This is a genomic window from Streptomyces sp. NPDC058001, from assembly GCF_042886315.1.
In the GTDB taxonomy this organism is placed as follows: Bacteria; Actinomycetota; Actinomycetes; order Streptomycetales; family Streptomycetaceae; genus Streptomyces.
The window spans coordinates 284,247-514,932 of record NZ_JBHVQT010000002.1 but is presented as its reverse complement, the minus strand read 5'-3'; the positions used below and the strand labels follow the sequence as shown (position 1 = coordinate 514,932).

At 70.8% G+C, this 230,686-nt stretch carries 175 protein-coding genes, 5 tRNA genes and 3 CRISPR repeat arrays (2 of these 183 only partly in view); of the genes, 68 read left to right on the top strand and 112 right to left on the bottom strand.

Annotated elements, in window-relative coordinates; all coding sequences use genetic code 11:
- From ACFVT5_RS05695 to hrcA, 6 genes are all read right to left on the bottom strand, one after another.
- Positions 1 to 3,057, bottom strand: partial view of a S41 family peptidase gene (locus ACFVT5_RS05695; RefSeq protein WP_389881744.1) — the 5' portion only. The gene continues 213 nt to the left of window position 1, outside the view; only the first 3,057 of its 3,270 coding nucleotides appear in the window; its start codon is at positions 3,055 to 3,057; its stop codon lies off the left edge, out of view.
- Between the two features lie 131 nt (positions 3,058 to 3,188).
- Entirely contained in the window at positions 3,189 to 3,581 is a 393-nt protein-coding gene (locus ACFVT5_RS05690) for a VOC family protein (protein ID WP_389881743.1), read from the bottom strand.
- A 77-nt stretch (positions 3,582 to 3,658) separates the two neighbouring features.
- Complete coding sequence (locus ACFVT5_RS05685; protein WP_389881741.1) at positions 3,659 to 4,408, bottom strand: 16S rRNA (uracil(1498)-N(3))-methyltransferase; 750 nt, start codon at positions 4,406 to 4,408, stop codon at positions 3,659 to 3,661.
- Positions 4,405 to 5,478 carry a nitronate monooxygenase gene (locus ACFVT5_RS05680; protein WP_389881739.1) on the bottom strand — a complete coding sequence of 358 codons (1,074 nt, stop codon included), beginning with the start codon at positions 5,476 to 5,478 and terminating at the stop codon, positions 4,405 to 4,407. The genes ACFVT5_RS05685 and ACFVT5_RS05680 overlap by 4 nt, the downstream gene beginning before the upstream one ends.
- Positions 5,479 to 5,602: 124 nt before the next feature.
- Positions 5,603 to 6,736 (bottom strand): molecular chaperone DnaJ, encoded by a 1,134-nt coding sequence (dnaJ, locus tag ACFVT5_RS05675; RefSeq protein WP_389881737.1) that lies wholly within the window; start codon positions 6,734 to 6,736, stop codon positions 5,603 to 5,605.
- Entirely contained in the window at positions 6,737 to 7,753 is a 1,017-nt protein-coding gene (gene hrcA / locus ACFVT5_RS05670) for a heat-inducible transcriptional repressor HrcA (RefSeq protein ID WP_389882093.1), read from the bottom strand. It lies immediately after the preceding gene.
- A gap of 183 nt (positions 7,754 to 7,936) precedes the next feature.
- Between hrcA and ACFVT5_RS05665 the strand changes: the two genes are divergently transcribed.
- Together ACFVT5_RS05665 and ACFVT5_RS05660 are read left to right on the top strand one after the other, a co-directional pair.
- The gene (locus tag ACFVT5_RS05665) at positions 7,937 to 8,677 is read left to right on the top strand and encodes an MBL fold metallo-hydrolase (protein ID WP_389881735.1); all 741 of its coding nucleotides are present in this window, start codon (positions 7,937 to 7,939) and stop codon (positions 8,675 to 8,677) included.
- 35 nt (positions 8,678 to 8,712) lie between these two features.
- On the top strand, positions 8,713 to 9,516 hold the full coding sequence (locus ACFVT5_RS05660; protein WP_389881733.1) for a DUF3097 domain-containing protein: 804 nt from the start codon (positions 8,713 to 8,715) through the stop codon (positions 9,514 to 9,516).
- Positions 9,517 to 9,905: 389 nt separating this feature from the next.
- On the opposite strand, the gene hemW is transcribed toward ACFVT5_RS05660, so the two are convergent.
- Positions 9,906 to 11,138: a radical SAM family heme chaperone HemW gene (gene hemW, locus ACFVT5_RS05655; RefSeq protein ID WP_389881731.1), complete on the bottom strand. Its 1,233-nt coding sequence runs from the start codon at positions 11,136 to 11,138 to the stop codon at positions 9,906 to 9,908.
- Between the two features lie 41 nt (positions 11,139 to 11,179).
- Between hemW and ACFVT5_RS05650 the strand changes: the two genes are divergently transcribed.
- Positions 11,180 to 11,437 carry a hypothetical protein gene (locus ACFVT5_RS05650; RefSeq protein WP_389881729.1) on the top strand — a complete coding sequence of 86 codons (258 nt, stop codon included), beginning with the start codon at positions 11,180 to 11,182 and terminating at the stop codon, positions 11,435 to 11,437.
- A gap of 501 nt (positions 11,438 to 11,938) precedes the next feature.
- Entirely contained in the window at positions 11,939 to 13,807 is a 1,869-nt protein-coding gene (locus ACFVT5_RS05645) for a SpoIIE family protein phosphatase (RefSeq protein ID WP_389881728.1), read from the top strand.
- Positions 13,808 to 13,842: 35 nt separating this feature from the next.
- On the opposite strand, the gene ACFVT5_RS05640 is transcribed toward ACFVT5_RS05645, so the two are convergent.
- Positions 13,843 to 15,732 (bottom strand): AMP-dependent synthetase/ligase, encoded by a 1,890-nt coding sequence (locus ACFVT5_RS05640; RefSeq protein WP_389881726.1) that lies wholly within the window; start codon positions 15,730 to 15,732, stop codon positions 13,843 to 13,845.
- 261 nt (positions 15,733 to 15,993) lie between these two features.
- Complete coding sequence (lepA, locus tag ACFVT5_RS05635) at positions 15,994 to 17,865, bottom strand: translation elongation factor 4 (protein ID WP_389881724.1); 1,872 nt, start codon at positions 17,863 to 17,865, stop codon at positions 15,994 to 15,996.
- A 337-nt stretch (positions 17,866 to 18,202) separates the two neighbouring features.
- Here lepA and rpsT point away from each other — a divergent pair, with 337 nt between their 5' ends.
- The gene (rpsT, locus tag ACFVT5_RS05630; RefSeq protein ID WP_389881722.1) at positions 18,203 to 18,469 is read left to right on the top strand and encodes a 30S ribosomal protein S20; all 267 of its coding nucleotides are present in this window, start codon (positions 18,203 to 18,205) and stop codon (positions 18,467 to 18,469) included.
- A gap of 223 nt (positions 18,470 to 18,692) precedes the next feature.
- On the opposite strand, the gene holA is transcribed toward rpsT, so the two are convergent.
- From holA to leuS, 7 genes are all read right to left on the bottom strand, one after another.
- Positions 18,693 to 19,679 (bottom strand): DNA polymerase III subunit delta, encoded by a 987-nt coding sequence (gene holA, locus ACFVT5_RS05625; RefSeq protein ID WP_389881720.1) that lies wholly within the window; start codon positions 19,677 to 19,679, stop codon positions 18,693 to 18,695.
- Positions 19,680 to 19,724: 45 nt separating this feature from the next.
- Positions 19,725 to 19,970, bottom strand: coding sequence for a hypothetical protein (locus tag ACFVT5_RS05620; RefSeq protein ID WP_389881718.1), 246 nt, complete (start codon positions 19,968 to 19,970; stop codon positions 19,725 to 19,727).
- A 126-nt stretch (positions 19,971 to 20,096) separates the two neighbouring features.
- Positions 20,097 to 22,748 carry a ComEC/Rec2 family competence protein gene (locus ACFVT5_RS05615; RefSeq protein ID WP_389881716.1) on the bottom strand — a complete coding sequence of 884 codons (2,652 nt, stop codon included), beginning with the start codon at positions 22,746 to 22,748 and terminating at the stop codon, positions 20,097 to 20,099.
- Entirely contained in the window at positions 22,745 to 23,515 is a 771-nt protein-coding gene (locus tag ACFVT5_RS05610; protein WP_389881714.1) for a helix-hairpin-helix domain-containing protein, read from the bottom strand. The genes ACFVT5_RS05615 and ACFVT5_RS05610 overlap by 4 nt, the downstream gene beginning before the upstream one ends.
- 598 nt (positions 23,516 to 24,113) lie before the next feature.
- A complete protein-coding gene (locus ACFVT5_RS05605) occupies positions 24,114 to 24,959 on the bottom strand; it encodes a DegV family protein (protein WP_389881712.1) in 846 nt (281 codons plus the stop codon).
- 123 nt (positions 24,960 to 25,082) lie between these two features.
- A complete protein-coding gene (locus tag ACFVT5_RS05600) occupies positions 25,083 to 25,907 on the bottom strand; it encodes a hypothetical protein (protein WP_389881710.1) in 825 nt (274 codons plus the stop codon).
- 159 nt (positions 25,908 to 26,066) lie between these two features.
- The gene (gene leuS / locus ACFVT5_RS05595; protein ID WP_389881708.1) at positions 26,067 to 28,943 is read right to left on the bottom strand and encodes a leucine--tRNA ligase; all 2,877 of its coding nucleotides are present in this window, start codon (positions 28,941 to 28,943) and stop codon (positions 26,067 to 26,069) included.
- A gap of 623 nt (positions 28,944 to 29,566) precedes the next feature.
- Between leuS and ACFVT5_RS05590 the strand changes: the two genes are divergently transcribed.
- Entirely contained in the window at positions 29,567 to 30,937 is a 1,371-nt protein-coding gene (locus ACFVT5_RS05590; protein ID WP_389881706.1) for a cytochrome b/b6 domain-containing protein, read from the top strand.
- Complete coding sequence (locus ACFVT5_RS05585) at positions 30,934 to 32,541, top strand: NADH-ubiquinone oxidoreductase-F iron-sulfur binding region domain-containing protein (RefSeq protein WP_389881704.1); 1,608 nt, start codon at positions 30,934 to 30,936, stop codon at positions 32,539 to 32,541. The genes ACFVT5_RS05590 and ACFVT5_RS05585 overlap by 4 nt, the downstream gene beginning before the upstream one ends.
- A gap of 81 nt (positions 32,542 to 32,622) precedes the next feature.
- Here ACFVT5_RS05585 and ACFVT5_RS05580 read toward each other — a convergent pair.
- A tRNA-Ala gene (locus ACFVT5_RS05580) sits at positions 32,623 to 32,695 on the bottom strand.
- 116 nt (positions 32,696 to 32,811) lie between these two features.
- Here ACFVT5_RS05580 and ACFVT5_RS05575 point away from each other — a divergent pair.
- Complete coding sequence (locus tag ACFVT5_RS05575; RefSeq protein WP_389881702.1) at positions 32,812 to 34,092, top strand: glycosyltransferase 87 family protein; 1,281 nt, start codon at positions 32,812 to 32,814, stop codon at positions 34,090 to 34,092.
- Here ACFVT5_RS05575 and ACFVT5_RS05570 read toward each other — a convergent pair.
- The 3 genes from ACFVT5_RS05570 to ACFVT5_RS05560 form a co-directional block, all read right to left on the bottom strand.
- Entirely contained in the window at positions 34,071 to 34,304 is a 234-nt protein-coding gene (locus ACFVT5_RS05570; RefSeq protein ID WP_255951692.1) for a hypothetical protein, read from the bottom strand. The two genes, ACFVT5_RS05575 and ACFVT5_RS05570, sit on opposite strands and share 22 nt — an antisense overlap.
- 3 nt (positions 34,305 to 34,307) lie before the next feature.
- A complete protein-coding gene (locus ACFVT5_RS05565; protein WP_389881700.1) occupies positions 34,308 to 34,505 on the bottom strand; it encodes a hypothetical protein in 198 nt (65 codons plus the stop codon).
- Between the two features lie 69 nt (positions 34,506 to 34,574).
- Positions 34,575 to 36,050: an MFS transporter gene (locus ACFVT5_RS05560; RefSeq protein WP_389881698.1), complete on the bottom strand. Its 1,476-nt coding sequence runs from the start codon at positions 36,048 to 36,050 to the stop codon at positions 34,575 to 34,577.
- Between the two features lie 105 nt (positions 36,051 to 36,155).
- On the opposite strand from ACFVT5_RS05560, the gene ACFVT5_RS05555 reads away from it, so the two are divergent.
- Positions 36,156 to 37,022, top strand: coding sequence for a helix-turn-helix transcriptional regulator (locus ACFVT5_RS05555; protein WP_389881696.1), 867 nt, complete (start codon positions 36,156 to 36,158; stop codon positions 37,020 to 37,022).
- 96 nt (positions 37,023 to 37,118) lie between these two features.
- Here the strand turns inward: ACFVT5_RS05555 and ACFVT5_RS05550 are convergent.
- From ACFVT5_RS05550 to ACFVT5_RS05520, 7 genes are all read right to left on the bottom strand, one after another.
- Positions 37,119 to 37,191, bottom strand: a tRNA-Ala gene (locus ACFVT5_RS05550).
- A gap of 124 nt (positions 37,192 to 37,315) precedes the next feature.
- Positions 37,316 to 37,984 (bottom strand): histidine phosphatase family protein, encoded by a 669-nt coding sequence (locus tag ACFVT5_RS05545; RefSeq protein ID WP_389882091.1) that lies wholly within the window; start codon positions 37,982 to 37,984, stop codon positions 37,316 to 37,318.
- A 41-nt stretch (positions 37,985 to 38,025) separates the two neighbouring features.
- A complete protein-coding gene (gene rsfS / locus ACFVT5_RS05540; RefSeq protein ID WP_389881694.1) occupies positions 38,026 to 38,484 on the bottom strand; it encodes a ribosome silencing factor in 459 nt (152 codons plus the stop codon).
- A gap of 154 nt (positions 38,485 to 38,638) precedes the next feature.
- Positions 38,639 to 40,390 (bottom strand): LCP family protein, encoded by a 1,752-nt coding sequence (locus ACFVT5_RS05535; protein WP_389881692.1) that lies wholly within the window; start codon positions 40,388 to 40,390, stop codon positions 38,639 to 38,641.
- Between the two features lie 16 nt (positions 40,391 to 40,406).
- On the bottom strand, positions 40,407 to 41,045 hold the full coding sequence (gene nadD / locus ACFVT5_RS05530; protein ID WP_389881690.1) for a nicotinate-nucleotide adenylyltransferase: 639 nt from the start codon (positions 41,043 to 41,045) through the stop codon (positions 40,407 to 40,409).
- A 34-nt stretch (positions 41,046 to 41,079) separates the two neighbouring features.
- Positions 41,080 to 41,241, bottom strand: coding sequence for a hypothetical protein (locus tag ACFVT5_RS05525; RefSeq protein ID WP_389881688.1), 162 nt, complete (start codon positions 41,239 to 41,241; stop codon positions 41,080 to 41,082).
- Positions 41,242 to 41,348: 107 nt separating this feature from the next.
- A complete protein-coding gene (locus ACFVT5_RS05520) occupies positions 41,349 to 41,501 on the bottom strand; it encodes a hypothetical protein (RefSeq protein ID WP_389881686.1) in 153 nt (50 codons plus the stop codon).
- A gap of 110 nt (positions 41,502 to 41,611) precedes the next feature.
- Between ACFVT5_RS05520 and ACFVT5_RS05515 the strand changes: the two genes are divergently transcribed.
- Positions 41,612 to 42,805, top strand: a complete 1,194-nt coding sequence (locus ACFVT5_RS05515; protein WP_389881684.1) for a M48 family metallopeptidase — start codon at positions 41,612 to 41,614, stop codon at positions 42,803 to 42,805.
- Here ACFVT5_RS05515 and ACFVT5_RS05510 read toward each other — a convergent pair.
- The 5 genes from ACFVT5_RS05510 to proB form a co-directional block, all read right to left on the bottom strand.
- On the bottom strand, positions 42,771 to 43,847 hold the full coding sequence (locus ACFVT5_RS05510) for a hypothetical protein (protein WP_389881682.1): 1,077 nt from the start codon (positions 43,845 to 43,847) through the stop codon (positions 42,771 to 42,773). The two genes, ACFVT5_RS05515 and ACFVT5_RS05510, sit on opposite strands and share 35 nt — an antisense overlap.
- Before the next feature lie 107 nt (positions 43,848 to 43,954).
- The gene (locus tag ACFVT5_RS05505) at positions 43,955 to 44,560 is read right to left on the bottom strand and encodes a hypothetical protein (protein WP_389881680.1); all 606 of its coding nucleotides are present in this window, start codon (positions 44,558 to 44,560) and stop codon (positions 43,955 to 43,957) included.
- A 109-nt stretch (positions 44,561 to 44,669) separates the two neighbouring features.
- Complete coding sequence (locus ACFVT5_RS05500; RefSeq protein ID WP_389882089.1) at positions 44,670 to 45,956, bottom strand: glutamate-5-semialdehyde dehydrogenase; 1,287 nt, start codon at positions 45,954 to 45,956, stop codon at positions 44,670 to 44,672.
- Positions 45,957 to 46,076: 120 nt separating this feature from the next.
- Complete coding sequence (locus ACFVT5_RS05495; protein ID WP_389881678.1) at positions 46,077 to 46,550, bottom strand: hypothetical protein; 474 nt, start codon at positions 46,548 to 46,550, stop codon at positions 46,077 to 46,079.
- Positions 46,551 to 46,690: 140 nt separating this feature from the next.
- On the bottom strand, positions 46,691 to 47,797 hold the full coding sequence (proB, locus tag ACFVT5_RS05490; RefSeq protein WP_389882088.1) for a glutamate 5-kinase: 1,107 nt from the start codon (positions 47,795 to 47,797) through the stop codon (positions 46,691 to 46,693).
- 434 nt (positions 47,798 to 48,231) lie between these two features.
- Between proB and ACFVT5_RS05485 the strand changes: the two genes are divergently transcribed.
- A complete protein-coding gene (locus tag ACFVT5_RS05485; protein ID WP_389881676.1) occupies positions 48,232 to 50,313 on the top strand; it encodes a hypothetical protein in 2,082 nt (693 codons plus the stop codon).
- A 243-nt stretch (positions 50,314 to 50,556) separates the two neighbouring features.
- Here the strand turns inward: ACFVT5_RS05485 and obgE are convergent, their stop codons facing one another.
- From obgE to ACFVT5_RS05400, 17 genes are all read right to left on the bottom strand, one after another.
- Positions 50,557 to 51,993, bottom strand: coding sequence for a GTPase ObgE (obgE, locus tag ACFVT5_RS05480; RefSeq protein WP_389881674.1), 1,437 nt, complete (start codon positions 51,991 to 51,993; stop codon positions 50,557 to 50,559).
- A gap of 137 nt (positions 51,994 to 52,130) precedes the next feature.
- The gene (gene rpmA / locus ACFVT5_RS05475; RefSeq protein ID WP_389881672.1) at positions 52,131 to 52,388 is read right to left on the bottom strand and encodes a 50S ribosomal protein L27; all 258 of its coding nucleotides are present in this window, start codon (positions 52,386 to 52,388) and stop codon (positions 52,131 to 52,133) included.
- A 14-nt stretch (positions 52,389 to 52,402) separates the two neighbouring features.
- On the bottom strand, positions 52,403 to 52,723 hold the full coding sequence (gene rplU, locus ACFVT5_RS05470) for a 50S ribosomal protein L21 (protein ID WP_103551359.1): 321 nt from the start codon (positions 52,721 to 52,723) through the stop codon (positions 52,403 to 52,405).
- 235 nt (positions 52,724 to 52,958) lie between these two features.
- Positions 52,959 to 57,125, bottom strand: coding sequence for an Rne/Rng family ribonuclease (locus ACFVT5_RS05465; RefSeq protein ID WP_389881670.1), 4,167 nt, complete (start codon positions 57,123 to 57,125; stop codon positions 52,959 to 52,961).
- A gap of 238 nt (positions 57,126 to 57,363) precedes the next feature.
- Positions 57,364 to 58,176: a TIGR03936 family radical SAM-associated protein gene (locus ACFVT5_RS05460; RefSeq protein WP_389881668.1), complete on the bottom strand. Its 813-nt coding sequence runs from the start codon at positions 58,174 to 58,176 to the stop codon at positions 57,364 to 57,366.
- Positions 58,177 to 58,223: 47 nt separating this feature from the next.
- Positions 58,224 to 59,363 (bottom strand): hypothetical protein, encoded by a 1,140-nt coding sequence (locus tag ACFVT5_RS05455; protein WP_389881666.1) that lies wholly within the window; start codon positions 59,361 to 59,363, stop codon positions 58,224 to 58,226.
- A 78-nt stretch (positions 59,364 to 59,441) separates the two neighbouring features.
- Complete coding sequence (locus ACFVT5_RS05450) at positions 59,442 to 61,370, bottom strand: TIGR03960 family B12-binding radical SAM protein (RefSeq protein ID WP_389881664.1); 1,929 nt, start codon at positions 61,368 to 61,370, stop codon at positions 59,442 to 59,444.
- Positions 61,371 to 61,409: 39 nt separating this feature from the next.
- Positions 61,410 to 62,960 (bottom strand): CHAD domain-containing protein, encoded by a 1,551-nt coding sequence (locus ACFVT5_RS05445; protein WP_389881662.1) that lies wholly within the window; start codon positions 62,958 to 62,960, stop codon positions 61,410 to 61,412.
- 92 nt (positions 62,961 to 63,052) lie between these two features.
- A complete protein-coding gene (gene rodA / locus ACFVT5_RS05440; protein WP_389881660.1) occupies positions 63,053 to 64,252 on the bottom strand; it encodes a rod shape-determining protein RodA in 1,200 nt (399 codons plus the stop codon).
- Positions 64,252 to 66,432 (bottom strand): penicillin-binding protein 2, encoded by a 2,181-nt coding sequence (mrdA, locus tag ACFVT5_RS05435; RefSeq protein WP_389881658.1) that lies wholly within the window; start codon positions 66,430 to 66,432, stop codon positions 64,252 to 64,254. The genes rodA and mrdA overlap by 1 nt, the downstream gene beginning before the upstream one ends.
- Before the next feature lie 112 nt (positions 66,433 to 66,544).
- On the bottom strand, positions 66,545 to 67,246 hold the full coding sequence (gene mreD / locus ACFVT5_RS05430; RefSeq protein ID WP_389881656.1) for a rod shape-determining protein MreD: 702 nt from the start codon (positions 67,244 to 67,246) through the stop codon (positions 66,545 to 66,547).
- 11 nt (positions 67,247 to 67,257) lie between these two features.
- A complete protein-coding gene (gene mreC, locus ACFVT5_RS05425) occupies positions 67,258 to 68,205 on the bottom strand; it encodes a rod shape-determining protein MreC (protein ID WP_389881654.1) in 948 nt (315 codons plus the stop codon).
- A 187-nt stretch (positions 68,206 to 68,392) separates the two neighbouring features.
- Positions 68,393 to 69,412, bottom strand: coding sequence for a rod shape-determining protein (locus ACFVT5_RS05420; protein ID WP_389882086.1), 1,020 nt, complete (start codon positions 69,410 to 69,412; stop codon positions 68,393 to 68,395).
- Between the two features lie 271 nt (positions 69,413 to 69,683).
- Positions 69,684 to 70,097 (bottom strand): nucleoside-diphosphate kinase, encoded by a 414-nt coding sequence (gene ndk, locus ACFVT5_RS05415; RefSeq protein ID WP_389881652.1) that lies wholly within the window; start codon positions 70,095 to 70,097, stop codon positions 69,684 to 69,686.
- Positions 70,098 to 70,230: 133 nt separating this feature from the next.
- Complete coding sequence (locus tag ACFVT5_RS05410; RefSeq protein ID WP_389881650.1) at positions 70,231 to 70,617, bottom strand: DUF4233 domain-containing protein; 387 nt, start codon at positions 70,615 to 70,617, stop codon at positions 70,231 to 70,233.
- A 3-nt stretch (positions 70,618 to 70,620) separates the two neighbouring features.
- Positions 70,621 to 72,135, bottom strand: coding sequence for a bifunctional folylpolyglutamate synthase/dihydrofolate synthase (locus tag ACFVT5_RS05405; RefSeq protein WP_389881648.1), 1,515 nt, complete (start codon positions 72,133 to 72,135; stop codon positions 70,621 to 70,623).
- A gap of 174 nt (positions 72,136 to 72,309) precedes the next feature.
- Positions 72,310 to 74,934, bottom strand: coding sequence for a valine--tRNA ligase (locus tag ACFVT5_RS05400; protein ID WP_389881646.1), 2,625 nt, complete (start codon positions 74,932 to 74,934; stop codon positions 72,310 to 72,312).
- A gap of 137 nt (positions 74,935 to 75,071) precedes the next feature.
- Here ACFVT5_RS05400 and ACFVT5_RS05395 point away from each other — a divergent pair, with 137 nt between their 5' ends.
- Positions 75,072 to 76,019, top strand: coding sequence for a hypothetical protein (locus ACFVT5_RS05395; protein WP_389881644.1), 948 nt, complete (start codon positions 75,072 to 75,074; stop codon positions 76,017 to 76,019).
- 79 nt (positions 76,020 to 76,098) lie between these two features.
- On the opposite strand, the gene clpX is transcribed toward ACFVT5_RS05395, so the two are convergent.
- The 5 genes from clpX to ACFVT5_RS05370 form a co-directional block, all read right to left on the bottom strand.
- Entirely contained in the window at positions 76,099 to 77,385 is a 1,287-nt protein-coding gene (gene clpX / locus ACFVT5_RS05390) for an ATP-dependent Clp protease ATP-binding subunit ClpX (protein WP_389881642.1), read from the bottom strand.
- 156 nt (positions 77,386 to 77,541) lie between these two features.
- A complete protein-coding gene (locus ACFVT5_RS05385) occupies positions 77,542 to 78,222 on the bottom strand; it encodes an ATP-dependent Clp protease proteolytic subunit (RefSeq protein ID WP_389881640.1) in 681 nt (226 codons plus the stop codon).
- A gap of 70 nt (positions 78,223 to 78,292) precedes the next feature.
- Positions 78,293 to 78,901 carry an ATP-dependent Clp protease proteolytic subunit gene (locus tag ACFVT5_RS05380; protein WP_389882084.1) on the bottom strand — a complete coding sequence of 203 codons (609 nt, stop codon included), beginning with the start codon at positions 78,899 to 78,901 and terminating at the stop codon, positions 78,293 to 78,295.
- A gap of 416 nt (positions 78,902 to 79,317) precedes the next feature.
- Positions 79,318 to 80,715: a trigger factor gene (gene tig / locus ACFVT5_RS05375; protein ID WP_389881638.1), complete on the bottom strand. Its 1,398-nt coding sequence runs from the start codon at positions 80,713 to 80,715 to the stop codon at positions 79,318 to 79,320.
- Between the two features lie 170 nt (positions 80,716 to 80,885).
- Positions 80,886 to 80,962: transfer RNA gene (locus tag ACFVT5_RS05370), tRNA-Pro, on the bottom strand.
- 151 nt (positions 80,963 to 81,113) lie between these two features.
- On the opposite strand from ACFVT5_RS05370, the gene ACFVT5_RS05365 reads away from it, so the two are divergent.
- A tRNA-Gly gene (locus ACFVT5_RS05365) sits at positions 81,114 to 81,187 on the top strand.
- Between the two features lie 261 nt (positions 81,188 to 81,448).
- On the opposite strand, the gene ACFVT5_RS05360 is transcribed toward ACFVT5_RS05365, so the two are convergent.
- Complete coding sequence (locus ACFVT5_RS05360) at positions 81,449 to 81,643, bottom strand: hypothetical protein (protein WP_389881636.1); 195 nt, start codon at positions 81,641 to 81,643, stop codon at positions 81,449 to 81,451.
- A 645-nt stretch (positions 81,644 to 82,288) separates the two neighbouring features.
- On the opposite strand from ACFVT5_RS05360, the gene ACFVT5_RS05355 reads away from it, so the two are divergent.
- Positions 82,289 to 83,548 (top strand): acyltransferase family protein, encoded by a 1,260-nt coding sequence (locus ACFVT5_RS05355; RefSeq protein WP_389881634.1) that lies wholly within the window; start codon positions 82,289 to 82,291, stop codon positions 83,546 to 83,548.
- A gap of 1 nt (position 83,549) precedes the next feature.
- Here ACFVT5_RS05355 and ACFVT5_RS05350 read toward each other — a convergent pair whose 3' ends face one another.
- The 3 genes from ACFVT5_RS05350 to ACFVT5_RS05340 form a co-directional block, all read right to left on the bottom strand.
- Positions 83,550 to 84,005: an HD domain-containing protein gene (locus tag ACFVT5_RS05350; RefSeq protein WP_389881632.1), complete on the bottom strand. Its 456-nt coding sequence runs from the start codon at positions 84,003 to 84,005 to the stop codon at positions 83,550 to 83,552.
- Between the two features lie 137 nt (positions 84,006 to 84,142).
- Positions 84,143 to 86,653, bottom strand: coding sequence for an FtsX-like permease family protein (locus tag ACFVT5_RS05345; protein WP_389881630.1), 2,511 nt, complete (start codon positions 86,651 to 86,653; stop codon positions 84,143 to 84,145).
- The gene (locus ACFVT5_RS05340) at positions 86,653 to 87,513 is read right to left on the bottom strand and encodes an ABC transporter ATP-binding protein (RefSeq protein WP_389881628.1); all 861 of its coding nucleotides are present in this window, start codon (positions 87,511 to 87,513) and stop codon (positions 86,653 to 86,655) included. Before ACFVT5_RS05340 ends, ACFVT5_RS05345 begins: the two co-directional genes overlap by 1 nt.
- Before the next feature lie 329 nt (positions 87,514 to 87,842).
- Between ACFVT5_RS05340 and ACFVT5_RS05335 the strand changes: the two genes are divergently transcribed.
- On the top strand, positions 87,843 to 89,039 hold the full coding sequence (locus tag ACFVT5_RS05335; protein WP_389881626.1) for a cation:proton antiporter: 1,197 nt from the start codon (positions 87,843 to 87,845) through the stop codon (positions 89,037 to 89,039).
- 135 nt (positions 89,040 to 89,174) lie between these two features.
- On the opposite strand, the gene ACFVT5_RS05330 is transcribed toward ACFVT5_RS05335, so the two are convergent.
- The gene (locus ACFVT5_RS05330) at positions 89,175 to 90,323 is read right to left on the bottom strand and encodes a PP2C family protein-serine/threonine phosphatase (RefSeq protein ID WP_389881624.1); all 1,149 of its coding nucleotides are present in this window, start codon (positions 90,321 to 90,323) and stop codon (positions 89,175 to 89,177) included.
- A 130-nt stretch (positions 90,324 to 90,453) separates the two neighbouring features.
- Here ACFVT5_RS05330 and ACFVT5_RS05325 point away from each other — a divergent pair, with 130 nt between their 5' ends.
- Positions 90,454 to 91,683 (top strand): GNAT family N-acetyltransferase, encoded by a 1,230-nt coding sequence (locus ACFVT5_RS05325; RefSeq protein WP_389881622.1) that lies wholly within the window; start codon positions 90,454 to 90,456, stop codon positions 91,681 to 91,683.
- Positions 91,684 to 91,703: 20 nt separating this feature from the next.
- On the opposite strand, the gene ACFVT5_RS05320 is transcribed toward ACFVT5_RS05325, so the two are convergent.
- Positions 91,704 to 92,513 (bottom strand): Fpg/Nei family DNA glycosylase, encoded by an 810-nt coding sequence (locus ACFVT5_RS05320; RefSeq protein ID WP_389881620.1) that lies wholly within the window; start codon positions 92,511 to 92,513, stop codon positions 91,704 to 91,706.
- Between the two features lie 173 nt (positions 92,514 to 92,686).
- Positions 92,687 to 93,172, bottom strand: a complete 486-nt coding sequence (locus ACFVT5_RS05315) for a ribose-5-phosphate isomerase (RefSeq protein WP_389881618.1) — start codon at positions 93,170 to 93,172, stop codon at positions 92,687 to 92,689.
- 73 nt (positions 93,173 to 93,245) lie between these two features.
- On the opposite strand from ACFVT5_RS05315, the gene ACFVT5_RS05310 reads away from it, so the two are divergent.
- Positions 93,246 to 94,715, top strand: a complete 1,470-nt coding sequence (locus ACFVT5_RS05310; RefSeq protein WP_389881616.1) for an amino acid permease — start codon at positions 93,246 to 93,248, stop codon at positions 94,713 to 94,715.
- 111 nt (positions 94,716 to 94,826) lie between these two features.
- Entirely contained in the window at positions 94,827 to 96,149 is a 1,323-nt protein-coding gene (locus ACFVT5_RS05305) for an FAD-binding oxidoreductase (protein ID WP_389882082.1), read from the top strand.
- Positions 96,150 to 96,181: 32 nt separating this feature from the next.
- On the opposite strand, the gene ACFVT5_RS05300 is transcribed toward ACFVT5_RS05305, so the two are convergent.
- Positions 96,182 to 96,775, bottom strand: coding sequence for a biotin transporter BioY (locus ACFVT5_RS05300; RefSeq protein ID WP_389881614.1), 594 nt, complete (start codon positions 96,773 to 96,775; stop codon positions 96,182 to 96,184).
- 364 nt (positions 96,776 to 97,139) lie between these two features.
- On the opposite strand from ACFVT5_RS05300, the gene ACFVT5_RS05295 reads away from it, so the two are divergent.
- Together ACFVT5_RS05295 and ACFVT5_RS05290 are read left to right on the top strand one after the other, a co-directional pair.
- On the top strand, positions 97,140 to 97,781 hold the full coding sequence (locus ACFVT5_RS05295) for a superoxide dismutase (protein WP_389881612.1): 642 nt from the start codon (positions 97,140 to 97,142) through the stop codon (positions 97,779 to 97,781).
- A gap of 208 nt (positions 97,782 to 97,989) precedes the next feature.
- Positions 97,990 to 98,553: a DUF4240 domain-containing protein gene (locus ACFVT5_RS05290; protein ID WP_389881610.1), complete on the top strand. Its 564-nt coding sequence runs from the start codon at positions 97,990 to 97,992 to the stop codon at positions 98,551 to 98,553.
- 9 nt (positions 98,554 to 98,562) lie between these two features.
- On the opposite strand, the gene ACFVT5_RS05285 is transcribed toward ACFVT5_RS05290, so the two are convergent.
- Positions 98,563 to 99,192 (bottom strand): DsbA family protein, encoded by a 630-nt coding sequence (locus ACFVT5_RS05285; RefSeq protein ID WP_389881608.1) that lies wholly within the window; start codon positions 99,190 to 99,192, stop codon positions 98,563 to 98,565.
- A 213-nt stretch (positions 99,193 to 99,405) separates the two neighbouring features.
- Between ACFVT5_RS05285 and pepN (ACFVT5_RS05280) the strand changes: the two genes are divergently transcribed.
- Positions 99,406 to 102,036, top strand: a complete 2,631-nt coding sequence (pepN, locus tag ACFVT5_RS05280; RefSeq protein WP_389881606.1) for an aminopeptidase N — start codon at positions 99,406 to 99,408, stop codon at positions 102,034 to 102,036.
- 149 nt (positions 102,037 to 102,185) lie between these two features.
- Complete coding sequence (locus ACFVT5_RS05275) at positions 102,186 to 103,325, top strand: hypothetical protein (RefSeq protein WP_389881604.1); 1,140 nt, start codon at positions 102,186 to 102,188, stop codon at positions 103,323 to 103,325.
- 124 nt (positions 103,326 to 103,449) lie between these two features.
- On the opposite strand, the gene ACFVT5_RS05270 is transcribed toward ACFVT5_RS05275, so the two are convergent.
- Complete coding sequence (locus ACFVT5_RS05270; protein WP_389882080.1) at positions 103,450 to 104,580, bottom strand: serine hydrolase domain-containing protein; 1,131 nt, start codon at positions 104,578 to 104,580, stop codon at positions 103,450 to 103,452.
- A gap of 164 nt (positions 104,581 to 104,744) precedes the next feature.
- Positions 104,745 to 106,493 carry a TIGR03767 family metallophosphoesterase gene (locus ACFVT5_RS05265; protein ID WP_389881602.1) on the bottom strand — a complete coding sequence of 583 codons (1,749 nt, stop codon included), beginning with the start codon at positions 106,491 to 106,493 and terminating at the stop codon, positions 104,745 to 104,747.
- A gap of 543 nt (positions 106,494 to 107,036) precedes the next feature.
- On the opposite strand from ACFVT5_RS05265, the gene ACFVT5_RS05260 reads away from it, so the two are divergent.
- Complete coding sequence (locus ACFVT5_RS05260; RefSeq protein WP_389881600.1) at positions 107,037 to 110,357, top strand: S8 family serine peptidase; 3,321 nt, start codon at positions 107,037 to 107,039, stop codon at positions 110,355 to 110,357.
- 145 nt (positions 110,358 to 110,502) lie between these two features.
- Here the strand turns inward: ACFVT5_RS05260 and ACFVT5_RS05255 are convergent, their stop codons facing one another.
- Both ACFVT5_RS05255 and ACFVT5_RS05250 read right to left on the bottom strand, forming a co-directional pair.
- Positions 110,503 to 111,264 (bottom strand): hypothetical protein, encoded by a 762-nt coding sequence (locus ACFVT5_RS05255; RefSeq protein ID WP_389881599.1) that lies wholly within the window; start codon positions 111,262 to 111,264, stop codon positions 110,503 to 110,505.
- Position 111,265: 1 nt separating this feature from the next.
- Positions 111,266 to 111,778: an RNA polymerase sigma factor gene (locus tag ACFVT5_RS05250; protein ID WP_389881597.1), complete on the bottom strand. Its 513-nt coding sequence runs from the start codon at positions 111,776 to 111,778 to the stop codon at positions 111,266 to 111,268.
- A 128-nt stretch (positions 111,779 to 111,906) separates the two neighbouring features.
- Between ACFVT5_RS05250 and ACFVT5_RS05245 the strand changes: the two genes are divergently transcribed.
- The 3 genes from ACFVT5_RS05245 to pepN (ACFVT5_RS05235) all read left to right on the top strand — a co-directional run bounded on the left by ACFVT5_RS05245 (position 111,907) and on the right by pepN (ACFVT5_RS05235) (position 117,831).
- Entirely contained in the window at positions 111,907 to 113,925 is a 2,019-nt protein-coding gene (locus tag ACFVT5_RS05245; RefSeq protein WP_389881595.1) for a TerD family protein, read from the top strand.
- Positions 113,926 to 114,055: 130 nt separating this feature from the next.
- Positions 114,056 to 115,084, top strand: a complete 1,029-nt coding sequence (locus ACFVT5_RS05240; RefSeq protein WP_389881593.1) for an aspartate-semialdehyde dehydrogenase — start codon at positions 114,056 to 114,058, stop codon at positions 115,082 to 115,084.
- Positions 115,085 to 115,227: 143 nt separating this feature from the next.
- The gene (gene pepN, locus ACFVT5_RS05235) at positions 115,228 to 117,831 is read left to right on the top strand and encodes an aminopeptidase N (protein WP_389881591.1); all 2,604 of its coding nucleotides are present in this window, start codon (positions 115,228 to 115,230) and stop codon (positions 117,829 to 117,831) included.
- Positions 117,832 to 117,916: 85 nt separating this feature from the next.
- Here the strand turns inward: pepN (ACFVT5_RS05235) and ACFVT5_RS05230 are convergent, their stop codons facing one another.
- From ACFVT5_RS05230 to ACFVT5_RS05215, 4 genes are all read right to left on the bottom strand, one after another.
- Positions 117,917 to 118,156 (bottom strand): hypothetical protein, encoded by a 240-nt coding sequence (locus ACFVT5_RS05230; protein WP_389881589.1) that lies wholly within the window; start codon positions 118,154 to 118,156, stop codon positions 117,917 to 117,919.
- A 109-nt stretch (positions 118,157 to 118,265) separates the two neighbouring features.
- Positions 118,266 to 120,338 carry a 4-alpha-glucanotransferase gene (gene malQ / locus ACFVT5_RS05225; protein ID WP_389881587.1) on the bottom strand — a complete coding sequence of 691 codons (2,073 nt, stop codon included), beginning with the start codon at positions 120,336 to 120,338 and terminating at the stop codon, positions 118,266 to 118,268.
- On the bottom strand, positions 120,339 to 120,668 hold the full coding sequence (locus tag ACFVT5_RS05220) for a hypothetical protein (protein WP_389881585.1): 330 nt from the start codon (positions 120,666 to 120,668) through the stop codon (positions 120,339 to 120,341).
- A 284-nt stretch (positions 120,669 to 120,952) separates the two neighbouring features.
- Positions 120,953 to 121,489, bottom strand: coding sequence for an HNH endonuclease (locus ACFVT5_RS05215; protein ID WP_389881583.1), 537 nt, complete (start codon positions 121,487 to 121,489; stop codon positions 120,953 to 120,955).
- A gap of 407 nt (positions 121,490 to 121,896) precedes the next feature.
- Here ACFVT5_RS05215 and ACFVT5_RS05210 point away from each other — a divergent pair, with 407 nt between their 5' ends.
- The 14 genes from ACFVT5_RS05210 to ACFVT5_RS05145 all read left to right on the top strand — a co-directional run bounded on the left by ACFVT5_RS05210 (position 121,897) and on the right by ACFVT5_RS05145 (position 140,779).
- Positions 121,897 to 122,958 (top strand): mechanosensitive ion channel family protein, encoded by a 1,062-nt coding sequence (locus ACFVT5_RS05210; RefSeq protein WP_389881581.1) that lies wholly within the window; start codon positions 121,897 to 121,899, stop codon positions 122,956 to 122,958.
- A 181-nt stretch (positions 122,959 to 123,139) separates the two neighbouring features.
- A complete protein-coding gene (locus tag ACFVT5_RS05205; protein WP_389881579.1) occupies positions 123,140 to 124,351 on the top strand; it encodes an ROK family transcriptional regulator in 1,212 nt (403 codons plus the stop codon).
- An 81-nt stretch (positions 124,352 to 124,432) separates the two neighbouring features.
- Positions 124,433 to 125,770 (top strand): ABC transporter substrate-binding protein, encoded by a 1,338-nt coding sequence (locus ACFVT5_RS05200; protein ID WP_389881577.1) that lies wholly within the window; start codon positions 124,433 to 124,435, stop codon positions 125,768 to 125,770.
- 12 nt (positions 125,771 to 125,782) lie between these two features.
- Positions 125,783 to 126,724: a carbohydrate ABC transporter permease gene (locus tag ACFVT5_RS05195; protein WP_389881575.1), complete on the top strand. Its 942-nt coding sequence runs from the start codon at positions 125,783 to 125,785 to the stop codon at positions 126,722 to 126,724.
- A 4-nt stretch (positions 126,725 to 126,728) separates the two neighbouring features.
- Complete coding sequence (locus ACFVT5_RS05190) at positions 126,729 to 127,622, top strand: carbohydrate ABC transporter permease (protein ID WP_389881573.1); 894 nt, start codon at positions 126,729 to 126,731, stop codon at positions 127,620 to 127,622.
- A gap of 5 nt (positions 127,623 to 127,627) precedes the next feature.
- Positions 127,628 to 128,893, top strand: a complete 1,266-nt coding sequence (locus ACFVT5_RS05185) for a 6-phospho-beta-glucosidase (protein WP_389881571.1) — start codon at positions 127,628 to 127,630, stop codon at positions 128,891 to 128,893.
- Between the two features lie 71 nt (positions 128,894 to 128,964).
- Complete coding sequence (locus ACFVT5_RS05180) at positions 128,965 to 129,924, top strand: N-acetylglucosamine kinase (protein ID WP_389882078.1); 960 nt, start codon at positions 128,965 to 128,967, stop codon at positions 129,922 to 129,924.
- Positions 129,925 to 130,137: 213 nt separating this feature from the next.
- Positions 130,138 to 131,616 (top strand): hypothetical protein, encoded by a 1,479-nt coding sequence (locus ACFVT5_RS05175; RefSeq protein ID WP_389881569.1) that lies wholly within the window; start codon positions 130,138 to 130,140, stop codon positions 131,614 to 131,616.
- A 14-nt stretch (positions 131,617 to 131,630) separates the two neighbouring features.
- Complete coding sequence (locus ACFVT5_RS05170) at positions 131,631 to 132,617, top strand: glutamate ABC transporter substrate-binding protein (RefSeq protein ID WP_389881567.1); 987 nt, start codon at positions 131,631 to 131,633, stop codon at positions 132,615 to 132,617.
- Positions 132,618 to 132,715: 98 nt separating this feature from the next.
- The gene (locus ACFVT5_RS05165) at positions 132,716 to 134,044 is read left to right on the top strand and encodes a hypothetical protein (protein ID WP_389881565.1); all 1,329 of its coding nucleotides are present in this window, start codon (positions 132,716 to 132,718) and stop codon (positions 134,042 to 134,044) included.
- Positions 134,041 to 136,734: a tetratricopeptide repeat protein gene (locus ACFVT5_RS05160; RefSeq protein WP_389881563.1), complete on the top strand. Its 2,694-nt coding sequence runs from the start codon at positions 134,041 to 134,043 to the stop codon at positions 136,732 to 136,734. The genes ACFVT5_RS05165 and ACFVT5_RS05160 overlap by 4 nt, the downstream gene beginning before the upstream one ends.
- Before the next feature lie 3 nt (positions 136,735 to 136,737).
- Positions 136,738 to 138,165, top strand: coding sequence for a PP2C family serine/threonine-protein phosphatase (locus ACFVT5_RS05155; RefSeq protein ID WP_389881561.1), 1,428 nt, complete (start codon positions 136,738 to 136,740; stop codon positions 138,163 to 138,165).
- 91 nt (positions 138,166 to 138,256) lie between these two features.
- Positions 138,257 to 139,600 carry a VWA domain-containing protein gene (locus ACFVT5_RS05150; protein WP_389881559.1) on the top strand — a complete coding sequence of 448 codons (1,344 nt, stop codon included), beginning with the start codon at positions 138,257 to 138,259 and terminating at the stop codon, positions 139,598 to 139,600.
- Positions 139,601 to 139,696: 96 nt separating this feature from the next.
- On the top strand, positions 139,697 to 140,779 hold the full coding sequence (locus ACFVT5_RS05145) for an FHA domain-containing protein (protein WP_389881557.1): 1,083 nt from the start codon (positions 139,697 to 139,699) through the stop codon (positions 140,777 to 140,779).
- A gap of 3 nt (positions 140,780 to 140,782) precedes the next feature.
- Here the strand turns inward: ACFVT5_RS05145 and ACFVT5_RS05140 are convergent, their stop codons facing one another.
- Positions 140,783 to 141,748 (bottom strand): methyltransferase domain-containing protein, encoded by a 966-nt coding sequence (locus tag ACFVT5_RS05140; RefSeq protein ID WP_389881555.1) that lies wholly within the window; start codon positions 141,746 to 141,748, stop codon positions 140,783 to 140,785.
- 86 nt (positions 141,749 to 141,834) lie between these two features.
- Here ACFVT5_RS05140 and ACFVT5_RS05135 point away from each other — a divergent pair, with 86 nt between their 5' ends.
- From ACFVT5_RS05135 to ACFVT5_RS05120, 4 genes are all read left to right on the top strand, one after another.
- On the top strand, positions 141,835 to 142,248 hold the full coding sequence (locus ACFVT5_RS05135; RefSeq protein WP_389881553.1) for a globin: 414 nt from the start codon (positions 141,835 to 141,837) through the stop codon (positions 142,246 to 142,248).
- 174 nt (positions 142,249 to 142,422) lie between these two features.
- Positions 142,423 to 145,803: an FtsX-like permease family protein gene (locus ACFVT5_RS05130; protein WP_389881552.1), complete on the top strand. Its 3,381-nt coding sequence runs from the start codon at positions 142,423 to 142,425 to the stop codon at positions 145,801 to 145,803.
- Positions 145,803 to 148,604: an FtsX-like permease family protein gene (locus ACFVT5_RS05125; RefSeq protein WP_389881550.1), complete on the top strand. Its 2,802-nt coding sequence runs from the start codon at positions 145,803 to 145,805 to the stop codon at positions 148,602 to 148,604. The genes ACFVT5_RS05130 and ACFVT5_RS05125 overlap by 1 nt, the downstream gene beginning before the upstream one ends.
- Positions 148,605 to 148,687: 83 nt before the next feature.
- Positions 148,688 to 149,650: an ABC transporter ATP-binding protein gene (locus ACFVT5_RS05120; RefSeq protein ID WP_389881548.1), complete on the top strand. Its 963-nt coding sequence runs from the start codon at positions 148,688 to 148,690 to the stop codon at positions 149,648 to 149,650.
- Positions 149,651 to 149,666: 16 nt separating this feature from the next.
- Here ACFVT5_RS05120 and ACFVT5_RS05115 read toward each other — a convergent pair whose 3' ends face one another.
- The 7 genes from ACFVT5_RS05115 to ACFVT5_RS05085 all read right to left on the bottom strand — a co-directional run bounded on the left by ACFVT5_RS05115 (position 149,667) and on the right by ACFVT5_RS05085 (position 158,989).
- Positions 149,667 to 150,443 carry a hypothetical protein gene (locus ACFVT5_RS05115; RefSeq protein ID WP_389881546.1) on the bottom strand — a complete coding sequence of 259 codons (777 nt, stop codon included), beginning with the start codon at positions 150,441 to 150,443 and terminating at the stop codon, positions 149,667 to 149,669.
- Positions 150,440 to 150,898: an acyl-CoA thioesterase gene (locus ACFVT5_RS05110; protein ID WP_389881544.1), complete on the bottom strand. Its 459-nt coding sequence runs from the start codon at positions 150,896 to 150,898 to the stop codon at positions 150,440 to 150,442. Before ACFVT5_RS05110 ends, ACFVT5_RS05115 begins: the two co-directional genes overlap by 4 nt.
- A gap of 12 nt (positions 150,899 to 150,910) precedes the next feature.
- Positions 150,911 to 152,575, bottom strand: coding sequence for an energy-dependent translational throttle protein EttA (ettA, locus tag ACFVT5_RS05105; protein WP_389881542.1), 1,665 nt, complete (start codon positions 152,573 to 152,575; stop codon positions 150,911 to 150,913).
- A 236-nt stretch (positions 152,576 to 152,811) separates the two neighbouring features.
- Positions 152,812 to 154,218 (bottom strand): Cys-Gln thioester bond-forming surface protein, encoded by a 1,407-nt coding sequence (locus ACFVT5_RS05100; RefSeq protein WP_389881540.1) that lies wholly within the window; start codon positions 154,216 to 154,218, stop codon positions 152,812 to 152,814.
- 289 nt (positions 154,219 to 154,507) lie between these two features.
- Positions 154,508 to 154,987, bottom strand: a complete 480-nt coding sequence (locus ACFVT5_RS05095; RefSeq protein ID WP_389881538.1) for a single-stranded DNA-binding protein — start codon at positions 154,985 to 154,987, stop codon at positions 154,508 to 154,510.
- Positions 154,988 to 155,129: 142 nt separating this feature from the next.
- Positions 155,130 to 157,277: a YfjP family GTPase gene (locus tag ACFVT5_RS05090; RefSeq protein WP_389881536.1), complete on the bottom strand. Its 2,148-nt coding sequence runs from the start codon at positions 157,275 to 157,277 to the stop codon at positions 155,130 to 155,132.
- A gap of 5 nt (positions 157,278 to 157,282) precedes the next feature.
- Complete coding sequence (locus tag ACFVT5_RS05085) at positions 157,283 to 158,989, bottom strand: dynamin family protein (protein ID WP_389881534.1); 1,707 nt, start codon at positions 158,987 to 158,989, stop codon at positions 157,283 to 157,285.
- 308 nt (positions 158,990 to 159,297) lie between these two features.
- Here ACFVT5_RS05085 and ACFVT5_RS05080 point away from each other — a divergent pair.
- A tRNA-Arg gene (locus ACFVT5_RS05080) sits at positions 159,298 to 159,370 on the top strand.
- Positions 159,371 to 159,586: 216 nt separating this feature from the next.
- Here ACFVT5_RS05080 and ACFVT5_RS05075 read toward each other — a convergent pair.
- The 4 genes from ACFVT5_RS05075 to ACFVT5_RS05060 form a co-directional block, all read right to left on the bottom strand.
- Positions 159,587 to 161,008 carry a WD40 repeat domain-containing protein gene (locus ACFVT5_RS05075; RefSeq protein WP_389881532.1) on the bottom strand — a complete coding sequence of 474 codons (1,422 nt, stop codon included), beginning with the start codon at positions 161,006 to 161,008 and terminating at the stop codon, positions 159,587 to 159,589.
- Positions 161,009 to 161,216: 208 nt separating this feature from the next.
- On the bottom strand, positions 161,217 to 162,938 hold the full coding sequence (locus ACFVT5_RS05070; protein WP_389881530.1) for a dihydroxyacetone kinase subunit DhaK: 1,722 nt from the start codon (positions 162,936 to 162,938) through the stop codon (positions 161,217 to 161,219).
- A 76-nt stretch (positions 162,939 to 163,014) separates the two neighbouring features.
- Positions 163,015 to 164,730 carry a dihydroxyacetone kinase subunit DhaK gene (locus ACFVT5_RS05065; protein WP_389881528.1) on the bottom strand — a complete coding sequence of 572 codons (1,716 nt, stop codon included), beginning with the start codon at positions 164,728 to 164,730 and terminating at the stop codon, positions 163,015 to 163,017.
- A gap of 76 nt (positions 164,731 to 164,806) precedes the next feature.
- Positions 164,807 to 165,211 carry an ATP-binding protein gene (locus ACFVT5_RS05060; RefSeq protein ID WP_389881526.1) on the bottom strand — a complete coding sequence of 135 codons (405 nt, stop codon included), beginning with the start codon at positions 165,209 to 165,211 and terminating at the stop codon, positions 164,807 to 164,809.
- A 240-nt stretch (positions 165,212 to 165,451) separates the two neighbouring features.
- Here ACFVT5_RS05060 and ACFVT5_RS05055 point away from each other — a divergent pair, with 240 nt between their 5' ends.
- A complete protein-coding gene (locus ACFVT5_RS05055; protein WP_389881524.1) occupies positions 165,452 to 166,285 on the top strand; it encodes a helix-turn-helix domain-containing protein in 834 nt (277 codons plus the stop codon).
- 35 nt (positions 166,286 to 166,320) lie between these two features.
- On the opposite strand, the gene ACFVT5_RS05050 is transcribed toward ACFVT5_RS05055, so the two are convergent.
- Complete coding sequence (locus ACFVT5_RS05050) at positions 166,321 to 168,246, bottom strand: AMP-dependent synthetase/ligase (protein WP_389881522.1); 1,926 nt, start codon at positions 168,244 to 168,246, stop codon at positions 166,321 to 166,323.
- A gap of 134 nt (positions 168,247 to 168,380) precedes the next feature.
- Positions 168,381 to 169,034, bottom strand: a complete 654-nt coding sequence (locus ACFVT5_RS05045; protein ID WP_389881520.1) for a TetR/AcrR family transcriptional regulator — start codon at positions 169,032 to 169,034, stop codon at positions 168,381 to 168,383.
- Positions 169,035 to 169,064: 30 nt separating this feature from the next.
- Between ACFVT5_RS05045 and ACFVT5_RS05040 the strand changes: the two genes are divergently transcribed.
- Positions 169,065 to 169,688 (top strand): chorismate mutase, encoded by a 624-nt coding sequence (locus ACFVT5_RS05040; RefSeq protein WP_389881519.1) that lies wholly within the window; start codon positions 169,065 to 169,067, stop codon positions 169,686 to 169,688.
- On the opposite strand, the gene ACFVT5_RS05035 is transcribed toward ACFVT5_RS05040, so the two are convergent.
- The 7 genes from ACFVT5_RS05035 to iolC form a co-directional block, all read right to left on the bottom strand.
- Positions 169,685 to 170,554 carry an ABC transporter permease gene (locus ACFVT5_RS05035; RefSeq protein ID WP_389881517.1) on the bottom strand — a complete coding sequence of 290 codons (870 nt, stop codon included), beginning with the start codon at positions 170,552 to 170,554 and terminating at the stop codon, positions 169,685 to 169,687. The two genes, ACFVT5_RS05040 and ACFVT5_RS05035, sit on opposite strands and share 4 nt — an antisense overlap.
- A 76-nt stretch (positions 170,555 to 170,630) precedes the next feature.
- Positions 170,631 to 173,336, bottom strand: coding sequence for an alpha/beta fold hydrolase (locus ACFVT5_RS05030; RefSeq protein ID WP_389881515.1), 2,706 nt, complete (start codon positions 173,334 to 173,336; stop codon positions 170,631 to 170,633).
- A gap of 212 nt (positions 173,337 to 173,548) precedes the next feature.
- Positions 173,549 to 174,988 carry an APC family permease gene (locus ACFVT5_RS05025; protein ID WP_389881513.1) on the bottom strand — a complete coding sequence of 480 codons (1,440 nt, stop codon included), beginning with the start codon at positions 174,986 to 174,988 and terminating at the stop codon, positions 173,549 to 173,551.
- Positions 174,989 to 175,299: 311 nt separating this feature from the next.
- The gene (mmsA, locus tag ACFVT5_RS05020) at positions 175,300 to 176,802 is read right to left on the bottom strand and encodes a CoA-acylating methylmalonate-semialdehyde dehydrogenase (RefSeq protein ID WP_389881511.1); all 1,503 of its coding nucleotides are present in this window, start codon (positions 176,800 to 176,802) and stop codon (positions 175,300 to 175,302) included.
- Between the two features lie 16 nt (positions 176,803 to 176,818).
- Positions 176,819 to 178,762 (bottom strand): 3D-(3,5/4)-trihydroxycyclohexane-1,2-dione acylhydrolase (decyclizing), encoded by a 1,944-nt coding sequence (locus ACFVT5_RS05015; RefSeq protein ID WP_389881509.1) that lies wholly within the window; start codon positions 178,760 to 178,762, stop codon positions 176,819 to 176,821.
- 60 nt (positions 178,763 to 178,822) lie between these two features.
- Positions 178,823 to 179,692: a 5-deoxy-glucuronate isomerase gene (iolB, locus tag ACFVT5_RS05010; RefSeq protein ID WP_389881507.1), complete on the bottom strand. Its 870-nt coding sequence runs from the start codon at positions 179,690 to 179,692 to the stop codon at positions 178,823 to 178,825.
- Between the two features lie 46 nt (positions 179,693 to 179,738).
- Entirely contained in the window at positions 179,739 to 180,695 is a 957-nt protein-coding gene (gene iolC, locus ACFVT5_RS05005) for a 5-dehydro-2-deoxygluconokinase (protein ID WP_389881505.1), read from the bottom strand.
- Between the two features lie 379 nt (positions 180,696 to 181,074).
- Here iolC and ACFVT5_RS05000 point away from each other — a divergent pair, with 379 nt between their 5' ends.
- From ACFVT5_RS05000 to ACFVT5_RS04975, 6 genes are all read left to right on the top strand, one after another.
- Positions 181,075 to 181,272 carry a helix-turn-helix transcriptional regulator gene (locus ACFVT5_RS05000; RefSeq protein WP_389881504.1) on the top strand — a complete coding sequence of 66 codons (198 nt, stop codon included), beginning with the start codon at positions 181,075 to 181,077 and terminating at the stop codon, positions 181,270 to 181,272.
- Positions 181,273 to 181,480: 208 nt separating this feature from the next.
- Positions 181,481 to 181,786: a hypothetical protein gene (locus ACFVT5_RS04995; protein WP_389881502.1), complete on the top strand. Its 306-nt coding sequence runs from the start codon at positions 181,481 to 181,483 to the stop codon at positions 181,784 to 181,786.
- Positions 181,783 to 182,979 carry a putative T7SS-secreted protein gene (locus tag ACFVT5_RS04990; RefSeq protein WP_389881500.1) on the top strand — a complete coding sequence of 399 codons (1,197 nt, stop codon included), beginning with the start codon at positions 181,783 to 181,785 and terminating at the stop codon, positions 182,977 to 182,979. The genes ACFVT5_RS04995 and ACFVT5_RS04990 overlap by 4 nt, the downstream gene beginning before the upstream one ends.
- A gap of 30 nt (positions 182,980 to 183,009) precedes the next feature.
- Entirely contained in the window at positions 183,010 to 183,591 is a 582-nt protein-coding gene (locus ACFVT5_RS04985) for a hypothetical protein (protein ID WP_389881498.1), read from the top strand.
- On the top strand, positions 183,588 to 184,253 hold the full coding sequence (locus tag ACFVT5_RS04980; RefSeq protein WP_389881496.1) for a hypothetical protein: 666 nt from the start codon (positions 183,588 to 183,590) through the stop codon (positions 184,251 to 184,253). Before ACFVT5_RS04985 ends, ACFVT5_RS04980 begins: the two co-directional genes overlap by 4 nt.
- Positions 184,250 to 184,885, top strand: a complete 636-nt coding sequence (locus ACFVT5_RS04975) for a hypothetical protein (protein WP_389881495.1) — start codon at positions 184,250 to 184,252, stop codon at positions 184,883 to 184,885. Before ACFVT5_RS04980 ends, ACFVT5_RS04975 begins: the two co-directional genes overlap by 4 nt.
- Before the next feature lie 43 nt (positions 184,886 to 184,928).
- On the opposite strand, the gene ACFVT5_RS04970 is transcribed toward ACFVT5_RS04975, so the two are convergent.
- Together ACFVT5_RS04970 and ACFVT5_RS04965 are read right to left on the bottom strand one after the other, a co-directional pair.
- A complete protein-coding gene (locus ACFVT5_RS04970; RefSeq protein WP_389881493.1) occupies positions 184,929 to 185,981 on the bottom strand; it encodes a zinc-dependent alcohol dehydrogenase family protein in 1,053 nt (350 codons plus the stop codon).
- Between the two features lie 46 nt (positions 185,982 to 186,027).
- Complete coding sequence (locus ACFVT5_RS04965; RefSeq protein ID WP_389881491.1) at positions 186,028 to 188,298, bottom strand: MMPL family transporter; 2,271 nt, start codon at positions 188,296 to 188,298, stop codon at positions 186,028 to 186,030.
- A 191-nt stretch (positions 188,299 to 188,489) separates the two neighbouring features.
- On the opposite strand from ACFVT5_RS04965, the gene ACFVT5_RS04960 reads away from it, so the two are divergent.
- Positions 188,490 to 189,323, top strand: coding sequence for a TetR/AcrR family transcriptional regulator (locus ACFVT5_RS04960; protein ID WP_389881490.1), 834 nt, complete (start codon positions 188,490 to 188,492; stop codon positions 189,321 to 189,323).
- 129 nt (positions 189,324 to 189,452) lie between these two features.
- Entirely contained in the window at positions 189,453 to 189,731 is a 279-nt protein-coding gene (locus ACFVT5_RS04955; protein WP_389881488.1) for a heavy-metal-associated domain-containing protein, read from the top strand.
- A 783-nt stretch (positions 189,732 to 190,514) separates the two neighbouring features.
- On the opposite strand, the gene ACFVT5_RS04950 is transcribed toward ACFVT5_RS04955, so the two are convergent.
- Entirely contained in the window at positions 190,515 to 191,813 is a 1,299-nt protein-coding gene (locus tag ACFVT5_RS04950; RefSeq protein ID WP_389881486.1) for a citrate synthase, read from the bottom strand.
- A gap of 265 nt (positions 191,814 to 192,078) precedes the next feature.
- Positions 192,079 to 194,307 (bottom strand): ATP-dependent RecD-like DNA helicase, encoded by a 2,229-nt coding sequence (locus tag ACFVT5_RS04945; protein ID WP_389881484.1) that lies wholly within the window; start codon positions 194,305 to 194,307, stop codon positions 192,079 to 192,081.
- Positions 194,308 to 194,448: 141 nt separating this feature from the next.
- Between ACFVT5_RS04945 and ACFVT5_RS04940 the strand changes: the two genes are divergently transcribed.
- Entirely contained in the window at positions 194,449 to 195,504 is a 1,056-nt protein-coding gene (locus tag ACFVT5_RS04940) for a LacI family DNA-binding transcriptional regulator (RefSeq protein WP_389881482.1), read from the top strand.
- 190 nt (positions 195,505 to 195,694) lie between these two features.
- A complete protein-coding gene (locus ACFVT5_RS04935; RefSeq protein ID WP_389881480.1) occupies positions 195,695 to 196,615 on the top strand; it encodes a ribokinase in 921 nt (306 codons plus the stop codon).
- 338 nt (positions 196,616 to 196,953) lie between these two features.
- Here the strand turns inward: ACFVT5_RS04935 and ACFVT5_RS04930 are convergent, their stop codons facing one another.
- From ACFVT5_RS04930 to ACFVT5_RS04920, 3 genes are read right to left on the bottom strand one after another with little or no spacing between them, the layout of a single operon-like run.
- Entirely contained in the window at positions 196,954 to 197,751 is a 798-nt protein-coding gene (locus ACFVT5_RS04930) for a sugar phosphate isomerase/epimerase family protein (RefSeq protein ID WP_389882076.1), read from the bottom strand.
- A 41-nt stretch (positions 197,752 to 197,792) separates the two neighbouring features.
- On the bottom strand, positions 197,793 to 198,953 hold the full coding sequence (locus ACFVT5_RS04925; protein ID WP_389881478.1) for a dihydrodipicolinate synthase family protein: 1,161 nt from the start codon (positions 198,951 to 198,953) through the stop codon (positions 197,793 to 197,795).
- Positions 198,950 to 200,116, bottom strand: coding sequence for a Gfo/Idh/MocA family protein (locus tag ACFVT5_RS04920; RefSeq protein WP_389881476.1), 1,167 nt, complete (start codon positions 200,114 to 200,116; stop codon positions 198,950 to 198,952). The genes ACFVT5_RS04925 and ACFVT5_RS04920 overlap by 4 nt, the downstream gene beginning before the upstream one ends.
- A 565-nt stretch (positions 200,117 to 200,681) precedes the next feature.
- Between ACFVT5_RS04920 and ACFVT5_RS04915 the strand changes: the two genes are divergently transcribed.
- The 3 genes from ACFVT5_RS04915 to ACFVT5_RS04905 all read left to right on the top strand — a co-directional run bounded on the left by ACFVT5_RS04915 (position 200,682) and on the right by ACFVT5_RS04905 (position 203,936).
- Entirely contained in the window at positions 200,682 to 201,812 is a 1,131-nt protein-coding gene (locus tag ACFVT5_RS04915; protein WP_389881474.1) for a LacI family DNA-binding transcriptional regulator, read from the top strand.
- Between the two features lie 277 nt (positions 201,813 to 202,089).
- Positions 202,090 to 203,052 carry a GNAT family N-acetyltransferase gene (locus tag ACFVT5_RS04910; protein WP_389881472.1) on the top strand — a complete coding sequence of 321 codons (963 nt, stop codon included), beginning with the start codon at positions 202,090 to 202,092 and terminating at the stop codon, positions 203,050 to 203,052.
- Between the two features lie 83 nt (positions 203,053 to 203,135).
- The gene (locus ACFVT5_RS04905) at positions 203,136 to 203,936 is read left to right on the top strand and encodes a sugar phosphate isomerase/epimerase family protein (RefSeq protein ID WP_389881470.1); all 801 of its coding nucleotides are present in this window, start codon (positions 203,136 to 203,138) and stop codon (positions 203,934 to 203,936) included.
- Here ACFVT5_RS04905 and ACFVT5_RS04900 read toward each other — a convergent pair.
- Entirely contained in the window at positions 203,920 to 204,945 is a 1,026-nt protein-coding gene (locus tag ACFVT5_RS04900; RefSeq protein ID WP_389881468.1) for an EamA family transporter, read from the bottom strand. The two genes, ACFVT5_RS04905 and ACFVT5_RS04900, sit on opposite strands and share 17 nt — an antisense overlap.
- 163 nt (positions 204,946 to 205,108) lie before the next feature.
- On the opposite strand from ACFVT5_RS04900, the gene ACFVT5_RS04895 reads away from it, so the two are divergent.
- Complete coding sequence (locus ACFVT5_RS04895; protein WP_389881467.1) at positions 205,109 to 206,071, top strand: LysR family transcriptional regulator; 963 nt, start codon at positions 205,109 to 205,111, stop codon at positions 206,069 to 206,071.
- 169 nt (positions 206,072 to 206,240) lie between these two features.
- Positions 206,241 to 208,094, top strand: coding sequence for a glycoside hydrolase family 3 protein (locus tag ACFVT5_RS04890; protein WP_389881465.1), 1,854 nt, complete (start codon positions 206,241 to 206,243; stop codon positions 208,092 to 208,094).
- A 91-nt stretch (positions 208,095 to 208,185) separates the two neighbouring features.
- Here ACFVT5_RS04890 and ACFVT5_RS04885 read toward each other — a convergent pair whose 3' ends face one another.
- A complete protein-coding gene (locus ACFVT5_RS04885) occupies positions 208,186 to 209,595 on the bottom strand; it encodes a S28 family serine protease (protein WP_389881463.1) in 1,410 nt (469 codons plus the stop codon).
- A 122-nt stretch (positions 209,596 to 209,717) separates the two neighbouring features.
- A complete protein-coding gene (locus ACFVT5_RS04880; protein ID WP_389881461.1) occupies positions 209,718 to 210,089 on the bottom strand; it encodes a hypothetical protein in 372 nt (123 codons plus the stop codon).
- A 314-nt stretch (positions 210,090 to 210,403) separates the two neighbouring features.
- On the opposite strand from ACFVT5_RS04880, the gene ACFVT5_RS04875 reads away from it, so the two are divergent.
- The gene (locus tag ACFVT5_RS04875) at positions 210,404 to 210,952 is read left to right on the top strand and encodes a hypothetical protein (protein WP_389881459.1); all 549 of its coding nucleotides are present in this window, start codon (positions 210,404 to 210,406) and stop codon (positions 210,950 to 210,952) included.
- Between the two features lie 37 nt (positions 210,953 to 210,989).
- On the opposite strand, the gene ACFVT5_RS04870 is transcribed toward ACFVT5_RS04875, so the two are convergent.
- From ACFVT5_RS04870 to ACFVT5_RS04855, 4 genes are all read right to left on the bottom strand, one after another.
- Positions 210,990 to 214,877 (bottom strand): ABC transporter ATP-binding protein, encoded by a 3,888-nt coding sequence (locus tag ACFVT5_RS04870; protein ID WP_389881457.1) that lies wholly within the window; start codon positions 214,875 to 214,877, stop codon positions 210,990 to 210,992.
- A 68-nt stretch (positions 214,878 to 214,945) separates the two neighbouring features.
- Complete coding sequence (locus ACFVT5_RS04865) at positions 214,946 to 215,923, bottom strand: serine hydrolase (protein ID WP_389881455.1); 978 nt, start codon at positions 215,921 to 215,923, stop codon at positions 214,946 to 214,948.
- Positions 215,924 to 216,208: 285 nt separating this feature from the next.
- A CRISPR array of direct repeats spans positions 216,209 to 216,664; the repeat unit is 28 nt; unit sequence TGGTCCCCGCACACGCGGGGGTGATCCC.
- A gap of 194 nt (positions 216,665 to 216,858) precedes the next feature.
- Positions 216,859 to 217,206, bottom strand: a complete 348-nt coding sequence (locus ACFVT5_RS04860; RefSeq protein ID WP_389881453.1) for a hypothetical protein — start codon at positions 217,204 to 217,206, stop codon at positions 216,859 to 216,861.
- Entirely contained in the window at positions 217,203 to 217,730 is a 528-nt protein-coding gene (locus ACFVT5_RS04855; RefSeq protein WP_389881451.1) for a DUF6232 family protein, read from the bottom strand. Before ACFVT5_RS04855 ends, ACFVT5_RS04860 begins: the two co-directional genes overlap by 4 nt.
- Positions 217,731 to 218,429: 699 nt before the next feature.
- Positions 218,430 to 219,505: direct repeats of the CRISPR family, unit length 29 nt; unit sequence GTGGTCCCCGCACGCGCGGGGGTGGTCCC.
- Positions 219,506 to 219,737: 232 nt separating this feature from the next.
- On the opposite strand from ACFVT5_RS04855, the gene ACFVT5_RS04850 reads away from it, so the two are divergent.
- Complete coding sequence (locus tag ACFVT5_RS04850) at positions 219,738 to 222,023, top strand: ATP-binding protein (RefSeq protein ID WP_389881449.1); 2,286 nt, start codon at positions 219,738 to 219,740, stop codon at positions 222,021 to 222,023.
- Positions 222,024 to 222,026: 3 nt separating this feature from the next.
- Here the strand turns inward: ACFVT5_RS04850 and ACFVT5_RS04845 are convergent, their stop codons facing one another.
- On the bottom strand, positions 222,027 to 222,242 hold the full coding sequence (locus tag ACFVT5_RS04845; protein WP_389881448.1) for a DUF397 domain-containing protein: 216 nt from the start codon (positions 222,240 to 222,242) through the stop codon (positions 222,027 to 222,029).
- Complete coding sequence (locus ACFVT5_RS04840) at positions 222,239 to 223,078, bottom strand: Scr1 family TA system antitoxin-like transcriptional regulator (RefSeq protein WP_389881446.1); 840 nt, start codon at positions 223,076 to 223,078, stop codon at positions 222,239 to 222,241. The genes ACFVT5_RS04845 and ACFVT5_RS04840 overlap by 4 nt, the downstream gene beginning before the upstream one ends.
- Before the next feature lie 314 nt (positions 223,079 to 223,392).
- Here ACFVT5_RS04840 and ACFVT5_RS04835 point away from each other — a divergent pair, with 314 nt between their 5' ends.
- Positions 223,393 to 223,650: a hypothetical protein gene (locus ACFVT5_RS04835; RefSeq protein WP_389881444.1), complete on the top strand. Its 258-nt coding sequence runs from the start codon at positions 223,393 to 223,395 to the stop codon at positions 223,648 to 223,650.
- Positions 223,647 to 224,456 (top strand): hypothetical protein, encoded by an 810-nt coding sequence (locus tag ACFVT5_RS04830; RefSeq protein WP_389881442.1) that lies wholly within the window; start codon positions 223,647 to 223,649, stop codon positions 224,454 to 224,456. Before ACFVT5_RS04835 ends, ACFVT5_RS04830 begins: the two co-directional genes overlap by 4 nt.
- Before the next feature lie 186 nt (positions 224,457 to 224,642).
- Positions 224,643 to 224,854: a CRISPR direct-repeat array (repeat unit 29 nt; unit sequence GTGGTCCCCGCACACGCGGGGGTGGTCCC).
- 31 nt (positions 224,855 to 224,885) lie between these two features.
- On the opposite strand, the gene ACFVT5_RS04825 is transcribed toward ACFVT5_RS04830, so the two are convergent.
- Entirely contained in the window at positions 224,886 to 225,716 is an 831-nt protein-coding gene (locus ACFVT5_RS04825; RefSeq protein ID WP_389881440.1) for an ABC transporter permease, read from the bottom strand.
- The gene (locus ACFVT5_RS04820) at positions 225,713 to 226,633 is read right to left on the bottom strand and encodes an ABC transporter ATP-binding protein (protein WP_389881438.1); all 921 of its coding nucleotides are present in this window, start codon (positions 226,631 to 226,633) and stop codon (positions 225,713 to 225,715) included. The genes ACFVT5_RS04825 and ACFVT5_RS04820 overlap by 4 nt, the downstream gene beginning before the upstream one ends.
- 132 nt (positions 226,634 to 226,765) lie before the next feature.
- On the opposite strand from ACFVT5_RS04820, the gene ACFVT5_RS04815 reads away from it, so the two are divergent.
- Positions 226,766 to 227,983 carry a sensor histidine kinase gene (locus ACFVT5_RS04815; protein ID WP_389881436.1) on the top strand — a complete coding sequence of 406 codons (1,218 nt, stop codon included), beginning with the start codon at positions 226,766 to 226,768 and terminating at the stop codon, positions 227,981 to 227,983.
- Positions 227,980 to 228,660 carry a response regulator gene (locus ACFVT5_RS04810; RefSeq protein ID WP_389881434.1) on the top strand — a complete coding sequence of 227 codons (681 nt, stop codon included), beginning with the start codon at positions 227,980 to 227,982 and terminating at the stop codon, positions 228,658 to 228,660. The genes ACFVT5_RS04815 and ACFVT5_RS04810 overlap by 4 nt, the downstream gene beginning before the upstream one ends.
- A gap of 79 nt (positions 228,661 to 228,739) precedes the next feature.
- Here the strand turns inward: ACFVT5_RS04810 and ACFVT5_RS04805 are convergent, their stop codons facing one another.
- Both ACFVT5_RS04805 and speB read right to left on the bottom strand, forming a co-directional pair.
- A complete protein-coding gene (locus ACFVT5_RS04805; protein ID WP_389881432.1) occupies positions 228,740 to 230,425 on the bottom strand; it encodes a thiamine pyrophosphate-binding protein in 1,686 nt (561 codons plus the stop codon).
- Positions 230,422 to 230,686, bottom strand: the 3' end of a protein-coding gene (gene speB, locus ACFVT5_RS04800) for an agmatinase (RefSeq protein ID WP_389881430.1). It continues 731 nt past the right edge of the window; 265 of the gene's 996 nt are visible here — the last part of the coding sequence; its start codon lies beyond the right edge, outside the window; its stop codon occupies positions 230,422 to 230,424. The genes ACFVT5_RS04805 and speB overlap by 4 nt, the downstream gene beginning before the upstream one ends.

Genomic DNA, 230,686 nt, shown 5'->3' with positions numbered 1-230,686 from the left:
GGTGCCGTCGACCAGCCGGTAGCGGCTGTCGATGCCGATGACGCCGCCCCAGGTGCGGGTGCCGACGACCGGCCCGATACCGAGGGCCTTGATCGCCGCGTTGACGATGTCGCCGTCCGAGCCGGAGAACTCGTTGGCGACGGCGACCACGGGCCCGCGCGGTGCGTCCTGCGGATAGCTGAACGGCTGGAGTCCGCGCGGCAGGTCCCAGCCGACGATCCGGCGCGCGAGTTTCTCGATGACCAGCTGCGAGGTGTGACCGCCGCGGTTCTCGCGTACGTCCACGACCAGGCCCTCGCGGGCCACCTCGACCCGCAGGTCCCGGTGGATCTGGGCCCAGCCGGGCGCCTGCATGTCGGGGACATGGAGATAACCCAGGCGGCCCCCGGACTTCTCGTGGACATAGGCGCGCCGGTCGGCGACCCAGGCGTGGTAGCGCAGCGGTTCCTCGTCGTCGAGCGGGACGACCACGACATGCCGGGGGTCGCCGCCGCCGGCGGGCGAGACGGTGAGTTCGACGGGCTTGCCCGCGGTGCCGACGAGGAGTGGTCCCGGGCCGGTCACCGGGTCCACGGGCCGTCCCGCGACGGCGACGACGGCGTCCCCAGGGCGCACGGCGACGCCGGGTGCGGCGAGCGGTGAGTAGGCGTGCGGGTCGGAGGTCTCGGACGGCAGGATCCGGTCGATCCGCCAGACGCCGGGCCGCTGAGCACCGTCAGCACCCTCGTCACCGCTCTCGTCGGTGCGTGAGATGTCCGCGCCGAGCAGCCCGAGCCGGGTGTCGGAGTGGCCCCATCCGCCGGTCGGCCTGATGTACGCGTGCGAGGTGCCGAGTTCGCCCTGCACCTCCCAGAGCAGGTCCACCAGGTCGTCGTGGGTGGCGACGCGGTCCAGGACGGGCCGGTACCGGTCGAGTACGCCGTCCCAGTCGACGCCGCCGAGGTCGGGCCGCCAGAAGTTGTCCCGCATCAGGCGGCCGGTCTCGGCGTACATCTGGCGCCACTCGGCGGCCGGGTCGACGCTCTGCCGGACCCGGCCGAGGTCGACGGTGATGTTGGTGTCGCTGTCGTCGTCGGTCGAGGCGCGCCGGTCGCTCGGGACGACCTTGAGCTTGCTGTCGGTCCACAGCAGGACCCGCTTGCCGTCACCGCTGACGGCGAAGTGGTCGGCGTCGGACGCCAGATGCTCGACCCGCTGCTGGACGAGGTCGTACCGCTCCAGGTCGGTCTTGGGGTCCGGGTCGTCGGGGGTCGCGCGGGATGCGCCGAGTACCCCGCGCAGCGGGTGGCGCAGCCACAGGATGCCGTCCTTGGCGGCGCGCAGGGTGGTGTAGCGGGCGGCCTCGACGGGGAACGGCACGATCCGGTCGGCGAGCCCTTCGAGGTCGATACGGGTGACGGGGGCGCCCTCGCTGTCAGGGGTCTCGTCCTTGTCGGGGGTCTCGAAGGGGCGGCCGTGGCGCTGCGGTCCGAACGGCGAAGGCGTCACCGCGGCGAGCGTGATCAGATGCGGCCGGGAGCCGCCGACGAAGGCGAGGTCGAAGACGTGCTCGTCGTAGACGGGGTCGAAGGCGCGCGCGGACAGGAACGCGAGGTGCTTGCCGTCCGTGGTGAACGCGGGCGCGTAGTCGCGGAACCGCAGCGGGGTCGCCTCGGTGACGGACAGGTCGGCGGTGTTGGCGAGCTTGAGCTGCCGCAGCGGGCTGGGTCCGGCGTGCGACCAGGCGAGCCAGGCCGAGTCGGGCGAGAAGACCAGGCCGGTGGCGTCGCCGTGTTCGCCGCGGTCGATCTCGCGGACCTCGCCGGTGGCGCGCTCCACGAACAGGACCCGGCCGTCGTGCGAGGCGACGGCGGCGCGGCTGCCGTCCGGTGCCATCGCGAGGGCCAGGACCCGGCCGAGCTGTCCGGCCGCGAGACGGCGCGGGGTTGCGCCGGGGGCGATGCCGGTGGCGGGGGCGAATTCGAGGGCGTCGTCACCCTCGGCGTCGGTGACCCAGACGACGTGTTCCTCGCCGTCGGCGCGGAAGGTGCGGGGCAGCCGGGCGCGGACACCGGGTTCGGCGGCCAGGGCGCGGGCGGGGCCTTCGCGGTGGGTGATCCAGTGGACGGCGCCGCGTACGGCGAGGGCGCTGCCGCGGCCGGTGTGGTCGGGCGCCGCGGCGCCGAACCAGCGGGCGGCGTTGACGGGGTGCGGCTGGAGGTCGGTGCGCTGTCCGCCGAGCCGGATGTCGAGGCGCCGGGCGCCGGTCCCGGGGGTGCCGTCGAGCGTTTCGGGGCCGTCGAGGGTGTCGACGATCCAGAGTTCACCGGCGGACGCGTACACGACGCGGGTGCCGTCGGTGGCGGCGTGGCGCGCGTAGAAGCCGTCGGTGGCGGTGTGCCGGCGCAGGTCGGAGCCGTCGGCGAGTGACGAGTACAGGGCGCCGACGCCTTCGTGGTCGGAGAGGAACGCGACGCGCTCGCCGACCCACATCGGGTACTCGATGTTCCCGTCGAGCCCTTCGTGCAGCCGGACGAACTCGCCTGAGCCTTCCCGGTCGATCCAGAGCTTGCCCGCGGTGCCGCCCCGGTACCGCTTCCACCAGGCGGCCTCGCGTCCCATCGGCGCGGAGAGCAGCACGACCTGACCGCCGGGGCCGTACGCGACGTCACCGACCGGTCCGTACGGGAGGGTGTCGGCGGGGCCGCCGTCGAGGGGGACGGCGCGGGCCCAGGAGCGGCGCAGCGACGCCTGGCCCACGGTGCTGATGGCGAGGGCGCGGCCTTCGGGGGTCCAGCCGCGCACGGAGGTGCGGTCGCTGCCCCAGTGGGTGAGCCGCCGGGACGGGCCGCCGTCGACGGGCGCGATGTGCACCTCGGGGACGCCGTCGCGGGTGGACGACCAGGCGACGGTGGTGCCGTCCGGGGAGATCCGGGGGTGGTTCACGGGCATGTTGTCGGCGCTGACCCGCCATGCGCGTGAGCCGTCGAGGGGCGCGATCCACACGTCGTCCTCGGCCGTGAAGGCGACCAACTCACCGTGAACATGGGGAAACCGGAAGTACGCAGACTGAGTCACCTGATCACCCTAGGCAGCGACACCGCCTGTGAACAGTGGTTCCGGTGAGTTGCCGGGTCACGCGCGCGGGGGTCGTATACGGGACCCGGGTACGGGATCCGGTACGGGTTCCGTACGGGATCCGGGTGCGGTCAGCCGCGCAGCAGCAGCCACTCCTGCAACTCGACGAGATTGCCCTCGGGGTCCTTGAGATGGGCGACGCGCATCCGGTCGGTCATGGCGGAAGGGCCCTGGAGCAGGGTGGCGCCGCGTTCCGTGACGCGCTCGCAGTAGGCGTCCAGGTCCTCCACGCGCAGGACGACGAGGGAGCGGTGTCCGACGGCGGTCCCGGCGAGTTCGCCGAGCAACTCGGCCATCATCGCCCGGTCCTGGAGCGCGATCCCCGCCGAGCCGGTGTGCGGGCTGAACTTCTCGTACGGTCCGTCGACCGCGCCCGACTGCGGCTTGAGGCCGAGCACGTCGGCGTAGAAGCGGTAGCAGGCGGCGAAGTCGGAGACGAGCAGCCTCACCTGGGCGAGTTCCAACGGGGCCTCCTCGGAAGGCAGTTCAGGACCGGCCGTTCAGAACCGGCTTTCAGCAGCGATGGTTCACGACCGGTGGTTCAGGACCAGCGGCCGGTGCGGCCGAGCAGCAGGGCACCGGCGGCGGTCCCGGCGGTCGACGTACGCAGCACGCTACGCCCCAGTCGGTACGCTTTTGCCCCGGCGCCGGTGAACTGGTCCAGTTCCTCGGGCGCGATGCCGCCCTCGGGGCCGACGACGAGCACGATCTCGCCGCTCGTGGGGAGTTCGGCGGTGGCCAGGGGCTCGCTCGGGTAGTCCCGGTCCTCGTGCAGGACGGCCGCGAGATCGGCGCGGGCGAGCAGGGCGGTGACCTGTTTGGTGGTCATCGGCTCCGCGATGTCCGGGAACCGGACGCGGCGGGCCTGTTTTCCGGACTCGCGTGCCGTGGCGCGCCACTTACCGAGCGCCTTGACGCCCCTCTCGCCCCGCCACTGGGTGACACAGCGGGCGGCGGACCACGGCACGATCGCGTCGACGCCGGTCTCGGTCATGGTCTCGACGGCGAGTTCCCCGCGGTCGCCCTTGGGCAGCGCCTGGACGACGGTGATCCGGGGGGTCTCCTCGGGTTCCTCGGCGATCGAGTCCATGTGGACGACAAGCCGGTCCTTGCCCTCGGCGGCGACCACGACACACTCCGCCCAGCGCCCGTGCCCGTCGGTCAGGACGACGTCCTCGCCGGGCCGCAGCCGCTTCACGGACACGGCGTGCCGCCCTTCGGCGCCATCCAGGACATAGCGCCCGGCGGGACCCGCGTCGAAGTGTCCGACGACGAAGACGGGAGCGGTCACGAAGCCCTCCGCAGCACCAACGCGTCGCCCGCGGCCTCCAGTTCGGCGGTGAGCACCTCGACGAGTTCCCCGGCGGGCAGTTCACGGGCGAGGCGGTGGCCCTGCCCGGCCCAGAGCGCCATGCCCTGCGGATCCCCGGCCTTCGCGGCGGCCTTCCGCAGTCCGGCGGTGAGGTGGTGGATCTGCGGGTAGGCAGCGGGCGCGTACGGGCCGTGCTCGCGCAGGAAGCGGTTGACGAGGGCGCGCGCGGGGCGGCCCGAGAAGGCGCGGGTGAGCCGGGTGCGGTTGAACAGCGGGTCCGTGAGGGCCTGCTTGTGCAGGACGTGGGCGCCCGACTCGGGGGTGATCAGGAAGGCGGTGCCGAGCTGGGCGGCGTCGGCGCCCGCCGCGAGGACGGAGGCGATCTGGGAGCCGCGCATCAGCCCGCCGGCCGCGATGATCGGAAGCTGCGCGGTCTCGCGGATCTGTGACACGAGGGTCAGCAGTCCGAGCCCGGCGCCGTCGTTCTCGACGTTGTCGCGGTGGGTGCCCTGGTGGCCGCCCGCCTCGATGCCCTGCGCGATCACACCGTCCGCGCCGACCCACTGCACGGTCTGCGCCTCCTCGGGCGTGGTGGCCGTGACGAGAGTGAGGGTGCCGACCCGCTTGAGGGATTCCACCACCTCGCGGGTGGGGCAGCCGAAGTGGAAGGAGACGACCGGGACCGGATCGTCCACCAGGATCGCCAGCTTGGCCACATAGCCGTCGTCGAGTCCGACGTCCGGGTCGCCGAGCCGGGTCTCGTACCAGGCGGCCTCGCCGGCGAGCTGGTGACGGTAGACGACGATGGCCGCCGGGTCGGCGTGGTCGGGCTGGGGCAGGAACAGATTGACACCGAAGGGGCGCCCGGTGAGGCCGCGCACCTGCTTGATCTCCTCGTACATCCCGTCGGCGGTCTTGTAACCGGCGGCGAGAAATCCGAGCCCGCCCGCGTCGGAGACGGCCGCCGCGAGCTGGGGCCGGGAAACGCCGCCCGCCATGGGCGCCTGCACGATCGGGCGTGGGAAGAGATCGGTCAGTGCGGAGGACATGACGGCATGTTGTCACGTCCCCCGCACAAGTCCGAATCCAGCCGTCCGGCTGGCATATTCCGCTGGCGGTATGGCTTTACCGGCGGTAAGCCGACACCCATTTCGACCGAAAGTCAGCCGTACGTCAGCGGCCGTTGAACGCGTCCTTCAGGCGGGAGAAGAGCCCCTGCTGTCCTGGCTGAAACTGACCGATCGGGCGCTCCTCACCGCGCAGCACGGCCAGCTCCCGAAGGACCCGCTCCTGTTCCGGATCGAGCTTCGACGGGGTCTGCACCTCGACATGCACGATGAGGTCACCGCGCCCGCCGCCCCGCAGATGGGTCACCCCGCGCCCGTGCTTGGGGATGGACTGCCCGGACTGGGTGCCCGGTCTGATGTCGACCTCTTCGAGGCCGTCCAGGGTCTCCAGGGGCACCTTGGTGCCCAGCGCGGCGGCCGTCATCGGGAGGGTCACCGTGCAGTGCAGATCGTCGCCGCGCCGCTGGAACACGGAGTGCGGCAGCTCGTGGATCTCGACATAGAGATCACCGGCGGGGCCGCCGCCGGGGCCGACCTCGCCCTCGCCCGCGAGCTGGATCCGGGTGCCGTTGTCGACGCCCGCCGGGATCTTCACCGTCAGCGTGCGGCGCGAGCGGACCCGGCCGTCACCGGCGCACTCCGGGCACGGGGTGGGCACCACGGTGCCGAAGCCCTGGCACTGGGGGCACGGCCGCGATGTCATGACCTGGCCGAGGAACGACCGGGTCACCTGGGAGACCTCGCCACGCCCGCGGCACATGTCGCAGGTCTGCGCGCTGGTGCCGGGGGCCGCGCCCTCGCCGCTGCACGTGGTGCAGACGATGGCCGTGTCGACCTGGATGTCCTTGGTGGTCCCGAAGGCCGCCTCGTCCAGCTCGACCTCCAGCCGGATCATCGCGTCCTGGCCGCGCCGGGTGCGCGAGCGGGGGCCGCGCTGGGACGCCGTACCGAAGAAGGCGTCCATGATGTCCGAGAAGTTGCCGAAGCCACCGGCCCCGAAACCGCCCGCGCCGCCGCCCGCCTGCGAGAGCGGGTCACCGCCGAGGTCGTAGACCTGCTTCTTCTGCGGGTCCGACAACACCTCATAGGCGGCGTTGATCTCCTTGAACCGCTCCTGGGTCTTCGGATCGGGGTTCACGTCCGGATGCAGCTCGCGCGCGAGCCTCCGGAACGCCTTCTTGATCTCGTCCTGGGAAGCGTCGCGGCGCACGCCGAGTACGGCGTAATAGTCCGTGGCCACTTACGACTCCGCCAGGATCTGTCCGACGTAACGTGCCACTGCGCGTACTGCTCCCATCGTTCCCGGGTAGTCCATGCGGGTCGGGCCGACCACGCCGAGCTTGGCCACTGCCTCGCCGCCCGAACCGTAGCCCACCGACACGACGGACGTGGAGTTGAGTCCCTCATGCGCGTTCTCATGACCGATCCGTACGGTCATGCCCGAATCCTCGGCACCGCCCAGGAGCTTGAGAAGCACGACCTGCTCCTCAAGGGCCTCCAGAACGGGCCGGATCACCAGAGGGAAGTCGTGCCCGAAGCGGGTCAGATTGGCGGTGCCGCCGATCATCAGCCGCTCCTCGGTCTCCTCGACCAGCGTCTCCAGCAGAGTGGAGAGCACGGTCGAGACGATGCCGCGGTCCTCCGCCTCGAAGGCGTCGGGCAGATCCTGCACCAACTGCGGCACATCTGTGAAACGGCGGCCCGCGACCCTGCTGTTCAGCCGGGCCCGCAGATCGGCGAGCGACGCCTCACCGAAGGGCGCCGGACAGTCCACCATCCGCTGCTCGACCCGGCCGGTGTCGGTGATCAGTACGAGCATCACCCGGGCCGGGGCCAGCGAGAGCAGCTCGACATGGCGCACCGTCGAGCGGGTCAGCGAGGGGTACTGCACGACGGCGACCTGCCGGGTGAGCTGCGCGAGCAGCCGCACGGTCCGGCCCACCACGTCGTCCAGGTCGACGGCGCCGTCGAGGAAGTTCTGGATGGCGCGGCGCTCGGGCGCCGTCATCGGCTTCACGCCGGCGAGCTTGTCGACGAACAGGCGATACCCCTTGTCCGTGGGGATCCGCCCGGCGCTGGTGTGCGGCTGGGCGATGTACCCCTCGTCCTCCAAGGCCGCCATGTCGTTGCGCACGGTCGCCGGTGAGACGCCGAGGCTGTGCCGTTCGGTCAGCGCCTTGGAACCCACGGGCTCCTCGGTGCCGACATAGTCCTGGACGATGGCGCGCAGCACTTCGAGCCTGCGTTCACTGAGCATCGCGCGCACCTCCAGCTTCATGTGTTCCCTGCCCCGGTCCGGCACATGCCCGGCCCCTCTGGCACTCAGGGCAGCCGAGTGCCAACATTCCCTGAGCCAGTGTACGGCCGGTGGGTACGCCGGTAGCAAGGCCGGGCCCTGCCTATGTCGTACGGGGACGGCCGGTGGGCTTAGCGTCGAGCTATGGGTATCGCTGCGGGTATCGCTTGGGAAGAGCCGGGGTGGGAGCGGGTGGCCCCCGGTGTCGGCCGACGGCGGCTTCCGGCCTGGGACTGCACGGCGGGGCTGGTCGCCGGGGACGAGGGCGCGCTGCTGATCGACACCGGCGCGACGGTACGCGAGGGGGCGGGGCTGCGCCGGGACACCGGAGTACTCCTGGGCACGGACCGCCGGGTCACCCACGTGGCACTGACCCATCCCCACTTCGACCATGTCCTGGGCACATCGGCGTTCGCGGGTGTGGAGGTGTACGGGGCGCTGGGCATGGGCGAACTCTTCACACGCGGCGCCGACGAGCTGCGTACGGACGCGGTACGGCACGGGGTCGAGCCCCGGGCCGCGGCGGAGGCCGTCGACCTGCTCGTCCGCCCCCGGCACGAGGTCCCCGACGAGTGGGGGGTCGATCTGGGCGGCGGGGTGCGGGCGCTCCTGGTGAATCTGGGCGCCGCGCACTCGGGCCACGATCTGGCGGTCGTGGTCCCCGGTTCTCCCCCGGTCGTGTTCTGCGGCGACCTGGTCGAGGAGTCCGGGTGGCCGCAGACGGGCCGGGACTCGGTCCCGGCCCGCTGGCCCGCCGCCCTGGACCGTCTCCTGGAGCTGGGCGGCGAGGACGCGCGGTACGTCCCCGGGCATGGTTCTGTCGTGAATGCGGAGTTCGTCAGGGCCCAACGCGAGCGGCTGGCCAGGAGATTCGGCGTGTCGTGAGCCACGCCCGGCCCCTTCTTCCTATCGTCGGGCGAATGCGCCCGTACTCGGCGGACCTGACTCCGCCCTGGAAGAAGAAGCAGCCCGTACCCGAGGTACCGGCCGAGCCGGGGCTCGTGGTCGAGGAGCCGGAGACCGGGTTCTGCGGTGCGGTGATCCGGTGCGAGGCGGGGACGGTCACGCTGGAGGACCGGTTCGGCAAGCACCGGGTCTTTCCGCTGGAGCCGCGCGGGTTCCTTCTGGAGGGCCGGGTGGTGACCCTGGTCCGGACGGCCACGGGTGCGCCGGTGCGGCCGACCCGTACCGCGTCCGGTTCGGTGGCGGTGCCCGGGGCGCGGGCGCGGGTGGCCCGTGCCGGGCGGATCTACGTCGAAGGCCGGCACGACGCGGAACTCGTCGAGAAGGTGTGGGGCGACGACCTCCGGATCGAGGGCGTGGTGGTCGAGTACCTGGAGGGCGTGGACGACCTCCCGGCGATCGTCGCGGAATTCGCGCCAGGCCCGGACGCCCGCCTCGGCGTCCTGGTCGACCACCTCGTGCCCGGCAGCAAGGAGTCCCGTATCGCCGCGGAGGTCGCCGACGAGTTCGCCCTGGTGGTGGGCCACCCGTACATCGACATCTGGCAGGCCGTGAAGCCGGCGGCCCTCGGCATTTCGGAGTGGCCCCGGGTTCCCCGGGGCCAGGACTGGAAAACGGGGGTGTGCCGGGCGCTGCGCTGGCCTGACAACACGGGGGCGGCGTGGCAGCGGATTCTGGGGTCGGTACGGAGTTACCGGGACCTGGAGCCGGAACTTTTGGGGTCGGTGGAACGGCTTATTGACCATGTGACGGTGCCGTAATCATTTGACCCGTGTTTGCGCAGTTCCCCGCGCCCCTGATCTGGGGTGGCCGGCGCCGGGCCTCGACTGCGCGTTGTACGTGGCCGGTCGCGCAGTTCCCCGCGCCCCTTACGGGGGTGAGTGGCCGGCGACGGATTTCGACTGCGGGTCGAGCGTGGCTGGGTGCGCAGTTCCCCGCGCCCCTGAGGGTGCGGGGCTGGCGGGAACTCACGACCGGCACTCGAAGACCGGCGCCGGCCAATCAGCCCCGATAGGGGCGCGGGGAACTGCGCAACGAGCCGCGCAGGGCCCGCAGCCGACAACCGGCCTCAAGCACCCCGCAGGGGGGCGCGGGGAACTGCGCGACGAGCGACGCACGACCCGCACCCGACAACCCGCCCGGCCGGGGGCTAGTCGACCAGGTTTCTTACCACCGCGTCTGCCAGGAGCCGGCCCCGTAGCGTCAGGGTGGCTCTGCCCTGTTCGTACGGTTCAGGTTGTAGGAGGCCGTCTTTGAGGGCCTGGTGGGAGGCCGTGAGGCCCTTTGGTTTGAGGAGGGAGAGCGGGCAGCCGTCTTGGAGGCGGAGTTCGAGCAGGATGCGCTCCACCCGCCGGTCCTCCTCCGACAGGATCTCGCGGCCGGCGCCGGGTGAGCGGCCCGCCGCCAGGGCGCCCGCGTACGCGCCGGGGTGCTTGACGTTCCACCAGCGGACGCCGCCGACATGGCTGTGCGCGCCGGGGCCCGCGCCCCACCAGTCGGCGCCGCGCCAGTACAACTCGTTGTGCAGACAGCGGCCCGCGTCGGTCGTGGCCCAGTTCGACACCTCGTACCACTCGAAACCGGCCGTCTTGAGCGTCTCGTCCGCGATGAGGTACCGGTCGGCGTGGACGTCGTCGTCGGTCATCGGGACCTCACCGCGCCGGATACGCCGGGCGAGCTGGGTGCCTTCCTCGACGATGAGCGCGTACGCGGAGACGTGGTCGGGTCCCGCTCCGATCGCGGCGTCGAGCGAGGCCCGCCAGTCGTCGTCGGACTCGCCGGGGGTGCCGTAGATGAGGTCGAGATTGACGTGCTCGAACCCGGCGGCACGGGCCTCGGCGACACAGGCTTCGGGGCGGCCGGGGGTGTGGGTGCGGTCGAGAACCTTGAGCACGTGCTGCCGGGCGCTCTGCATGCCGAACGAGATCCGGTTGAACCCGCCCGCCCGAAGCGCGGCAAGGTAGGCCGGGTCGACGGATTCCGGGTTCGCCTCGGTGGTGACCTCGGCGTCGTCGGCGAGACCGAACTCGTCGCGGACGGCGGCGAGCATCCGGACCAGGTCGTCGGCGGCGAGCAGGGTCGGGGTACCGCCGCCCACGAACACGGTCCGGACGGGGCGGGGGTCGTCGCCCAGGACCTTGCGGGCGAGGCGGATCTCGTCCACGAGGGTGTCGGCGTAGTTGTCGCGCGACGCGAGGACACCGCCGGTGGAGCGGAGTTCGGTGGCGGTGTAGGTGTTGAAGTCGCAGTAACCGCAACGGGTGGCGCAGTACGGCACGTGGACATAGAAACCGAGGGGGCGAGCGGGAGCACCGAGCAGAGCGGAGGACGGAAGACCGCCATCCTCAGGCACAGCCTCCCCCTCAGGAAGCACAGAGGGCATACCCCCATTGTCCCCCGCCCCAACGACCACACCCCACCCCTGTGAGCGATCGCACCACCGAGGTCAGCGCCGCTGAGGCGAACGCGGCCGAACACCACCCGGCCACCGTCACCGCAGACGAACCCCGCCCCGCCACTGCGGACGACCGCGCCACCGGGCTGACGCATCCGGACACCACACCGCCACCGCCGCTGTCGCGGAAGATCCCGCCACCGGCCGCCGCAGGCAGTCACATCGCTGTGGCGAACGCAGCCGGACACTACGTGCCACCGCGCAGGCGAACCCCGCACCGCCGCTGACGCGGACAATTCCGCCGCCAGCCGCCGCAGGCACGCTAGGCGAACGCGGCGGGCACCGCACGGAGCCGCCTGTCGCCGCAAGCGGCTCCGCACTGCCACGGCACGGGCAGTCGCGCCACCCGCTGGCGCAGCGGGACACCCACCGCCACCGGCCGCCGCAGGCAATCACGCCGCTAGGCGAACGCCCCGCGCACCGCACCGCCGCCCGCCGCCGCAGGCGGCTCCGCGCCGCCACCGCGCGGGCAAGCGCGCTACTCGCCGCCGTCGCTGTGGGCAATCGTGCCGCAGGGCGATGGGGGTCCCCCCTGGACGGAGCTTGTCGGAGTCCTTGGGGGAGGGTGGGCACAGCGGCGGCACCCAAGTACTGGTCACTCCTCAGGTACCCGGAACCCAGGAATTCGGGTCAGCCCGCCGCAAGGCGTATAGCACTGTTGCCCCCCACCCCGCCCCACTTCCCTCACTCCGTGCGCACGCTCGCGCCCGGTCTGTCACTCTGTTGCGATGCGACGCGAGAGCGCGGTCCGGGCGGTGATTCCGCCGAGCCGTCGGCGGCGGTCGACGCCGCGCGTGGCCCGGACCTATCTGCCCGGAAACCCCCAGTCCCCGGGGGCCGCCCGCCGGTTCGTCCGTACGGCGCTGACCAACTGGACGGAACCGGTCGTCCTGGACCGACTGGTGGACGACGCGGTGCTGCTCGTCAGCGAGCTGGTCACCAACGCGGTCGTGCACGCCGGTACGGACGTCGGGCTGCTGTGCCGTCTGGAGGAGACGCCGGACGACGGAACGGCCCTGGTCGTCGAGATCTCCGACCACCATCCCGCGCGGCCGATACGCGGTGGCCTGGCGCCCGGCGGCCAGGAGACCCCCGAGTTCGGGCACGGGCTCCAGCTCGTCTCCGGTCTCGCCGCCGCCTGGGGCATCACGTACCGCCCGGGTACGAAGACGGTGTGGGCGCGACTGCCGGTGGACGCCCGGGAGAGGGCTCTTCCCGTGGTCACGGGACCCACGATCGGCGACTACGGCGAGGTCCTCGGGCCCCTGGCGGACCCCGAGGACCAGGACTGGGTCAACCGGGGCGCCCTCACCTTCCTCGCCGAGGCGTCCGATCTGCTCGCCGGGCAGCTGGACGAGGATCATGTCGCCGCGCTCGCCGGGCAGCTCCTGGTACCCCGGCTCGCCGACTGGTGCGCGGTCTGGCTCACCGACGAGGCCGACCGCCTCGGATCAGGCGGCACCGACGGTACGTCCACCGGGCCCCGCCCGGCCCGGGTGTGGCACGGCAGCGAGAACCGGATCGAGGAACTCCGCCAGGCCCTGGAGCAGGCCCCTCCGGTGCTGCCCAGCGATCCGGACCGGTCGGGTCCGGTGCCCGTGCCCTGGCCGGAGGCGGCCCTGGGCAGCGGTGATCCGGCGGGGGCCGCGCTGGCGTTCCGGCTGACCGCCGGGGGCCGGCCGCTCGGCACGCTGATGATCGGGCGGGCCGGGCTGCTCCGGTTCCCAGACGAGGTCACCGGCCTGGTCGAGGACTTCGGCCGCCGGGTCGCGCTCGCCATCGGGGCGGCCCGCCAGTACACGCGCCAGGCCACCATCAGCCGCGTGCTGCAACGGGGGCTGCTGCCCAGCGCCGTCGCTGAGATCCCCGGGATGCGCAGCGCCCTCGTCTACGAGCCACGGGAGGCGGGCGGACCCGGGGGCGACTTCTACGACGTGTTCCCGGCCGGGGACGGGCGCTGGTGCTTCGCACTCGGCGACGTCCAGGGCAAGGGGCCCGAGGCGGCCGTCGTGATCGGCCTCGCCCGGCCCTGGCTGCGGTTGCTCGCCCGCGAGGGGTACCAGGTCGGCGAGGTGCTCGACCGGTTGAACCAGTTACTGCTCGATGACGCGACCGAGGCTGCCGACGCGGCGGCACGGGCGCTGGCCGCGGCGGGCGGGCCCTCGGTGCCGCCCGAGGGGACGATGCCCCGGTTCCTGTCGGTGCTCTACGGGGAGCTGGTGCCGGTCGAGGGCGGGGTGCGGTGCACCCTCGCCTCCGCCGGGCATCCGTTACCGCTGGTACTCGGGACCGACGGGGTGGTGCGGGCGGCGGCGAAACCGCAGGTGCTGTTGGGCGTCGTGGAGGAAGCCGCGTACCGGACGGAAACGTTCGAGCTGCGGTCGGGCGAAACGTTGCTCTGTGTCACGGACGGCGTGACGGAACGGCGGGCCGGGCAGCGGCAGTTCGACGACGGCGACGGGCTCGCCGTCGCCCTCGCCGGGTGCGCGGGCCTCACCGCTCCGCTCGTAGCGGAACGTATCCGCACCCTGGTCCACGCCTTCGCCCCCGACCCGCCGGAGGACGACCTCGCCCTGCTGGTCCTCCAGACCGTCTGACCGGTCGCCCTCCGCCAAGTCCCCGTACGGCGGGATCAGACCTCGCGAGTCCCCGCGTACATCTCATCGATCAGATGCTGGTACTCCCGCTCCACGAACGGGCGCTTCAGCTTGAGGCTCGGGGTGAGTTCGCCGTGCTCGACATCGAGGTCACGCGGCAGGAGCTGGAACTTCTTGATGGTCTGCCAGCGCTGGAGCCCCGCGTTCAGCTCCTGCACATAGCCGTCCACGAGGGCGACCGTCTCGGGCGCCGCGACGACCTCCGCGTACGACTTGCCGCCGAGGCCGTTCTCCTTGGCCCAGCCGAGGATCGACGGCTCGTCCAGGGCGATGAGCGCGGTGCAGAAGTTCCGGTCGGCGCCGTGCACCAGGATGTTCGACACGTACGGGCACACGGCCTTGAACTGCCCCTCGACCTCGGCCGGCGCCACGTACTTGCCGCCCGACGTCTTGATCAGGTCCTTCTTGCGGTCCGTGATCCGCAGATAGCCGTCCGGGGACAGCTCGCCGATGTCGCCCGTGTGCAGCCAGCCGTCGGACTCCAGGACCTCGGCGGTCTTCTCGGGCAGCCCGTGGTAGCCCTCCATGATGCCGGGGCCGCGCAGCAGCACCTCGCCGTCCTCCGCGATCCTGACCTCGGTACCGGGCAGCGGCTTGCCGACGGTGCCCGTGCGGTACGCCTCGCCCGGGTTCACGAACGACGCCGCCGACGACTCCGTGAGGCCGTATCCCTCCAGGATGTGCACCCCGGCACCGGCGAAGAAGTAGCCGATGTCGGGTGCGAGCGCGGCCGAGCCGGAGACACAGGCCCGCAGCCGGCCGCCGAACGCCTCGCGCAGCTTGGAGTAGACGAGCGCGTCGGCGACCTTGTGCTTGGCGGAGAGCCCGAACGGCGCGTTGGCCTGGCCCGTGCGGCGGAAGTTGTCCTGGGTGGTCCTCGCGTACTCGCGGGCGACCCCGGCGGCCCACAGGAAGATCTTGTACTTGGCGCCGCCCCCGGCCCGCGCCTTGGCGGCGACGCCGTTGTAGACCTTCTCGAAGATGCGGGGCACGGCCGCCATGTAGGTGGGCTGCACGACCGGCAGATTCTCGATGATCTTGTCGATACGGCCGTCCACGGCGGTGACATGGCCGACCTCGATCTGGCCCGACGTCAGCACCTTGCCGAACACATGGGCGAGCGGCAGCCAGAGGTACTGCACATCGTCGGGGCCGACCAGACCGGTCGCCGCGATGGCCTTGGCCATGTACGACCAGTTGTCGTGCGGCAGCCGGACGCCCTTGGGACGGCCCGTGGTGCCGGAGGTGTAGATCAGGGTGGCGAGCTGATCGGAGGTGATCGCGGAGACCCGCGCCTTGATCACGTCCGGGTTCTTCTCCAGATGGGCGGCGCCCCGCTTCTCCAGCTCGGCGAGCGTGAGCACCCACCCCTCGGGGTCGGCCGCCTCGGGCTCGTACCCCGCCGGATCGATGATCACCACATGGGCGAGATCAGGCAGGTCGGCGCGGCGCTCACGGGCCTTGGCGAGCTGCGCCGCGTCCTCGGCGATCAGCACCTTGCTGTCCGAGTCGGCGACGATGAACGCGGACTCCTCGGCGTTCGTCTGCGGATACACGGTGGTCGTCGCGGCGCCCGCGCACAGGATTCCGAGGTCGACGAGGATCCACTCGACCCGCGTCGAGGAGGACAGCGCGACCCGTTCCTCGGGCCGTACGCCCAGCTCGATCAGCCCGGCCGCGATCGCGAAGACCCGCTCGGCGGCCTGTCCCCAGCTCAGCGACTTCCACTCGTCGGGGCCCGCGCCGGGGGCCGCGGGCACGGGATACCGGTACGCCTCGGCGTCCGGTGTGGCGGAAACCCGCTCCAGGAAGAGGTTCGCCACCGACGGCGGCCGGTTCTCGATCAGGGTCTGTGTGTCGCTCACGACATCCTCCGGGCCCCGACAGCGCGTGCTGCTCGCGGCTGGCTCCGACTGCTGGCGGCTGGCTGGTTGCGGCTGTTGTTTAACTCACGAGTAACCATGGAGCAGAGATCAGAGTAAAGGCCAGTCGCCCGGCACGTAAGGGGCAGCGGACTGTCACTTTCCTCCAGCGCGCAGTGACGGGATGAACGAGGCGGGGCGGGCCCGCGGCGCTCCCTGGCACCGCGATCCCGCCCCGCTCCGACCGGCCGTGTGGGACCGGGACTACTTCTTGCCCTTGGCGCCGCCGCTGTCGTCACTCGACAGGACGGCGATGAACGCCTCCTGGGGAACCTCCACGGAACCCACCATCTTCATCCGCTTCTTGCCCTCCTTCTGCTTCTCCAGGAGCTTCCGCTTACGGGAGATGTCACCGCCGTAGCACTTGGCGAGGACGTCCTTGCGGATGGCGCGGATGGTCTCGCGCGCGATGACCCGGGAGCCGATCGCGGCCTGGACGGGCACCTCGAAGCTCTGCCGGGGGATGAGTTCCCGCAGCTTCGCGACGAGCCGGACCCCGTAGGCGTACGCCTGGTCCCGGTGGGTGATCGCCGAAAACGCGTCGACCTTGTCACCGTGCAGCAGGATGTCGACCTTGACGAGCTGCGAGGTCTGCTCACCCGTGGGCTCGTAGTCCAGTGAGGCATAGCCGCGGGTCTTGGACTTCAGCTGGTCGAAGAAGTCGAAGACGATCTCCGCGAGCGGCAGCGTGTAACGGATCTCGACACGGTCCTCGGAGAGGTAGTCCATACCGAGCATCACGCCGCGCCGGGTCTGGCACAGCTCCATGATCGCGCCGATGAACTCGGACGGGGCGAGGACGGTGGCCCGGACGACCGGCTCGTACACCTCCGCGATCTTCCCCTCCGGGAACTCGCTCGGGTTGGTCACCGTGAACTCGCTGGCGTCCTCCATGATCACGCGGTACACCACGTTCGGCGCGGTCGCGATCAGGTCGAGCCCGAACTCGCGCTCAAGGCGCTCCCGGATCACATCCAGGTGCAGCAGACCGAGGAAGCCGACGCGGAAGCCGAAGCCGAGCGCGGCCGATGTCTCCGGCTCGTACACCAGCGCGGCGTCGTTGAGCTGGAGCTTGTCCAGCGCCTCACGCAGATCCGGGTAGTCCGAGCCGTCCAGCGGATACAGGCCCGAGAACACCATGGGCTTCGGTTCCTTGTACCCGCCCAGGGCCTCGGTGGCGCCCTTGTGCAGGCTGGTGATCGTGTCACCGACCTTGGACTGCCGGACGTCCTTCACACCGGTGATCAGATAGCCGACCTCGCCGACGCCGAGGCCGTCGGCCGGCAGCATCTCGGGCGAGGTGACGCCGATCTCCAGGAGTTCGTGCGTGGCCCCCGTCGACATCATCCGGATCCGCTCACGCCGGTTGAGCTGCCCGTCGATCACCCTGACGTACGTGACCACGCCCCGGTACGAGTCATAGACCGAGTCGAAGATCATCGCGCGCGCCGGGGCGTCCGCGACGCCCACCGGCGCGGGGATCTCCGCGACGGCCTTGTCGAGCAGCGCGTCGACACCCAGTCCGGTCTTGGCGGACACCCGCAGCACGTCGTCGGGCTCGCACCCGACGAGATTCGCCAGCTCCTCGGCGAACTTCTCGGGCTGCGCGGCCGGCAGATCGATCTTGTTGAGTACGGGGATGATCGTGAGGTCGTTCTCCATCGCCAGGTAGAGATTGGCGAGGGTCTGGGCCTCGATGCCCTGGGCGGCGTCCACCAGGAGGACGGTCCCCTCGCAGGCGGCGAGCGACCGCGAGACCTCATACGTGAAGTCCACGTGTCCCGGGGTGTCGATCATGTTGAGGATGTGCGTACTTCCCTGGTCGGGGCCCGTGGTGGGGGCCCAGGGCAGCCGCACCGCCTGGGACTTGATCGTGATGCCGCGCTCGCGCTCGATGTCCATGCGGTCGAGGTACTGAGCACGCATCTGCCGCTGATCGACCACGCCGGTCAGCTGGAGCATCCGGTCGGCGAGCGTGGACTTGCCGTGGTCGATGTGCGCGATGATGCAGAAATTGCGGATCAGCGCCGAGTCGGTACGGCTCGGCTCGGGCACATGCTTAGGGGTCGCGGGCACGCAAGGTCCTGTCTCTTGAGGCTTCTCACGCCTCGGCTCGGATCGATACGTAGTCTCCATGGTCCCATGGGCGCGGCACTGCGACCGGTGGCGGGCGTCCCGGGAGCGTGGGGTCGGGTGGCCGAGGAGTCTGGTTCGGGTGGTCGGTGGCCTTGGTTTGAGGGGGCCGGGCCCTTGGTTTGGGCGGCTCGGAGGGTGGCTGGTAGCCTGAACAGCTGTGTCTCATGCCCTCTCAGCGCGAGGCACGGACGCCACCGGGTCACCGGTGGGTCACCCAGAAGATCAATCATCGGTACGGCACATGCTGTGCGGTACCAGAACCTGAAAAGGCTCATTCGTGGCGAACATCAAGTCCCAGATCAAGCGGATCAAGACCAACGAGAAGGCTCGGCTGCGCAACAAGACGATCAAGTCTTCTCTGAAGACCGCGATCCGCCGCACCCGCGAGGCTGTTGCCGCGGGTGACGTCGAGAAGGCCAACGCCGCCGCGCGCGAGGCTTCGCGCAAGCTGGACAAGGCCGTCTCGAAGGGCGTCATCCACAAGAACAACGCCGCCAACAAGAAGTCGGCCCTGGCTTCCCAGGTGGCGTCGCTCAAGGGCTGAGCCTCCGGCTCCCCTCCCTTGACGCGGTCTGCGACACGCTCCGCGTGCGCGGGCCCCGGCAAGGTTCGACCACCGTGGGAATTCCGGGCCCTCTACCCCGGATCACGGACAGACTTCGTGGTCGCCACGCCACGTGAATGCCCCCGGACCCACTCCGGGGGCATTGCTGTGTGCGGGGGCATTGCTGTGTGCGGGGGTGGCGTGATGTGCCCTTGTCTCCCGGTCACGTCCGGCGCGAACGGGCCGCTCTAGCGATGGTCACCACTGCCTTCTCCAGCGCGTACTCCGGGTCGTCGCCGCCGCCCTTGACGCCGGCGTCGGCCTCCGCCACGGCGCGGAGCGCCACCGATACCCCGTCCGGTGTCCATCCCCGCATCTGCTGCCGCACCCGGTCGATCTTCCACGGCGGCATCCCCAGCTCCCGCGCCAGATCGGCCGGTCGGCCACCCCGCGCGGACGACAACTTCCCGATGGCCCGCACCCCTTGCGCCAGCGCACTGGTGATCAACACCGGCGCCACCCCCGTCGACAGCGACCAGCGCAACGCCTCCAGTGCCTCCGCCGCCCGCCCCTCCACAGCCCGGTCGGCGACCGTGAAGCTCGACGCCTCGGCGCGGCCCGTGTAGTACCGGCCCACCACCGCCTCGTCGATCGTGCCCTCCACGTCCGCCACCAGCTGCGACACCGCCGACGCCAGCTCCCGCAGATCACTGCCGATCGCGTCCACCAGCGCCTGGCACGCCTCGGGCGTCGCGGACCTGCCGACCGTACGGAACTCGCTCCGCACGAACGCCAGCCGGTCCGCCGGCTTCGTCATCTTCGGACACGCGACCTCCCGCGCCCCGGCCTTGCGCGCCGCGTCCAGGAGCGCCTTGCCCTTGGCGCCGCCCGCGTGCAGCAGCACCAGCGTGATCTCCTCGGCGGGCGCCCCCAGATACCCCTTCACGTCCTTGACCGTGTCGGCCGACAGATCCTGCGCATTGCGCAGGACCACGACCTTCCGCTCGGCGAACAGCGACGGGCTGGTCAACTCCGCGAGCGTCCCGGGCTGCACCTGGTCCGGGGTGAGGTCCCGCACATCGGTGTCGGCGTCGGCGGCCCGCGCCGCCGCCACCACCTGTTGCACGGCGCGGTCGAGCAGCAGGTCCTCCTGGCCCACGGCGAGGGTGAGGGGGGCGAGCGGATCGTCTTGTGCGGTCTTCTTGGCCATCGCGCTCAAGCATCGCACGCACCACCGACAACGCCGCCCGGCTGTTTACGGCGCTTCCCGCCAGCCGTCCCACTCCGCCGCGAACCCGTCGAGCCGGTCGGCGTCGAGCCGGGCCTCCGCGTCCTCGACGACCACGAGCCACTGGGCGTCCTCGGCATCGTCCTCACCGGCCAACGCGTCCCGTACGAGCTGCGGTTCCTCCGTCACCCCGAAACGGTCCCGGAGCTGTTCCGCCGCCTCCTCCGCCGCCTCACGATCGGGCAGCACCAGCACATGTCTCACATCACTCACCCGGACATTCTCCGGTACTCCCGCGACTGCCGGGGCCCAGGTCCCCCAGGTACTCCGGCTCGCTCACCGGGTCCAGCACCCGGCAGGTGAGCACCCCGGCACCCCGGCACCGTCACCCCGGCGCGCTCACCACGGCTCCAGGACCACCCCCGGTCCGTCCGACCCGCCGACCACCGCCACCGGTCCGTCCCGGTCCGTGCGCAGCACCCTCGCCCCGGCCGCCCGCAGGGCCCCGACCGTCCGGGGCGACGGATGCCCGTACGAGTTGTCCGCGCCGCAGGAGATCAACGCCAGCCTCGGCGCCACCCGGCGCAACAGTGCCGGATCCTGATACGCCGACCCGTGATGCGCGACCTTCACGACATCGACCGTCGGCAGCCCCACCCCGAACGGGCTCATCAACAACCCCCGCTGCGCCGGAGGTTCCAGATCCCCGAGCAGCAACAGACGCAGCCCCGCGGTGCGCACCAGGAGGGTGACACTCGCGTCGTTCGGCCCCTCCGCAGCGCTCGGCCCCGGTATCCCCGGCGGAGGTGCGCGCGGCGGCCACAGGACCCGCCAGTCGAGCGCTCCGGTACGCCGTCTCTCGCCCGCCGTCGCGCGCCGCACCGGAATGTTCCGCCCGGCCGCCGTCCGGTGCACGAACTCGGCCTGGTCCGCCGGTTCCTGAAGCGCCGTCGTCTCGATCGCCCCCACCGATCTCCCCCGCAGCACCCCGGGCAGCCCCGCCACATGATCGGCGTGGAAGTGTGTCAGGAGCACCAACGGAACCCGGGTGACGCCGAGTCCGCGCAGGCACCGGTCCACGAGCACCGGGTCGGGTCCGGCGTCCACGACCACTCCCGCACCGTCACCCGCCGCGAGCACCGTCGCATCGCCCTGCCCCACGTCGCACATGACGAACCGCCAGCCCGGCGGCGGCCATCCCGCGATCACCCGGGTGAGCGGCGGCGGCTGGACGACCACGAGCAACAGCACCGCCGCACCCGCCGCCGCCACCCACGGATGCCTCAGCAGCCGTCTGCCTACCAGCACGGCCACTCCCGTGACCCCCGCGAGCAGCAGACCGCCTCGCCAGCCGCCCGGCCAGTCCACGCCGTTGCCCGGCAACGCCGCCCCCGCCCGCGCGATGTCCGCGATCCATCCCGTCGGCCAACTCGCGCACCAGGCAAGCCCCTTGGCCACCGGCAACGCCACCGGAGCCGCCGCCAGCGCCGCGAACCCCAACACCGTGGCCGGTGCCACCGCGAACTCCGCGAGCAGATTGCACGGCACCGCCACCAGGCTGACCCGCGCCGCCATCATCGCGACCACCGGCGCGCACACCGCCTGCGCCGCCGCCGCGGCGGCCAACGCCTCCGCCACCCGCGTGGGCACCCCACGCCGCCGCAGTGCGCCGCTCCACCTCGGGGCGACCGTCAGCAGCGCCCCGGTGGCCAGCACCGACAGCACGAAGCCGTAACTCCGCGACAGCCACGGGTCGTACAGCACCAGCAGCAACACTGCCGCGGCCAGCGCCGGAATCAGCGATCTGCGCCGTCCCGTCACGATCGCGAGCAACGCGATCGCCCCGCACGCCGCCGCCCGCACCACGCTCGGCTCCGGCCGGCACACCACCACGAAACCCAGCGTCAGCGCCCCGCCCAGCACCGCCGTCGCCCGCAACGGCAACCCGAGCCTCGGCGCGAGCCCCCGCCGCTCCACCAACTGCGCCGTCCCCGCAGGCCCGACGAGCAGCGCCAGCAGAATCGTGAAGTTGCCTCCGCTGACCGCCAGCAGATGCGTGAGATCCGTGGCCACGAACGCGTCGCGCAGTTCCGGCGTCACCCTCGATGTGTCACCGACGACCAGCCCCGGCAGCAACGCCCGCGCGTCCGCCGGCAGATCCTCCGTCGCCGCCCGCAGCCCAGCGCGCAACTCCCCCGCGAACCGCTGTGTCCCCGACGGCCCCGCCACGATCTCCGGCCCGTCCCGTCCGTCCACCCGCAGCACCGCCGCGATGTCGTCGCCGTCCTCGAACGGAGGCGCCGCCCGCGCCGCCACCCACAGCCGGGTCGACGGCAACAGCGCGAGCCACGGACCATCACGAGCCTGCCCAAGCTGTCCGTCCCCCTTCCCCGCGTCCGTGTCCGTGTCCGTGTCCGTGTCGACAATCACCAGCACCGGAGTCCGAGTCGCCGTCACCGTCCCGTCCGCCGTCCTCACCCGGCGCACCTCGGCGTCGACCAGCACAGCCGCCGGACTCGCCCGCTCCCCCGTGACCCGGGGCCGCGTACGCCGGGGATCCCCTGTCACCTCCAACTCCGCCGTCACCTGGGCGTACTGGCGTGCCGCCCCCGGTACCGGTCCACGGCGCAGGTCCGCCGTGTGCAGGGCCGCCGAGGTGGCGGCAGCGGCGACGCAGAGCAGCACCGTGGCGCCGGTGACGCGTCCCCATAGCGGTGTCCGACACCTCCGGCCCGCGTCCCCGGTGCCCGCGCCCCGGAACCGGCCCCGGAATCGTGACCTGGCTCCCCTGAGCACCCCGGGCGCGAGGAGCGCCTGTGCCCCCGTCACGCTCACCGCCACCACGATCACCGACCACTCGGGTGAGGCCCCGACGACCAGCGCTGCCGTGGCCCAGGCCGCCAGCGCGGGTCCCACGAGGCGCAGGTCGGCCGGACCCTCGCGCCGGAGCCGCGATGCCCCGGGCCGATTCCCCAGGCCGTCGCGCACAGTTGGCCGACGCGATTCCCCGGGCGGGTCGGCCCTCGCCCGCACCCCTTCCGGCGCACTCATGGCCTGACCAGATTCCGCAGGTCGGCGAAGCGACGGTCGCCGATGCCGTTGACCTCGCGCAACTCGTCCACCGAACGGAAACCCCCGTGCTCCATGCGGTAGTCGATGATGTGCTGTGCCAGGACGGGACCCACTCCGGGCAGGGTGTCGAGCTGCTGAGCGGTCGCCGAGTTGAGTGACACCGGTCCGGTGACGGCGCCCCCGACGCCCCCGCCCGCCATACCCGTCACACTCCCCGCACCCGCACCTGACGCGCCGGGCGGAGCGCCGACGACCACCTGCTCGCCGTCCACCAGGAGCCGCGCCTGGTTCACGCCGACCAGGTCCGTGCCCGGTCGTACCCCGCCCGCCGCTTCCAGGGCGTCGGCCACCCGTGACCCCGCGGGCAACCGCAGGAGCCCCGGCTCCCGCACCTTCCCGCCGACGTCCACCACGATCTGCGCCCCGGCACCGCCACCCGCGCCACCGCCCGCCGTCACACCGGGCACGGCACCCGCCTCGGCACCGGACCCCCCACCGGGCTCCGCACCCCCACCCTCACCGGTCACCCCACCCACGGAACCGGCCCCCGCGCCCGACTCCTCCTCCGAAGGCGCCGCCCGCACGATGTCCGGCGCGCGCACCGGCTGCGTACGCCCCGTCCAGAAGTGCTGCATGGCGAAGACGGTCGCGACGACCAGGATCACCCCGAGCGCCACCAGCCCGCGCCGCTCAAGACCGCACCGCGGCTGAAGCCACAGCGGCAGCCGGTCCCTGACGGCGAGCATCGCCCGCACCCGCCACGGGGGTTCGACCGGCCGCGACCGAGCCTCCGGAACGGGCTCGTCCCCGACCTCGCCTTGTGCAGCCCCATCCTGCGCGGCCCCACCCTGCGCGGCCCTGTCCCGCGCGGCCCCGTCGAGCAACGGCGGCGGATCCCCACCCACCGGCGCCCTCGGCGGATCAAGTCCCACCTCACCGCGCCCACGCGCCCACCCCCGCCCGGGTTCGGAGCCGGGTCCGCGTCCGGGTTCGGCGAAGAGCGCCTCGGCCCGCCGCCGCAGCGCGTCCCCCGCCACGGGCCGCCCCCTGCCGTACCCAAGGCCCCGGGCCCGGCGCCGGCGCCCGCGGACCCGGCTGTCCGAGCCAGGGTCCCGCCCCGGACCACTCGCCGCCCCGGCCCGCCGTGTCCCCTGCTGAGAAGAAGATCGAAGAGTCATGTCCTCGAAGGTAGGCACCATCCGCCCACCGCGATGATCTTGCTCAATTCCCGGGGATTACTCACCAGTTGTGGAAAACTCCGTCACCCGAACCGGTGACCACACCCCGCTACAGAGGTGCCCGCACCCCTACTGCTCCACCGTCACCAGGGCGAGTGCCCCACCCTCACCAGGGCGAGACAACCGCCCCCAGCAACCCGGGCCCGGTATGCGCCCCGATCACCGCCCCCACCTCGCTGACATGCAGTTCCGCCAGTCCGGGCACCCGCTCGCGGAGGCGGTCCGCGAGGGCCGACGCCCGTTCCGGCGCGGCGAGATGGTGCACGGCGATGTCGACGCGGCTCGTGCCGGCCCGTTCCGTGACGATCTCTTCGAGCCGGGCGATGGCCTTCGACGCCGTACGGACCTTCTCCAGGAATTCGATCCGGCCGCCGTCGAGCTGGAGCAGGGGTTTCACGGCGAGCGCGGAGCCGAGCAGCGCCTGCGCCGCGCCGATACGGCCTCCACGGCGCAGATAGTCGAGGGTGTCGACGTAGAAGTAGGCGGAGGTGCCCGCGGCGCGTTTCTCGGCGGCGGTGACGGCCTCGTCGACGGTGCCGCCCGCGTCCGCCGTCTCGGCGGCGGCCAGCGCGCAGAAGCCGAGGGCCATAACGACCATGCCGGTGTCCACGACGCGTACCGGCACGGATGCCTCCCGGGCGGCGAGCACGGCCGCGTCGTACGTACCGGAGAGCTCCGAGGAGAGGTGCAGCGAGACGATGCCCGTGGCGCCCTCGGCGGCGACCCGGCGATAGGTCTCGGCGAAGACCTCGGGGCTGGGTCGCGATGTGGTCACCGGGCGGCGCTTCTGGAGGGCCTGGGCGAGGGAGCGGGCCGAGATCTCGGTGCCCTCTTCCAGGGCCTGGTCGCCAAGGACCACGGTGAGGGGCACGGCGGTGATGCCATGGTGCTCCATCGTCCGCTGCGGCAAGTAGGCCGTGGAATCCGTGACGATAGCGACATGGCGGGACATGAGCTGGAGATTACCCGCAGCAACCCATGCGCGGCAGCCCGGCCCCTGGAGGCGGTCCGGACATCACCTTACGGGCAGACGAGCACGGCCCGCAGCCCACTCGGCGCTGTGCCCGCGCACCGGTCAAGTCGTGCTCTCGGGACGGGTCTTCTTCTGCCACGGGTAGGTGGGCTGCCGTACCGGAGGGGTGATCGCCGGGCGGGACGGCTGCTGGGCGTCGGGTGCCGGTGCGGACGCGCGCGGGTCCGGTGCCCGCCCGTCCGACGCGTGCGGGTCCGGCCAGGTCTGATGGGGCGTCGTGGCGTCGGCCGCCGGGGCGTCGGGCCACGCGCGCGCGGGTGTCGGCGGGGTTTGAGAGGGCGTCGCTCCTGGTGTCGCCCCGGGGTCCGCTCCGGGCGCCGGCTCCGTCGTCCAGTGCCGCAGTGCGCCCGCCTCCATGTCGATCTGGGCGCTCAGGGACTCCAGGTCGTCATCGGCGAACCGGCGGGCCCGGTCGCGCGCGGCCCAGCGCAGGGAGTCCGCGGCCTTCGTGATCTGCTCGGTGCGCTCACGCAGACCGGAGAGGCGCTGGGCGAGGCGGGTCCGGTCCGGTTCGGTCTCCAGGCGCTTCAGCTCGTGGTCCAGCTCATGGCCGTGGGAGCTGAGCCGGGCGAAGAGCGCGAGCGACTCCTTCAGGGACTCGTCGTCGGCCACGCCCGCGTGCAGCGCGTCCTGGGTGGCCCGCATCGAGGTGCGCAGCCGCAGTCTGAGCTGGGCCAGCTCACCGGTGGGGCCGGGCTGGGCGAAGGTCTTGGCCCGCAGGGTGGTGTCCTCGACCGTCCGCCGGGCCTGGCTGATGGTGCGGTCCACGCCCCGCTTGGCGGCGCCGACGACCTTGACCGTCGCATAGACGCCGAGCGCGACGAACAGAACGAAGAGCAGCGCCACGACGGCGATCACGGCTTGCATGACGCTCCTCCCAGGGTGTGCGACGACTCTTCCACCGTAAACGGAAAAGGCAGGCCGAGGGTTCCAACCGAACCCCCAACCTGCCCGTAGGGGACTACCCCGAATCCCGGATCCCCGTCATCCTTGCGCGGGCGCGATTCCTTACTCGGACGCGATTCCTTACGCGGGCACGATGTTCACCAGCTTCGGTGCCCGCACCACGACCTTGCGGATCCCGGCGCCGTCCAGCGCGGCCCGTACCTTCTCGTCGCCCAGCGCGATCTTCTCCAGCTCCTCGTCGGAGATCGACGGGGAGACCTCCAGGCGTGCCTTGACCTTGCCCTTGATCTGGACGACGCAGGTCACGGTCTCGTCGACGACATACGCGGGGTCGGCGACGGGGAAGTCCTGGTGGACGACGGAGTCGGTGTGGCCCAGCTTGCGCCACAGTTCCTCGGCGATGTGCGGGGCCAGCGGGGCGATCAGCAGGACCAGGGGTTCGGCGATCGCGCGCGGGACGGCGACGCCCGCCTTCGTCAGGTGGTTGTTCAGCTCGGTGACCTTGGCGATGGCGGTGTTGAAGCGCAGGCCCTCCAGGTCCTGGCGGACGCCGTCGACGGCCTTGTGCAGCGCGCGCAGCGTGGCCTCGGCGGGTTCGCCGTCGACCACGGTGACCTCGCCGGTCTCCTCGTCCACGACATTGCGCCACAGCCGCTGCAGCAGCCGGTACTGACCCACCACCGCGCGTGTGTCCCACGGCCGCGAGACGTCCAGGGGACCCATCGCCATCTCGTACAGACGCAGGGTGTCCGCTCCGTACTCGGCGCAGATCTCGTCCGGCGTGACGGCGTTCTTCAGGGACTTGCCCATCTTGCCCAGCAGCCGGGAGACCTGCTCGCCCGCGTAGTAGTAGGCGCCGTCGCGCTCCTCGACCTCGGCGGCCGGTACGGCGATGCCACGGCTGTCGCGGTAGACGTACGCCTGGATCATGCCCTGGTTGAACAGCTTGTGGAACGGCTCGGCCGAGGAGACGTGCCCCAGGTCGAACAGGACCTTCGACCAGAAGCGCGCGTACAGCAGGTGCAGCACGGCGTGCTCGGCGCCGCCGACGTACAGGTCGACGCCGCCGGTCGGCATCCCCGCGCGCGGGCCCATCCAGTACCGCTCGATGTCGGGGTCGACCAGCTTCTCGCTGTTGTGCGGGTCCAGGTAGCGCAGCTCGTACCAGCAGGAACCCGCCCAGTTGGGCATGGTGTTGGTCTCGCGCCGGTACGCGCGCGGGCCGCGTCCGTCCCCCAGGTCCAGGGTGACGTTCACCCACTCCTCGTTCCGGGACAGCGGGGTCTCCGGCTGGGTGTCGGCGTCGTCCGGGTCGAAGGTGCGCGGCGAGTAGTCGTCCACCTCCGGCAGTTCCAGGGGCAGCATCGCGTCGGGCAGCGCGTGGGCGGTGCCGTCCTCGTCGTAGACGATCGGGAAGGGCTCGCCCCAGTAGCGCTGGCGGCTGAACAGCCAGTCGCGCAGGCGGAAGTTGACGGTGCCCCGGCCGATGCCCTTGCGCTCCAGCCACTCCGTGATGCGGGCCTTGGCGTCGACCACGCCCAGGCCGTCCAGGGTGATGTCGTCGCTCGCGGAGTTGACGATGTTCGCGTCGTAGGAGGAGAACGCGTCGTCCCAGGTGGACGGGTCGGTGCCACGGTCGTCGCTTGGCTCGACGACACAGCGCATCGGCAGTTCGAAGGCGCGCGCGAAAGCGAAGTCGCGGGTGTCGTGCGCGGGGACGGCCATGATGGCGCCGGTGCCGTAGCCCATCAGGACGTAGTCGGCGATGAAGACGGGGACCGGGTCGCCGCTGACGGGGTTGGTCGCGTACGCGCCGGTGAAGACGCCGGTCTTGTCCTTGGCCTCGGCCTGGCGCTCGACGTCGGACTTGGCGGCGGCCTGCTTGCGGTAGGCGGCGACGGCGTCGATGGGGGTGGCGTGACCGCCCGTCCACACGTCGTGGGTGCCCTCGGGCCAGGCGGCCGGCACGATCCGGTCGACCAGGTCGTGTTCGGGCGCCAGCACCATGTAGGTGGCGCCGAACAGGGTGTCCTGGCGGGTCGTGAAGACGGTGACGGCCTCGGAGCCGCTGACGGGAAAATCGACCCGCGCGCCCTCGGATCGGCCGATCCAGTTGCGCTGCTGCATCTTGATGGCCTCGGGCCAGTCCAGCGCGTCCAGGTCGGTCAGCAGCCGGTCGGCATAGGCGGTGATGCGCATGTTCCACTGGCGCAGCTTGGCCTTGAAGACGGGGAAGTTGCCGCGCTCGGAGCGGCCGTCGGCGGTGACCTCCTCGTTGGCCAGGACGGTGCCCAGTCCTGGGCACCAGTTGACGGGTGCGTCGGAGGCGTAGGCCAGCCGGAACTCGCTCAGTACGTCGGCGCGTTCGGTGGCGGACAGTGCGTGCCACGCGCGCGAGGAGCCTGGTACGGCGCGTTCGCCGCTCTCGAACTGGGCGATCAACTGGTCGATGGGGCGGGCCTTGTCGGCCTCCTCGTCGTACCAGGAGTTGAAGATGCGCAGGAAGATCCACTGGGTCCAGCGGTAGTACTCCGGGTCGATCGTCGCGATCGAGCGGCGCTGGTCGTGTCCCAGGCCCAGTCGGCGCAGTTGCCGCTTCATGTTGTCCATGGCGGCCTCGGTGGACAGGCGCGGGTGCGTGCCGGTGGCGACGGCGTGCTGTTCCGCGGGCAGGCCGAACGCGTCGAAGCCCAGCGTGTGCAGGACGTTGTGGCCGGTCATGCGCTGATGACGGGCGAAGACGTCGGTGGCGATGTAGCCCAGCGGGTGGCCGACGTGCAGTCCCGCACCGGACGGGTACGGGAACATGTCCATGATGAACTTCTTGGGGCGGGCCACGACGGCCGGGTCACCGGCCAGGTCACCGGTCGGGTTGGGCGCCTCATAGGTGCCGTCGGCGTCCCAGAAGTCCTGCCAGCGTGCCTCGATGTCGGCCGCCATGGCGGCCGTGTAGCGGTGCGGCGCTGCCGCCTCGGCAGCGGAATTCGTCTCGCTCATGATCCCTAAAGCTCCATCGATCGTCATCTGCCGGCGGTCCGGGTCCTGGGGGGAGCCCGTTCGGAAATGAAAAAACCCCTCGCACAGGAGGGGGCGCCGCGCCGATTCCGACCGGATCTCTCATCCGTCGGGACTGATCAGCGCGGCCCGCTAAGCAGAAGGCGTACGGCACGCATGGCGTCAGGGTACCGCAGGGCCCGTACGGGTCGCGACGCAGTTGGGGACGACCCTGTACGGCCCGTAACGGTCGCGAACGCGCGCGAACGCGCGCGGGGGCGACGGCGGAGACAAAGGCGGGGACGACGGGCGAGGACGCGCTTCGAACGGCCTCGACCCATTTGTGAACGATTGGTGGCGACAGTGTGAGCAGTCACACACAACAAGCGTTGGCCAATGATTACCCCCGCGTACCCACCCCTATCGGGGCAACGCCAAGATCATGTCGCCCTTTGATAACAACGCAATAACTGAAAGCCCGTACCCCTCAGTATGGAGCGACCTAGAGTGCCGCCGCGGGACCACTTTGCCGCGTCACTCGGAGTCGCCCCATGAACCCTCGTCGCACAGACCGTCCGTACAGCGCCCCGAGCCCCTGGGCCCGGGGAGGTATGGCGGCCGGCGTCATGTTGCTCATACCCGTGATCGTCCTCATCGGAGGTGATGGTTTCCGCGACTTCCTGAACTTCGGCGCGGGAGTCCTGTCACTGGTCTCGCTCACCTGCTCGGTGATCTGGGGTCTCGTCGCCTCGGACCGGCTGTTCCTGAGTACCCGGCAGCGTCTGATCGGGCAGGCCATCCACCGCTCGACCGCGGTCGCCTCGATCGCCTTCCTCTTTCTGCACATCACCGTCAAGATCGCCCTCGACCACACCACGGTGCTGGCCGCCCTGATCCCCTTCAGCCTCGGTGTGAGCGGCACGGCGGGCCTGATCGGCTTCGGGTCCCTGGCCGCGCTACTCATGGTGACGACCGGGCTGACGGGCGCCCTGCGCAGCGCGTTCGCCTCGCCCGCGCCGGTCGCGGCCCGCTGGCGTGCGGTGCACACGCTGGCGTACCCCGCGTGGTGCTCGGCCCTGGTGCACGGGCTGTTCGCCGGGCGCCCCGCCAACGGGTGGGTCGTGACGATGTACTCCCTGTGCCTGCTGGCCGTCATCGGTGCCATCGCCCTGCGCGCGGCCCCCCTCCCGGTGAAGCGGAAGGTCGCCGCCCGCATCCTGGCGGTGCTCCAGCCCGGCGGACGCCCCGGCGACCGTGACCGCCCGCCGCGCCGGGACACCGCCGAGATGCCCCTGCCGGGCGTGGGTGTCCCCGCGCGCGGGGACACCGCGTCGATGCCGTCCATGCCCGCCCGGCCGCCGCGCGACGAGCGCGGCGGGCGTGAGCAGCCGGTGCCGCGGATGCCCGCGCCGAGCCCGCCCCTGTACGAGGCGCCGCGCCGGCCCTCCGCCCCGTCCGGCCAGACCGGCGCGAGCCTCGGCATGGCGGCGGCCTACCGCGCGGTGTCGATGCCCCCGCCCCCTTACCCCGAGGAGTTGCCGGGGACCTTCCCCGACGACTTCCGCGCCGCACAGAGCTCGTACGCGCCCGCACAGCCGCCCCCGGACGTCCAGCCCACCGAAGTCCTCCCGCGCGCCGACGAGGGCCTCACAGGGCGCTGGCCGGCCCCTTCTCCGCCGCCCCCGGCCGAGGCTCCCCCGTCGTCGTACGACCCGGCCGACGAGACCCCCTACGCGGGCACCCAGGGCTACGGCACCCAGGCCCCCGGCACGCAGAACTACGGCGCCCAGACCTACGGCACGCAGGCGTACGGCACCCCGGCGTACGGCGCTGGCGACTACGGCACGCCCGGCTACGACCCGTCCGCGTATCCGGCCCCCGACTTTCCCGCACGACCCGACCGCCCCGACGATCCCGCCACCGAGCCGCTGCCGGGCCCTTTCCAGGCACCCAGCTCCGGTGAGCCCTGGAACGCTCCCACCGGAGGATTCAAGTGAACGGCGCACTGCCCGACGTCCCCGAGGTCCGTGTGGTCGGCCTCCCTCAGTTGACGTCGGGTTTCGATCTCGTGGAGCGGCTCGACCTGGGCATGCATCTCAAGGTCCACGGACCGCTCGAACCCATCGGCGGTGAGCAGTTGGCGGCGCTCGCCGAGCGGATATCCCTGAAGGGGCGCGGCGGCGCGGGTTTCCCGTTCGCCAAGAAGCTGCGGTCGGTGGCCGACTCGGCGATCCGCAGGGGCGTGCGCCCGGTGGTCGTCGTCAACGGCAGCGAGGACGAGCCGGCCTGCCGCAAGGACACCGTCCTGATCAACCGCGCGCCCCATCTCATCCTGGACGGCGCCCTGCTGGCCGCCGAGGCGCTGGGCGCGCGCACCCTCGTGATCGGTGTGACGCGTGACTCGACGGAGCGCTCGATGCAGCAGGCGCTCACCGAGCGCGGGCTGTCCAACCGGCGCGGATCGGCCCTCCGCGCGCGCGTGCAGCGCAATCCGGTGCGCATGGTCACCGGCGAGTCGTCGGCGCTGATCCGCTCCGCCGACGGCGGTCCCCCACTGCCGCCCGGCCGCAAGGTGCGGGCGTCGGACTCGGGCGTGGGCGGTGCGCCGACCCTGCTCTCCAACGCGGAGACCTTCGCCCAACTGGCCATCGCCGCCCGCATCGGCGCCGACCGCTACCGCAACACCGGGCTCCAGGACGAGCCGGGCACCGTCATGCTCACCGTCTCCGGTGCCGTCGCGCGGCCCATGGTCCTGGAGGTCCCCTCGGGCGTTCCGCTGCGATACGTACTCCAGCTCGCCGGCGCGCCGCCGCTGCCGCAGGGGGTACTGACGGGTGGCTACCACGGCAAGTGGATGGACGCGACGGCCGCGCACGACGCCGTCGTCTCGCGCGCGTCGTTGGACGCGGCGGGCGGGGCGCTCGGCGCGGGCGCGATCCTGCCCATCGGGCAGGACACCTGCCCCCTCGGTGAGGCGCTGCTCGTGGCGCAGTGGCTGGCCGCCGAGAGCGCCGGACAGTGCGGCCCCTGCTATCTCGGACTGCCCGCCGCCGCGCGCGGCCTGGAGGACATCCTGAACGGCGGTGGACCGGCCGCCCTGGAGGCGCTGCGGCAGATCACGCAGTCGGTGAAGCGGCGCGGCGCGTGCAAGCACCCGGACGGTTCGGCGGCCTTCATCGAATCGACCGTGTCGGCGTTCACGGACGACCTCGCCGCGCACGTCCTGGGCAACGGCTGCGGCCGTCCCGTACAGGGAGTGCTGCCGCTCCAGGACGAGGCGGCGCCGACGGCCGCCGCAGGGGGCGGGGACGCCGGGCCGAGCGGTCAGCGGCTCGCGGTCGACTGGACGCTGTGCCAGGGGCACGGGCTGTGCGCGGACATCGTCCCGGAGCTGATCCAGCTCGGTCCGGACGGGTACCCGTCCGTCGCGGAGACGTCGGTACCCAGGTACTCGCAGGCACGCGCCGTGCGCGCGGTACGGCGGTGTCCCGCTCTCGCGCTGCGCCTGGAGGAGGACCCCTCGAAGCCCGCCGCGCGGACGTCGCTGCCCGTGTTGCCGCCCGGCCGTGGCCGCAGGGCGCTCGGCAGCGGACGGGACTGAGCGGCGGCACAGGTACCCGACAGGGCACAAAGGCGCGCACGAAAAGAGGGCCACCCGGACGGGTGGCCCTCTCAACCGCTGTGGAGCTAAGGAGAATTGAACTCCTGACCTCCTGCATGCCATGCAGGCGCTCTACCAACTGAGCTATAGCCCCTTGTGTTGCGATTCCGCCCGGTTGCCGCGGCGGCGACGCCAACAGTACACGGTTGGCCGGGGGCGCCGCCAAATCGTTTCCGGTCTGTGGCGATTCGGGCGGTACTGTCAGCGTTCGTGACTCTGTTCGCCCTCCCCCGTGTCCGCCCGCGCGTGGCCCTCGCCGTGGTCGCCTGTCTGCTCTCCTTCACGGCCTTCTGGTACGCCCAGCGCGCGGCGGACGTATCGATGATCGACGTGATGGTCTACCGCGCGGAGGGTGCGACCGTCCGGGCGGGCGGCGATCTGTACGCGCTGCGGGCCACGCCGGTCGGGCTGCCCGCGACCTATCCGCCGTTCGCCGCGCTGTTGTTCACGCCCTTGACGCTGGTGAGCACGTCGACCATGCGGACGCTCGCGACCGTGGGAAACCTCGTCCTCGTCGTCGTCCTGGCGCGCTACTCGCTGCTGCTCGTCGGCCACGCGCGCGTGGCGACCGTGTGGTGGGTCGCGGCGGTGGCCGTCTGGAGCGAGCCGGTGTGGGGGACGCTGCGCTACGGGCAGGTCAACCTGCTGCTCGCGGTCCTGGTGCTGTGGGACCTGACCCGCCGCTGGAGGCACCCTCTCGCGGGCGTGGGCATCGGCATCGCGGCGGCGATCAAGCTGACCCCGGGCCTGTTCATCGCGTTCCTGCTGCTCACCGGTGTCGCAGCGGCCGTACGGCAGGGCGGGGGCGTACGGGCGGCGCTCCGCGGCGCCGCCGGGGTCTGGCTGCGCCCCGCGTGCGTGGCCGTCGCCACCTTCGCCGGCGCGAGCCTGCTGACGGCCGCTGTCCTGCCGTACGACTCACGGCGTTTCTGGACCGAGGTGATCTTCGATACGAGCCGGGCCGGGCACGCCGAGGAGACCGCGAACCAGTCGCTGCGCGGGGTCCTCGCCCGGCTGCTGCACAGCGGGAACCCGGGTACCGGGTGGTTGCTCGTGGCGGCCGTGGTCGGGGCGGCGGGGCTGGCGGTGGCGGTGGCGTCCGCGCTGCGCGGGGAGCGCGCCTGGGCGGCCGTCGCCTGCGGTACGACGGCCCTGCTGGTCAGCCCGGTGTCGTGGTCGCACCACTGGGTGTGGTGCGTGCCGATGGTGGTGCTGCTCGCGCGTGAGGCACGCCGGAGGGGCGGAGCGGCCCACTGGGCGGCCGTGTGGGTCTCGGCCGCGGTCTTCTACTCGTTCGCCCTGTGGTGGGTGCCGCACGGCCCCCTCCGCCCGGAACTGCACCAAAGCGCACCCCAGTTCACACTGTCGGCGCTGTACGCGCTGACCGGGTGCGCCTTTCTGGTGGTCGCCGGGTTCCGCGTCCTCAGGGGTACGCCACGGCTCGGCGACGCACCGCCTTCGCGGCTCCCTCAGGCGGTGGCGAACGAGTAGAAACGCTTCAGCGTGCAGTGCTCGTCGAGCAGCCGCCCGTAGATCGGCTCGCCCTCCAGCTCGCGGTACGTCTCGATGGGGTCGCCTTTTATGATCAGCGCTCGCGCGCACTCCTCGCACCAGTACTGGTAGTCCGGATTCACCGGTTCCATGTCGCGGACGATCGGCGTACCGCCGCCGCACCAGTCGCACTTTCGCCTGTGTGCACCCATCGATCAGCTCCAGCTGTGGCCGCAGGCCGTGCACACGTAGGAGATCCCACCGTTGTCGCCGAGCACTTGGGCGACATGGGCGGAACCGCAGGACGGGCAGGTGATGAGGGTCCGGGACGGGGATCCTGGAGGAGCGGCTTCCGTGCGTGGCTCCGCCACGCCGAGGGGGTGGTCGTGCCCCTCGTGGATGCTCGCAGGCATCACTGCTCCCTCCCGTCGGGCCGCGCCCCCTTCCGGCCGTCCGATTCTGCCACGGTCGGACCACCACGGTCAGCGACGCATGCGTACCAGTCCGGACACGGCACCCAGCACACCCGCCGCGGCCAGCGCGTAGGCGCACACCAGGAGCGCGTCTCCTGATGTATACGCCCCCGGAGCCCCAACTTCCTCAAGCCGGTTCAGAAAAAGTGTTCCGAAGACCGCGACACCGCTCACCTGACCGAGCTGGGTGACCGTTGTCAACAGTCCGCCCGCGTCCGCCGCGTCCTCGGGACGTACCGTCGCCAATGCCCGCGTCAAGGTGGGGCTGAAACCCAGAGCGAGCCCCACACCCACGCCGGCGTACGCCACGAACACCCACACACCGCCGTTGCCGTCGTCCCGCAACAGCAGCCCGACGGCGAGGGAGGCGACGGCCGCGAGCGCGAACCCGGCGGGGACCAGGGCCGGTTGCCACCGTGCGGGCCAGCGGCGCCAGGTCAGTCCCACGGCCCCGAACACGAGCGCCGTCGGCACGAACGTGAGCCCCGCGCGCAGGGCGCTGTATCCGAGGGCGCCCTGGAAGTGCAGGGTGAGCGCGAACAGGAAGCCGCTGTTGATCGCCATCACGGTCAGGATCCGGAACACCGCGAGGCCCATCCCGGGGTGCCGCAGGACGCGCGGGGCGATGAGCGGGGTCCCGCCGCGCCGGGCGAGCCGGGACTCGTAACCGCGGAACAGCGCCAGGAGCACCGCCGACCCGGCCAGTGACAGCCAGGACCACAGGGGCCAGTCGTACTCCTGGCCGAGTACCAGCGGGACCGTGAAGAGCGAGACGGCGCCACCGAGGAGGATCAGACCGGGCAGGTCGAGGCCGCGCGTGCGCCCGCGCGCGTGGCTGTCGTCGCGGGGCAGGACTTTCCGCCCGACGGCGAGCAGGACCAGGCCCACGGGCACGTTCACCAGGAACACCGGCCGCCAGCCGGTGCCGAACAGATCGGCGCTGACCAGGAGACCGCCGAGCACCTGCCCCGCGGCGGCGCCGGTGGACAGCACCGCCGCGTACACGCCCAGCGCGCGGGCCCGGGACTCGCCGGTGAAGGTCCGCTGGATGAGGCCGAGCACCTGCGGGATCATCAGGGCCGAGCCGGCGCCCTGGACGAGCCGGAAGGCGATCAACTCGCCGGTGCCACCGGCGAGTCCGCACGCCAGCGACGCGAGCGTGAACACCGCGAGCCCCACGAGGTACAGCCGCCGGTGTCCGTACCGGTCGCCGAGGCGCGCCCCGGTGATCAGCAGCACGGCGTACGTGATGGTGTAGCCCGCGATGACGAGCTGCAACGCGGCGCCCGACGCGTGGAGTTCGGCCCGCAGGGTGGGCGCCGCGACATTCACGATGAACACGTCGAGCAGCGCCATGAACTGGGCGGCGAGCACGACCGCGAGCAGCCGTCCGGGCCGGATGCCGGGCCGACTGTCCGGCCGATTGTCAGTGCCAGGGGTTCTACTGGATGCGGGAGGTGATCCCGCCGGGGTGGCTGTCGTCATGGCACCGAGCGTGGGGGCGTTCGGGTACGGGTAACGAGAGCCGGTCGATGCTGGTACCGACAGCACCCGTCAAGGAACGGGACACGGGACGGAAGAGAACCGAGCATGGGGGATGTGACGACTTTGGCCACGACACAGTGCCGCAGGCCGGAGCTGGCCGCCTTCCTGCGCGGGCGCAGGGCACGGGTGACACCCGAGGACGTGGGCATGCCGCCGGGCCCGCGCCGCCGCACTCCCGGGCTGCGCCGCGAGGAGGTCGCGCAGCTCTCGGGCGTCGGCGTGACCTGGTACACCTGGTTGGAACAGGGCCGCCCGATCAACGCGTCGCCGCAGGTCCTGGACGCCGTGGCGCGCACCCTGCGGCTGGATCCGCCGGAGCGTGAGCATCTCTGCCACCTGGCGAAGGTGCCGTTCGAGCCGGACCGCGAGGTGGGCGCGCGGACGGCCGGGCCGGAGATCCAGGGCATCATCGACGCGCTGGACCCGCATCCGGCGGTCGTGTACAGCGCGCGGTACGACATCCTCGCCACCAACGCCGCCTATCGCGACCTGTTCTTCGTGCCGCGGACCCTGGAAATCGGGATACCCAACGCGCTGTGGATGCTGTTCCTGGTGCCCGAGGCGGACTGCCCGCTGGTGTTCCGTGACGCGGAGCTGCCGGTGATGGTGGCGACGCTGCGGTCGGCGTACGGGCGGCATGTGGGCGAGCCCGAGTGGGAGACGTTCGTGCGGAAGCTGTCGGCGGCCAGTCCGTTCTTCGCACGGCTGTGGGAGAGCGGTGCCGTGGTGCCGCCCGGCCCGCGTGTGAAGACGTTCCGGCACGCGACGGTGGGCGAGCTGCGGATGACCTCGGTGTCCCTGTCGATCAACGGCATGCCGGAGTGCCGGATCGTGGCGTACACCCCGGACGACGAGGAGAGCGGGCAGCGGGCGGCGGTCCTGCGGGAAGCACGAAATCCCGCCGCCTCGTGAAGCACGAAATCCCGCGGCCCTGTGACGCACGAAATCCCGCCCCTGAGAGGGACGGGATCGGTGACCAGAATCTGGATCTGGTGGGTGGTACTTGAGTGGAGCTAAGGAGAATTGAACTCCTGACCTCCTGCATGCCATGCAGGCGCTCTACCAACTGAGCTATAGCCCCGTGTGTTCCTTCTGTTCCTCCCGCTGGGCGGGCGAACAAGAAGAACTTTAGCCTGCGTGGCGCCGGAAAGTGAAATCCGTCCGGGGCGGACTCAAGCGCCGTTCAAGCATCCCTGGACGGCGGCTCAGTCGTCGTCGCCGAGCACCGGCTCCGGCAGCGTGCCGGCGTTGTGCTCCAGGAGCCGCCAGCCCCGCGCGCCCCGCCCGAGCACCGACCAGCAGCAGTTGGAGAGGCCGCCGAGGCTCTCCCAGTGCTGGGCTTCGAGGCCGAGGAGCCGTCCGATGGTGGTGCGGATGGCGCCGCCGTGGCTGACGACGACGAGGGTGCCGTCCTCGGGCAGCTTGTCGGCATGGTTGAGGACCACGGGCGCGGCCCGGTCGGCGACCTCGGTCTCCAGTTCGCCGCCACCGCGCCGCACGGCTTCGCCGCGCTTCCACGCGGCGTACTGCTCGCCGTACCGCTCGATGATCTCCTCGTGCGTGAGGCCCTGCCAGACACCGGCGTAGGTCTCGCGCAGGCCCTGGTCGTGCGTCACGTCGAGGCCGGTGATCGCGGAGAGTTCGGCGGCTGTCGACGCGGCCCGTTCGAGGTCGGAGGCGATGATCGCGTCGGGCCGCAGCGAGGCGAGCAGCCGGGCGGCGCGGCGGGCCTGGCCGAGGCCGGTCTCGGTCAGCGGGATGTCCGTGGAGCCCTGGAAGCGGCGCTCCACGTTCCACGCGGTCTGGCCGTGCCGCCACAGGATGACGCGGCGGCCCTTGCCGGACCGCTGCGCGGGCGTGGAAGCCGCCTGCACAGCGGTACCGGCGCCGGCCTGAGGCCGGTCAGGGGCGCTGCTCAACGCAGCTCACCACCCAGTTCCCGCATCTCCAGGGCCTCGTCGGCGGCCTGTTCGCGCCGGACGTGCTCCGCGCCCTTGCCGCGGGTCGCCTTCGCGTCGGCGGGCAGGTCCAGCTCGGGGCAGTCCTTCCAGAGGCGCTCCAGCGCGTAGAAGACCCGCTCCTCGGTGTGCTGGACGTGGACCACGATGTCGACGTAGTCCAGGAGCACCCAGCGGGCCTCGCGGTCGCCCTCGCGGCGGACGGGCTTGACCCCCAGCTCCTTGTTCAGCCGCTCCTCGATCTCGTCGACGATGGACTTGACCTGACGGTCGTTGGGCGCGGAGGCCAGCAGGAAGGCGTCCGTGATCGACAGGACGTCGCTGACGTCGTAGGCGATGATGTCGTGCGCGAGCTTGTCGGCCGCCGCCTGGGCGGCGGTGCTGATCAGCTCAAGAGAGCGGTCCGTGGCGGTCACTACGCGGCTTTCGTTCGGCGGGCAGTACGCCCCAAGGGTCTCACGGACCGCTGACGTCAACCGAACGATTACACCCCGCCACGGATCCGCTGCCGCTCGACTGCTCCGACCCGCTCCAGCCCGGCCCGGTCGGCTCCGACCCGTCCCGCCCCGGCTACTCTGGCTTGAAGTCCTGGCCGAGTACCACCGAGACGTCGGCGTTGGCCGCCGGCTCGCCCTTCTTGACCGCCGATGTCGGCAGACCGAGCGTCTTGGCGACCTCGACGGCGTCCTGCTTGCGCGCCGTGTCCCCGTACGTGACCTGGGTCGCCGTCTGCGCGGACGTCCCGGTACCCGCGTCGACGAATGTGTAGCCGCCGTTGACCAGGATGATCCGCGCGGACTCGGTGGCGCTCTTGCCGCCGGTGGCATTGCGGATGCCGACACGTACGGCCGCGCCCTTCTCGGGACTTTTAACGGTACCGCCGAGCACGTCCTTGACGACACTGGCGGTGGCCTGCGCGGTCAGGATGCCGTCCGCCTGTACCGGCAGGAGTGCGGTCTTGTAGTCGCCGCCCTTGGCTCGGTCGGCGAGCTTGGCCAGGAAGGCGCCGAGGTCCTTCTCCTTGAGCGACGGGTCGAGGATCTGCGCCAGCGACTGGACCGTGGTGGTCGCGGCGCCCGCGTCGGACGACAGCTTGCGCAGAACGCCCTGCATGACCTGTCCGAAGCGGGTGAGCTGGGCGTTCTCCGACTCGTCGGGCGCGCGGTAGGTGGCGTACGCGACGGCCATCGGGCCGCTGAGGGTCTGCTGCTCGCCCTTCTTCACCAGCGGCGCTTCGCCCTTCTTGGCCTTGTCGGCGGGCACGTCGGTGTCGGTGTCGATGTCGATGTTGCCGACGAGTTCGACGAGGTTGTTCAGATACGGGGTGTCGAGCCGCCAGGTGCCCTCGATGTCGGTGCCGAGGAGGGTGTCGATCGAGTCCCGGGTGCCGGTCGAGCCGTCGTCGTCCACGGACTTGCCGAGCGTCGTCGCGGTGCCGTTGTCGTCGGTGACGGCGAGCGCGTTGGGCAACAGGACCGTACTGCCCTGTTTGGTGGTCGTGTTGTTGACCAGGAGGGCCGTGGAGGTGCCCTTCTTCTTGGTGTTGTGCAGATGGACGACGATCACGTCACGGTTCTGCGGGCCGGTGGCGTCGGTGGTGCCGGCCTTGTTGTCCGAGGAGACACCGGGCAGCTTGTCCGCGTACCAGAGGTAGCCGACACCGCCGACTGCGACCAGCGCAAGGACCACGACCAGGGCGACTATCCGGCTGCGGGCGCGGCGCTTGGCCTCCTCGCGGCGCTCGGTCCGGTTCTCGGTGAACTGGAGCCAGTCGATGACGTCTTCGGAGTCGCCGTCGGGCTCCTCGACGAAGGCGAACTGTTCGGTGCGGTAGTCGCGGGGCTCCCCGGGACCGGCGTCGGGCTCGGGCCCGAGGTCGGGCCCGCGCCCGGGATCCGTCCGGTACTCGGACTCGTGCGGAGCGTTCTGCTGCGGGATGTACGCGGTCTGCTCGGCGACCCGCGGCTGCTGCCCGGTCCCGGCGGCCTGACCGTAGGGGTCGTACGCGGGCATGGTCCCGGTGCCGGGCCCCTCCTGACCGCCCTGCCCCTGACCGTGCCCCTGTCCCTGCCCCTGCCCCTGCCCCTGCCCGTACGGGTCGTACGTCCCGTAGCCGTCGTACGGAGGCACCACGGGCTGCTGTCCCGTGCCGTACGGGTCGTATCCGTAGCCCTGCTGGTTCCCGTACCCCCCGTACTCCGGCTGTTGGGGTGGCTGTTGGGCCTGGGGCGGTGGCACCTGGCGGTACACGGGCTGTCCGAACTCGTCGTAGCCGACAAGCTCGTACTGGTCGCCCGTATATCCGTCGTATCGATCGTTCACAGGTGCCCCTCTCGGCTCACTCGCCGCGGTACAGCTCGCGCTTGTCGATGTAGCGGACCACGCCGTCCGGCACCAGATACCAGACCGGTGCGCCGGCCGCGACCCTCGCACGGCAATCTGTGGAGGAGATGGCCAGCGCGGGAACCTCGACGAAGGAGACACCCCCCGCGGGCAGTCCCGGGTCGGTCAGGGTGTGTCCGGGTCGGGTGACCCCGATGAAGTGCGCAAGGGAGAACAGCTCTTCGGTGTAACGCCAGGTCAGGATCTGGCCGAGGGCGTCGGCGCCCGTGATGAAGAAGAGGTCCGTGTCCGGGTTCATCGCGCGTAGCTCGCGCAGCGTGTCCGTCGTGTACGTCGGTCCGCCGCGGTCGAGGTCGATACGGCTGACCGAGAACTGCGGGTTCTCGGCGGTCGCGATGACCGTCATCAGATAGCGGTCCTCGGCCGGGGAGACCTGGACCTCGCTCTTCTGCCAGGGCTGCCCGGTCGGGACGAAGACGACCTGGTCCAGGTGGAACTGCGCGGCGACCTCACTGGCCGCCACGAGGTGCCCGTGGTGGATCGGGTCGAACGTTCCGCCCATGACGCCGAGGCGGCGTTTGCCCGTGCTCGCGGGACCTATGGCCGGGCCGGTAGGCATGTCCTGCTCTCCCATGCGTGCAGACCCTACCGGCCCGTTCGGCGGGGTTTCAGCGGTCCCGGTTGAAGCGGGTGGTCACCCACAGGAGCAACAGCAGCGCCACGAGGGCGCCGCCGCCGGTGAGGTACGGGCTGAGGCTGTCGTGGTTGCCGCCCTTCTCGCCCTCGGCGGCGAGGCTGACCAGCTGGGCTGCGGTGCTGTGGAGGCTCATCTTCGGCAGGACCTATCCGGAGGTGGGATGGGGCAACTACGGGCAACTACGGGTCATCGTATGCGGGGCCCTGGCGGGCGGCTCGGTACGGGGGTGCCCGAGGACGATTACTTGTTGCCGTAACCCCTCAGCAGGAACCACGCCACCAGTCCGATACCCACCACCGAGACCAGCAGGACCACCCGGAGCAGGTTGCCCGGCCCCTGGTCCGCCGCCTTCGCCGATTCCGTGATCCACGCGGACGCGGTGAACTGCTCCATCACCCTCGACTCCTTCCGTGTGCTGCCCTGTCACGGTATCTCCGCCTAGTCTGGACTCGACTTCGGGGGCGGCCGGCCCGGCCGGACGACAACGCAGACATGGGGGCGTCATGACCGACGACAGCAACGGCAACGGCACCGAACAGCCCGAGCCGCAGGACAACGGGCCGCAGGACACCGAGTCGCGGGACTCCGCGCCGAGCAGGCAGCGCCGGCGCTTCCCGGGGATCTCGTCCCGGACCTACGAACACCCGGCCGACCGTTCGGCGCTCGTGGCGCTGCGCAAGCTCACCGGCTTCGACACCGTCTTCAAGGCGCTCAGCGCGCTACTGCCGGAGCGGAGTCTGCGGCTGCTGTTCCTGTCGGACTCGGTACGGGTCTCGGACGCGCAGTTCACGCATCTCAACGACATGTTGAAGGACGCGTGTCAGATCCTGGACCTGGAGAAGGTCCCGCCGATGTACGTCAACCAGGACCCGCACCCGAACGCGATGTGCATCGGTCTGGACGAGCCGATCATCGTGGTGACGACGGGTCTGGTGGAGCTGCTCGACGAGGAGGAGATGCGGGCGGTCGTCGGGCACGAGGTGGGGCACGCCCTGTCCGGGCACGCGGTGTACCGGACGATACTGCTGTTCCTCACCAACCTGGCGCTGCGGGTGGCGTGGATCCCGCTCGGCAATGTCGCGATCATGGCGATCGTGACGGCGCTGCGCGAGTGGTTCCGCAAGTCGGAGCTGTCGGCGGACCGTGCGGGGCTGTTGGTGGGCCAGGACCTCCAGGCGTCGATGCGGGGCCTGATGAAGATCGCGGGCGGGAACCATCTGCACGAGATGAACGTGGACGCGTTCCTCGCGCAGGCCGACGAGTACGAGGCGGGCGGTGATCTGCGGGACTCCGTACTGAAGATCCTGAATGTGCTGCCGCGTACGCATCCGTTCACCACCGTGCGGGCCGCCGAGCTGAAGAAGTGGGCCGCGACCCGTGACTTCCAGCGGATCATGGACGGTCACTACCCGCGCCGCGACCAGGACAAGGACACCTCGGTCACGGACTCGTTCCGGCAGTCGGCGTCGGCCTACGCGAGTGACGTCCGTACCTCGAAGGACCCGCTGATGAAGCTGGTCACGGACATCGCGGGCGGCGCCGGGGACCTCGGCGGCCGGGTGCGCAGCAAGTTCGGCAACTTCGGAGGCTCGGGTTCCGGCGGCAGCGACAGCGGGAGCGGCGGCAGCGACGGCGGCAAGGGCGCCAACGGGAGTGATGGGACTAACGGGACGGGGGAAGGCTCGGCTGAGCGCTAGCGGCCAGCGTCCCGCACAGATTTGTCGCGCTCCCGGTCGCGTACGGATCCGTGCCGGCCGGGCCGCCCGCCTTGGCGGACTGCCCGGCGAGCAGCGGGTGCAGCCGGTCGACGGAGTCGGTGGAGCAGGCGAGCGGCCCGGCCTGGACATAGGAGCTGACCATCTCGGCCTGGTGCATCCGCAGGTCGTCGCGGTCGAACCGGAACAGCAGCTCGCGGCGGACGGTGAACAGGGACGCCTTCGCCGAGGGATCGCTGCCGGTGGGGCGCAGCGCGTAGACGAAGGTGTGGTCCGAGGTCACCTCCAGGGTGTCCGCGTTCGTCTCGGTGACGCGCAGGGTGCCCTCGACGCGGATCTTGGTGTCGGCGAGCACGGCCTGTGACGGGTCGAAGCGGACCAGCCAGCCGGTGGGGGCGTGCCGTCCGTCGGAGGCGGGCCGGGTGAAGCTCTGGTCGAACTGGTCGAGCTGCTGGGGGTCGAGCAGCAGCCGTACGGGCCGCAGGGCGCTGCCGGTGAGGACGTCCGGGTCGAGCGAGGACTCGACCAGGTAGTCCTTGGCGGTGGTCAGGGCGGTGATGACCTGGCCCTCCGAGAAGTGCGCGGTCGGGCGGGACGCCGGCAGGGTGACGCCGTTGCCGCCGATCCGGAACTGCGCGGCGGGGCTGTGCGCGACCAGATCGTCCGCGCTGCCGCCGGGCACCGGCGAGGTCGGCGCGAGCGGGATGACGGTGATCCGCAGCGGTTCGGCGGGCTTGGCGAGCGGCGTCTGGTACGGCTGGCGTACACCGAGGTAGATCGCGGTGCCGAAGGCGACGGCGATCAGCAGGACCAGGATCAGTGCCTGCCGGGACAGAGCGCGGCCCAGGACGGGGCGGCGCCGGACGGCGGGGGTGTGGTCGGTGACGCGCTCCTGGGCGGAGTACTCCTGGAGCCGCGCGGCGCGTACGAACGACTCGTCGAACACGACGGATCGGTACTCGTCGTCGTTTCCACCGGGAGCGCCCTCGGGTGTCCCCTGCGGTGGGTCTCCTGGCCCGCTCATACCTTCAGAGTAGGTCTCAGGGCGTCCGGGTAAACGCGGGGGAACGCGACAAGTTCTGTCAGGTTCGCACCAGGTTCGCGCCAGGCGAGGGACCGGTGGGGCGGTGGTCAGGGCGTACGCGGTACGGCGGGCACCGGTGACGGCGAGGAGTCGGCGGATCCGGCGGATCCGCCCGCCGAAGGGATTCCCGGTGCGTTCTGCTCGACCTCGGTACTGGCCGGGGGCGGGACCTGGTCCTGGCGGCCCGACGAGGCGCCCCGGTAGACCGCGGCGAAGGCCAGGGCGACCATGCCGACGCCCATCACCAGGGCGAGCAGCCAGGCCACGGGACGGTGCCAGCGGGCGTGGACCAGGGAGCCGCCGTGCCTCGCGTAGCGGTCCTCGACGAGGTCCGGGTCGTACAGGTCGTCGTCGAAGCCGTGCTCATGGCCGTACGGGCTGACGTCGTCGGGGCCGAAGCCCTCGGGGTACTCGTCGTCGCGTCCCGCGCCCCGGGCGCGTGCCCTGCGGGCCTCCGCCTCGGACGCCTCCGCGCGGGCCTCGGCAGCGGCCAGCAGCCGCTCGACCGCGGTGGGCTCGTGGATGCGCGCGGACCTGACGAACTCCTCGTCGAAGACCACGGAGGCGAACTCTTCGTCCGCGCCCCCGCGGTCGTGGTCGTCGTCGGGCTCCCTGCCGTCCGGGAACGGCGTGCCCCCCACGTCGTCCGGCACCCCTCCAGAGTAGCCCGGAGGGGGCAATTTGGGCAGACGGTCCGGGCATTCGTCCTACCCCGCATCGGGCGGTTCCCGGCGGTCCACCGGGCCCGCCGAACCGGTGGTGTCAGCCGCGGATGTGCCCGTCACCCGTGACGATGTACTTGGTGCTCGTCAGCTCCGGCAGCCCCATGGGCCCCCGGGCGTGCAGCTTCTGCGTCGAGATCCCGATCTCGGCGCCGAAGCCGAACTGTCCGCCGTCCGTGAACCGGGTCGAGGCATTCACAGCGACCGTCGTGGAATCGACCAATTGGGTGAATCGGCGGGCGGCCTGCTGCGAGGTGGTGACGATGGCCTCGGTGTGTCCGGAGGACCACAGCCGGATGTGCTCGACCGCCTTGTCGAGGGAGTCGACCACGGCGGCGGCGATGTCGTACGACAGGTACTCGGTGTCCCAGTCCTCGGCGGTCGCCTCCACGACGGTGGCCTTGGAGCCCTCGGCGTACGCCTGGATCCGGGCGTCGGCGTGGACGGTGACCCCGGCCTCGGCGAGCGCGTCGAGGGCGCGGGGCACGAACGCGTCGGCGATGTCGCGGTGCACGAGAAGGGTCTCGGCGGCGTTGCAGACGCTGGGCCGCTGCGCCTTGGAGTTGATCAGGATGGCGACGGCCATGTCGAGGTCGGCCCGCGCGTCGACGTAGACATGGCAGTTGCCGGTGCCGGTCTCGATGACGGGGACCGTGGACTCCTCGACGACCGTGCGGATCAGCGAGGCGCCGCCGCGCGGGATGAGGACGTCGACCAGGCCGCGGGCGCGCATCAGTTCGCGGACGGACTCCCGGCTCTCGCCGGGGACGAGCTGGATCGCGTCGGCGGGCAGCCCGGCGCCGCCGATGGCGTCCCGCAGCACCCTCACGAGCGCGGTGTTGGACTCGAATGCCGATGACGAGCCGCGCAGCAGGACCGCGTTGCCGGACTTGAGGCAGAGGGCGGCGGCGTCGACGGTGACGTTGGGCCGGGCCTCGTAGATGATCCCGACGACGCCGAGCGGTACGCGGACCTGGCGCAGGTCGATGCCGTTGGGCAGGGTCGAGCCGCGGACGACCTCGCCGACCGGGTCGGGCAGCGCGACCACGTCCCGTACGTCGGACGCGATGGCGCGGACCCGCTCGGGCGTGAGCGTGAGCCGGTCGATGATCGCCTCGGCGGTGCCGGCCTCGCGGGCCTTGGCGATGTCCCGCGCGTTGGCCTCGACGATTTCCCGGGTACGGACCTCCAGCGCGTCCGCGATGGCGAGCAGCGCGTCGTCCTTGGTGGCCCTCGGCAGCGGCGCGATGTCGGCGGCGGCGGCCCGTGCGCGGTAGGCGGCGCGGGCGACCTCGGACATGTTGTCGTACGGCGAGGCGGCGGAGATGGGCGGGAGCGACGTCATGCGGGAAGCGTAATGCGACGCCGTAGGACGGTCCGCCGCTGTCCCACACCCCGAGACGGATGTCGGAAGGCTGGACACCCGCCGGGGCGGCCCGGGGCGCGGTCAGTACGGGTGGACGCCCACGGGTGTCGCCGGGAGCGGGCCGTACCCCTCGGCGATCCGATGGTGGTAGGTCTCGCGGTCGATCACTTCGAGACCGACGATCTCCCAGGGCGGGAGCTGGGCGGTCTGGCGGTGCTCGCCCCACAGCCGCAGCGCGACGGCGGCGGCGTCGTGCAGGTCGCGGGCCTCTTCCCAGTACCGGATCTCGGCGTGATCGTTCGCGTATCTGCTGGTCAGTAGGAAGGGGTGATCGTGGGCGAGCTGTTCGAGGCCGCGCCTGACCTCCTTCAGCGGGGCTTCGGCGCCCGAGACGCTGAGCGTCACATGCCACAGCCGCGGGGCGTCGTCGGTGTCCTCACCGTCGTACGTGTCCCCGGCCGCGACGCTCGTCAGGACACGCTCCTCCCCCACCGCCTGAAGAGCGTGGGAGGTCCTTCCACCGCGGGACGCCGCCCCCTGGCGTACTCGTCTCACGACGGCCTCCTTTACGCAATGGTTGTGCCAATTCCCTGCAACAAAGTTGAGCAGGCCATTGGTGTCCTCGGGGGCGCTTTTGCAGAACGTCCACCGCTGGGGCGGGCCCGGCTCACGCCGTGGCGCGGCCGTTTCGGAGGCTATGGGTGCAGGAGTACCAAATCGTCCCGGTGTACGACCTCGCGCTCATACGCCGGGCCCAGTTCGCGCGCCAGTTCGTGGGTGGAGCGTCCGATCAGCAGCGGGATCTCCTTGGCGTCGAAGTTGACGAGGCCCCGGGCGACCGCGTGGCCCCGGGTGTCCCGCAGTTCGACGGGGTCGCCGGCGGTGAAGTCGCCCTCCACGGAGGCGATTCCGGCGGGCAGCAGCGACTTGCGGCGCTCGACGACCGCGCGGACGGCGCCGTCGTCGAGGGTGAGGGAGCCGCGCGGGGTCGAGGCGTGCTGGAGCCAGAGCAGCCGGTCGGCGGAGCGGCGCCCGGTGGTGTGGAAGTACGTGCCGGTGTCGCGGCCGGCCATGGCGTCGGCGGCGTGCACGGCGGAGGTGAGGACGACGGGGACACCGGCGGCGGCGGCGATCCGCGCGGCCTCGACCTTGGTGACCATGCCCCCGGTGCCGACGCCCGCCTTGCTCGTGCTGCCGATCTCGATGCCGTCGAGGTCGGCGGGTCCGCGTACCTCGGCGATCAGGGCGCTGCCGGGTCTCGTCGGGTCGCCGTCGTAGAGACCGTCGATGTCGGAGAGCAGGACGAGCAGGTCGGCGTGGACGAGATGGGCGACGAGGGCGGCCAGGCGGTCGTTGTCGCCGAAGCGGATCTCGTCGGTGGCGACGGTGTCGTTCTCGTTGACCACGGGCAGCGCGCCCATGGCGAGGAGCTGGTCGAGGGTGCGCGAGGCGTTGCGGTGGTGGGCGCGGCGGCTGGTGTCGTCGGTGGTGAGCAGGACCTGCCCGACGCGGACGCCGTACCGGGCGAAGGAGGCCGTGTAGCGGGCCATGAGCAGGCCCTGGCCGACGCTGGCGGCGGCCTGCTGGCGGGCGAGGTCGCGGGGGCGGCGGCGCAGTCCGAGCGGGGCGAGTCCGGCGGCGATGGCGCCGGAGGAGACCAGGACGATCTCCCGCTCGCCGCCGCCACGGGTCTTGGCGAGGACATCCACCAGGGCGTCGACGCGGTCGGCGTCGATTCCGCCGGCGGCGGTGGTCAGCGAGGACGATCCGACCTTCACGACGATCCGGCGGGCGTCCGCCACCGGCTGCCTGGCGCCCTGACTTGCCCCTGACACCTGATTCCCCTATGCCGCTGTGTGATCTCGCGTACGCACTTCCGTGACGTGTGCAATCTACGGGAGGGCCGGGGCCGGGCGCCGCCGCGTTTCGAGGGGCGGACCGGGGCGGGCGGGACAGCGAACCGCGGTGACCGGAATGCCACGTACCGGTGACTGCTGTCCGACCAGCGGACTGCGACGAGGGAAACACTCTCGGGGTTCCAAGGCTTTCGCCCCATTTCAGGTGATTGAAGTCACCCAAGATTGCTAGGCGGTGGGCCGAAGTCATACGGTCAGTGGTCGACCTCCGTTCGCGCGGGCCGAACCCCGCACCTCCGCGCGGGCCGACCCCCGCACGACCGCGGGCCGAACCCCGCGACGCCCTCGCCTTTCCGACCCTTCGCCAGGAGCCCAGCCCCGTGCCCTCCGCCGGACTCGCCCCCCGCCGCCTCGTGCAGCTCACCGTGCTGTGCGCGATGTTCGCGTTCTACATCGCCCAGCTCGTCGGCGCCCTGGTCCCCTACGTTCCGGTGTTCGTCACCGCGAGCGTCGCGGGCCTCGCGCTCGACATCTACCTCCAGTACCGGCAGCCAGGGCTGCTCTCGCTGCTCAGCAAGATCCGTCTGGACGTCACGGTCCGCCAGCTGCTGCGCGACATGATGCTGCTGCTCGGGCTGCTCCGGATCGACGGCATCGAGCCGCTGGAGGAGCAGTCGCCGCTCACCATCGCGCTGCTCACGTTCTACCTGCTGCACTTCGCCTGCCAGGCCACCGCCGTCATGGTGCGCCGGGTGCGGACGCTGCCGATCATCACGCGCAACATCGACGCGTCGACGCTGCACCTGACCAAGGCGCCCCCGCGCATCCTGGCCCGCCGGCAGGCACACCGGCTGCTCATCGGCTCCATCCCCACCACGGTCGGCCTGCTGCTCACCGCGATCACCACGGACGCGTACTGGGGTGGCATCGGTCTCGCCGTCTCCCTCGCGCTGCTCGCCGGCGGCACGCTGTATCTGGCGACCTGGCTGCTGCCGAAGAAGCGCGCGAAGAACGACCAGAAGGTCATGCAGTGGCTCGACAAGTGGCTGGCGAGCTACAAGCCGACGGTCGCCATGTACTTCTCGGGCGGTACGACCTCCGCGTACCAGGCGAACATGTGGCTCTCCACCCTCTCCGACCTCGACGCCAAGCCGCTGATCGTGCTGCGTGAGCGGTTCATGGTGCAGAAGATCGAGGCGACGGACGTACCGATCGTCTGCTTCCCGAAGGTCACGACGCTGTTCTCTCTGGAGAACTCGACGCTGAAGATGATGCTGCACCCGGCGAACTCCGGTAAGACCTCGCAGGTGCTGCGCATCCCCACCATCAAGCACGCGTTCATCAACCACGGCGAGAGCGACAAGCTGTCCTCCTGCAACCCGTACGCGAAGGCGTACGACGAGGTCTGGGTCGCGGGTCCGGCGGCGCGTGAGCGGTACGCGCTCGCGGAGGTCGGGGTCGAGGACAAGGACATCGTGGAGGTCGGCCGGCCGCAGCTCGCGCCGATCACGCCGTACGCGGGGCCGCCCTCCGGGGAGTTCACGACCGTGCTGTACGCGCCGACCTGGGAGGGCTGGGACGGCAACCCGGGCAACACGTCGGTGGTGCTCGCGGGCGAGAACATCGTGCGGCGACTGCTCGCCGACCCGACCGTGCGGCTGCTCTACAAGCCGCACCCGATGACCGGTTCCGTCGAGGCCGCCGCGGGCGCGGCGAACGACCGCATCATGGCGATGATCCGCGAGGCGAACACCCGGCGGTCCGGGGCCCGGCCCGGTTCCGACGCGGTGGCCGAACTGGCCCGCCGCACCGCCGAGTTGGACAGGCTCACCCTCTCCGACTTCCGTACCAGCGCGGACGAGATGGAGCGGATGCTGCTCCAGGGCGCGCCCGACGGTGACCGCGAGGCCGAGATCGCCGCGGCGACGACGGCGTGGGAGGCGGCGTACTGGGCGTCCCTGCCGGAGTGGGAGCACCAGATCGTCACGGACGTCCGTCCGGCGATCTTCGCCTGCTTCAACCGGGCCGACCTGCTGATCAGCGATGTGTCCTCGGTGGTCTCGGACTGGCTGAGCAGTGATAAGCCGTACGCGGTGGCCAACACGTCCGGTCTGGGCGAGGCCGCGTTCCGCGCCGGCTTCCCGACCGTGTCGGCGGCGACGATCCTGACGCCCGACGCGGAAGAGCTGCCCGCGCTGCTGGCCTCGGTCCGCACACCCGGGGCGGATTCCTACGCGGCGACCCGCGCCGACCTGAAGGAACACCTCCTGGGCCCCTCGGACCAGCCGTCCCGGGACCGCTTCAACGCCGCCGTACGGGCCCTGTGCGAGTCCGCCGACGAGCGCCGGGTCCGTATGTCGTCCCGCCTCGCGGCGGAGATCCCGGGCCAGCGAGCGGCCACGGACGTCACGGGCGACCTGGAGGAGACGGCGGCCGACGAGTCGGACTCGGTCACGGCGTAACGCCGGAGCAGAAAAAGGCAGTCGGGCCCCGGAAGAGGACTTCCGGGGCCCGACTGCTGTTACGGCTGAAAGACCGGTGCGAAACTGCGGGTCGTCGGTGGCTGGTCGCGCCCGCGCGGCGGAGCCGCACATGTCACAGCCCCGCGCCCCTTACGGGGCGCGTACCGCACCGGACCCGACGGGGGCTGGGCACCGGACTCCGTCCGACGACCCCACGCCCCCGCACCTCACGACGGCCGCTCGCTAGAACGGCTCGAAGCCGTCGTACTCCTCGTCCGACGCGTCCCGCTCCGCCTGACGGTCGCGGCGACGCTGGGCGGCCGGGCGCGGCTCCTCAAGGCGGTGGTCCTCGCCTCGGCGGCCGAGCATTTCGGCGCCCGTCATCATGGTGGGCTCCCAGTCGAAGACGACCGCGTTGTCCTCGGGGCCGATGGCGACGCCGTCGCCGGTGCGGGCGCCCGCCTTCATGAGCTGTTCCTCGACGCCGAGGCGGTTGAGGCGGTCGGCGAGGTAGCCGACGGCCTCGTCGTTGTTGAAGTCGGTCTGCCGCACCCAGCGTTCGGGCTTCTCGCCGCGCACGCGGTACAGGCCGTCCTCCTCCTGGGTGACCGTGAAGCCGCTGTCGTCGACGGCCTTCGGGCGGATGACGACACGGGTCGCCTCCTCCTTCGGCTTCGCGGCACGGGCGCCCGCGACCTGCTCGGCGAGCGCGAAGGACAGCTCCCGCAGCCCGGTGTGGGCGACCGCGGAGACCTCGAAGACGCGGTATCCCCGCTTCTCCAGGTCCGGCCGGACCAGGTCGGCGAGGTCCTGCCCGTCGGGTACGTCGATCTTGTTGAGGACGACGACCCGGGGCCGGTTGTCGAGGCCGCCGTACTGCTTCAGCTCCTCCTCGATGACATCGAGGTCGGAGACGGGATCACGCTCCGATTCGAGGGTCGCCGTGTCCAGGACGTGGACCAGGACCGAGCAGCGCTCCACATGCCGCAGGAACTCCAGGCCGAGGCCCTTGCCCTGGCTGGCGCCGGGGATGAGACCCGGCACGTCGGCGATGGTGTAGACGGTCGAACCGGCGGTCACCACACCGAGGTTGGGGATCAGGGTCGTGAAGGGGTAGTCGGCGATCTTCGGCTTCGCGGCCGACAGAACAGAGATCAGCGACGACTTGCCGGCGCTCGGAAAGCCGACGAGCGCGACGTCCGCGACGGTCTTCAGCTCCAGGACGATGTCCTGGAGGCCACCGGGCTCACCGAGCAGCGCGAAGCCGGGCGCCTTGCGCCGCGCCGACGCCAGCGCCGCGTTCCCAAGGCCCCCGCGACCGCCCTGCGCGGCCACGTACGAGGTGCCGTGCCCCACGAGGTCGGCGAGGACATTGCCCGCGCGGTCGAGGATCACGGTGCCGTCGGGCACGGGCAGGACGAGGTCCTGGCCGTCCTTGCCCGACCGGTTGCCGCCCTCGCCTGGCTTGCCGTTGGTGGCCTTGCGGTGCGGGCTGTGGTGGTAGTCGAGGAGCGTCGTCACGGCCTGGTCGACGACCAGCGTGACATCGCCGCCACGGCCGCCGTTGCCGCCGTCCGGGCCGCCGAGCGGCTTGAACTTCTCACGGTGGACGGAGGCACAGCCGTGGCCTCCGCTACCCGCGGCGACATGCAGCTCGACGCGGTCCACGAAGGTGGTCATGGTTCGGTGCCTCCAGTTACGTACGGAAAGTGGTGCTGCGCGGCCCGAAACGGACGGCGCCCCCCGCAGGGACAACACGCGAAAGGCGGACCCGCTTCCCGTACGGGAAGTGAGGTCCGCCTCGCGAGTCGAACAGGTCAGACTGCGACCGGGACGATGTTCACGACCTTGCGCCCACGGTGCGTACCGAACTCCACCGCACCCGGCTGGAGGGCGAACAGCGTGTCGTCGCCGCCACGGCCGACGCCGGAGCCGGGGTGGAAGTGGGTGCCGCGCTGGCGGACCAGGATCTCACCGGCGTTGACGACCTGACCGCCGAAGCGCTTCACGCCGAGCCGCTGAGCATTGGAGTCGCGACCGTTCCGAGTGGACGATGCGCCCTTCTTGTGTGCCATCTCTCCTCAGTCCCTTACTTCGCAGCCGCGGGGATCTCAGTGACCTTGATCGCCGTGTACTGCTGGCGGTGGCCCTGACGACGGCGGTAGCCGGTCTTGTTCTTGTAGCGCAGGATGTCGATCTTCGCGCCCTTGTGGTGGTCCACGACCTCGGCCTGGACCTTGATCCCGGCCAGCACCCACGGGTCGCTGGTCACGGCTTCCCCGTCGACGACGAGCAGGGTCGAGAGCTCGACCGTGTCGCCCACCTTGGCGGTGGAAATCTTGTCAACCTCAACGATGTCGCCGACAGCAACCTTGTGCTGGCGACCACCGCTGCGCACGATGGCGTACAAGCGGATCTCACTCTCTGTACTCGAAACGGGAACCTCTGAAGCCAGCCGCCCACACGGGTCCGGGGACCCGATGATCCGGAGGACGAGCGGCCTCTCCGGCCCGGCCTGAACGGCCCGACCTGGAGGGAGATGCTCAGAGGGATGGCGCACAAACGCCGACGGTCCAGGTTACGGGGCCCGGTGTGATGGGTCAAACCGGGCCCCGTCGCCCCTGGGGGCGGTCGAACTGGGGCGGTCAGGCGTCGTCGGCGGTGGCCGTGACGGACGGGAGCGTCTGCTCCGCCGCCGCGGTCTTCTTCGTCGCCTTCTTGGCCGCCGTCGCCTTCTTGGCGGTGGTGGCCTTCTTCGCCGTCGCCTTCTTCGCCACGGTCTTCTTCACGGCCGTCTTCTTGGTGGCCGCCTTCTTCGCGGTCGCCTTCTTGGCGCTCTTGCGCGCCGCGGCCTTCTTGGCCGGGGCGGACTCGTCGGCGGCGGCCTCTTCCTCCGCCTCCTCGTCGCGCCCGGCGGCCTCGTTGGCCTCTACGGGCTCATCGGCGCGCGCGGGCTCCGGCGCCGCGTCGGCCGAGGGGACGACCACGACGGCCGCTTCCTCGGACGCGGTCGGCGCGGTGGCCTTGCGCACGGCACGGCGACGGGGGCGGGCCGGGGCCGCGTCCTCGTCGGAGACCGGCTCGGACGTAGCGACCACGGGCTCGTCGGCGACCGGCGCGGGGAGCGTCGGCGCGGCCACGGGGACCGTCACCTCGGCGGCCTCGTCGGACCCCTGCGGCGAGCCGGCCGGGGCCGACACCTTGCGGGTGGCCCGCCGGCGTGTACGGCCCTTGGGCGCGGCCTCGTCCACCGGGGACTCGACCACCGGGGTCTCGTCCACCGGCGCGGGGGCCGGCTCGGCGACGACCTGGGCGGGCGTGTTGTCCACGACGATCTCGCCATCGGCGAGAGCGGCGGACTCGTCGTCCGCGGCCCGCTCGAAGCGCTCGGCGCGCTCCGCCCGCTTCGAAGGACGCTCGGCGGCCCTCGGCGCCCCGGCGGGCGCGGACGCCCGGCGGGTGGCCCGGCGCCGCGATCGACCGCGGGTCGCCGCGGCCTCCGCCTCGGCGACGCTGCCGAACAGCTCCTCGTCGGGCGCGAAGTCGGGCGCGGACAGCGCGACCGGCTCGGCGACCTCCGCGGCGACCTCGGCCTCGGTCTCCTGCTCGTGATCGGTCTCGGCGGCCTCGTACTCGTGCGTGTGCTCGGGCTCCTGGCCCTGCTCGGCACCGCTGGCACCGCGCCCGCGCTTCTTGCGCTTGCCGCCGCCACCGGTCGAGGACGGCTGCTCCATGTGCACGATCACACCGCGGCCGTTGCAGTGGACGCAGGTCTCCGAGAACGACTCCAGGAGCCCCTGGCCCACCCGCTTACGGGTCATCTGGACCAGGCCGAGCGAGGTGACCTCGGCGACCTGGTGCTTCGTACGGTCCCGGCCCAGGCATTCCAGCAGCCGGCGCAGGACGAGGTCCCGGTTGGACTCCAGGACCATGTCGATGAAGTCGATGACGACGATGCCGCCCAGGTCGCGCAGCCGCAGCTGACGCACGATCTCCTCGGCCGCTTCGAGGTTGTTCCTCGTCACGGTCTCTTCGAGGTTGCCGCCCTGTCCGGTGAACTTGCCGGTGTTGACGTCGACCACGATCATGGCCTCGGTCTTGTCGATCACCAGCGAGCCACCGCTCGGCAGCCAGACCTTCCGGTCGAGCGCCTTCATCAGCTGCTCGTCGATCCGGTACGTCGCGAAGACGTCGACCTCGGACGTCCAGCGCTGGAGCCGGTCGGCGAGGTCGGGCGCGACATGGGCCACGTATCCGTGGATGGTGTCCCACGCCTCGTCACCGCTGACGATGACCTTCGAGAAGTCCTCGTTGAAGATGTCCCGGACGACCCGGACGGTCATGTCCGGCTCGCCGTAGAGCAGCGTGGGGGCGTTCCCGCCGTTCTTGGCCTTCTTCTTGATGTCCTCCCACTGCGCCTGGAGCCGCTCGACGTCACGGCTCAGCTCGTCCTCGCTGGCGCCCTCGGCCGCGGTGCGCACGATGACGCCCGCGTCCTCGGGGACGATTTTCTTGAGGATCGTCTTCAGCCGCGACCGCTCGGTGTCGGGGAGCTTGCGGCTGATACCGGTCATCGACCCCTCGGGGACGTAGACCAGATAGCGGCCGGGCAGCGAGACCTGGCTGGTGAGGCGGGCGCCCTTGTGGCCGATGGGGTCCTTGGTGACCTGGACGAGGACGGACTGCCCGGACTTCAGGGCGGTCTCGATACGGCGCGGGCCGTTGGCCATGCCGAGCGCCTCGAAGTTGACCTCACCGGCGTACAGGACGGCGTTGCGGCCCTTGCCGATGTCGATGAAGGCGGCCTCCATCGACGGCAGCACGTTCTGGACCTTGCCCAGGTAGACATTGCCGACGTACGACGTCGACTGCTCCTTGTTGACGTAGTGCTCCACGAGCACGTTGTCCTCAAGGACGCCGATCTGGGTGCGCTCGCCGTACTGGCGGACGACCATGACCCGCTCGACGGCCTCGCGGCGCGCCAGGAACTCCGCCTCGGTGATGATCGGGACGCGACGGCGGCCCTGCTCACGGCCTTCGCGGCGGCGCTGCTTCTTCGCCTCCAGACGGGTCGAGCCCTTGATGGACTGCACCTCGTCCGACGGCTGCTTCTCGTCCTTCTTGCGCGGCTCGCGGACCTTGACGACGGTCCGCTCCGGGTCGTCCGGCGTCGGGTTCGTGTCGGTGGACGCGTCGCCCGCCCGGCGCCTGCGCCGACGCCGGCGCCGGCTGCTGCTGGAACCGGAGCCCGATCCCTCGGATTCCTCGTCCTCGTCGTCGTACTCGTCGGCCGCGCTGTCGTCGCCGCGCTGTCCGGCGCCTTCGTCGTGTCCGGAGCGCTCGGCTCCGTCGTCGCCGTGTTCGGCGGACTCGCCGCCCTCGGCGTCGGCGGACTCGCCCCGGCGACGGCGACGGCCACCCCTGCGGCGACGCCGGCGCGCGCCGGTCTCCTCGGTGTCGTCGGCGCCCTCGGCCTCGTCGGCGGCGTCGCCGTCGTACGCGCCCTCGTCGGCGCTCTCCGGCTCGTCGGTGTCGACGGGCTCGGTCACCTGGGCGGCGACGGGTGCGGCGGGGGCGGCGGGCTCGTCGTCGGCGGCCCGGCGGCGGCGACGGCGGCGTCCGCCGGTCTCCTCGGCCACGGGGGTCTCGTCGGCGGGCTCGGGCTCCGGGGTCTCCTCGGCGGCCTCGGCCGCGGCAGCGGCGGCGGCGCGCTCGGGGGTCTGGAACATCGGCTCGGTGAAGACCGGCGCCTGGAAGACGGCGACGGCGGGCCGCTTACGGCGGTTCCCGTCCCCTTCGTCGTCCTGGTCGCGCACGACCGGAGCGGGCGCGGAGAAGCCACCGGCGGCCTTACGGGCGACCCGGCGCCGGCCACGGCGCGGGGAGTCGTCCTCGTCGGCACCCGTCGCGACGGGCGTCTGGGTCGGGGTGCGCGGGGCGCTCTCGGCCGGGGCCTCGGGGGCCTCCACGGCTTCGGCCACCGGGGCGGCTTCGGCGGCGGCGCGGGTCGCGCGACGGCGCGTGCGCCGGGGCGCCGCCTCTTCGGCGGTGTCGGCCTCGGCGGCCGGGGTGTCCTCGGCGACGGCGGGCGTCTCCTCGGATACGGCCGGGGCGGTCTCACGGGTGGCGCGACGGCGACGCGCGCGGGGGGCGACGGTGTCGTCGGGGGCGGAGGAGTCGGCGGTCGGTGTCGCCGCCTCGGTGGGGGCCGTCGCGCTCGCGGTGGCCTCGGTGGTGGCCGATCCTGCGGCGCGCGTCGCGCGGCGGCGGGTACGGCGGGGCGCCGCGGACTCGCTGTCCTGGGCGGCGGTTTCCGGCTGGTCGGGGGTGGACACGGCGGCCTCCTCGAATGCGGCGACCTGGTCGGTGCCGGGTGTGGCCTGCACGGTCAGTTCGGCCGCGGCGGTCGCCCCGGCGTCGGCGGGCGCCGAGGCCCGGCGCGTGGCGCGACGACGGGTGCGCCCGGCGGGCGGGGCGTCGTCCGCCACGGGGGCGGGGATGTCTGGTACGGCCGTGGCGTCGGAGACGACCTCCACGGCCTCGGTCGGATCGGCGGCCTCGACGAGACCGGCGGTGTCCGCGGTGTCGATGTCGGTGTCGACAGCGGTATCGATGGCGGTGTCTGCCTCGACGGCGTCCTCGTCGTCGGTGAGGACAGCCGCCGGGACGTCATCGACCGGTATGGCCGGCGCCGCCGCGGTCGGTGGACCCGCCGGGCGGGATGCCGCGCGACGCCTACGGCGGGGCGGCAGGGTGTCGCTGGGGGTGCTGTCGGTGTCGGAACCCTCGGCGGGTTCGATCGGTTCGAGCATGCGGGCGGTTCTCCCGTCAGGCTCCCGGGCGCCACGCCGAATCCGGTGACATCCGCGGCTCGCGCGTCTCGCGCGGCGCCGCCGTCCGGGGCGCGGGCGCCGCACGGGAGCTATCTGTGTCCTGTCTCACCGGTTCCGTACGCCATATATGCGTACGGCCTGGTGAAAGTCTTCTGGTCGGTGCGCTGCCCGACCCAGGTGGCTCCCGAGTACAAGGGCTGCGCTTCGACGACCGTCCTTACGCGGGACCTTCCGGCGTCGACGCCGTCGCGATGGCGGATCCGGCGCCCCCGAGGGCCGCTGTTACCACGGCCGGGGTGGTCGGGACTGCCTCGCGGTCAGGCGCGAGCGGGTCGGTCACCGTGCCGGTCTCTTCATCGAAAAGCCCCTGCGCCAGCCTGGTCACCGCTGCGGGGACCGGCGGCGCCAGGTCGGCCACAGCTCGGAGACCGGACAGGACGTCGTCAGGTCGAACGGCAGGCGTCACGTGCCGAACAACCAGCCGCAGTATCGCACAGGGCCGGTCGGTCGGCCTATCAGCCTCGGTGGTCACCTCGGCCGGGTGTGCCTCCAGGCTCGCGACAGCCGCGCGGGCGTCGAAGGTACGCATGCCGTTCTTGGTTCTGCGCTGGACCTCGACGGTGTCCGCCGCCTGGAAGGCGGCGACGGCGCGCCGCGCGTCGTCGGGCTCGACACCGTCGAGCCGCAGCTCCCACACGGAGGCCGTCAGCCGGTCGGCGAGGCCCGGAGTGTGGGCCTCGACCGCGTCGACGATGTCGATGCCGGTGGGCAGCGACTCGTCGAGGAGGTCACGCAGCTTCTGGGGGTCACGCGCCTCGGTGAGCGCGATCTCCACATACTCCGCCTCACTGCCCGTGCCGGTGGGTGCGGCATTGGCGTACGACACCTTCGGGTGCGGGGTGAATCCCGCCGAGTACGCCATGGGCACCTCGGCGCGGCGCAGCGCCCGCTCGAAAGCGCGCTGGAAGTCACGGTGGCTGGTGAACCGGAGGCGGCCCCGCTTGGTGTAGCGCAGTCGGATGCGCTGCACCGCCGGTGCGGGCGGTGGGCCTTCGGGCTGTCGCTTACCCAGTGTCGTCAGTCCTTCGTGAGAGCGGTCGTACTGCTACCTAGAGTACGACTCGCGGGCGCTCCTGGTTCCCGCCGGTCCTTGTCGAGGGTGATCGGGGCGGGTGCGCGGAGCGGTTCCGGCACCGGTTCGCGCGGGGCGCCGAACAGGGCCCGGCGGATGTCGGCGCGGACCTCCCGGGCGCTGTCGCGGGCGGCGGCGAGGGCGCGGCGGGCGGCGCGTCCGGTCTCCCGGGCGACGCTCGCCACGGGGCGCCACACGGCGTCCCGGAGTACGTGTCCGACCGGGGTCAGGACGGTCCGGTACACCCATCGGACCGGTTCGACGAAGATCCACCGGAAGAGGGTGCCGAGGGTGCGGCCCACGGCGAGCGAGATGTGTCCGGCGATCCGCCAGGCGTGTCCGAGCGCGGTGCCGATCTCCCGGGCGACGACGGCGATGCCCCGTCCGATCGGCACCAGGACCCAGTTCCACAGGGCGGTCAGGGGCAGCACGAGCAGGATCCGCAGGGTCCAGTAGACGGCGGCGCCGATCCCGGTACCGATCATCCGGACGGTCCAGACAAGGGCCCGCCCGACGGGTGCCAGGACCCACTGGTAGAGCCATACGACCGGCACGACGAGCAGGTACCGGGTGAGCCAGGCGACGGCGTGCCCGACCGGGGTGAGGAACTGGGCGTAGACCCAGCGGGCGATGGCGCCGATGACGGCACCTGTGCCCCGGACCAGCCAGGCGATCCCGGTGCCGATGCCGCGGACCAACCAGGCGATGGCGTGCCCGACCGGCGTCAGCAGATAGGTCCAGAGCCACCCGAGCGGCACCACGAGCAGCACCCGGACCAGCCAGGCCAGCGCCTGCCCCAGCGGTACGGCGACCCACGTCCAGAGCCATCCGAGGGGGACGACGACGAGGACGCGGCCGAGCCAGAGCAGGGCGCGTCCCACGGGCCGCAGCACCGCTCGGTCGAGGAACCGCCCCGCCACGACGAGCCCGTCCCACAGGAGCCGGACCGGCACGACCAGGACGAGAACGACGATCCGCACCGGAATCCTGATCGCGACGGCGAGACACCCTTCGGCCTGCCGCTCCGGCAGGTCTCGGGAGCGCGGCTGCGGCGGTGGGGGCTGGTAGGGATCGGCGGGTTCCATGCAGCTATGGACGCACGGGACACACCCCGCCGTTGCGGCGGGGTGCCACCCGTGATGAACCGGTTACGTCAGCACCGCTCACTCATTGACGACGGTCAACGGCAGCAGCTTCTTGCCGGTGGGGCCGACCTGGATGTGGGTGTCCATCTGCGGACACACCCCGCAGTCGAAGCAAGGGGTCCAGCGGCAGTCCTCGACCTCTGTCTCGTCGAGGGCGTCCTGCCAGTCCTCCCAGAGCCATTCCTTGTCGAGGCCGGAGTCCAGGTGGTCCCAGGGCAGGACTTCCTCGTACGTGCGCTCGCGGGTCGTGTACCAGTCGACGTCCACGCCGAGGTCGGGCAGCGTCTTGTCGGCGCAGGTCATCCAGCGGTCGTACGAGAAGTGCTCACGCCAGCCGTCGAAACGGCCGCCGTCCTCGTAGACGGCGCGGATGACGGCGCCGATGCGGCGGTCGCCGCGGGACAGCAGGCCCTCGACGATGCCCGGCTTGCCGTCGTGGTAGCGGAAGCCGATCGAGCGGCCGTACTTCTTGTCGCCGCGGATCTTGTCGCGGAGCTTTTCGAGGCGGGCGTCCGTCTCCTCGGCCGACAGTTGCGGGGCCCACTGGAAGGGCGTGTGCGGCTTCGGGACGAATCCGCCGATGGAGACGGTGCAGCGGATGTCGTTCTGCCCGGACACCTGGCGGCCCTTGGCGATGACGTTGACCGCCATGTCGCCGATCTGGAGGACGTCCTCGTCGGTCTCGGTGGGCAGGCCGCACATGAAGTACAGCTTCACCTGGCGCCAGCCGTTGCCGTACGCGGTGGAGACGGTCCGGATGAGATCCTCCTCCGAGACCATCTTGTTGATGACCTTGCGCAGCCGCTCGGAGCCGCCCTCGGGGGCGAAGGTGAGGCCGGAGCGGCGGCCGTTGCGCGTCAGCTCGTTCGCCAGGTCCACGTTGAAGGCGTCCACCCGGGTCGACGGGAGGGACAGGCCGATCTTGTCCTCCTGGTACCGGTCGGCGAGGCCCTTGGCGATGTCGCCGATCTCGCTGTGGTCGGCGGAGGACAGGGAGAGCAGGCCGACCTCTTCGAAGCCGGTGGCCTTCAGGCCCTTCTCGACCATCTCGCCGATGCCCGTGATGGAGCGTTCACGGACCGGGCGGGTGATCATGCCGGCCTGGCAGAAGCGGCAGCCGCGGGTGCAGCCGCGGAAGATCTCCACGGACATCCGCTCATGGACCGTCTCCGCGAGCGGCACCAGGGGCTGCTTGGGGTACGGCCACTCGTCCAGGTCCATGACGGTGTGCTTCGACACGCGCCACGGGACACCGGACTTGTTCGGTACGACACGTGCGATACGGCCGTCCGGCAGGTACTCGACGTCGTAGAAGCCCGGGACGTACACCCCGCCGGTCTTCGCGAGCCGGAAGAGGACCTCCTCGCGCCCGCCGGGCCGCCCCTCGGCCTTCCAGGCGCGGACGATCTCGGTGATCTCCAGGACGGCCTGCTCGCCGTCGCCGATCACCGCGCAGTCGATGAAGTCCGCGATCGGCTCGGGGTTGAACGCGGCATGGCCGCCGGCCAGCACGATCGGATCGTCCAGCGTGCGGTCCTTGGCCTCCAGCGGGATGCCCGCGAGGTCGAGCGCGGTGAGCATGTTGGTGTAGCCGAGTTCCGTGGAGAAGCTCAGCCCGAAGACGTCGAACGCCTTGACCGGGCGGTGGCCGTCCACCGTGAACTGCGGTACGCCGTGCTCGCGCATCAGCTCTTCGAGGTCGGGCCACACGCTGTAGGTGCGCTCGGCGAGGACGCCGGCGCGTTCGTTGAGTACCTCGTAGAGGATCATGACGCCCTGGTTGGGCAGGCCGACCTCGTACGCGTCGGGGTACATCAGGGCCCAGCGGACGTCGCACTCGTCCCATGGCTTGACCGTGGAGTTCAGCTCGCCGCCCACGTACTGGATCGGCTTCTGGACATGCGGGAGAAGCGCTTCCAGGCGGGGGAAGACGGACTCGACAGGCATCGCGGCGTCTCTCATGAGCGGGACGGGTGACCCTCAACCCTAACGTGTCCTGCGGACCTCCCGGCTCCAGCGCTCGACGGTCTCCCACGTCTCGGGGAGGGCCTCCTCGCACCAGTACGCACGCTGCTCCTCGCGCCCGTAGAGGACGCCGTAGGTGAAGGCGCTCTCGCCGGCGGCTTGGGCCTGGGTGGCCAGGTCGCGCAGGGCGAGCCGGGTCATGACGCTGTCCTGGTGGTCGCCGAGCAGGCTCTGGAGGGTCTTCATCGAGCGCACGAGGTCCTTGGCGGGGTCGCCCAGGAGTCCGACCGCGACCTCCGCCGCGTACCGCACGCGCTTGGTCTTCTTACGGGCCTCGTGCAGGGCGACGTCGCGGTCGGTGCCGGGGGGCGTGTCGAGGGCGTGCAGGACCAGGTCGGACAGGGTGCCGAAGTCCCGGCGCAGGGCCTTGCCGATCACCGGGCGCGGTTCCTTGGCGGCGGCCTCGCGCAGCGGCGGGTCGGAGATGACGGCGTCCAGTGTGTCCAGGAGGGTGAGGTACCGCTTCGAGTCGAGTACGGCGATGAGGCGGCGCCGGGATCCGCCGCTGCGGGCGTGCGCCCAGGTGCGCAGCCGGGTGCGGACCGGTCCGGCGAGCAGGGTGCGGGGCAGCTTGTCGAGGTGGGTGGTGAGCCGTTCGGTGAGGACTTCCTGGTCGCGGTCGACGCCGAGTTCCCCGGCGAGCCACTTCAGCTCGTCGCCGATCGGGTCGGTGACCGCGCGGTCGAGTACCTGGCGGTACGAGCGGAAGACGCTGCGCGTCCGGCGGGTCGCGACCCGCATCTGGTGCACCGAGTCCGGTGCGTCGCCGCGCACGGCGGGGTCGAGGGCGACGACGGCGTCCCGCTGCGTACGGAGGTAGGCGAGGACGCATTCGCCCGCGGTACCGGACTCGGGGGCGCCCTTCGCGTGCTTCTTGGACTTGCCGGACTTCTTGCCCAGGGGGGCGGGTTCCGGCGCCGTCTCCGCGAGGGCCCTGGCGAGCTTCGACGGGGACGCCGCGCGGCGCAGCCCCGCCTTGCGGAGCTTCTTCTCGACCTTGTCGAGGAAGGCCGGGTCCCCGTCGTCCGCGAGTTCCACCTCGATCTCGGTCCACGCGGCGGTGCCGCCCCCGGTGGTGAGCCGTTCGGCGCGTACGGCGTCGACGCTGACCTCGGCGAGCAGCGCGCCGTCGGCGTCGAGCAGGTGGCGGACCTCGCGGGCGGACAGCAGCCGGACGACGGGGGCGAGTGCGGCGTCGCGGATCCGGGACCGGACGAGCCCGGTCAGCACACGGGGAACGGTGTCCGACAGCGGCGCCCGGATCTCGTCGCGCACTCCTTCGGCGACGGGGAGCTTGAGGTGCCAGCCCGCGTCGCTGCCGCCGGTGCGGCGCCGGAGGGTGATGGAGGCGGCGGCGAGCCGTTGGTCGACGGTGTCGTAGTAGACGGCGTCGAGTTCGGACAGGCCCCGTTCGGCGACCTCCGCGACCCCGGTCACCGAGGTGAGATCCGGCACCCCGTCACGGTCGCCGGCCTCGTACTTCCGTTCGATCTCCCGCTTTGTGTCCGCCATAGACCGACATTAGTCGCGAATCCCAGGCTTGGGCAGCCCCACGCACACCCGCGTGCGCCGCGAGGAGCATGGGGAGCTACGCAACCCCCCGGTCAGGCCGAAAGTGGTCGCTGAACCCTGATCGACTGGAGTAGCCCGATCGCCACCCAGACCGCGAACATCGACGAACCTCCGTAGGACACGAAGGGCAGGGGCAGGCCCGCGACCGGCATGATGCCGAGGGTCATTCCGATGTTCTCGAAGGACTGGAACGCGAACCAGGCGATGATGCCGGCGGCGACGATCGTGCCGTACAGCTCCGTGGTCTCGCGGGCGATACGGCAGGCCCGCCAGAGGATGACGCCGAGCAGCAGGACGATGAGTCCGGCGCCGAGGAAGCCGAGTTCCTCACCCGCGACGGTGAAGACGAAGTCGGTCTGCTGTTCGGGGACGAACTGGCCCGTGGTCTGGGAGCCCTTGAACAGGCCCGTCCCGGAGAGTCCGCCGGAACCGATGGCGATCCGGGCCTGGTTGGTGTTGTAGCCGACGCCCGCGGGGTCGAGGTTGGGGTTGGCGAAGGCCGCGAAGCGGTTGATCTGGTACTCGTCCAGGATGTGCAGTTGCCATACGGCGACGGCGCCGATCGCGCCGGTGCCGAGCAGCCCGAACACCCAGCGGTTGGACGCGCCGGAGGCGAGCAGCACGCCGAGCACGATCACCGCCATCACCATGACGGAGCCCAGGTCGGGCATCAGCATGACGATCAGGATGGGGATGGCGGCCAGGCCGAGCGCCTGGACGACGGTGCGGTGGTCCGGATGGTCGCGGTCGCCCGCGTCGACCCGGGCCGCGAGCAGCATCGCCATCCCCAGGATGATCGTGACCTTCACGAACTCGGAGGGCTGGAGCGAGAATCCGCCGCCGACGACGATCCACGCGTGGGCGCCGTTGATGGTCGCGCCGAGCGGGGTCAGCACCATCAGCACCAGGAACACCGAGAGGCCGTAGAGGATCGGCACGGCGGTGCGCAGGGTGCGGTGGCCGATCCAGACCGTGCCGATCATCAGGGCGAGCCCGATCCCGCTGTTCAGCAGATGCCGGAACAGGAAGTAGTACGGGTCGCCCTGGTTCAGTTCGGTGCGGTTGCGGGTCGCCGAGTAGACGAGGGCGGATCCGATCAGGGAGAGCGCGACGGCCGACAGGAGTATCGGCCAGTCGAGCCTGCGGACCATCGAGTCACGGGCGAGCAGCCGGGACACCGTGGACCGCTTGGGCCCGTACCCGGAGACGGAGAAACCGTTCGAACCGGCCATCAGTCCCGCCTCCCCAGGGCGGGCGTGCCCGCCGGTCCCGCCAACTGCTGCTGATCCGCGGGCTCGTCCTGCTTGGGGTCGTACGGCTCGATCTTGGGCGCGTCGATGGAACCGTCGCCCTGGATCTTCGGCAGGCCCTTCTGCGGGTTGGGCAGCAGGGCCTTCTGGGCGTCGATCTTGCCGTCCTGGCTGACGCCGTACAGCGCGTCGTACATCTTGCGCACGGCGGGTCCGGAGGCGCCGGAGCCCGTACCACCCTGGGCGATCGTCATGACGATCGTGTATTCCTCGGTGTAGGTCGCGAACCATGAGGTGGTCTGCTTGCCGTAGACCTCCGCGGTACCCGTCTTGGCGTGCATCGGGATCTTGTCCTGCGGCCAGCCGCCGAATCGCCAGGCGGCCGTACCGCGGGTCGCGACTCCCGCGAGGGCACCGTCTATCTCGTCGCGGGTCTTCTTCGTCATCGGCAGCTTGCCGTGCGACTTGGGGGCGATCTCCTTGACGGTCTTGCCGTCGGGGCTGACGACCGCCTTGCCGAGGGTGGGGTTGTAGAGGGTCCCGCCGTTGGAGATGGCGCTGTAGATGGTGGCCATCTGGATCGGTGTGACGAGGGTGTCGCCCTGGCCGATCGCGTAGTTGACGGAGTCACCGGCGCGCAGCAGATTGCCTTCGAGGCAGTTCTCGTAGCTCAGCTTCTGGACGTAGTCGCCGTCCCTCTTGCCGGTCTTGCACCAGGCGTCCTTGTTGGCCTTCCAGAACGACTGCTTCCACTGGCGGTCCGGGATGCGTCCGGTGACCTCGTTGGGGAGGTCGATGCCGGTCTCCTTGCCGAGGCCGAACTGGTGGGCCGTCTTGTAGAACCAGTCCGCCGGGTCCTTCTTGGGCTTGATGCCGCCGTCCTTCTTCCACTCGTCATGCGAGAGCCGGTAGAAGACGGTGTCGCAGGAGACCTCCAGGGCCTGGCCGAGGCTGATCGGGCCGTATCCCTTGGACTCGTAGTTCTTGAAGACCTGGTTGCCGACGGAGTACGAGCTGGAGCAGTCGTAGCGCCCGTCGAAGGGGTAGCCGGCGTTGACGGCGGCCGTCGTCGGGATCACCTTGAAGATGGAGCCCGGGGCCGCCTGGCCCTGGATCGCCCGGTTCAGCAGCGGGTAGTTGGACGTCTTGCCGGTCAGGTTGGCGTAGTCCTTGCCGGAGATCCCGCCGACCCAGGCGTTCGGGTCGTACGACGGGTTGGACGCCATCGCGACGACCCGGCCGGTCTTGGACTCCATGATGACGACGGCGCCGGAGTCGGCCTTGTAGTTCTCGTTGGTGTTCTTGTCGAACTCCTTGCGGGCCTGCTTCAGCGCCTCGTTCAGCTCGTACTCGGCGACCCGCTGCACGCGCGCGTCGATGCTGGTGACGACATTGGCGCCGGGCTCGGTCTTGTCGCTCTTGGCCTGGCCGATGACGCGGCCGAGGTTGTCCACCTCGTAGCGCGTGACGCCGGCCTTGCCGCGCAGCTCCTTGTCGTACTCCCGCTCAAGACCGCTGCGGCCGACCTGGTCGGAGCGCAGATACGGCGACGCGGTGTCCTTGGCCTTCGCGATCTCGTTGTCGGTGACGGGCGAGAGATAGCCCAGCACCTGCGCGGTGTTGGCCTCACCGGGCGCGGTGTAGCGGCGTACGGCGGTGGGTTCGGCGGTGATGCCGGGGAAGTCCTCGGAGCGCTCCCGGATCTGGAGGGCCTGCTTGGGCGTGGCCTCGTCGGTGATCGGGATGGGCTGGTACGGGGAGCCGTTCCAGCAGGGCTGCGGGGTCTTGGAGTCGCACAGCCGGACCTTGTCGATGACTACCTTGGGCTTCACCCCGAGGACGGCGGCCAGCTTGGTGAGGACGCCTTTGCCGTCGTCCCTCATCTTCATCAGGTCGGTGCGTGAGGCGGAGACGACGAGTCGGGTCTCGTTGTCGGCGAGCGGGACTCCGCGCGCGTCGAGGATCGAGCCGCGCACGGCGGGCTGGACGACCTGTTGCACATGGTTGCCGGACGCCTCTTTGGCGTATTCGTCGCCGTTGCGGATCTGGAGGTACCAGAGGCGTCCGCCGAGGGTGAGCAGGAGTGAGACGACGAGTACCTGGATGACGACGAGCCGGATCTGGACCCGGGGCGTGCGCCCGGTCTCAGGAATGTTGGTCACTGTTGCCTCCCCTCAGTCGGTGCCGAAGCCGGTGCCGGTGCGAAAGCCGATGCCGGTGCCGGAACCGGTGGTGAAGCCGGTGCCTCTTGCCATGCGATGTGGAGCCCCCCGTTCACAGCCGCTTGACCCCCTTGAGCCCCTTGATGCGTGCGGTCTTGGCCACCTTGACCCGGCCGGCCCTGGCCACCCGGGCCTTGGCCAATTTGCCGCGCAGTCCGCCGCGCTGGTCGCCGATGCGCAGTCCGGTGCCCGACGACAGCCAGCCGGCCGCCACATCGCTCTTCGCGGCGGCGTTGGTCTCGGCGAGCGGATCGTTGTCGACGCGTCTGGCGAGGGCGATGATGAACGGCACCGTGAACGGCGCGAGCAGCAGATCGTAGAGCGCGGCCGTGAACAGCAGGCTGACGAGCCCCACATGACGCGCCGCGGTGTCGCCGACGAGGGCGCCGACGCCCGCGTACAGCAGGGTCGAGCCGATGGCGGCGCCGACCACGACGAGCATCGGGCCCACGACGGACTGGAGCCGTCCGTTCTCCGGCTTGGCCAGGCCCGCGAGATAGCCGATGACGCAGAGCACGAGCGCGTACCGTCCGGCCGCGTGGTCGGCGGGCGGGGCGAGGTCGGCGAGGAGTCCGGCGCCGAAGCCGACGAGGGCGCCACCCACATGGCCGTAGACAAGGGCGAGTCCGAGGACGGTGAGCAGCAGAAGGTCGGGTACGGCCCCGGGCAGTTGCAGGCGGGCGAGGACGCTCACCTGGATGACCAGGGCGGCCACCACCAGGGTGCTGGAGAGCAGCATCCGGTTCAAACGCATGGGTCCAGCTCCTACTGCTCTTGAGGCTGGCCGGCCTGGCCGGGCGCCTGCGCGGACGGGGTGACCGTGACGGTCACGGTCGGCGTGGGCGTGGCCTTGGGGGCGGGCGGGAGCACCGCGTCGCGCGGGTCCTCGCGCGGCGCCTCGACGACGACGCCGACGATGTCCAGCTTGGTGAAGCCGACAAAGGGCTGCACATAGATCGTGCGGGTCAGATCGCCGCCGGAGGGGTCGACACGCGTGACGATCCCGACGGGAACACCGGGCACGAACGGCTTGTCGGCCTCGGAGCCGAAGGTGACCAGCCGGTCGCCCTTCTCCACCTTGGCCTTGCCGTTGAGCAACTGCACGCGCAGCGGGCGGTCGCCGCCGCCGGACGCGAAGCCGAGTTCGTCGGTCTTCTCCATCCGGGTGCCTACGGTGAAGTCGGGGTCGTTGGCGAGCAGCACGGTGGAGGTGCTGGGGCCGACCGTGGTGATCCGCCCGACGAGTCCGTCGCCGTTCAGGACGGTCATGTCGCGCTTGATGCCGTCCTTGGCCCCGGCGTCGATGGTGACGGTCCAGGAGAAGCCCTGGGCCGCTCCTATGCCGATGACCTCGGCGCCTTTGATGCCGTACTGTCCGGCGCCCGCGGTCTTCAGCATGGTGTCGAGCTGGCGCACCCTGCTGCGGTTGCGGTCGTCGCTGCCGAGCTTCGCCTTCAACGCGGCGTTGTCCCGCTCCAACTGGGCGATGCGGTTGTGCCGTTCGCCGGAGTCCCGGACCGCTCCGATGGCGTTGCCGACCGGGTTGACGGCGGTCGATACGCCGTTCTCCACCGGTCCGAACACGGTGGCGGCGGCCTTACGGGCACCGTCGACCGGTGAGTCCTGGCCTCCGCGGATGTCCACCGTGATCAATGCGAACGCGATGGCGATCAGCAGCACCAGGAGCAGCCGGCTCTCTCGTGTGTCCCTCACGTGCGACGGCCGTGCCTTCCTCGTCGGAATTGTTTGGGGCTTATGCCTCTATATCAACGATCCGCCGCACAGGAAGGCACATGCCCCGTACGGCGGATGAAGGGCGCGTGTCGTGGAGGAAAGCAGTGACTTCCCTCCGAACCGCCGCCGGTCCCGGGGTCGGTACGGAACGGCACGCGCCCTCACGTCATCTGCGCGGGGATGCGTCCAGAACCTGCTGGAGCGCTTCGAATTCCTCGACGCATTTGCCGGAGCCGATGGCGACCGAGTCGAGTGGGTCCTCGGCGATATGGATCGGCATACCGGTCTCACGGCGCAACCGCTCGTCGAGACCGCGCAGCAGTGCGCCGCCGCCGGTGAGGACGATGCCGCGGTCCATGACGTCACCGGACAGTTCGGGCGGGCATTTGTCGAGGGTCGTCTTCACGGCGTCGACGATCGCGTTGACCGGTTCTTCGATGGCCTTGCGGACTTCGGCGGCGGAGATGACCACGGTCTTGGGCAGCCCTGACACGAGGTCACGGCCACGAATCTCGGTGTGTTCGTCGGAGTCGAGATCGTACGCGGAGCCGATCGTGATCTTGATCTGTTCGGCGGTGCGCTCGCCCAGCAGAAGGCTGTACTCCTTCTTGATGTGCTGGATGATCGCATTGTCCAGTTCGTCGCCCGCGACGCGGATCGACTGTGCTGTGACGATTCCGCCGAGGGAGATGACCGCGACCTCCGTCGTACCGCCGCCGATGTCCACGACCATGTTGCCGGTGGCCTCGTGGACCGGAAGTCCGGAGCCGATGGCCGCGGCCATGGGCTCCTCGATGATGTGCACCCGGCGCGCGCCGGCCTGTGTGGACGCCTCGATGACCGCACGGCGCTCAACGCCGGTGATACCGGAGGGCACACAGACCACCACACGCGGACGTGCGAGATACCGCCGCTTGTGGATCTTCAGAATGAAGTAGCGGAGCATCCGCTCGGTGATCTCGAAGTCGGCGATCACGCCGTCCTTCAGCGGTCGCACGGCCACGATGTTGCCCGGCGTGCGCCCGATCATCTTCTTCGCTTCGGCGCCGACCGCGAGAATGCCACCGGTGTTGGTGTTGATCGCGACGACGGACGGCTCGTTGAGAACGATCCCCCGGCCTCTGACGTACACCAGCGTGTTGGCGGTCCCGAGGTCGACAGCCATGTCACGGCCGATGAACGACATAGTGTTCCCCATGAGGATGCGTCTGGCCTTCCCAAGTGGAGCTTTTGATGGCTTTTCAGGTAGGCGAGTGAGTGCTGTGTGGCGTGAAGGCTTCCATCGTAGTCTCGCCTGCACGGACACGGCGCGAGGGTCTTCGCCATTGTCATCAGATGAATCGCCGCCCCGCTAATGGGGACGTGCCGATGGGGGCATGCGTTCCCCCGATCGGCGCGCATATGCCGAAGAGCGGCCGGATTTCTTCGGCCGCCCCTGATCGGAAGTGCGTACCGGGTCAGACCAGTCCGGGGAAGAAAATCTTCAGTTCCCGCTCGGCGGATTCCTCGGAATCGGATGCGTGGATCAGGTTCTCACGGGTGATCGTGCCGAAGTCGCCGCGGATCGAGCCGGGCGCCGCGGTGATCGGGTCGGTGGGTCCGGCCAGTTGGCGGACACCCTCGATGACGCGCTCACCCTCGACGACCATCGCGACGACGGGTCCGGACTGCATGAACTCCATCAGCGGCTCGTAGAAGGGGCGGCCGACGTGCTCGGCGTAGTGCTGCTCCAGCGTGGCGCGGTCGAGGGTACGCAGTTCCAGCGCGGTGATCCGCCAGCCGGCCTTGCGCTCGACGCGGCCGACGATCTCGCCGACCAGGCCCCGGCGGACCGTGTCGGGCTTGAGCAGGACGAGGGTGCGCTGGCTCACGGTGGTGGCTCCTTCGATCACAAGGGGTACGGCACAAAGGGATACGGCACAAAGCGGTACGACACACGGTGTGCGGGGTGTCCGGCACACGGTGTGCGGGGCTCAGAGGCTACAGGGCCCGGCGGGACGTTCGTCACACAGCGTCAGGCCCTGGGGCCGGTCCGGGCGGTACCGTCGCGCTCTCCTCGGCGGCCCGTTCGGCGAACCGGGCCTTGGCCTCGTCGATCTGCCGGCCGAAGCGCACCGACGCCCACCACAGGGCCGCGAAACACGCGCCCAGGAGGAACATCATCGGGACGACGAACCCGCTCGCGATCAGCGCGATCTGCAGCGCCCAGCCGAGCGGGACGCCACCGGGCCGGGTGATCACTCCGCACAGCAGGACACAGAGCAGCATGGCGATCCCGCTGACCGTCCAGACGGTCCCGGTGGACAGATCGGGGTCCTTCATCGCCACCAGCCCGGCGAACCCGATGACGAAGAACTCCCCGATCAGCGTCGAAGCACACAGCGTCCGCACCGGTCAGCGCCTCCCCAGGAGCAGTCGGGCCTCGCCGACGGTGATGACGGAACCGGTGACGAGCACGCCCGCGCCGCTGAACTCGGCCTCCTCCTCGGAGAGGGTGATGGCCGCCTCGATAGCGTCGTCCAGGCGCGGTTCGACCTGGACCCGGTCCTCGCCGAACACCTCCACGGCGACCGCGGCCAACTCGTCCGCGTCCATCGCCCGGTGGCTGGAGTTCTGGGTGACGACGACCTCGTTGAAGATCGGCTCGAAGGCTTCGAGGATGCCGCGCACGTTCTTGTCGGCACTCGCGCCGACGACACCGATCAACCGGCTGAAGCCGAACGCCTCACTCATCGCCTCGGCGGTCGCGCGCGCTCCCGCCGGGTTGTGCGCCGCGTCCAGGACGACGGTCGGCGAGCGGCGTACGACCTCCATACGGCCCGGTGAGGCGACCGAGGCGAACGCCTTGCGGACCGTCTCGCCGTCGAGCCGCCGGGCGTGGCCCGCGCCGACACCGAAGAACGCCTCGACGGCGGCGAGCGCCACGGCGGCGTTGTGTGCCTGGTAGGCGCCGTGCAGCGGGAGGAACAGCTCGTCGTACTCTCCGCCGAGCCCGCGCAGGGTCAGCAGTTGGCCGCCGACGGCGACCTGGCGGCTGACGACGCCGAACTCCAGGCCCTCGCGGGCGACCGTCGCGTCCACCTCGACGGCCTTCTTGAGCAGCACCTGCGCGGCGTCCACCGGCTGCTGCGCCAGGATCACGGTCGCGCCCTGCTTGACGATGCCGGCCTTCTCGGTGGCGATCTCGCCGGGCGTGGTGCCGAGCCGGTCGGTGTGGTCCAGGTCGATCGAGGTGACCACGGCGACACCGCCGTCGATCACGTTCGTCGCGTCCCAGGTGCCGCCCATGCCGACCTCGACCACGGCGACATCGACGGGCGCGTCCGCGAAGGCCGCGTACGCCATACCCGTGAGCACCTCGAAGAACGACAGCCGGAAATCCTGCTGCCCGTCGACCAACTCGACGTACGGCTGGATGTCCCGGTACGTGTCGATGAACCGCTCCGGCGCGATCGGGGCGCCGTCGAGGCTGATCCGCTCGGTGATCGACTGCACATGCGGCGAGGTGTACCGCCCGGTGCGCAGGTCGAAGGCGCCGAGCAGGGCCTCGATCATGCGGGCCGTGGACGTCTTGCCGTTGGTCCCGGTGATGTGGATCGACGGATACGCGCGCTGGGGGTCGCCCATGATGTCCATCAGCGCGGAGATCCGGGTGACCGAGGGCTCCAGCTTGGTCTCACCCCAGCGCGTCGCCAGCTCGGTCTCGACCTCGCGCAACGCCCGGTCCACCTCGGGGTCGGCGGGCCGCGCCGGCACCTCGGATCCGGACGGTCCGCCTTGCGTCCGGAGGGTTCGGCTGCCCGCCTCGATCACGGCGAGATCGGGGTCGCGCTCGGTCTCGGCGTCCACGATGTCGTCGAACAACTCAAGCGGATCACGTTCCGGCTCACCGGGAGGGTACTCACTCACCCCCTCAGTCTACGGAGCCAAACAGACCGAGCCTGCCGCGGGCAGGCGCCCACCATCCCCACCTGGCTGTGGGCAGGCGTTCCGCAGGGCGATGGGGGTACCTCCCGGTCGAGCGAAGCCGAGAGTGGGGGAGGGTGGGCACAGCCCACAGCGGACGGTCAGCCGGACAACAACCTAAGCCGAGGGCAACCGATCAAGCTGCACCTGAATCCGGGCAATATCTTCGTCAGCCTTCACCAGACGCCCACGAATTTTCGCGACCACAGGTTCCGGGGCTTTAGCCAAAAACGCCTCGTTCCCCAACTTCCCCACCGCCTGAGCCTTCTCCTTCTCGGCCGCCGCAAGATCCTTGGCGAGCCGCTTCCGCTCGGCCTCCACATCGATCGTCCCGGAGAGATCGAGCGCCACCTCCACCCCGGACACGGGCAGCGTCGCGGTGGCCGCGAACCCCTCCCCCTCGGGCTGAAGCCGCAGCAACTGCCGAATCGCGGCCTCGTGCGGCGCGAGCGCGGACCCGCCGAGCGAGAGCCGCGCCGGCACCCGCTGCCCCGGCTGAAGCCCCTGCTCGGCACGGAACCGCCGCACCTCGGTGATCACCGACTGAAGGGTCCCGATCTCCCGCTCGGCGGCCTCGTCCCGGAACCCGGAGTCGGTGGGCCACTCGGCGATCACCACGGACTCGCCCCCGGTGAGGGTGGTCCACAGGGTCTCGGTCACGAACGGCACGATCGGGTGCAGCAGGCGCAGCGTGACGTCGAGGACCTCACCGAGCACCCGCCCGGACACCTTGGCCGCCTCGCCGCCGCCCATGAAGGTGGTCTTGGACAGCTCCACGTACCAGTCGAAGACCTCGTCCCAGGCGAAGTGGAACAGCGCGTCGGAGAGCTTCGCGAACTGGTAGTCGTCGTAGAGGGCGTCGACCTCGGCGACGGTCGCGTTCAGCCGGGACAGGATCCACCGGTCCGTCGGGGACAGCTTCTCGGCGGGCGGCAGCTCGCCCTCGACGGTGGCGCCGTTCATCAGCGCGAACCGGGTGGCGTTCCAGATCTTGTTGGCGAAGTTACGGGACCCCTGGACCCAGTCCTCGCCGATCGGCACGTCCACGCCGGGGTTGGCGCCGCGCGCGAGCGTGAAGCGGAGGGCGTCGGAGCCGTACTTGTCCATCCAGTCCAGCGGGTTGACCGCGTTGCCGAAGGACTTCGACATCTTCTTGCCGAACTGGTCCCGGACCATGCCGTGCAGGGCGATGGTGTGGAACGGCGGGGTGCCGTCCATCGCGTAGAGGCCGAACATCATCATGCGGGCGACCCAGAAGAACAGGATGTCGTAGCCGGTGACGAGGACGGAGTTCGGGTAGAACTTCGCGAGGCTGTCGGTCTGTTCGGGCCAGCCGAGGGTGGAGAAGGGCCACAGCCCTGACGAGAACCAGGTGTCGAGGACGTCGCTGTCCTGCGTCCAGCCCTCGCCGGTGGGCACCTCGTCGTCGGGTCCGACGCAGACGACCTCGCCGTTCGGCCCATACCAGACGGGGATGCGGTGGCCCCACCACAACTGCCGTGAGATGCACCAGTCGTGGAGGTTGTCGACCCAGTCGAAGTACCGCTTCTCCATCTCCTGCGGGTGGATCGTGACGCGCCCGTCGCGGACCGCGTCACCGGCGGCCTTCGCGAGCGGGCCGACCTTGACCCACCACTGGAGGGACAGCCGCGGCTCGATGGTGGTCTTGCAGCGCGAGCAGTGGCCCACGGAGTGCGCGTACGGGCGCTTCTCGGCGACGATCCGGCCCTCGGCGCGCAGGGCGCCGACGATGGCGCTGCGGGCCTCCAGGCGGTCCAGGCCCTGGAAGGGGCCGGGGACGGTGATGACGGCGTGCTCGTCCATCATGGTGATGGCGGGCAGGTCGTGGCGCCGGCCGATCTCGAAGTCGTTCGGGTCGTGCGCGGGCGTCACCTTGACGGCGCCGGTGCCGAACTCGGGGTCCACGTGGGTGTCGGCGACGACGGGGATGGACCGGTTGGTGAGGGGCAGCCGGATGGTGCGTCCGATGAGGTGCTTGTACCGCTCGTCGTCGGGGTGCACGGCGACGGCGGTGTCACCGAGCATGGTCTCGGCGCGGGTGGTGGCGACGACGATGGACTCGTCCCCGTCGCCGTACCGCATCGACACCAGTTCGCCGTCGTCGTCCTGGTACTCGACCTCGATGTCCGAGATGGCGGTCAGACAGCGGGGGCACCAGTTGATGATGCGTTCGGCGCGGTAGATCAGCTCGTCGTCGTAGAGCTTCTTGAAGATGGTCTGGACGGACTGGGAGAGGCCCTCGTCCATGGTGAACCGCTCGCGGGACCAGGCGACGCCGTCGCCGAGGCGGCGCATCTGGCCGGAGATCTGGCCGCCGGACTCGCCCTTCCACTGCCACACGCGCTCGACGAACGCCTCGCGCCCGAGGTCGTGCCGGGACTTGCCCTCCTTGCCCAGCTCGCGCTCGACGACGTTCTGCGTGGCGATGCCGGCGTGGTCCATGCCGGGCTGCCACAGCGTCTCGTAGCCCTGCATACGCTTGCGGCGGGTGAGGGCGTCGATGAGGGTGTGCTCGAAGGCGTGCCCGAGGTGCAGGCTGCCGGTGACGTTCGGCGGCGGGATGACGACGGTGAACGGCGGCTTGTCGCTCTTCGCGTCGGCCTCGAAGTAACCGCGCTCCACCCAGCGCTCGTACAGCTTCCCCTCTACCTCGGCCGGCGCGTACTGGGTCGGCAGTTCGGTGGTGGTCGCTGGGTTCTGCTGCTGAGTGTTCTCGGTCACGGGGGTCAGTTTAGGGGCGTCACGGTCGTGTACTGAAACCAGCGGGTTTCGTAACGGTGGGAGCCCCGCCGGTCCGTCCGCGCGGCCGTTGGGCCAGGATGTCAGAAACGCATAAACATCTGGAGGGGAACCCACGCATGAGCCACAACCAGCCGGGCCCGTACGGCGGGCAGCCCCAGCAGCCCGGACCGTACGGTCAGCCGGGACCCTACGGCCAGCAGCCGCAGGCACCCCAGCCCGGCTACGGATATCCGCAGCAGGCCCCACCGCCACAGCCCGGTTACGGATACCCGCAGCAGCCCCCGCAGGGTGTACCGCCCCAGACACCCCCGTACGGCCAGCCCGGCCAGCCCGGCTACGGCCAGCAGCCCCCGCAGCAGCCCCCCTACGGCTACCCGCAGCCCCCCGCCCCGGGCGGCGGCAAGAAGAAGACGGGCCTGATCATCGGCGCGGTGGCCGTCGTGGCGGCGATCGGTGTGGCGGCGTATTTCGTCCTGGGGAAGGACGGATCCTCCTCCGTCGCGGACGACGGGCCGCACAAGCTGACCACGCCGGCCACCGTGATCAACGGTGAGTACAAGCGCATGGGCGAGGACAAGCCGCCCGAGGACGCCACGTCGAAGGACACGGAGGATCTCGCCAAGGGCGGGGTCACCGACGCCAAGGGCGTCCAGGCCGTGTACTCGACGATCGATCTCAGCAACCCCAGCGACATCGATCCGACCGACATCGCGGGATCGAAGGCCGTTTCCTTCTTGGGTCTTTACGGCAAGGTCAAGGACCCGGAGGCAGCGATCGACAGTGCCTTCGCGAGCATGAAGAAGAACAAGGACTCCAAGCTGACGTTCGTCGGCAGCGCGGAGTCGGTCAGTCCGGACGGCCTCGACGGTGCCGTCATGAAGTGTCAGAAGGCCCAGGCCGAGAACACCCAGACGAGCAAGACCGACACCCAGTACATGTGCATGTGGGCCGACTACAGCACGATCGGCCTGGCGGTCCCCGCAGCGGGTGGCACGGGCATCCCCCTCGACGCCTCAGCGAAGGTCGCGGCGGACCTGCGCAAGGACATACGCGTCAAGATCTGACAGCCGCACGCATGACGAAAGGGGCCCGGTCATCGGACCGGGCCCCTTTCGTGTCACGCCGTTCTCTGTTCGCCTCGTGTCACGCCGTTTTCTGTTCGCCCGGTCCGCGGCCTCGGGCGTCGCGGGGGATCAGGGTGGGGTTGACGTTGGAGTGGACCGCTTCGGCGGTGATGACGACGCGGGCGACATCCTTGCGGGACGGCACCTCGTACATCACCGACTGGAGGACCTCCTCCATGATGGCGCGCAGGCCACGCGCGCCGGTCTGCCGGAGGATGGCCTGGTCGGCGATGGCCTCCAGGGCCTCCCGCTCGAAGTCCAGCTCCACACCGTCAAGTTCGAAGAGGCGCTGGTACTGCTTCATCAGCGCGTTCCGCGGCTCCACCAGGATCTGGAGGAGCGCCTCGCGGTCCAGGTTGTGGACCGAGGTGATGACGGGCAGCCGGCCGATGAACTCCGGGATCATCCCGAACTTCACCAGGTCCTCGGGCATGACGTCCTCGAACTGGTCCTTGGCCTGCAGCTCCCGCTTCGAGCGGATCGTCGCCCCGAAGCCGATGCCCTTGGCGCCCGCCCGGGACTCGATGATCTTCTCAAGCCCGGAGAAGGCACCGCCCACGATGAACAGGACGTTCGTCGTGTCGATCTGGATGAACTCCTGGTGCGGGTGCTTGCGCCCGCCCTGCGGGGGGACCGACGCGGTCGTGCCCTCCAGGATCTTCAGCAGCGCCTGCTGCACGCCCTCGCCGGAGACGTCACGCGTGATCGACGGATTCTCGCTCTTGCGGGCGACCTTGTCGATCTCATCGATGTAGATGATGCCGGTCTCGGCCTTCTTGACGTCGTAGTCCGCGGCCTGGATCAGCTTCAGCAGAATGTTCTCGACGTCCTCGCCGACATAACCCGCCTCCGTCAGCGCCGTCGCGTCGGCGATGGCGAACGGGACGTTCAGCATCCGGGCCAGTGTCTGCGCCAGGAGGGTCTTGCCGGAACCGGTGGGCCCCAGCAGGAGGATGTTGGACTTCGCCAACTCGATGACGTCCTCACGCCCTTGGCCCGTGCCGTTGCCACCGGCCTGGACTCGCTTGTAGTGGTTGTACACCGCGACCGAGAGGGCCTTCTTCGCGGCCTCCTGGCCGACGACATAGCCCTCAAGGAACTCGTAGATCTCGCGGGGCTTGGGCAGTTCCTCCCAGCGCACCTCGCTCGTCTCGGCGAGTTCCTCCTCGATGATCTCGTTGCAGAGGTCGATGCACTCGTCGCAGATGTACACACCGGGGCCTGCGATGAGCTTCTTGACCTGCTTCTGGCTCTTGCCACAGAACGAGCACTTGAGCAGATCGCCGCCGTCACCGATGCGTGCCACGAGGTGCTTCCCCTTCGCCTGGGAGACGCTCGCGTAAGCGACTCCTGGTGCCTCATATCCGACGGTACCTTGCCGGGCCCCCCGTTCGGGCCCCCCTTGGCGCGGTTCACTTTGATGTGCACCACGCCAAGGGGCGGCAAATGGTGTCGTGGTGGGTCAGACGACCGCGTTGTTGTTCATCTTCCGGGTGGAGATGATCTGGTCGATCAGGCCGTAGGACAGCGCGTCCTCGGCCGTCAGGATCTTGTCACGCTCGATGTCCTCGCGGATCTTCTCGATCGGCGTGGTCGAGTGCTTGGCGAGCATCTCCTCCAGTTGCGCACGCATCCGGAGGATCTCGTTCGCGGCGATCTCCAGGTCGGAGACCTGACCGCGGCCCGTCTCGCTGTACGGCTGGTGGATCAGCACGCGCGCGTTGGGCAGCGCCATGCGCTTGCCGGGCGTACCGGCGGCGAGCAGGATCGCCGCGGCCGACGCGGCCTGGCCCATGCACACCGTCTGGACGTCCGGCTTCACGAACTGCATCGTGTCGTAGATCGCGGTGAGCGCCGTGAAGGAGCCGCCGGGGCTGTTGATGTAGACGGAGATGTCACGGTCGGGATCCATCGACTCCAGGCACAGCAGCTGCGCCATGACGTCGTTGGCCGACGCGTCGTCGATCTGCACCCCGAGGAAGATCACCCGCTCCTCGAAGAGCTTCGCGTACGGGTCGTACTCGCGCACGCCCTGCGAGGTGCGCTCGACGAAGCGCGGGATGACATAGCGGGACTCGGCCGTGGGGCCGGTGTACTGGGCCTGCGGACGGTCGTAGAGGCCGCTGCCGGGGAAGTCGTTCACTGTCTCTCCTGAAAGGGGCTGAGGCGGTCGGCTGTGGCTTCGGGGGCCGGCGGACGAGGTGGTTTCCCCGTCACGCCGCCCCGGTGCCGCCGCCGCCCGGCATACCGGCCGCGGTGGGCATGATGTCGTCGATCAGGCCGTACTCCTTGGCCTCGATCGGGTCGAACCAGCGGTCGCGGTCCGAGTCGCGAGTGATCTGCTCGACGGACTGGCCGGTGTGGAAGGAGGTCAGCTCCGCCATCCGCTTCTTGGTGTGCAGCAGGCGCTCGGCGTGGATCTTGATGTCCGACGCGGAGCCGGCGAGGCCCGCCGACGGCTGATGGATCAGGATCTCCGCGTTCGGCAGCGCGAAGCGCTTGCCAGGGGTGCCCGCGCTCAGCAGGAACTGGCCCATCGAGGCCGCCATGCCCATGGCGATCGTCACCACATCGTTCTTGATGTACTGCATGGTGTCGTAGATCGCCATGCCCGCGGTGATCGAGCCACCGGGGCTGTTGATGTAGAGATAGATGTCCTTCTCCGGGTCGGAGGCAAGGAGCAGCAGCTGCGCCGTGATCTTGTTGGCGATGTCGTCGTCGACCGCCTGGCCGAGGAAGATGATCCGCTCGCCGAGCAGCCGGTTGTAGACCTGGTCGCCGAGGCCACCACCGATGGAGGGGTCGCCGGCGGCGGAGGGCATCAGATTCGTCACGTATCCACCTGCTCGTCTTACGACGGCGCCGGGCCGTCTCACGTCTTCTGCTGGGGCGTGGAGCCCCACGTCCGCGCCGCCCCTCGGCGACCACGGGGACTCCCCTGCCCTCGTATTCATGGACCCTAACGCGCAGGCGGCCGGGGTCCATCCCGCACAGGGAACTGTTCGCTGTGAGCGCAGGTCGCCACGCTTGGCCTGACCCGTTGTCCCTGACTGCCGTTGCCTTCGCGGGCGCCGGTGCCCGGGGCTGTGGCTCCCGTGGCCTGGGGAGGCACCGTCGCATCGGTGCTGCGCCCACCGCGGCCCGGAGTGCCGGTGCGCCGGAAGGTGGGGGTGGGGGTACGCCGAAGGGCCCGGGAGCGGTGTTGTCCGGTCCAGGGCCCTTCGGCGTACGGGGTGGATCAGGCGTCGGCCTTGGGCTCCGCTGCCTCGTCCGAGGGGGCGGCGTCGGCGGGGGCGGCGTCGGCGGGGGCCTCCGTCTCCTCCTCCTCGTCGTCCAGGTCCACGACCTCACCGTTCGTGTCCTTGACGGTCGCGGCCTCGACCACGACGGCCAGCGCCTTGCCCCGGGCGACCTCGCCCACGAGCATCGGCACCTGGTTGCCCTCGACAACCGCCTGCGCGAACTGGTCCGGAGACATACCGGAGGACGCAGCACGCCGCATGAGGTGCTCGGTCAGCTCCTCCTGGTTGACGTTCAGCTTCTCCTTGTTGACCAGCTCGTCGAGGACGAACTGCGTCTTGATGCCCTTGACCGCGGCTTCCTTGGTCTCGGTGTCGAACTCCTCGGCGGTCTTGCCCTGGATCTCCAGGTACTTGTCGAGGGTCAGACCCATCTGGCCGAGCTGGTGGTGCTCCAGGTTGTGCTTGCGGGTGTTGATCTCGTCCTCAAGAAGCTTCTCGGGGACGGGCACCTCGACCAGTTCGAGCAGCTTCTCCAGGACCCGCTCCTGCGCCTGGGTCGCCTGGTCGTACTGCTTCATGTTCTCCAGGCGCTTACGGCTGTCGCCGCGCAGCTCCTCAAGGGTGTCGAACTCGGAGGCGAGCTGCGCGAACTCGTCGTCCAGCTCGGGCAGTTCACGGGCGGCGACCTGGGCGACCTTGACGGTGACCTCGGCCTCCTTGCCCTCGGCGGTGCCGCCCTTCAGCTCGGAGGTGAAGGTGGTCTCGCCACCGGCCTCCAGGCCCTTCACGGCGTCGTCGATGCCGTCGAGCAGCTCACCGGAGCCGATGGTGTAGGAGACGTCCTTGGCGACGCCGTCCTCCAGCACCTCGCCGTCGACCTTGGCCTCCAGGTCGATCGTGACGACGTCCCCGTCCTGGGCGGCGCGCTCGACCGGCGAGGTGGACGCGAAACGCTCGCGCAGCTCCTCGACGGCCTTGTCGATGTCCTCGTCGGTGACCTCGACCGCGTCGACCTCGACCTCGATGCCGGAGTAGTCCGGGATCTCGATGGTCGGGCGGATGTCGACCTCGGCGGTGAAGTTCAGCGTCTCGCCGTCCTTCAGCTCCGTGATGTCGACCTCGGGCTGGCCGAGCACGTTCAGCTCGGCGTTGTTGACCGCGTCGGTGTAGAACTTCGGGAGCGCGTCGTTGACGGCCTCCTCCAGGACTGCCCCGCGGCCGAACCGCTGGTCGATGACGCGGGCCGGAATCTTGCCCTTCCTGAACCCCTTCACCGTGACCTGCTGGTTGATCTTCTTGTACGCCGCGTCGAGGCTGTCCTTGAGCTCCTCGAAGGGCACCTCGACAGTGAGCCGAACCCGGGTCGGGTTCAGGGTCTCCACGGCGCTCTTCACGGTTCGGTCTCCTTGTGGCTGACTTCTTGAGGGTTCTGCCGGCCGCTCCCGGATCGGAGAGCCTCGGCGGATTCGCGCCCTGAGAGACGTTCGGAAACGTGCGGACACACGGGCGCGCAGTTTGCATAGTAGCCGCAGGCGGTACACGCCCCAAAAGGTGAGCTTGCTGCTGGTCGGGGTGGCGGGATTTGAACCCACGGCCTTCCGCTCCCAAAGCGGACGCGCTACCAAGCTGCGCCACACCCCGTCGGTGCGACACGTAGGGTACATGCCCACAGGCGGTGCGGCTCCCGCATTACGCGACGCCCCCCTCAGGGCGGGAATACGGTGTGCGGCGAGGGGGTCCGACCCGCTACGATGCTGCCTGTGCCGCGGTCCGTGACCTGCGGCGCGACTGTGCGGGCGTAGCTCAATGGTAGAGCCCTAGTCTTCCAAACTAGCTACGCGGGTTCGATTCCCGTCGCCCGCTCCATCGGCTTCCGGCCCGGTCACCGCGCTCATCCGCGGGACCGGGCCGAAGTCGTTTCCGGGGATTCGGGGCGGCTGTGCGAGGGCGCGCGGGGGCACGTGGGGGTTATCGGGGGCGCACGAGGGTCACTCCGGGAGCGTGGGGCGCATCTGTCCGGAATCCGCCGGTCCAGATCACCCCAACCGCCCCGCAGGCACCCTGATCACCACGACCGCCCGCCGACTCCGGTCCCCGCTGAGACCCCGGAGCCCCCCGACTGCTCGGTCAGAAGCTGATCGAGTTGATCGTCTGGGCTATGGAGTCGAGGAACCGTTGGATCGACGGCGCCATCCCGCTCGACGCGAGGAAGAAGCCGAAGAGCACCGCGACGATCGCGGGCCCCGCCTTGATGGATCCCCCGCGGATCAGCACCACAAGGATGATCGCCAACAGCAGTACCACTGACAGCGAAATGGCCACACTGATCACACACCCTCGGTCGGTCCGCTCTCCCGGCCCGGGGGTACGCGCACGCACACCCCCGCCAGAACCATCGTGCCACCAACCCGCCCGGCCTATGCGACAGGTGACGCATCGTCGGCCACGCGCGCGTGTGCGAGACATCGGCCGGACGGCACCACTGGCGTACGGACAGCGGTGTGACCGGTGAACCGGAGCCGCCCGCAAGGGAATTCGGCGAACACGCCCGAACCATAATTCACCCTGATCGTTTCCAGGTCCACACATCGTGTTCGCAGGTAATTCGAATAGTCGCCGACAGCACATCACCGCCCCCATCAACACCGCTCCGGCAGTGGGGCATACACCAACGAACCTGACATCCCACTGGAGTCGGCCGCAGGCGTTATGCCCTATTTAAGGGGGATGAGAGTGGACGTACCCGTCAATATCGGTGCAGCGTAGAAAGATTCACGCCGACAGGAGGACTTCCCCGAATCCTGGGTACCCGCACGGCATGCAAGGAAATCACCGGGAAAAGTCAGGAGAGGTTTTACGGAATCCCACCACCGACGCTAAGGTGCCTCAGATGTTTCACATTGCCACGCCCCGAGCGGGTGCGGTGAGGTCCCGGGTCGTCTCCCCCAGCTCATGGTGGGAGGGCCTGTGACGAACTCGCTGCGACCGCACGGCCACTCCGGCGGACCGCTCCCCGAGGCCAGGGAGCCCACCGACTCAATGCCCGGCCCCCACTCCCCCGGCTCGACGGCTCCCCGCCCCGCACCCTCCCGCTCCGCATCCCCCCGCACGGCGGCCTCTTCCCCCGCCCCTGCCGCCCCCGAGCGGCAGCGCGACGCGTTCTTCGACAACGCGAAGTACCTCGCGATCGTCCTGGTCGCGATGGGCCACGCATGGGAACCCCTGACGGACACCGGCCGCACGGCCGAGGCGCTCTACATGACCGTCTACACCTTCCACATGCCGGCCTTCATCCTCATCTCCGGCTACTTCTCCCGCAGTTTCGACATGCGGCCCGACCGGCTGCGCCGGCTGATCACCGGAATCGCCGTCCCCTACGTCCTCTTCGAGGTCGCCTACACCTTCTTCAAACGGTGGGCCGACGACGATCCCACGCAGCCCATCAGCCTGCTCGACCCCTGGTACCTCACCTGGTTCCTGATCGCCCTGTTCATCTGGCGGCTCACCACACCCCTTTGGAAGATCGTCCGTTGGCCGGTGCCGCTCGCCCTCGCCATCGCCGTCCTCGCGTCGGTCTCCCCGGACATCGGCGACGACCTGGACCTTCAGCGCGTACTGCAGTTCCTGCCCTTCTTCGTCGTCGGTCTCTTCATGCGGCCGGAGCACTTCCAGCTGCTGCGGCGCCGCGAGATCAGACTCCTCGCGCTGCCGGTATTCGCCGGTGCGCTCGCCGTCGCCTACTGGGCCGCTCCGCGCATGAACACCGCCTGGTTCTACCACCGTGACAGCGCCCAGGAACTGGGCGCGCCCTGGTGGGCCGGTGTCGTGATGACCCTCGCGCTCTTCGGCGCCTCGATGGTCCTCACCGCCTGCTTCTTCGCCTGGGTGCCACGGCGGCGGATGTGGTTCACGGTCCTCGGCGCGGGCACGCTGTACGGCTATCTGCTGCACGGCTTCCTCGCCAAGGGTTCCCGCTTCTGGGGCTGGTACGACGCCTACGCCTGGCTGCGCGAGCCCTACGGCCAGGTGTTCGCGACACTCGTCGCCGCCGTCGTCGTGACCCTCCTGTGCACCCCTCCCGTACGGCGTGTGTTCCGTTTCGCCATGGAACCCACCATGGCGTGGGCCTTCAAACGCGACGCCACGGAACTGGCCCGCGACCGCACCGACGGCAAACACACCGTCCGCACCGACCGCACCGACCGCACCACGAAGACCTCCGTCTGAGTCAGAGTGGCGGCAGGCCCAGGAGTCGGCGCATCGCCGCGTACTTACGACTCAGCCGCGCGCGGGTGTGTTCGTCGAGTACCGCGAGACGGGCCGGGTCGGCGTTGTGCGCGAGGTCCGACTCCTTGACCACGAGGGCCCCCGGGGTGTCCAGGATCCGCTGGGCGTACGACTCCGGGGGCTCGTCCTCCTGCTTGGTGAGTGCCAGGACGATGGTCTTGGTCAGCGCGGTGAGCGCGGCGCGGTCGAGCCAGTCGGCGCTCAGCGCGTCGTCCTCGACGGCGTCATGGAGCCAGGCCGCGGCGATCTGCTCCTCGGAACCGCCCCGGTCACGCACCCCTTCGGCCACCGCCTGGAGATGCTCGCTGTACGGGCGGCCCGCCTTGTCGGTCTGCCCGGAGTGCGCCTCCCGGGCCAGTGCCTCGACCTCGGCCAGGGTCAGATACGGCTGCGGCATGCGAGCCCCTCTTCCGGTGTTCCGTGTCACTGCCGCCGACCCTAACCACGCCCGGCCCCCGGCTCCATCGCCCGGGGTGCCGAACCCCTCTCTCCACCGGTCCGGCTCACCCCCGTACGGCGCCCCCTTCCGCCGGCTCAGCCGCGTGCGTCCGCCGCGCGCAGGGCCGCCCGTGCGGGAAGCGTGGCCGCGGTGAGGCCGAGGACGACGATCGCCGCCGCGAAGGATCCGTACACCAGCGGGGGTATGTACGGGCTCTCGCCGGTCAGGCCCTTCATCATCGGCACCAGGGTGGCGAGCGCGATCGCCGTGCCCAAGGCGATGCCGGCCACCGCGACGAGCAGGGCCTCCCAGCGGATCATCCGCATCACCTGGCGGCGGGTGGAGCCGATCAGGCGGAGGGTGCCCAGTTCGCTGCGGCGCGCGAGGACCGTCATCACCAGGGTGTTGCCGGCGGCGACGGCCGCGAAGCCGCCGAGCACGGCCGCCATGGTGGTGTTCGCCCAGGCGTTCAGCTCCCGGTCGAGGGAGGCCGCGGCGGTGTAGTCGCCCGGGTCCAGGACCGTACCGAGACCGGCGAGCGCGTCGGCGCTGCCGCCCTTCGTCCATATCTCCATGTCGGACGCGTCGGAGACATGGCGGACCAAGTCGTCCCGGGAAAGGGTGACTTGGGACAGGCCAAGGCCCCGGCCATAGGTCGCGGTGACCAGTGGGGACGCCTCGGTGCCGTCCGGCAGCGTGAGCCGCAGTCGGTCGCCGACCTCGACATGGGCCGAGCGGGCGAGGCCCGCGTCCAGGGCGATCCGGCCCGGCCGCAGGTCCAGGGCGCCCTCGCGGACGTCCAGGTCCTGTACCCGGGTCAGGTCCCGGGCCGAGGCGGTGACGCCCTGGGTGGACGCGGATTGCAGCCAGCGGTCACCGCCGGAGCCCACCGGGACCAGGACGGAGGTCTTCAGGAGGCCCACGGCCGCCGTGACCCCGGGCCGACCGGCCGCCTCGGTGACCGCTCCGGGTGCCGACCCTTCGGCCGGGCGCACGATGTGGTCGGCGACGATGCCGGCCCGCTGCTGGCGCTCAGTGGCCCGGTCCTCGCTGGTGTGCATGAACACAAGCGTCGACGAGAAGGCCATCGCCAGCACGATCGGGGTGATCGCGGAGGCCAGACGGCGGGCGTTGCTACGGGAGTTGGCGGCGGCGAGCGAACCGGACGCTCCCGCGCCGCGCAGCGGAAGCCCGAACAGCCCGGCACAGGCGCGGGCCACCAGCGGCCCGAGCAGGGCGACGGCGAGCATGAAGAGCATGACGACGCCCAGCGCGGCGTTCGCCGCGTCCTCACCGGTCGCGGACGCGGCGAGCCCGGCGCACACACAGCCGCCGACGGCCGCCGCGAGGCCCAGTGGCGTACGGATCCAGCCGGGACGCAGGCGCTCCGTCGCCGCCTCGGCCAGCGCCTGTCCCGGCTTGATACGGGACGGGCGGAACGCGGCCGACCAGCCCGCGACGAGCGCGGTGACCAGCACGGTGCCGACGACGACCACCAGCGGGATCCAGGACACGGTGAGATCGACCGCGCGCGGGATCGCCCCCTTGTCCTGGAGTTGCCCGAACCACCAGGTGGCCAGGACGATGCCGGGCAGACAGCCGAGCAGTCCGGCGAGGGGTGCGACGAGGAGTGCCTCGGTGGCGACGGTGCGGCGGATCTGTCGTGGTGTGGTGCCGATCGCCCGCAGCAGCGCGAACTCGCGGGCCCGCTGCCCCACGGAGAGCGCGACCGTACCGGCGGCGGTGAAGACGGCGACCATCGTGGCGATGCCGCCGAAGGAGCCCCCGAGTCCGCTGAGGACTTCCTTGGCCCCGGCCAGCGAGGCGTCCTCGACGGCGCCCCGGTCGTCGCCGGTGTGAACCTCGGCCCGCTTGCCGAGGGCCTTGGCGACCTGGGTCTTCAGGGTGGCCGTGCTCACCCCGTCCCGGGGCAGGACGGCGATGGCGTCGATCGTGCCCGGGTGGCCGAAGGCGCCGATCGCCTCGGCGTCCGTGAACCACGCGGTGGGCGTGGCCTCCCTCGCGCCGGGGGTCGCGAGCCCGGAGACACGGAAGGCGCGCGGGCCGTCGGCCGTGGTGAGGGTGATCCGCGCACCCACCTGGGCCCGCTTCCCGGCCGCCGCGTCGGAAGCGCCGGCTGAGGCGGAGACTCCGGTGGTCAGGACCACCTCGCCCCGGCCCGGCTCCCGACCTTCCGTGAGCTTCTCGCCTGTGAACCGGGTCGATCCCCAGCTGTGCCCGGTGTACAGGCCCTGGTCCGACCGCACCGGAAAGGTGACGTCGGCGATCGCCGCTCGCGCGCCCGGTACCGAACCCGCCTTCGCGACCAGGGAGTTGTCCAGCCGGGCGCGGTCCGGGAGGGGCGTCGCGGTGTCGACACGGCTCTCGCCCCCGCCGGTGACGAGGTGGGCCCGCTGGTCGGCCGCGGCCACCACGGGGGCGTCCGCATAGCGGGTGGGCGGCACCGAGGCCCGTAGCCCTGTCTCCAGGAGGATGCCGCAGGCGGCCACGATCATCGCGGCCATCGCGAGCGCGACGAACGTGCCGACGAAGGCCGCCGGTTTGAATCGGACGGCCGCTCGTGCCAGGCCGTTGGGAACGAACATCAGGCCGCCGCCCCCGCCGGGACGCGGACCGTCAGCGCGGTCATGCGGGCGGCGATCCGCTGGGCCGAGGCGCCCTCCAGGCGGTCGGCGATCGAGCCGTCCGCGAGGAAGAGCACACGGTCGGCCCAGGCCGCGGCCCCCGGATCGTGCGTGACCATCACGACCGTGGCACCGAGGTGGTCGACGGCCGAGCGCAGCAGGCCGAGGATCTCGGTGGCCGTCGTGGTGTCGAGGGCGCCGGTCGGCTCGTCGGCGAAGATCACATCGGGTCGGGTGACCAGGGCGCGGGCGATGGCCACGCGCTGCTGCTGGCCGCCGGAGAGCTGCCCGGGACGCCGGCGGCCCTTGTCGCCGAGGCCGACCTGGTCGAGGACCTCGGCGGCGCGGCGGCGGTCGGGGCGGTGGCCCGCGAGCCGCATCGGCAGCACGACGTTCTGCTCGACCGTCAGGGACGGCAGCAGATTGAACGACTGGAAGACGAAGCCGAGGCGGGCGCGGCGCAGGGCCGTCAGACGGTTCTCACTCATACCCGTGATCTCCGTGCCGGCCAGATGGACCGTGCCGTCCGTGGGGCGGTCGAGGCCCGCCGCGCACTGGAGGAAGGTCGACTTGCCGGAGCCGGACGGGCCCATCACGGCGGTGAAACTGCCCCGGGCGAGGGCGACATCGATACCGCGCAGGGCGTGCACGGCGGAACTCCCCCTGCCGTACCGCCTGCGGACGCCGCGCAGTTCGACGGCACGCTGCTCGTACACCGGAACGCCGTCCAGGATCGGGTGGGCCGCCTCCTGGTCCGCGTGAGCCGGGCGCCGCGCCGCTCGCTCCGTCTGTCGCGCGGCACTCTTCCTTCGCAGGGCCATGTCGGGCCACCTTCCGTCCTCGTCCGTCCGGGATCGCTTCCGTGATCGACTTCGCGATCGATGCTTCGACCGTACGGAGCCCAGAACCCTCCGGACCATGAGGTACACCGCCAAGTCGGGGTGGGGAAAACCCCACCTGAAGCCCTGCGGCATCCCTCTCGCCACCCTCGCCGCACCCCTCCCGCCGCTCCCCCGGCACCCGCTCGACACCCGTCCGATACTTTCTATGTCAATCATTTGGTAAGCTAACTATTGACGCTTTCTTGACGCCCTCTTTGCCGTACTCACAAAGGAGGAAGCCCATCGGACACGCAGACACGCTGATCGCCATGGGTGGGGCCTTTCTCGCCGCCGCCGTCCTCGCGCGGCTCGGCGGCCGTATCGGACTGCCCACCATTCCGCTCTTCATCCTGGCCGGGATCCTGCTCGGCCCGCACACACCCGGCATCGTGCTGGTCGCCGACCCGCACGACCTGGAGATGCTCTCCGCGCTCGGCCTGGTGCTGCTGCTGTTCTACCTCGGTCTCGAATTCCATCTGGACGACCTCAAAGCCGGTGGCCGCAAGATGGCGCTCGCCGGTGGCACGTATCTCGCGCTGAACGTCGGCGCGGGCCTGGGTTTCGGATTCGCCCTCGGCTGGGGCACCTCCGAGGCGCTGGTTCTCGCCGGAGTCCTGGGTATCTCGTCGTCCGCGATCGTCACCAAAGTGCTCGTCGACACCGGACGCCTCGGCAACCCCGAGACCAAACCGATCCTCGGCATCATCGTCGTCGAGGACATCTTCCTGGCCCTCTATCTGGCCGCGCTCCAGCCGATCCTGTCCGGCGCCGACAGCCTCGCCTCCGCGGTGATGGACGGCGGCAAAGCCTTCGGGTTCCTGCTGCTGCTCGCGCTCGCGGCCCGATTCGGTACGAAGGTCGTGGGCCGGCTGTTCGCCGTCAAGGACGACGAGCTGCTGGTGATCTCGTTCCTCGGGGCCGCCGTGCTGGTCGCCGGGGTGTCCGAGTGGTTCGGCGTCGCGGACGCGATCGGCGCGTTCATGGTCGGTCTGATGCTCGGCAGTACGTCGTCCGGTGAGCGCATCCGGAAGCTGGTGCACCCGTTGCGGGACGCGTTCGGCGCGATCTTCTTCTTCGCGTTCGGGCTGTCCATCGATCCGGGTGACCTGCCGGTGGTGCTGTGGCCGGTGCTGGCCGCGGTGGCGCTGACGCTCGTCATGAACGTGCTCGCGGGGCTCGGTGCGGCGCGGTTGTACGGGTTCGGGGCCGGGCCCGCGGCGAATATCTCGACGACGCTTCTCGCGCGCGGGGAGTTCGCTTTGATTCTTGCGACGATGGCTGCCGGGGCCTCCGGCATGGACAGTCGGTTGTCGCCGTTCATTGCCGGGTATGTGTTGGTGCTTGCTGTGTTGGGGCCGATGGCGGCCGGGCGTTCGCACTGGCTTGCGCGGATATTGCCTGGTCGGAGGTCTGGGGGCGACGGTCCTAAGGGTGGGAGTCCTGTGCTGGCCGACGCGTCTGTCTGATCGCCGGTGGGGGTTTGTGCCCACCCTCCCCCACTCTCGGCTTCGCTCGAGCGGGAGGGACCCCCATCGCCCTGCGGGACGCCTGCCCACAAACCCGGGGCAAGTACCTGTTCACAAACCAGGGGCAAGTAGCGGTTAGGCGTCTCGGGAGATCAGGAGCAAGGCTCTGTCGTCGTTGACGTCCTTGGCTACTGCTTCGATCAGGTGCCAGGTCGCGCCGTGGAAGCCGCCTGCCACATAGCGGTCGGCTTCTCCGGTGAGGCGGTCCATGCCCTCCGCGATGTCCCGTTCGGAGGTTTCCACCAGGCCGTCCGTGAACAGCATGAGAACGTCGCCGGGGCGCAGGGAACCCTTCATCGGGTCGAACTGCGCCCCGGCGTACACCCCGAGCAGGGGGCCCTCGGCCGCCTTCTCCTCCCAGCGGCCCGAACCCGCGCTGAGCTGGAGGCCCGGCGGGTGTCCCGCCGAGAACAGTTCGTAGTCGCCCGACTCCAGGTCCAGGACCAGATGGATGGAGGTCGCGAAGCCCTCGTCCCAGTCCTGGCGGAGCAGATAGCCGTTGGCGGCGGGCAGGAAGGCGTGCGGCGGCAAGGAGCCGAGGAGACCGCCGAAAGCGCCGGACAGCAGCAACGCGCGCGAGCCCGCGTCCATGCCCTTGCCCGAGACGTCTGTGAGGACGACTTCGAGGGACCGGCCGCCGTTCGTACGGGCCGCCACGACGAAGTCGCCCGAGAAGGACTGGCCGCCCGCGGGCCGCAGCGCCATCTCGCGGTGCCAGCCGCGCGGCAGGGTGGGCAGCTTGCTCTGCACCCGGATGCGTTCGCGCAGGTCGAACAGCATGGTGCCGCCGCGCCGCCAGGGCACCCCGACCCGGCTGCGGAACTGGGCGATGAGCAGTCCGAAGAAGCCACCTGCGGCGACCACCAGGACGACGCCCGGGGTCACCCGGGACGGGCCCTCGGTGTACGGGCCCAGGTGGATGGACTCCACGATCAGGGCGGTGGCCGCAGCCGCGTACAGGCCGAGCAGGCTGGCGGGGCGCAGCAGGAGGCCGCCCGCGACGATGGGGAGGACCAGGGCGGCCGGTGAGCACCACACGGAGTTGATCAGGGTGCCGGCGGCGATCAGTGGGACGGTTATCAGCAGTCCGGCGAGTGCGATCCAGTCGGAACCGTCGCCGCGGAAGTAGTCGACGCCCGATCTACGCATGCCGGTGCGGACCCGGTGCATACGCTTCTTCATCCGGGCCGTGAACGTTTCGGCTTCCGCTCGTCGTCGTGCCATTGCTCGTGGACCCTATCCAGCGCACCAGGCCCTTCGCACGGGAGGTCCCACTTGTCCCCCCTCCGAGGGCCACACGGACCGTGTCGAAATCCACTCGCTCATCCCGCATCGTCCTGATAGGCATGGCGACATGACCACTGAACTACGGGTGCTGGAACCGGCCGACTGGGACGTCTGGTACGGGAAGCTGGAGCTGGCCTTCGGCGGAGTGCGGGAGTCGCCCGAGGAACGCACGCTGTACAACGAACTGACCGAGATGGAACGTTCCATCGGTGTCTGGGACGGTGCCGAGTGCGTGGGCACCGCCGGGGCGTTCACCTTCCGGATGGCGGTCCCGGGCGGCGCCCTGGTGCCCGCCGCGGGCGTCACGATGGTGAGTGTGGCGGCGACCCACCGCAGGCGCGGGGTACTCACCTCGATGATGCGGCGGCAGCTCGACGACGTACGGTCCTGGGGCGAACCGGTGGCGGTCCTGACGGCATCGGAGCCGGTGATCTACGGCCGCTTCGGGTACGGCGTCGGGACGTACCAGATGCGCGCCGAGATCGACACGGACCGGGTCACCCTGTCCGTACCGCCGGGCACGGACGACGTACGGCTGCGGTTCGTGAAGCCCGCGGACGTGCTGGACGCGTGCGAGAGCGTGTACGCGCGACAGGTGACCGGACGGCCCGGGATGCTGGCGCGCCGGCCCGGCTGGGAGCGGCTGCCGCTGCTCGACCCGGAGACCGATCGGCACGGGGCGTCACCCCTGCAGTGCGTGGTGGCGGAGCGCGGCGACGAGATCGTGGGGTACGCGCGCTTCCACAACAAGCCCGAGTGGGACGTGGCGGGCCCCAAGGGCGAGATCATCCTGGAGGATCTGGAGGCACTGGATCCGGCGTCGTACGCGGCGCTGTGGCGGTTCCTGTTCGACATCGACCTCACCTCGACACTGCGGGCGGGCAACCGTCCGGTCGACGACGCCTGGCAGCAGTTGGTCTCGGACATCCGCCGATGCAACGTACGCGCGCGGGACTCACTTCACGTACGGCTCGTGGAGTTGGGGGCGGCGCTTGAGGCGCGGACGTATCAGACGCCCGTCGATGTCGTGTTCGACGTGGAAGACGCCTTCTGTCCCTGGAACGAGGGGCGTTGGCGGCTGACCGGCGACCACAAGGGCGCGTCCTGCAAGCGCACGGACGACGCGCCCGACCTCGCCCTGTCGGTACGGGACTTGGGCTCCGCGTACCTCGGCGGTGTGAGCCTGACGTCGCTGGGCGCGGCCGGGCGGGTACGGGAGGTGCGTCCCGGGGCGCTGTCGGAAGCCTCGGTCGCGTTCGGGTCCGATGTGGCGCCCTGGCTGCCGCACGGGTTCTGACGCCGTCTTGAGGGGGTGCCTCACGCGCGCTGGCAGGTGGGGCACCAGAAGAGGTTCCGGGCGGCGAGACCGGCGGTGCGGATCTCGCCGCCACAGATGTGGCAGGGCTGGTGCGCCCTGCGGTACACGTACACCTCGCCGCCGTGGTCGTCGACGCGCGGCGGGCGGCCCATCGCCTCGGGGGTGTGCTCGGGCCGGACGGTGTCGATCCGGTTCTCGCGGACGCCCTCGCGCATCAGGGCCTTCAGATCGGCCCAGATCGCGTCCCACTCCGCGCGCGTGAGATCGCGGCCCGCGCGGTACGGGTCGATGCCGTGCCGGAACAGGACCTCCGCGCGGTAGACGTTGCCGACGCCCGCGACGACCTTCTGGTCCATGAGCAGCGCAGCGATCGTCGTACGGCTCCGGGAGACACGGTGCCACGCCCGGTCGGGGTCGTCCCCGTCCCGGAGCGGGTCCGGGCCGAGGCGGTCGTGTATCGCCTGCTTCTCGGCTTCCGTGATCAGGGCGCAGGTCGTGGGGCCCCGGAGATCGGCGTACGCGGTGTCGTGCGCGAGCCGGAGGCGGACCGTGTCCGTGGGGGGCGGGATCGGCGGCGTACCGAAGTCCAGCTTGCCGAACAGGCCCAGGTGGATGTGGACCCAGCCGGACGCGGCGAAACCGAGGAAGAGATGTTTGCCGTGGGCGTCGACCTCGGTGAGCGGGGATTTGTCGAGGAGTGCGGCGCTGTCGGCGAACCTGCCCTGGGGGCTGGTCACGTGGACCTCGCGGTCGGCGAAGCGGGTGCGGTGGGCTGCCGCCAGGTGGTGGATCGTGTGCCCTTCCGGCACGGGACGACTCCTCTGCGGTTCGCCGGGGTCTTGTGTTGCCGTGCCGCCGCTGCGCGGCTTTCCCCACCCACCCGCCCATTAGTTGGCGGAAGTTACCAGGGCCCGTTCGCCCGCAGTGGTTGCCGGTGAGAAGTACGGGTGGGTGGGTGGGATCGCCGGTGTGGTGGGGACCGTCAGGGCTGCGGGTGGTGTGGGGGGATCGGGGGGACGGTGCCCGAGGTCTCGTAGGCCGACAGCATGTCGATCCGGCGCTGGTGGCGTGGTTCCGTCGAGAACGGGGTCGTCAGGAAGATCTCCACGAACTTCGTCGCCTCGTCCGTGGTGTGCATCCGGGCACCGACCGCGACGACGTTGGCGTTGTTGTGCTCGCGGCCCAGCGCGGCGGTCTGCTCGCTCCAGGCGAGTGCGGCGCGCACGCCTTTGACCTTGTTCGCCGCGATCTGCTCGCCGTTGCCCGAGCCACCGATCACGATGCCCAGGGCCTCCGGGTCCGCGGCCGTCCGCTCGGCGGTGCGGAGGCAGAACGGCGGGTAGTCGTCCTGGGCGTCATAGATGTGGGGTCCGCAGTCGATCGCCTCGTGGCCATGGGCCGTGAGCCATTCGACCAGGTGGTTCTTGAGTTCATAGCCGGCATGATCCGAGCCGAGGTACACGCGCATGGCTACGAGTGTGGCATGGCAGGGGGTGGGCAGAAACGCTTGGGTCGACCACCCGAGAACGTAAGGAATGTCCATGACCTCGCAGCCCCACCTTGCGAAGGCAGACGAAAACCCCGGCAAAGGCGCCGGGGATCCGCACGGCGACAAAGGCGACGCCCCCCACGGCGACGGCCTGAAAGCCGGACTCAAGAATCGGCATCTGTCGATGATCGCCATCGGTGGCGTCATCGGCGCGGGCCTCTTCATCGGCTCCGGCAAGGGCATCGTCGCCGCGGGCCCCGCCATCCTCGTGTCGTACGCCCTGGTCGGCCTGATGGTCGTCCTGGTGATGCGGATGCTCGGCGAGATGGCCGCGGCCCGGCCCGCGTCGGGGTCCTTCTCCGAATACGCCGACCAGGCGCTCGGCCGTTGGGCGGGCTTCTCGATCGGCTGGCTGTACTGGTTCTTCTGGGTGGTGGTCCTCGCGGTCGAGGCGACCGCGGGCGCGGTGATCCTCAATGGATGGATATCCGCCGTGCCGCAGTGGGCGTGGGCGCTCGTCGTGATGGTGGTGCTGACGGCCACCAACCTCGCGTCGGTCGGCTCGTACGGCGAGTTCGAGTTCTGGTTCGCCGGCATCAAGGTCGTCGCGATCAGCGCGTTCGTCGTGATCGGGCTGCTCGCCGTGTTCGGGGTGCTGCCCGGGTCGGACAACCCCGGTGCCGGGTTGGCGCATCTCACCGACACCGGCGGGTTCCTGCCGCACGGCTGGGGGTCGATCCTGACCGGTGTGCTCATGGTGGTGTTCTCGTTCATGGGCAGTGAGATCGTGACCCTCGCGGCCGGTGAGTCGCAGAACCCGCAGCGCGCGGTGTCCAAGGCGACGAACAGTGTGATCTGGCGGATCGCCGTCTTCTATCTGGGGTCCATCTTCGTGGTGTTGACGCTGCTGCCCTGGAACGACGGGTCGATCCCCAAGGACGGGTCCTATGTCGCCGCGCTGAACTCGATCGGCATCCCGCACGCGGGGCAGGTCATGAACGTGATCGTGCTGACGGCCGTGCTGTCGTGTCTCAACTCCGGCCTCTACACGGCGTCCAGGATGGCGTTCTCGCTCGGCAGGCGCGGGGACGCGCCCGGGGCGTTCGCGCGCACCACCGCGCGTGGGGTGCCGCAGGCCGCGATCCTCGGGTCGGTCGTCTTCGGATTCGTGGCGGTGTTCTTCAACTACAAGTGGCCCGAGACGGTGTTCGCGTTCCTGCTGAACTCGTCCGGCGCGGTGGCCCTGTTCGTGTGGCTCGTCATCTGTTTCACACAGTTGCGGATGCGGGGCGTGATCCTGCGTGAGTCGCCGGACAAGCTGGTCGTGCGCATGTGGCTGTTCCCGTATCTGACGTGGGCCACGATCGCGATGATCTCGTTCGTCCTGGTGTACATGCTCACCGACGACACCGCGCGTGAGCAGGTGCTGCTCTCGCTGCTCGTCGCCGCCCTGGTGGTGGGCGTCGCGGTCGGACGTGATCTCGTCCAGCGCGGGCGGGCGGAAACCGGCGGCAAAAGCTGACGGTACCTGTCAGGTTAAGCGGCCACCCTCCGTGGAGTCGGAACACAAACGGAGGGCAGTGCCGTGGGCGTCGTGGACTCGGTGGACTTGGCGGACTTCAGCGCGGGCCGGGTGGTGTTCACCTCCCGTGACCAGCACCGCGAGGGATACGAGGAGGAGACCGCCGGTTTCCAGACCGGGTTCGCGCAGCGGCCCGCCGTGGTCTTCGCCGCCTCGTCGGCGGACGACGTGGTGGCGGCGGTGGCCTACGCCGCCGCTGCGGGGCTGCCCGTCGGGGTGCAGGCGACGGGGCACGGGCTGCCCGGCGCGGTGGAGGGTGGCGTCCTTGTCAGTACGCGGCGCATGGACGGCGTCCGGGTCGACGCCGGGGCTCGTACCGCCCGGATCGAGGCCGGGGTCCGCTGGGGCGCCGTCATGGAGGCGGCGGCACCGCACGGGCTTGCCCCGCTCAGCGGCTCCGCGCCGGGCGTGGGCGCCGTCTCGTACACGCTGGGCGGTGGACTGGGGCTGCTGGGGCGGGAGTTCGGCTACGCGGCCGATCACGTACGGGCCGTCGAGCTGGTGACGGCGGACGCTCGGTTGCGGCGGGTGACCACGGAGAGCGACCCGAAGCTGTTCTGGGGGCTTCTCGGCGGCGGACACACCCTGGGTGTCGTGACGGCCCTGGAGATCGGTCTGGTGCCCGTCTCACGGCTGTACGCGGGTGCCCTCGCGTTCGACGGGGGCGTGGTGGATCCGGCGACCGTGCTGCGTGCGTACGCGCAGTGGACGGCGACCGTGCCGGACACGCTGACGTCGTCCTTCGCGGCGGTGGCGTTCCCGGATCTGCCGATGTTCCCCGAGGCGGTCCGGGGGCGGTACGTGGTGTCGGTGCGGGTCGTGTTCACGGGTGACGCGGCCGAGGGTGAGCGGCTGGTGGCCCCGCTGCGGGCGGTCGGTCCGGTCCTGTCGGACTCGCTGCGGGAGATGCCGTACACGGAGAGCGGCAGCGTTTTCTCCGAACCGGACGTCCCGCACGCGTACTACGGCGACAGCGCGGTGCTGCGGGAGTTGGACGTGCCGGCCGGCGCGGAACTCCTCGCGCTGACCGGGCCCGGGGCTTCGGTGATGTGCGTCGTCCAGATCAACCACCTGGGCGGCGCCCTCGCGAAGGAGCCCGATGTGCCGAACGCGGTGCCGCACCGTGACGGCCGCTATCTGGTGCGGCTGCTCTCGGCCGTCGCGGGCACGGACCTCGCGACGGTACGGGCGCACTACGCGCGCGTGCTGGCGGTCGTTGAACCGTGGACGACAGGGCGCTCGGTGAACTTCGCCTTCGGTGGGGCCGCGTACGGCGCGGAAGGTTTGTACGGCCCGGACACGCGGAAGAGGCTCGCCGCGTTGAAGGGCCACTACGACCCGGCGAACCTCTTCCGGCGGAACTACGGCGTCTGACGCACCGTCCAGGGTGTCCTGGGGGCTGTACGTCAGCGCTTGACGAAGCGCCAGGCGGTGGGCAGCGCGCCCATCGCCAGCGCGGCCTTGAGGGCGTCGCCGATCAGGAACGGGGTGAGCCCGGCCGCGATGGCCTGCGACGCCGACATGCCGGTGGCGACGGCGAGATAGGGCAGTCCGACCGCGTAGATCAGCACCGACCCGGCGACCATGGTGGCCGCCGTGCGCAGTACCGAACGGTCGCCGCCGCGCCGGGCGAGGGTGCCCACAAGCGTGGCGGCGAGCAGCATGCCCAGGACATAGCCGAAGGACGGCGCGGCGGTCCCGGAGCCGCCCTCGGCGAACCAGGGCATGCCCGCCATGCCGACGAGCGTGTACAGGGCGAGCGAGAGGAAGCCACGGCCGGCGCCCAGGGCGGTGCCGACGAGCAGCGCCGCGAAGGTCTGGCCGGTGACCGGCACAGGGGAGCCCGGCACGGGCACCGCGATCTGCGCCGCGATCCCGGTGAGCGCGGCGCCGCCGACGACCAGCGCGACGTCCCGTACGCGGGCGCGCGCGACGGACGACGCGGGGAGCAGGTCGGCGAGGACCTGACCGGGGCGGGTGAGGGCGGCAGCGGTGCTCATCGGTACTCCGCGGGATAGGGCGGCGGGTGCGCGGCGGGCGCGGGACATCGTGACGCTATCCCAGCGGAGCCTGGGTCCTCACCGTCAGTCATCGACAAAGCCGCCGCTCAGCCTTTGATGGACTTCGGACAAAGGCCCGCGCGAAATCCCCCGGTCGGCGTGACGCTCGTCACTGATGGACTGTGGAGTCCCACCAAAGGGCCAAAGGACCCCTCCGGTGTCACCCCCGAACCTCGGAGCCGTCCCGGAGCCTCCCCCGAAGCCGCCCCCGGCACCCAAGTACGCGCCCCGGCACGCGTGTCGACCTTTCTGCTGCTAGCGTGCAGTTGCAAGTTATATGCAATAAGAGGTCGGAGGGGACCGCATGGCCGTCTACACACTTCCTGAACTGCCGTACGACTACGCCGCGCTCGCACCCGTGATCAGCCCCGAGATCATCGAGCTGCACCACGACAAACACCACGCGGCGTATGTGAAGGGCGCCAACGACACGCTGGAGCAGTTGGAGGCGGCGCGCGACAAGGACCAGTGGGGCGCGGTCAACGGCCTGCAGAAGAACCTCGCCTTCCATCTCTCCGGACACATCCTGCACTCGATCTACTGGCACAACATGACCGGTGACGGCGGCGGAGAGCCGCTGGCCGCGGACGGTGTGGGCGAGCTGGCCGACGCGATCACCGAGTCGTTCGGGTCGTTCGCCGGGTTCAAGGCACAGCTCGGCAAGGCGGCGGCGACCACGCAGGGATCCGGCTGGGGTGTCCTCGCGCACGAGCCGGCGAGCGGGCGGCTGATCGTCGAGCAGGTCTACGACCACCAGGGCAACGTCGGCCAGGGCGCCACCCCGATCCTCGTCTTCGACGCCTGGGAGCACGCCTTCTACCTCCAGTACAAGAACCAGAAGGTCGACTTCATCGAGGCGATGTGGCGGGTCGTCAACTGGCAGGACGTGGCGCGGCGGTACGCGGCGGCCAAGGAGCGCGAGGACCGGCTGCTGCTCGCCCCCTGAGACCTCTGAGCCCCCGGAGGCCCTGAGACCCCGGAGCCCCGTCCCGGAACGTCCTGCTCGTGATCGTCTTCTCACCTTTCACGTGGCGGGCGGAGAAAACGGAAGGCCCCGCGAGGACGTGACTCGCGGGGCCTTCCGCATTTCCCTATACGTCGCCCAAGCCCCAGGTCAGGGCCCGTTGTCAGACCCCCGTGGCAGGCTTTTTCCCATGGAGACCACGGAGTACTGGCAGCTCATCGAAGACGCTCGCGCCGCCGAGTCCGGCGTGACCGGGCCCCGATCCGGTTCGGACGAGGCCCGCGCTGTCGCCAAGCGGGCCGCCGCCCTGCTCGCCACCCGGTCCAGCGAGGAGATACAGGGCGCGCAGCAGGCGTTCTGGAACCTGATGGCCGAGTCGTACCGGATCAGGCTCTGGGGCGCGGCGTACACGATCAACGGTGGCTGCTCGGACGACGGGTTCGACTACTTCCGGGGCTGGCTGGTCGCCCAGGGCCGTGAGGTGTTCGAGCGGGCCGTGGCGGATCCGGACACCCTCGCCGACTCGCCGGCCGTCCAGGCCGCGGCGCCGACCTGGGACGAGCTGGAGTGCGAAGCGGTGCTGGGGATCGCCTGGGACGCGCACCGGCAGGCGACCGGCGAGGGGCTGCCCGACTGCTGGAGCGTCCGCTATCCGCAACTGGACCCCGCGGCGGCCTTCGACTTCGACAACAAGGAGGAGGTGGCGCGCCACCTGCCGAAGCTGGCCGCGCTCTACCGGGGCGACGACGCGTGAGAACGGGGCTCAGTCGAAGATCGGGCCCTGGGTGCGGGTGCGCTTGATCTCGTAGAAGCCGGGGATCGACGCGACCATCAGGGTGCCGTCCCACAGCTTGGCCGCCTCCTCGCCCTTCGGGGCGGGCGTGACGACCGGGCCGAAGAAGGCGATCTGCTCGCCGTCAGCACCGGGCACGGCGATGACGGGGGTGCCCACCTCCTGGCCGACCTTGTCGATGCCCTCTTTGTGCGAGGCGCGCAGCTCCGTGTCGTAGGTGTCGGAGTCCGCGTAGTCCGCGAGCGAGGCGGGCAGGCCCACGTCCTTCAGGGCGCCGGCGATGGCTTCGGGCGTGGGGCCCTCGCCGCGGTTGTGGATGCGGGTGCCGAGCGCGGTGTACAGGTCGCCGAGCACCTTGTCGCCGTGCTCCTGCTGGGCGGCGATGACGACACGCACCGGGCCCCACGCCTTCTTCATGCCCTCGCGGTACTCCTCGGGCAGTTGGTCCAGTTTCGACTCGTTGAGGACGGCCAGGCTCATCACATGCCAGCGGACCTCGATGTCCCGGACCTTCTCGACCTCAAGCACCCAGCGCGATGTCATCCACGCCCAGGGGCACAGGGGGTCGAACCAGAAGTCGACGGGGGTCTTCTCGGTCATGTCTCTCCTCATGGCCTCGGCACCCGAGGGCGCCGGCGACGGAATGCGCTTACCGCGTACACCAGCGACAACGCCACCGGTCGCGTCGGCCATTCCCGGACGCGGCGGGCCGTTCCCGGGTGTCCCGCGGTGGAGCCCCATGGGAGGATCGACCCCGTTCGAAAACGTCCCATACGTCCAAACAGCCACGCGAGTCACAAGGGAGTGCCGCCCGTGCCCGGTGAGAATCTGTCCCGCGACGAGGCCCAGGAGCGGGCCGCTCTGCTGTCCGTCGACGGATACGAGATCGCGCTCGATCTGCGGTCGGCGACCGGCGAGGGCGGCGCAGGGCCGACGACGTTCCGGTCGGTCACCACGATCCGGTTCCGGTGCGCCGAGCCCGGTGCGGCGAGCTTCGCCGACCTGATCGCGCCGAGTGTCACGGCGGTGTCCCTCAACGGCAGGGACCTCGACCCGGGCGCGGTCTTCGACGGCACCCGGATCACCCTGGAGGACCTCGCCGACGAGAACGAGTTGGTGGTCGACGCCCAGTGCGCGTACAGCCGCACCGGCGAGGGCCTGCACCGGTTCGTGGACCCGGAGGACGGCGAGGTCTATCTCTACACGCAGTACGAGCCGGCCGACTCCCGCCGGGTCTTCGCCAACTTCGAGCAGCCCGACCTCAAGGCGCCGTTCCGCTTCGAGGTGACGGCGCCCGAGGGCTGGACGGTGTGGAGCAACGGCACGGGTGAACTCACCGACGGTGTCTGGCGGTTCGCGGAGACCAAGCCGATCTCGACGTACATCACGGCGGTCGTGGCGGGGCCTTACCACCATGTGACCGACCGCTACACGCGCGTGCTGGACGACGGGTCGACGCTGGAGATCCCGCTCGGGGCGCTCTGCCGCAAGGGGCTGGCCCGGCACTTCGACGCGGACGACGTGTTCCTGGTGACCAAGCAGGGCCTGGACTTCTTCCACGACCACTTCGACTACCCGTACCCGTTCGGCAAGTACGACCAGGCGTTCGTGCCCGAGTACAACCTGGGGGCGATGGAGAACCCGGGCTGTGTGACGTTCCGCGAGGAGTACATCTACCGCGGCAAGGTGACGCAGGCGGCGTACGAGCGGCGGGCCAATGTCATCCTGCACGAGATGGCGCACATGTGGTTCGGCGACCTCGTGACCATGCGCTGGTGGGACGACCTGTGGCTGAAGGAGTCCTTCGCCGACTTCATGGGCTCGTTCTCGATGGTCGAGGCGACCCGGTTCACCAACGGCTGGATCACCTTCGCCAACAACCGCAAAGCCTGGGCGTACCGCGCGGACCAGTTGCCTTCGACGCATCCCGTCACGGCCGACATCCGTGATCTGGAGGACGCCAAGCTCAACTTCGACGGCATCACGTACGCCAAGGGCGCGTCCGTCCTGAAGCAGCTCGTGGCGTACGTCGGGCGGGACGCCTTCCTGGAGGGCGCGCGGCGCTACTTCAAGCGGCACGCGTACGGCAACACGCGCCTCGGTGACCTGCTCGCCGTCCTGGAGGAGACCTCAGGGCGGGACTTGGCGGCCTGGTCGCGCGCGTGGCTCCAGACGGCCGGCGTCAACTCGCTGACGCCGCAGGTGACGCTGAACGCGGAGGGCCGGATCACCGAGCTGTCCGTGGTCCAGGAGGCCACCACCCCGGCCCATCAGCCGACGCCCACCGACGGCCCGGAAGGCACCGCCGCCGCCGAGGCCCCCGAACTGCGCCCGCACCGCGTGGCGATCGGTCTCTACGCGCGCGAGGACGTCTCCGGGGCGCTCGTGCGCTACGCGCGCGCGGAGGTCGACGTCTCCGGCGCGCGTACGGTCGTCGGGGAGCTGGCCGGTGAGCGGGCGCCGGAGCTGGTGCTCGTCAACGACGACGACCTGACGTACTGCAAGATCCGCTTCGACCAGAACTCGCTGGCCACACTCCGTGAGCGGCTGGGCGATCTCACCGATCCGCTGGCGCGGGCGCTGTGCTGGTCGGCGCTGTGGAGCCTCACGCGGGACGCGTTGATGCCCGCGCGGGACTTCGTGGACCTGGTGCTGCGGTTCGCGGGCCGTGAGTCCGACATCGGGGTGCTCCAGATGCTGCACGCCTGGGCGCGGACGGCGGTCACGCGCTACGCGGCGCCGGACTGGCGCGAGGAGGGCGGGCGGCTGCTCGCCGAGGGCGCGCTGCGTGAGCTGCGGATCGCCGACCCGGGCGGTCAGCACCAGCTCACCTGGGCGCGGTTCTTCGCGTCCGTGGCATCCGGCGAGGCTGATCTCCAGCTCCTGCGGGGGCTGTTGGACGGCGGCGCGAAGATCGACGGCCTCGATGTCGACCAGGAGCTGCGCTGGACGTTCCTCGAACCGCTCACCGCGCACGGCGCGGCCGACGAGTCGGTGCTCGCGGCCGAACTGGCCCGGGACGACACCGCGTCGGGCAAGCGGCACCAGGTGCGCTGCCTGGCGTCGCGTCCATCGGCGGCCGTGAAGGCGCAGGCGTGGGCGGCCGTGGTGGAGTCCGACGCGCTGTCCAACGCGCTGGTCGAGGCGACCATCGCGGGCTTCGCCCAGCCGTCGCAGCGGGAGTTGACCGCGCCGTACACGGAGAAGTACTTCGCGGCGATCGAGCGGGTGTGGGCCGAGCGGTCCATCCAGATCGGGATGGACGTGGTCAGGGGGCTGTTCCCCGGGCTCCAGGACGACCGCGGGACGCTGGACAGGGCCGACGCGTGGCTCCGGGAGCACCGGGACGCGGCGCCCGCGCTGCGACGGCTCGTCGCCGAGGCGCGGGACGACCTCGGGCGGGCGCTGTGGGCGCAGGCGTGTGACGCCGGTACGGAGTTGTGACAAGCGGCTGGTCCCTCTACCCGTAACCCCGGATGGACCAGCGCCTTTCGGCACTCGAACGCCCGTACTTTAGGGCGAGCTTGTCCGCATTTGTCGACGGGCGTGTAACACCGGTTAGGAGGGTGCGCAAGGGTGGGAATGGCGGGGGCATGAACCACAACACCCCGCTCTCCCCCCGCCCCCTGCGTCACCTCTCGGACGTCCGGCTCCGTGTGCTCAGTTCCGCCCAACTCCGGGCGCACGGTGTCTCGGCCGCCGAGACGAACGCGCAGTGCCGGCCCGGCGGGGCCTGGCAGCAGTTGCTGCCCGGTGTCTTCCTGCTCCACCCCGGACCGCCGACCGGCCAGGAGCGGGTACACGCCGTGCTGCTGTACGCGGGCCGCCCACCGGGCCGTTCGGGGCACGGGACCCGGGCCAGGCCGGCGGTGCCGGTCCAGCCGTCGGACGAGCACCCGGCACCGCGCGCCACCGAGGCCGCGCCCCGGCTCCCGCACCAGGGCACGGACCCGGTGCCGGCGCCGTACGGCGAGGTGATGATCACCGGTCTCGCGGCGCTCGCGCTGTACGGGTTCTCGTCCGCTCCCCCGCTGCTCTCGCTCGACCGGTTCGACGTGCTGGTGCCCAGGACCCGGCGGCTGCGGTCCACCGGGTGCGCGCGGCTGGTGCGGACGGCGGCGCTGCCGGTCGCGCGGCAGGTCACGGGGGTTCCGGTGGCGCCGGTGCCCCGGGCGCTCGCGGACGCGGTCGGCGGGCTCACGGACGCGGACGCGGTACGCCGGCTGCTCACCGAGGCGGTACGCGGCGGCCACTGCGAACCGACCGCCGTCGTACGGGAGTTGACGCGGGCGCGGCTGATGGGCCGCCCGCACGTCGTGAACGCGGTGGACGCGCTGGTCGCCGAGGGCCGCACCATCGCCGAGGACCGGCTGTACGCGATGGTGAGCGAGTGGGGGCTGCCCGACCCGGTGTGGAACGTGGATCTGCGGCTGCCGGGCGGTCCGCATCTCGGCGGTGTCGACGCGTACTGGCCGGACCAGGCCGTCGCCGTCGAACTCGACACCCGGGCGCCCCGGCCGGGCGGCCGGCGCGACAGTGCGGCCGAGTCGCTCCAGTGGACGGAGTACGCGCGCAAGCGGGAGCACCTGGAGCGGCTGGGTATCACCGTGGTGCACCTCACGCCGCGCAAGCTGCGGGACGCGCCGGAGCAACAGGCCACGATCGTGCGGACGGCACTGATGGCGGCGGACGACCGCGATCCGGCCGCGTATGTCGTGGTGTTGCCGAGGTGAGCCACCGGATGCCGGGCGCGCGCCGGTAGGAGGGGAGTGAGGGGGCGGGCGCCCCGGGACCGGGCGCCCGCCCCCTCACCTGTCACCCCTGGACAGCCGTACCGGCCACCCCTTCATCTGCCGGTCACTTGCCGCAGAACTCCGCCTCCTGGATCGCTCCCCCGTCGCCCACCCAGTCGCCGTTGAGGTTGTACGCGAGCGCGTGGCGGCCGTCGCGGGTGGTCACGGCGCCGGACGAGGAGCCGTGGATACCGCCGCCGTGGCCCCAGAGTTCGGTGCCGCAGGAGGTCTTCTCGCTCATCAGGCCGAGCCCGTAGCCGACGCCGGGCTGGACCTGGACCGTGGTGGTCATCTCGGTGAGCTGCTTCTTCGGGAGCAGCTTGCCGCGCAGCAGCGCGGTGTAGAAGCGGGTCAGATCCCGCGAGGTCGAGATCATCTCGCCCGCCGAGGAGGCGAGCGACGGGTTCAGCTCGGTGACGTCGTAGATCTCGGTGGCCGCCGGGGCGTCGGACAGCTTGGAGTACGCACGGCTGCTCGGGCGCGGTACATGGGTGTCGTTGCCCGGCACGGTGGTGGAGTTCAGGCCCAGCGGCTTGACGATACGGTCGCGGACCTCGTCGCCGTACGGGCGCCCGGTGACCTTCTGGACGATCATTCCGGCGAGGACGTAGTTGGTGTTGGAGTAGTTCCAGGAGGCGCCGGGGGCGAAGTCCGGCTTGTGGGCCATGGCGGTCCGCACCAGTGCGCGCGGCGTGAGGCTGTCGTAGCGGTGCTCCATGAAGCCGGCGTGCAGGAAGTAGGTGCGGCCGAAGGTCTCGTCGGCGGTGTAGTTGTAGATCCCGCTGGTGTGGTTGAGGAGTTGCCGCACGGTGATCTTCCGACCGTCGTGGCCGTTGCCCCGGACGACGCCGGGCAGCCACCGGTCGACCTTGTCGTCGAGCGACAGCCGTCCCTCGGCCTCCAGTTGGAGCAGCACGGTCGCCACGAAGGTCTTGGTGATGCTGCCGACCCGGTAGCGGTCGCCGGTGCCGCGCGGTGCGCCGGTCGACCGGTCACCGATGCCGGACGCGGCCTTCCAGGTGCCCTTGTCGTCCCGCGCCAGGGCGGTCACACCGGGGACGCCCTGCCGCACGACCGCGTCCATCGCCCGCCGGGTCGCCGCGTGGTCGTCCGTACGCGTCCCGGCCTGTGCGGGCGCCGTGAACGCCGTCGCCGCGACGGCCGCCGCCGCGACGCCCACGACGGCGGCCCGCATGGTCCTCGTACCCCTGCTGTGCTGCACCCTGTTCTCCCTCTGCCCTCATGACCGGCTTCCGTCGGACGGAGGGACTCCGGGGGTGCGCGCGGCGGTTGACGGTGCCGTTCGGGTTGAGAGCTTTTCAGCCCTTCCGCTTCAGCCCTTCCGCTCAGCCCTTCCGCTCAGCCCTTCCGGAGGAGCAGTTCCGTGTTGCGGTCGCCCGCCGAGCCGGACAGGGTCGTACGGGCGCCCGGCGCGTTGAAGGACAACTCGCGGTAGAGCGCGGCGAGTCCGGTCTGGGAGAGATCGGCGAAATCCGTGCGGTGCGGGGCCGCGGACTCGATGAGCGTGGTGAACAGGGACAGCGTGCCGTCGTGGTTGTCGGCGATCTCGATGACCCGGCCGAGCTGCGGGAAGTCGACGTGCGACGCGGTCGAGATCTCCCAGAAGGTGCCGTGCGGGGTGATGGCGTTCTTGTGGCTGTGGCCGTTCACCCAGGCGAGGACGTTCTTGTGGCGACCGAGCAGCGCCACGATCTCGTCGCCGCCGTGCCGTGCCTCACCGGGACGGCCCGGATCGGGGCGCAGATTCCGCATCGTCCGGCTGGTGTGATGGCTGAAGACGACGACGTACTCGCCTTGGTGCTCCTTCAGGGTGCGCTCCAGCCAGGTCAGCTGGGCCGTGCCGAGTGAGCCCTCGTAGTGGCCGCCGGGGTCGGTCGAGTCGAGGCTGATGCCGAGCACGTCGTCGGAGACGCGGAAGGAGTAGTACTGGGTGCGGGCGGCGACGTTCGCCTCGGTGTAGCCGTGCCCGTGGGGTCCGGGTCCGGTGTGCGCGGGGTCGAGGTGGGCCCGGAGGTATTCGGCGGGCGTGAAGGGGGCGCGGGCCTCGTCCGGGGTGACCGACCGCATGTGCCGGGCCTCACTCTTCAGCAGCTCCTTGAACGCGGTGCCCAGCGGGTCCTTCCCCGCCTTGACCGCCTGCCACACGGCGGCGCCCCGGTCCTCCGGCAGGGACATCAGCTTCCTGCCGCCGACCGCGTACTCGGCGAAGAAGGAGTCGCCGGGCGCGTAGCAGCCGCCGGGCAGCGCGTCGTGGTTGCCGACCGTGGAGTACCAGGGCAGCCGAAGACCCGGGCTGCGCAGTTCGCGGATCGCGGCGTCGAGGAAGCCGTCGATCCGGGGGAAGCCGAACTGCTTGTCGGCGTCGCGCAGGGCCGCGTCGGGCTGCCAGTACAGCTTCAGACCGGAGTTCTGGACGCCCTCGTAGTGGCGCGGGTCACCGGTGTTGGGGGTGATCCGGCCGCCGCTCATCACCCGGAGGTACCAGTCGAGTTCGGAGCGCGCGTTGTTGTCGGTGTTGTCGCCCGTGGTCATCACGAAGTGGAGGGGGGCGCCGGTGGCGGGGGCGCCGCGCAGGGCGTTGACCCGCTCGACCAGGCTGACGGCGCCCGCGACGGACAGGGACTCCTGGGGCCGCCAGGCGCTCGCGGTCTGGGCGCGCAGATACTCGTAGCGCAGCGGGTGCTGGACGTCGACCAGATGCAGGTCGGTGAACTGCACGAAGGCCGCGAGCGCGGTACGACGGTCCGTGCGGCCCGCCTTGGGCGCGGCGGCATCAGAGCGGACGACCCGCTTCCAGGCGGGTCCGTCGCCCAGGCGCCGGTATCCGGTGGAGCCGGCGGCGGAGGCGACCGACGTGAGCGTGGTGCCCTTGCCGTAGGGCGCGAGGGGGGCGGCGGGTGCCTGGCGGGAGATCGCGTCGGCGCCGGCCGGTGCGCCCGGGACGGAGGGTGCCCCGGCGGCCGAGCCGCTGCCGGGGCCGAGCGCGTAACCGATCCCCGCGGACAGGGTCACGGCTCCGGTGGCGGCAAGGAGGGCGCGGCGGTCGAGGACGGTGGCGGCAGCGGCGACAGAGCGTAGGCGCGGCATGGCGCGGCCTTTCCGGGTGCGAACACAGCGAGGGGGTGGGCCCGGGGTGTTCGTGGTGCGTGAACACCCCGTTCTCCCTGGATGGTTGGCATCGGGGGTGGCCTGTGCGTTAACGAAGGAGCAACGCCTGACGCCCATCACCGGACGTGGATCTCGGTACCCCTCGCACGTCCGCGGCGGTACCTCTGCCCGAGGGCGAACGCTCACTCCGCGTTCATCTGCCGGGGTAGGGAGCCGGGCTTGGATGTACGGAGTCGGGCTGCGAGGTACGGGGTCCCGCTGTGAGGTAGGCGCGTCGGACGCGCGTAGACCTTGAACCGGACACGCGTAGACCCCGAAGGCGGTGGCGCCAAATCCCCCTATCACCCGCCTTACGACCCATGGCGTATGGCGGAAGTACGCCATGGCCCTATCACGCCTCGGACAACTCTCCCCAAACGGTGGTCGTTTACGTAAGGCTGAGCGGTCATCCGGCCCCGAATTCCGGAACATCGTGGGCAGGGGTCGGTCCTACCGTCCGCTCTCATACGTACAGGGATGCAGATGACCCCCGATCCCCAGCGCGCACCCAGACACGGTGCGAGACGCGTGGCCCGTATAGCCGTGGCCGCGGGACTCGCGGCGGCACTCTCCGCGGCAGGGCCGATACCCATGGCCTTCTCCGCGGACAGCGGCTCCACACCGACACCGGCCGACTCCACCATCAAGCAGTCGGACGACAAGCTCGGCGCGGCCGACGCCGACCGTCTCGCCGAGGCCCAGGCCGCCGGCGAGAAGAACGTCACGATGATGGTCGCCACCGCGCCCGGCGCCACCCGGCAGGTCGCCGAGCAGCTCGACGCCGTCAAGGGCGGCTCGGTCGGCCAGACCTACGACAAGCTCGGCTATGTCCGCGCGACGATCCCGACGGCGAAGGCCGAAGCGGCGATCAAGGCGGCCTCGAAGCTCTCGTCGGTGCACGGCATCGACCTGAGCCAGGAGATCGAGCTGGACGACCCGACCCCGGCGGGCGACAGCGCCAAGGGTGCCAAGAACACCCCGGCGCCCGGCAGTTACCCGGCGCCGGACAAGAACACCCCCGCGAAGAACCCGTACAACCCGTCGTTCGAGACGGGCGCCGTCGACTTCGTGCAGGACAACCCGAAGGCGGACGGCCGGGGTGTCACCATCGGCATCCTCGACTCCGGTGTCGACCTGGGCCACCCGGCGCTCCAGAAGACCACCACGGGTGAGCGCAAGATCGTGGACTGGGTCACCGCGACCGACCCGATCGTGGACTCCGACGCCACCTGGCGCCGGATGACCAACCCCGTGTCGGGGCCGGTCTTCACCTACAGCAACCAGACCTGGAAGGCCCCGGCGGGCGATTACCAGGTCAACATCTTCCGCGAGTCGGCGTCCATCGGCGGCGACGCCAACGGCGACCTGAACCGCGACGGGGACACCACCGACGCGTGGGGCGTCCTCTACGACGCGAAGAACAACACCGTCCGCGTCGACCTGAACAACAACAACGACTTCACGGACGACGTGCCGATGAAGCCGTACAAGGACGGCTTCCAGATCGGGTACTTCGGTACGGACAACCCGGCGACCGACGTGGTCGAGCGGGTCCCGTTCGTCATCGAGATCCGAAAGGACGTGCCGACCGACCCCTACGGCGGTGACTGGGTCGGCAAGACGGCCGACTTCGTCAACATCGGCATCATCGAGTCCGAGCACGGCACGCACGTCGCGGGCATCACCGCGGCGAACAGCCTGTTCGGCGGCAAGATGAACGGCGCGGCGCCCGGCGCCAAGCTGGTCTCCTCGCGTGCCTGCTCGTGGAGCGGCGGCTGCACCAGCGTCGCGCTCACCGAGGGCATGATCGACCTCGTCGTCAACCGGGGCGTCGACATCGTCAACATGTCGATCGGCGGTCTGCCCGCGCTGAACGACGGCAACAACGCCCGCGCGGAGCTGTACACGCGGCTGATCGACACCTACGGCGTCCAGCTCGTGATCTCCGCGGGCAACGACGGCCCGGGTCTGAACACGATCAGTGACCCCGCCCTCGCGGACAAGGTCATCTCCGTCGGCGCGACCATCTCCAAGGAGACCTGGGCCGCCAACTACGGCTCCGGGGTCACCAAGAAGTACGCGATGGTCCCGTTCTCCTCGCACGGCCCCCGGGAGGACGGCGGCTTCGCGCCGACCATCTCGGCGCCCGGCGCGGCGATCCAGACGACGCAGACCTGGCTGCCGGGCGGCCCGGTCGCCGAGGCGGGCTACCAGCTCCCGGCCGGCTACTCGATGCTCCAGGGCACCTCGATGGCGTCCCCGCAGGCCGCGGGCGCGTCCGCGCTGCTGCTCTCCGCCGCGAAGCAGAAGAAGATCGATCTGACTCCGGCGAAGCTGCGTACCGCGCTGACCTCGACCGCCCAGCACATCAGCGGTGAGACGGCGAACAGCGAGGGCAGCGGCCTCATCGACATCGTCAGCGCCTGGAAGCTCATCAAGCGCGGTGTGTCGGCGAACGAGTACACGGTCAAGGCTCCGGTCGACACCACGATCGACTGGGCGCTCAAGACGCCGGGCTTCGGCACCGGTCTCTACGACCGTGACGGCGGCCTGAAGGTCGGCCAGAAGAAGACGTACGACGTGGTCGTCACGCGGACGACGGGCCCGAACCGCTCGGTTCCGCACCTGCTGAGCCTGAAGACCAACGACGGCACGTTCCGTATCGCCGGCTCGTCCTTGGTCCTGCTGCCGCTGAACAAGCCGGTGACGGTGAAGGTCGAGGCGCAGCCCCGTTCGGTCGGCGCGCACAGCGCGATCCTGGAGGTCGACGACCTCACCACGCAGGGCGTGGACAAGCAGATCATGACGACCGTCGTGGTCTCCACGCCGATCGCGAAGCCCTCGTCGACGTTCTCCGCGTCGGGTGTCTCGCAGCGCAACAGCACCATCTCGTACTACGTGACGGTGCCGGAGGGCGCGAAGACCCTTGAGGTCGCGATGAGCGGTCTCAAGGAGACGGGTCAGACCCGCTTCATCACGATCCACCCGTACGGCGTCCCGCTCGACCCGACGTCGACGCCGAATTGCTACCCGAACTACAACCCGGCCAACACCTGCCGTCCGGACCTGCGTTCGTACGCGGACCCGGTGCCGGGTGTGTGGGAGATCGAGGTCGAGTCGCGGCGTACGTCGCCGTTCCTCGACAACCCGTACAAGCTGGACGTGGCCCTGTACGGGCTCGACTTCGACCCGGCCGTGCAGTCCGTCCCGGAGGCGAAGGTCGGTACGCCGGCCCCCGTGTCCTGGAAGGTGACGAACCAGTTCGCGGCGCTCGACGCGAAGCTGAAGGGCGGTTCGCTCGGCTCGTCCAAGACGACGCGGCCGACGATCAAGCAGAGTGAGACCCAGGCCACGACGGTGGTCGTGCCCGAGGGTGCCGAGCGGCTCGACGTCGCGATCGGCAATGTCTCGGACACGGCGGCCGACCTGGACCTGTACGTCTACAACGCGGCCGGTACGCGGGTCGCGTACTCCGCGGGCGGCTCGTCGGAGGAGGCGGTCTCGATCAGCAAGCCCGCCGCCGGTGTGTACACCATCAAGGTCGAGGGCTACTCGACTCCGGCCGGTGAGACGGCCTACGACTACCGGGACGTGTACTTCTCGTCCACGCTCGGCACGGTCAAGGTGGACGAGTCGAAGACGTACAACCTGCCGGTCGGCGGTTCGGCGCAGATCTCGGCCGAGGTCGTCGCGAGTGCCGCGGCGCCCGAGGGCCGGGAGTTCTTCGGCCAGGTGCAGGTGCTGAACGCGCGCGGTACGGCCGCGGGCATCGGCAGTGTGAAGATCGGCAAGGTCATTCCGTAAGCGGGTAGGCATCCGCTGAGGTGCCGGTACGGAAACGGTGGGGCGGGCTCCTTTCGGGGCCCGCCCCACCTCTGTGCGCACCCCCCGTGCGCGCACTCCCCCGTGGGTCATCGGCCGTTGGTCATCGGCAGGTCGGGGCGCCTCATCAGCAGGTCAGGGCGCTGGAGCCGGGCAACGCCTCCTTGATCCAGGCCCGTTGCGCGGGGATGTCCGCTCCGGTGGCCCAGATGTCGGGCATGCCGGACCCGTGCGGGATACCGATCAGTGCCGTCTCGCCGATGCGCAGGCGTGGGTCGACCGCCCGGTCCATCACGAAGGTGACGACCTTGTCGCCCTCGCTCGGCTTGTAGTAGTGGTCGACCGTCAGCGTGATCCGGTCCTGGTCGCCGCCGGCCAGCGGCTCGACGCGGGTCACCTCGCCCTCGACGATCAGCCGGGCACAGGCCACATAGCCCTCCGGCGACAGGTCTCCCAAGTCCCCCTGGCCGTTCTGTCCCTGGTCCCTCTGTCCCCCTTCCGGTGCCACGTCCTTGGCGTCGCCCTTGCTCGCCGCCGAGGTGTCGTTCGCGCCCATGCCGCCGCCCTGGACGACCAGCCAGCCGAAGCCGCCGAAGACGGCGAGCGCACAGGCGGTGACCAGCGCGCCGAGCGCGATCCGGACGCGGCGGCGGGGCCGGGCGGGTACGGGACGGGGCGTGAGGGCGGGGGCGGGCGTGGGTGCGGGTGCGGTTTCGCGGGCCGCCAGCGTGTCGCCCAACTGCCTTATTTTTACGTGGAGTTCGGCGATGTCCGCGACGGCGGCGCGATGCGCGGCCAGGGTCTCCGGATCGTCCCGTGCCGCGTCGGGCAGGGGTTCGTCGGTGAGTGCCAGCATCAACGGGTCGTCGTACGGCTGCTCCCCGGTCACGTCACACCACCTCGTCCTCGTGCAGTCGCGCGCGCAGCGCCCGTACCGCCGTGTACAGCCTGCTCTTGACCGTGCCCTCCGGGATGTCCAACTGCTCGGCGATGTCCCGTACCGGAAGGTCCGCGTAGAAGCGGAGGACGACGACCTGCCGGAGGTTGTCCGGGAGTTCGTCCAGGCCCTGGGCCACGGCGAGCGAGGTCACCCGGGTCTCGCCGCCGCCGGGGTGCTCCTGGCGCAGCGAGGCCAGGCGCTCACCGAGCCGTTCCTGCCTGCGCCGCGCGCGGTGCCAGTCCATGGCGAGGTTCGACGCGACGACGGCGGCCCAGGCGGACACGTCGCGGGGCGCCTCATGGCCCTGTGCGGCCCGTTCGAGCAGCCTGAGCCTGACCTGCTGCACCCCGTCCGGCAGATCGGCGTACGGGACCCCGCCGAGCGCGAGGACCGCGCGCACCCGGTCCTCCTGGGCCGCGTTCAGCGGGTCCGCGTCACGGACTCTGCGCCACAGCAATGCCACCCTCCCCACCCCGCGTTTCCCCTAAGACGCCGGACGGGTCGGAAACGTTCGGACCAGTTTCCACGAACCTGCCCTTCACCGAAGGAACCCATCGACTTCACGGCATCTCCACTGTCACCATGTGCCCCATGACGCACATCACCAAAGGCGCCAACACCCCTGTCCCCGCAGCCCCGGTACGCGTGGCCGTGTGCCGCGCCCAGGCACCCGGAATCCCGACCGTGGACGCGTCCGCACTGCTGCTCGACGCGCGCGGCAAGGTACGCGGCGACGCCGACCTCGTCTTCTACAACCAGCCGCACCACCCCTCGGGCGCGGTACGGCACGCGGGCACGGCGGAGGGCGGCGGACAGGCCGCCGAGTGGCTGGAACTGGATCTGCACGCGGTCGAGCCGGATGTCCAGCGGGTGGTGATAGCCGCGTCATGCGACGGCGGGGTGTTCGGCGCGGTACCCGGTCTGTATGTGCAGACGGTCGGTCCGGACGGGCTTCCGGTGGCGCAGTACACGGTGACCGACGCGTCCACCGAGACGGCGTTCGTGCTCGGCGAGTTCTACCGGCGGGACGGCGCCTGGAAGTTCCGGGCGGTCGGGCAGGGGTACGACTCCGGACTCGCCGGTCTGGCCACGGACTTCGGGATCTCGGTGGAGGAGGAGCAGGGTCCCGAGGACGCCGTACCGGTCCAGGCGCCGCGGCAGGGTGTTCCCCAGGACGCCGTTCCCGGGGCCGCCGCCCCCTTCGTCTACGGCTCCGAGTTCCAGCCCTTCGCGCGGCGCGGGCACGGCAACGACGTCATCACCGTCGACGCCCCCGTGCCGCCGGGCCCGGTGATCGTCGAGGCATGGCACCAGGGCGAGGGCTACTTCGCGGTCCAGACCCTCGACCACCGCAACAAGAACGACGAGTTGCTGTTCAACACGACCGTGGACGACTTCCGCGGCCGGACCCTCACGCCGTACCCGTCGGACCGGCATCTGCGGCTGCGCGTCGAGGCCGACAACGACTGGACGGTGGTGGTGCAGCCCGTGTCGGTGGTCCGCCATCTCGGCACCGCCATCCAGGGCCAGGGCCCCGAGGTGCTCGCGTACACGGGGACGGCGGCCGATCTCGACGCGCGGTTCGACGGTGACGAGGACGGGGGCGGCGGCTTCGCGATCTGGTCGATGGAGACGGCCGTCGCCCGGGACCTGGACGACCGCGAGCTGCTCGTCAACGAGGTCGGGCCGCTGACCCAGACCGCGCCGATACCCGACGGCCCGCTGCTGCTGCTCGTGGAGGCGGACGGCCCCTGGTCGCTCGCCGCCCGCCCACTGCCGGTGTTCGACCAGGGCGCCGCCCAGGAGTCCGGCGTCTACCAGGGCCGGGGCCACGCCACGGTCACCCTGGTCAACCCGAACCCGGGCCGCCCGGCCCTGCTCGACTACGAACTGACCGGCGACGGGGTGCTCTTCGGATACACGGTCGCGGTGCTCGACGAGTACGACGACGAGGACACCCTGCTGCGGGGGCAGAACAACGGCGAGCGGGGCCGCACGCTGCTGTTCCGCGAGGGCGAGAGCGAGCAGCGGCTCCGGATCACGGACGCCCGGAACTGGAAGCTGCGGCTGCTGCCCCTCGACCAGGCGCCCGCGCTGTCCGGCCCGCTGGAGGGCACAGGCAGCGCCGTGTTCCGATACGACGGTCCGCCCGCGCTCCTGGATCTGCGCCGGCTCACGTCGGACGACGACCCGCTGACCGCGCACACGGCGCAGCCGGAGGGCCGGAAGGCGATCTCGGTGGACACGACGAGCCGCCGTCCGGTCACCGGGCCGCTGTGGGTGCCGGACACGGGCCACTGCCATGTCCTGATCACCACCGGGGACCGGACCGGGTGGCGGGTCGAGCCCCGGCCCCTCTCCGAGGCCCAGGTCCTGGACGTCTCCGTGTCGGGCGCCGGCTACGGCGTCGTGCGTCACACGGGCCCCGAGACCGAGGTGATGCTCACGCACCAGGGGCGCGGCACGCTGGACCTGATCGTGCTGTGGGAGCTGGACGAGCGGCTGGAGCCGATACGCCGGATCAGCCTGGGCCCGGGGCTTCATCGGGTGCCGAGCGGGTATCTCCAGGTCCGCACGTCTGGCCGGTGGACCATCGAGGCCCGGAAGTGATCACGCCTGTGTGCGCGCCCGGTCCGGGGTCCGAATGTCCCACTCCTCGGGCAATGGATTGGACAGCCGGGCCGGGGACAGACGCATGATGGAAGCGTTCGCCCATGTCGTAGGCGTTGGAGGAGACACCGTGAGGGTCGGAATCGTCGGAGCCACCGGTCAGGTCGGCACAGTCATGCTCAGGATCCTGGCCGACCGGAACGTCCCGGTCGACGAGCTGCGTCTGTTCGCCTCGGCGCGCTCGGCCGGCTCGACGATCGACTGGAAGGGCACCCCGGTCACCGTCGAGGACGCCTCCACGGCCGACTACAGCGGCCTGGACATCGTGCTGTTCTCGGCGGGCGGCGCGACCTCGCGGGCGCTGGCCGAGAAGGTCGCCGCGCAGGGCCCCGTGGTGATCGACAACTCCTCGGCATGGCGCCGCGACCCCGAGGTGCCGCTGGTCGTCTCGGAGGTGAACCCGCACGCGGTGGCCCACCGCCCGAAGGGGATCATCGCCAACCCGAACTGCACCACGATGGCCGCGATGCCGGTCCTCAAGCCGCTGCACGAGGAGGCGGGCCTCGAAGCGCTCGTCGTCGCGAGCTATCAGGCGGTGTCCGGGTCCGGGCTCGCCGGGGTCGCCGAGCTGCACGGGCAGGTCCAGAAGGTCGCCGCCGACGCGGACAAGCTGACGCACGACGGTGAAGCCGTCGACTTCCCCGAGCCCACTGTCTACAAGCGGCCGATCGCCTTCAACGTGCTGCCGCTGGCGGGCGCGATCGTGGACGACGGCTCCTTCGAGACCGACGAGGAGCAGAAGCTCCGCCACGAGTCCCGCAAGATCCTGGAGATCCCGGGTCTGAAGGTCTCCGGGACCTGTGTCCGGGTGCCGGTCTTCTCGGGCCACTCCCTCCAGATCAACGCCCGCTTCGCCCGTCCCATCGGTGTGGAGCGCGCGTACGAACTGCTGGCCGCCGCGCCCGGTGTGGAGATCTCCGAGATCCCGACCCCGCTCCAGGCCGCGGGCCGCGACCCGTCCTATGTGGGCCGCGTCCGCGCCGACGAGACCGTCGAGCACGGCCTCGCCCTGTTCGTGTCCAACGACAACCTCCGCAAGGGCGCCGCCCTGAACGCGGTACAGATCGCGGAACTGGTCGCCGCGGAACTCAAGGGCTGACCTGCCACCCGCACCGACCCCACCCGCACCGACCCGAGGGGCGGTCCCTCACGACGGGATCGCCCCTTCCATGCGTCCGGCGCACCCGCTCCGGGCGCGTGGAAGGATGACCGGAAAGCGTCGCATACCGAGGAGATGACCGCGTGCCTGGCACAAACCTGACCCGCGAAGAGGCTCAGCAGCGGGCGAAGCTGCTCACCGTGGACTCGTACGAGATCGACCTCGATCTCAGCGGTGCGCAGGATGGGGGTCCCTCCCGGTCGAGCGAAGCCGGGAGTGGGGGAGGAACCTACCGGTCCGTGACCACGGTGCGCTTCGACTCCGCCGAGTCAGGCGCCGCGTCCTTCATCGACCTGGTCGCACCCACCGTCCACGAGATCACCCTGAACGGTGACCCGCTCGACCCGGCCGAGGTCTTCGCGGACTCCCGTATCGCCCTGCCCGGCCTGCTCGACGGCGCCAATGTGCTGCGTGTGGTGGCCGACTGCGCGTACACGAACACCGGCGAGGGTCTGCACCGGTTCGTGGACCCGGTCGACCAGCAGGCGTATCTCTACACGCAGTTCGAGGTCCCGGACGCCCGCCGGGTGTTCGCGTCCTTCGAGCAGCCCGACCTGAAGGCCACCTTCCAGTTCACCGTGAAGGCGCCGTCGGGCTGGACCGTGATCTCCAACTCGCCGACGCCCGAACCCAAGGACGACATCTGGGTCTTCGAGCCGACGCCGCGTATCTCGACGTACATCACGGCCCTGATCGTCGGCCCGTACCACAGTGTGCACAGCGTGTACGAGAAGGACGGGCAGTCCGTACCGCTGGGCATCTACTGCCGTCCCTCGCTCGCCCAGTTCCTCGACTCTGACGCGCTCTTCGAGGTCACCCGGCAGGGCTTCGACTGGTTCCAGGAGAAGTTCGACTACGCGTACCCGTTCGCCAAGTACGACCAGCTCTTCGTGCCGGAGTTCAACGCGGGCGCGATGGAGAACGCGGGCGCGGTCACCATCCGCGACCAGTACGTCTTCCGCTCCAAGGTGACGGACGCGGCGTACGAGGTCCGCGCCGAGACCGTCCTGCACGAGCTGGCCCACATGTGGTTCGGCGACCTGGTGACGATGGAGTGGTGGAACGACCTCTGGCTGAACGAGTCGTTCGCCACGTACACGTCGATCGCCTGCCTGGCGTACGGCCCCGAATCGCGCTGGCCGCACTCCTGGACGACGTTCGCGAACTCCATGAAGACCTGGGCGTACCGGCAGGACCAGCTCCCGTCGACGCACCCGATCATGGCCGAGATCAACGACCTGGACGACGTCCTCGTCAACTTCGACGGCATCACCTACGCCAAGGGCGCCTCCGTCCTCAAGCAACTCGTCGCCTATGTCGGCATGGACGAGTTCTTCCAGGGCGTGCGGAAGTACTTCAAGCGGCACGCGTACGGCAACACGCGCCTGTCCGATCTGCTCGGCGCCCTGGAGGAGACCTCGGGGCGCGATCTGAAGACCTGGTCGAAGCTGTGGCTGGAGACCGCCGGCATCAACATCCTGCGCCCGGAGATCGAGACGGACGCGGACGGCACCATCACCGCCTTCGCGGTACGCCAGGAGGCCCCGGCCCTCCCGGCCGGCGCCAAGGGCGAGCCGACGCTGCGCCCGCACCGCATCGCGATCGGCTTCTACGACCTCGACGCGGACGGCAAGCTGGTGCGTGGTGAGCGCGTCGAGCTGGACGTCGACGGTGAGCTGACCGCCGTACCGGAGCTGGTCGGCAAGGCCCGGCCCTCGGTCGTCCTGCTCAACGACGACGACCTGTCGTACGCGAAGGTCCGGCTCGACGAGGCGTCGCTCGCCTTTGTCACCGAGCACCTGGGCGACTTCGACGACTCGCTGCCGCGCGCCCTGTGCTGGGCGTCGGCGTGGGACATGACGCGTGACGCCGAACTGGCCACGCGGGACTATCTGGAGCTGGTCCTGTCGGGCATCGGCAAGGAGGCCGGCATCGGTGTCGTGCAGTCCCTGCACCGCCAGGTGAAGCTCGCCATCGACCTGTACGCGGACCCGACCTGGCGCGAGGCGGGTCTGACCCGGTGGACGGAGGCGACGCTCGCGCATCTGCGGGCCGCCGAGCCGGGCAGCGACCACCAGCTCGCGTGGGCCCGTGCCTTCGCCGCGACCGCCCGCACCCCGGAACAGCTCGACGTCCTGGACGGCCTGCTCGACGGTACGCAGTCGATCGAGGGTCTGGCCGTCGACACCGAGCTGCGCTGGGCGTTCGTCCAGCGGCTCGCCGCCGTGGGCCGCTTCGACGAGGCGGGGATCGCCGCCGAGTACGAGCGGGACAAGACGGCCGCCGGTGAGCGGCACGCGACGACGGCCCGCGCGTCCCGTCCGACGCCGGAGGCCAAGGCGGAGGCGTGGGCGTCGGTCGTGGAGTCGGACAAGCTCCCGAACGCCGTGCAGGAGTCCGTCATCGCGGGCTTCGTCCAGACGGACCAGCGTGAACTCCTCGCCCCGTACACGGAGAAGTACTTCGCGTCGGTCAAGGACGCCTGGGACACCCGCTCGCACGAGATCGCCCAGCAGATCGCGGTGGGCCTCTACCCGGCCCTCCAGGTCGAGCAGTCCACGCTGGACGCCACGGACGCCTGGCTGACCGCGACCGACCCGCCCCCGGCCCTGCGCCGCCTGATCTCGGAATCGAGGGCGGGCGTGGAGCGGGCGCTGAAGGCTCAGGAGGCCGACGCGCGCGCGTAGGGACACCGTGCGAACACGCCGAGGGCGGCGGTCACCACGTGTACGCGGTGACCGCCGCCCTCGGCGTGCGGGTGCGGGGGGGCCGTCAGCCCTGCTTCGGCTGCTTGCGCGACTTGTCGGTGACGATCACCAGGCCCGCGATGAGCAGGAACAGGCCGATCGGGAGCGCGACAAAGAGGCCGAGCGTCTGGATCACGCTCAGGCCGGAACCCGGGTCGTCGCCGGCGTCGCGGTCGAGCGCGAGCGCGGGGGACGACATCAGCAGCATCATCAGCGTCGTACCGGCAGCCAGGGCGCCGGCGCGCAGGGCGTTCTTCTTGTCCACGGTGCAAACGTAGCGAACCCCCGGACCGGACGCGCGCCCGGGGTCCCGTACACGCTGGTCACCCCTTGAAAACGGTCACTCCCCGAACATGGTCACTCCCTGAGCACGGTCACTCCCTGAAGACGTCCATCAGCGCGTGCAGGCGTGGTGAGGCCGCCAGGTCCTCCAGGGTGACCGGACGGCCCTCGGCGTCGGCGATGGGCAGCCGCCAGTTCGGATACTCGTCCCAGGTGCCGGGCAGGTTCTGCGGGCGGCGGTCGCCGACGCCGTCCGGGAGCCAGACGCCGACCATCCGGGCAGGGGTGCGCAGCAGGAACCGGTGCACGGCCCGTACCGCCGCCTCCTCCGCGTCACCGGCCAGCGCGCCGCCCACACCCTCGGGCATCAGACCGAGCCGCGAGAACAGGGCCAGCCATTCCCCCGCCTCCGCCGCCGCCTCGGCCCGCTCGGTGGCGAGTGGGCGGGCGAGGAGGCCGAGCCGGTCACGGAGTTCGACGTGCTCGCCGCTGAGCCGGGCCGCCGTGGACGGCAGATCGTGCGTGGTGGCGGTGGCCAGACAGTCGGTGCGCCAGCTCTCCGGCGGCAGCGGTCGCCCGGTGTCGTCCCAGTCCCGCTCGAACCAGAGCACCGAGGTGCCGAACACGCCGTGCGCGCGCAGTGCCTCGCGGACGCCGGGTTCCACGGTGCCCAGGTCCTCGCCGATGACGAGGGCGCCGGCCCGGTGCGCCTCCAGGGTGAGCACGGCGAGCATGGCCTCGCCGTCGTACCGGACATAGGCGCCCTCGGTCGGCGGGCGGCCCCGCGGCACCCACCAGAGCCGGAACAGGCCCATCACATGGTCGATCCGCAGGGCGCCCGCGTGCCGGAACAGGGCACGCAGGAGCCGCCGGTAGGGCGCGTAGCCGGAGGCGGCCAGCCGGTCCGGGCGCCAGGGCGGCAGGCCCCAGTCCTGGCCGCGCGCGTTGAACGCGTCCGGGGGCGCGCCGACGGACATGCCCTCGGCGACGTACTCCTGCTGCGCCCAGGCGTCGGCGCCGTCCGGGTGCACGCCCACGGCGAGGTCGTGCACCAGGCCGATCGGCATGCCCGCGTCGCGTGCGGTGCGCTGGGCGGTGCCGAGTTGCGCGTCGGTGAGCCAGGCGAGACGGCAGTGGAAGTCGACCCGGTCCATCAGCTCGCTGCGCGCGCGGGCGGTCTCCGGGGAGCGCGGGTCACGCAGCCCCTCGGGCCAGTGGTGCCAGTCGGGGCCGCGCACCTCGGCGAGCGCGCAGTAGGTGGCGTGGTCCTCCAGGGCCTCGCCCTCGCGCGCGAGGAAGTCCCAGTACGCGGCGAGCCGGCCGGGGCCGAGCGGCACCTTCCTGATGAGTTCCAGGGCCTGTCGTTTGAGGTCCCAGACGGCGTCCCGGTCGATCAGCGCGTCCTTGAGCAGCACGGCGGCGCGCAGGGTCGCCGCCCGCTCGGCCAGGTCGTCGGCGCGCTCGCGGTCGGCCGGGTCCAGATACGCGTACTCGGGGATGTCCTCGACGCGCAGATGGACGGGGTCGGGGAAGCGGCGGGACGACGGGCGGTAGGGCGACGGGTCGGTGTGCGCGCCGGGTACGGCCGCGTGCAGCGGGTTGACCTGGACGAATCCGGCGCCGAGCGAGCGTCCGGCCCAGGCCGCCAGTTCGGCGAGGTCACCGAGGTCGCCCATGCCCCAGGAGCGCCGGGACAGCAGCGAGTAGAGCTGCACCAGCAGACCGTAGGTGCGCTCGCCGGGGTCGGGGACGCGGGCGGGCGCGACCACGAGGTGCGCGTGCGCGGTGCGGCCGTCGGGCGCGACGGCCGTGAGGGAGTGCACGCCCGACGGGAGCGGCGCCGAGGCGAGGCCGCCGAGGGCGAGGTCCGTGGGTGTCTCGGCGTCTTCCGGCGTCACCTGGACGCGGGTGCCCGACGGGAGGGCGGTGAGCGCGTCGGGCGGGCTGCCGGGCCACCATACGAGGGTGGGCGGAAGGAGCCGTTCGGCCAGTTCGCGTTCACGGTCGGCGAGGGCGGCCTCGACGGCTTCCGGGGTGCTGACGTCCACGCCAAGGGCGGTCAGGACGGCGCTGACGGCGGCATCGGACGCGGGCAGGGTGCGGTTGGGCGACGGGGCGTACGACGTGGCGACGCCATGGAGGTCGGCGAGCCGGGTCAGGGGCATCTAGGCCACCGACGGATCCTGGCCCGCGGCCGTCGCGAGGGGGGTGGGCTCGCTGGTCAGCGGTAGGACGTCGGCGAGCGGGGGCTCGCTGGTGAGGGGTGCCGCGTCGGCGAGCGGGGGTTCGCTGGTCAGGGGCGGCTCGGTCCAGGCGCCCTCGGCCGTGGAGGTGCCTTCGTCGGGGACGAAGGGGCAGCGGTCGTCGGGCGCCGATGCCTGGGCGGGGACGACCGCGAGTTTGGGGGCGCCTTGGGGGGCGTCTTTGTTGCCGTCTTTTGGGGCGTCCGGATGTTTGGACAGGGCCGAGAGCAGAAGGTGCGCCGATGCGGCCACGGGTGGCCTCCTTGTCGTGGGTGATGTGCGGTGATCCGGGGTCAGGTCAGGACCTACCCAGGCATCGCCGCCGCAGACGTGTCACGTCCGATATCAGTCCATCGGTGTCGGTTCATCGGTATCCCCGGGTGTCCTCCGGTATGCCTCACTCCCCCCGGACCGGGTAATTCCGGGTGGGTGGTCGGGTGACCGCTCACCGGCGCTCAGAGGTACCAGGAGGTACCGAGAGGCGCTCACAGGAAGCTCACAGGAACGGTCCCCGAGATGACAAAGGCCCGGATGCGTCAGGCAGAGATGCCGTCGATCCGGGCCATGGCGTCCTCCGCGCCATACGGCTCCAGGTAGGGCAGCCAGCGCGGGTCCCGGTGGCCCGTGCCGATGATGCGCCAGGCGAGACCGGTGGGCGGGGCGGGTTTGTGGCGCAGGCGCCAGCCGATCTCGACCAGATGACGGTCGGCCTTGACATGGTTGCAGCGGCGGCAGGACGCCACCACATTGTCCCAGGCGTGCTGACCACCGCGGCTGCGCGGAATGACGTGGTCGACGCTGGTTGCGACGCCACCGCAGTACATGCACCGACCACCGTCCCGGGCGAACAGCGCGCGCCGGGTCAGAGGAACGGGCCCCCGGTAGGGGACCCGGACAAATCGCTTGAGCCGGACCACGCTGGGTGCTGGAACCGTGATGGTCGCGCTGTGCATGAAAGCGCCGGATTCCTCCAAGGCGACTGCCTTGTTCTCCAGGACGAGGACGAGAGCGCGGCGGAGCGGTACGACGCCGAGTGGCTCGTACGACGCGTTGAGGACCAGGACATGCGGCACGGATGCCTCCTTGTACGCCGGCGACGCGTGGCTCGCGCCGGGACGATCTGCTGCCAGTCTCCCCTCATGCCTGGTCGTAGCGCCACCACCTCCTGGTAACGGGGTGAAGGAGTTTTCCGTTCCCGGATCCGCCCGCGGCCCGTCGCACGGCTCTCACCTGTTGTTCCTGGCGGGTACGCGCGGGTGGGCGCGCGCCCGGCGCGGGAAATGTGCGGTCGGTCACGCGAGAGGCGGCCGAGGACGCGGCCCATACCGTTTCACCGCAGGTGAGGAGGGTCTCTCCGTGGAACATGACAACGATCCGCACACGATGCCCCGTTAGTGTGGTGAGCCTGCCCGCAGCGCGCGAGCCCTGGTGCCGCCGTCCCCCTGGCGCGGGCTGGCCGCTACGCCTGGAGGTACCTGCCGTGTTCTCGTCCGTCCTGATGGCTGCCGGATCCGATCCGGACCCCGTCACCCTGGAGGACGCTCAGGAGAAGGCGACGAACGCCGCGAGCTGGGTGGAGCAGAACTGGTCGACCTGGCTGAGCATCGGGTTGCGGGTGCTGCTGATCCTCGCCATCGCGGTGGTACTGCGGGTGGTGATACGGCGGGCGATCACCAAGTTGATCGACCGGATGAACCGTACGGTGCAGGCCGTGGACGGCACCGCGCTCGGCGGGCTCCTGGTCAATGTGGAGCGGCGCCGCCAGCGCTCGCAGGCCATCGGTTCGGTGCTGCGCTCGGTCGCGTCGTTCCTGATCATGGGCACGGCCGCGCTGATGGTCCTCGGCACCTTCCAGATCAATCTCGCGCCGCTGCTCGCCTCGGCCGGTGTCGCGGGTGTCGCGATCGGTTTCGGCGCGCGCAACCTGGTGACGGACTTCCTCTCCGGAGTCTTCATGATCCTGGAGGACCAGTACGGGGTCGGCGACACGATCGACGCGGGCGTCGCGGAGGGCGAGGTCATCGAGGTTGGCCTGCGCGTGACGAAGCTGCGCGGCGAGAACGGCGAGATCTGGTACGTCCGCAACGGTGAGGTCAAGCGCATCGGCAACCTCTCGCAGGGCTGGTCCACGGCGGGTGTCGATGTCACGGTCCGCCCGGACGAGGACCTGGACCGGGTGCAGGAGAAGCTCAACGAGGTGGGCGCGGCGATGGCCAAGGACGAGCCGTGGAACGAGCGGCTGTGGGGTCCGGTGGAGGTCCTCGGCCTGGACAGTGTGCTGCTCGACCAGATGGTGGTGCGGGTCTCCGCGAAGACCATGCCGGGCAAGTCCCTGAGTGTGGAGCGGGAGCTGCGCTGGCGGATCAAGCGGGCGTTCGACGAGGCGGGCATCCGGATTGTCGGCGGCCTGCCGCTCCCGTCGGACACCGAGGCGTCCGCCGATCCGGCGGCCGGCGTCGCGGCGCCGTCCGCGTACGCGTCGGCGACCTCGCCGCAGTCGCTGGCCGCGTCGCCGATACCGCCGACGAATCTGGCCAAGTAGCTTCCCCCGGCCCGTACGCCGGCTCATCCGCCGGCTCACCCGCCGCTCGACGCCTCCGCAGGTAACGACTTGGTTGCCGTGGAGGCGTCGGCCGTTGACGGGACTCTCGGGTGCGGCCTACCTTCCTCACACCGAATAGGAAACTTTCCTAACAGATCTGACGGAGAAGGGCAGGTCGCCCATGGCGGGAACGGCCGGAACCCCGGGCACCCCGCGCGTCCTGCGCGCCATGAACGACCGTGCCGCCCTGGACCTGCTGCTCAGCCAGGGCCCGCTGTCCCGCACCCGGATCGGCAAGCTCACCGGCCTGTCCAAGCCGACCGCGTCCCAGCTCCTCGCCCGCCTCGAAGCCGCAGGACTGGTCCTGGCCACCGGCACCAGCGAGGGCCGCCCCGGACCGAACGCGCAGCTCTACGCGGTGAACCCGCACGCCGCCCACGCCGCCGGGCTCGATGTGAACCCGGGGCGGATCCGCGCCGCCGTCGCCGACATCACCGGGCGCACGGTCGGCGAGTACGAACTGCGCACCCCGGGGCGCCACTCCGCCGTCCCCGTGGTCCGTCTGGTCACCGACGCGCTCGACGGCGCGGTCAAGGCCGCCGGGCTGGCCCGCGCCGATCTGCACCGCGTCGTCATCGGCACCCCCGGCGCCTTCGACCCGAACACCGGCCGGCTGCGGTACGCCTCGCATCTGCCGGGCTGGCACTCCCCCACCCTCCTCGACGAGCTGGCGGCGGCGCTGCCGATGCCCGTCGAGTACGAGAACGACGTGAACCTCGCCGCCATCGCCGAGCAGCGCCTGGGCGTGGCGCACGGGCACGAGAACTTCGTCCTGCTGTGGAACGAGGGCGGTCTGGGTGCCGCGCTCGTCATCGGTGGGCGGCTGCACCGGGGCTGGACCGGCGGCGCGGGCGAGGTCGGCTTCCTGCCGGTGCCGGGCGCGCCCCTGGTCCGCCAGGTGACCCGGGCGAACAGCGGCGGCTACCAGGAGCTGGCCGGCTCCCAGGTGGTCCCCCGGCTGGCCCGGGAACTCGGCATCACACCGGTGCCGCAGGGCCCGTACGCGGAGGTCGCCGCCGCCCTGGTCGCCCAGGCCGCACGCGTCAACGAGGGCCCGCACCGACAGCTCCTGGAGATCTACGCCACCGGGCTCGCGACCGGTCTGGCCTCGCTCGTCTCGGTGCTCGACCCCGAACTCGTCGTCCTCAGCGGCGCCCTGTTCACGGCGGGCGGCGAGGCCCTGCGGAAGCTGGTGCAGGCGGAACTCGACGAACTCGCGGCGGTGCGCCCCCGGCTGGTCGTGGGTGAGGTCGCCGAGCATCCCGTGCTGCGTGGGGCGCTGGAGAGTGCGCTCGCCGCCACCCGCGACGAGGTCTTCGACACCTCCCGCTGAAACGCCCTCTGTTTTCCCCGCCCGCCCGCCCCTTTCATCCCTTCCCTTCCCCTTTCACACCCGTCCAAGGGAGACACCGCCATGTCCGGTAAGCGCCGGAAGGCGGCGGCAGCGCTCGCCGCATCCGCCTCGATAGCCCTTCTCGCCACGGCCTGTACGGGCCAGTCCAGCTCGGGCGCGAAAGACGACGCCTCGAAGCAGACGACGATCACCTTCTGGCACGGCTGGAGCGCCGAGTCCGAGGTGAAGGCCGTCCAGGCGAACGTGGACGCCTTCACCAAGGCGCACCCCAACATCAAGGTGAAGGTCGTCGGCAACATCAACGACGACAAGATCAACCAGGCGCTGCGCGCGGGCGGTTCGGCCGCCCCGGACGTGGTGTCGTCCTTCACCACCAACAACGTCGGCAAATTCTGCTCGTCGGGTGCCTTCGTCGATCTCGCGCCGTTCTTCGAGAAGTCGGGCATCGACCCGGAGAAGACGTTCCCGAAGCCGATGAACGAGTACACGCAGTACGACGGCAAGCGGTGCACGGCTCCGCTGCTCGGTGACGCGTACGGCCTGTACTACAACAAGGACGCCTTCAAGGCCGCCGGTATCGACGGGCCGCCGAAGACCTGGTCGGAGTTCGAGGCCGACGCGAAGAAGCTGACGAAGACCAAGGGCGACTCGTACGAGCAGCTCGGGTTCATGCCGACCTACCACGGCTACGAGTCGACGACCGAGCATCTCTTCGGGCAGTGGTCACCGACGTACTTCGACGCCGAGGGCAAGTCGAACATCGCCAAGGACCCGGCGTTCGAGAAGGGCTTCGTATTCCAGAAGAAGCTGGTCGACGCGCTGGGCGGCTATCAGAAACTGGAGAAGTACCGGGCCACCTTCGGTGACGAGTGGGGCGCGAAGCACCCCTTCCACACCGGTCAGGTCGCGATGCAGCTCGACGGTGAGTGGCGGCTCGGGATGGCCGAGGACACCAAGCCGGCGTTCGAGATCGGGGTCGCGCCGCTGCCGGTGCCCGACGACGAGGCGGACCAGTACGGCAAGGGCTACATCACCGGCACCATCGCCGGTATCGCGTCCACCAGCAAGAAGCAGAACGCCGCGTGGGAGCTGGTCAAGTTCATGACCACGGACACGGACGCGGTCGTCAACTTCTCCAACGCGATCCACAACGTGCCCTCGACCGTCGAGGCCCTGAAGTCGCCGAAGCTGAAGTACGACCCGCGCTGGAAGACGTTCCTGGACATCGCGCAGGACCCGAACTCGACGACCACGCCCGCGTCGCCGAACGGCGGCCAGTACCTCGTGTCGATCCAGAACCTGGGCTTCGACTACGAGAAGGGCAAGGTCACCGATCTCAAGGCCGGTCTGGAGAAGACCGCCGAGGAGATCGACACGGACATCGCGCAGCAGAAGTAACCGGACCCCACCATGAGCACGTACACGCTCCGTTCGAAGCGCCGCAGGTCGGCGCTTCGAACGCTGGCCTTCATGTCACCGTGGCTGATCGGTTTCACGGTCTTCTTCGCCTATCCGCTGCTGTCGACGGTCTACTTCTCGCTGATGAAGTACGACGGCTTCCAGCCGCCCACCTGGAACGGCTTCGCCAACTGGTCGTATGTCTTCACCGACTACCCCCTGTTCTGGCCGGCGCTGTGGAACACGCTCTGGCTGGTCCTGGTGATGGTCGGCTGCCGGGTCGTCTTCGGGCTCGGCATCGGGCTGCTGATCACCAAGGTCAAGACGGGTACGGGTGTCTTCCGGACCCTGTTCTACCTGCCGTACCTCGCGCCGCCGGTCGCCGCCACGATGGCCTTCGCCTTTCTCCTCAACCCGGGGACCGGGCCGGTCAATTCGCTCCTCGGCGATCTGGGGCTGCCGCAGCCGGGCTGGTTCAACGACCCGTCCTGGTCCAAGCCCGCGCTGACGATGCTCGCGCTGTGGGGCGTCGGCGACCTCGTGGTCATCTTCATGGCCGCCCTGCTCGACGTGCCGAAGGAGCAGTACGAGGCCGCCGAGCTGGACGGGGCGTCGGCGGTGCAGCGGTTCCGCTTCGTCACCCTGCCGAACATCTCGCCCATCGTGATGTTCGCGGTGGTCACGGGCGTGATCCAGACCATGCAGTACTACACACAGCCCCTGGTCGCCGGAAAGGTGGCGTCCGGCATCATCGGCGGCTCCGGGCAGCAGTTCGAGCCGGGCTATCCCGACAAGTCGACGCTGACCCTGCCGCAGCTCGTCTACAACCTCGGCTTCCAGCGCTTCGACTACGGCTCCGCCTGTGTGATCGCGCTCGTCCTGTTCGCCCTCGCCATGGTGTTCACCGCGTTCCTGATGCGGCGCCGCGGCGGCCTGATCGGGACAGGGGACTGACACCATGACCCAACTGATCGACCGACCCGTGAGGGTGACGGCGCCGCCGGGTGACAGCGAGCGCGTCGCGCGTCGCAGGGCGTTCCTGGAGTGGATCGCCGTGCACGCGCTCGGTGTCGCCGCCGCCCTGTTCTTCGTGCTGCCGTTCGTCTTCGTCCTGCTGACCTCGCTGATGAGCGACCAGCAGGCGCTGACCCGGGACCTGATCCCGCGCACCTGGGAATGGTCCAACTACCGCCAGGTCTTCGAAACGCCGGGCTTTCCGACCTGGTGGCGCAACACCCTGCTGTACGCGGGCCTGGGCACCGTCCTCACGGTGGTGTCCTCGATCCCGGTCGCGTACGCACTCGCCAAGTTCCGCTTCCGCGGCCGGAACCTGTCTCTCATGCTGGTCATCTCGATGATGATGCTGCCACCGCAGGTCATCATCATCCCGATGTACCTGTTCTGGGCGAAGCAGCTCGATCTGTCCGGCACCCTGTGGCCGCTGATCATCCCGATGGCCTTCGGGGACGCCTTCTCCATCTTCCTGCTGCGGCAGTTCCTGATGACCATCCCGAACGAGTACATCGACGCGGCGAAGGTCGACGGCTGCGGGGAGCTGCGTACCCTGCTGCGGGTCGTCCTGCCGATGGCGAAGCCCGGTATCGCCGCGATCGCCCTGTTCCAGTTCTTCTACGCCTGGAACGACTACTTCGGGCCGCAGATCTATGCCTCGGAGAACCCCGGTGCGTGGACCCTGAGTTATGGCCTGGAGTCGTTCAAGGGCGCGCACCACACCGACTGGAATCTGACCATGGCCGCGACCCTGCTGGTCATGGCACCTGTCATCCTCGTCTTCTTCTTCGCCCAGAAGGCGTTCGTCGAGGGTGTCACGCTCACTGGAGTGAAGGGTTAGTACTGATGAAGCTCACCGTGGTCGGCGGAGGATCGACCTACACCCCCGAACTCATTGACGGATTCGCTCGTTTGAGGGACACCCTCCCCATCGAGGAACTCGTCCTGGTCGACCCCGCCGAGGACCGCCTCGCGCTGGTCGGCGGGCTCGCCCGGCGTATCTTCGCCAAGCAGGGCCACCCCGGGACCATCACCACGACCGGCGATCTCGACGCGGGCGTGGAGGGCGCCGACGCGGTCCTGCTGCAATTGCGCGTCGGTGGCCAGGCCGCCCGTAACGACGACGAGACCTGGCCGCTGACCTGCGGCTGCGTCGGCCAGGAGACCACCGGCGCGGGCGGCCTCGCCAAGGCGCTGCGGACCGTCCCGGTGGTCCTGGACATCGCCGAGCGGGTGCGCCGCGCCAACCCGGACGCCTGGATCATCGACTTCACCAACCCGGTCGGCATCGTCACGCGCGCGCTGCTGCACGCCGGGCACAAGACGGTCGGTCTGTGCAATGTGGCGATCGGCTTCCAGCGGAAGTTCGCCGGACTGCTCGGCGTCGCGCCGGCCGACATCCACCTCGACCATGTGGGGCTCAACCACCTCACCTGGGAGACCGGTGTGCGCCTCGGCGGCCCGGAGGGCGAGAACGTGCTGCCGAAGCTGCTCGCCGACCACGGCGACGCCATCGCCGGCGACCTCTCCCTGCCGCGCGACATCGTCGACCGGCTCGGCGTCGTCCCCTCGTACTACCTGCGGTACTACTACGCCCACGACGAGGTGGTACGGGAGTTGAGGACCAAGCCGTCGCGGGCCGCCGAGGTCGCCGCGATGGAGAAGGAACTTCTCGCGATGTACGGGGACCCGGCGCTGGACGAGAAGCCGGAGCTGCTCGCCAAGCGCGGCGGCGCCTACTACTCGGAGGCCGCCGTCGACCTCGCCGCCGCACTCCTCGGCGGGGGCGGCAGCCCGTACCAGGTGGTCAACACGCTCAACAACGGCACCCTGCCGTTCCTGCCGGACGACGCCGTCATCGAGGTGCAGGCCGCCGTCCGCGCCCAGGGCCCGACACCGCTCGCCGTGCCCGCGCTCGACCCGCTGTACGCGGGACTCGTCGCGCAGGTCACCTCGTACGAGGAACTGGCGCTGGAGGCCGCGCTGCGCGGGGGCCGCGACCGGGTGTTCCGGGCGCTGCTCGCCCACCCGCTGGTCGGCCAGTACGCCTACGCGGACGCCCTCACCGACCAGTTGATCGCGCACAACCGGGAGCACCTCGCGTGGGCATGAACGGCTCCAGACCCACGCCCGCGGCGGGTTCCGTACCCGCGTCCGCTCCGGCGGACTCCGTGGCGGGGTCCGTGCTCGCGATCGACGCGGGCAACAGCAAGACCGACGTCGCGGTGGTCACGGCCGACGGCCGGGTCACCGCGACGGCACGGGGCGGCGGGTTCCAGCCGCCCAAGGTCGGCGTCGAGGCGGCCGTCGACGGCCTGGCCGCCGCCGTGCTCCCGGCGCTCGCCGAGGCCGGCGTCCAGGGTGTCGACCATGTCTCGGCCTGTCTCGCCAACGCCGATCTGCCCGTCGAGGAACGGGAACTCGCCGACGCGCTGCGCCGACGCGGCTGGGGCGAGAGCGTCGAGGTGCGCAACGACACCTTCGCGATCCTGCGGGCCGGCATAGCCGAGCCCCGGGGCGTCGCGGTGGTGTGCGGCGCGGGCATCAACTGCGTCGGCATGCGACCCGACGGGCGCACCGCCCGCTTCCCCGCGATCGGCCGTATCTCCGGTGACTGGGGCGGCGGTTGGGGCCTGGCCGAGGAGGCGCTGTGGCACGCGGCGCGCGCCGAGGACGGACGCGGCGGGCCGACCGCGCTGGCCCGCACCCTGCCCGCGCACTTCGGGCTCGACACGATGTACGCGCTGATCGAGGCGCTGCATCTGAAGCACATCGACCTGACGCGCCAACAGGAGCTGACACCGGTCCTGTTCGCCACCGCCGACGACGGCGACCCGGTGGCGCGCTCCCTGATCGACCGGCTCGCGGACGAGGTCGTCGCCATGGCCACGGTCGCCCTCGACCGGCTCGACCTGCTGGACGAGGAGACACCGGTCCTGCTCGGTGGCGGCGTCCTCGCGGCCCGCCATCCGCAGCTCGACGACCGGGTGCACGCCCTGCTCGCCGACCGGGCGCCGAAGGCGGTGCCCCAGGTGGTCACGGCCCCGCCGGTGCTCGGCTCGGCCCTCCTCGGCCTGGACCGGTTCGGCGCCCCGGACGCGGTCCACGCGCGCGTGCGGGCGTACTTCGAGAACGGCGGCTGACCCGCGGCACCGAACGGGAACCGAACAGGCCACACGCGCGTATTGAAAGAGAGGGGGCAGTGCGGGGATCTTGTACCGCGCTGTGCGTTCCGCTCAAGATCCAGTCAATGTCTGTGCGGATCCGGGCCTCTGGGCAATACTTGCGGCCGTGCACTCCTGCCCGCGTCCGACGCGCGGGGCCCGGAGTGACCGGATGGACCTGGGGGAGGTCGAGTGACGTACCCGCCGAACGGCAGCGCGCCGCCGGGACAGGCGACGCCCACGATGCCGGCGGTGCCGCCCGTTCCGCCGCCGGTGCCGTCACCGCGCGCCGGCGGCGGCGCGCCGGTGTCGCCGCCGCCCGCCGGGCCGCCGCTGCGCACCGCGTGGGCCGAGGGCGTAGAGCGGCTGCGGTCGGCCGCGACGACCGAGCCGGGCAGGCTGCGGGTCATCGGCGCCGTACTGGCGGTGCTCATGGTGGCGTTCGGCGCGGTCACCGCCTGGCAGATGACGGACCGTTCGGCCGCCGCCGACGACGTGCTGCACCGCAGCCAGCCGCTGGCCTCGGACGCCGCCGCCGTCTACCGCTCGCTCGCCGACGCCAACACGGCCGCGTCCAGCGGCTTCCTCGCGGGCGGCCAGGAGCCCAAGGACGTCATCGACCGGTACACCGACGACATCGAGACGGCGTCCGAGAAACTCGCGACGGCCGCGTCGAACACCGGCACCGGCACCCCGTCGGCCGCCGCCATCGCCGAACTGAACAGGCTGCTCCCGGAGTACACCGGGCTGATCGAGCGGGCCCGCTCCAACAACCGCCAGGGACTCCCCCTGGGCGGCGCGTATCTGCGGTACGCCAACGACAAGATGCAGACGCAGATGCTCCCGGCCGCCGAGAAGCTGTACAAGGAGGAGAACGCCCGGCTGCGCGCCGACTACGACAGCGCGACGCCCTACCCGTGGGCGGCCATCGCGCTCGGTGTCGTCGCGCTCGGCGGTCTGGGCTGGGCCCAGCGCCGCAACTACCGCCGGACGAACCGGGTGTTGAACCAGGGACTCCTCGGCGCCACGGCCGCGACGACGGTGGTACTGCTCTGGCTGGTCGTCGGACACAGCGTCGCGCGCGTGGGCCTCAACGACTCGTACGACCACGGGGTGCGCTCGCTGAACGTCCTGAACGACGCCCGGATCGCTTCGCTGAAGGCCCGGGGAAACGAGAACCTGACCCTGGTCAGCCGGGGCGCCGAGACCGTGGCGGTCGGCGACAAGACGCTCGACAAGTACGACGTGGCGTTCCAGGAGCAGATGAAGCTTCTCGGCGGCCCGAAGGGCACCGAGGGGCTGCTCGCGCAGGCGCTGCGGCTCGCGGACGACGCGACGGGCGAGAAGCCCGTGAAGCAGGCCGCGAGCGCCATGAAGGTGTGGCAGGAACGGCATGTGACGGCCCGTGACCGCGATGACGCGGGTGACTACCAGGGCGCGCTCGACAAGGTCATCGGCGACGCGAAGGACAAGCCGACCGGCGAGTGCTTCGACTCCGTCGACACCGCCTTGGAGACGGCTCTCGTCCATGAGCAGAACCAGTTCAAGAGCGCGGCCAATGGCGGCAGGGGCGCCATGACCGGCCTCGCGATCGGCGCCGCCGTGCTGGGCGTCCTCGCGGCGGCGGGCGCGGTGCTCGGTATCGGGCGCAGGCTTTCGGAGTACCGGTGAAAGGGGGCACTGCGATGAGTGCACGACGCGTACGGGCCGGCCTGCGCGGCTGGGGCGGCGTCGCCGCGATGGCGGCGGCACTGGCGTGCGTCCTCACGGCGGTACTCGTCCTGCTGCCCCTGACGAGCCCGAGCGGGGACAGTGACGACGGCGCCTTCGGCGGCGGTGGCGTCACCGACGCGACCCGGGCGAAGGCGGACACCTGCACACCGGAGGCGTCGAGCCTGCGGCCTTCGGCGTCCGACGGCGGCCCCGTGGTCACCGCGATCCGGGAGAAGAACCGCCTGGTCATCGGCGTCGACCAGAACAGCTACCGCTGGGGGTACCGCGACCCGAACAAGCCGGGTGGCAGCCTCGCGGGCTTCGACATCGACCTGGCCCAGGCGATAGCCGACCAGATCCTCCCGGGCGGCACCGTGCAGTTCCGCGCCATCCCCACCAACCAGCGGATACCGGCGCTCCAGAGCGGCCAGGTCGACATGATCGTGCGCACCATGACGATCAACTGCGACCGGCTGAAGCAGGTCGACTTCTCCACGGCCTACTTCAAGACGGGGCAGCAGGTGCTGGCCCCGAGGATCTCCGAGATCACCGGGTACAACGCGTCCCTGAAGGGCAAGAAGGTGTGCTCGGCGGCCGGTTCCACCGCCGAGACCGAGCTGAAGAAGGAGTCCTTCGGCGCCGACATATCCACCACGGTGCCCAACCAGCTCGACTGCCTGGTGCGGCTCCAACTCGGCGACGTGGACGCGGTGGTGACCGACAGCGCGCTCGCCGCGGGCCAGGCCGCGCAGGACCCGACGGTCGAGATCAAGGGCGGCACCTTCACCACCGAGTACTACGGCGTGGCGATGAAGAAGGGCTCCGACGATCTGGTGCGCCGGGTCAACCAGGTTCTGGTGGACTATCGGAAGCAGAGCTGGCAGAAGTCCTACAACGACTGGCTCGCGGACGACCTCGGCAAGAGTTCCGGGCCACCGCAGCCGCAGTACCGCGACTGACCGACCTGACCGACCGACCCGACCGACCCGACCGACCCGACCGCCTGGGGCGACCGGCAACGACCGACGAAGGACCGACAAGAACGGCGAGGTGATCGATGGGCGTCACGGGACCCCCTGGGCCGGTGATGGACCGGGACGAGGTGGACCGTGCGCTGGCGCGGCTCGGCGCGGAGCACGAGGCGATCGAGACATCGCTCCTCGCGCTCCAGGACCACGCGGGCCGCAGGCTGCTCGAAGGCGCCGAACTCACCGGCACGACGCGGGAGCGGTGGACGGCGACGGAGAGCGCGATCACCCTGCTGTGGTCGTACTTCGACCTGTACACGGACGCCCTGCGCACCGCACGCGAGCAACGCGCCCGCAGACGCTGGCCGAACCAGGAGGACCTGGCCGGGCTGACGGACCTGCTGCGCGGCGAGAGCGTCACGGTGCCGGGCGCGCACGGCACGGCGGGCAGCGCGCCGTCCCCGTCGATCACGGGCCCGGCGAAGCTCAGCGAGCGGTTCACGCTGGAGCGCCTGGTGACCCGGATGAACGAGCTGTACGCGCAGTCCCTCGACCTGGTCGTCGCGGCGGACGCCGTGTGGTCGGCGCTGCCCGCCCGGATCGATCTGCTCGCGGCGGAGTTGCAGCGCACCCGCCGGCTGGCGCACTCCGTCGGCGTACGCCCGGGAGAGCATCCGTCGGGCGACGACCTGGAGCGCATCACGCGCGTGTTGACCGCGTTGCGCGAACAGGTGGTGTCGGACCCGCTGGCGTTCTGGCAGTCCGCGCCCGGCAGTTCGGCACCCGGCGGCGGCCGGCCCGACACCGGGCGCTACGACCGGGAGGCGCGCGCCCTGGAGGAGGTGCGCCGCGAGATCGACGCGGTGCTCACCGTCCGGCAGGACGCCGAGAACCGGCTGCTGAAGCTGCGGGACCTGCTGTCCCGCGCGGACCGGACGCTCGCCGAGGCCCGCTCCGCGCGCGGGGAGGTCCTCGCGAAGATCGCCGCGTCCGAGGTGCCCGCCGTCTCGGGCCCGCCGACCGTGCTCCAGGAGCAGCTGTCGACGGCCGCCGAGTACCGCAGACACGGCCAGTGGCACCGGCTCTCACCGCTCCTGGAATCCCTTGAGCAGCGGGCCGAGGACGAACTGCTGCGCGCCCGCGAGTCGTTGACCGCCGTCACGGCGCCGCTCGCGGTCCGCGCGGAGCTGCGCGGCAGGCTCGACGCGTACAAGGCGAAGGTGGCCCGGCACGGCATGGCGGAGGATCCGCTGCTCATCGAGCGGTACGACGCGGCCCGCCGGATGCTGTGGAGCGCGCCGTGCGATCTGCGGGCGGCGGCGGACGCGGTGGCGCGGTATCAGCGGGCGGCGGCGGACGTGTTGGTGCCGCGGGTGCCCGACCAGGGCGGTCCCGTGGACCGGAGGGGGAACTCGTGACTCAGGAGCGGAAGTGTCAGCGGCCCGGTTGCCCGGGGGCGTACGAGGACGTGGGCGGCGGTGAGTTGTACTGCGATACCTGCGGGCTCGCGCCGGTCGTCGCGTCGAACGGCAGCGTGAACTCGCCGGCGACCGGCATCACCGGCGGTGGCCGGGGATCGTCGCGCGGCTCGGGCAGCAGCTCGTCGGCGCGGAGTTCGCAGGCGTCGGCCCGTTCGTCGCGGTCGTCCCGTTCCTCGCAGTCCCGCAGATCCGTCTCCGGACGGCTCTCCCGGTCCCTGTCGGGGAAGCTGTCGTCGCGGTCGGTGTCGGTGCGCAGTTCGGGCTCGGCCGCCGGTTCGACGGCCCGGGGCCGGCTCGGCGTGGGCCTGGTCGAGGTGCCGGGTGTGCCGCGTCCCGATCCGCGCGCGATGGTCCTGGAGAACCCGGAGGTGCCCGAGCGGAAGCGGTTCTGCTCGCGCTCCGACTGCGGGGCGCCGGTGGGCCGTTCACGCGGCGAGCGCACGGGCCGTACGGAGGGTTTCTGCACGAAGTGCGGCCACCCGTACTCGTTCGTGCCGAAGCTGGGCGAGGGCGACATCGTGCACGGGCAGTACGAGGTCGCGGGCTGTCTCGCGCACGGCGGTCTGGGCTGGGTGTATCTCGCGGTCGACCGTGCCGTGTCCGACCGGTGGGTGGTCCTCAAGGGCCTGCTCGACACCGGTGACCAGGACGCGATGGCGGCGGCGATCTCCGAGCGCCGGTTCCTCGCCGAGATCGAGCACTCCAACATCGTCCGGATCTACAACTTCGTCGAGCATCTGGACCAGCGCACGGGCTCCATGGACGGGTACATCGTCATGGAGTACGTCGGCGGCAAGTCGCTCAAGGAGATCGCCAACGACCGGCGTACGACGGCGGGCAAGCGTGATCCGCTGCCGGTGGAGCAGGCGTGCGCGTACGGCATCGAGGCGCTGGAGGCCCTCGGGCATCTGCACAGCCGCAATCTGCTGTACTGCGACTTCAAGGTCGACAACGCCATCCAGACCGGGGACCAGCTCAAGCTCATCGACATGGGCGCGGTCCGCAGAACGGACGACGACGAGTCGGCGATCTACGGCACGGTGGGCTATCAGGCCCCCGAGGTCGCGGAGGTCGGCCCGTCCGTCGCGTCGGACCTGTACACGGTCGCGCGGACGCTGGCGGTGCTGACCTTCGACTTCCAGGGGTACACGAACGTCTTCGTGGACTCCCTGCCCGACCCGGACAATATCGAGGTCTTCCGTACGTACGAGTCGTTCTACCGGCTCCTGGTGCGGGCCACCGACCCCGATCCGGCGCGGCGGTTCGCGTCGGCCTCGGAGATGGCCGAGCAGCTCACGGGTGTGCTGCGGGAGGTCGTCGCCCTCCAGACGGGCCGCCCGCGGCCCGCGCTGTCGACGCTGTTCGGGCCCGAAGTGAAGGTCACGGACACGGAGTTGTTCGACGCGGCCCACGGTGAGGTGTCGCAGCTCGGCACGCGGGTGCTGCCGCCGAGCCGCAGCGAACGGCGCGCCCTGGCGGCGGGCACCGGCACCCCGAGCGTCCCGGGCACCCTCGGCACCTCCGGCGACCCCGGCGACCCCGCGATCGTCGCCGCGAGCACCCCGGCGACCGGAACGACACCCGAAGCCATACCCGGCACCACGCCCGGAGCCGCGACCGGGTCCACGCTCGGGGGCGCCGTCGCCATGAACGGCTCCGCGCCCCGGATCGTCAAACCGCTCGCCGCCGCCGCGGCGGCCCTCGCGCTGCCGGTCCCGCATGTCGACCCGAGCGACCCCAACGCGGGCTTCCTGGCGGGCCTCGCGGCCTCCGCGCCCGCCGAACTGATCACGGCGCTGCACGCGGCGCCGAAGAACTCACTCGAACTGCGGCTGCGGGAGCTGCGGGCCCGTCTGGAGATGGGCGAGACGGAGGCCGCCACGAGCGCCCTCGACGCACTGGAGTCCGACCACCCGGACGACTGGCGGGTGGTCTGGTACCGGGGCGTCGGCGCGCTCACCACCGGCGACCACGAGAGCGCGGCCCTGTCCTTCGACGCGGTCTACGACGCGTTCCCCGGCGAGCCCGCGCCCAAGCTCGCCCTCGGTGTCTGCGCGGAGGTCCTGGGCCAGCTCGACAACGCCGCCGAGTACTACCGGCTGGTGTGGACGACCGACCCGAGCTATGTGTCCTCCGCGTTCGGCCTGGCCCGGGTGCAGCTCGCCGCGGGCGACCGGCGCGCGGCCGTGCACACCCTGGAGTCGGTGCCGGAGTCGTCGATCCACTACACGGCGGCGCGCGTCGCCGCCGTACGGTCCCGGCTGCGACGGCGCGTGACGGCACCGGTCGCGCCCGGCGGTGACGTACCGCTCCTGGACGACCTGACGGCGGCGGCCGGGCAGGTGGAGGCCCTGGACGGCTTCGGCCTGGACGCGGTCCGCAGGGAGCGCCTGTCGACGGAGGTGCTGGGCACCGCCCTCGACTGGGTACTCTCCGGTGGCCAGGGTTCCGCGCCGCCGAGTACGGGCAAACGCACCGTGCTGCTCGGCAGCGATCTGGACGAGCGTGGGCTGCGGTTCGGCCTGGAGCGCTCGTACCGGACGCTGGCCCGGCTCGCGCGGGGCGGCGAGGAGAGGATCGAACTGGTGGAGCGGGCCAACCGTTTCCGCCCCCGGACGTGGGTGTGATTGATGTCGCAGAAGCCCCAGTTGGCCGCCGGAGCCAGGTGCCCCGGCTGCGCCGAGCCGGTGGACGCGGGTGACCGGTTCTGCGGCGCCTGCGGATACGACCTGTCGGCGGCGCCCGCGCCACCCGACGACCACGCCACGATCGCCATGAACGGCGAGGATCCCTCCGGCGTGTCCCCTGCGTCCGGCGTGTCCGGCGCCTCCGTCGAGTGGCCCCAGGCTCCCGAGGTCGACAGCTCCGACGTGCCCGCGCCGGTGCATCTGGCGACCGAGGTCCCGGGTATCGAGTCGGGCGGCAAGCACCTCCCGGCGGCCGAACCGACGGCCGGAGGGTCGGTGGGCGGCGACTACCCGCTCCCCGCCCCGCCCGGACGGCCGCCCACGGTGGCACCGCCCGTCGCACCCCCCGCACCCGGCCCCCTGTCCGCACTCGCCGCACCGGCACCGGCGCCCGCGACGCCCGCCGCCGACCCCCGCACCGCCGCGCCCATATCGGCCGGCGGCACCCAAGGCGGCGGCAAGCAGTGCGTGTTCTGCTCCGTGGGCCAGGTGGACCAGGACGACTACTGCGAGCACTGCGGCAAGGCACAGCCGCGCGAACGGGACCACATGGAGCAGGAACTCGACGCGGTCGCCGCGGTCAGTGACCGCGGGCTGCGCCACCACCGTAACGAGGACGCGTTCGCCATCTCCTCGACCGCTCTGCCGGACGGTTCGCCGGCCGTCGTCGCGATCGTCTGCGACGGGGTGTCGTCGGCGACCCGACCCGACGAGGCGTCGCTGGCCGCGTCCCGGGCGGCGAACGAGTCGCTGCTCGCGTCGCTGCCGCTCGGCACCCACCCCCAGCAGGCCATGTTCGACGCGATCCTCGCCGCGTCCGAATCCGTCAACTCGCTGGCCGGGGAGCCGGGTACCACCCGGGAGCACGCACCGCACCAGAACGCGCCGGCGTGCACCCTGGTCGGCGCGATCGTCGCCAAGGACCTGCTGATCGTCGGCTGGGTCGGCGACAGCCGCGCGTACTGGGTGCCCGTCGACCGCACGGCACCCACCGCGCGTCTCACCGAGGACGACTCATGGGCCGCGCAGATGGTCTCGGCGGGCCTGATGAACGAGGCCGAGGCGTACGCCGACGAGCGCGCCCACGCGATCACGGGCTGGCTCGGCGCGGACGCGTACGAACTGGAGCCGCACACCGCTTCCTTCAAACCGGACCGTCCGGGTGTAGTGGTGGTGTGCACCGATGGGCTGTGGAACTACGCGGAGTCGGCCCAGGAGATGGCCGACGCGCTCCCGGTGGACGCCGCGGACCGGCCGCTGCACAGCGCCCAGGTCCTGGTCGGGCACGCCCTCGACGGTGGGGGCCACGACAACGTAACAGTGGCCCTGCTGCCGTTCCCGGTCCCCGCGAAGGGGGCAGGATCGGCCTGAGGACCGCGCGGTCAGCCGAGTTTTGACGTCGTGTCCCCGGCACGCGGGTGCCGTGGGACAGCTAGTGGGAGAGCAAGGGGGAGCAGAACCCATGGCCAACTTCTCGAAGTCGACCGTGCCGCAGTTCTCGGTCGACGTGTACCAGAACGAGTACCTGCCCGAAGGTGGGCGCGAGGTCAGCGCGATCGTCACGGTGACCTCGACCGGCGGCGGCACGGTGGGCACCGCCGCGTCCGCGCCGCATCAGTACACACCGGGGCAGGGACCCGACGCGGCCGTGGCGATCATGGTCGACTGTTCGGGCTCGATGGACTACCCGCCGACGAAGATGCGCAACGCGCGCGACGCGACGGGCGCCGCCGTGGACACCCTGCGCGACGGGGTGCACTTCGCGGTGATCGGCGGCACGCATGTCGCCAAGGAGGTCTATCCGGGCGGCGGGCGGCTCGCGGTCGCCGACACCCGGACCCGTGCGGAGGCCCGGCAGGCGCTGCGGAAGCTGTCCGCGGGCGGCGGCACCGCGATCGGGACCTGGCTGCGGCTCGCGGACCGGCTCCTGTCCAGCGCCGATGTGTCGATCCGGCACGGCATCCTGCTGACCGACGGGCGCAACGAACACGAGTCGTCCGAGGATCTGAAGGCCGCGCTCGACTCCTGCGCGGGGCGCTTCACATGTGACGCGCGTGGTGTCGGCACGGACTGGGAGGTGAAAGAGGTCACAGGGATCGCGTCGGCGATGCTCGGCAGCGCCGACATCGTCGCCGACCCGGCGGGCCTGGCCGCGGACTTCACCCAGATGATGGAGACCGCGATGGGCAAGGAGGTCGCGGACGTGGGACTGCGGCTGTGGACGCCGATGGGCGCCGAGATCAAGTTCGTCAAGCAAGTGGCACCCACGGTCGAGGAGTTGACGGACCGCCGTACGGAGGTGGGTCCGCGCGCGGGCGACTATCCGACGGGGTCCTGGGGCGACGAGTCCCGCGACTACCACGTCTGTGTGGAGGTGCCGGCGGCCAGTGTCGGGCAGGAGATGCTCGCGGCCCGTGTCTCGCTGGTGATCCCGCAGCCGGACGGCACCACGCAGACCCTGTCGCAGGGTCTCGTACGGGCGGTGTGGACGGACGACATGGCGGCGTCCACATCGATCAATCCGCAGGTCGCGCACTACACCGGCCAGGCGGAACTGGCGCAGGTCATCCAGCAGGGACTGGACGCCCGCAAGGCGGGGGACGCCGACGGGGCAACGGCCAAACTGGGCCGGGCCGTTCAGCTCGCCAGCGCGTCGGGCAACGAGGACACCGCCAAACTGCTGTCGAAGGTGGTGGACGTGGTCGACGCGGCTGCGGGTACTGTGCGACTGAAGGCGAAGGTCGAGGAGGCCGACGAGATGACTCTCGAAACCCGGTCGACCAAGACGGTTCGTGTCAAGAGGTGAGCAGTGCGTAGCGAGTTCGGCCGGTAGCCGAGTTCGACCAGCAGCGAGTTCGATCCGTAGCGAGTACGAGTGACGGAGTGAGGGGGAAGCGCCGACATGCCGACCTGCCCGAACGGACACCAGTCGGGTTCCGACGACTGGTGCGAGGTCTGCGGTCACCGCATGGCCGGTGCCGTACCACCGCCGCCACCGCCGCCGCCCGCCCCCGGTTACGGCTATCCGCCGCCGCCCGGAGCGCCGGGAGGCCGCCCGCATCTGTCGGCCGTGCCCGATCCGGCGCCGGAGCCCGAGTACTGCCCGCAGTGCCACACCCAGCGCGAGAGCGGGGCGCCGTTCTGCGAGGAGTGCCGGTGGAACTTCCTCACGAACACGGCGACTTCGTACACCCCGGTCGCGCCGCGTCCGCCCGCGGGCGGGCCGGGTGCCGGGGGTGCGTCGCAGTTCCCGGCGCCGGGGCGGCAGGAGTCGTTCGACTACCAGAGTTCGCGCCCCTCGCAGATGAACCGGCCCGCCGAGCCGATCGGATCGGGGCAGCCGGGGCCACTCGGCCCGCCCGGACCGCCCGCGCCTCCCGGCTATCCGCAGGAGTCCGGCCGCCCGCCGGGCCCGCCGTCCCCGCCCGGACCCTTCGGCGGCGGCACCGACGACGACTGGGTGATCCCGCCGCCGACGGCCGGTGGCATGCCGGGCACCATGCCGGGTGCCACCGATCCGTTCCAGCAGCCCGACCACTTCCAGCCGCCGGGCCCGGTGGCCGGTGGATACCAGCCGCCGCTGTCGTGGGCCGCGACGATCGGGCCCGACCGTGAGTACTTCATGGCGATGATGCAGCGCTCGGGTCCGGAGGCCGCGGGGCTGAACCTGCCCGCGTACTCGCCCGAGCAGCGGCGTCCGCTCACCGGCAACCAGATCACCATCGGCCGGCGCCGCCACTCCACCGGTGACATCCCGGACATCGATCTGTCGGTGCCGCCGGAGGACCCGGGCGTCTCGCACCAGCACGCGGTCCTGGTGCAGCAGCCGGACGGTTCCTGGGCGGTCGTCGACCAGAACTCGACCAACGGCACCACGGTCAACGGCTCCGACGAACCGATCCAGCCCTTCGTCCCGGTCCCCCTCCAGGACGGCGACCGGGTCCATGTGGGCGCGTGGACGACGATCACGATCCGACGGGGCTGACAGCTACTCCGGTAGCGGCCACGCATAGGGGCCGGCCGGGTCGTCCAGCCAGGCCCAGGCGTCGGTGCCGTTCACGGTGACGCCGAACCGCTCCCGTACGGGGCGGTTCTCGCCGTGCCAGAGGGTGAGGGCGTCCTGCGGATCGAGGCGGCCCGCCGTGAGGGTCAGCAGGAACTGGAACAGCTCGTCGCGCAGGGCCCGCCGGGGCAGCCCGCCCAGCCTCGGCGGCTCCCCGGGCGGATGCCCCCCGCCGCGCAGCGGCACGAAGTACGCGGGGGTGTGCAGGAACCGGCCCTCCGCGTGCGTGGCGTCCCGTACCTCCAGGACGATCAGCCCGGTGGCCAGCGGTGCCAGGATCCGGGCGCCCGGCACGCACTGCGCGAGCCACGCGCGCGGCACCGCGCCGATCGTGCAGGTCGCGATGATCCGGTCGAACGGAGCGCGCTGCGCGCAGCCACGGGCGCCGTCCCCGGTGACCACCGTCGGCGCGTACCCGGCGGCGGCGAGATGCGTGCGCGCCGACTCGGTGATCTCCGGTTCCAGGTCCATGGTGGTCACCCGGCCGCTGCCCACGCGGTACGCGAGCAGCGCCGCGTTGTAGCCGGTGCCCGCGCCGATCTCCAGGACGGAGTCGTCCTCGCCCACCCTGAGTTCCACCAGCATCTTCGCCATCAGCGACGGCTGACTGCTGGACGACATCAGCTCCCCGTCCCGTACCCGGGTGGCGAGCGGCGCGTCCTGGTAGGCGCCGCGCAGCCAGCGGGCGCGGCGGGCCGGGTCGGGGTCCTCGCCCCACATCCGCGCGTACCCGCCGGGTACGGCGACGTAGTAGTACGGCACGAAGAGGTGCCGGGGGACCTCTTCGAACGCGGACCGCCATTCCGGGTCCGCGTCCCAGGCACCGCTCGCCTCGATGTCCCGCACGAGCCCTGCGCGGGCGGCGGTGGCGAGGGATTCGTCGGTGCCCATGTCTCCACGGTGCCACGGAACTCCCGTGCCTTGGCCCAGGTCCTAGGTCCGGAGTCCTCCGTCCGGGTGCATGACACCATGGACCCGTGAACGAGATCCGGCGCGGCAGCCTTCAGGAGCAGACCTTCTACGAGCAGGTCGGTGGCGAGGAGACGTTTCGTCGCCTGGTGCACCGGTTCTACCAGGGCGTCGCGGACGACCCGCTGCTCCGGCCGATGTATCCGGAGGAGGACCTCGGCCCGGCCGAGGACCGGCTCACCCTGTTCCTGATCCAGTACTGGGGCGGCCCGACCACGTACAGCGACAACCGCGGCCACCCCCGGCTGCGGATGCGGCACGCGCCGTTCACCGTCGACCGGGCCGCGCACGACGCGTGGCTGAAGCACATGCGGGACGCGGTCGACGAGCTGGGGCTCTCCGAGGAGCACGAGCAGACGCTCTGGAAATACCTGACGTACGCGGCGGCGTCGATGGTCAACTCCGCCGACCCCGTCGACTGAGCGGTACGGGCGAAGCGGAACGCCGATATCCGGTCTCAACTTTCCAACATCCGGTCCGCCACCCCTTCCCGAAACTGTGTTCACTCTGAAAACATCGGGCGGACTTCGGAAGACGTACGACTGAAACGTTACGACTGAAACGTACGGCGTAGAGCGTGAAATGGCGGGGGGCCAATGGTGACGGGGTTCGTACTGGCGCGCGTACGGGCCCATCGGCTGTTGCTCGCCGCCGCGCTGATCGCGGTCGTGCTGACGACCACCGTCCTCTCCACCCTCGCGGCGTTCTCCGGCACCATCGGCGACGCGGCGCTGCGCCACACCTTGCAGACCCGCGACACGGCGGCCACGGCCCTCATCGCCAAGGCCCCGATCGCCCCGGACGCCCGTACGGCCGCCGACACTGCCGTACGGAAGGGGGCCCGCGAGACCTTCGGCGGGCTGCCGACGACCGTGCGCACCCTGGTCCGCTCGGGCCCCTACGCGCTGCCGCGTTCCTTGCAGGCACCGGCGGAGCGGGCCGGCAATCCCGACCTCACGCAGCTCGCGGCGCTCGACCCCGAGAAGGTCCGGTTCACCGAGGGCCGGGCGCCGCGCGCGACGGACGGCCGGACCGTGGAGGTGGCGCTGCCCGAGGCCGCCGCCCGGGAACTGCGGGTGCGGCCCGGCCGGGATCTCACCCTCACCGACCGCCTCGACGGCCCTTCGGTACGGGTCCGGGTCACCGGCGTCTACCGTCCCGCGCACGCCGACGACGCGTACTGGCAACTCGACGACCTGCACGGACGCGGTGTGCAGAAGGTCGCGTTCACCACCTATGGGCCGCTGTTCACCGATCCGTCCGTGCTGAAGGGCGCGCGGGTCAGCGAGGGGCAGACCGCCTGGCTCGCGTCGCCCGACTTCTCCACGCTGACCACCGGCCGGATCGACGCGCTGCGCGACTCCGCCCGGCAGGGCGTCCTCGACCTGCGCAAGGACCCCGCGCTGGGCGGCAGCACCGCCGTCACGACCGCGCTGCCGACCGTCCTCGACCGGGTCGAGCGGTCCCTCCTGGTGTCCCGGTCCACGCTGCTGATCGTCGCGCTCCAACTGGTCCTGCTCGCCGGATACGCGCTGCTCCTGGTCGCCCGGCTGCTGAGCGCCGAACGGGCAGGGGAGACCGGTCTGTTGCGGGCGCGCGGCGGCTCCCGCGCCCGGATCGGCGGGCTCGCGGCGGCGGAGGCCCTGCTCCTCGCGGTGCCCGCGGCCCTGTGCGCACCGCTCCTCGCCGGACCGCTGACCCGGCTGCTCGCCGGACAGGGCGCCCTGTCCCGGATCGGGCTGCGCCTGGACACCGGACCCGACGCCCTGGTCTGGCTGGTCGCCGCCGCGGTCGCCCTGGGCTGCGCGCTCGCGGTGACCCTGCCCGCGCTGACCTCGGCGGACGGCCCGGAACGCGGGCGGGCCCGCGCCCTGCCCGCGCCGCTGCGGGCCGGCGCCGATGTGGGGCTGCTGGTGATCGCGGGCGTCGCCTACTGGCAACTCGACCAGCAGACCTCCGGCTCCGGGGCGCTCACGGGCGACCGCGGCGGCGGCCTCGGCATCGATCCGCTCCTGGTCACGGCGCCCGCGCTCGCCCTGCTCGCCGGAACGGTCCTGACCCTGCGGCTGCTGCCGCCGGTCGCCCGGCTCGCCGAGCGGCGTGCGGCGGGCGGGCGCGGTCTCTCGGCGGCGCTCGCGGGCTGGCAGTTCAGCCGCCGCCCGCTGCGCGGCGCGGGACCCGTGCTGCTCCTGGTCCTCGCGGTGGCGATGGGCATGCTGGCGATCGGCCAGGGCGCCTCCTGGAACCGCTCGCAGGACGACCAGGCGGACTTCCGGGCAGGTGCCGAGATACGCGTCACGAACGCCGGCGCGGGCGAACTGGGCCAGGCCGGTGTGTACGCGGCGACGCCCGGCGTACGCGAGGCGGCCCCCGGGTCACGGACCTCGATGCCACTGTCCGGTGACCGGCAGGCCACGGTCCTCGCCCTCGACACCGAACACGCGGCGGACGCGATGCTGCTGCGCGCCGACCTCGCGGACCGGCCCACCGACCGACTCGTCGGCGACCTGGGTACCGCGCGGAAGTCCGACCGGACGGCCGGCACCCCCCTCCCGAAGGGCACCACGAACCTCGATCTGACGCTGCGGCTGCACAGCGAACAGCGGTCCGCCGGGAAGCGGCCCGAGTTCGTCGCCCCCGTCGAGGCGCCCGATGTCGCGGTGACCGTGGAGGACCGCTACGGCACCACGTACCGGCTCCCGGTCGGTGAGGTGCCCACCGACGGCAAGGCGCACCGGCTGGCGCTCGATCTGACGCACGCGGCGGGCGGCGCCGCCGGGCGGATCGCGGAGCCGCTGACCCTGACCGGACTCGAACTCACCCTCACGCAGCCGGTGGGCCTGGCCGAGGACCACACCCTCACGCTGGAGGGCCTGCGCGCCACCGACGCGTCCGGCACGGCCCATGCGGTGGAGCTGAGCACGGCGTGGCGGGGGTCGAACCAGCTCACCGGAACGGACATGTCGAGCCGGACCGACACGCGTCCCACCGCGCCGAAGGTCGGGCGCGCGACGGCGACGGCGCTGTCCGTGTCGTACGGCACCGGGTTCATGCCGGGCGAGTACACGTACAGCGCGCCCACCACCCTCACCGTCCGGGTCGCCGTCGACCGGGCCCGGCCGCCCGAGGTCGCTGCCGTCGCCACCGACAAGTTCCTGTCGGTGACCGGGTCGCGGATCGGGCAGAGCGTCGACGTGCCGATCGCCGGAACCCATGTCCCGGTCAAGCTCGTCGACCGGGTCCGTGCCCTGCCGACCACGGCCCTCGACGACGTGGTGCGGACGCCCGCCGCGGACGACGAGGACGGTGCCGCGCCCACCGCAGGGCCCGCCACGGACGGCGGCGCGCTCCTCCTCGACCTGCGCGCGGTCAACCTCGCCCTTACCGCGCGTCAGACCACCGGCATCACCCCCACCGAGTGGTGGCTGACCCCCGAGTCCGGCCGTACGTCCGATGTCGCGTCGGCCGTGCGCGCCCGGCCCGACATCGACCCGTCGTCGGTCGTGGTGCGCGAGGAGATCGCGGACGGGCTGCGCGACGACCCGCTCGGCGCGGGTCCGGAGTCGGCGCTCGCCGCCGCCGCTGTCGCCGCCGCCGCGCTCGCCGCCGTCGGCTTCGCGGTCAGCACGGCCGGGTCGCTGCGCGAACGGGCCGCCGAATTCACCGTGTTGCGGGCCCTCGGCACCCCGCGCCGCCGCCTCGCCCGGCTCGTCGCCGCCGAACAGGGCATCCTCATCACCCTCGCGCTCCTGGTGGGCGTCGCGCTCGGCGCGGTCCTGACCCGGGCCGTGGTGCCGCTCGTCGTGCTCACCGCCCGCGCCACCCAGCCGATCCCGACGGTCTCCGTCGCGCTGCCCCCGGAGCGGGTCGCCCTGCTGCTCGCCCTCGTCGCCTTCGCCCCGCTGCTCGTCACGGCGGCGCTGCCCCTGCGCCGCAGCGCCGACATGGCCGACTCTCTCCGCCAGGGAGGCGAGTGATGCGTAACCCGAAGAAGTCCTCAGCGGACCTGCCCGACCGGTCCGGGAGCCGGGTCGTCGTGCCCTGGGTGCGGACCCGGCTGCGGGCCGCGCCCGGCGCCGCCTGCGCGCTGGCGCTGCTGGTCGCGGTGACCGCGTGTCTGGCCGCCGCGTTCCCGCGCGCCGTGGACGCGTACGAGAACGCGGGGCTGCGCCGGGCGGTCACCGACGCGTCACCGGGCAGTTCCACGGTCCAGTTCACCGCGCCGCAGCCCGGGTTGGAAATCGAGCAGGAGACCCGCGAGAAGTCGCTGCGCGGCGCCGCGCTGCACCGGTCGTACGAGGGAGTCGTCGGCCGGCTGCGCGCACCGCTGACCGCCGACGCCGCCCAGTCCTCGTACGGGGTGCGGACCCTCGACTCCCTTGAGGCGCGCGAGACCTGGCTGGCCCGGCCCGACAGGTTGAATCCCCAGTTCTTCTTCTCGGCGCAGGACGGACTCGACACGCACGCGAAGCTCCGGGACGGGCGGCTGCCGCGCGCCGGCACGGGCGTCACGGCCGAGGCCCGCGAGGTGGAGGGCGCGGTCACCGCCGAGACCGCGGACCGGCTCAAGATCAAGGCCGGTTCCGTGATCCATGTGCCGGGCGTGCAGCGCGCCGACCTGGCCGTGCGGATCACCGGCATCCTGACGCCGGAGCGCCCGAAGTCCGCGTACTGGGGCACCCAGCCGATCCTGCGGTCGCCCGCCCTGGTGCCGGTCGCGCCCCAGGACCCCGATTCCCCCCGGTACTGGCTCGGCACCCTGCTGCTCGCGCCGGACGCGGCGCCCGCGCTGCTGGGCACGACCGCGAACCCGCAGCGGTTCTGGCACATCGCGCCCGACATCGACGCCCTGACCGCGCACGATCTGACCGGTCTGAAGGCCGCCGTCACGGCCACCGTCGACGGCGCCGATCTCCTGCGGATCCGCCAGGTCACCGACATCAACACGGCGGCGGGCACCGACCTCGACGACATCCTCGACGGCTACGACCGGCTCCAGGCCGGGATCGCACCGGTGGTCGCGGTCGCCGCGTTCGGCGCGGCGGCCGTCGCCGGGGTGGTGCTGCTGATGGCGGGCGGCCTGACCGCCGGGCGGCGGCGCGCCGAACTCGCCGTGCTGCGGGCCCGCGGCGGCTCCCTCGGCGGGATCGGGCTGCGGCTCCTCGGCGAGACCGCGGTGGTGGCCGTTCCGGCGGGCGCCCTCGGTCTCGCGGTCGCGCTGCTCGCCGTACCGGAGGGCCGGTCGTCGTACGCCGTGGCCGGCGCCTGTGTGGTCACGCTCCTCGCGTGCGGGGTGCTGCCGGTGCGGGCGATGGCCGCGCACCGGGCCGTGCGGGTGCACACCGCGCGGGACGACCTGACGAACGCGCGGCCCTCGCGGCAGCGGACCGTCGCCGAACTCACCCTGCTCGTCCTGGCGGTGAGCGCCGTCGCCGCGCTGCGCCGGCGGGGCACCTCGGACGGCGGCGAACTCGTCGCGCTCGCCCCGGTCCTGGTCGGTGTGATCGCCGCGCTGGTCCTGGTCCGGGTGTATCCGCTGCCGCTGCGCTGGCTGGCGCGGCCCGCCGGGCGGCTGCGCGGTGTCATCGGCCATCTGTCGCTCGCACGGGCGGGACGGGGTTCCGCTTCGGCCGTACTGCCGTTGCTGGCGCTGCTCACGGCGCTGACGACGGCGGCGTTCGGCGGTTCGGTGCTGGCGGGCGTCACGGATGCCCGGGACCGCGCGGCGGTCATCGAGACCGGCGCCGACGCCCGTGTGGAGGCGCCCGGCCTGCCGTTCCCTCCGACGGCGCCGGCGAGCCTCGCGAAGGTGTCGGGCGTCCGTGATGTGACCCGCGCCGAGATCGACTACAACGCGGCACCGACCGAGAGCGACGCGAAGCTCCCCCTGGTCGCCGTGGACCCGACGGCGTACGCCGGGTTGGCGGGACGGATGGACCTCGGGGCGTTCCCCGCAGGGGTCCTGACCGAGGGGGCGGGCGGTAAGGGTGATCAGGCTCAGTCCGGTACCGACGCCGTCGTGCCCGCTGTCGCGTCGCCCGCGACCGCGCGGCGGCTCGGTACGGAGCCCTTCGCCCTGATCGGCGGTGGGCGGGAGGTGACCGTACGGATCGTCGCGCAGCGGTCGTTGACTCCGGCGGTGTCCGGTGCCGAGTTCCTCGTCGTGGACGTCCGTGCGCTGGGGCGGGAGATGCGGCCCACCACCCTGCTGGTGACCGGCGACCGCCTCGACGCCGACGCGCTGGCCAAGGTGGCGGGTGTCACCGCCAATGTCCATCTGCGGGAGGACGCCCGCGAGCGGTACTCCGACTCGCCGACACAGACCGGCGCCGAGCGGGTCTACGTCGCCGCCGTCGCCGCCAGTGCCGGCTACGCCGCCCTCGCCCTGCTGCTCGCCCTGGCCCGCGCGGCCCCGGAACGCGCCGCGCTGCTCGCCCGGCTCCGCACGATGGGCCTCACCCGCCGCGACGGGCGCCGTCTGCTCGTCCTGGAGTCGCTGCCGCAGGCCCTGCCCGCCGCGATCGGCGGGGCACTGACCGGCTGGGCGGCGATCCGGTTGCTCGCCCCGGGCACGGACCTCACCGCTGTGGCGCTGGCCACCGCGTCCGCCACCAACTCACCGCCCGCCGGCATCAGCACCCTCCGCCCCGATCTGTTCTCCCTCCTGCTGCCCGCACTCGCCGTGGTCCTGCTGACGGTCGGCGTCGCGGTGGCGCAGGCATGGTGGACGGGCCGCCGCGGAGCCGTACGCGAACTCAGGGTGGGTGACCAACGATGACGGGACCTGTCCACCAGCCACGGACCGACGAGACGACGGGACCCGTCAACCATCCACGGACCGACGACCCGGGAGCGCCGTCCATGACCACGACGACCGACACGACACTGGCCGACCTTGAGCGGCGGGCCACCGCCCGCCGTGACCGGCCCGCGTACGGGCATGACGCCCTCATCACCTGCGACCGGCTGGTCCGGATCTTCTCCACGGACGGCGTGGAGGTGCAGGCTCTCCAGGGCCTCGATCTCCTTGTCCGCGAGGGCGAGTTGATGGCCCTGGTGGGCGCGTCCGGCAGCGGCAAGTCCACGCTGATGAACATCCTCGCGGGCCTCGACGAGCCGACGGCGGGCGCGGCGAGCGTCGCGGGCCGCGATCTGCTCACGATGGGCGCGAAGGAACGCCTCGGCTACCGGCGTGACGTCGTCGGCTTCGTCTGGCAGCAGACCGCCCGCAATCTGCTGCCCTATCTGACGGCCGCTCAGAATGTGACGCTGCCCATGCAGTTGCACGGCAAGGGCGCCCCCGGCCGCCGCGCCAAGTCCGAACGCGCCCTGGAACTCCTCGGGTTGCTGGATGTCGCCGAGTGCCGTGACCGGCGTCCGCACCAGATGTCCGGCGGCCAGCAGCAGCGCGTCGCCATCGCGGTGGCCCTCGCCAACGACCCCTCGGTCCTCCTCGCCGACGAACCCACCGGCGAACTGGACTCCCACACCGGCGAACAGATCTTCGCCGCCTTCCGCACCGCCAATGAGCAGCTCGGCACCACCGTCGTCATCGTCACCCACGACCAGGCCGTGGCCGGCGAGGTCCGCCGTACGGTCGCCATCCGCGACGGCCGCACCTCCACGGAGGTCCTGCGCCGCACCGAGGTCGACGCCACGACCGGCGAGGAGTCGCTGGTCGCCCGCGAGTACGCGATGCTCGACCGCGCGGGACGCCTCCAGCTCCCCGCCGAGTACACGGAGAGCCTGGGCATGCGGGACCGTGTCCTCCTCAAACACGAGGAGGACCACATCGGAGTGTGGCCGGACACCGAGGAGGGCTAGCGCGTTCTCGTCCGGCTCAGGTCGGGGTGACGCTCAGCGGGCCGACTCCCGCTCTGCGTACGGCGATCGAGCCGTACGGGGTGCGCAGCCGCAGCCACGCCCCGGCGGCGAGAAGGGTGAGCGGTGCCTCGGACGGACCGGCGCCCGGAGCCCGGCCCGGGGGCACCGGGGGCTGACCCGCCGGTACCGGCGCCGGAACGGCCCTTAGGAAGCCCAGCGCCTGTGCCGCGTGTGCCGCCCGCACGGGCAGTTCGCTGTCGCCGATCGGACGGGACCAGATCTCCCGCCCGATCCGGTCGAGCACGGCCCGCGTCCGCTCCTCGGGCGCCAACTCCTCCGTACGGGACCGGAATTCGGCGACCGCCCCCGCGACCATCGCCCGCACCGCGCCCGGCGCGGGCAGCCCCGGCTCGGGGTGCCAGCCACCGCGCGGCGGCAGGACCCCGGCCCAGGGCGGCCCGGTGACCGCGTCGGGCACGGTCGCCGTACCGGCCGTCTCGTCCACCGATTCCAGCAGCTCCCCCGCCGACACGGTGCTGTCGAGCGCGGCGTCGATCCCGTGCTCGTACGGCTTCGCCAGGCGTGCCGTGCGGATCGCCAGGACCTCGAAGGACGGCGGGCGCCCGAACACGGCGAGCGTGCTGCCGGACGCCTGGACGCGGACGGCGGCGCCCCGGTCGTAGTGCAGCAGCCGGCCGAGGAAGGCGGCGAGATCGGCCGCTTCCCCCGCGTCGGCGAAATGCAGCGTCCGCCGCGGCCGACCCGGACCGTCCGGCTGGCTCGGGCCCGTCATGCGGCAAGCGCCTCCGCGTCGCCGCCGCCGTCCGTCCCGCCGTCGTCCAGATACTTCCGGAGGTACGTCTTCTCCTCGGCGGTGATCCGCCGGGGCCGCTGCGCCTCCAAGTTGTACGGCACGACGACGGTGGACGCCCGGACATACACCTCGTCCGAGCCCTCGCCGTCCTTGATCTCGTACGCGATCGTCAGCGAGGCCGCGTTGATCTTCGTGACCCACGACTCGACGACCACTGGTTCATGCCGGTGGACCAACGGCCGTACGTAGTCGATCTCATGGCGCGCCACCACCGACCCGCCCGAGAACGACGGCGAGCCGTCACCCGGCGCCAGCCGGAACATGAAGTCGATCCGGGCCTCCTCCAGATAGCGGAGGAAGACCACGTTGTTCACATGGCCGAAGGCGTCCATGTCCGACCAGCGCAGCGGGCAGGAGTACACATGACGGGTCACGATCGTTCGACCTCAGCCCCGGGTCAGCTTCTTGTACGTGGCACGGTGCGGACGCGCCGCGTCCGGGCCGAGCCGCTCGATCTTGTTCTTCTCGTAGGACTCGAAGTTGCCCTCGAACCAGAACCACTTCGAGTCGCCCTCGTACGCCAGGATGTGCGTCGCGACGCGGTCCAGGAACCACCGGTCGTGGGAGACGACCACGGCCGCGCCGGGGAAGTCGAGGAGGGCGTTCTCCAGCGACGACAGGGTTTCGACGTCGAGGTCGTTCGTCGGCTCGTCGAGGAGCAGCAGGTTGCCGCCGAGCTTCAGCGTCAGCGCCAGGTTGAGGCGGTTGCGCTCACCGCCGGACAGAATGCCCGCGGGCTTCTGCTGGTCCGGGCCCTTGAAGCCGAACGCGCTCACATACGCGCGCGACGGCATCTCCACCTGGCCGACGTTGATGTAGTCCAGCTCGTCCGAGACGACGGCCCACAGCGTCTTCTTCGGGTCGATGTTGGAGCGGCTCTGATCGACATACGCGATCTTCACCGTCTCGCCGACCTTGATCGAACCGGAGTCCGGCTCCTCCAGGCCCTGGATCATCTTGAACAGCGTGGTCTTGCCCGCGCCGTTCGGACCGATCACGCCCACGATGCCGTTGCGCGGGAGCGTGAACGACAGGTTCTCGATCAGGAGCTTGTCGCCGAAGCCCTTGCTGAGGTTGTCGACCTCGACGACGATGCTGCCGAGCCGCGGGCCCGGCGGGATCTGGATCTCCTCGAAGTCCAGCTTCCGCATCTTGTCCGCCTCGGCGGCCATCTCCTCGTACCGGGCGAGACGCGCCTTCGACTTCGCCTGCCGGCCCTTGGCGTTGGACCGCACCCACTCCAGCTCTTCCTTGAGCCGCTTGGCGCGCTTGGCGTCCTTCTGCCCCTCGACCTTGAGACGGGTCTGCTTGGTCTCCAGGTACTTGGAGTAGTTGCCCTCGTAGCCGTGGAGGCGGCCGCGGTCGACCTCGCAGATCCACCCGGCGACGTTGTCGAGGAAGTACCGGTCGTGGGTGACGGCCACAATGGTGCCCGGGTAGTTGGCGAGATGCTGTTCCAGCCAGTTCACGGACTCGGCGTCGAGGTGGTTGGTGGGCTCGTCGAGGAGCAGCAGGTCGGGCTGTTCGAGGAGGAGCTTGCAGAGCGCGACGCGGCGCCGCTCGCCACCGGAGAGGTTGGTGACCGCCCAGTCGCCGGGCGGGCAGCCGAGGGCGTCCATCGCCTGCTCCAGCTGGGCGTCCAGGTCCCACGCGTTGGCGTGGTCCAGGTCCTCCTGGAGCTTGCCCATCTCCTCCATCAGCGCGTCGGTGTACTCGGTCGCCATCTGCTCGGCGATCTCGTTGAACCGGTCGAGCTTGCCCTTCACGGTCGCGACGCCGTCCTGCACGTTCTCCAGGACCGTCTTCGACTCGTCCAGCGGGGGCTCCTGGAGCAGGATGCCCACGGAGTAGCCGGGCGACAGGTACGCGTCACCGTTGGACGGCTGCTCAAGGCCCGCCATGATCTTGAGAACGGTGGACTTGCCGGCGCCGTTGGGCCCGACCACACCGATCTTCGCGCCGGGCAGGAAGTTCAAGGTGACGTCGTCGAGAATCACCTTGTCGCCGTGCGCCTTGCGCGTCTTGCGCATGGTGTAAATGAACTCAGCCAAGAGAAACCGTCCGACCGCTTGAAACCTGCAATGTCAACATGTGACTCCGCCGCGTGAGGGCAGACACACCCATCTTGCCGTACACCCCGGCACCCGGAGAAACCGCCTGGTCCGAACCATGGACCCGACCCCGGACGTGCGGCGGCCCCGGTCGCCGCGGAGGGCGGGCCGGGGCCGCTGTGCTCACGGGGTGACCCTGGGGTCACTCTGTGTCGGAGTGCACGGTGGCTGCGGGATCACTCCCCGGCCGGGGACTTCTTGCGACGGAGGAAGAACACGACGCCGCCGCCGATCAGGACGAGCAGGACCGCGGCGCCCGCGATCAGGGGGGTGGCGCTGGAGCTGCCCGTCTCGGCGAGGTCACCGCCGCTGGTACCAGCGCTGGTGCCGCCCGCCGACGCCGGGCTCGGCGCGGACGACGGGGTCGCGCTGTCGCCGCCTCCGCTGCCCTGCGTCTCGCAGTCGAGGACGCCCTTGAACCGCTTCTCGAAGCCGTTCGGACCCGTGATCGTGAAGTCGTACGCCTGGTCCTCCTTGAGCGGGATCGTCACCGTCTCGGTCTTGCCGGCCGCGATGGTGTGCGTGATGCCCATCAGCTCGAAGGTGAACGCCTCGTCGCCGGTGTTGCTCGCCGTGATGTCCACACCGCTCTTGGAGCAGTTCTTCTCCGCGGACAGCGCGGGTATCGCACCGGTCTTCGCCCAGTTCGCCGACGCGGTCGCCGAGACCGTCGACTCGCTGGACCCGGCGAGGATCTGGGTCTGGCTGCGGGTCTCCGAGGCGAAGGCCCGGCCGACCGGGACGGTGGTCGACGCCTGGACGGTCAGCGCCGCCGAACCGTCGGCCGCGTCCTTCGGGACGTCGAAGAACAGTTCGCCGCCGTTGCGCGCCGTGGTGACCGGCTTGCCGTCGGCGTCGACTATCCGCACGCCGCTGGTCGCGGCGTCTGCCGGCGGGGCCACGGTGACCTGGTCCGCGCTGGACCGCACGGTCACGGGGCCCAGCTTCTCGCCCGCGTGTCCGGCGACGGCGGACGGCTCCAGGGTCAGGGACGCCTTGGGCTCGGCGAGGTTCTGCGCGTTCGCCTGGAGGTAGTCCGCGAGCTTCTCCGCCTGCGGGTTGACCGCCTCGACGTCCGCGCCGTCCGAGTAACGCCAGATCGCGACCTGCGTACCGGCCGCCGCGTCCTGCTCGGTGAGCGGGCCGGCGCCCGCCTTCTGGGCGAGTGCCGCGAGGTCGTTGACCTGCGGGTAGGAGTTCTGGAGGATCCAGCGGATCTTGCCCGCGTCGGCGTTGCCGTTCAGCGAGGTGCCGCTCCAGGGCGTCTCCTGGTACTTGGCTTCCTTCTGCGTCGGGTTGTGGATGTCGATGCAGTAGGTCTGGAGCGTGCCGCCGTTGTCGACGGACATCTCGAACAGGCCCGCGGAGACGGGCTGGTCACGCCCGTTGTCATGGATGACGGCCTTGCCGAACGTCTTCAGGCCGCCGAGCGTGGCGGCGGCGCCGCCGTGCTGCTGCGGCGCCTCGTCGGCCGCGGCCACGCCGGCACCGGCCAGGGCGCCGACGACGACCAGGCCGGACACGACGGTCGCGGCGGCAAGACGGACGGCTCCCCGCCGTGGGGAGGACAGAACAGAAAACACAGAAATCCCTTTCGGGCAGGAACCGTTGACATGGGGGGATGCGGTTCCACCAGCAGAATCAGATGCCCCGTGAGCTACGCCCGGAATCCTAGGAGCGCGGCGGACCAGGGAACCCGCGCATACCATCGGATAGCCGTTCCGACTCGGAATCGTTATCGCCGACACCCCGTCCGACCTGGGCTTATCGACAAATCAATGAGGCTGATTCGCCGGTAGTTCGCCGATAAGCCGTACTTCGTGACGTCGGCTCAGGTATGGACTCGGGTCGCCGGGATCGGCCCAGGTCGACTCAGGTCGCCGGGGCCAGCTCATCGGTGGGCCGGGGCATGGGCTCGATCGCGAAGTCCGGTTCGGGGCCCGGCTGTTGTGGCTCCGGCGGATGTCCCTCCGCCGTCCGGACGGCGGAGGCCCGCCGGAACGCCGAGGTCCCTCGCGACAGGTCGTGCCCGATCGCGTACGCGTCGATGTCCGCCGACGCCCACTGCTGCCCGGCGCCCCGGGGTCCCCCGTCCTCGATCTTGACCTTCAACCGGCCCTGCACGATGACCGGTTCCCCCACGGAGAGCGAGGCCGCGACATTCGTGCCGAGCCCCTTCCACGCCCACACCGTGAAGAAGTTGGTGTGCCCGTCGACCCACGCGTCCTTCGTCCGGTCCCGGTGCCGCGAGGTCGCGGCCAGTCGGAACCTCGCCACCGACCCCGTCGGCATCTCGCGGTACACCGGGGCCGTGGCCACATTCCCCACGACCGTCACCAGCGTCTCGTTCATCGTGAACCCCCTCCGGATCTCGTACGGGCTCGTCCCGTACGGCTGGAATCCAGAGTGCGCGCATCGCGGCGAACTCGCTGAAGCCTGTGGGCTACCGGCCGGTTGTGGACAACTCCGTCACCCGCAGGGACGACGTACCGGCCTAGACCCCGGAGGCCCCCGAGACCCCCGCGGCCACCTCCGCCACATCCGCCACATCCGCCGCGCCGGCCGCCGCCCCCGCGACCGCCCCCGTCGTCACCCGCACATACTGCTCCCGAACCTCCTGGTACCGCAGAAGTTCCGCCGCGACCGGGTCCAAGACCCTCGCGCGACCGCACCCCGCCGCCGCCTCGCGCAGTCGGCGTTCCGCTTCCTCGCCGTATCTGCGGGCCGGGCCACGTGCCGCCATCCGGCAGGTCCACTCCACGAGCGGACCGCCGACGATGCCGCAGACCATCAGCAGCACGGGGACACCCAGGTTCGGCGCCGTGATCCGGACGATCTGCGCGGCCAGCCAGACTCCACCGACGACCTGAAGGATCGTCATCAACGCCTGGACCAGCACCGCCACGGGCCACCAGCCGGGCCTCGGCGGACGTCCCGTCGGCACCCCCGCCCGCACCGCGAGCAGGTCCAGCGCCTCGGAGAGCCCGGCCGATCCCCGTACCGCCGCCTCCCGCACCGCCTGCGCCCACGGCATGGGCAGTCCGGATGCCGCCTGGTCGGCGACCGTGCGGACCGCCTGCTCCACGCGCTGGCGTGCGGTGGCCTCCTCCTCGGCGGGCGTCAGGGCAACCGGCCACAGCATCCTGGGTTCGCGCCGGGACTCGTGCCAGCGCCACAGCCTGAGCCACGGCGTGCCGCACGCCTTGCCCGCGTGCCGGAGCCAGGCCCGTTCGGCGGCCTGGCCCGCGGCGACCGCGCCGACGGACTCCGCGAGGTGTGCCGAGAACTCGTCGCGCGCCTCCTCGGTGAGTCCGGGCCGGCGCACGGCCGCGTAGACGGGCCGCAGGCGGGCCGCCGCCGCGTCGACGTCGGCGGCGATACGGCGGGCCGGGGCGCCGCGTTCCACCAGGAACTGGTCCAGTGCCTCGCGGAGTTGGTCGATCCCGTCGCCGGTGAGGGCGGACAGGGCGAGCACGGTCGCGCCCGGTTCCTCGTACTCGCCGAGCGCGATGCCGTCCTCGTCCAGGAGGCGCCGCAGATCGTCGAGTACTTGGTCGGCGGCGTCGCCGGGCAGCCGGTCGATCTGGTTGAGCACGACGAACATGACCTCCGCGTGGCCCGCCATGGGGCGCAGATAGCGCTCATGGAGGATGGCGTCGGCGTACTTCTCGGGGTCGACCACCCAGATGACGGCGTCCACGAGCGCGAGGACGCGGTCGACCTGTTCACGGTGGGCCAGGGACGCCGAGTCGTGGTCGGGCAGGTCGACCAGGACCAGACCGTTCAGCTGGGCCTCCGCGTCCGGGCTCTGCACGGGTCTGCGCCGCAGCCGGCTCGGGATGCCGAGCCGGTCGAGCAGACCGGCGGCGCCGTCCGTCCAGGTGCACGCGATCGGCGTCGACGTCGTGGGGCGGCGGACGCCGGTGTCCGAGATGGTGACTCCGGCGAGCGCGTTGAAGAGCGTCGACTTGCCGCTGCCCGACGCGCCCGCGACGGCGACGACGGTGTGCCGGTCGGAGAGTCTGCGCCGCGCGGACGCCTCGTCGAGGACGCGGCCCGCTTCGGCGAGGGTCCCCCGGTCGAGCCGCGCGCGGGAGAGGCCGACGAGTTCCCGCAGGGCGTCGAGCCGGCCGCGCAGTTGTCCGTCGTAGACAGCGCCCGCGCCGGGCTGGTGCGGGGGCACGTACGCGGGTGGGGGCGCGGGGGCGCTGTCGCGGGCGGTCGCCGCGGCGAGCGCGTCGTCGTCGGACACGCGGCGCGCGATCAGCCCGTCGTCCCATGCCGGACCGCCCTCCCCGCGCGCGTCGCCGTCGCCCTCGCCGGGCATCGCGTCGCGCCCGTCGTCGGCGCCCTTCTTCGCGCGCGGGGACCCCTTTTCGCCCTCGGAACCGCCACCGGTGGAGTCGGATTCCGCGCGCGCCGCGGTGTCCGTACGCGATACGGGGTCCTTGCGGGAGGACGTGTCCCTGCCGGGCGTGTCCCTACTGGACGTGTCCCTGCTGGACGCGTTCCTGCTGGACGTGTCCCTGCCGGGCGTGTTCCTGCTGGAGGGCGCGTTCTCCGCCCCGGCTCGGTCCTCGTCCCCGGCTCGGTCCTGGTCCTGGTGGTCGGTGTGATCCGCGTGGTCGGTCACGGCAGTCACCGCGGTCACCTCTCCTTCTGCAGTACGGACAGCGCGGCGATGAGTTCGGCCTGGGGATCGACGTGCACCCCAAGGGCGTCGAGCGGCGCCAGACGGCGCTCGCGTTCGGTGTGCAGGACCTTCTCGACGTACTCGGTGAGCAGCCGGCCGCCTTTGTCGCGCAGCCGGAGCGCGCCCTGGGCCCCCAGGCGCGCGGCGAGGGTCTCGCCCGCGCTGCGCCCCCGTCGGCCGCCTAGGAGGGTGGTGGCGAGCAGCGCGGCGACCGCGTCCGGGTCGGGGACGGTAATTTTGGTGGCCCTGGCGGCCTTGGCGATCCTGTCGACCTTGTCGGCCTTGCCGGTCTTGCCGGTCTTGTCGGTCCTGGTGAGTTCGCGCACCTCCTCCTCGGCGTACTCCTCCAGGACGCGCCGCCAGCGCCGTACGGCCATGCCGATGCGGTGCTCGGCGCTCTCCAGGCCGGGGTCACGGTCCGTCAGGCCGGGTGCGCCCGCGGCGGATTCGGGCCGCCAGCGTTCGTCGATCCGCTCGTCCGCCGCGGTGACACCGCACAGCAGCAGCGCGCCCAGGCTCTCCACGAGGGCGTCGAGGAGTTCACCGGCGCCGCAGTCGAGCGGGTAGCTGCGCCATCGCTTGAGCGCGTCTCCCGAGAGCACGGCGCCGCCCTTCAAACGGCCCTTCACGCGCGCGTGCTCGCTCTCGTACGTCTCCTCGGCGACGGCCGTGAGCCGGACGGCCGCCGCGTGCTGGGCGGCCACCGCGCCGGCGAGTTCGGGCACCCGCGCCCGAAGGGAGTCGATCACTCCGTTGGCCGTACGGACGAGGGCCTGGGCACGTGCCGTGGGCTCCTGGACGCGGTGCGTGAGCCAGGCGCGCAGGGGGGCGACCGCGGTGGACGGCAGCAGTCCGCCGCCGCCCGCGGACTCCGGAAGCTCGGGCACCGTGAACCGCGGGACATCGCCGAGCCCGGCCTTGGTGAGCAGCGCGCCGTACTGCCGGGACACCTCGGAGACGACCTGGTGGGGGACGCGGTCGAGGACGCTGACCAGGGTCGCGTTGTACTCCTTGGCGGTCCGCAGCAGATGCCAGGGGACGGCGTCGGCGTACCGCGCGGCGGTCGTGACCATGACCCAGATGTCGGCGGCGCAGATGAGCTGGGCGGCGAGGACACGGTTCTCGGCGACCAGTGAGTCGATGTCGGGCGCGTCCAGGAGGGCGAGCCCGACGGGGAGGGCGGTGGCCGTCTCGATGCGCAGTTGCCGCTCGGTGGCGGCCCTGGCGCCCCTGGCGGCGGTGGGCCGGACACCGTAGGGCCCCACGGTCAGGGAGTCCTGTGGGGGCGCCCACACGCGCGTGAGGTCGGGCAGGACCCGCATGCCGCTGAACCAGTGATGGTCGTCCGGATGGCAGACGAGCACGGGCACACGCGTGGTGGGCCGCAGCACGCCCGCCTCGCTCACCTGGCGCCCCACGAGGGAGTTGACCAGAGTGGACTTGCCCGCTCCCGTGGAACCGCCGATCACGGCGAGCAGGGGTGCTTCAGGTGCCTTCAGACGGGGCACCAGATAGTCGTCGAGCTGTGCCAGCAGTTCCCTGCGGTTGGCACGCGCGCGTGGCGCCCCCGGGAGAGGGAGCGGAAAGCGTGCGGCGGCGACACGCTCGCGCAGGGCGGAGAGTGCATCGAGCAGTTGAGGCCGTACGTCCAAGGTCACCACATGCGAAGAATGCCCAATTTAGGCAGCTTTCTGAAGCATATGACTGTTCCTGCGCGCCGATAGGACACAAGGGGCGGAAGGTGCGACTGGGGCGCAGGCATAACGAGTGCACAACACCCGGGGCGTGAGGCGGCAAAAGCGATGCACGATTCGTACCCGCCTGCGATTATCAGGACCGCTTCACCGAACCTCCACATCGGGTCATGGAGGCGAAGCGCAGGGGACAGGACCCAAGGAGCCCTATCCTTGTCCCCGGCAAGGTCACGGACCGGCCCCACACCGGGCTCCAGGCCACCGGCCACCACCCGGCCCCCGTAGCTCAGTGGATAGAGCAGGCGCCTTCTAAGCGCTTGGCCGCAGGTTCGAGTCCTGCCGGGGGCGCGCTCTACGCGCGATGCACGGCGGCCCTCCTCCGGGAGGGCTTTCGCATCCGGGAGAGACCCCGCGAAGGCTGTCAGCACGCTAGCGGGGACGCCGTAGCGGTGACATAAACGCGTCGGACGGCGACGCCGACACTCCCCCGACCGCGATCGCGTCGACCTCGCCGCCTGACACCGATGACCGGTGTCCCATCACCCACCGATCACCCGCACCCGCTCAGTGGCTTTCGCCCGGCCCCATTTCGCCCGGCCCCATCCGGAAGACGGCGATCTCCGCCGAGCCCTGATGGAACTGACCCTCGCCCATGGGCTCCACGACGGCCGCGAGCCAGCGGCCGTCGCCCGGGGACCAGGCGAGTTGGCCGATGTATGTCCTGAACTGATGGCCCAGGATGATCTTCTTGTCGGCCATCCGCCAGACGCACAACTCGTGCGGCCGGTCCTTGCCGAAATCCAGATAGTCCAGCTTCCGGCTGAAGCTGCAGACCGCCAGATAGCTCCCGTCCGGGTTGGACGCCATCTCGAACAGCCGCTCCGAGGCGTCCATGACCTTGTCGACCACCTCGCCCTTCGCCGGGTCGACCACGTACAGGTTCTGCTGCGCGCCGAGGAAGAGCCGCGAGGAGTCGCCGGAGAAGGCGTGGCACTGGATCGGGTCCCAGCTGCCGCCGCTGTGGGACAGTCGCCGGGAGGGTTCACGCTCATCCCCGTGCAGGTCGAAACCGCCCTCGCGCGTGCCGTTCGGGCTGATCCGGTACGCGCCGTCGGCCGAGCGCCGGTGCCCGAACTGGAAGGGCCGTTCGACCTCCCTGCCCTGGTCCACGTCGTACGCCCACTGCCTCTCCTCCTCGGGCTCGCCCCCGATGCTGTAGTCCTTGACCACGAGGACGTGCTCGCCGGGCACCCACATCAGCACCGGCACCACCCAGTCACCGGCGCGGGTGTGCACGGTCTGGCTCCAGTCCGCGGTGTCGTACACCCACACCCGCGCCTGGTCGCTGCACACCGCCAGATACCTGCCGTCGTCGGAGAACTCCATCCCTTCGACGGAGTCGAACTTGACGCTGCCCGACGTCGTCTCGAACGGGCGCAGGGTGAGCGCCGGTTGGGCCAGGTCGGGCAGGTACGGGGCGTCCTCGGCCGTCCAACTGTCGCCGTTCATCGGGAACGAGGCCGTGGCCCAGGACTGCCCCTCGCTCAGGTGCTGAAGCCACTTGCGGTCGGTGACCCGTATCTCGTACTCGCCCTGGATCAGCAGTTCTTCGTCCTGCCAGGTGCCGCCACGCTCGTAGTAGAAGTCGTGGAGTTCTTCCCACTGCTCCTCGGTGGGCGGGTCGTTGAGCGTCTCGACGCATCGGACGTCCGAGATGAAGCGGCGTGCGTGGGTGTCGACCCATTCGTAGTTCAGGATGTCGTCGACGCTGAGCGCCTTGCCCAGGGGGCCGTTGCGTTTGTCGCCGCTCGGGTAGCCCGACGCGCTCTGATGCAGGAAGTGCAGGAAGACGCCCGGCTCCTCACCCGGCAGTGGGATGTGCGTGCGCGAACCGGTGTCGTAGTAGACGACGAACACCTGTAACACGACCCGGAGTTGGTCCGGGTCGACATGCAGCACCCGCACGCCGTACATGTCGGTCGACATGGTCGTCCCCTCAAGAAGTGACTTGCACAGGCAACCGGCAAAGGCGAACCCGCTGCCTCGTTTCGGACCCGAGTGATATTCGCAGAGGGGTCTGACAGTCCCGTCCCCGTCGCCCCGTACCGCTCCGGACCGTCCCCGTACCGAAATCCGCCACCCACCCGGCCACCGCCCTGACCCGGCGGACACGTGACGACGGATCCGGAGGTTGTCAGTCCGTCGGTTCCGGGGAGGGGGCCGGGAAGGTGATGTGGGACGGGCCCGGGAGCCGGGTGGCCTGGGTGGGCTCGTGGATCTCGGCCAGGGCCGTGCAGATCAGGGCGACCGCGATGGCACCGGGGTCCGCGACGCCGATGGCGTGGTCGCCGACATAGCTGGAGCGGCCCCGGCGGGCGGTGAGTTCGGCCGTGCGGTGGGCGCCCTTTATCGCCGCGACGGCCGCCGAGGTGAGGGGCGCGGCGCGGCCGGACCTGGCCGACGCCTCCAGGGAGTCCGCGGCGGGGGCCAGGGCGTCGAGCAGCGTACGGTCGCCCACGCGTGCGCCGCCGATCCGGGCGATGTCCGCCACCGCCGCCGCGCAGGCCGCAGCGAGTGCCGCCGTGTCGGCGTGCGCCTCGTCGCCGAGCGCCAGCGCCAGGTGTTGGAAGAGGATGCCGAACAACGGACCGCTGGTGCCTCCCACATGGGTGGTGAAAGCGTCCGCGAGCGCCGTCATCCCGGCCGTGTCGTCCTCGCGCGCCCGCGTCACCGCCCGGGTCACACCGGAGGTGAAGTTGTCGCCGAAGTCCCCGTCGCCCGCCCGCTGGTCGAGGTTCGTGAGGTCGGTGTGCACCGTCGCGCAGATCGTCGCGAGCCGCTCCAGGACGTCCCGGCGCCCCTGCGTCCGCGCTGCCGGAGTCCGCCGTACGAAGACGGGTCCCGTCGTCCGCGCGGTGGGCGGGGCTGTCGCGCCCGGCAGGTGCAGCGGGGTCTTCGCGGGCGCGCACCACAGGTCCAGCCAGCCCGGTGACAGGGCGGTCAGCGTGAGCGAGAAGCCGGCCGTGTCGAGTGCCGCCGTATAGGTTCCGGCGGCCACCACCGCGACCTCGACGCCCTGTTCGACCAGGCAGCCATGCGCCAGCGCGCTGATCGCCCGCAACTCCAACTCCGTCGTGGCCCCGAGCCCGTTGACCAGCAGGATCACGCCCTCGCGTCCCGCCGTGACCGAGTCGAGCAGATCCGTCAGCATCCGCCGCACCACGAACTCCGTGGGCCGCAGCGAGTTGATCGTCCGGGCGCCCCGCTCCCCGTGGATCCCGGCGCCGTAGTCGATCTCCTGCCCGAGCGTGAACGCCGTGCGCCGCGTGGACGGTGACGTGTGCGCCCTGGCGGCCACGGCGAGGCTGCGGGAACACGCGGCGACGCGGGTTCCGAGGTCCGCGAGTCCGTCGAGATCGGTTCCCCGGTCCGCCGCCGCGCCGAGCAGTTTCTCCACGACGACGGTCGCCGCCGTTCCACGCCGCCCGGCCGCCGAACCGCTGGTCGCGACGTCGTCGTCCACGACGACCTGCGCCACCTCGTATCCCTCCGCCCGCAACTGGTCCGCCGCGATCGCGAAGTTGACCCGGTCTCCGGTGTAGTTCTTCACGATGTGCAGCACACCGCCGTTCGCGTCGCCCGCCGCCGCCATCGACGCGCCGACGATCTGCCGCGCGTGCGGCGACGCGAACACCTCGCCCGGGGCCACCGCGTCCAGACCGCCCGGTCCCAACAGGCCCGTGTGCAACGGTTCGTGACCGCTGCCTCCGCCCGAGACCAGGCCGACCCGGCGCACCGGGGCGCGATCCCGTGACCAGAGGAAGAGGGGGTCTTCACAGAGCGCGATGTGCGGATGGGCGAGCGTGAGCCCGCGGGCGCCGTCACGGGCTGCTTCGGGGGTGAGGAAGTGCGTCATGGTGGATCCGTTCGTCCGTTCATTCGTCCGTTTGTTTGTCTGTTTGTTCGCTGGAAGGTGTGGGGGCCCGCGGACCTCAGACCCTCGGTGACGCCTGCACCACGTACCCCGGGGCCGGCAGCCTCGTCGCGTGCTGGGGCTCGTACACGTCCGCGAGCGCGCAGTACAGCAGCGCGATGGCGATGGCTCCGGGGTCCGGTGTGCCCAGGGCGCGTTCGCCGACGTAGCTGGCGCGGCCCCGGCCGCCGAGCATCGCGGCGGTGGCGCGCGCCCCGCCGATCGCGGCCAGCGCGGCCGTGGTGATCGCGTCGTCGGTGTCGCAGGGCGCGTCCGTCAGCGCGCGGGCGGCCGGAGCGAGGGCGTCGATGAGCGTACGGTCGCCGGTCCGCGCGCCCCCGGCCAGGTGGATCGCGTCCAGGGCCCGCGTACTGGCGTCGGCGAGTGCGGGAATCGCCGGGCGTTCACCGCCGGGGCAGGTCGCGGTGACGGCGGCCAGCCGGTCGAAGAGGATGCCGAGCAGCGGCCCGGCGCTGTCCCCGACCTGGTCGAGGAAGACGGCGGCAGCCGCGCCGAGTCCGTCCTCGCCGGTCCGGTCGACCCGTTCGACGGCGAGCCGCAGTCCGCCGCGCAGATTGGCGCCGAAGTCGCCGTCCCCGGCGGCCTGGTCGAGCCGGCCGAGCGCGTCGTGCACCTGCCGGGTGATCTCCGCGTACCGGTCGAGCGCGGCCCGGGAGCCCTGGGGGCGGTCAGCCGACGGCTCGGACACGGGAGCCGGGTGCGGTTTCCGTAGGGAGGTGTGGGCCGCCGTGCGGGTGGGCGTGCCTTCACAGGCGTCCGTGCCGTGCCACAGTTCGAGCCAGCCCGGCTCCAGCGCGGTCAGCGTCAGCGAGAAGCCGGCCGTGTCGAGCGCGGTGATGTACGTACCGGCCAGGACCGCCGCCACCGTCTCACCCCACGCCGCGAGTTGGTCACCTGCGATGGCGGCGACGGCCTGGAGTTCGAGCCGCGTGGTGGAGCCGAGTCCGTTGACGACGAGCAGCCGGCCCTCGGGTGCCGGGGGGCCGTCGACCAGCAGGTCGTCCAGCATCCGGCGTACCAGCGCCTCGACCGGCGGCCGGGGGATGGTGCGCGCCCCTCGTTCGCCGTGGATGCCGACCCCGTAGTCGATGTGGTCGGCGGGCAGGGTGAACGCGGGCCGCAGCGTGTCGGGCGAGGTGTGCGCGCGGGCGGCGACGGCGAGGCTGCGCGAACGGTCGACGACGCGGCTGCCGAGGTCGGCCAGTGCCGCCAGGTCCGCGCCCCGGTCGGCGGCGGCCCCGAGCATGCGCTCCACGGCGACGGTGGCGGCGGTCCCCCGGCGCCCGGCGCCCGTACCGGTACTCGCCACGTCCTCGCCGACCCGTACCTCCGCGACCGTGACGCCCTCCGCGCGCAGCCGCTCGGCGGCAAGGGAGAAGTTCAGGACGTCGCCGGTGAAGTTCTTGACGATGTGCAGGACGCCCGAGGGGCCGACCACGTCGTGGGAGGCGGCGACGATCTGGCCGTTGTGCGGCGACGCGAAGATCTGCCCCGGGCACACCGCGTCCAGGCCGCCGCGCCCCAACAGCCCCGCGTGCAGGGGTTCGTGACCGGAGCCGCCACCGGAGACGAGCCCGACGCGGCGCCCCGGGTGCGGGTCGGCGGCCGTCAGATAGAGCGGGCGCTCGCTGAGCCGGATGGTGGACGGATGCATCCGGGCCAGCCCCCGGCAGGAAGCCAGTACGGGGTCGTCCTCCGGCAGGAAGTAGCTCATGGGAGTCCTTGGCTGTGCGGGGCGCCGCAGGAGACGGCGGGGGGTGGCGGGGGGATTCGGTCACGGTGACTGACAGTCAGGCCGGTATCGCGAGCGTCGCCCACGCCCTGGAACGGTCCGGGGTGGTCTCCCGCCCCGAGTGGAGGGCCAGCGCGCCGGTGATCTGCAGGCCGCGCCCATGGTGTTCCCGTCCCGGCCGGGCGGCGGCATCGGCGCACGGTCCCGAGTCGTGGACCGCCACCAGCAGCCGGCGCCCGTCCCGTAACAGTGCGAGTTCCGCGCGGATGCTGCCCCGGGCGTGGAGCAGGGCGTTGGACACGTACTCGGACACGACCAGCTCGACGTCCGGGACGACGGAGGCGCACACCCGCCACTCGCTGAGCGCGCCACGCGCCCAGATCCGGGCGCACCGGGCGACGGTGGGATGCCGCCCGAGATCCGTATGGGCGACGGCGACGGCGACGCGTTCGATCGTGGTCATACCTACTCGCCTTCTCCTCCGGTGAGGCCCGGACGGGCTTGGTGGGCTTGCTCACATTGCGCGTTTCGGGGAGGTAAAGAACGGCATGCCAGAGTGCCGGAACTCTGCCGTTCCGGTCGCGCGTATGGCACTCTGACACCCCTCTCACCTGCGGAAGCGGACCGGGAGTAAGCGCGTGGCGCACGCAGAGCGACCGGCCACGGAGACCGCCGAAAAATCAGCAATTTACGGGGGCTTTACTTGACGACTGAACGAAGCGGAGGGGAACGGGACGCGGATGTCGGCGCCATGCTCCGTGAGTGGCGCAAGGCCCGCAGCCCCGCGCAGATCCCCGGACTCGACGGCACCCGGGGCGCCCGCAGCTATGTGACCCAGCTCGACATGGCCACACTCCTCGGCGTCAGCGAACGCTGGTACCGCTATCTGGAGCGCGGCGAGCGCCGCCAGTACACCCGGCGGATGATCGACGGCGTGGTCCGCGTCCTCGACCTCTCCCCCGCCCAGGCCGACGTCCTCTACCACTTCACGCGCCACGAACCGGCGTACGAACAGGGCCCCGCCGCCGCCGCACCCGATCCGCTCCTCCTCGACCTGGTACGGCGGCAGCGCGACTGTGTGAGCTTTCTCGCCGACGGGGCGTGGGACGTGCTGGCGTGCAACGAGGTCGCCGGACTGCACTGCCCCTGGGTCGCCCGGGACGGCGCCAATGTCCTCGAATGGGTCTTCGGCCCGGACTCCCGGTACCAACTCCGTGACTGGGAGGGGAGTTGGGCCCTCCCGCTCCTCTCCGACGTACGGCTCGCCTGGCAGCGCACCCCGCACAACGCCCGCCTGGACACCGTGGTCCGGCACCTCCGCGCCCAGCCCGAGGTCCCGGCCCTGTGGCGCCGCACCGCCCACACACCGGGCCCGCACACGCGGCCCCGCCCGATGTTCTTCCCCCTGGTCTCCCCGGAACCGATCACCCTCCGCATCCTGACGATGGGCCCGTACGGGACGGTCGGCCCTTACGGGCGGGGCGAGTTGAGATGGACGGTCATGACACCGGTGGACCCGACGATCCGCTTCGTCTGAGGCAGGCGCCGCCGAGGTGATATCCCGAGGTGATGTCAGGTGCCGTACAGGTCCTCGATCTCCGTCGCGTACCTCTGGACCACCGCGTGGCGTTTGATTTTCAGGGAGGGGGTGAGCAGGCCGTTGTCCTCGGTGAACTCGCCCTGGATCAGGGCGAAGCGGCGGATGGACTCGGCGCGGGACACGGCCTGGTTGGCGTAGTCGACGGCCTGCTGGACGGCGGCGAGCAGGTCCGGGTCGGTGTGCAGGGTGGCGAGCGGGGTGTCCCGGGCGCGCTTGCGTACGGAGAGCCAGTGGGTCAGGGCGTCCGGGTCCAGGGTGATCAGCGCGCCGATGTAGTCCCGGTTGTCGCCGACGACGACGCACTGCCCGATCAGCGGGCGGCTGCGCAGCCGGTCCTCCAGGACGGCGGGCGCCACGTTCTTGCCGCCGGTGGTGACGAGGAGGTCCTTCTTGCGGCCGGTGATCCTCAAGTACCCGTCGCCGTCGAGGGAACCGAGGTCACCGGTGGCGAACCAGCCGTCGTCCAGCACCTGCCCGGACGCGTCCGCGTTGTTCCAGTACGCGCCGAAGACGATGCCGCCCTTGATCAGCACCTCGCCGTCGTCCGCGATCCGCACGGTGGTGCCCGGCACCGGGAGGCCGACGGTTCCGGGGCGGGGTTTCAGGGGCGGTGACAGGGTGGCCGCCGCGGTGGTCTCGGTGAGGCCGTAGCCCTCGTAGACGATGATGCCGGCGGCGTAGAAGAAGAAGTTGAGGCGGGGGTCCAGCGGGGAGCCGCCGCTGATGGCGTAGCGCAGCCGGCCGCCCAACTCGCGCCGGATACGCCGGTAGACGAGCAGGTCGTACAGGGCCCACGCGGCGGTGAGACCGATCCCCGGGCCCGGTCCCGTGCCGAGGAACCTGTGCAGATACGCCTCGCCGAAGCGCACCCCGATCCGGTCCGCCCGCTCGAAGGAGGCACCCCGGCCGAGCCTCTCGGCGGTCGCCCGGCCCGTGTCGTGGATCCGCTCGAAGAGATACGGCACGCCGACAAGGAAGGTCGGCCTGAACGACCGCATTTCCGGGCGGAGTTCATCGGGTTTGACGCTCGGGAAGTGACCGATCTCGATCCGCGCGAGCATGCACGCGATCTGGAGCGAGCGGCCCAGGATGTGCGCGAGCGGGAGGAACAGGAGCGTCGACGCGACCTGGCCCGTGACCTCCTTGAACACCGGGTGCAGCAGATCGACGCTGTTGGCGGCCTCGGCGTGCAGATTGCCGTGCGTGAGGACGCAGCCCTTGGGGCGGCCCGTCGTGCCGGAGGTGTAGCAGACGGTGGCGATGGTGTCGGGGCCGAGCGCCGCGCGCCGCTTGGTGATCTCCTCGTCGGGTAATTCCCGTCCGAGCGTGGCGAGTTCGAGGATCGCGCCGGCGTCCAGCTCGAAGATCCGGGGCCGGTCCCCCTCGGGCAGCGGCGCCATGGCGTCGGTCGCCGTACGGGTGTTGTCGGGTGTCTCGGCGATCAGGAACCGCGCCCCCGAGTCCCGGACGATCCACTCGATCTGCTCGGCGGACGAGGTCGGGTAGACGGGCACGCTCTGGCCGCCCGCCGCCCAGATCGCGAAGTCGAGCACGGCCCACTCGTAGCGGGTACGGGACATCAGCGCGACCCGGCCGCCCGGCTCCAGGCCCGCCGCGATCAACCCCTTGGCGGTGGCGGTGACTTCGCGGGCGAAGGCCGCGGCCGTGACGGGCCGCCAGCGCGCGCCCACCTTGCGGCGCACCACGACGGCGTCCGGCGCCTCGGCGGCGTTCGTGAACGGCACATCGGCGATGCTGCCGGTGACGAGTCCGGCGGCGAGTGCCTTGACCCGGCTCTCGCGTACGGTGCCGTCCGCGTCCCGGGTCAGCTCGACCACCACACGGTCGGCGAGGGCGGAGCGCTGTGCGGCCCGTTTCAGATCCTTGCGTACGCTCATGACGGCTCCCGGTGGCGGCGACGGTGCCTCGACGTAGGGGGGCAGGGGGCTCGGGGGGCTTGCTGACGACATCGTCAACTTACTCGCGCGTAGGAAACCGTCAATGGTGCGCACCCAGATGGTTGGGGGGTGTGTCAGCTCGGCTGAGGGAGCCACGCCTCGCCGTCGAGGACACGGTCCATACCCAGCCACACCATGTTCATCAGCCGCAGCGTAATTCGTTCGGGTGATTCGTCGGGGTGCCGGTCCACCCAGTAGGTGAGCGAGTCCGCGGCGCCGACGAGGGCGTGCGCCACGAAGTCCGCGTCCTCGTCGCGGAGCCGGTCGCCCCGCTCGCTCTCGGCGATGCCGTCCCGTACCAGGCCCGTGACCTCGGTCATCACCGCGCGCCGTGACTCGGCGACGGCCGCCGCTATCGCCTCGGTCAGCTCGGACGCCTGCCGGTGCAGGACGACCCAGCTGTCGCGGTGTCCGGCGACGAACGCGAAGAAGGCGGACAGGCCCGCGTACAGGCGCAGTTCGGGGGAACCGCCGTCGCGCGCCGCACCCTGGAAGGCGCCGACGAGCCGGCCCGACTCGCGCCGCAGACAGGCGAGGAAGAGCCCTTCCTTGGAGTCCAGATAGAGGTAGACCATCGGTTTGGAGATACCGGCGAGTTCGGCGATCTCGTCCACCGAGGCGGCGTGGTAGCCACGCTTGGCGAAGACGTGCACCGCCACATCGATGATCTGCTGCTCCCGCACCTGGCGGGGAAGTCTGCGCCGTCGCCCCTCGGATGTCCCGCTCACCCGGCCACCTTACGTGCGATACAAGGTCCTGTGATCAAGGAAATCTTCCGTGGCAAAACGTTCCCGCTCGCACGTCCGCGGCTGTACGCGGTGGTCGGCGTCGCGCTGCTCGGGCTGTGGAGCCCGGCACCGGCCACCGCTGTCCGGCCTGTCCGGTCCGTGGACCCCCTCGTCCGTCTCCTCACCGAACGGCTGCTGCTCGCCGACCGGGTGGCCGCCGCCAAGTTCGGCACCGGGGCGCCGATCGAGGACCAGGTACGGGAACGCCGGATCCTGGACGACGTGGCGGCCCGGTCCCCCGCGCTGGGACTCGACCCGGCGCATACGGTCGCCGTGTTCCGGGACCAGATCGAGGCGGGCAAGTCGGTGCAGCGGGACCTGTTCGCCCGCTGGGACACGTACCCCGGTCAACGGCCCGCCGAACGGCCTTCCGAGCGGCCCGACCTGGCGCGGGAGGTGCGCCCCGCGCTCGACCGGCTCACCACGGACGTACTGCGCGCCCTGGCGGACACCCGCGCCACCCGCAACACCCCGTCCTGCCGTCCCCGGGTCACCCGCGCGGCGACCACCACCGCGTACCGGTACGGGCTGGACGCCCCGCACACCCGGGGCCTCACGTACGCGCTGCGCTCGCTGTGCACCCGCCAGGGCTAGGAGACGACGTCCTTGCGCCGGAAGCCCCGGAAGGCGAGGGCGAACAGGATGACGGCGTAGGTCAGCGAGACCGCCGTGCCCTGGATCATGCCGCCCCATTCGAGCTGGGGCTGGATCGCGTCGGCCCAGGCGAACTGCCAGTGCGCGGGCAGGAAGTCGCGCCAGCTCCCGAGGGCGGTCACCGCGTCCAGGACATTGCCGACGATGGTCAGTCCGACCGCGCCGCCGACCGCGCCGAGCGGTGCGTCCGTCTTGGTCGACAGCCAGAACGCGAGTCCCGCGGTGACGAGTTGGGACACGAAGATGTACCCGATCACGACGACGAGCCGCTGCGCCGCCGTGCCCGCCGACAGCACACCGCCGGTGGGGATCTCCAGAGGGCCCCAGCCGTACGCCGCCGTGCCGACCGCGAGCGCGACCACCGGCAGCATCACCATCGCGGCGAGGCTCATGCCGAGGGCGACCGTCAGCTTCGACGCGAGGAGCCGGGCCCGGGGCACCGGGGCCGCGAGCAGATAGCGCAGCGACGACCAACTCGCCTCGGAGGCCACGGTATCCCCGCAGAACAGCGCGACCGGGATCACCAGCAGGAAGCCCGCCGAGACGAACAGACACGTCGCCGCGAAGTTGGCGCCGGACGCGGTGGCGGTGTCCATCAGGGTCACGCTGCCGTTGCGCCCGCCGGGTTCGCCGCCGATGGCGAAGGCGGCCACCAGGACGAAGGGCAGCAGGCCGAGGACGGCGCCCATCACGAGGGTGCGGCGCCGCTTGAGTTGCCGGACGGCCTCCACGCGCAGGGGCAGGGTGCCCCGCGCCCGATAGCCGGGCGCCACCTCGGCGCGGTCCTGCCCAACGAGCGTGCTCATACGCCCTCTCCGATCGAGTGCCGTTCCCGTACGCCATCGTCTCCGGCGGTCCACCAGGCCGCCGCACACCCGGAGTTCACTGCTCCCCACCGATCAGGGTCAGGAACGCGTCCTCCAGCCGTCGATGCGGTCCCATCGACGTCACCGGGACCTCCAGGCGGACCAGGTCCACCAGCAGGCGCTGGGCACCGGCGGATTCCGTCGCGTCGAGGCGGACCAGCAGGTCACCGTCGGCCCGGACCGCCGAGGCCACACCGGGCAGCGCGCCGACCTTCTCGACCAGCGGATCGGCGACGGGCGCCGCCAGACCGACCAGCAGGGTGTCCCCGGAGCCGACGATCTGGGCGACCGGCCCCGCCTGCACGAGCCGGCCCCGGTCCATGACCACCAGATGTGTACAGGACTGCTCGACCTCCGCGAGGAGATGGCTGGAGACGATGACGGTGCGGCCCGCCGCCGCGTACCGGATCATCACCTCGCGCATCTCGCGGATCTGCGGCGGGTCCAGACCGTTGGTCGGCTCGTCGAGGATCAGCAGGTCCGGCAGGCCGAGCATGGCCTGGGCGATGGCGAGCCGCTGCCGCATGCCCTGCGAATAGGTGCGTACCGCGCGCTGGAGGGCGTCGCCGAGCCCGGCGATCTCCAACGCCTCCTCCATATGGGCGTCCTCGGCGGGCCGCCCGGTGGCCCGCCAGTACAGCTCCAGGTTCTCCCGGCCCGTCAGATGCGGCAGGAAGCCCGCTCCCTCGACGAAGGAGCCGACCCGGGACAGTACGGGGGCGCCGGGCCGGATCGCGTGCCCGAAGACGCGGATCTCACCGGCGTCGGGCCGGATGAGGCCCATCAGCATCCGCAGGGTGGTGGTCTTTCCCGCGCCGTTCGGCCCGAGCAGTCCCAGGACCTGGCCCTTCTCGACGCGGAACGAGAGGTCCCGTACGGCGTACCGGTCGGCGGACCTGGCGTACCGCTTGCTCAGGTCGGTGATCTGGAGCGGTACGTCGGCGAGTGCCGGGTCGGGTGCCGGGGTCGCGGTGCGGCGGCGGCCGGTGAGGAGCAGGGCGAGCGCGACGGCGACTCCGGCGAGCGGCAGCCACCACACCCAGGACGGCAGCGGCGCGGCGGCGGTGTCGACCCCGGGCGCGGTGGGGACGGCCAAGTCGCCCTGGACGGACACGGTGTACTTCGCGGGCGCCATCGGCGAGGCGTACCCGAGGTCCGTCGTGGCGAGGACCAGGCGGAGCCGGTGGCCCTTCTCCACCTTGTGGTCGACGGCGGGCAGGGTCAGCTCGACGTCCTTGCCGTTCTTCGCACCCTCGACCCGGACCGGGGCGACGAGTTGGGACGGCAGCACCTGTTGGGTGCCGCCCGGTCCGACGTCGTACACCTTGCCGAACAGCACGGCGTCGTCGCTGGTGGAGCGCACGTGGACGCGCACGGTGGGCGAGCCGGTGATCCGCAGGTCGCTGCTGAGCGGGGCCGAGTCGAACTTCGCGTACTGGCCGGGGAAGTCGAGCGAGAGGCCGATCCCGAGCGAGGAGAGCGAGATGCCCCCGCCGCCGTCGCCTCCGCCGCCGCCCAGGCCGCCGCCCCCGCCCCCGCCGCCCGCGGCGATGCCGCCGAGGCCGGGGACCGTGGAGATCGCGGGCGGGCTGGCGCCCGCGGGGTTGTCGAAGGTCTGCTCACGGCCACTGAGCGCGAAGGACCGCGGCCCGCTCTCCAGTCCGGGATACGTGGACCCACTGGCGCCGCGCAGCAGGGTCGCGCCGTCCGTGGAGTCGATGCCCCCGGTCCGCGTGACCCGGAACGCGGGGCCTGTGTCGGCGCCCTTGTCGTCCTTGAGATAGCGGTCGAACCAGGCGCCGATCCGGTCGTACACCCGGGTCTGTTCCATGTCGCCGCCGTCGTGTCCGCCGGCGATCCAGTCGACGTCCACGGGCGCGTTGTTGGCGCGGATCGCCTTGGCCATGGCGTCGGCGTGGTCGAGCGGGAACAGGGAGTCGGTCTGGCCCTGGAAGATCAGCGTCGGCACCTTGATGCGTTCGCCGACGGCGGACGGGGAGCGCTCCGTGAGGAGGGCGCGCGCCTGTGCGTCGGGGACGCCGGACTCGGCGACCCGGTCGTACATCCGGCACAACTGCGGCTCGAACCGGTCGCAGCCGCCGCCGGTGTTCAGGAACAGACCGGCCCAGGTCTTCTTGAACACGCCCTCGGGGAACAGGGCGTCGGCGAGGTTCCAGTACGTGATCTGCGGGGCGATGGCGTCGACCCGCTGGTCGTACCCGGCGGCCAGCAGGGAGATCGCCCCGCCGTAGGACGCTCCGGCGACGCCCACGCGCGGGTCGCCCTTCGCGTCGAGCCGGACCTCGGGGCGGCCGGCGAGCCAGTCGATGAGCTTCGAGACGTCGGCGACCTCGCCTTGGGGGTCGTTGAGGCCGATCTTCCCGGTGGAGTGGCCGAATCCGCGCGCCGACCAGGTCAACACCGCGTAGCCATCGCGCGCGAGGGTCTCCGCCTGCTCGCGTACGTCGTCCTTGCTGCCGCCGAAGCCGTGCCCCAGGAGCACTGCGGGGCGCCGTCCTTCGCCACCCGCCGTGAAGTACGAGGTGTCGATCCGGGCACCGGCCGTGTCCAGGGTGCGGTCCTGGCGGTGCACCGGCGGCGCGTCGTCGGAGGCCGCGGCCGTCCATGTGCCGGCGCCCGCCAGCACGACGACGGCGGCGGTGGAGGCGATCCACCTCCGCCGCCGCCGTGGCCGGGGCAACCTGGGCATTCGGAGATCCATGTCCCCCACGGTACGGGTGGCCACCGACAACGGAGGCAGCCACCGGGGTGAACCGGCAGACCTCCCAGAGGAGTACGGGCTCCGCTCGGCGTACCGCGTCCGTGGTACGCCTCGTCGCACGGCGCGGTGCACGACGCGATGCACATCACGGGGACGGAACTTCGCCGTGCCGCATCCCGCCCCCTTCACGCCCCTTCACGCCCCTGGTGCGGTCAGTCGCGGACGTCCTCGGGGATCGACACCAGCCACCGGGTCGCCCGGCGCGGACGCAGATAGAAGGCCCAGTACAGGGTCGCGACGGCGGTGATCCCGCCGGTCCACAGGAGATACGTGACTTCTTGTTGGCTGAGCACGTAGGCGAGCACGGCGATCAGCAGGACGGGCAGGGCGGGCCACAGCGGCATGCGCCAGGCGGGCCGGTCACGGTGGTGGCCGCGGCGGGCGAGCAGCGCGGCGACGGCGACCAGGAGGTACATCGCGGTGACGGAGACGCCGGTGACGCCGTAGAGGGTGTCCAGGTTCACGAAGCACAGGAGGGCGCCGGGGATGCCCACCAAAAGCGTGGCCACCCACGGGGAGCCGAACCGGCCGAGGCGCGCGAGGGCGTGGTTCACGGGGCTCGGCCAGGCACGGTCGCGGGCCGACGCGAACAGCACCCGGGAGTTCTGGATGACCATGACGATGCCCGCGTTGATGATCGCGAGGGCGACACAGAGGCTGACGAAGGTGCCGACCGCCGAGTTGCTCCAGGCGGCGACCATGCCGCTGATGTCGCCGCCGGTGAGGGCGGCGAGGTCGGGGGCGCCCATGGTGATGGCGATGACCGGCACCAGGATGATCACGGCGGAGATCGCGAGCGTCGCGAGAACGGTACGGGCGACGTTGCGGCGCGGGTTCTCCAACTCCTCGGAGAGATAGACGGCGGTGGAGAAACCCTGCGTGACGAAGAGGGCGATGGCGAGTCCGGAGATGATCAGCATCGCGGTGACCGTGTCGGGGCGCCCGTCGGATCCGGCCACCGTCAGATCGACGAGGCTGCCCGCGCCGCGCTCGGAGTGGGCGAAGCCCAGGACGGCGACGACGGCCGCCGCGATCACTTCGAGGACGAGGAAGACGCCGGTGATCCAGGCGTTGGCCCGCAGGTCGAGGAGGCCCGCGAGAGTGGCGAGGAGCATCACGGCCGCGCCGGCGAACGCGGGGTCGAGGTGCACGATCGGGGCGAGGTAGTCCGCGGTGCCCATGGCGATCACCGGGGGCACGATCATCACGACGAGCAGCGACAGGACGAAGACGAGCCAGCCCGCGAGGCGTCCGGCGAGCGTGGACACCATGGCGTACTCGCCGCCCGCGCTGGGGATGAGGGTGCCGAGTTCCGAGTAGCAGAACGCGACGGCGATACAGAGCAGCGAGCCGATCGCGATGGTGAGCGCGGTGGCGGTGCCCAGACTGGAGAACAGGTCGGGCACGACGACGAACAGGGTCGACGCGGGCGTCACGCAGGACAGCGTGAGCAGGGTGCCGCCGACGACACCGATGGAACGCTTGAGCTTCTGGGGCCCGCCCGGATCGCCCGGCCCGCCCGGATCGCCCGGATCCACCGCCGGAAGGTCCGGTGGTGCGTCCGTGGTGGGGGTGCGAAGCGTGTCGGTCATCGGGCGGTTCCGATCGATTCGTGCGGCAGGTGGTGAGGCGGGAGCGGTATCGCCTCCGGAGGCTGTCGTGAAGGGTGGTGCGTGCTCCCGGCGCCGTCATGGAACCCTGCGGAATCCGAATCGTCAACGGTCATTCACCTACGGAATCCGTAGCCAAATGACTACTGGACTGCCGTACATGGCAAGAGAAGTCAGGCAGTCCGGTCCATCCCGGCCCTACGGGAACCGCAGCGCGACCCCGGAAAACAGGTCCGGCCGTCCGCAATGCGGACGGCCGGACCATGACCGAAAGGGGCGGTTTCCGTCGCGCTTCAGTGGTTGCGCGGGAAGCCCAGGTCGACGCCCGTGGGGCCGTCGGCCGGGTCGGGCCAGCGGGTGGTGACGACCTTCCCGCGCGTGTAGAAGTGCGTTCCGTCGTTGCCGTAGATGTGGTGGTCGCCGAAGAGCGAGTCCTTCCAGCCACCGAAGGAGTGGTAGCCGACGGGGACCGGGATCGGCACGTTCACGCCGACCATGCCCGCCTCGATCTCCAGTTGGAAGCGACGGGCCGCGCCGCCGTCCCGGGTGAAGATCGCGGTGCCGTTACCGAACGGCGAGGCGTTCATCAGGGCGACACCGTCGTCGTACGTGTCCACGCGCAGCACGCACAGCACGGGGCCGAAGATCTCGTCCCGGTAGGCGTCCGCCGAGGTCGGTACGTGGTCGAGGAGGGACAGGCCGATCCAGTGGCCGTTCTCGTGGCCCTCGACGGTGTAGCCGGTGCCGTCGAGGACGACCTCGGCGCCCTGCGCCGCCGCGCCGTGCACATAGGAGGCGACCTTGTCGCGGTGCGCGGCGGTGATCAGGGGGCCCATCTCGGACTCGGGGTCGTTGCCGGGACCGATCTTGATCTTCTCGGCGCGCTCACGGATCTTCGCGACCAGCTCGTCGCCGATCGCGCCGACCGCGACCACGGCCGAGATGGCCATGCAGCGCTCTCCGGCGGACCCGTAGGCGGCCGAGACGGCCGCGTCGGCCGCCGCGTCCAGGTCGGCGTCCGGCAGGACCAGCATGTGGTTCTTGGCGCCGCCGAGCGCCTGGACGCGCTTGCCGTTCGCGGAGGCTGTGGTGTGGATGTAACGGGCGATCGGCGTGGAGCCGACGAAGGAGACGGCCGCTACGTCCGGGTGCTCCAGGAGCCGGTCCACGGCCACCTTGTCGCCGTGCACGACGTTGAAGACACCGTCCGGGAGTCCGGCCTTGGCCAGCAGTTCGGCGATCTTGACGGCCGCCGACGGGTCCTTCTCGGACGGCTTCAGGACAAAGGTGTTGCCGCACGCGATGGCCATCGGGAACATCCACATCGGCACCATGGCCGGGAAGTTGAACGGCGTGATGCCCGCGACGACACCCAGCGGCTGCCGGATCGAGGACACGTCGACCCGGTTGGACACCTGGGTGGACAGCTCGCCCTTGAGCTGCACGGTAATACCGCAGGCCAGCTCCACGATCTCCAGGCCGCGCGCGACCTCCCCGAGGGCGTCCGAGTGGACCTTGCCGTGCTCGGCGGTGATCAGCTCCGCGATGGCGTCACGGTTGGCGTCAAGCAGCGCGCGGAACCGGAACAGGATCGCGGTGCGCTGCGACAGCGACGAGGTGCCCCAGGTCGCGTAGGCGGCCTTGGCGGCGGCGACGGCCGCGTCCACCTCGTCGACGTCCGCGAAGGCGACCTGCGTGGTGACGGCGCCGGTCGCGGGGTCGGTGACGGGTCCGTAGGTCCCCGACGCACCTTCGACGGTCTTCCCACCGATCCAGTGGTTGACGGTCTTCGTCATGACAAGATCCCTACTCTCACAGAAGGCGGCGTCGAGCTGTGACGTGCCGGTCGTACTCCTCGCGGGCCTTGACCGCCGACGGCCGTGTCGACGTCTCGGCCACGGGCACATCCCACCACGCCTGCGCCGGGGGCGCGCCCGACACTGTGTCTGCCGTTTCGGTCTCCACGTAGACACATGTGGGACGGTCCGACGCGCGGGCGTCGGCAAGCGCTTCCCGCAGGTCACGGTTGGTTCCGGCGCGCAGCACCCGCATGCCGAGGCTGGCCGCGTTGGCGGCCAGGTCGACGGGGAGCGGACGGCCCGTGAAGGTGCCGTCGTCGGCCCGGAACCGGTAGGCGGTGCCGAAGCCCTCGGCGCCGACCGACTCGGAGAGTCCGCCGATGGACGCGTACCCGTGGTTCTGGAGGAGCACCACCTTGATCGGGACGCCCTCCTGGACGGCCGTGACGATCTCCGTGGGCATCATCAGATACGTGCCGTCGCCGACCAGCGCCCACACCGGGCGCCCCGGCGCGGCGAGCGCGACACCGATCGCGGCGGGGATCTCGTAGCCCATGCAGGAGTAGCCGTACTCGACGTGGTACTGGTCGCGGGACCGGGCGCGCCAGAGTTTGTGCAGGTCGCCGGGGAGCGAGCCGGCGGCGTTGATGAGGATGTCGTCGGCGGTGACGAGCGCGTCGAGGGCGCCGAGCACCTGCGGCTGGGTGGGGCGCGCGTCGGGGTCGGCGACGGCAAAGGCGGCGTCGACGCGGGCCTCCCAACGGGCCTTTTCCTTGGTGTATTCGGCGAGGTAGGCGGGGTCGACGCGGTGGCTCTTGAGGGCGTTGGGGTCGGGGTCGGTGAGAGCGTCGGGCTCGGTGCGCGCGTGGGGTTCGGTGCGCGTGTCGGGCTCGGTGAGCGCGTCGGTGAGGGCGTCGAGTCCGGTGCGGGCGTCGGCGACGAGCGGGAGCCCGGCCAGCTTGCGGCCGTCAAAGGCGGTGATGTTCAGGTTGAGGACGGTGGGCGAGGAGGCGAAAAGGGTGCCGGACGCGGTCGAGAAGTCGCTCCAGCGGGTGCCGACGCCGATGACGAGGTCGGCGGTACGGGCCAGCGCGTCGCCCGTGGCGGTGCCGGTGTGCCCGATGCCGCCGACGTCGGCCGGGTGGTCCCAGGCGAGGGAGCCCTTGCCCGCCTGCGTCGCGGCCACGGGGATCCCGGTGGCGTCCGCGAAGCGCTCCAGGGCCTGTTCGGCGGCGCTGTGGTGGACGCCGCCGCCCGCGACGAGCAGGGGCCGCCGCGCGGCGCGCACGGCGGCTACGGCGGCCCTGAGTTCTCTCGGGTCGGGCGCGGGGCGGCGCACGGCCCACACCCGCTCGGCGAAGAACTCGTCGGGCCAGTCGTACGCCTCCGCCTGCACGTCCTGCGGCAGCGCCAGCGTGACCGCGCCCGTGTCGGCGGGGTCGGTGAGCACCCGCATCGCCTGGAGGGCGGCCGGGATCAGCGCCTCGGGCCGGGTGATCCGGTCGAAGTACCGGGACACGGGCCGCAGACAGTCGTTGACGGACACATCGCCCGCGTACGGGACTTCGAGCTGTTGCAGGACCGGGTCGGCGGGGCGGGTCGCGAAGGTGTCGCCGGGCAGCAGCAGCACGGGCAGGCGGTTGATCGTGGCGAGTGCGGCGCCGGTGACGAGGTTCGTCGCGCCGGGGCCGATGGAGGTGGTCACCGCGTGCGTGGAGAGCCGGTCGAGTTGGCGGGCGTGGCCGACGGCCGCGTGCACCATCGCCTGTTCGTTACGGCCCTGGTGATACGGCATCACATCGGCGTACTCGACGAGGGCCTGTCCGATCCCCGCGACATTGCCGTGGCCGAAGATGCCCCAGGTGGCGCCGATCAGCCGCCGCCGCTCGCCGTCGCGCTCGGTGAACTGGGCAGCCAGGAACCGGACCAGCGCCTGCGCGACCGTCAGCCTTGTCATCGCCGTCCTTCTGTCATCGCCGTCCACTGTCGTCGCGTCCGCTGTCGTCGCCGTCCACTGTCATCGGTATGTCTGCGCGTGGTCGGGGTGGAAGCGGATCTTCCACTCCCGCTCCTCACCCGGACCGGCCATCACGTTCAGGTAGTACATGGTGTGTCCGGGTGCCGCGATGGACGGGCCGTGCCAGCCGTCGGGGACCAGGACGGTGTCGCCGTCACGGACCTCGGCGAGCAGCTCTGCGCCGCCCGCGCGGGACGGGGAGACCCGCTGGTAGCCGAAGCCGGGCCGGCCGTCGGCGCTCTCCTCGAAGGCGAAGTGGTAGATCTCCTCCAGTTCGCTCTCCTCGCCGGGCAGGTGCTCGTCGTGCTTGTGCGGCGGGTAGGAGGACCAGTTGCCGCCGGGCGTGATCACCTCGACGGCGATGAGACGGTCGCACGCGAAGACACCGGCGGCGGCGAAGTTGCGCACCTCGCGGGCGCAGACGCCGCTTCCGCGGTGTTCGACGGGAACCTCCGGCGCGGGGCCGTAGCGGGCGGGGAGTCGGCGCTCGCACTTCGCTCCTGCCAGGGCGAAGCGGCCTCCCGCACCGGAGGCGATCTGTGCGTGGGCGTCACGCGGCACATACGCGAAGTCACTGGCCTCCGCGAACACGCTGTCCCTGCCCCGCAGTTCGATGATGCCGCCCTCGGTGTGGATCGTGCAGCCGCCCTTCAGCGGGAGCACGATCCATTCACTGTCACCGGCGGTCAGCAGATGGCTCTCGCCCGGACCGAGATCGAGGACCCGCAGTCCGGAGTAGGTCCAGCCGGCCCGCTTCGGATCGATGTCCACGAGGTAGGGGGTGGCGGCGGCACCCTTGGGCACGTAGAGGCTGGTATCGCTGGGGCTTGTGTCGCTCCGGCCTGTGTCGCTCCGGCTTGTGTCGCTCATGGTGTACCCCTACCCAGCGGTGGCCCTTGATCCTCCGTCACCGCGGTCATCGGACCGCCCCGTCCGCCAGGGCCGCGTCGACCTCCGCCGGAGTCGGCATCGCCGACGAGCACTCCAGGCGGGACGCGACGATGGCGCCCGCCGCGTTCGCGTACCGCATCGTCCGCTCCAGGTCCCAGCCGGACAGCAGTCCGTGACACAGGGCGCCGCCGAACGCGTCGCCCGCGCCGAGTCCGTTGAGCACATCGACCGGCAACGGCGGAACCTCGGCGAACTCACCGGCCGCCGTCATGGCGAGGACGCCTTTGGGCCCCTGTTTCACGACGGCGAGTTCGACGCCCTCGGCGAGGAGCGCGCGGGCGGCGGCGAAAGGCTCCCGCTCCCCCGTGGCGATCTCCACCTCGTCCAGATTGCCGACGGCGACCGTCACGTACCGCAGGGCCTCGGCGTAGAACGGCCGCGCGGCACCGGGCTCCGACCAGAACATGGGGCGCCAGTCCAGGTCGAAGACGGTGGTGCCCGACCGCGCCCGGTGCGCGAGCGCGGCGAGCGTCGCGCTGCGGCTCGGCTCCTCGCTCAGCCCGGTCCCGGTCATCCAGAAGACGCGCGCCCCGGCGATCGCGCCGAGGTCGAGTTCATCCTCATGGATCACCAGATCGGGCGCCTTGGGCAGCCGGTAGAAGTACAGCGGGAAGTCGTCCGGCGGGAACACCTCGCAGAAGGTGACCGGCGTCGGCAGCCCCGCTACGGACGTGACCCACCGGTCGTCCACGCCGAACTCCCGTAGCGCCCGGTGCAGATACGCGCCGAAGGGGTCCGCGCCCGTACGGGTGATGACGGCGGTACGGCGGCCGAGGCGCGCCCCGGCCACGGCCACATTGGTCGCGGATCCGCCGAGGAACTTCCCGAACGTCGTGACCTCGGCGAGCGGCACCCCCGACTGCAACGGGTAGAGGTCCACACCGATCCGGCCCATCGTGATGACGTCGTACGGATCGGTCACCCTGCACGTCCCTTCGTCGGGCCCGTCGCCGTTCTGACCGCACGGCCACCGCCGCCGCCCGATCCCTCCCAGGTCTAGTGCCGCCCCCGTCACCCTGTCAACATTTTGTCCGGACATTCGGATGACCGCCGGATGGCCGCCGGGCGACCGGAAGGGGACGACCAGGCAGGGCAATTGCATCACTCACGTCACAATCACCCCTGTCCTGTCACACATGTCTCGTATACGCGGGTCTTCCGTCACACCCGCTCGACAGCCCCTGCCCACTGATCACTCCGCGTCGTTGACCGGGCACAGGCTGAGTGATCGCCAGCGCAGCGCCCAGCTCCCCCGACGGCTCTCCGGCCGCGACTGCGGCAAGCGCAGGGAGGTACCACCGATGACCGACAAGAGGCTCTGGTCGTACAAGGACATCGCGGCACATATCCGGGTCCAGCCGGACACGGTCCGCTCGTATCGCAAGCACGGTCTCCTGCCCCCACCGGACCACGTCGAGTCGGGCAAGCCGTACTGGTACGCGGACACGGTCCGGGCCTGGGTCGCGTCCCGCCCCCGCAACCGGGACCGCAAGGACTGACCCTCGCGGAACACTCCGTCGCCGCCGCCCCCGCGCGGCGGCGATGCCCCCTTCACCCCAGATGCCGAATTCGCCCCCGCGCCACGGGAGAAGACCCCGCGTCAGGAGAGAAGACGCATCTGGTGCGACCACCCGTTCGGCGGATAGCGTGCCCTTTGCTCATGAGAAGACACGCCTCGCGGGCGTGGCAGCAACGGGGAGAAGTAGCGTGGGCGACAGAACCAGGGCCGACCTTGACATGATCAGGGACTGTTCGGATTCCCTGTTCAGGATCCATCGTGAGTTCAAGGAGAACAGCAACCCGGCGGACGGCTACGACCAGTCCCTGGGAAGCGACAAACTCCGCGATGTCTTCGACGACTTCTCGGACACCTGGAAGAAGACGCGCAAGAAACTGATGGAAGACATCGAGAATCTGGCCAAGTTCACCAAGACGGCGGCCGACAAGTACGACGAGATCGATCACGAGTTGGCACAGGCGCTCCGTGACGCCCGAACCAAGGGGAAGAAATGAGCCGCCCCAAGGACTGGGAACCCCTGCACGACGGGGACCCGATACCCGGCGATCCCTACGAGGTGGCCAGACTCGGCAAGGAACTGCGGGGCATGGCCGACGAGATCGACAAGCAGGCCCGCAACATCAGGGCGCTGTCGTCGGTCGAGGGCTGGGACAGCGATGCCGGACGCGCGTTCCACGACATCGCCGACGGTGCGTCCGGGCGGCTCAAGCGGTCGTACGAGCGCTACGACGAGGCGTCGAAGGCACTGGGTACCAGGGTCGTGGACGGCGAATCCCGGGAGTACGCGAGTGAGTTGAACCGGGCACAGCAGATCGCGGACAAGGCGCTCAGCGACTTCCGCGCGGCGGAGGGCGACCAGAAGACCGCGGTCAGCGGCCTGGACCAGTACAAGGGAACGGCCCCCAGCAAGGACGACATCACGGACCGCACGCGCCTGGCGAAGAACCGTGACGCGGCGATGGACGCCATCCGCCAGTGCCACAGTGAGATCAACCGGGCGAAAGACATCCGTGACGACGCGGCGTCCGCGGCGGCGAAACACATCAAGAACGTGATCCACCATGACGGGGTACGGGACCCGGGCGGCTTCATGAACATGCTGGCCGACTGGGCGGACGGGCTCGCCACCCTCTCCAGCATCCTCGCGGTCCTCGCGGTCATCTGCGCGTTCGTACCGCCACTGACGGTGCTCGCGCCAATCCTCGCCGGTGCCGCGGTGCTCGCCAGCGCGCTCGCGCTGGCGGGCCACGCCTACGACATGACAGCGCGCGGCGGCAAGCTCGACCTCCTCAAACTGGGGCTCGACGTGCTGGGCGTCATCCCCGGCCTCGGCGCCGTCAAGGGGTTCTCGGCGCTGAAGGGCCTCAAGGGCCTGTCCAAGCTGCGGGGCATCCGGTTCAGCGGGTCGGGGGCCATCGCGGGGGTCGGCGAGAAGTTCTTCAACGGCATCGCCGTGAAGGGCACCAACTACATCCTCGGGAAAATCGGCAAGGCACCGATTGATGGACTCAAGATCACCGCCTACATCAAGGGCGCAGGTTTCGCGAGCGCACTGCACAAGATCTTCACCGGGCGGACCGGAGCGAGCACCGGCGACCCGGGCGATCCGGCGCCGCGCCCCACGGTCACACCCCGGCCGTCGCCACAGCCGTCCCCCACACCGTTCCACGCCGCCCTTGCGGCCTAGATCCCATGTGACGAAGGAGTTCTACCCTCCATGACCGGCGAACAGGAAGGGCCGCTCGGGCCCCAGGAGTACAAGGCGCGAGGCGGGATCGTGCGCACGCAGGTCCCGGGCGAGGTTCTCACCGCGTCGCCCGCCGCGCGCCGGGCCGCCGAGGAGGCCGGGCGTGAGCTGCGCTTCGACTTCCTCGACGACGCCGCCGTGCTCAAGCTGCTCCGGCTACGCCACCTCGACGATGTGCAACTCCACAACGTGGGCATGCGCTGGAGGTTGCCGGTCATCTTGGTCGTGGCGGCCCCCATCCTCTACTGGGGTGCCTACGTCCAGTATTGGGAGTCGTCCCGGTCACAGACGCTGTACTACGCGGCGGCGGGGGCCGTCATGGGCGCGGTCGTCTGCGGCTTCGCCGTCGCGGCGGTCCGTGAATGGAGCCATCGCGGGTGGCAAAAGGTCCGGGCCCGCGCCGCCGCCTACCGGAACATCGCCCACATCGCGGCCCGCAACGGCACCGAACTCCCCGATTTCTACCCGCACTACGGTCCGTACCCCTTCGCGGCGAACTTCCACGCCGACGCCGAGGAACTCGATCTGCCCGATGAGGAGACCACCGCATGACCGCCGTGACCTCCCCGGGCCCGGTCGAGATGTCGGCCGGTGACGATCTGGTACGGGTCCGCTGGGTGATGCCGGAAGGCTTCTTCGAACTGCCGCTGGACGTCGAGACCATCGAGGAACTGGGCGACCAGCTCCTCGACCTCGCGGCCCGCGTCCTGAGCGAGGCCGACTTCGAACTCCAGGCGCAGTGGGCCGCGATGTGCGCGGCGAGCTACGACTTCCTCGTGGACGCCGGGGTCCAGTACGCCGGTTTCGTGATAACCGAGGTCGACGAGGTCCGCTGCACCGCCAACGTCCAGATCTCCCTCATGGATCTGCCTCCGCAGGCCGCTCCCGATCCCGTCGGCATCCTGGCGAGCGCGCTCCGGGACCTCGACACCGGCGAGGTGACGGAGGTCCGGCTGCCCTGTGGCCCCGCCGTCACCTGCGTCGGCGCCCGGCAGGCCACGGTCGACGGCTCCCTGTCCGAGTCCGGCTCGGACGAACCCTTCTGGACGTCCTTCATCCAGGTCCAGGTACCGCTCCCCAACGCCACCGTCGTCGTGCTGGAGATGACCACCCCCACCCAGGAGGGCTGGGACGTCTTCTCCTCCATGTTCGCGGGCATCGTGAAAAGCCTTCGCCTGTACGACGTGGAGGGCGCACCGGTGAAGGCGGCGTGACGGCACCCGAGCCCGGGGCGACGGTGGGCATGGGGGTGGGTGTGGGGACCGGGAGTGGCTCCGGGTCCGGATCGGGGGATGCCCGGGATGAGGCGCCGTCGGACTATCGGCTCCTCGTCCCGCGCGACTGGTTCCGCCTGGACCTCACCCAGGAGCGCTGGCGCGGCCAGCTGAAGACCTTCGTGGATCGTGAGTTCCTGACGAGCCGGACCCCCGCGGAAACCTCGCGCGCCATCTGGACCGCCCTGCGCAACACCGCCGAGAGCGGTGTGGCTCAGGGCGCCCTGGAGTTCTTCCTCCGCACCGAACCGGCCCACGGACCCGACCGTCCCACCGTCCCCGCCTCCCTCCTCGTCTCTCTGAAGCCACTGCCCCCCGGTCTCGTCCCGGAGCCCGAAGATTTCGCCGCGACGCTCTCCGAACGGCGCGGATCCGAGTCCCGGATCGACGTGGTGCGACTGCCCGCCGGCGAGACCGTCCGCGTCGTCACGGCCACCGCCATGGACTTCCATGTCCGCATGCCGGGCGACGCGGGCTACTTCCTCCTCGCCTTCAGTACGCCCCTCAGCGGCACCAGCAGCCCTCTCGGTGACCTGTGCGACGCCATCGCCCACTCCCTTCGGTGGGTGTGACGGCACCGGATGGGACGGCACCCACGGTCCCGCCCGGTGACCGTCAGGGTTCGATGACGGTCACGCCCGCTGTCACACCCACCGCCAGGCCCGGCGCCCCGTCTCCCGTGCCCATCGCCTCCAGCGCCGCCGGTGCTTCGTCCAGGGTGATGCTCGATGTCACCAGGAGGTCCGGGCGGAGCCGGCCCGAGGTGATCATCCTCAGCATCTCCGGGTAGGCGTGGGCCTGCATACCGTGGCTGCCGAGGAGTTCGAGTTCCAGAGCGATGACCCGGGACATCGGGATCACCGGGTCCTCGGGGAGAAGCCCGACCTGGACATGTCGTCCCCGCCGGCGCAGCCCCTCGATCGAGGCCGCACAGGTCACCGGCGACCCCAGCGCGTCCAGCGACACATGCGCCCCGCCACCGGTGATCTCCCGGACCCGCGCCACCGCGTCACCCTCCGACGCGTCCACGCACACGGCCGCCCCGAACTCCGCCGCCATCTCCAGCGCGGCCGGTGACACATCGACCGCCACCACTCGGGCACCGCTCGCCGCCGCGATCATCACCGCCGACAGACCCACTCCCCCGCAGCCGTGCACCGCCACCCACTGCCCTGGCGCCACCCGCCCCTGCGCGGTCACCGCCCGGAACGCCGTCGCGAACCGGCACCCCAGACCCGCCGCCGTCACGAACGACACCTCGTCCGGCAGCCTCACCAGATTCACCTCCGCGTGCTCCAACGCCACGTACTCCGCGAAGGAACCCCAGTGGGTGAACCCGGGCTGGGTCTGCCGCTCGCACACCTGCTGATCGCCGGCCGCACAGGCGGCGCACCGTCCGCAGGCGCACACGAAGGGAACGGTCACCCGGTCGCCGGGGCGCCAACCCACGACGCCCGCGCCCACCGCCTCGACCACACCGGCCAGTTCGTGTCCGGGCACATGCGGCAGGGTGATGTCCGGGTCGTGGCCCATCCAGCCGTGCCAGTCGCTCCGGCACAGACCGGTCGCCCCGACCCGCACCACGACGCCCTCGGGGGACGGCACCGGGTCCGCCACCTCGCGCACCTCGGCCAACTCCCCGTACCGCTCGAACACCACTGCCCGCATGCCGCCCGTCCTCCATCTGTCGCCCACCGCCCGTTCGCGTCGAACGCTAGCCCCGGGTGCCCACGGTGTCCCGGTCCGGCCGGCTCCCCGGGTCGACGGGCTCCGGCTCCGGTCCGGACAGGGGCCGCGGCTTCGGTGCCCCACCCTCGCTGAGGCCGAAACGGGCGTGGAAGCGGCGCAGCGGACCCGGCGCCCACCAGGTGGCCCGTCCGGTCAGCCGCATCACGGCGGGTACCAGCAGACTCCGGACCACCATGGCGTCCATCACCACGGCCAGCGCGATACCCAGGCCGAGCATCTTGGTGTTGGTCACCCGCGAGGTGCCGATCGCCACCATCACCACCGCGAGGATGACGGCCGCCGCGGTGATCAGTCCACCGGTGCGCTGCAATCCGTACCGCACGGAGTGGGCGTGGTCGCCCGTGTGGTCGTACTCCTCCTTGATGCGGGAGAGCAGGAACACGCCATAGTCCATGGAGAGGCCGAAGGCGACACAGAACATCAGGACCGGCAGGGTCGTCTCGATGTCCCCCGTACTGGTGAAGCCCAGCAGGCCCGACAGATGGCCTTCCTGGAAGACCCAGACGACGGCGCCGAACATCGCGGTGAGGCTGAGGGCGTTGAGGACGACGGCCTGGATCGGTATCAGGACACTGCCCGTGAGCAGGAACACCAGCAACAGGGTGACCACGACGATGATGCCCGCCGCCCACGGCAACCGGTCGCCGATCGCGTCCTTGGAGTCCACGAGCACCGCCGCCGCACCGGTGACCGAGGTGTCGAACGGTGCGTCCACCGCACGGACTTGGCCCACGAGCCGCTGCGCGTCCTCCCCGACCGACTCGCCCTTCGGCAGCACCGTGAAGTACGCCGTGTCCCCCCGTACCACCGGCCCCTCCACACCGGCCGCGTCGGGCAGGTCCGCTATCGCGGTGCGGTAGCTCGCGTACTGCGTCTCGGTCGCGGAGCCTTCGGCGAGGACTTCGAGGGAGCCGCCCGGGTTGCCGGGAAAACCGTCCCTGATGTGCTGCTGGACGACATGGGACTCGGCCGTGGCCGGCAGTTGGCGGTCGTCGGCGGTGCCGAACTTGACGTTCAGGAAGGGCACTCCGAGCAGGACCAGGCCCACGGTGGTGGCCACGGCGAACACCGGTGCCCGCCGCATGACCAGCGCCGCCGTCCGCGCCCAGCCCCGGCCGCCGGTCTCCCCGGAGGGCTCCCGTGACGCGCCGCGCCGCACCAGGCGCCGCAGGTCCAGCGAGTTGACGCGGTGCCCCAGCAGGACCAGGGCGGCGGGCAGCAGGATCAGCGCGGCGGCAGCGGCGATGAGGACCACGGCGATACCGGCGTACGCGAACGAGCGCAGGAAGTACTGCGGGAAGACAAGCATCGCGGCCAGGGACACGGCGACCGTCAGCGCCGAGAACAGGACCGTGCGGCCGGCGGTCCGCAGGGTGGTGGCCACGGCGGTCAACGGGTCGGCACCCTCGGCCAGTTCCTCGCGGAATCTTCGGACGATGAACAACGCGTAGTCGATGGCGAGGCCCAGCCCCAGGGCCGTCGTCAGATTGAGTGCGAAGACCGACACATCCGTGAAGGAGGTCAGACCGCGCAGCACGGCGTTGGTGCCGAGGATCGCGACGATGCCGATCCCGAGGGGCAGCAGGGCCGCGATGGCGCTGCCGAAGACCATCACCAGGAGGATCAGCGTGACCGGGAGAGCGATCATCTCGGCGCGGACCAGGTCTTCCTGGATGGTCGTCTGGATCTGGTGGCGCACGGCGACCGGGCCGCCGATGCCGACCTCGACCGGACCCCGCGTACCGCGCAACGAGGGCGCGATGCGGTCCAGGGTCTCGGCGGCCGTCTTGTCGTCGCCGGTGATCCGCGCGGCGATCAGCGCCTCATGGCCGTCCTCGGCACGCAGGGCGGGGGATCGGGTCTGCCAGTACGAGCCGACGCCGGTCACCCCTGGTTCGGCGGCGAGTCGCTCGGTGAGCCGCTTGCCCTCGGCGGCGACCGCCGGGTCGTCCACGGAAGCGCCTCCGCTGTCGAGGAGAAGCAGCAGATTGGGCTGCGAGGCGGGGAACTCCCGCTCCAGCGCCTTGGTCGCATACGTCGACTCCGCGTCCGGTGCCTCCCAGCCGCCGCTGCCCAGCCGGTCCCCGACCCCGCTCCCGGCCATCACCGCCAGAGCGGTGAGCAGCAGCGCGACAAGCAGCGACACGCGGGGCCGCCCGGTCACGAACCGGGTCCACCCACCCACGGCCGACCCCCCGGCGTCGCCCCCCGCCGGGGCCCCGTTGACTTCGGTCATGATGCGGTGTCCCCTTCACCGTGACCCGTATGCCCGCGGGGTAGTTCCCGCAGGGCAGCACAGGTCGCCCCTTGCCATAGACTTGGCAAACACGAGTGATCACTCGCGTTTCTCTAGAATGCGAGTCAGCGCTCGCGTTTGTCAATGACCATCAGGATGATCTTTCGCATGACATTCCGAGAGCCGCCGCGATGAACGCCGAAGAAGCCCGAAGGGCCCGCGAGGCCCGAGAGGCCCAGGAAGCCGACCCCGCCGGAGGAGCCGAGGGAGCCGGAGGAGTCGACTCCGCCCAAGGAGCCGCAGGAGGCGCAGGAGCCACAGGAGGCGCAGGGGCTGGAGCAGTCGCGCCCGGAAAGTCCGCGGCGAAGCGAGTCCGCCGCCAGGCCCGCGGCGAGCGCCGCATCGCCCAACTCCTCCAGGCCGCCGCCTCGGTGTTCTGCACGAGCGGCTACACGGCGGCCAGCACCAACGCCATCGCCCGGGAGGCGGGCGTGTCACCCGGCACGCTGTACCAGTTCTTCCCGAACAAGGAAGCGATCGCGATCGAGCTGAGCGACCGGCTGCTGGACAGCTGGCGCGAGTCGCACGGCCAGGCGCTGTCGTCCGGGCATCTGACGCTCCCGCTGGACCGGATGTTGGACGCGGTCCTGGACCCGCTGATCGCCTTCAACTGCGAGAACCCGGCGTTCGCCATCCTGATGCACGGCCCCGACACCCCGGGCGAGATCGCGAAGGAGATCCACACCCTGCACGACAGCGTCCACACCCGCGTCGAGGAACTGCTCGCCGCCGTCCTGCCGGACACTCCCGCAGATGTGCGGAGCCGCACGGCCAACATGACCGTCGGCATGTTCAAATCGGGCCTCCAGCTGATCATGTTCCACGAAGGCGCCGAACGGGACGCGTACATCGTGGAGATGAAGACCGCCATGTACCGCTATCTCGCACCGCTCATGCCCCAGCAGGGCGGTCCGGACTCCTCGGCACAGACGCCGGCAGCGACCACAACCACGACCACGGGCTGATCCCCGCAGCCGCCACCCCGGCTAGCCGCCACCGTCACGGCCGATCCGCTTTGCCTCATACCCCCTGGGGGTATAACGTGGTGAATGTCAGCACGCCGACCCGTCACCGCATCCCCGAGGAGACCGCAGATGAGTGCCCAGACCGAGACCAGCACCGCCGCCGAGTCCGCCGAGTCCCCCACGTCCGCCCAGGGATCCGTGACCACGGTCTACCAGGTCACCGGAATGACCTGCGGCCACTGCGAAGGCGCCGTGTCCGCCGAGGTGTCCGCGCTCCCGGGCGTCACCTCCGTCCAGGCAGTGGCATCGACCGGTCAGGTCACCGTGATCTCCGCGAGCCCACTCGACGAGGAAGCCGTCCGCGCGGCGGTCGACGAGGCCGGATACGAGCTGACCGGCCGCGCCTGATCCCCTCAGCCAGACGATCACGGGCGCGACCACGGCGTTTTCATCCGTTTTCGCCGTCACGAACGGCCTTCTACCGAGGACATTCAGGTAACTATCCCCGGAGCCCTTCACAAGGCCCACGCAACATCCTTACGCTTGAGCCCCGATCGCCATATCGGGGCTCTTGCGCAGGTAGAGGACATATGCGGGAGACGTAGATCACAGCGTTCTCGACGTAACCATCGAGGGGGCTCGTGAGTCTAAGAAGGTGATGCCAGAAACGTCTTGGGGGGCGTTTCTGACATCGGGGATGTCTTGGGGGACGTTCCCGAAATGCGTTGCCGGGGCACGTGCACCGGGGAGCTTTGAGCGGCCCTCCCGTGCGTACGCGTCCCGGCAGATCGCAGCGGCACCACACACCCAACGCAGCAGGCGCTGCCCAAAGGCGCCCGGCCGGATCCCGTGGGGGGAATCCGCACCGGGACACAGGAAAGCGCCCCGACTGCCGGCCCGTGGGGGGACCGGTAGCGGGGCGCTTTCCGCTTGTTTAAGGGCTCGGTTCGCCTCCGGGGCGCAAAAGCCGGGGTCGAGACGACGACCGTGCTCAGCCCTCCTTCGTCGGGCCTGCGCGCGCTCGCCGTCTCGACCCCGGCGCGCTCCTTCGGCTCACTCGCCGTAGGGCACTTCGCTTGCCGTTCGGCGGGACTTGGCCGGGAGGGGGCAGCGCCCCGTAAGGGGCGCGGGGAACTGCGCGACCAGCCACCGACAACCCGCGGTTTCCACGCCGGCCTTCCAGCGGAGCGCCTAGCGGGACTCCACCGGAACGAAGTCCCGCTCCACCACGCCCGTGTAGATCTGGCGCGGGCGGCCGATGCGGGAACCCGGCTCCTTGATCATCTCGTGCCACTGGGCGATCCAGCCGGGCAGCCGACCGAGCGCGAACAGCACGGTGAACATCTCCGTCGGGAAGCCCATGGCCCGGTAGATCAGGCCGGTGTAGAAGTCGACGTTCGGGTAGAGCTTGCGCGAGACGAAGTAGTCGTCGGCGAGCGCGTGCTCCTCCAGCTTCAGCGCGATGTCGAGCAGCTCGTCGGACTTGCCGAGCGCCGACAGGACATCGTGCGCCGCCGCCTTGATGATCTTCGCCCGGGGGTCGAAGTTCTTGTAGACGCGATGCCCGAAGCCCATGAGCTTCACGCCGTCTTCCTTGTTCTTCACCTTGCGGATGAAGGTGTCGACATCGCCGCCGCTCGCCTGGATGCCCTCCAGCATCTCCAGGACGGACTGGTTGGCGCCGCCGTGCAGCGGGCCCCACAGCGCGGAGATACCGGCGGAGATCGAGGCGAACATGTTCGCCTGCGAGGAACCGACCAGCCGGACCGTCGACGTCGAACAGTTCTGCTCGTGGTCCGCGTGCAGGATCAGCAGCTTGTCCAGGGCGGACACGACGACCGGGTCGAGGTCGTACTCCTGCGCGGGGACCGAGAAGGTCATGCGCAGGAAGTTCTCGACATAGCCCAGGTCGTTGCGCGGGTAGACGAACGGGTGGCCGATCGACTTCTTGTACGCGTAGGCCGCGATCGTGGGCAGCTTGGCGAGCAGCCGGATCGTGGAGAGGTCGCGCTGCTTCTCGTCGAACGGGTTGTGGCTGTCCTGGTAGAACGTCGACAGCGCGCTGACGACGGAGGACAGCATCGCCATGGGGTGGGCGTCGCGCGGGAAGCCGTCGAAGAAGCGCTTCACGTCCTCGTGGAGCAGGGTGTGCTGCGTGATCTCGTTCTTGAACGTGGAGAGCTGGTCGACGGTCGGCAGCTCACCGTTGATCAGCAGATACGCCACCTCCAGGAAGGTGGAGCGCTCCGCCAGCTGTTCGATGGGGTAACCGCGGTACCGCAGGATGCCCTGCTCGCCGTCGAGGTACGTGATCGAGGATTTATAGGCGGCGGTGTTCCCGTACCCACTGTCCAGTGTCACCAGGCCCGTCTGGGCGCGGAGCTTGCCGATGTCGAAGCCCTTGTCGCCGACGGTGCTGTCGATCACCGGGTAGGTGTACTCGCCGTCGCCGTACCGCAGTACTACCGCATTGTTAGCGTTCTCGCTCACGTCTTCCCTCACCGACGTAGTGCCTCATCTTCGAGGTGCCCTGACTGTTCTCTACCATCCCCCATTTGGCTCAGGAGAGTGCACTCGGGGTCGACCATTGGGCCTATTGGCGGCACTCAGTGCCGCCAACTTACTCATCCTGCCCCCTTCGCCCTGGTTCCGGAAGGGCCCTGTGAGCTTTCCGACTCGTTTGATCGATCAAACGTGTCCACGCGCGCCCGGGGTCTGCCGGACCTGTCTCACCGGGGTCTGCCGGACGTACTTTTCAGAGAGCGGCCGGGCCTTCGGCGGGCCGGGGTGCGAGCCGGAAATCCAGGGCCGTGCAGCGTCTCCCGGCGGAGACCGTGCGTACCGCCTGGGCGAGAGCCTTGCGCGAACCGACCAGGACGACCAGCTTCTTGGCGCGCGTGACGGCCGTGTAGAGCAGATTCCGCTGAAGCATCATCCAGGCCGATGTGGTGACCGGGATGACCACGGCCGGGTACTCGCTGCCCTGGGAGCGGTGGATGGTCACGGCATAGGCGTGCGCCAGTTCGTCCAGCTCGTCGAAGTCGTAGGGAACCTCCTCGTCCTCGTCCGTCAGGACCGTCAGGCGCTGTTCCTCCACGTCGAGCGAGGTGACCACGCCTACGGTGCCGTTGAAGACGCCGTTGTGCCCCTTCTCGTAATTGTTGCGAATCTGGGTGACCTTGTCGCCGACGCGGAACACCCGGCCGCCGAACCGTTTCTCGGCGAGGTCCGGGCGGCCCGGGGTGATGGCCTGCTGCAACAGGCCGTTGAGGTTGCCCGCGCCCGCCGGGCCCCGGTGCATGGGCGCGAGGACCTGGATGTCGCGGCGCGGGTCGAGGCCGAACTTGGCCGGAATCCGATGGGCGGCGACGTCGACGGTGAGCCGGCCGGTCTCCTCGGTGTCCTCCTCGACGAAGAGGAAGAAGTCCTTCAGGTCCCGGGTGACGGGGGGCAGACCGGAGTTGATGCGGTGCGCGTTGGTGACGACGCCCGACTCCTGGGCCTGGCGGAAGATCCGGGTCAGCCGGACCGCCGGGACCGGGCCGCCGTCGGCGAGCAGATCGCGCAGCACCTCACCCGCGCCGACGCTCGGCAGTTGGTCGACATCGCCGACGAACAGCAGATGGGCGCCCGGCGGGACGGCCTTGACCAGCTTGTTGGCGAGCAGCAGGTCCAGCATCGACGCCTCGTCCACGACGACGAGGTCCGCGTCCAGCGGCCGGTCCCGGTCGTACGCGGCGTCGCCGCCCGGCCTGAGTTCCAGGAGGCGGTGCACGGTGGACGCCTCGGTGCCCGTCAGCTCGGCCAGCCGCTTGGCGGCGCGGCCCGTGGGCGCGGCGAGCACCACCTTCGCGCGCTTGGCGCGGGCCAACTCCACGATCGAGCGCACGGTGAACGACTTGCCGCAGCCGGGTCCGCCGGTCAGCACGGCGACCTTGCGGGTGAGCGCGAGCCGGACCGCCTCCTCCTGCTCGGGCGCCAACTCGGCTCCGGTGCGGTCGGCGAGCCACGCCAGGGCCTTGTCCCAGGCGACGTCCCGGAAGGCCGGCATGCGGTCGTCGTCCGCGCGCAGCAGACGCATGACCTGTGCGGACAGGGAGAGTTCGGCGCGGTGGAACGGGACGAGATACACGGCGGTGACGGCTTCCCCGTCGGGTCCCGGTACACGCTCGCGTACGACGCCCTCTTCCTCGGTGGCGAGTTGGGCGAGGCATTCGATGACGAGCCCGGTGTCGACCTGGAGGAGTTTCACCGCGTCGGCGATGAGCTGTTCCTCGGGGAGATAGCAGTGGCCCTGGTCGGTGGACTGCGACAGCGCGTACTGGAGGCCCGCCTTGACGCGTTCGGGGCTGTCGTGCGGGATGCCCACCGCCTGGGCGATGCGGTCGGCGGTGAGAAAACCGATGCCCCAGACGTCGGCCGCCAGCCGGTAGGGCTGGTTCTTGACGACCGAGATCGACGCGTCACCGTACTTCTTGTAGATGCGGACGGCGACGGAGGTGGACACCTCGACGCTCTGGAGGAAGACCATCACCTCTTTGATCGCCTTCTGTTCCTCCCAGGCGTCGGCGATCTTGCGGGTGCGCTTGGGGCCGAGGCCGGGGACCTCGATCAGACGCTTGGGCTCCTCCTCGATGATCCGGAGGGTGTCGACGCCGAAGTGCTGTGTGATGCGGTCGGCGAAGACCGGGCCGATGCCCTTGACGAGTCCGGAGCCCAGATAGCGGCGGATGCCCTGGACGGTCGCGGGGAGGACCGTCGTGTAGTTCTCGACGGTGAACTGCTTGCCGTACTGCGGGTGGGAGCCCCAACGGCCCTGCATCCGCAGTGACTCGCCGACCTGGGCGCCGAGCAGCGACCCGACGACCGTGAGGAGATCTCCGGCGCCCCGGCCCGTGTCCACGCGCGCGACCGTGTACCCGGTCTCCTCGGAGGCGAAGGTGATCCGCTCCAGCACTCCTTCGACCACCGCCAGATTGGACATCCTCCGACGCTACAGGCGGGGTGCGACAACGCGGCCCCCGATCATCACGATCCGGTCTCGGGACGGGGTCAGGGGGTTGCCCCATCGTCGTGTAATCGTTTCCAATCCTTCGTGTAATCGATTTCACGAGAGGGGCGGCCGGTGGCGGGTATCAAGGACGTCGCCGCTGCGGCGGGGGTGTCCGTCGCGACGGTGTCGCGGGCCCTCAACGGGCATCCGTCCGTCAGCCCCGGCGCGCGCGCCCGGGTCCTCGCGGCCGTCGAGACCCTCGACTACCGGCCCAACACGGTGGCCCGGTCCCTGCGTACCGATCGGACCCGCACGCTCGGCCTGGTCATCAGCGATGTGCTGAACCCGTACTTCACCGAACTGGCCCGCTCCGTCGAGGAGGAGGCACGCGCGCGGGGGTACAGCGTCATCTTCGGGAACGCCGACGAGCGGCCCGCGGTGCAGGACCACCACGTGCGCACACTCCTGGACCGCCGTATCGACGGGCTGTTGATGTCCCCCACGGACGGCGGGTCGCCGCTCACGCTGGAGGCCGCGCGCGCGGGTACCCCGATGGTGTTCGTGGACCGCTGGATCCCGGGCCTGGACGTGCCCGTGGTCCGGGCCGACGGCCGCGCGGCGGTACGGGATCTGGTGGCCCATCTGTACGGGCTCGGGCACCGCAGGCTCGCCGTCATCGCGGGCCCGGCCACGACGACGACCGGCAGTGAGCGGGTGGCGGCGTTCCGGGAGAGCCTGGGCGCGTACGGCATCGCGCTGCCCGACGCGTACATCGGGCAGGGCGACTTCCAGGCCGAGAGCGGGCGCCGGGCGACGGAGGCGTTCCTCTCGCTGCCGGAGCCGCCGGAGGTCGTGTTCGCGGCGGACAACCTGATGGCGCTCGGCGCGCTGGACGCGATCCGCGCGCGTGGGCTGCGGGTTCCCCGGGACATCGGCCTGGCCGCGTTCGACGACATCCCGTGGTTCGTGCACACCGATCCGCCGATCACCGCCGTCGCCCAGCCCACGGCCGAGTTGGGCCGGGCCGCCGTACGGGCCGTGACCGACCGGATCGAGGGCAGGGTTCCCGAGTCCGTGACCCTTGCCGCCCGGCTCGTCGTGCGCCGTTCCTGCGGCGAGCCCGCACCCGCCGGGAGCGCCGGGGAGACCGCGCGTCCCGCGAGTCCCGCAGGAAGGAGCAGGCGGTGAGTGAGCGAACGTGCTCCGGGGTCACCCGGACAAGGTCGTCGGCTTCGACGGCACGCCTGACGGCCCGGGAGCGGTCGCCACGGGCACGCTGTACGCGTCGGTCGCGCAAGAACGTGGCCGACTTCTCCTGACCGGTCCCTGACCGGCGGGCTCCAGGACAAGTAGGGCGAGAGACGGGAAGGCACGGACGATGGACGAGTACGAGCTGCTGGTCGTGGGGTCGGCCAACGCCGACCTGGTGGTGGGTGTCGAGCGGCGGCCGGGGGCCGGTGAGACGGTGCTCGGCTCCGACCTCGCGGTCCACCCCGGCGGCAAAGGCGCGAACCAGGCGGTCGCCGCCGCCCGGCTCGGTGCCCGGACGGCCCTCCTCGCGCGCGTGGGTGACGACGCGCACGGGCGGCTGCTGCTCGACTCGCAGCGCACGGCGGGCGTCGACACCTCTGGTGTCCTCGTCGGCGGCGCGCCGACCGGGGTCGCGCTGATCACGGTCGACCCGTCCGGCGACAACAGCATCGTGGTGTCCCCGGGCGCCAACGCCCACCTCACGCCCGGTGACGTACGCGACGCGCGGGAGTTGCTGGCCGCGGCCCGGGTGGTCTCCACACAGCTGGAGATCCCGTTGGAGACGGTCGCCGAGGTGGTACGGAATCTGGCGCCCGGTGCGCGGTTCGCGCTGAACCCGTCGCCGCCGGCGCCGCTGCCGCCCGAGGTGCTGGCCGCGTGCGATCCGCTGGTCGTCAATGAGCACGAGGCGCGGGTGGTACTCGGGACGGAGGGCAAGGGCGCGCCGGAGGACTGGGCGCGCGGGCTGCTCGCCCTCGGTCCGCGTTCGGTGGTCATCACGCTCGGCGCCAAGGGCGCGCTGGTGGCCCAGGCGCCCGCAGAGGCGGGCGGCGACATGGTGACGCGCCGGGTGCCGTCCGTGCCGGTCGCCGCCGTGGACACCACCGGGGCCGGAGACGCCTTCACAGCGGCCCTGGCGTGGCGCCTGGGCCTCGGCGAGGACCTGGCGTCCGCCGCCGCCTACGCGGCCCGTGTGGGCGCTGTCGCCGTCACCAGGAAGGGCGCGCAGGTGTCCTTCCCGACGGCGGAGGAGGTCGCGGCCCTGTGAAGAAGGCCGGAATCCTGAACCCGGAGCGGTCCCGGCACCCGCGGACATCAACGAGGGGGCCCGATCTGCCCGACCGGACCCCCTCGGATTCCCCTCCCCCATCAGGAACCGCCGAGATCCCCCCGGATCCACCCCCTGGAAGTCCTGATGCCGTGTAGGACCCGCGCGGGTGCCCGACGGTTGTACGCGCGCGGCGGTTTTTCTCGACATGGCGATGAACCGATCCGGAGACAGCGTGCCGTTGCGGAGGATCGCGATCCGACCGGGATGGAGGTGGCCGGAAGTAAGCCCTTCCTAAGCCAACTCTTCCTACGTCGACCCTTCCTACGTCTCCTGCGTCAACAGGCGTGCCGCAGGAAGCGGTCCACTGTTTCCGTCAGCACCTCGCCGCCGTCCCGGGCCCACAGCGCGTCGTTGAAGAGTTCCACCTCGATCGGGCCCGCGTAGCCCGCGGCCTCGACGCGGGTGCGCCACGCGCGCAGGTCGACCGCTCCGTCGCCGAGTTGACCCCGGCCGTTGAGCACGCCCTCCGGCAGCGGCGTGGTCCAGTCGGCGAGTTGGAAGGAGTGGATCCGGCCGCCGCGCCCGGCCCGCTCGATCTGCGCGGGCGCCCGGTCGTCCCACCAGATGTGGTACGTGTCCACACAGACCCCGACCTGGTCGGCGGGGAACCGTTCGGCGAGGTCGAGGGCCTGTTCCAGGGTGGAGACCACACACCGGTCGGAGGCGAACATGGGGTGCAGGGGCTCGATCGCGAGCCGTATGCCGCGCTGCGCCGCGTAGGGCGCGAGGTCGGCGAGGGCGTCGGCGACGCGCTCCCGGGCGCCGTGCAGATCGCGGCTGCCGGGCGGCAGGCCGCCCGAGACGAGGACCAGCGTGTCGGTGCCGAGCGTGGCGGCCTCGTCGAGCGCGCTTTTGTTGTCGGCGATGGCGGCGGCCCGCTCGGCGGGGTCTTCGGCGGTGAAGAAGCCGCCCCGGCACAGGGTGGTGACGGTGAGCCCGGCGTCCCGTACGAGCTTGGCGGTGGCGTCGACGCCGTACGCGCGCGTGGGCTCGCGCCACAGGCCGACGCCCGGGACACCGGACTCGGCGCAGGCGGCGACGAGTTCGGGCAGGGAGAGCTGCTTGACGGTCATCTGGTTGACGCTGAAACGCGACAGGGCCTGGGGGCGATCGGTCACTGGGCGACTCCGTACACGGTCAGCAGGGACGTCATCCGGGCCTCGGCGAGCGCCGGGTCGGGGAACAGACCGAGTCCGTCGGCGAGTTCGTAGGCACGGGCGAGGTGCGGGAGGGAACGGGCGGACTGGAGGCCGCCGACCATCGTGAAGTGGCTCTGATGGCCCGCGAGCCAGGCGAGGAACACCACACCGGTCTTGTAGTACCGCGTGGGCGCCCGGAAAAGGTGCCGGGACAGTTCCACCGTCGGGTCGAGGAGTTCCCTGAAGCCCTTCGCGTCCCCGGTGTCCAGGACCCGTACGGCGTCGGCGGCGAGGGGTCCCAGCGGGTCGAAGATGCCGAGCAGGGCGTGGCTGAAGCCGTGGTCGTCGCCCGCGATCAGCTCGGGGTAGTGGAAGTCGTCGCCGGTGTAGCAGCGCACTCCGTCGGGCAGTCGGCGGCGCAGCGCGACCTCGCGGCCGGCGTCGAGCAGCGACACCTTGATGCCGTCGACCTTGTCGGGGTGGGCCGCGATGACGTCGAGGAAGGTCTCGGTGGCGGCGTCCAGGTCGCGCGAGCCCCAGTAGCCGTCCAGCGCCGGGTCGAACATGGGTCCGAGCCAGTGCAGGATCACCGGCTCAGCGGCCTGGCGCAGCAGATGGCCGTAGACGGCGAGGTAGTCCTCGGGGCCGCGGGCCGCCGCCGTGAGCGCGCGTGAGGCCATCAGGACGGCCTGTGCGCCGGATTCCTCGACCACGGCGAGCTGGGCCTCGTAGGCGGCCCTGACGTCCGCGAGGGTCGCGGGTCCTGTCAGTTGGTCGGTGCCGACTCCGCAGGCGATCCGGCCGCCCACAGAGGCGGCCTCGGCGGCCGAGCGTCGGATCAGCTCGGCCGCGCCCGCCCAGTCGAGACCCATCCCGCGCTGGGCGGTGTCCATCGCCTCGGCGACCCCCAGGCCGTGCGCCCACAGATGGCGCCGGAAGGCGAGGGTCGCGTCCCAGTCGACGGCGGCGGGCCCGTCGGGCGACACGTCGGCGTACGGGTCGGCGACGACATGGGCGGCGGAGAAGACCGTACGGGAGACGAGGGGCGTGGCGGGTGTCCCGCGCGCGGGGAGGGGTTCCGCGCGCGGGGTGTACGTGCGCAACGCGCCGGTGGCGTCCGGGAGTCGGAGGGTCACAGCACGATCTCCGGCACCTCGATACGACGGCCCTCCATCGCGGACCTCAGGCCCAGTTCGGCGAGTTGCACACCGCGCGCGCCGGCGGCGAGGTCCCAGTGGTACGGGGCGTCCGCGTAGACATGCCTCAGGAACAGCTCCCATTGGGCCTTGAAACCGTTGTCGAAGGTCTCGTTGTCGGGGACCTCCTGCCACTGGTCACGGAACGCGTGCGTGGCGGGCAGGTCGGGATTCCACACCGGCTTCGGAGTGACGCCCCGGTGCTGCACGCGGCAGGTGCGCAGACCGGCCACGGCGGAGCCCTCGGTGCCGTCGACCTGGAACTCGACCAGTTCGTCGCGGTGCACCCGTACCGCCCAGGAGGAGTTGATCTGGGCGACGGCGCCGCCTTCGAGTTCGAAGATGCCGTACGCGGCGTCGTCGGCGGTGGCCTCGTAGGGCTTGCCCCGCTCGTCCCAGCGCTCCGGGATGTGCGTCGTGGCCAGCGCCTGTACGGACCGGACGCGGCCGAACAGTTCGTGCATCACGTACTCCCAGTGCGGGAACATGTCGACGACGATGCCGCCGCCGTCCTGTGACCGGTAGTTCCAGGAGGGGCGCTGGGCCTCCTGCCAGTCGCCCTCGAAGACCCAGTAGCCGAACTCGCCGCGCACGGACAGGATCCGGCCGAAGAAGCCGCCGTCCACGAGCCGCTTCAGCTTCAGCAGGCCCGGCAGGAACAGCTTGTCCTGGACGACGCCGTGCTTGATGCCGGCGGCCCGCGCGAGCCTGGCCATCTCCAGGGCTCCGGCGAGGTCGGTGGCGGTCGGCTTCTCGGTGTAGACGTGCTTGCCGGCCGCGATGGCCTTCTTGAGCGCCTCCACGCGCGCGGAGGTGATCTGTGCGTCGAAGTAGATGTCGACGGCCTTCTCGGAACGGTCCGCCAGGACGGCGTCCAGGTCGGTGGAGACGTTCTCCGGGTCCAGGCCGTGCTCCCGTGCCAGTGCCTCAAGCGCGTGGGCCCGACGGCCGACCAGCACCGGTTCGGGCCACAGGGTGGTGCCGTCGCCCAGATCGAGGCCGCCCTGCTCGCGGATCGCGAGAAGCGAGCGGACCAGGTGCTGCCGGTGTCCCATCCGTCCGGTCACACCGTTCATGGCGATACGCACTGTCTTGCGTGTCACGCGATTCCCTCCATACACCCGGTCGGCCCGTACGCTCGAACCGAGACTCTTCAGCAAGCGCTTTCTATGCCGTAAACGCTAGCCTGCGGAGGGAGGGACCGACAAGGGCGGGGACGCTTTCGGCGGGGGGACGGCGCAATTTCGGGGGGTGGTGGCGGAGTGCGTCAAGGGCGGTTGGGAGGCGCGTTCAGGATGGTTGAGGGTGCGCTCGGGGTGGTTGGGGGGCGTGTTCGGGATGGCTGGGAGGGGCGTGTTCGGGTCGGTGGCTGGGCGCGTTCGGGGTGGTTGCGGCGGAGGCGGCGGCACCCGGTGGCGGAGCGCGCTGGAAGTGCGGCGAGGCATGCTCGGAGTGGCGGCGGGGCCCGCTCGGTGCGCGGAGACGGCGCCCTCGGATCGGGGAAGGAGCGCGCTGTCTAGGCATTCGGCTGCGGGGGCGGCCCGGCGCGGGTGACACTCCGCCTGACCCTGGTGACACTGCGGTGCCGCCGGGGTGGCATTTTGGTGGGGCTCGGAGAGGATTCGGAGCGCCACGCCGACAGATCAGACAGGACCGGAGGACGACGAGATGACCGTGACACTGGCGGACGTGGCGGCTCGGGCGCGGGTCTCCCCCGCGACCGTCTCCCGCGTACTGAACGGCAACTACCCGGTCGCCGCCGCCACGCGCGAGCGCGTACTGCGCGCCGTCGACGAACTGGACTACGTCCTCAACGGCCCCGCCAGCGCGCTGGCCGCCGCCACGTCCGACCTCGTCGGCATCCTCGTCAACGACATAGCCGACCCGTTCTTCGGGATCATGGCCGGTGCCGTGCAGTCCGAGATCGTCGGGCCCGGCGGGCGCGCGGGTGGTGAACGGCTCGCCGTCGTGTGCAACACCGGCGGATCCCCCGAGCGTGAACTCACGTATCTGACGCTGCTGCAACGCCAGCGTGCCGCCGCCGTGGTGCTCACGGGCGGCGCGGTGGAGGACCCGGTCCACGCGGCGGCGATGACGGCGAAGCTCCAGCGGCTCGGGGACGCGGGCACGCGGGTGGTCCTGTGCGGGCGCCCGCCGGTGCCCGGTACCGACGCGGTGGCGCTGGCCTTCGACAACCGCGGCGGCGGTCAGCGCCTCACGGAGCATCTGCTGTCGCTCGGGCACCGCAGGATCGGGTACATCGCGGGCCCGGAGGAGCGGACGACGACGCGGGACCGGTTGGAGGGGCATCGGGCGGCGATGGCCGCGGGAGCCGGGGCCGGGGCGAAGGGTTCGGCGGGGGCGAACGGTTCCTCCGGGGCGGGTTCGGCGGGAGCGGGTTCGGCCGGGGCCGAGATCGCGCGCGCCGCGGAATCCCTGGTCGTGCACGGGCCCTACGACCGGCAGTCCGGGTTCGACGCGACTCTCGAACTGCTGTGGCGGGACCCCGGGTTGACGGCCGTGGTCGCCGCGAACGACACGGTGGCACTGGGTGCCTGCGCCGCGCTGCGGGACCAGGGGCTGCGCATTCCTCAGGACGTGTCGGTGGCGGGCTTCGACGACCTGCCGTTCAGCGTGGACGCGATGCCGGCGCTCACGACGGTACGGCTGCCGCTGTTCGAGGCCGGAGCCCGTGCGGGCCGGATCGCGATGTCCCGCGAAAACCCTCCGCCGGGCGGGATCGCCACGGTGCGGGGGGAGTTGATGGTGCGGGGGTCGACGGCTCGGCCCCGGGGCTAATCGGCGCCCGGCTCCAGGGATAGTCGGCGCTCGGCCCCGGGAATCGTCGGCGGGACGACTCCGGTCAGCTCCGGCCAACGGATGCCACCCCTGTCCCAAGGGGCTCCCGGACCTGCCCCGAGGTGTGCCGGACCTGTCCCGAGGGATGCCGGAACCCCTTCCGAGAGGCGCCAGGACCGGGCTCCGGACGAGTTATCCACAGGGGTTTCCTCGGCGGCGATGTCCGGCGTACCTTTGACTCAGTCAAAGATAACCAGCGGAGTCGCCGGAGCCGACCATGCCGAACAGCCAGACCGTACGACCCGACCAGCCCGTGCACGACGTGCGGGCGTTCAACCGCTTCTACACCAACCTCGTGGGCGCGCTGGACTACGGCCGCCACCTGCACGTCCCCTTCACGCTCACAGAGTCCCGCGTGCTGTACGAGCTGGCGCACTCCCCACGGACGGACGCCGCGGACCTGCGGTTCGAACTGTCCCTGGACGCGGGGTATCTGAGCCGGATGCTGGGGAAGTTCGAGAAGGACGGGCTGGTGTCGCGCGCCCCCTCCCAACAGGACGCGCGCCGCCAGCACATCACGCTCACGCCGCGCGGCCGGGAGACGGCGGATCTGCTCGACGAGCGGACTCGGGAGTCCGTGGGCTCGCTCATCTCGACGATCCCCGCCGCCGACCGCACCCGCCTCACCGAGGCGATGCGTATCGTCCAGGAGGTCCTGTCGGCGGGCCGGCCACCTCGCCGCGAGGACGTCCTGCTGCGCGAGCCGGGCCCGGGAGACCTGGGCTGGATCGTCCAGCGGAACGCCGCGCTGTACACCGCGGAGTACAGCTGGAACACGGATTACGAGGGCCTGGTCGCCCGGATCGTCGCGGACTTCGCCGAGGATCACGACCCGCATCTGGAGCGGGTGTGGATAGCCGAGCTGGACGGCCGCCCGGTGGGCTGCGTGATGTGCGTACGGGACGAGGCGCCCGGCACCGCGAGGCTGCGGCTGCTCCTCGTCGAGCCGGACGCGCGCGGCCTGGGCATAGGGGACCGGCTGGTCGGGGCGTGCGTCGACTTCGCGCGGGGGGTGGGGTATCGGGAGATGGTCCTGTGGACGAACGACATATTGAAGGCGGCGCGTTCGATCTACCAGCGGCACGGCTTCGTCCTGGTCTCCGAGAAACCCCATCGCTCCTTCGGCGCGGACCTCATAGGCCAGGACTGGCGACTGCCCCTCCAGAACGGACCACGATGAAGCGGGGGCGGTGAAGGGGATCCGCGCGGGGCGGAAGGCGAAGGGTGGTTGACCGACGTCGGAGGGTGGATAGGGTCCGGCTCATGAAGTTGGCCTTCTCCACACTCGGGGTGCCCGGAGTTCCGGTCCCGGAGGTTGTGGCACTCGCGACCAGGTACGGATACCACGGTGTCGAACTGCGCGCCCACCCGGAGGAACCGGTGCACCTGGGGCTGCCCCTGGGTGAACGGGCCGATGTCGCCGCCGCGTTCAAGGCGGGCGGCGTCGAAATCCTCGGCATCGCGGGCTATGTGAAGGTGGCGGCGCCCGGGGACGACGGGCCGGTGCTGCATGAGCTGCGGAGCCTCCTGGAACTGGCACGCGACCTCGGCACCCGTTTCGTGCGGGTCTTCCCGGGCGGCGGTACCGAGCAGAGCGCCGAGGAGGCCGACGCGACGGCGGCCCGACGCCTGGGCACGGCCGCCGAGTACGCGGCGGACCTCGGCGTGCGGATCCTCCTGGAGACCCACGACTCGCACCGCACGGGCGCCGACGCAGGGCGCGTACTGGGCACGGTGGGGCACCGTCAGGCCGGCGCCCTCTGGGACGTCATGCACACCTGGCTCGGCGGCGAACAACCCGCGCAGACCTATGCGGCGCTGGCCCCGTTCCTCGGGTATGTCCAGGTGAAGGACATCGCGTCCGCCGAGGACACGACACCGTTGGCGCTGGGCGCGGGGGTACTGCCGCTCACGGAGTGCGTGGACGTCCTCAGTCGGGGCGGCTGGGACGGCTGGCTGTGCTGGGAGTACGAGAAGCGCTGGTACGCCGACGCGGCCCCGCTCCCGGAACTCCTTGGCGCGGGCCGCGACCACCTGGCAAGGCTGCTCAACGACGCGGCGTGAGGCGGGGCCGGGGAGTCGGCCGAGGTCGGGGCGCGGGCGGGTCGGAGGGGCGGTCGGCATCAGTACCGGACTCCCCGTCGAACTCCGCACCGGCACCGGCACCGGAACCGGGACCGGGGGCAGGGCCGGAGTCAGGGCCTCGGGGTGGGGTCGGGCGGACCGGGGACAGGGACGTGAGGGCTACGCCGCCTACCAGCAGGGCGGCTGCGCACCAGCGGAGGGGGCTCACGGATTCGTCGAGGAACAGGGCGGCGGATGACATGCCGAAGACGGGGACCAGGAGGGAGAAGGGGGCGACGGTGGACGCGGGGTGGGTGCGCAGGAGCCATCCCCAGATGCCGAAGCCGACGACGGTGGTGATCCAGGCGACGTAGACGACGGTGCCGACGCCCGCCCAGTCGAGGCCGCGCAGCGCCGCGAGGTCCCTGGAGGGGCCTTCGAAGATCAGCGAGAGGAGGAGCAGGGGCAGGACGGGGACGGTGCTGACCCAGACCATGAAGTTGAGGGAGTCGGGCGGGGCGGCCTTGCGGGTGAGGACGTTGGAGACACCCCAGCACGCGGCGGCGGCGATGACCAGGCCGAAGGCGAGCAGCGGACCGGAGGTGCCCTCGTCGACGGCGGCGACGGCGATGCCGGCGAGTGCGACGGTCATTCCGGCGATACGGAGGGGGCCGGGACGTTCCCGGAGGGCGAACGCGGCGAACAGGGCCGTGAAGACCGCCTGCACCTGGAGGACGAGCGAGGAGAGTCCCGCGGGCATGCCGTGATCCATGCCGATGAACAGCAGGCCGAACTTGGCGACGCCCAGGACGAGTCCGACGCCGATGATCCATTTCCAGGCGACCTTGGGGCGCCCGACGAAGAAGACGGCGGGCAAGGCGGCGACGAGGAACCGCAGGGCGGAGAAGAGCAGCGGCGGGAAGTGGGCGAGGCCGATGTCGATGACGACGAAATTGACGCCCCAGATGGCGGCGACAAGAACGGCGAGGCAGAGGTGCAGGGGTCGCATGGACCGAGCATCGCCGCCCCCAACCATGTAGCACCAGCAATGATTGCTGCATGGTTGGATGAAGCATCGCTAATTGATCGCTAGCCCGACCACCGCCCAGGCCCCAGTCACCGCCCAAGCCCTAGCCACCGCCCGCAGCCAAGGCGCCCGTAGGAGAGAACCCGTGCTGGATCTACAGAGGCTCCGTGCCCTGCACGCCGTTTCGGTGCACGGGACCGTGGGTGCCGCCGCTCTCGCGCTCGGGTACACGCCCTCCGCCGTGTCGCAGCAGATCGCCAAGTTGGAGCGGGAGACCCGTACGGTCCTGCTGGAGCGGCACGGTCGTGGGGTGCGGCTCACCGATGAGGCGTGGCGGCTCGCGACCACGGCGCAGGAGCTGCTGTCGATCGTGGAGCGCGCCGAGACCGAGTTGGAGGAGCGGCGCGGGCGGCCGACGGGACGGCTGACGGTCGCGGCGTTCGCGTCGGCGGCGCGCGGGCTGCTGCCCGGGGTGCTGGCCGATCTGGCGGTGCGGCATCCGACGCTGGACGCGCGGTTGTCGGAGGTGGATCCGCACCGTTCGATCGGGCTGGTCGAGAAGGGGGCGGTGGATCTGGCGGTGGCGCACGACTGGGACATCGCGCCGCTGCCGGCGCCGCCGGGTGTCGAGCAGGCCGTGATCGGTGACGATCTGTGCGATCTGCTGGTGCCGGAGGGGCATCCGCTGGCGGGGCGTAAGTCGGTGCGGCGGACGGAGCTGAAGGGGGAGCGGTGGATCTGTCAGCCGCCGGGGCGGGTGTGTCATGACTGGCTGGTGCGGACGTTGCGGGCGGCGGGGTGCGAGCCGGACATCGCGCATCAGGCCGAGGAGAACCCGACGCTGGTGGCGCTGGTAGCGGCGGGGCTCGGGGTGGCGTTGATCCCGAGGCTCGGGCGGGGGCCGTTGCCGGAGGGGGTGGTGGCGGTGGACCTCGATCCGTTGCCGGTGCGGCGGCTGTACGCGTTGTGGCGTACGGGGGCCGCGCGGCGCCCCGCCATCGCCGAAACGGTCCGCACCCTCCAGGCCCACTGGCCCACCAACACAGACACGAACACGGACACGGACAGAGGCAGAGAGACGGCCATGACCACCGCCACAGACATCTGACGTCACCCACCAGGTACTTGACTGGCAGTTATTTTCCGGATATCCGTGATGCTCGGAAGTTTCCTTCAATGCGCAGAGGAAGCACGGGTGTTGTCCGGACCCATCGGTCAGCCCCGGCGCTTGGCACTCCCCTCGGGACCCCTTCGGTACCTCTTCCAAAGGAGCGCAAGTGCACGAACGAAAGACCGGTACCTCCAGACGCACCCTCCTGGCCGCCACCGCCGGAGCCGCAGCCGCCACCGCAACCGCGGTCACCTCGGCCGGCACCGCCCACGCCTCCTCCCCCGACAACGGCCTCGGACACGGCCACGACCCCGCCGACCGCCTCCGCCGCATCGTCTCCCTCATGAGCATCGAGGAGAAGATCGGCCAGCTCTTCGTGATGCGGGTGTACGGGCACTCCGCGACCGAGCCGGACCAGGCCGACATCGACGCGAACCTCAAAGAGATCGGGGTGCGTACGGCTGCCGAGTTGATCTCCACGTACCACGTCGGCGGCATCATCTACTTCGCCTGGGCGCACAACACTCGCGACCCGCACCAGATCGCCGCCCTGTCGAACGGTATCCAGCGTGCCGGGCTCGCCCAGCGGACACCGGTGCCGTTGTTGATCTCGACCGACCAGGAGCACGGCATCGTCTGCCGTGTCGGGTATCCGGCGACGCTCTTCCCCGGCGCGATGGCGATCGGGGCGGGCGGGTCCACGGCGGACGCGAAGTCGCTCGGCCGGATCGCCGGTGCCGAGCTGGGCGCGCTGGGTATCCGGCAGAACTATTCGCCGGACGCCGATGTGAACGTCAATCCGGCGAACCCGGTGATCGGTGTGCGTTCCTTCGGTGCCGATCCGGCCGCCGTGGCCCGGATGGTGGCCGCCGAGGTCAAGGGCTATCAGGGCGCCGGGATCGCCGCGACCGCCAAGCATTTCCCGGGGCACGGGGACACGAGTGTCGACAGCCACACCGGTATTCCGGTGATCACGCACACGCGTGAGGAGTGGGAGCGGCTGGACGCGCCGCCGTTCAAGGCGGCCATCGCGGCGGGCATCGATTCGATCATGACCGCGCACATCCAGTTCCCCGCGCTCGACCCGACGAACGATCCGGCGACGCTCTCGCATCCGATCCTCACCGGCATCCTGCGCGACCAGCTCGGTTTCCGGGGTGTCATCGTGACGGACTCGCTCGGTATGCAGGGGGTGCGCGACAAGTACGGGGACGACCGGGTGCCGGTGCTGGCGCTGAAGGCGGGCGTCGACCAGTTGCTCAACCCGCCGAGTCTGGAGGTCGCGTGGAAGGGCGTGCTCGCGGCCGTGCGCAGCGGTGAGATCACCGAACAGCGGCTCGACGAATCCATTCTGCGGATTCTCGCGCTGAAGGAGCGGCGCGGGCTGTTCCGTGACCCGTACGTCAGCGACCGGGGCGTGGACCGCACGGTGGGCACGCGGGCGCATCTCGCCGAGGCGGACCGGATCGCCGAGAACACCACGACCGTCCTCGTCAACCGGCAGCGGCTGCTTCCGCTGAACCGGCGTACCCACAAGAACGTCCTGGTGGTGGGCGCCGACCCGGCGTCCCCGTCGGGCACGACCGGGCCGCCGACGTCCGTGTTGGCAAAAGCGCTGACAGAGCTGGGCTTCACGGCCACGGCCCTGTCCACCGGTACCGCTCCCTCGCGGGCGCTGATCGACGCGGCGGTGGCGGCGGCGCAGGGCAAGGACGCCGTGGTCGTGGGCACGTACAACATGACGGCGACGAACAGTCAGCGGACGCTCGTGGACGCGCTCGTGGCGACCGGGGTGCCGGTGGTGGCGGTGGCGATCCGCAACCCGTACGACGCGGCGCGGCTGCCGGACGGGGTCGGGGCGTGTGTCGCCGCGTACTCGTGGACGGATGTCGAACTGCGGGCGGCCGTACGGGTGATCGCGGGCCGCGCCCGGCCACGGGGCAAGCTGCCGGTGCCGGTCCCGACGGCGGCCGACCCGGCCAAGGAGCTGTATCCGATCGGGTACGGACTCTCGTACTGACGCACCGGCGTATCGATCTTTCCGCCGCGACGGCGCACTGCCGTCGCGGCGGAGAGATCACTCAAGAGATCACTCAGGTGACGTCGGCCCGTTACGGGCGCAGCGTCCGGTCGTGCTTCGTGTTGGCGCGGTCCAGCTTCGCGTCGTAGGTCGCGAGCGGCTTCGCCGCGGACACGGCCGCCGGGGCGACGCCCGCCCAGGCGAGGATCCGCTCGGTCGCCTTGGCCTTCTCGTCGGCGACGAGACCGGCGACGTTGGCGCCGTGGTTGGCGCCGGGTGCCGTGTAGACGTACGAGTCCTTGGCGCCCTTGCCGAGGCGGAAGCGCTCGGCGCCCCACGGGTCGTTCTGCCCGTAGACGTACAGCATGCGCGTCGCGTGGTGCTTGACCCAGGTGTCCACGTCACGCATGACCGACGGCTGGAACTTCATCGGGATCGAGCGGGGTACGAAGTTCCGCGGCGGCTGGTAGCCGTACTTCGTCAGGCCCTTGAGGTGCGGGAGCTGGATGTTCGGGGAGCCCATCTGGGTGCCGGCCTGGTAGTAGTACGGCGTGTACGGGTCGAGGCCCTGGTCGGTGTAGAAGGACCAGCCGGAGATGGCGTCCACATAGGCGTAGAGGTCCTCGTCGGAGACCGTCTTGGCGTCCGGGACCTGTGGGCACTCGGCTTCGAGGTGGTACTGCCAGAAGCCCCACACCAGGTCGAGTACGACGGCCTCGTACGCCTTGTCGAGGGTGCCGACGGTGGTGAAGGTGGCACCGCTCGCGGCGGATTCGGCGGCGTACATCTTCTGCAGCGGCGCGCGGCGGACGAGGGCTTCGCGCTGTACGGCGTTGAGGCGGTCGCGGCACTCCTTGGTGCCGACCGTCTCGAAGAACCGGTCGTAGGCGGAGTCCTCGTTGTTCACGACGTCGTTGGGCGCGACATAGGCGACGACGCCGTCCATGTCGCGCGGGTAGAAGCGCTCGTAGTACGTGGCGGTCATGCCGCCCTTCGAGCCGCCGGTCGCCAGCCAGTTCTTGTCGTACACCGGCTTGAGGGCCTGGAAGATACGGTGCTGGTCGCTGGCGGCCTGCCAGATGTCCAGCTTGGACCAGTCGGCGGGCGCGGGCCGCGACGGCGTGAAGAAGCGGTATTCCAGGGAGACCTGGTTGCCGTCCACGATGCGGGTCGGCTCGCTGCGGCCGGGGTTCGTGGAGACGTTGTAGCCGCTGGTGTAGAAGACGGTGGGCCGGTTGGTGTCCTTGTGCAGCACGGTGAGGCGCTGCTTGAAGGTGCCCTTGGACGGATGCCGGTGGTCGACCGGCTGGACGTAGTCGAGGACGAAGTAGCGGTAGCCGCTGTACGGCTTCTCCTCGATGAGGCTCATGCCCGGTACGGACAGCAACCGGTCCTTGATGTCGGCTGCCTCCGGCCGGGTTGCGGCGGTGGCCGCGCCTGCCGCGCTCACAGTGCCTATGAGCACCACGAGCGACAGCAGCCATCTGAGCGCCTTGCGCATGCACCCTCCCTGGGTTCGCTGATGCCTGCGCGAACCTACTGGAGCAACTCCCTGTTCACTAGTGCCCCTTGGGTACCGGTGTTCTCAACCGGGCGTTCCCGGTCATCTCACCACGGCGCTGCTCAGCAGAGGATCCACCCTGAGCTGACCGACTTCGACGCGATGGCGCCCCTGACCCAGACGCAGCGGTGCCCGGCATGCACCTTCACGGGACCCGCGTGCTGCGTGTACTGCCCCTTGTCCTGGACCGGCCGGCTGCCGCGCGCCTGCACGCTGACGGACATCGTGCGGCGGCTCCCGGCCTTGTCGGCGACGGTCACCGCGCACACATAGCCGGACTTCTTGTAGACGAGGACGTCGCCGGTGGAGAAGGGCAGGGTGCGTACCTTGCGGCCGGCGCAGAGCGCGGCGGCGTCGGCGTCGGCGACTCCGGGGCCCGCGAGCGCCACGACCACGGACGCGAGGGTCGCGGCGAGGACCGAGGTCCCGGACACTCCGAACGGTGTCCGGCGCCGACCCCGTTCGCCGCGTCGGCGTATACCGCCCTGGCCCGCACCGTCGTCCACAGTCGCCCCTTTCGGCTCCGTCAGCGTACTGATGTACGGACGCGGCGCGGAGGCCGGGCGGTTGCGCGAGGGCCGCCGCACGCCCCTACGGGCGGTCATATCCCGCCACGCCCACGCCGCGCCCACGCGGTTCCCAGGCGGTGCGCTTACCGTGTGGTTTGTCCTGGTCTTCGCCGGATCGGGGCGAACTCTTGAGGGGTGCCCGTCGTCCCTCACAGCAGAAAGCGAAAGGCGGGTCGACGATGACTCAGAACACCTACCGGCGGCACCTGTCGCACCCTCTCACCGGCCGGATCCTCCTCACGGCGGCCCTGCTGACGGCCGTCGCGGCGGTCCCCTCGGCGGCCTCGGCACCGACGGCTTCCTCGGCGCAGACGGCTTCCCCGACCCGGACGGAGACCACGGCGGCCACCGTCGCCGCCGCCCCGGCCGCCCGCGGCGGCACCCCCTCCTCCGCGGCCGACCGGGTCGCCGACTTCTACGGCGCCTACATCGACGCGGTCACGGACTCGGGCACCCGCCGTACCGCGACCGACCTGCGGAGCTTCTACCTCACCTCGTCGCTGCGTTCGCGCCTGGCCGCCTGGGAGAGCCGCAATCACGCCGACGGTGTGCTGCGCGCGCAGGACGTGCCGAGGGCCTGGCGGGTGACCCCGCGCGACAGCGGCGCGGGGCACACCTGGTCGTCGGTCCGGCTGACCTGGGGCAGCGCCCAGCACCCCACGTACACCTATCTGACCGTGCAGTCGGACCTCGCGACGAAGAAGATCTCCGACATCAAGGAGCGCTGACCTCATACCCGGTGACGGCACGTCAGTTGACGTGGTGTCAGGGTGCCCCGGCGCCCACGGTCTCCCCCGCCTCCTCGCCGGGCTCCCCCGCCTCCCCCACGAACGTGCGCCACAGCGCGGCGTAATGCCCGTCCCGCGCGAGGAGTTCGTCGTGGGTGCCGTCCTCGGCGACCGTTCCGCGGTCCATGACCACGACGCGGTCGGCGCGGGCGGCCGTGGTGAGGCGGTGGGCGACGACCAGGGTGGTACGACGGCCCGCGAGCCGGTCGGTGGCCCGGTTGACCTGGGCCTCGGTCGCGAGGTCGAGCGCGGCGGTCGCCTCATCGAGGAGGAGGATGTCCGGGTCGACGAGTTCGGCGCGGGCCAGCGCGATCAACTGCCGTTGTCCGGCGGAGAGGTTGCGGCCCCGCTCGGACACCTCGTGGAGGTAGCCGCCGTCCAGGGTCGCGATCATCTCGTGCGCGCCGACCGCGCGGGCGGCGGCCTCCACCTCGGCGTCCGTGGCGTCGGGCCGCCCGTAGGCGATGGCGTCCCGGACGGTGCCCGCGAAGAGGTACGCCTCCTGCGGGACGACACCGAGGCGACGGCGGTAGGAGGTGAGGTCGAGTGCGCGCAGGTCGGTGCCGTCGACGGTGACCCGGCCGCCGGTCGGGTCGTAGAACCGGGCGACCAGTTTGACCAGCGTCGACTTGCCGGCGCCGGTCTCGCCGACGAACGCGACGGTCTGCCCGGCGGGTATCCGCAGGGCGATCTCGCTGACGGCGGCTTCGACACGGTCCGTGGAGGCGTACGCGAACCGGACGTTCTCGAAGGTGATCTCGCCGCGCAGCGACAGCACGTCGAGGGGTTCGTCGGGCGCCTCGGTCGACGTCGACTCCCGCAGGAGTTCCTGGATGCGGCCGAGGGACACGGTGGCCTGCTGGTAGCCGTCGAAGACCTGCGAAAGCTGCTGTACGGGGGCGAAGAACAGGTCGATGTAGAGGAGATACGCGACCAGCGCGCCGGTCGTCAGGGTCGCCGCCTCGATCCGGCCCGCGCCCACCATCAGGACGGCAGCCGCCGCGACGGACGACAGGAGCTGCACGAAGGGGAAGTACACGGAGATCAGCCACTGCCCACGGATACGGGCCGCCCGGTACTCGGCGCTACGCCCCGTGAACCGCTCCCGGCCCGACCCCTCGCGCCGGAACGCCTGCACGATACGCAGCCCGGCGACGGACTCCTGAAGGTCGGCGTTGACGACGGAGACCCGCTCACGGGCGAGTTCGTACGCCTTCACGCTCTGCTTGCGGAAGAAGTACGTACCGATGATCAGCGGCGGCAGGGTCGCGAAGACGACAAGGGCGAGCTGGACGTCGATGACGACAAGAGCGCCCATGATGCCGAAGAAGGTGACGACGGAGACAAAGGCGGTGACGAGACCCGTCTGGAGGAACGTCGCCAGCGCGTCGACGTCCGTCGTCATCCGGGTCATGATGCGACCGGTCAACTCGCGTTCGTAGTAGTCGAGTCCGAGCCGCTGGAGCTGCGCGAAGATCTTCAGGCGCAGTGCGTAGAGGATGCGTTCACCGGTGCGTCCGGTCATCCGGGTCTCGCCGATCTGGGCGGCCCACTGGACGGTCACTGCGATCAGGGCGAGCGCGGACGCGGCCCACACGGCGCCGATCGCGAGTTCGGTGACGCCGGAGTCGATGCCGTGCCGGATCAGCACCGGAAGCAGCAGTCCCACGCCCGCGTCCACGACGACCAGGGCCAGGCTGAGGCCGAGCGCTCCGCCGAATCCGCGCAGCAGGCGGCGCAGCCCGTACGACTTCTCGGCGGCGACGGCGCGTGCCTCGTCGACGTGAGGGCGGTCGATGGCGGGCGGCAACGCGTCGACCTGGGTGAGGAGTTCGGGGGTCGCGGGCATGCCGGACAGCGCGGTGTCCTTCGGCTCGCGGTCGCCGGTCCACAGGTGGGGGGTGATACCGCGTTCGGCGTCGAACTCGGCGTCGAGTTCGGCGCGGACGGTCGCGCCGTCGGAGCAGTTGTCCGGGTCGTCCGCGAGGGCCCTGGCGCGGTGGGGGGTGTGTCCGGGTGAGACGCCGCCGAGTTCGTCGGGGTCGGTGAGGAGGTCACGGTAGAGGGCGGAGCGCGCGGTGAGTTCCTCGTGGGTGCCGAGGTCGGCGAGGCGGCCCGCGTCGAGTACGGCGATGCGGTCGGCGAGTCCGAGGGTGGACCTGCGGTGCGCGATGATCAGGGTGGTCCGCCCGGCCATGACGTGTTTCAGCGCCTCGTGGATCTCGTGCTCCACGCGGGCGTCGACCGCTGATGTCGCGTCGTCCAGGACGAGCAGGCGGGGGTCGGTGAGGAGGGCGCGGGCGAGGGCGATCCGCTGGCGCTGCCCGCCGGAGAGGGTGAGTCCCTGTTCCCCGACCTTGGTGTCGTACCCGGCGGGAAGTTCGGCGATGAACCGCTCGGCCTGAGCCGCCCGCGCCGCCGCCTCGATCTCGTCCTGCGTGGCGTCCGGTTTCCCGTACGCGATATTGGCACCCACGGTGTCCGAGAAGAGGAAGGAATCCTCGGGTACGAGGCCGATGGCGGCGCGCAGCGAGTCGAGGGTCAGTTCGCGTACGTCGTGTCCGCCGACGAGGACGGCGCCGTGCGTGACGTCGTAGAAGCGGGGCAGCAGCAGGGACACGGTGGACTTGCCGGAGCCGGAGGAGCCGACGACGGCGAGGGTCTCGCCGGGCCGTATCTCGAAGCTGAGCCCGTCGAGCACCGGCCGCCCGCCCTCGTACGCGAAGGAGACGCCGTCGAACTCGACGGTGGCGGGCGCGTCGGCCGGGAGTTCCTTGGTGCCGTCCTTCATGGTCGGTTCGGTGTCGATCAGTTCCAGGACGCGTTCGACGCCGGCGCGGGCCTGCTGGCCGACGGTGAGGACCATGGCGAGCATCCGGACCGGGCCGATGAGCTGGGCGAGGTAGGCGGAGAACGCGACGAACGTACCGAGCGTGATCTGCCCGCGTACGGCGAGCCAGCCACCTGCGGCGAGCATGGCGACCTGCCCGAGCGCGGGTACGGCCTGGAGCGCGGGGGTGTACTTGGAGTTGAGCCGGATGGTACGGAGCCGCCCCGCGTACAGCTTGCGCCCGACCTCGCGGAGCTTCCCGGTCTCCTGCTCCTCCTGCCCGAACCCCTTGACGACCCGGACACCGGACACGGCACCGTCGACCACACCCGCGACGGCCGCCGCCTGCGCCTGCGCGTACCAGGTGGCGGGGTGCAGCCGGGTGCGGCTGCGGCGGGCGATGAACCAGAGCGCGGGCGCGACGGCGAGCGCCACCAGGGTCAGCGGCAGCGACAGCCAGGCCATGATGCCCAGCGAGATCACGAACAGCAGCACATTGCCGACGGTCATCGGCAGCATGAAGAGGAGGCCCTGGATGAGCTGGAGGTCGCTGGTGGCGCGGCCGACGACCTGCCCGGTGGACAGCTCGTCCTGGCGCCGCCCGTCGAGCCGGGTGATCGTCCCGTACATGTCGATACGGAGGTCGTGCTGGACGTCGAGGGCGAGACGGCCGCCGTAGTAGCGGCGGATGTAGGTGAGCACGTACACGACGAGGGCGGCGCCGACGAGGACACCGGCCCAGACCGTCATGGACCGGCTGTGCGCGCCGATCACGTCATCGATGATGACCTTGGTGATCAGCGGGACGAGGGCCATGACGGCCATACCGGCGAGGGAGGCGCCGAGGGAGAGGATGACGTCTTTGGGGTAGCGCCAGGCGTAGGCGGTGAGACGGCGGGCCCAGCCGGGGGTGTCTGTGCCTGCGTCTGTCTCTGTGCCTGTCTCTGTGCCTGGCGCGTCTGTGCCGGAGGTCTCTGTACCGGAGGTCCCTATACCGGCTCGGCCGTTGTCCGCTGGCACCCGGTGCCTCCCCATCTGCTCATTGCGCTGGTATTACGCAACGGGGGAACGCGGAATGTTCCGGATTTCATCCCTCCGCAACATTACGGCTTGGGCAAAGGCGGGATCGCTTCCTTGGGGGCGGTGGTCGGGGCGTAACGCTGCGTGGCGACGGTCGTCGGGGTGAGGTCCTTGTGGATGGCCTTGGCGACGGCCTGGATGGTGGCGACGCCGTAGTTCATGGAGCTGTTCCCGTGCGTGAGCACCGACATGTAGTAGTCGTGGCCGCCGCCCTGGAAGGCACCGATGCTGTGGACGCGCCAGCCGTGCGTGGCGCGCGAGAGCCACCCGTTCTTGACGTGGACCTTGACGGAGGAGGGGGCGCCGGCGGGGGTGCCCCAGCGCTGGGAGCTGACGACCTTGTTCATCAGCTTGAGGATGTACGCGCGGGAGTTGTCGCTGAGTACGGAGTTCTTGGCGGTGAAGAGGGCGAGGAGTTTCTGCTCGTCCTGAACGTTGATCTGGGTGAGCCCCCAGTACCCGCCCGATCCGGGGACCGTCTTGGTCATCCCGGCGGCCTTGAGGAAGTTCTTGACCTTGGTCACGCCGAGCTGGCGCCACAGGGTGGTGGTGGCGTTGTTGTCGGACTTGGTGATCATGGCGGTGGTGAGGTCGATCTCACGCTGGGTGAGGTACCGGTTCTGCTTTTTGTTGTCCCAGAGAAGCGTGGCGAGAACGGTGGCCTTCACGACGCTGGCGGAGTCGAAGGCGGAGGTGCTCCGCAGGGAGCAGGTGGTTTTGGTGCCGCGGTCGTAGAGGCCGACGGCGATAGTGCCCTTGCGGTCCTTGAGGGCGGTGGTGATGTCTTTTTGCAGCTTGGCGGCGAGTCCGGCTTTGCCGGATGTACAGGTGACCTGCGGTGCGGCGGCGGCTGCGAGGGCCGTGGGCATGGTGCCGGTACGGCCGGCGGGTGCGGCGGCCGACGCCGGTACGGCGGTGACGGCCACGGCGAGCGGCGCGAGGACACCGGCGGCGAGCCCCACGGAGACGACGCGGGCGCGCCGGGCTATCCGATATGACATTGAGATTTCCCCATCCCCTAAGACGACGAACACGTGACTCGGGACACGGGTCGAATGGTTGTAGCGTTTACGAAAATTTGCCTTGGGGGGGTCGGGGGAGGGGCGGGGCCCCAGTACCCCGGGCGCGGAAGTAACGGTTGTTGCGGGGGCGCGAGTTGTAGCCTCGGGGGGTGCTGTAGGTAGGGGTGGGCGGCACGGGAGATGAGCAGATGTCGGGTATGCCGGAATCCCAACAAGTAAGCAAAAACAGGCTCTCGACGAGAAGAACCCCCAGTTCACGAACTATGGTCCCCGCACACGCGGGGGTGATCCCAGGTTCTCGCTGTCGACGCGCAGCCGGTCGTCATGGTCCCCGCACACGCGGGGGTGATCCCTTCGCCTCGTAGAGGGTGTTGTCGACCCGCTTATGGTCCCCGCACACGCGGGGGTGATCCCCACACCAGGGAGAACCCGTGACCACCACACCCATGGTCCCCGCACATGCGGGGGTGATCCCCAGCCCAGGCGGCCACCGCCCGGCTGGTGGGGATGGTCCCCGCACACGCGGGGGTGGTCCCCGGGAGGCGATCCGGGCGATTTGCCGGGGTCAGTGGTCCCCGCGCACGCGGGGGTGGTCCCCTGGGCGTCTCATCTCTCGGCTACTACATGCAGTGGTCCCCGCACGCGCGGGGGTGGTCCCTACGACTACGACGCCGCCGCCGAGAAGCTCAGCGTGGTCCCCGCACACGCGGGGGTGGTCCCGTAAGGGCGGCGGGGTCGCGAGCATTCCTTGCCGTGATCATCTACGTGCTGGTCAGCGGCTGAGCTTGGCCGCCTGCCGCCCTGTTCCGGAGCGTCGAAGTCGCCCGTGCAGCGTCGCTTCGTCATTCGGTCCCGCGCTGGGGTGCATCAATCGAAGGCACATGTCCTGGCGGACCGGCTACCGCCACCTCCGTCTAAAGGGCACCCATCAGCCCCAGGACCTTGTTGACCGCGTCGGCGACCGGCTGGCCGAGTGATCCGACCGTCGCGGCGATGGTGGCCATGGCGATCAGGGCTCGGTGCCGCTCCTGCGGAGCACTCGCGCCGGAGGCGATCACCGGCAGGGAGTCGTCGATGACCTGCGCGCTCCCGGGCTCGACCGAACGGCGCAACTCCCGGAGCAGCCGCACCAGTTCCTCAGTCGCCTCGTGCAGAGCAAGGGACTGGTGTTTGACGATGCCGGTGTTCCCTGTCCCACCGTAGATGTTGACGTTGTCGCCATGGATCTTGTTCCCGTAGTGGTACGAGTCGCCGCCGCTCACTTGCTTACCCCCGTGTTGAACAGACCGCCGTACATATTCACGTTGTCGCCGAAGTGGTAGTTCTTGGGATTGACCATCACGCGCTCCACCCGTACCTGGAACTCGACCTCAGGCTTTTCGATGGCGTCGACAAGGTAGTGGACAAGCTGGCGCAACTGGTCGGGATTGGGCAGCGTCACCAGCGCGGTCGAGGCACTGGAGGTCTCGACGGCCAACACGTGCTCGGACTTCGCGGTCAACTCCTTCACCAGCCCCACAAGTAGGGCGGTCGCCACCGCGATGCCGAGGAGCCACACCGCGCCGGCGGAGTCGCTCGCACTCCCGCCGTCGGCCTCCGCGTTCCGGTTGACCGCCTGGAGCACGACGACCACCGCGAACGTGATACCGAGCCACTTCAGGAAGCTCATGAAAGCTTCCATGCGCTTGGGCCTGAGTTCGAAGGTGTGGACGCGGGTGATGTTGTGCAGCGGGTAGGCGGCCTCCCCCACCCACAGCAGCCGCCTGCCGACTTTGAGGTCGACCACGGTCCCGCCCGGGGGAATTGGGGGCATGGGCGGCGGTGAGGGTCCTACGGTCCCGGTCGTTTCCACAAACTCTCAAGCCCCCTGTATGTATCCGACTCTGCGGCCGTGGGGACCATTAAGTACGTGCGCCCCTCACTCGACAAGAGACCAAAAGCAGCCAAACTCAGAGTCCCCGGTCACCTCGTGAGGTTCCTCCGAGACGCGGATGATGTTGACAGGGGGTCATAGCCGACTGCCCCCGCGGCCCGCTGCGCATGCTTGTCGAAGACCTCCGCGACGAGTCGTCCCCGGGGGATGCCCTGTCCCCCGAGGACGACGAGGAGGCCGACGCCGGTACGCACCGTCATCGCCGGGTCCTACCGCGCTCTGCCTGCCGTTGCCGTCGGCCAGGCAGGGCGCCGGCTCGATGTTCCGGTCGGCGTCCACCTGCTGACGGTGTGCGACCGCTGCGATTCGACACATTCGGGAGGCGGTGGGCGGTCGTCGCGGAATGCCTCTTCCGCACCCCCATACCGGGAGGACACGGAACCTTCGCCACAGGCCAAAGCGTCGCCCACACGAGTAACCCATGCCGCACAAGCCGGAGTTGTAGCCTCAACGCAACGCCACACCGACGAGAACCAGATGTCCCCAATGCCGGAATCCAAACAAGTAAGCAAAAACGGGCCCCCGACAACACAAACCCCCAGCTCACGAACTGTGGTCCCCGCACGCGCGGGGGTGGTCCGTACATCGTGTGGTCGCTGCTGCGGTACGCCAGGTGGTCCCCGCACGCGCGGGGGTGGTCCCTCGTTACGGCCGCATTTGGCAAGCGCGGTGCCGTGGTCCCCGCACGCGCGGGGGTGGTCCCTCTGAGGGCAAGTCCACAGGGAACAAGCTGAACGTGGTCCCCGCACGCGCGGGGGTGGTCCCTCCCAGCGGCCCCGGTCGTCCATGACCACGGGGTGGTCCCCGCACGCGCGGGGGTGGTCCCTTCCTGGCCCGGGAGACCCGGGCCCGTCCCATGTGGTCCCCGCACGCGCGGGGGTGGTCCCAGGCATGGCGCCGGGTGACGCTCAAGGCCCCGGACGGGCCGGGTGGTCCCCGCACGCGCGGGGGTGGTCCGGCAATCAGCGACCTCGCCGCGGCCGACGACGGGTGGTCCCCGCACGCGCGGGGGTGGTCCCGCTTCGGTCGTCGGCGTGCAGCAGATCGCACCGTGGTCCCCGCACGCGCGGGGGTGGTTCCTAGGAGGAGTCGCCCCGGACCGGGACAGGATGGTGGTCCCCGCACGCGCGGGGGTGGTCCCTACCCGCCGAAGGACTGGAGGTGGAGGGTCTAGTGGTCCCCGCACGCGCGGGGGTGGTCCCGTCCGACTCACCGACGGCGACCGGAAGGCCGTGTGGTCCCCGCACGCGCGGGGGTGGTCCCGTGGCTGGTGTCGCCGCGATCCCCCTGGGCAGGGGTCCCCGCGCACGCGGGGGTGGTCCCTGGGAGCGCGGCAAGGTCAAGGAGTGGACAGAGTGGTCCCCGCGCACGCGGGGGTGGTCCCTGGCCGCAGCGGTAGGCGCGCATGTGCTTGCCGTGGTCCCCGCACGCGCGGGGGTGGTCCCGCATCGACATCGCCAAGCGGTACAAGGGGGGCGTGGTCCCCGCACGCGCGAGGGTGGTCCCACGCCGCATGTGGAGTCGCCGACGATCTGGCTGTGGTCCCCGCACGCGCGGGGATGGTCCCGATCCGCCCTGGGTCCAGGTGCCGGTCTGGTCGTGATCCCCGCACGCGCGGAGGTGGTTCCGGAACAGTCATCGATGGCGGCGGCCTGATGCGGTTCCCGCGCAGGCTCGCGCAGGCGCGTTGGGGGACGGGGCTTTCTCGTGGCTGGTTTGGTTGGCGTGAACGGTTGGTTACTCGGTGTTGGTTGTGGGGAGAGGGTGGGGATGGACAGTCGTGCGGGGGATGGGACGGCGTCGTCGTTTTCGGGTGGGGCGGCGCATGCCGTGGTGCAGGGGCGGGACTTCAGTGGCGGGGTGCACTTTCACTCCGCCCAGGCCGCCGTGCCGGTGCCGCAGCAGCTTCCCGGGAATGTGCGCGGCTTCGTCAATCGGACCGTTGACCTTGAGGGCCTTGATGCGGCGCTGGGCAGTGTGCCGGTGCTCGTGATTGCCGGGACGGCGGGCGTCGGCAAGACCTCCCTCGCCGTCCACTGGGCCCACCGCGCCAAAGACCACTTCCCCGACGGGCAGTTGTACGTGAATCTGCGCGGGTACGATCCCGGCGCGCCCCTCACCGCCGCACTCGCCCTCGAACGTTTCCTCGTCGCCCTGGGCGTGCCCGCCGCCGCCATCCCCACCGACGTCGAAGCCCGCGCCGCCCTCTACCGCACCCTCCTCGCCAACAAGAACATGCTCATCGTCCTCGACAACGCCGCCAGCGTCGGACAGGTACGCCCCCTCCTCCCCGGTACCGGCCACTGCCTCACCCTCATCACCAGCCGCAACCGCCTCTCCGGACTCGTCGCCCGCGACGGAGCACGGCGCGTGACCCTGGAAGTCTTCGAGGAATCCGCCGCCGTCAAACTCCTGCACGAGACCACCGGCGGCTACCGCACCGACGACGACCAGGAAGTCGCCGAACTCGCCCGCCTGTGCGCCCGCCTCCCCCTCGCCTTACGCGTCGCAGCCGAACGCGCCGCCGCCCGCCCCCGCGTCCCCCTCGGCATGCTCATCGAAGACCTCCGCGACGAATCCTCCCTCTGGGACGCCCTCTCCTCCGATGACGACGACGAAGCCGACGCCGTACGCACCGTCTTCACCTGGTCCTACCGCGCCCTGCCCACCGACGCCGCCCGCCTCTTCCGCCTCCTCGGCCTCCACCCCGGCCCCGACTTCTCCACCCACGCCGCCGCCGTCATCGCCACCATCCCCGCCGGCCACGCCCGCCGCCAACTCGACCTCCTCGTCGGCGTCCACCTCCTCGAACAAACCGGCCCCGACCGCTACCAATTCCACGACCTCCTCCGCGCCTACGCCCTCGACCAGACCCAACACCTCGACCCACCGCACGAGCGACGCACCACCCTCCGGCGCATCCTCACCTGGTACCTCCACACCGCCGACGCGGTCGTCACAGCCGAACGTCGACGCGGATTCGCCCGCATCGCCCTCGGCTCCCCAGCCCACGATGTACGACCGCTGGAGTTCGCCACATTCCAGGAAGCGATGGACTGGTTCCGCGCCGAGCAGAACAACCTCCTCGCAGCCCAACGCGCCATGGTCACAGCGGACTTCGACCGCATGGCCTGGCAACTACCGGCCGTCCTACGCTCCATCTACGCCAGCAACAACCTCTTCGAGGACTGGTTCACCACCGGCCAACTCGGACTTGAAGCCGCCCGCCGCCGCGACGACCAGGAAGGGCAGGCGGTTCTCCTCGAAGTCCTGGGCATGGCAGGCCGCCAGTCCCACCGGCTGACCGAGGCCGCCGACCACTACCAGGCCGCCCTACAGATCCACCAGCAGACCGGCAACCGGCACAGCGAAGCGTGGGTCCTGAATCTGCTGGGCACCGTATTCCTCGACGGCCACCACGTCCATCAGGCGTACGCGCATCTCAAACAGAGCGCGGACCTGCGCCGCGACATCGGATCTGCCGAACTGATTGCCCCGATAGCGAACCTGTGCGCGGTGAGCCTCCAACTCGGCCAGTTGAACGAGGCTACGGAGCTGGGCCGTACGGCACGGGGGATGTACCGGGACGCGGGTGACCGCAACGGCGAAGCGAACGTTCTCGGGGAACTGAGCCAAGTGCACCTGGAATTGGGGCAGTTGGACGTAGCCGCCGCCTTGGCCGAAGAGTCCCTGACCATCGCCCTTGAACTCGACAACCGGCTCCTGGAAGGGTGGCTCCTACTCCGCCACGCCAAGATCCAGCTCGCTCGCGGTGCGGCCGACGAAGCCCTCGTCTCCTACCACCGTTCAGCGACCATCCACCGCCGCATCGGCGACCGAGGCCGCGAAGCCGAAGCGCTCGACGGTACCGGGGTCGTCTACCAGGCAATGGGGCGGGGCCAAGACGCCGTCGCCTTTCACCGCCAAGCCGCAGCGGTCCACCGTGAGTTGAGTGATCGCTGGAAAGCGGCGGCCACCCTGGACCATCTCGCCAGCAGCCTGCGAAACACCGACGACGCCGGCGAACAGGCACGCGCCTCGTGGCAGGAAGCCCTCGCGCTGCTCGCCGAGTTCGACGACCCCGAGACGGACACGTTGAGGACGTCTATCGAGACCGCACTGTCCGAGCTGGACCAAGCGCCCTAGCGGTCAGCCGGTACGGAACTCCCCTGCCTTGACGGCCGATACGAAGGACGTGAACGCATCGGCCTGGAAGTCCAGCACCGGACCTGACGGGTTCTTGGAGTCACGCATGGGGACTATGCCGGTAACGGACGCGTGCGCCGGGGCCCACTCGACACACGTGCCGCCGTTGTCGCTGTAGGACGACTTCACCCACTGCAGGGTCTTGTCCTCGGTCTTCACAGGGTGCCCTTTCGGAGTTGGTGGATCATGTCCACAGACGCTGCCTGCGACAGTGATACGGCCTGTAGTTGATGGTAGGCCCTCACCAGAGGCAGTACGGAGGTCAGTGCCCGGTCCAAGTGTCCTTCGGTCTGTGACTCGACGTAGGAGAACACGGATCGGTCCGGCAAGGTGAGCAGGTTGACCGCACGGTTGAAGGGGCGGTGCTCACCAATGCTGTAGGGGGCGATCTGAAGCATGGTGTTCGGTTGCTCCGCGAACTCCACCAGCCGCGCCAACTGCGCGTCCATCACGGCAGCGCCGCCAATGGGCCGACGGATACAGCTCTCGTCCAGCACTGCGATCACCAAGGGTGGCAGAGGGCGAACCAGCGCAGCCTGACGCTCCATGAGGAGCGCGACTCGTTCATCGGCCTGTTCGGGTGTCAGGGTCCCTCGCCGTACGTGGGCGTCAGCCAGCGCCTGTGCGTACTCCTTTGTCTGGAGCAGGCCAGGGATCAGGCCGACTTCGAACAGCCGGATCTCTGCCGCGCGCGCCTCGTATATCAAGTACTCCGGGAAGCCCTCCAGCAACGACCCCTGCCGGATCTCCGACCACGCGCGCTCGAACGACTCTGCGGTCCCGGACAGCCCGAGGGTGGTATCCAGACTCCGCGAGAACTGGAGAGTTGGCGGTTTGCGGCCGGTTTCGATTGCTGAAATGTGCCTGCCGGAGTAGCCGACCAGCTCGGCAAGGTCATCTTGGATCCAGTTACGCGCTTCGCGTGCGCTGCGTACACGTGCACCGTAGGCCGCTCGCGGGCTCGCTTCGGGGTTTAAGTCCTTGCGGTTTACCAACGTGCTCTCCCGTGACGGAACGTTGAAGGCATCCCAACTCTAGGTCCACTCTGACACCTCTTGGTAGTGAAATAGCTACGGAGAGGAACGATGGTGTCCGAAAAGAACCTTCCGACCCCCGGCACGCTCATGGTCGACGCACAGAACCGGATCGGCGAGTTCCGGGGTGAGTGGTGCGGACTATGGTCCCTGCGCCCAGTAACTGGCGGTAGGGAATGGACCGTCGACCCACAGGACGTACGGCCGGCAAGTCCCGAACAGCGCTTACGCGCAGAGAACTCCCGGCTGAACGCACGGAGTCGAGGCGAGTACCTGTGACCACCCTCGGATTCGTCCGCTGGACATTACGGCCGGATCTTGACCCCGACGCCCCCCAACTCACCTACGCCTACCGGTGCCTCACCCTCAACACCGACGACGACACCGCATGCAACGCCAAGTCACCCACCAGCACCGACCCGACCGAACCCCAGACCTGGGCCTTCACCCACCTCCGTACCCACCCCGAGCACACCAGCTACGCCGAAGTCATCGAACGCCCCTGGGTGATGTGGCGCGAAGGACCCGTATGAACTACCGGTCCGAAATCCACGCCGAAGGCCCCGTCTACGGCACCGGACACACCGCCCACCACATCCTTGGCACCCACCACACCATCTCCCCCGTCCTCGCCCTCCGCTGGCTGAGCGGCCAAGCACTACACATCGCCGACCGACTCGACCCCGACCCGGCAAGTACGCCTTGGCTGCCGCCAGCCGCACGCCAGGCAACGGCACCGGAACCCGACGGCCCCACAGACCTCCGCATATGGGCCGAGGACCGAAAGGAACAGCGCGTCGCCCGCGAACGCATCAAGACGGGACACCCGCTGTTCGTCGTCATCCCGGACAGGGACTGCACGTACACCCTCTTCGCCTGCCGCCACCATGCGGACGCACCCCCTCCACCTCCCCCACCAGGACAAACCATGCACCAATGCGAAGCCACCACCGCCGTACCGCCCGTCGCCCTGCTCGTCGCGATCCTCGCCGGACAGGGCCGCGTCCTCGGGAACGACCTCGGATACGCCCCCACCCGAGCCCGCTGCGAACTCGGTACCCGGCACCAGGGCGAACACGCCGACCACGTATGGGACTGGGACCACGAACCCACCCACGCCCTATGGGCCCGCTGGAACACCGGCAGCGTCCTGCGGTACGAGTCCCTCCCCTGGTGCGAAACCGCCGGCGGCCCCCAGAACGACGCCTGCACCCTCTACTGGAACCACCCCCACCCCCACGCGTGGGCTCTGCACGACCCGGAAACAGACGCCCTGCTGCGCAAAGCCCTCGCGCCACGCCCAGACTTACCGCAACGCCCCAAACAAGAGCCGAACTAGCAGCCAGGGTTACAGAGGCCGGTACCGATCAACAGCCCGCGCACCCAAGTAACCCACCTGCCAGAAGCCCCAGTTGTAGCCTGGCACCCATACGCGGCACCAACAGGAGCCATGTCCGCTATGCCGGATTCCGAGAAAGTAAGCAAAAACAAGCCCTCGGCGAGATAAACCCCCAGCTCACGACCTGTGGTCCCCGCACACGCGGGGGTGGTCCCCGGCCACTCAGCCGCGAGCAGGCACGGCGGGCGTGGTCCCCGCACACGCGGGGGTGGTCCCTCCACGCGATCCTCGCGATCGACCTCGGCGCAGTGGTCCCCGCACACGCGGGGGTGGTCCCTACGTGAGGAATGACCCGCTGTGGCGTAAGACGTGGTCCCCGCACACGCGGGGGTGGTCCCAGCGAGGGCACCCCCGGCAAGCGCGGAGCGCCTACGTATCCCTCCGTCCAACCACCACCACCGCAACCACCCCCGCCACCAACCCCCACATCCCGAACACCAGCCACGACCCCGCCACCCCCGTCGCCGGATACGGCAACTGCGGTGTCGGCAGCGGAGCGTCCAGTTGGAGTAGGCGCTGCCAAGCTCGGAACGGAAGGGCGTGGTTCAGGGTTGCCGACCAATAGCGGTCGTCCGAAAGGAAGTTCGGCACCAATAGGAGCACCACCACGTTCGCCACGATCGTCGTCGCGCTATGGCGGATCAGCGCCCCCAGGCCGAAACCCACCAGCGCGCTCACCGGGGCCAGGAGTGCGGACGCCAGTACTCCCCACACCACCCCCGGATACGTGATCGAGATACCGACGTCCCGGCCCGCGAGAATCGCCTGGGTCAGCCAGAAGGAACCGCCCGCCACCACCACGCCATACGCCGTCATCACCACTGTCACCACGGCCAACTTCGCCGTCATCAACGACCCCCGCGCCGGCACCGCCGCGAACGTCGTGCGGATCAGCCCCGTCCCGTACTCGCTCACCACCGTGATGGAGCCCAGGCTCGCCGCGATGAGCATCAGCGTGATGCCGGAGTTGTTGGTGAAGGCGTCGCGGTACGACCAGCCCGGTACGAAGTTCGAGCGGATTCCGTCGTCGTAGCGCGGCCAGTTGACGTAGTCCGCGTAGGCCGCGTTCGCGTTCAGGAGGATGATGGCCAGGGCACTCACGCCCAGGGCCCAGCGCATCGACCGTAGCGACCAGAGTTTCAGCCACTCCGATGCCAGCAGATCCCACATACCCGCCCGTGCCACTGCCACCTGGCTCATCGCGAACCTCCCGCCGCGTACTCCACGCTCCCCGCCGTCAGTTCCATGAACGCCTCCTCCAGCGACGCCGACCGTGGCGCCAGTTCGTGCAGCATCAGCTCGTGCTGGAAGGCGAGTTCGCCGATGCGGGGCGCGCTCAGGCCCGTTACCGAGATCGCGCCCTCCCCCTCCGCGAGGACCGTCGCCCCTTCCGCCGTCACCAGGTCCGTCAGCGCGCTCAGCCCCGCCGCGTCGGCCGTACGGACCGTCACGGTCACCCGCTTGCCGCGCGCAGCGAACTCCGTCAGCGGCTCATCCGCGATCAACTCGCCCCGCCCGATGACGATCAGCCGGTCCGCCGTGTTCTCCATCTCGCTCATGAGGTGGCTGGAGACGAATACCGTCCGGCCCTCGGCCGCCAGCCGCCGGAACAGTCGGCGTACCCACAACACCCCTTCCGGATCAAGGCCGTTGAGGGGTTCGTCGAAGAGCAGGACCGGTGGGTCACCGAGCAGCGCCGTGGCGATACCGAGCCGCTGCTTCATCCCCAGCGAGAAACCGCCGACCCGGCGCCGCGCCGCGTCCGCGAGTCCGACCTCCTCCAGTACCTCGTCCACCCGCCGCCGTGGAATCGCGTTGCTGCGGGCCAGGACCGCCAGATGCGCGGCGGCACTGCGACCGCCGTGCACATCCCCCGCGTCGAGCAGCGCGCCGACGTGCCGCAGTCCGCGCGGATGGTCGCGGAAGCGCTGCCCGTCGACGGTCACGGTCCCACCGGTCGGCTCGTCCAGGCCGATGATCATGCGGAGCGTGGTGCTCTTGCCCGCGCCGTTCGGGCCGAGGAAGCCGGTCACATGTCCGGGGCGCACAGTGAACGTGAGCCGGTTGACCGCTGTGGTCTTTCCGTAGCGTTTCGTGAGTTCGTTTACTTCGATCACGGACTCCACGCTGCCGGGAAGCGTCGCCGGGCGTCATCGGACCGCCGGTGGCATTCCGGGGGACCGGTGTCGTCCCCGGGCGTACGACCACGGTCCGATGCCCGATACGGAACCGGCGGTTACGATCGCGACATGCAGGTCACCCCGCCTCTTCCGCTGCTCAAGCGTGTGCCGCCGGGCGTCTGGACGGCGCTCGCGTGGTGCGCGGCGACGGCGTACTCGTTCCTGACGATGGTCGTGCTGCCCGGTGAGAATGCAGGTGGCCTGATGCTGCCCCGGCAGGGGTGGGGTCACATGCCCCCCGGCAACCAGCAGTCCCTCGCCATCGCCACCGTCCTCGCGCTGGCCGGTAGCTGTCTGCTCCGCCGCCGGGCCCTGACCGCCATCGCGCTGCTGCTCACCGCCTCGGTCGCGGGCGCGATGGCGCTGAACTCGTCCGAGATCAACCTCCTCCAGATCCTCGCCGCCGACATCGCCCTGTGCTTCGTCGCCGCCACCCGCCCGCGCCGCACCTCGGGCACCGCGCTCGCGCTGACCCTCGGCGTGCTCGTCGGATACGCGGTCATCCGGCTGGCCGTCGGGTTCGGTATCGGCACCTCGACGCTGCTCGCGATGGCGCTGACGGCCGTCGTCGCCTGGCTCGTCGGCAACTCCGCGCGCCAGTCCCGCGCGTACGCCGAGAAGCTGGGCGCCCAGGCCGCCGCGCAGGCCGTCACCGCCGAACGGCTGCGGATCGCCCGCGAGTTGCACGACATGGTCGCCCACAGCATCGGCATCATCGCTCTCCAGGCGGGCGCGGCGACTCGCGTCATCGAGACACAGCCCACCCGGGCACGCGCCGCGCTGAGCGAGGTGGAGATCGCCGGACGGGAGACCCTCTCGGGGCTGCGGCGCATGCTCGGCGCGCTGCGCGAGCCGGAACCGGGGCACGAGCCGGAAGCCGCGCCGCTGCATCCGGCACCGGGACTCGCCGACGTCGAACGGCTCGCCGCCACGACCACCGCCGCCGGAGTCCGCGTCGACGTGTCCTGGCTCGGCGAACGGCGTCAACTGCCCCCGGACATCGACGTGTCGGCGTACCGGATCATCCAGGAGTCCGTCACCAATGTGGTCCGGCACGCGGGCACCCCGTCCTGCGCCGTGTCCATCGACTGCCGTGACGACGCGGTCGCCATCGAGGTCGCCGACCAAGGGAACGGCCGGGTCGCCACTGTCACGGCCCCGGGGTACGGGCTGGTCGGTATGCGTGAGCGGGTCGCCCTCCTGCACGGTGAATTCTCCGCCGCGCCTCGGCGGGACGGCGGCTTCCGGGTGACGGCCCGGCTGCCGGTACCCGCGGGTGTCCGATGACCACAGGGACACCGCCACGGGTACGGGTCGTCCTCGCCGATGATCAGCCCCTCGTCCGCGCGGCCCTCCAGATGGTCATCACGGACACCTCCGACGTCGAGGTCATCGGCGAGGCCGGCACCGGCGCCGAGGCCGTCCGGCTGACCGACGAACTGCGGCCCGATGTCGTCGTCATGGACATCCGTATGCCCGGCATGGACGGCATCGAGGCCACCCGCCTGATCACCGCGTCCGGCGGCCCGACCCGGGTGGTCGTGCTCACCACGTTCGACGACGACGCGTATGTGTACGGGGCGCTGCGCGCGGGCGCGTCCGGGTTCCTGGTGAAGGACATGGCCCTGGACGACATCCTCGCGGCGGTACGGGTGGTGGCCACCGGAGACGCCCTGATCGCGCCCTCGGTCACGCGCCGCCTGATCGCCGACTTCACGGCCCGCCCGGACCCCGTATCCGACCCCGCTCCGGCGCCCCGCCCCCTGACCGCCATCACGGACCGGGAACGCGAGGTGCTCACGCTGCTCGCGCGCGGGCACGCCAACCCGGAGATCGCGGTGGCCCTGAACATCACGACGGCGACGGTCAAGACGTATGTGACCCGGCTGCTGTCCAAGCTGGACGCCCGCGACCGGGTCCACCTGGTGATCATGGCGTACGAGGCCCGCCTCGTGACCCCCTAGACCACCCCTGCCACAAAGGCCCTGCCAAAAAGGCCCCGTCACAAAAGCCCCGTCGCAAAAGCCCTGCCAAAAGCCTCTGCTACAAGTGCGTCGCGCCGAACATCCGTACCGTCACCGGCAGTACGACCACCGAAGGGCCCGGCTCCCCCAGCGCCTTGGACAGGTCGGCGCCCAGGGCGTCCGGCGATGTCCGGACCGCCGGGACCCCGAACGACTCCGCGAGCGCGACGAAGTCGGGCCGCGTGAGTTCCGTCCCGGTCGTCGTGCCGAACGCGTCCGTCATGTACTCGCGGAGAATCCCGTAACCGCCGTCGTCCACGATCAGCCAGGTGACGTCGAGGTCGTACTGCCGGGCGGTCGCCAGTTCCGCGAGGGAGTACATCGCTCCCCCGTCGCCGGAGACCGCGAGGACCGGGTGGGACGGGTCCGCGACCGCCGCGCCGAGTGCGGCGGGGAAGCCGTAGCCGAGACCGCCGGCGCCCTGCGCGGAGTGCATCGTGTTGGGGTGCCTCGGGTCGAAGGCCGACCATGCCCAGTACGCGAGGATCGTCATGTCCCAGAAGGACGGCGACCGGTCGGGCAGCGCGTCCCGGACGGTGGCGAGCAACTGGCGTTCCAGCGCCGTGTCTTGCCCTCCGATCCGCGCCGCCACCTTCTCCAACAGTTCCCGTACCCGCGCCGGAGCCGAGGCGTCGGGACGCTCCCGTACCGTGTCGACCAGGGCCGCGAGACCGAGGCGGGCGTCCGCGTGGATGCCGAGTGCGGGGTGGTTCGACTCCAGCTTGCCGAGGTCGGCCTCGATCTGGATCACCCGGCCGCGCGGCGCGAACGTGTGGTAGTTCGAGGAGAGTTCGCCGAGGCCCGAGCCGACGACGAGCAGGACATCGGCGTCCTCCAGGAGGTCCGTGGTGTGACGGTCCTCAAGCCAGGACTGGAGCGACAGCGGGTGTTCCCAGAGGAAGGCTCCCTTGCCGCCGAAGGTCGTCACGACGGGCGCGTTCAGTTTCTCCGCCAGGGCGCGCAGCTTGCCGGAGGCGTCGGCGCGTACCACTCCGCCGCCCGCGATGATCGCCGGGCGGACGGCCGTACTCAGCAACTCGGCTGCTACGGCGGTCAGTTCGGGGCGCGGGTAGACCTCGTGGGGCGTGGCGTCGAGGGAGGTCACCACGGGCAGGGATGTCTCGGCGAGGAGGACGTCCTGCGGGATCTCCACCCAGACCGGTCCGTGCGGCGCGGTGAGCGCGGACTGCCAGGCCGCCGCGACGGCGGACGGGATCTGCGAGGCGGCGCGCACGGTGTGCACCGACTTCACTATGTCCCTGAACGACGCCTGCTGGTCGCGCAGTTCGTGCAGATAGCCGTGGCGTCCGCCGCCCAGACCGGCCGTCGGGATCTGGCTGGAGATCGCCAGAACGGGAGCCGAGGCCGCCGCCGCCTCCTGGAGCGCGGCGAGCGAGGTGAGCGCACCCGGCCCGGTCGACAGGAGCAGGGGTGCCGCCTCACCGGTGATCCGGCCGTACGCGTCGGCGGCGAAGCCCGCGTTGTTCTCGACGCGCAGGCCCACGTACCGCAGGTCCGAGCGGCGCAGCGCGTCGAACATGCCGAGCGCGTGCTGCCCGGGAAGGCCGAACACCGTGGTCGCGCCGAGGTTGTGCAGGGTCTCCACGACGAGGTCGCCGCCGGTGCGGCCCGGGGGCGGGTTCAGCGCGGCGGTCGTCTGCGCGGGTGTGGGCAGCAGTTCGGGGCCGTGGTGGTCGTGCGTCACTTGGCCGTCCCCTGGTCCGTCCCCTGGTCCTTCCGCTCCGCCGCGATCTGCCGCGCCATGATCGTCGTCAGCTCGTACGCCGTGTGCGAGGCCGCGACGGCGGTGATCTCGGCGTGATCGTATGCGGGCGCCACCTCGACCACGTCCGCCGAGACGAGTCGGCAACTCGCCAACCCCCGCAGGATCTCCAGGAGTTCACGGGAGGTCATGCCGCCGGCCTCGGGCGTTCCGGTGCCGGGGGCGTGCGCCGGGTCCAGGCAG

Bases quoted from the DNA above. Each gene is read 5' to 3' on its own strand.
- ACFVT5_RS05605 (WP_389881712.1), bottom strand. From the start codon at position 24,959: ATGTCCCGCCATGTCGCTATCGTCACGGATTCCACGGCCTACTTGCCG.
- leuS (WP_389881708.1), bottom strand. From the start codon at position 28,943: ATGAGCGAGACGAATTCCGCTGCCGAGGCGGCAGCGCCGCACCGCTAC.
- ACFVT5_RS04875 (WP_389881459.1), top strand. From the start codon at position 210,404: ATGACTCAGAACACCTACCGGCGGCACCTGTCGCACCCTCTCACCGGC.
- ACFVT5_RS05155 (WP_389881561.1), top strand. From the start codon at position 136,738: ATGTCGCAGAAGCCCCAGTTGGCCGCCGGAGCCAGGTGCCCCGGCTGC.
- ACFVT5_RS05195 (WP_389881575.1), top strand. From the start codon at position 125,783: ATGAGCACGTACACGCTCCGTTCGAAGCGCCGCAGGTCGGCGCTTCGA.
- ACFVT5_RS05295 (WP_389881612.1), top strand. From the start codon at position 97,140: ATGGCCGTCTACACACTTCCTGAACTGCCGTACGACTACGCCGCGCTC.
- hemW (WP_389881731.1), bottom strand. From the start codon at position 11,138: ATGCCCTCTGTGCTTCCTGAGGGGGAGGCTGTGCCTGAGGATGGCGGT.
- ACFVT5_RS04815 (WP_389881436.1), top strand. From the start codon at position 226,766: ATGCAGGTCACCCCGCCTCTTCCGCTGCTCAAGCGTGTGCCGCCGGGC.
- ACFVT5_RS05035 (WP_389881517.1), bottom strand. From the start codon at position 170,554: ATGAGCACGCTCGTTGGGCAGGACCGCGCCGAGGTGGCGCCCGGCTAT.
- ACFVT5_RS04955 (WP_389881488.1), top strand. From the start codon at position 189,453: ATGAGTGCCCAGACCGAGACCAGCACCGCCGCCGAGTCCGCCGAGTCC.
- iolB (WP_389881507.1), bottom strand. From the start codon at position 179,692: ATGAGCGACACAAGCCGGAGCGACACAGGCCGGAGCGACACAAGCCCC.
- ACFVT5_RS05450 (WP_389881664.1), bottom strand. From the start codon at position 61,370: ATGCCTGTCGAGTCCGTCTTCCCCCGCCTGGAAGCGCTTCTCCCGCAT.
- ACFVT5_RS04960 (WP_389881490.1), top strand. From the start codon at position 188,490: ATGAACGCCGAAGAAGCCCGAAGGGCCCGCGAGGCCCGAGAGGCCCAG.
- obgE (WP_389881674.1), bottom strand. From the start codon at position 51,993: ATGACCACCTTCGTGGACCGCGTCGAGCTGCATGTCGCCGCGGGTAGC.
- ACFVT5_RS05125 (WP_389881550.1), top strand. From the start codon at position 145,803: ATGCGTAACCCGAAGAAGTCCTCAGCGGACCTGCCCGACCGGTCCGGG.
- ACFVT5_RS05115 (WP_389881546.1), bottom strand. From the start codon at position 150,443: ATGACGGGCCCGAGCCAGCCGGACGGTCCGGGTCGGCCGCGGCGGACG.
- ACFVT5_RS05265 (WP_389881602.1), bottom strand. From the start codon at position 106,493: ATGCCGCGCCTACGCTCTGTCGCCGCTGCCGCCACCGTCCTCGACCGC.
- ACFVT5_RS04985 (WP_389881498.1), top strand. From the start codon at position 183,010: ATGACCGGCGAACAGGAAGGGCCGCTCGGGCCCCAGGAGTACAAGGCG.
- ACFVT5_RS05190 (WP_389881573.1), top strand. From the start codon at position 126,729: ATGACCCAACTGATCGACCGACCCGTGAGGGTGACGGCGCCGCCGGGT.
- ACFVT5_RS05445 (WP_389881662.1), bottom strand. From the start codon at position 62,960: ATGGCGGACACAAAGCGGGAGATCGAACGGAAGTACGAGGCCGGCGAC.
- holA (WP_389881720.1), bottom strand. From the start codon at position 19,679: ATGGCCAAGAAGACCGCACAAGACGATCCGCTCGCCCCCCTCACCCTC.
- ACFVT5_RS05335 (WP_389881626.1), top strand. From the start codon at position 87,843: ATGGGTGGGGCCTTTCTCGCCGCCGCCGTCCTCGCGCGGCTCGGCGGC.
- ACFVT5_RS05050 (WP_389881522.1), bottom strand. From the start codon at position 168,246: ATGAGCGTACGCAAGGATCTGAAACGGGCCGCACAGCGCTCCGCCCTC.
- ACFVT5_RS05680 (WP_389881739.1), bottom strand. From the start codon at position 5,478: ATGTCCTCCGCACTGACCGATCTCTTCCCACGCCCGATCGTGCAGGCG.
- malQ (WP_389881587.1), bottom strand. From the start codon at position 120,338: ATGCCCCTGACCCGGCTCGCCGACCTCCATGGCGTCGCCACGTCGTAC.
- ACFVT5_RS05345 (WP_389881630.1), bottom strand. From the start codon at position 86,653: ATGTTCGTTCCCAACGGCCTGGCACGAGCGGCCGTCCGATTCAAACCG.
- ACFVT5_RS05340 (WP_389881628.1), bottom strand. From the start codon at position 87,513: ATGGCCCTGCGAAGGAAGAGTGCCGCGCGACAGACGGAGCGAGCGGCG.
- ACFVT5_RS05510 (WP_389881682.1), bottom strand. From the start codon at position 43,847: ATGAGCGGGCCAGGAGACCCACCGCAGGGGACACCCGAGGGCGCTCCC.
- ACFVT5_RS04870 (WP_389881457.1), bottom strand. From the start codon at position 214,877: ATGGGGAGGCACCGGGTGCCAGCGGACAACGGCCGAGCCGGTATAGGG.
- ACFVT5_RS05000 (WP_389881504.1), top strand. From the start codon at position 181,075: ATGACCGACAAGAGGCTCTGGTCGTACAAGGACATCGCGGCACATATC.
- ACFVT5_RS05420 (WP_389882086.1), bottom strand. From the start codon at position 69,412: ATGTCGTTCATCGGCCGTGACATGGCTGTCGACCTCGGGACCGCCAAC.
- ACFVT5_RS05025 (WP_389881513.1), bottom strand. From the start codon at position 174,988: ATGACCGACACGCTTCGCACCCCCACCACGGACGCACCACCGGACCTT.
- ACFVT5_RS05615 (WP_389881716.1), bottom strand. From the start codon at position 22,748: ATGAGTGCGCCGGAAGGGGTGCGGGCGAGGGCCGACCCGCCCGGGGAA.
- ACFVT5_RS05315 (WP_389881618.1), bottom strand. From the start codon at position 93,172: ATGCGCGTGTACCTCGGCTCGGATCATGCCGGCTATGAACTCAAGAAC.
- ACFVT5_RS05260 (WP_389881600.1), top strand. From the start codon at position 107,037: ATGACCCCCGATCCCCAGCGCGCACCCAGACACGGTGCGAGACGCGTG.
- ACFVT5_RS04885 (WP_389881463.1), bottom strand. From the start codon at position 209,595: ATGCGCAAGGCGCTCAGATGGCTGCTGTCGCTCGTGGTGCTCATAGGC.
- ACFVT5_RS05325 (WP_389881622.1), top strand. From the start codon at position 90,454: ATGACCACTGAACTACGGGTGCTGGAACCGGCCGACTGGGACGTCTGG.
- ACFVT5_RS05660 (WP_389881733.1), top strand. From the start codon at position 8,713: ATGCGCCCGTACTCGGCGGACCTGACTCCGCCCTGGAAGAAGAAGCAG.
- ACFVT5_RS05165 (WP_389881565.1), top strand. From the start codon at position 132,716: ATGGGCGTCACGGGACCCCCTGGGCCGGTGATGGACCGGGACGAGGTG.
- ACFVT5_RS05645 (WP_389881728.1), top strand. From the start codon at position 11,939: ATGCGACGCGAGAGCGCGGTCCGGGCGGTGATTCCGCCGAGCCGTCGG.
- ACFVT5_RS05350 (WP_389881632.1), bottom strand. From the start codon at position 84,005: ATGCCGCAGCCGTATCTGACCCTGGCCGAGGTCGAGGCACTGGCCCGG.
- rodA (WP_389881660.1), bottom strand. From the start codon at position 64,252: ATGGCCGGTTCGAACGGTTTCTCCGTCTCCGGGTACGGGCCCAAGCGG.
- ACFVT5_RS05395 (WP_389881644.1), top strand. From the start codon at position 75,072: ATGAGCCACAACCAGCCGGGCCCGTACGGCGGGCAGCCCCAGCAGCCC.
- ACFVT5_RS05070 (WP_389881530.1), bottom strand. From the start codon at position 162,938: ATGACGCACTTCCTCACCCCCGAAGCAGCCCGTGACGGCGCCCGCGGG.
- ACFVT5_RS05015 (WP_389881509.1), bottom strand. From the start codon at position 178,762: ATGACAAGGCTGACGGTCGCGCAGGCGCTGGTCCGGTTCCTGGCTGCC.
- ACFVT5_RS04945 (WP_389881484.1), bottom strand. From the start codon at position 194,307: ATGTCCAATCTGGCGGTGGTCGAAGGAGTGCTGGAGCGGATCACCTTC.
- ACFVT5_RS04905 (WP_389881470.1), top strand. From the start codon at position 203,136: ATGAAGTTGGCCTTCTCCACACTCGGGGTGCCCGGAGTTCCGGTCCCG.
- ACFVT5_RS05150 (WP_389881559.1), top strand. From the start codon at position 138,257: ATGGCCAACTTCTCGAAGTCGACCGTGCCGCAGTTCTCGGTCGACGTG.
- ACFVT5_RS04865 (WP_389881455.1), bottom strand. From the start codon at position 215,923: ATGTCATATCGGATAGCCCGGCGCGCCCGCGTCGTCTCCGTGGGGCTC.
- hrcA (WP_389882093.1), bottom strand. From the start codon at position 7,753: ATGCTCAGTGAACGCAGGCTCGAAGTGCTGCGCGCCATCGTCCAGGAC.
- ACFVT5_RS05300 (WP_389881614.1), bottom strand. From the start codon at position 96,775: ATGAGCACCGCTGCCGCCCTCACCCGCCCCGGTCAGGTCCTCGCCGAC.
- ACFVT5_RS04935 (WP_389881480.1), top strand. From the start codon at position 195,695: ATGGACGAGTACGAGCTGCTGGTCGTGGGGTCGGCCAACGCCGACCTG.
- ACFVT5_RS05465 (WP_389881670.1), bottom strand. From the start codon at position 57,125: ATGCTCGAACCGATCGAACCCGCCGAGGGTTCCGACACCGACAGCACC.
- ACFVT5_RS04965 (WP_389881491.1), bottom strand. From the start codon at position 188,298: ATGACCGAAGTCAACGGGGCCCCGGCGGGGGGCGACGCCGGGGGGTCG.
- ACFVT5_RS05200 (WP_389881577.1), top strand. From the start codon at position 124,433: ATGTCCGGTAAGCGCCGGAAGGCGGCGGCAGCGCTCGCCGCATCCGCC.
- ACFVT5_RS05590 (WP_389881706.1), top strand. From the start codon at position 29,567: ATGTTGCTCATACCCGTGATCGTCCTCATCGGAGGTGATGGTTTCCGC.
- ACFVT5_RS05525 (WP_389881688.1), bottom strand. From the start codon at position 41,241: ATGAGCCTCCACAGCACCGCAGCCCAGCTGGTCAGCCTCGCCGCCGAG.
- ACFVT5_RS05205 (WP_389881579.1), top strand. From the start codon at position 123,140: ATGGCGGGAACGGCCGGAACCCCGGGCACCCCGCGCGTCCTGCGCGCC.
- nadD (WP_389881690.1), bottom strand. From the start codon at position 41,045: ATGGGAGAGCAGGACATGCCTACCGGCCCGGCCATAGGTCCCGCGAGC.
- ACFVT5_RS05600 (WP_389881710.1), bottom strand. From the start codon at position 25,907: ATGCAAGCCGTGATCGCCGTCGTGGCGCTGCTCTTCGTTCTGTTCGTC.
- ACFVT5_RS05515 (WP_389881684.1), top strand. From the start codon at position 41,612: ATGACCGACGACAGCAACGGCAACGGCACCGAACAGCCCGAGCCGCAG.
- ACFVT5_RS05245 (WP_389881595.1), top strand. From the start codon at position 111,907: ATGACGCACATCACCAAAGGCGCCAACACCCCTGTCCCCGCAGCCCCG.
- ACFVT5_RS05570 (WP_255951692.1), bottom strand. From the start codon at position 34,304: ATGGGTGCACACAGGCGAAAGTGCGACTGGTGCGGCGGCGGTACGCCG.
- ACFVT5_RS04830 (WP_389881442.1), top strand. From the start codon at position 223,647: ATGAACTACCGGTCCGAAATCCACGCCGAAGGCCCCGTCTACGGCACC.
- ACFVT5_RS05185 (WP_389881571.1), top strand. From the start codon at position 127,628: ATGAAGCTCACCGTGGTCGGCGGAGGATCGACCTACACCCCCGAACTC.
- ACFVT5_RS05140 (WP_389881555.1), bottom strand. From the start codon at position 141,748: ATGGGCACCGACGAATCCCTCGCCACCGCCGCCCGCGCAGGGCTCGTG.
- ACFVT5_RS05380 (WP_389882084.1), bottom strand. From the start codon at position 78,901: ATGCCCTCCGCCGCCGGCGACCCCTCCATCGGTGGTGGCCTCGGCGAC.
- ACFVT5_RS05520 (WP_389881686.1), bottom strand. From the start codon at position 41,501: ATGGAGCAGTTCACCGCGTCCGCGTGGATCACGGAATCGGCGAAGGCG.
- ACFVT5_RS05285 (WP_389881608.1), bottom strand. From the start codon at position 99,192: ATGACCGAGAAGACCCCCGTCGACTTCTGGTTCGACCCCCTGTGCCCC.
- ACFVT5_RS05075 (WP_389881532.1), bottom strand. From the start codon at position 161,008: ATGTCGACCGACATGTACGGCGTGCGGGTGCTGCATGTCGACCCGGAC.
- ACFVT5_RS04915 (WP_389881474.1), top strand. From the start codon at position 200,682: ATGACCGTGACACTGGCGGACGTGGCGGCTCGGGCGCGGGTCTCCCCC.
- ACFVT5_RS04930 (WP_389882076.1), bottom strand. From the start codon at position 197,751: ATGACCGTCAAGCAGCTCTCCCTGCCCGAACTCGTCGCCGCCTGCGCC.
- ACFVT5_RS05310 (WP_389881616.1), top strand. From the start codon at position 93,246: ATGACCTCGCAGCCCCACCTTGCGAAGGCAGACGAAAACCCCGGCAAA.
- ACFVT5_RS04970 (WP_389881493.1), bottom strand. From the start codon at position 185,981: ATGCGGGCAGTGGTGTTCGAGCGGTACGGGGAGTTGGCCGAGGTGCGC.
- mmsA (WP_389881511.1), bottom strand. From the start codon at position 176,802: ATGACGAAGACCGTCAACCACTGGATCGGTGGGAAGACCGTCGAAGGT.
- ACFVT5_RS05275 (WP_389881604.1), top strand. From the start codon at position 102,186: ATGAACCACAACACCCCGCTCTCCCCCCGCCCCCTGCGTCACCTCTCG.
- ACFVT5_RS05270 (WP_389882080.1), bottom strand. From the start codon at position 104,580: ATGCGGGCCGCCGTCGTGGGCGTCGCGGCGGCGGCCGTCGCGGCGACG.
- ACFVT5_RS04825 (WP_389881440.1), bottom strand. From the start codon at position 225,716: ATGAGCCAGGTGGCAGTGGCACGGGCGGGTATGTGGGATCTGCTGGCA.
- ACFVT5_RS05130 (WP_389881552.1), top strand. From the start codon at position 142,423: ATGGTGACGGGGTTCGTACTGGCGCGCGTACGGGCCCATCGGCTGTTG.
- mreD (WP_389881656.1), bottom strand. From the start codon at position 67,246: ATGCGTTTGAACCGGATGCTGCTCTCCAGCACCCTGGTGGTGGCCGCC.
- ACFVT5_RS05170 (WP_389881567.1), top strand. From the start codon at position 131,631: ATGAGTGCACGACGCGTACGGGCCGGCCTGCGCGGCTGGGGCGGCGTC.
- ACFVT5_RS05030 (WP_389881515.1), bottom strand. From the start codon at position 173,336: ATGGATCTCCGAATGCCCAGGTTGCCCCGGCCACGGCGGCGGCGGAGG.
- ACFVT5_RS05610 (WP_389881714.1), bottom strand. From the start codon at position 23,515: ATGCTCGCCGTCAGGGACCGGCTGCCGCTGTGGCTTCAGCCGCGGTGC.
- ACFVT5_RS04990 (WP_389881500.1), top strand. From the start codon at position 181,783: ATGAGCCGCCCCAAGGACTGGGAACCCCTGCACGACGGGGACCCGATA.
- ACFVT5_RS05060 (WP_389881526.1), bottom strand. From the start codon at position 165,211: ATGACCACGATCGAACGCGTCGCCGTCGCCGTCGCCCATACGGATCTC.
- ACFVT5_RS04810 (WP_389881434.1), top strand. From the start codon at position 227,980: ATGACCACAGGGACACCGCCACGGGTACGGGTCGTCCTCGCCGATGAT.
- ACFVT5_RS05555 (WP_389881696.1), top strand. From the start codon at position 36,156: ATGGGGGATGTGACGACTTTGGCCACGACACAGTGCCGCAGGCCGGAG.
- ACFVT5_RS04980 (WP_389881496.1), top strand. From the start codon at position 183,588: ATGACCGCCGTGACCTCCCCGGGCCCGGTCGAGATGTCGGCCGGTGAC.
- ACFVT5_RS05565 (WP_389881700.1), bottom strand. From the start codon at position 34,505: ATGCCTGCGAGCATCCACGAGGGGCACGACCACCCCCTCGGCGTGGCG.
- ACFVT5_RS05120 (WP_389881548.1), top strand. From the start codon at position 148,688: ATGACCACGACGACCGACACGACACTGGCCGACCTTGAGCGGCGGGCC.
- rpmA (WP_389881672.1), bottom strand. From the start codon at position 52,388: ATGGCACACAAGAAGGGCGCATCGTCCACTCGGAACGGTCGCGACTCC.
- ACFVT5_RS05095 (WP_389881538.1), bottom strand. From the start codon at position 154,987: ATGAACGAGACGCTGGTGACGGTCGTGGGGAATGTGGCCACGGCCCCG.
- ACFVT5_RS05665 (WP_389881735.1), top strand. From the start codon at position 7,937: ATGGGTATCGCTGCGGGTATCGCTTGGGAAGAGCCGGGGTGGGAGCGG.
- ACFVT5_RS04910 (WP_389881472.1), top strand. From the start codon at position 202,090: ATGCCGAACAGCCAGACCGTACGACCCGACCAGCCCGTGCACGACGTG.
- ACFVT5_RS05145 (WP_389881557.1), top strand. From the start codon at position 139,697: ATGCCGACCTGCCCGAACGGACACCAGTCGGGTTCCGACGACTGGTGC.
- ACFVT5_RS05455 (WP_389881666.1), bottom strand. From the start codon at position 59,363: ATGGAACCCGCCGATCCCTACCAGCCCCCACCGCCGCAGCCGCGCTCC.
- ACFVT5_RS04900 (WP_389881468.1), bottom strand. From the start codon at position 204,945: ATGCGACCCCTGCACCTCTGCCTCGCCGTTCTTGTCGCCGCCATCTGG.
- ACFVT5_RS05290 (WP_389881610.1), top strand. From the start codon at position 97,990: ATGGAGACCACGGAGTACTGGCAGCTCATCGAAGACGCTCGCGCCGCC.
- ACFVT5_RS05330 (WP_389881624.1), bottom strand. From the start codon at position 90,323: ATGGCACGACGACGAGCGGAAGCCGAAACGTTCACGGCCCGGATGAAG.
- ACFVT5_RS05560 (WP_389881698.1), bottom strand. From the start codon at position 36,050: ATGACGACAGCCACCCCGGCGGGATCACCTCCCGCATCCAGTAGAACC.
- ACFVT5_RS05065 (WP_389881528.1), bottom strand. From the start codon at position 164,730: ATGAGCTACTTCCTGCCGGAGGACGACCCCGTACTGGCTTCCTGCCGG.